Origin of the sequence: Acidovorax sp. 1608163 (assembly GCF_003669015.1) — a bacterium.
Taxonomy (GTDB): Bacteria; Pseudomonadota; Gammaproteobacteria; order Burkholderiales; family Burkholderiaceae_C; genus Acidovorax.
Genome location: NZ_CP033069.1, coordinates 3,818,329 through 4,046,910, shown reverse-complemented (window position 1 = coordinate 4,046,910; position 228,582 = coordinate 3,818,329). Strand labels below are relative to the sequence as shown.

Genomic DNA, 228,582 nt, shown 5'->3' with positions numbered 1-228,582 from the left:
CGTGATGATGGAAGACGGGTTGTTTGACCGCTTCCCCGTGCAGTCCATCTACGCCATGCACAACTGGCCCGCCATGAAGCCGGGCACCGTGGGCATCAACCCCGGCCCGATGATGGCTGCGGCCGACCGCATCACCATCGAGATCACGGGCCGTGGTGGCCATGGGGCCCACGCCTACCAAACCGTGGATGTGATGCTGGTGGCCGCCCACATCATCACGGCGGCGCAAAGCATCGTCTCGCGCAATGTGCGCCCGCTGGAAAGCGCCGTGGTCAGCCTGTGCGCTATCAAGGCGGGCGAGTTGGGGGCCTTCAGCGTGCTGCCGGGCTCTGCCACGCTGGTGGGCACTGTGCGCACCTTCAATCCCGTGGTGCAAGAGCAGGTTGAAAAGCGCCTGCAGGAGCTGTGCGGCGCCATTGCCCTGGGCTTTGGTGCCACCGCCACTGTCCACTACGAGCGCATTTATCCCGCCACCATCAACACCGAGAGCGAAGCCATTTTTGCGGGCGACGTGGCCGAATCGTTGGTGGGTGCCGACCATGTGGTGCGCGACCTGGAGCCCAGCATGGGCGCTGAAGACTTCTCCTTCATGCTGCAGACCAAGCCCGGCGCCTACCTGCGCATTGGCCAGGGCACGGGCTCCAGTGGCAGCGCGCTGCACAACAGCCGCTACGACTTCAACGACGACATTTTGCCGCTGGGCTCTGCGCTGCATGCCCGCCTGATCGAGCAGGCCATGCCCTTGCCCACCCCCTGACGCCGGCTGGGCACAGACCACCGGCTTTCGCCATTCCCCCACCCTCCCAGGAGAACCGCATGAGCATCCAACGGAAAATCACCGCGACAGCATTGTTTGTCGCCTTGTCTGCTGCAGGCCTTGTGGCCAGTGCGCAGACCGTGCGCATCGCCAACCAGGGGGACTCCCTGTCGATGGACCCCCACTCGCTCAACGAAACCCTGCAATTGAGTGTGACGGGCAACGTGTACGAACCCCTGGTGGGCCGCAACAAAGACCTGAGCCTGGCCCCCGCATTGGCCACCAGCTGGAAGCAGACCGCCCCCACCGTGTGGCGGTTTGAACTGCGCAAGGGCGTGCAGTTTCACGACGGCAGCCCCTTCACGGCCGACGACGTGTTGTTCAGCCTGGCCCGCACCCAGGTCGAAGGCTCTGACATGAAGAGCTACACCAACGACTTCAAGGAAGTGCGCAAGATCGATAGCCACACGGTCGAGATCGAGACCAAGACGCCGTTCCCCATCCTGCCCGACGTGCTCTCGCTCGTGTACATCATGAGCAAGAAATGGTGCGAGACCAACCAGGCCACCGTGCCTGTGGACCGCCGCAAGGGCATTGAAAACGCGGCTTCGTTCCGTGCCAACGGCACCGGCCCTTTCCGCGTGCGCGAGCGCCAGCCCAACGTGCGCACCGTGTTCACGCGCAATGGCTCCTACTGGGGCAAGATCGAAGGCAATGTGAACGAGGTGGTGTTCACCCCCATCGGCAACGATGCCACCCGCGTGGCCGCCTTGCTCTCGGGCGAAGTGGACGTGATGGAGCCCGTGCCCGTGCAGGACATCGACCGCGTCAACAGCAGCGCCAACACCCGCGCCATCACGGGCCCTGAGCTGCGCACCATCTTCCTGGGCATGGACCAAAAGCGCGACGAGCTGCTGTACTCCAACGTCAAGGGCAAGAACCCCTTCAAGGACAAGCGCGTGCGCCAGGCCTTCTACCAGGCCATCGACATCGAGGGCATCAAGAAGACTGTGATGCGCGGTGCCTCCAACCCCTCGGCGCAGTTGATCGGTCCTGGCATCAATGGCTTTCAGCCCGACATGAAGCGCCTGCCTTACGACGTCGAGGCCGCCAAGAAGCTCATGGCCGAGGCCGGCTACCCCAACGGCTTTGAAGTGGGCATGAACTGCCCCAACGACCGCTATGTGAACGATGGCCGCATCTGCCAGGCCGTGGCCGCCAACCTCTCGCGTATCAACGTCAAGGTCAACCTGCAGGCCGAAACCAAGGGCACGTATTTCCCCAAGGTACTGCGCCGCGACACCAGCTTCTACATGCTGGGCTGGACCCCTGCCACCTATGACGCGCACAACGCTATGAACGCCATCATGGCCTGCGTGGACGACAAGGGTGCTGGCCAGTTCAACCTGGGCGCCTACTGCAACCCCGCAGTGGACGAGCTGACCAAGAAAGTCCAGGCCGAGACCGACAAGACCAAGCGCAACGCCTACATCAAGGAAGCGTTTGATGTGCACGCCGCCGACATCGGCCACATTCCGCTGCACCAGCAGGCCCTGGCCTGGGGCGTGAGCAAGAAGGTCAAGATCGTGCAGTTGGCTGACAACTTCATGCACTTCAAGTGGATCAGCATCCCTTGATGGTTTCGCGTTTTCTTTGAGGTCTCTTTTGCTGGCTTGCGCTCAGTGGCGCTGGATCTAGCTTGTTTTACTGACCGCCATGCACCCAGGCCACAAGCCCGGTGCGTGTGCGGATGTCTCTGGTTTCTACGATGAAAAAAACACTTGCCCGCTGGCTCGACAGCGACGTTGGCTACAGCTTCCGCACATCGCCCATGGCGATGGTGGCCGCCTTCATTGCCCTGGTGTGCGTGGTCTGCTCCGTCTTTGCGGGCTGGGTGGCGCCGCACAACCCGTTTGACCTGGCCACGCTGGAGCTGGGCGATGCCCGTCTGCCTCCGGCCTGGAGCGAACACGGCACCACCAAGTACCTGCTGGGCACCGACGACCAGGGCCGTGACATCCTCTCTGCGCTGATCTACGGCGCCCGCATCTCGCTGGTGGTGGGCCTGGCCTCGGTGCTGCTGTCGGTGGTGGTGGGCGTGGCTTTGGGCCTGCTGGCGGGCTTTCGGGGCGGCTGGATCGATGCTGTGCTCATGCGCCTGTGCGATGTGATGCTGTCCTTCCCCGCCATCCTGGTGGCCTTGCTGATTGCCGGTGTGGGCCGGGCGCTGTTCCCCAATGCGCACGAGTCCTTGGCCTTCGGCGTGCTGATCTTGTCCATCTCGCTCACCGGCTGGGTGCAATACGCGCGCACCGTGCGTGGCTCCACGCTGGTCGAGCGCAACAAGGAATACGTGCAGGCCGCCCGCGTCACCGGCGTGTCTTCGCTGCGCATCATGCGCAAGCACGTGCTGCCCAACGTGTTGGGCCCGGTCATGGTGCTGGCCACCATCCAGGTGGCCACGGCCATCATTACCGAGGCCACGCTGTCCTTCCTGGGCGTGGGCGCACCGCCCACATCCCCTTCGCTGGGCACGCTCATCCGCATCGGTAACGACTACCTGTTCTCTGGCGAGTGGTGGATCACCGTGTTCCCCGGTGCCATGCTGGTGCTGATTGCTCTTTCCGTGAATTTGTTGGGCGACTGGTTGCGTGACGCCTTGAACCCCCGCCTGCGTTGAAGATATGGAGAACAACCCCCTGAGCGGCTGCGCCGCTTCCCCCTTCTCTGGCATCGCTGTGCGATGCGGAAGGGGGACGCCACCCGTGCGGCGGGGCGGCCCTTGCACGGTGGCCGCTGGCCCGAACCGTGCCCGTTCCATCCACCGCGTGCAGCGCACAGCACTGTGAATCACTGATATGTCCCTCCTAGAAGTCAAAAACCTCGTTGTCGAATTCCCGAGCCGTCGCGGCACCCTGCGCGCTCTGGACGACATTTCCTTCTCCATCGCACCCGGCGAGATCCTGGGCGTGGTGGGTGAATCGGGCGCGGGCAAGTCGCTCACCGGCGCAGCCATCATCGGCCTGCTCGAGCCTCCAGGCCGCGTGGCCTCGGGCCAGATCCTGCTGGAAGGCCAGCGCATCGACAACCTCAGCAACGATGAAATGCGCCACATCCGTGGCCGGCGCATCGGGGCCATTTTTCAAGACCCGCTCACCTCGCTGAACCCGCTGTACACCGTGGGCCGCCAGTTGACGGAAACCATCCTGGCCCACCTGCCCGTGAATGCGGCAGAAGCTCGCCAGCGCGCCATCCAGCTGCTCAAGGACACCGGCATTCCGGCGGCCGAGGCGCGCATTGACCACTACCCGCACCAGTTCTCGGGCGGCATGCGCCAGCGCGTGGTGATTGCCCTGGCCCTGGCGGCCGAGCCCAAGCTCATCGTGGCCGACGAGCCCACCACGGCGCTGGATGTGTCCATCCAGGCGCAGATCATCACGCTGCTGAAAAACATCTGCAAATCGCGTGGTGCAGCCGTCATGCTCATCACGCACGACATGGGCGTGATCGCCGAGACCTGCGACCGCGTGGCCGTGCTGTACGCCGGGCGCGTGGCCGAGATTGGCCCGGTGCATGACGTGATCAACAAGCCATCGCACCCCTACACCAGCGGCCTCATGGCCTCCATCCCCGACATGGAGCAAGACCGCGAGCGCCTGAACCAGATCGACGGTGCCATGCCGCGCCTGAACGCCATTCCCAAGGGCTGCGCCTACAACCCGCGCTGCCCCCAAACCTTTGACCGCTGCATGACCGAACGCCCCGACCTGATGAGTGCCGGAAACACCCGCGCTGCCTGCTGGCTGCACGCTGCTGACAACACCAAGGTGGCCGCATGAGCAGCGCCGTGAACCCCACGCCCCACGCCGGTCAAAAGCCCCTGGTGCAGGCGCACGACCTAGCCAAGACCTTCGACGTCTCTGCGCCCTGGCTCAACCGCGTGCTGGAGGGCAAGCCCCGCACGCTGCTGCATGCTGTGGACGGCGTGAGCTTCGAGATCGAAAAGGGCAAGACGCTGGCCCTGGTGGGCGAATCCGGCTGCGGCAAGAGCACCGTGGCCCGCCTGCTGGTGGGCCTGTACGACCCCACGCGCGGCGGCCTCACGTTTGACGGGCAAGACGCCCATGCCGCCTTCAAGGGCAGCGATGCCAAGGCCATGCGCCGCCGCATCCAGATGATTTTTCAAGACCCCTACGCCAGCCTGAACCCCCGCTGGCTGGTGGAGGACATCATTGGCGAGCCGCTGAAAGAGCACGGCCTCATCACCGACAAGGCCGAGCTCAAGCAACGCGTGGGCGAGCTGCTGCAGTCGGTGGGCCTGTCGCCGCTGGACATGGTCAAGTACCCGCACCAGTTCTCGGGCGGGCAGCGCCAGCGCATCTCCATCGCGCGCGCCCTGGCCACCGAGCCTGAGTTTTTGGTGTGCGACGAGCCCACCAGCGCGCTCGATGTGTCGGTGCAGGCCCAGGTGCTCAACATCATGAAGGACCTGCAGCGCCAGCGGCAACTCACCTACCTGTTCATCAGCCACAACCTGGCCGTGGTACGCCATGTGAGCGATCAGGTCGGCGTGATGTACCTGGGCCGACTGGTGGAGCTGGCCGACAAGCACACGCTGTTCGATACGCCCCGCCACCCCTACACGCGGATGCTGCTCGATGCCATTCCCAAGATGCACGACACCGGCAAGGCCCGCACCCCCGTGCAGGGCGAGGTGCCCAACCCCCTGAACCCGCCCCCCGGCTGTGCCTTCAACCCCCGCTGCCCGCATGTCAACGACCGCTGCCGCAGCGAGCGGCCCCAGCTGCTGAGCATTGGCGGCATCCGCATTGCATGCCATGCGGTGGAAGAGGGGCGCATTTGAAGTGATTGCTATCAAATGCGTAGCTGCTAGCGCTTATTTATAAGGCGCTAGAGGCCAATTTGGTTCAAAACAGGCTCCCTCGGGAGCCTGTTTGTTTTGGGCACCGCACCGGCCCCGGGTTTCATCGCCCTGTCATGCACACCTCCCACCATCGCCGTTTGGTTGAACCGATACAGAGGGATTTGCGATGACAACGATGTGGGTAAAGCAGTGGAGCGCAGGACGTGGGTTGCGCATGGGCGCGCTGGCACTGGCCGTGGCCGGGGCCTTGGTGGCGTGCGGTGGCTCGGGCAGTGACGATGCGGGCCAGCCGCTGGAGCTGACCATCCTGCACATCAACGACCACCACTCCACGCTGGAGAGCAAGTCCAAAACCCTCAAACTCTCGGCCGGTGGCGCCAGCGCGGTGGACGTGGCGGTGGACGCTGCGGGCTTCCCCCGTGTCACGGCCGCCATCGGCGAACTGGCGGCGCAGAGCACCAACGTGCTCAAGCTGCACGCGGGCGATGCGCTGACGGGCACGCTGTACTTCAACCGCGCTGGGGCCAATGGCGAGGCCGATGCCGCGCTGATGAACACTGTGTGCTTTGATGCCTTCACGCTGGGCAACCACGAGTTTGACAAGGGCGACAGCGGCCTCAAGGGCTTTATCGACCTGCTGCGCAAAGGCACTTGCAAGACGCCCGTGCTCAGCGCCAACGTGCAGTTCGGTGCCAACTCGGCCCTCAACGCCAGCCGCGCGCCGGGCTACGTCAGCCCCTCCACCGTGGTCGAGCGCGGTGGGCAAAAGATCGGCATCGTGGGCCTGACCATTGCGCAAAAGACCAAGGCCTCGTCCAGCCCCGACGCGGACACCACCTTTGAAGACGAAACCACCGCCGCCCAGCGCGAGATCGACCGCCTGCGCGGTCAGGGCATCAACAAGATCATCGTCATGAGCCATGTGGGCTACGAGTACGACCTGCAGATTGCGCCCAAGCTCAGCGGCGTGGACGTGGTGGTGGGCGCGGATTCGCACACCCTGCTCGGCCCCGTGGGCCTGACGACCACGGGCGTGGGCACGCCCGGCGGTGCCTACCCCACCCAGCTCACCGACAAGGATGGCAAGCCCGTGTGCGTGGTGCAGGCGTGGGAATATGCCCAGGTGGTGGGCGAGCTGAAGGTGAGCTTTGATGCGCAGGGCAACGTCAGCCAATGCAAGGGCACGCCGCATGTGCTGATTGGCGACAACTTCACCATCGGCGGCAAGGCCGCGACCGATGCGGAGAAAACCGCCCTCAAGGCCAGCGCGGCTGCCACGGGCTTCTTGCGCATTACTCAGCCTGCGGCCAGCGCCACGGCCGCGCTGCAGCCGTTCAAAGACAAGGTCGCCGTGTTCAACCAAACCCAGGCCGCCGTGGTGCCGCAAGAGCTGTGCTCGCGCCGCGTGCCGGGCGGGGTGGGCTCGGTGGACTACAGCCGCTCCAGCGCCGCCTGCACGGCCGAAGGCAGCGTGAGCCTGCGCGGTGGCGACATCCAGCAACTGGTGGCCCAGGCCTACCTAGAGGTGGCCAACGCCCAGTACGGCGGGGCCGACATCAGCCTGCAAAGCGGCGGCGGTGTGCGCATCCCGCTGCAAGGCACGGTGACTGCAGCGCAGATCATCCAGGTGCTGCCGTTTGGCAACATGCTGTTCCGCCTGGATGTGACGGGGCAAGAAGTGAAGGGCATGCTCGAAGACGGCCTGGAAGCCACCTTTGGCACCGGCGGCTCCACCGGCCCGTATCCGTACACCGGCGGCCTGCGCTTTGACGTGAACGCCAAGGCCACCAAGGGCGCGCGCGCCAGCAACATCGAAGTGCGCAACCCCACCACCGGCGTGTGGGCGGCGATCGACCTGGCCAAGACCTACAAGCTGTTTGTGCTGAGCTTCAACGCCACCGGCGGTGATGGCTACAAGACCCTGGCCGCCGTGCCCGCTGCGCGCCGCCTGGACATTGGCGTGCTCGATGCCGATGTGTTCTTCAGCTACATCGACAAGCAGGCCAAGGATGCCGCTACGGGCCTGCCCACCCTCAAGCGCTTGCCCGTGGAGCTGTACAGCACCAAGAGCTTTGCCAATTGAGTGGGTTGGCGTCGGGTTTGTATTTTTGAAGTGAAATGGCCTGCTAGCGCTTATTAAATAAGCGCTAGCAGCTATTAAAAACGTAGCGTATTCAGTTCACGCGGCTGGGTTGCATCACGCTGTAGCGGCCTGCGCCGAGCAGGGCCACGGCCAGTGCGCCGAACAGGTACAGGCCCTGCAGCTCCAGTGCCCAGCCGCCTTGTTTGGTGATGACGAACAGGTCGCCCATGTGCACCAGGCCCAGGGCCACCAGCATGTTGGCCACCACAATGGCCGCCCCGGCGCGGGCGCCCACGCCCAGCAGCATCATCAGGGGCGCCACCACTTCACCGATGTACACGCCATAGGCCAGGAAGCCGGGCAGGCCCGCTTTGTCGAGCATGCCGCCGATGAAGCCCACGCCGTGCGTGATTTTGAAGATGCCGTGCAGCAGCACGAGCAGGCCGATGGCGACACGCAGCACGAGCTTGCCGGCGTCGTCGGTGTTCGGGGTGGCGGGTGGCATGGCGATGTGTTGGGTGTTCATGGTGCGTCCCTTGCGCTGAATGTGTTGGAAGACTTGTAGTTTCGCTGGATGTGGTCTTGGGGGGATGTGCGTTTGCGCACAGGTTTTGGAAGGTGAGGGCGGGGCTTTGATCGGAATGTTGGCTGGCGCCTGCTGGATAAGCGTTGGCAGCTATGGAATTTGTAGTGATTGCCTTGGCTCCCTCCCCCGTTCGGGCTGAGCTTGTCGAAGCCTGGGCTTGTGGGCTGGTTTGGATACATGCCTTTGCTAAGGGCGGGTGCCGGGATGTGCCCCCGGCGGGGCACCTTCTTTTCTTGCGTCGCCAAGAAAAGAAGGCAAAAGAAGGCGACCCCACTGTCTGCGTCCCCAGCGCTGCGCGCTGGGGCAACCTGCGGTGCTCGCGTCCAGCGGGGTCTCGCTCAAACTCGCTGCGCTCAAACAGTCGCGAGCCCTGATCCGCTGGCCGCTGCGCTCCTCGGCGCATACAGAGGGGATGGGAAACCAACATCCACACGGGCCATCGCGTTGCTCGGCCCTACTTCGCGGGCGCAAGCGCCTCGCGCTGGGCGCAGCACTGACCGGGTCGAGCGCAGCGACGACCCGTGTGGCTGTTGGGATGTTCGGCTGTTTGGCTATCCACCCCCTGAGGCTGCGCCTGCGGCGGGGCGGTTGCGGGGTGGCATGGGCGTCGAAGCGCCCATGCTTCGTCATCTGACTCGCTGCGGCTGTTTGAACGGAGCGCCCCAGGCGCGCAGTGAGTTCCGCAGCGCACCCCGCAACCGCACCGACGCAGGTTTGCCCCGAAGCGCAGCGCAGGGGTCGCAGACTTGGGGTCGCCTTTTCTTTGCTCACTTTCTTTTGGCGAAGCAAAAGAAAGTTACTGCGCCGCCGGGCGCACTTCCCGGCTCCCGCCCCATGCCAAGGCACACCGCCAGATCGACCCACAAGCCCCAGCTTCGACGGGCTCAGCCCGAACGGGTTGGGGAACTACATGCGTTTGCTATTAATTGCATAGCTGCCAGCGCTTTATAAATAAGGGTCTTCGACCTAAAAGGCATCACTTCCCTTTGGCTTTGCTTCGGGCGCTGCCATGGGTAGCCACACCACTGCGGCTTTTTCGGGTTTTGGGTGCGGGGGCTTCGGTGGGCGGAGTCAGGTGCTCGCGCAGGGTGGCCAGGATGTTGTCGGAAAGCGCGGGGTTGGCGGCCACGGTGGCGCGGGCCAGTACCAGGCCGCCGACCATGGTGGCCAGCATGTGGGTGGCGCGTGCGCGGCTCTCGGGGGTGGGGTTGCCTTGCTCCAGGCCTTCAATCACACGGGCAAAGCGTTGGATGTTGCGCTCGATGCCATGGGCAAACACCTCCGACAGCTCGCTGCCTGCGCGTGCGGCGTCCACGGCCAGGGCGGCAGCGGGGCAGCCTTCGCCGGGGTGGTCGCGGTGCTGGGGCGACAGGTAGCTGGCCACCTTGGCGGCGAGCTTTGTCGGCACTTCCTTGTCGCTGTCGTCCATGCCGTCCAGGGGCGCGATGGACCAGTCGAAGGCGCGCGCGCAGGCTTCGCGCACCAGGGCGTCCTTGTTCTCAAAGTGGCGGTACAGGCCGCCGTGGGTCAGCCCGGCATCGCGGGTGATGTCGGCCACCCCCACGCCCGTCAAGCCACGCTCGCGGTACAGCCGGGCTGCGGCGTCCAGGATGCCTTGGCGGTTTTCTGCAGACTGCGATTTCGTGACTTTCATGGAATCTTCTTTTGATGATGGGTTTGCGCAAAAGACGCTGATCCACTTATGATGACGGACGCAATCATAAAAGCATGGCTTCGTGCTGTGTTGAAAACCAAGGACTGGCAATGGCGAATGTGGATGGCAAAGTGCAACGCGTGGTGATCACCGGAATGGGGTTGGTATCGCCGCTGGGCTGCGGCGTGGAATTGGCCTGGCGGCGCCTGCTGCAGGGCGTATCGGGCCTGCGCCGCTTGCCGGATGCGGTGGTGGACGGCATGGCCGCCAAAGTGGCGGGCACCGTGCCCACGCTGGCCGAGGACCCCGAGGGTGGGTGGGACCCGGACACCGCAGCCACCCCCAAGGACCAGCGCAAGATGGACCGTTTCATTCCCTTTGCCCTGGGCGCTGCGCAGCAGGCCTTGGCCCAGGCGGGCTGGGCACCTGCGGATGCGCGGTCGCAGGCGCGCACCGCCACCGTGATTGCCTCGGGCATCGGCGGCTTTGGCGCCATTGCCGAGGCCGTGCGCACCACCGATACCCGTGGGCCGCAGCGCCTGTCGCCGTTCACCGTGCCGTCGTTTTTGGTCAACCTGGCGGCAGGCCATGTGTCCATCCGCCACAGCCTCAAGGGGCCGATGGGCGCGCCGGTGACGGCTTGCGCCGCCAGCGTGCAGGCCATTGGCGATGCGGCGCGGATGATCCGTTGCGGCGAGGCCGATGTGGCCGTGTGCGGCGGCACCGAGGCCGCCATCGACCGTGTGAGCCTGGGCGGCTTTGCCGCAGCCAAGGCCTTGTCCACAGGCTTCGCAGAACACCCCGAGCAGGCTTCGCGCCCCTTTGATGCCGCGCGCGATGGCTTTGTGATGGGGGAGGGCGCCGGCATGCTGGTGCTTGAATCGCTGGAGCATGCCCTGGCACGCGGTGCCACGCCCCTGGCGGAGGTGGTGGGCTACGGCACCTCCGCCGATGCGTACCACATCACCTCCGGCCCGGAAGATGGCGACGGCGCCCGCCGCAGCATGGAAGTTGCCCTGGCCCAGGCGGGCCTGGAGGCCAGCGAAGTGCAGCATCTGAACGCGCACGCCACCTCCACCTACGTGGGCGACCGGGGCGAGCTGGCCGCCATTCGGCGCGTGTTTGGCACGGACAAGTCGGTGGCCATCGCCTCCACCAAATCGGCCACCGGGCACTTGCTGGGCGCTGCAGGCGCTGTGGCCGCCATCTTCACCACCCTTGCCCTGCGCGACCAGGTGGTGCCGGGCACGCTGAACCTGCAGCAACCCGACGACCTGGCCGAGGGGCTGGACATGGTGGCCCTGCACCCCCGAAAAATGGCGCTGCAGCACGCCATGCTCAATGGCTTTGGGTTTGGCGGGGTGAATGCGACGCTGGTGCTCAAGCGTTGGGCCTGAGGCGGCTTAGGGCAACGCTGAACAAGTCCCTCGCGCGCTGCGCATCTCTCCCTGAGGCGGTCTGCGGCGTTGCAAATCCTCGCAATAGCTGTAGCTATTGCTGTGGTTTGCGCCTTGCTGCCCATCCCCAGGCAGAGCGCGCCGCATCGCGGGGACTTGTTCAGCGTCGCCTTAGGTTGGGTGGCCCCACCGCACAGGTGGGGCGCGCTTTTATGCGGTGGGTCGTGCCATGCCTTGCAGGCATTTGGGCGAGTTAAAGATGTGTTGACGGTTGCCCGCATCTGCGGGCTGCGCGCTTGCGCATTGAAGGTTTTGCAAAGCCCGCAGCTGTTTGTATGATGCGCCGCCGTCCGCGATGCGTGCGTCGGGGCGTGCCTTGGAGCCAGGTGTCTTTTGGGCACCGGCTCAATCTTCCTTTTGCCCCTCCATGCCTCTTCCCATGTTTGCTGCAGCCGCCGCTTTGAGTCGCCCGTTTCGTTCTGTCTGGGTGTTGTTTCTGGTGTTGTGTTTGGGGTTGGGGGCGGCGCATGCACAAACGGTGATGGAGTTGCGCACGTTGATCGACAGCGACAACAACCCGGCCACGGGCTGCACGGTGACGACCGCCGCAGGGGTGTTCACGGGGGCCGACATGGCATCGGTGACGCGAGTGGACCTGAGTGCCACCGACCCCGTGGGGGATGTATCGCGCGAAATCTGCCAGGGGGGCGTGCTGGTGGCGGACGCCAGCTTTGTTCCTGCATCACCGCTGCGGTGGTCGTTGGGTGTGGCCGCCGCAGGGGCGCAAGTGGATGTGGTTGAAAGCTACGCCCAGTTGCTGGCGCCAGCGTCGTCACTGCGCATGGGCTTTGCGGCCAGCACCAACGACGGCAGCATGGCGCCAACCGCCTTGCTGTCGGCCAGTGGGGGTGGCACGGGCGGTGTGCTGTTGCTGGCCGCACCAGGGGCCGTGGCCGTGCCTGCGCTGGGGCTTGGCGGGGTGGTGGCTTTGGCGGCTTTGCTGGGCTGGGCCACTCAACGGTCGGCGCGGCTGCGGCGGTGGACAGCGTCTGGGGCCGGGCTGTGCCTGCTGCTCGTGGTGGGGGTGGCATGGTCTGCCATCGTGCGGGACGGTGCCCCGGCCGATTGGGGCAGCACGCCTGCGGTGGCCAGCAGCGCAGCGTCCGGGCCATTGCAGTTGTCAGCGGTGTACGTGCAACTGGACGGCACGACGCTGCATCTGCGCTATGACGTGGACCTGGGCATCCGTGACGGTGCGACGCAAGACGATGGGCCTTTCAATGCGACCGTGGGGACTCCCCTGTCGGTCGCGGCCCCCGGGCTGCTGACCAACGACAGCCTGGGTAGCCCTGCCATGCAGGTGCGTGAGATTCGCGTGGCGGGCTCCACGACCACGGTGGCTGTAGGCGGGTCGGTGCCTTTGGCGGGTACGTCGCTGACCGTGCAGTCCGACGGCAGCTTCGCTTTGGGCGCGCCCACGACACCCGGAAACTTTCAGTGGGAATACCGCGCAAGCAATCGCTACAAGCCGGGCAGCTGGAGCATTGCAAGGCTTGCTGTGGCCCCTTTGGTTTCGGCCTCTTGCGGCAATGGCATCTTGGAGGCTGGCGAGGCCTGTGACGACGGGAATACCGTCACGGAAACCACGTGCCCTGGCGGCGCGACGAACTGCACCATCTGCAGCGCTACCTGCACGCTGGTGCCCATTGGCCCGGTGGTCACTCCGCCCGTGTGCGGCAACGGCATTGTGGAGAGTGGTGAAGCCTGCGACGACGGCAATACCGTTACTGAAACCAGTTGCTCTGGTGGCGCCACCTCGTGCAATGTGTGCAGCGCCTCCTGCACTTGGGTGCCCATCACCCCGGTGGTCGTGCCTGCAGTGTGCGGCAACGGCATTGTGGAGAGTGGCGAAGCCTGCGATGACGGCAACACATTCACCGAAACCAGTTGCCCCGGCGGCGGCGCCTCCTGCAATGTGTGCAGCTCGTCCTGCACTTGGGTGCCCATCACGCCGGTGGTCGTGCCGGCCATGTGCGGCAACGGCATTGTGGAAGCCGGCGAGGTTTGCGACGATGGCAACAACGCCAACGAGACCAGCTGCCCTGGCGGTGCTGCGCATTGCAGCATGTGTAACTCCACATGCTCCGCCACCATCACCTTCTGATCGGGCGGAGTTGGCCGCGCCACCGATGCCTGGGCTGTGTGTGCCAGGGCCGCCGGGTCAGGCGTAGCGCTTGGCCCGCAGGTTTTCTTTCATCTGTTGCAGGATGGGCTGCAACGATCCACCAATGCGCAGTGCCACGCAGGTGGCCAGCACGTCGATGATGAGCAGGTGCATCAGGCGCGAAACCATGGGGCTGTAGCGGTCGTAGCCCTCGGGGTGGTCGGCGGCCAGGTGGATGTGGCAGGTGCTGGCCAGGGGCGAGCCGCTGGCGGTGATGGCGATGGTTGTGGCGCCGTTCTTGCGGGCGATGTCGGCGGCGTCCATCAGGTCGCGGGTGCGGCCCGAGTTGGAGATGATCACCGCGCAGTCGCCCGGGCCCAGCAGCGTGGCGCTCATCACCTGCATGTGGCCGTCGCTGGTGGCAATCGATGTGACGCCCAGGCGAAAGAACTTGTGTTGCGCGTCTTGCGCCACGATGCCCGAGTTGCCCACGCCGTAGAACTCGATGCGCTTGCCTTTTTTCCAGGTGTTGGCAATGGCCTCGGCCGCGCGCTCCAGCGCCACGGTGCTGGCGGCATTGCGGTATTGCAAGAAGGCGGCCACGGCGTTGTCCACCACCTTCACCAGCACGTCGCCCGTCTTGTCGTCCACGTCCACGCTGCGGTGGATGAAGGGCACACCTTCGCTCACGCTGCCTGCCAGCTTGAGCTTGAAGTCCGCCAGCCCGTCGTAGCCCATGCTGCGGCAAAAGCGCACCACGGTGGGCTTGCTCACGTGGGCGCGTTCGGCCAGCTCGCGCACGGGCAGGCGGGCAAAGGCACGGGGGTCGGTCAGCACCAGCTTGGCCACTCTCTGCTCGGCAGGGGCCAGGGAACTCAGGGATGCGGTGATGCGTTCGAGCATGTCAGTTCCACAGAAAAAACGAAAACGAGGTAACCGCAATGTAACTCGGTTTCACCTTCGGGGCCATGGCAGTAACAAGCCGTCTACACTTGCGGGTTGCGGTGGCCGCGCCAGCCAGGCGATCTGGCGGCGGGGCCTGCTTGTCCACTGTTCTCCCATGAGACTTACGCCATGAATCAGCTCGACGCCCTCAAACAGTTCACCACCGTGGTTGCCGATACCGGCGACTTCAAGCAGCTGGCGCAGTTCCGCCCGCAAGACGCCACCACCAACCCGTCGCTGATCTTGAAGGCCGTGCAAAAGCCCGAGTACGCCCCGCTGCTGCAAGACACCGTGGCGAAGTTCAAGGGCCGGCCGATGGACGAAATCATTGACCGCCTGCTGGTGCGTTTTGGCTGCGAAATCCTGGCCACGGTGCCCGGCCGTGTGTCGACCGAAGTGGATGCGCGCCTGAGCTTTGACGCCAGCGCCACCGTGACCCGTGCCGAGCGCATCATTGAGCTGTACCAGGCAGAAGGCATCCACATCGACCGCGTGCTCATCAAGATCGCCGCGACCTGGGAAGGCATCCAGGCGGCCGAGCAACTGGAGCGCAAGGGCATCCACACCAACCTCACGCTGCTGTTCTCGTTTGCCCAGGCCGTGGCTTGCGGCCAGGCCAAGGTGCAGCTGATCTCGCCCTTCGTGGGCCGCATTTACGACTGGTACAAAAAGCAGGCGGGGGCCAGCTGGGACGAAGCGGCGCGCGCCGGTGCCAACGACCCCGGCGTGCAGTCGGTCACGCAGATCTACAACCACTACAAGCGCTTTGGCATTGCCACCGAGGTGATGGGTGCGAGCTTCCGTAACGTGGGTCAGATCACGGCCCTGGCAGGCTGCGACCTGCTGACCATTGCGCCCGAGCTGCTGGCCCAGCTGGCCGCGAGCGATGCCCCGCTGCAGCGCGCCCTGAACGCCGACGAAGCCCGGGCGATGGACCTGCCTGCGGTGAACTACGACGAAGCCGGTTTCCGCTACGCGCTGAACGAAGACGCCATGGCCACCGAGAAGCTGGCCGAGGGCATTCGTGCGTTTGCGGTGGATGCGGTCAAGCTGGAAAAGCTGATCCTGGCGCTGTGAGGGCCAGGGCCACCAGCCCCTTGCGCAGGGGCTGGTGGGTTTGCTTTGGGCATTTTTTGTGCGCTAGTGCAATAAATACAAGTGCTGGCAGCTATTGAATTGATAGCGTTTTGGGCTTGGCTGCGGGGGCGCTGCTTGGCTGGCGCTCACGCCAGCGGCAGGCGCAGCCCGACCCGTAGCCCATGGGGGCCTGCCGTTTCCGCCACCGTCTCGCCACCGTGGCGCAGCGCAATTTCTTCCACAATCGACAGGCCCAGCCCGCAGCCACCGGGCTTGTCTGAGCCGCGCCAAAAGCGTGCGAACAGATCCCCCAGGTGGGCCGCTGGCACGCCCGGCCCATCGTCCTCCACCACCAGCGCGGCCATGCCCGGCGCGGTGATGTACACCCGCACCGTGACAGTGGCGCCATGCCCGGCGTAGTGCAGGGCGTTGTCGATCAGGTTGTTCAGCGCCTCGCGCAGCAGCAAGGGGTGGCCCAGCACGTTCAGGTGCTCCTCGCCTTCGTAACCCAGGTCAATGCCCGCCGCCAGGGCCTTGGCCGTCCAGTCGCGGGCCACCTCGCAGGCCAGTTGCGGCAGGTTCAGGGGCTCCATGACCACACTGCTTTCAGAGCGGGCCAGCTGCAGCAGCTGGTGCACCAGGTGGGCGCTGCGCTCTGCGGCCGACAGCACCTTCTGCAGCCGCTCGCGCACTTCTGGCTCGTGGCTTTCGTGCAGGGCCAGCTCGGTCTGGCCGATGAGGCCCGCCAGGGGCGTGCGCAGCTGGTGCGCGGCATCGTTCAAAAAGCGCTTTTCCTTTTGCTGGCCGCGCGCCACGGCTTCGAGCAGGCCGTTGATGGTGCTGGCCAGCGAATAGACCTCTTGCGGGGCCGATGTCAGCTCGATGGGTGGCAAGGGGTTGGCCGGGTTGTGGTTGCGCTTGCCCGCGCGTTTGATCTGCGCCTCCAGCCGCTTCAAGGGCTGCAGCCCGCGCAGCACCCCGGCATACACCAGCGCGCTCAGCACCAGGCCCATCATGCCCATGGGCAGCAGCAGTTGCTCCAGCAGCTCATGCGCGATGCGCTCGCGCACTGTCAGGCTCTGCGCCACCTGCACGCGCAGGCTCTGGCGCGTGGGGCCCGTGCCGTAGTTCACGTCCAGCAGGGCCACGCGCACCGGGCGGTCGTCTACCCGGGCGTGGTAGAGAAACGGCTCGTCCACCAACACGTTGACTGGCGGTGGCGGGGGCAGCTGTGCATTGCCCAACAAAAACCGCCCGGGCGGAGACGACACCATGTAGGTGATGCGGTCGGCCGGGTCTTGCTCCAGGATGTCCTGCGCGGCCTTCGGAAAATCCACCAGCAGCCCATCCCCAATGGGCTTGATCTGCCGCGCCAGCGCCCGCACCGACTGCGTCAGCGTCTGGTCAATGCCCTTCTCGCCGTTCTGCAGCGCAATCCGCCACGCCAAAAAACCACCCGACAACCACAGCACCAACTGCGGCAGCAGCAGCCACAGCAGCAGCTTGCGTTGAAGCGAAACACCGGGGACTTGGCGCATTGTTTTGGCTACCTGGGGTGCTGCGCAGCAGCCACTGCCGATGCCACTGGCGCGGCGCCATCGCGAGGATGGCCAGCAAGGGCCGCCCCGCAGCAAAGGCCATCGTCCCCCTTCAAGGGGAAGGCGTGCAGCGCCTCAGGGGGTACTTCACGGTTTATTCAGCATGTACCCCAACCCCCGAATGTTGCGGATGTTGAGGCTGGATTGGTCGAGCTTCTTGCGCAGGCGGTGCACGTACACCTCCAGCGCGTTGGAGTTGAGCGGGGCGGCGGTTTGCCCCGGCTCGGGCGGGCTGGCGCGCCACACGGCGAGCACGTCTTCGCGGGTCACCACTTCGCCGCAGCGGTGCACCAGCAGCTCCAGCAGCTCCCATTCGCGCTGGGTCAGCTCCAGCGCCACACCATCGAGCGCGGCCATGCGGCTGTTGTGGTCCAGGTGCAGGCTGCCAATGGTGGTGCTGGGGCCGCCCTGGGCGTTGCTCGCCTGGGTGAAGGCGGGCTGGCGCGCGCGGCGCAGCATGGCCTGCAGGCGGGCCTGCAGCTCCTGCATGTTGAAGGGCTTGGTGAGGTAGTCGTCGGCCCCGGCGTTCAGGCCGCGCACGCGGTCGTCCACCCCGTCGCGGGCGGTGAGGATGAGCACGGGCAGCCCCTCGATGTGGGTGCGTGCCCAGGTGAGCAAGTCCAGCCCGTCGGCGTCGGGCAGGCCCAGGTCCAGGATGATTCCATCCACCGCCTGCTCCTGCAAAAACGCTGTGCCTAGCGCCACACTGGTCGCGGTACAGACGCTGTAATTAAGTTGCTTGAGTTGTCCGCTCAACGCGTCCAGCAGCAGGGCGTCGTCTTCGACGATCAGTATCGTGGCCATGGGTTTGAGCATAGCAAAGCCCTCGCGAGTGCCCGTGTGTCAGCTGTGTGTCACACCTCAGGGAAAGCCCTGAGAATTTCTTTAATTATTGTAATTAAAGTACGAACTGCGCTGAACGCACCAGCCCGGTCGATCAGCCCAGATGCAAACAACGAGGAGACAAGGGTTATGTGGAAGTTGACAAAAGTCGCCGCAGTCGCGGTCACCCTGGCTGCAGCCGTGGCTGCCCATGCGGGAGAGGTGGAGGTGTTGCATTACTGGACTTCGGGCGGCGAAGCCAAGTCGGCGGCCGAGCTCAAGAAGATCATGCAAGCCAAGGGCCACACATGGCGTGACTTTGCCGTGGCCGGCGGCGGCGGCGACAGCGCCATGACGGTGCTCAAGAGCCGTGTCATCTCGGGCAACCCTCCCTCTGCGGCGCAGACCAAGGGCCCTGCCATTCAGGAGTGGGCCTCTGAAGGCGTGCTGGCCAACATGGACTCACTGGCCAAGGCCGAGAAGTGGGATGACCTGCTGCCCAAGGTGGTCGCCGACATCATGAAGTACAAGGGCGCCTATGTGGCCGCCCCGGTCAACGTGCACCGCGTCAACTGGATGTGGGGCAGCTCCGAAGCCCTGAAAAAGGCTGGCGTGGCCGCCATGCCCAAGACCTGGGACGAGTTCTTTGCTGCGGCAGACAAGCTCAAGGCCGCTGGCCTGATCCCTGTGGCACACGGCGGCCAGAACTGGCAAGACTTCACCACATTTGAATCCGTGGTGCTGGGTGTGGGTGGCGCCAAGTTCTACCAGGACGCGCTGATCAAGCTCGACGACAAGGCCCTGAACAGCGACACCATGAAGAAGTCGCTGGAGACCTTCCGCCGCATCAAGAGCTACACCGACCCTGCTGCCCCTGGCCGCGACTGGAACCTGGCCACGGCCATGCTCATCCAGGGCAAGGCGGGCTTTCAGTTGATGGGCGACTGGGCCAAGGGTGAGTTCCTGGCCGCCAACAAGCAGCCCGGCAAGGACTTCATGTGCGCGGCAGCCCCTGGCTCGGCCAATGCCTACACCTTCAATGTGGACTCGTTCATCCTGTTCAAGCTCAAGGACGCAGCCGCGCAGAAGGCGCAGAGCGATCTGGCCAGCTCCATCATGAGCCCAGAGTTCCAGGAAGTGTTCAACCTGAACAAGGGCTCCATCCCGGTGCGTGCAGGCCAGAAGATGGACAAGTTTGACGACTGCGCCAAGGCCTCGGCCAAGGACTTCACCGACACCGCCAAGTCCGGTGGTCTCGTCCCCAGCGTAGCCCACGGCATGGCCATCGCGCCCGCCACCGAAGGCGCCATCAAGGACGCTGTCAGCCAGTTCTGGAACGACGACAAGATCAGCGTCGCCGATGCCATGAAGAAGATCGCGACCGCCGCGAAAAACAAGTAAACAGGAGAACCCCAAATGAAGACAAGAAACCGCCTCACGGCGGTGGCTTTGGCCGCCGCATGCGCGAATGGTGCCTTTGCTATGGACGTAGCAGGCTTTGAGTTCACCGGTTATTCACGGGGTGGCCCCGTGTTCAACCACACCGATGGTGTCAAGGGCAACCTGGCGCTCGGTGGTGAGCTGCAAAAGTACCGTCTGGGTAACGAGGGGGACAACGGTATTGAAATCGACCTGATCAAGCGGTTCGAGGCTGCAGGCATCAAGTGGAAGGTCCACTACATGCCCGTCAAGTGGGGCAGCGGCGATGTCGGCACCGACCAGGCCTATGTGGAAATGAGCGGCTTCGACTTTGCGCCAGAGGCCAAGTTCTGGGCCGGTCAGCGCCGCCTGCGTATCCAGGACGTCCACATCGTGGACAACTTCCTGATGAACTACGGCGACAACCAGGGCGCTGGCGTGACCGACATTTCGCTGGGCGGCGCCAAGCTGGGTCTGGGCGTGTTCACCGGTGACAAGTTTGACAACAACCTGCCCACCGGCGTGAAGGCCCGCCGCCTGAACGCTGACATCTCCGAAATCAACACCAACCCTGGCGGTCAACTGCGGGTGTTGCTGACTTCGGTGAGCGGCACGGGCCAGGTCAACGGTGGTTCGGGCTCCGGTATTTCGGTGTCGCACAACCAGAAGGACTTCCTTGCGAAGGGCATGAGCAACGCCCTGTTCCTGCAAGCCTCGCGTGGCCATGCCCGCATCGATGGCGAGTTTGAATCGATCGACGGCAAATCGGCTGGCAAGCGCGTGACCCGCATCGCCGACTCCATTGGCTGGCAGTTTGGCCGCTTTGGGGGCCAGGCACTGATTGGCTACCAGACCAACAAGGCCGACATCACCGGCGTGGAGACCAAGGACTTCTCCTTGGGTGGCCGTGGTTCGTACGCTTTCACCAAGAACTTCAAGGGCTTGGCTGAGCTGTCCACCACCACACGCAAGGGCACAGGCCCTGACCAGCGCCTGAGCAAGGTCACGCTGGCCGGTGCCCTGGCACTGAATGAAGACTTCTGGTCGCGCCCTGAGCTGCGCCTGTACGTAACCAAGGCCAATTGGAACCAAGCTGCTGCGGTGGCAAACGCCTCGACGTTTGGTGCCGGTGGCAAGACTTCGCGCACTCTGGTGGGGGTGCAGTACGAGGTCTGGTGGTAAGAGAGAGTGAGAGAGTGAGAGCGAGTTAGTCTGAGGTAAACACTTTGTTCATTGGGGGGTGCTCTGTGCGCACCCCCTTTTTTATGCGGAGCAAAGAGCATCGTGTGGGATGAATGGATCGGGTCTTTGGCCTGATCGCGTTGGACGTTGGTGTATGCAACAGAGACATGGCTCTCGCAAAACAGGGCTCAAGCAAGCCGTTCGCTGCAAGGTGGGGCTGATGTGGCATCCCGATTTGCGTAAGTCTTTAGAGATTCGGTAGGCAATGAAGAATTCCTTTGAAACCTGGCTACCCAAGCTGGTGGTAGCGCCAGCCTTTGTGCTGGGATTCGCGTTTATTTACGGGCTCATGGTGTGGAACGGGGTGCTCAGCTTCTCGGCCTCGCGCATGCTGCCCAATTACGAATGGGTGGGCCTGGCGCAGTACGACAAGCTGTGGGCCATGGACCGTTGGTGGGTCGCGCTCAAGAACCTGGGCATTTTTGGCGTGGGCTATGTGGGGGCTCGCTGTTGATTGGCGTGCTGCTGGCCGTGCTGCTCGATCAGAAGATCCGCGCCGAAGGCGCACTGCGCACCATCTACCTGTACCCCATGGCCCTGTCGTTTGTGGTGACGGGCACGGCCTGGAAGTGGCTGCTCAACCCCGGCATGGGCTTGGAAAAGCTGATGCGTGACTGGGGCTTCACGAACTTTGAATTTGGCTGGCTGGTCGATACCGACATGGCCATCTACTGCGTGGTCATCGCTGGCATCTGGCAAAGCGCCGGGTTTGCCATGGCGCTGTTCCTTGCCGGGCTGCGCGGCATTGACGACAGCATCATCAAGGCCGCGCAGGTCGATGGCGCCTCGCTGCCGCGCATTTATTGGCGCATCGTGCTGCCCGCGCTCAGGCCCGTGTTTTTCTCCACGCTCATGGTGCTGTCGCACCTGGCGATCAAGAGCTTTGACCTGGTGATGGCACTGACGGCAGGCGGCCCTGGCTTTGCCACCGATGTGCCTGCCACCTTCATGTACACCATGTCGTTCTCGCGCGGGCAAATTGGCCTGGGCGCGGCCAGCGCCACCATGATGCTGGCCACCGTCGCGGCCTTGGTCATTCCTTACCTGTACAGCGAACTGCGGAGCAAACCCCATGACCGCTAGTCCCTCAGTGCCTTCATCTGTTTTTCCGTCCGTGGGGCGCATGCTGGTCTATGGCGTCTTGGCCGTAGCGGTGGCGTTCTTCCTGCTGCCGATGTATGCCATGCTGGTCACATCGTTCAAAGATGCGGAAGAGATCCGATCGACCTCGCTGCTGGCCTTGCCCGCTAGCTTGAACTGGTCTGCATGGTTCACCGCCTGGTCCAGTGCCTGCACGGGGGTGGACTGCAATGGCCTGCGGCCGTTCTTCTGGAACTCGGTATCCATGGCCGTGCCGGCCGTGATGATCTCCACCGTGTGGGGCGCGCTCAATGGCTATGTGCTGAGCCTGTGGAAGTTTCGCGGCAGCGACACGCTGTTTGGCCTGCTGCTGTTTGGCGTGTTCATGCCCTTCCAGGTGGTGCTGTTGCCCATGAGCCAGGTGCTGGGCTGGCTGGGGCTGTCCAGCTCCATCACCGGGCTGGTGCTGGTGCACTGCCTGGCGGGCCTGGCAGGCACCACGCTGTTCTTTCGCAACTACTACGCGGCCATCCCCAAAGAACTGGTGAACGCGGCCCGCATGGATGGCGCCAGCTTCTTCCAGATCTTCTGGCGCATCGTGCTGCCGCTGTCCACGCCCATCGTCATGGTCACGCTGATCTGGCAGTTCACCAACATCTGGAACGATTTCCTGTTCGGTGTGGTGTTCTCGGGCACTGACTCCAAGCCCATCACCGTGGGCCTGAACAACCTGGCCAACACCAGCAGCAGTGTGAAGGCCTACAACGTGGACATGGCCGCTGCCATCATCGCGGGCTTGCCCACGATGGTGATCTATGTGCTGGCCGGTAAGTTTTTTGTGCGCGGCCTGACGGCTGGCGCCGTCAAAGGTTAAGAGAGTAAGAAATCATGGCGTCATCCCTCGACATTGCAGGCATCAACAAGCGCTTTGGCAAAGGCGACAAAAGCGTGGAGGTGCTGCGCAAGGTGGACATCCACGTCGCGCCCGGCGAGTTCCTCATCCTGGTGGGCCCCTCGGGCTGCGGCAAGTCCACGCTGCTCAACATCATTGCCGGGCTCGATGAGCCCACCGAAGGCGAGATCCGCATCGGCGGCAAGAACGTGGTGGGCATGCCCCCGCGCGACCGCGACATCGCCATGGTGTTCCAGAGCTACGCGCTGTACCCCACGCTGAGCGTGGCCGACAACATCGGCTTTGCGCTGGAGATGCGCAAGATGCCCAAGGCCGAGCGCCAAAAGCGCATCGACGAAGTGGCGGCCATGCTGCAGATCAGCCACCTGCTGGACCGCAGGCCCAGCCAGCTGTCGGGCGGCCAGCGCCAGCGTGTGGCCATGGGGCGCGCGCTGGCGCGCCAGCCGCAGCTGTTCCTGTTCGACGAGCCGCTGTCCAACCTCGACGCCAAGCTGCGTGTGGAAATGCGCGCCGAGATCAAGCGCCTGCACCAGGCCAGCGGCATCACCAGCGTGTACGTGACACACGACCAGGTCGAGGCCATGACGCTGGGCTCGCGCATCGCCGTGATGAAGGGTGGTGTGGTGCAGCAACTGGGCACGCCCGACGAAATCTACAACCGCCCGGCCAACACCTACGTGGCCACCTTCATCGGCTCGCCCACCATGAACTTGCTGCGCGGTGCGGCCACGGGCGGGCAGTTTGGCATCCAGGGTGCGGCATTGAACCTGGCGCCACCAGCATCGAGCGCCAACGAAGTGTTGCTGGGCGTGCGCCCTGAGCACCTGGTGATGCAAGACAGCGCTCCCTGGCGTGGCAAGGTCAGCGTGGTCGAGCCCACCGGCCCCGACACCTACGTGATGGTGGACACCGCTGCAGGCAGCGTCACGCTGCGCACCGACGCCCAAACCCGCGTGCAGCCCGGTGACGCCGTGGGCCTGGCGGTAGAGCCCGCCAACGCCCACTGGTTTGACGCCAGCAGCGAAAATCGCTTGGCGTGACAGGCAGGGCCTGCCTGCAGGCATGCCCTCTGTCGTGGCAATCGTGGCATTTATTTGCTATGAAAATAATAGCTGCTGGCGCTTATTGATAAAGCGCTAGAGGGCGTTTTTAATTAAAGTACCGCATGACTCCCCTGCGCCTGCTGGCCGACATCGGCGGCACCAACATCCGCCTGGCCTGGCAAGACCAGCCCGATGGCCCCCTGCACGACACCCGCGTGCTGCCCTGCGCCCAGTTCCCCACGGTGGATGCTGCCATCGCCGCCTATCTGGCCGAGGTGAACATCCGCCCCCCGCGCGAGGCTGCCTTTGGCATTGCCAACCCGGTCACGGGCGACGAGGTGCGCATGACCAACCACAGCTGGTGCTTCTCGCAAAGCGCGTTGAAAGCGTCGCTGGGCCTGCAGCGCCTGGTGGTCATCAACGACTTCACCGCGCTGGCGTTGGCCCTGCCCACGCTGGCCCCCGCGCAACTGCGCCAGGTGGGCGGCGGTGCGGCCGTGGCAGGCAGCGCCATTGCGCTGGTGGGCCCGGGCACGGGGCTTGGGGTCTCGGGCCTGGTGTTCCCGCCGGGTGCGAGCCACGGCGTGCCGCTGTCGGGCGAGGGCGGGCATGTCACGCTGGCTGCGCAAACGCAGCGCGAGTTCGATGTGCTGGCCATCCTGCAAGAGCGCTACGGCCACGTGTCTGCCGAGCGCGCCGTGTGTGGCGCCGGGCTCGTAGACCTGTACCACGCCCTGCGCAGGCTGGCGCAGCGCGGCGGCAAAGAGATCAGCTCGGCCGCCCAGGTGACCGATCTGGCTCTGCAATCCAACGACGCCCTGGCGTTGGAGGCGCTGGACTTGTTCTGCGGCTTTCTGGGCAGCGTGGCGGGCAACCTGGCCCTCACGCTGGGGGCGCGGGGCGGCGTGTACCTGGGTGGCGGCATGGTGCCGCGCCTGGGCACATGGTTCGACCAGTCCTCCTTCCGCGCGCGGTTCGAGTCCAAGGGTCGCTTTCAGTCGTACCTGGCCGGCATTCCGTGCTGGATCATCGACCCCACGGCCACTCCCGCATTGCACGGCGCCGCGCGCGCCCTGGACATCGCGGGCTCTGAGTGAACGCCGTGGCGGGTTCATTGCCCCGCCCGTTGCAGATCGCGGGCATTCACCACGTAGCGATCATTGCGTCGGACTACGCCCGCTCCAAACACTTCTACACGCAGGTGCTGGGCCTGCCTGTGGTGCACGAAACCTACCGTGCTGAGCGCCAGTCGCACAAGCTCGATTTGCAGCTGCCCGACGGCACGCAGCTGGAGCTTTTCTCCTTCCCCGCACCGCCGCCGCGCCCCTCCTACCCCGAGGCCTGCGGCCTGCGCCACCTGGCCTTGCGCGTGGCCGACATGCAGGCCAGTGTGGCGCTGCTGGCCCAACACGGCGTGGCGGTGGAGCCCGTGCGAGTGGATCCGTTCACTGGCGCGCTGTTCACGTTTTTGGCAGACCCGGATGGGTTGCCGATTGAGTTGGTGGGGCCTCAGTCGATATAGGTGTGGGCCGCTCCACCTCGCCAAGTGATGGCGTTCGGGGGGGCATTGGTGTGGACATTGCACTGCATGTGAATACGGCGCGGGTAATGCCAGCGACAGCCGTGCAAGGGCCGCCAAGTCGCACAGGCGGCGCTTCGCTGGCGTGCACTGGCTGCGTCCCCCTTCTCTCGAATTGCACGGCAATTCGAGAGAAGGGGGAAGGCGCGAAGCGCCTCAGGGGGATGTCCTACATCTCCTCGCTCCAGCAATTGCCATCGCGCGCAATCATGGCGCTGGCGGCGCGGGGGCCCCAGCTGCCTGCGGCGTAGGGGCGGGGGCCTGCGGGGTCGTTCTTCCAGTATTGCAGGATGGGCTCCACCCAGCGCCAGGCTTCTTCCTGCTCGTCACTGCGCACAAACAGGTTCAGGCGCCCGGCGATCACGTCCAGCAGCAGGCGCTCGTAGGCGCCCACGCGCTCTGCGCCAAAGCGCTGGTCAAAGTCCAGGTTCAGATGCACTTGCGAGAGGGCAGGCTCGGTCTGGTGTTGGGCCGCGCCTTGGGCCATCAGGTGCAGCTCCAGCCCGTCCTTGGGTTGCAGGTTGATCACCAGCCGGTTGGCTGCGCCCACGGGCGTTTTGAAGATGGGGTGCGGCACCGGGCGGAAGTTGATGACGATGTGCGCGTCGCGCCCCGCCAGCCGCTTGCCAGTGCGGATGTAGAACGGCACACCGGCCCAGCGCCAGTTCAAGATTTCGGTGCGCAGCGCCACAAAGGTTTCGGTGCTGCTGCTGGCGGGCACGCCTTTTTCTTGCGCGTAGCCCGGCACGCTCTGGCCCTGGTGCATGCCTGCGGCGTACTGCCCCGGATCACATGCTGCCCAATGGTCTCCAGCGTCCAGGGCTTGAGGGCTTGCAGCACCTTGAGCTTTTCATCGCGGATCGCGGTGGCTCCCGAGTTGATGGGCGGCTCCATGCCGATGGCGCACAGCAATTGCAGCGCGTGGTTTTGCACCATGTCGCGCAGCGCGCCGGTCTGGTCGTAAAACGCCCCGCGCGATTCCACGCCCAGTTCTTCGGCAATGGTGATCTGGATGTTGGCAATCGTCTCGCGCCGCCACAGGGGCTCGAACAGCGCGTTGCCAAAGCGCAGCGCAAACAGGTTCTGCACCGAGGGCTTGCCCAGGTAGTGGTCGATGCGAAAGACCTGTTCTTCTTTCAGCACGCGGCGCAGCGTGTCGTTGATGGCTTGGTTGGAGGCCAGGTCGTGGCCCAGCGGCTTTTCCAGCACCACGCGGGTGGTGGGACCGTTCAGGCCCACGGCGGCGATTTGCTCGCACACGTTGGTGAAGAGGCTGGGGGCGGTGGCCACATACATCACCACGGATTCCGCACCGCGCGCCTTCAGCACCTCGGCCAGGCGCTCGTAGTCCTGAGTTTTGGACAGGTCCATGCGCAGGTAATGCAGCAGCGCGGCAAAGCGGGCAAACTCGTCCGGTGTGGGGCGCTTGGCCAGTTCCACCGCGTCAAAGCGCGACTGGATCAGGCTGCGGTATTGTTCGTCGCTCAGATCGTCTCGCGCCACGGCAATAATGCGCCCGCCCTCGGGCAGCGTGCCATGCCGAAATGCCTGAAACAATGCGGGCATGAGCTTGCGCCAGGCGAGGTCGCCAGTGCCGCCAAACAGGACGAGGTCAAAACTCATGGTGTCTCCGTGATGGGTGGATCGTTTTGTTGCTCGGAATTGTAATCACGTTACATCGTTTTGCACCCTCTATCTCTGGATTGCAGTCTTTTGTAACCAGAAAGAATCTCGAAAATCAGCGCTTTTTTGTGTAATCAAGTTACTATCGCGGCGCTTTTCAATCTTCAGCCGACATGACGTTCATGCCCACCCGTTGCGATCAGACTGCTCCTTGGCCCCTGCTGGAGGCCCACTTCACCGCCCAGGGCCGTGCCCTGGACATGCGCCAGGCCTTTGCGGTCGATGCAGGCCGCTTTGCCCACTTCAGCCAGTCTGCGCCGCATGTGTTTGCCGATCTGTCCAAAAACCTGTGGGACCAGGGCACCGAGGCGCTGTTGCTGGATTTGGCCCGCGCCACGGGGCTGCAAACCCACCGCGACGCCATGTTTGCAGGCCAGCCCATCAACACCACCGAACACCGTGCCGTGCTGCACACGCTGCTGCGCCGCCCAGCGGGTGTGGTGCTGCCCGGTGATGTGCCAGAAACCCCCGAGCGCCTGGCAGACGTGCACCGCACGCTGGACGCCATGCTTGCGTTTGCCGAGCAGGTGCGCAGTGATGCATCGATCACCGACGTGGTGAATATCGGCATCGGCGGATCGGACCTGGGGCCGCACATGGCGGTGCGTGCGCTGGACGAGTTCCGCACGCCCGGCAAGCGCTTTCACTTTGTATCGAACGTGGACGGGCACGAGCTGCACCACGTGCTCAAGGGCCTGCGGCCTGAGAGCACGCTGTTCATCGTGGCCTCCAAAACCTTCACCACGGCCGAGACCATGATGAATGCGCACTCGGCGCTGGCGTGGTTTGCCGTCCAGGGCGGGCGCGATGTGGCGCAGCATTTTGTGGCGCTGTCGACCAATCTGGAAGCCACCCGTGCGCTGGGCATCACCACCACCTTTGGCTTTTGGGACTGGGTGGGCGGCCGTTATTCGCTGTGGTCGGCCATTGGCCTGCCGTTGGCCATTGCGGTGGGCGCACAGGGCTTTCGCGATTTTTTGGCCGGTGGCTATGCCATGGACGAGCACTTCCGCACCGCACCGCTGGCGCGCAACCTGCCTGTGCGCCTGGGGTTGCTGGATGTGTGGTACCGCAACTTCCACGGCTTTACCAGCCGCTGTGTGGCCCCGTACCACGCATCCATGGGCCGGTATGCGGCCTACCTGCAGCAGCTGGAGATGGAGAGCAATGGCAAGCGCGTGGCGCAAGACGGCAGCACACTGGCTTGCGCCACATCGCCCGCCATCTGGGGCGAGCCCGGCACCAACGGCCAGCACGCGTTCTTCCAGATGTTGCACCAGGGCACCGATGTGCTGCCCCTGGAAATTGTGGCCGTGCGCAAAGCCTCGCACCCGTTGCCCGGCCACCAGAAAAAGGTGTTGGCCAATGCCCTGGCCCAAACGCAGGCGCTGATGGTGGGCAAGGCCAGCGACGATGGCCAGCGCCACTTTCCGGGCAACCGGCCTAGCACGCTGATGCTGCTCGAATCGCTCAACCCCGCCTCGCTGGGCGCGCTGATCGCTTTGCAAGAGCACCGCGTGTTTGTGAGCGGCAGCCTGTGGGGCATCAACAGCTTTGACCAGTGGGGCGTAGAGCTGGGCAAGGTGCTGGCCAAAGACCTGGAAACGCGCCTGGACAGCGGCGATGCGACGGGGCTCGACAGCTCCACCGCTGGCTGGTTGAGCCTGTTGCGCAGCAGCGACTGAGCCAGGCGCAGCCAGCATGACAACGACGGGGCAGCGCAGGCGGTAGACCGCGCGCCCCACCGCCAGAGCCCGCCGGGCTTCTGGCCGACGGCAGATGAAGCAGGAGACACACCATGGCCATGCCACCCCAGCCGGACTTCCGGTCCAGCGCATTTCTACGCGCCCACCTTTGCGACACCATGGCGTTCTACGACCCCGTGGCCACGGACGCGAGCGGTGGCCAGTACCACTTCTTTCTGGACGACGGCACGGTCTACAACCCCCGCACCCGCCACCTCGTCAGCGCCACCCGCTTTGTGGTCACACACGCCATGCTCTACCGCACCACGGGCGAGGCGCGCTACCAGGCGGGCATGCGGCATGCACTGCAGTTTCTGCGCAATGCGTTTCTCGACCCCGCCACGGGCGGCTACGCCTGGCTGATCGATTGGCAGGGCGGGCGCGCCACCGTGCAAGACGCCACGCGTCATTGCTATGGCATGGCCTTTGTGATGCTGGCCTACGCCCGCGCTTACGAGGCCGGAGTGCCCGAGGCCCGCGAATGGCTGGCCCAGGCGTTTGACACCGCCGAACAGCACTTCTGGCAACCCGCCGCAGGCCTGTATGCCGATGAAGCCAGCCCCGATTGGCAACTCACCAGCTACCGGGGACAGAACGCAAACATGCACGCCTGCGAGGCCATGATCTCCGCCTTCCGCGCCACGGGCGAGCGCCGCTACATCGAGCGTGCCGAGCAGCTCGCACAAGGCATCTGCCAGCGGCAGGCCGCGTTGTCCACCGCCGCACACGCCCCGGCTGCCGAAGGTTGGGTGTGGGAGCATTTCCATGCCGACTGGTCCGTGGACTGGGACTACAACCGCCACGACCGCAGCAACATCTTCCGCCCCTGGGGCTACCAGATTGGCCACCAGACCGAATGGGCCAAGCTGCTACTCCAACTCGATGCGCTGCAGCCTGCCGACTGGCACCTGCCCTGTGCACAGCGCCTGTTCGGTGCCGCTGTGGAGCGCGGCTGGGATACCGAGCACGGCGGCCTGTACTACGGCATGGCGCCCGACGGCAGCATCTGCGACGACGGCAAATACCACTGGGTGCAGGCCGAAAGCCTGGCCGCCGCTGCGGTGCTGGCCGTTCGTACGGGCGATGATCGGTATTGGCAGTGGTACGACCGTATCTGGGCCTACTGCTGGGCCCACTTTGTGGACCACGAGCACGGCGCGTGGTTTCGCATCCTGCACCGCGACAACCGCAACACCACCCACGAGAAGAGCAATGCGGGGAAGGTGGACTATCACAACATGGGGGCGTGTTATGACGTGTTGGGGGTGGTGGCAGCGGGGACTTGAGCGCGGAGAATGGCGACTTCCACCATTTCCAAGGAAGAGGTTTGTGTATGAGCGAAATCGCCACTGAGAGCCGGCCCGTGTACCAAGCGGCCTGTCATTGCGGTGCAGTTCGGTTTGAGGTACAGCTCACAGACGGTTTGCGCACTGCCCGTAGATGCAACTGCTCCTATTGCCGCATGCGTGGCGCGGTGGCTGTTTCTGCCAACTTGAGCGATATGAAGGTATTGCAAGGCGCGGATGTACTGACCCTGTACCAGTTCAACATGCGTGAGGCCAAGCACTACTTTTGTTCCCGCTGCGGCATCTACACGTTTCATCAACGCCGGTCCTCTCCTGATCAATACGGGATCAATGTCGCGTGTATCGAAGGAATGAGCCCTTTTGACTTCGAAGAGGTGCCCGTCAGCGAAGGGCGGATGCACCCTAAGGATGTTGGTGGACGCAGCGGAACGATTGCTGGCTGGCTGCGATACACGGCCAATCGGTAGGCCTGGAAAACGGGCCTGCAAGCATTGCCACTGGGCACTCTGGATCGCTCCTTTTTATGCACATTGAAATGCGTTGACAGGCAGACCGGCAACGTCCACCCGCACACTGAACAGCGACCCCGCTGGAACCTCTGCCTCCTGCTCCTCCACAGGCCTCCCCGCCCGTGCCGACGTAATGAACAACGTCCGCAAATCCTCCCCCCAAAACACACCATGGTCGGGCACTGCACCGGCACTGCAATGCGTTGCAGCACCTCGCCCGTTGGCGAGAGCTGCAGCACACACGCTCCCTCGTACATCGCCACCCAGTAGTTGCCCTCCACATCCACCGCCGCACCATCGGGCCGACCACCGTAAGGCTTGCCTTCCACCTTGCGGTCAAAGTGCACCCAGGGGCGGCGGTTCGTGATCTCGCCCGTGGCCACGTCAAAGTCAAACTGGTCAATCCGGTGCTCTGGCGTGTTCGACCAGTACAGCGTGCGGTTGTCGGGGCTGAAGGCCAGGCCATTGGCCGTGAAGTTGTCGCCCGCCATGTGGCGCGCGCTGTAGCCCGTGGTGCTGCTGGCATCGGCTTGCAGGCACCACAGCGCGGCATGGGGTGCCGTGCGGGGCGTGATGACCGAGCCCGCCCAGAACCGGCCTGCGGTGTCGCACCGGCCGTCGTTCAGGCGCAGCACAGCGGTGTCGTGCAAGTCAGCGGGCAGCAAGGCCAGGCAGGTGAGGGCGGTGGGATCTGCGCTGTCCTTCGCAGTGTCCAGAAGATAGAAACCGTTTCGTAACCCGATTACCAATCGCCCATCCGCCGCTGGCGCGCAGCAGCCGGGCTCGCTGGGCAGGCCCCATTGCCGGTGTTGGCCGGTTTGGGGGCTCCATGCGTGCACTGCAAAGCCCTGGATGTCGCACCAGTAGAGCTGCTCTTCCTCAGGGTGCCAGAAGGGGGACTCGCCCAGTTCGGACGGCGGCAGGGGCAGGGTTTGCAGGGACATGGGTTGAAGCGGTGTGGTTATCGAGTTACATTCTAGGGCCTCAGACAACGGGCTCCGGCACCATGCACGGGGCCTTGCCACCCACCGATGGAGACTTCCATGCACCCAGTTGTAGCGCGCGTGACCGAGCGCATTGTCCAGCGCAGCGCAGACACCCGCGGCGCCTACCTCGCAGGCATTGACGCCATGATCGCCCGCAAGCCTGCACAAGACCGCATGGGCTGCGCCAACCTGGCCCATGCCTACGCGGCGCTGCCGGGCTCCGACAAGTTCAAGGTCACCGTCGAGAAGGCCCCCAACATCGGCATCGTCACGGCCTACAACGACATGCTCTCGGCCCATCAGCCGTACCAGAGTTACCCCGCCGTTTTGCGCGACGAGGCTGCCCAGCATGGCGCCACGGTGCAAGTGGCCGGTGGCGTGCCCGCCATGTGCGACGGCGTCACGCAGGGCACGCCCGGCATGGAGCTGTCGCTGTTCTCCCGCGATGCCATTGCCATGGCCACTGCGGTAGCGCTGTCCCACGATGTGTTCGATGGCGCGCTGCTGCTGGGCGTGTGCGACAAGATCGTGCCCGGATTGCTCATCGGCGCACTGCACTACGGCCACCTGCCCTGCGTGTTTGTGCCCGCAGGCCCCATGGGCACAGGTCTGTCGAACAAGGACAAGTCGAAGGTGCGCGAGCAGTACGCGCAAGGCCTGGTGGGCCGCGACGAGCTGCTCAAGGCCGAGTCCGCCGCGTACCACAGCCCTGGCACCTGCACGTTTTACGGCACGGCCAACAGCAACCAGATGCTGCTGGAAGCCATGGGCCTGCACGTGCCCGGCGCGGCGTTTGAAGCGCCCGGCACCGAGGCGCGCGAGGCCTTCACCCGCCAGGCGGTGCGCACCGTGCTCGACATTGGCAAGCGCGGCAACCGCTTCACGCCCATCGGCAAGCTGGTGGATGAGCGCTGCATCGTCAACGCCATGGTGGCCCTGCTGGCCACGGGGGCTCTACCAACCACCTGATCCACTGGGTGGCGATTGCGCGCAGTGCGGGCATCCTGATCGATTGGACGGACTTTGACGAACTCTCGTCCGCCGTGCCGCTGCTGGCCCGTGTGTACCCCAATGGCGATGCCGATGTGAACCAGTTCCAGGCAGCAGGCGGCCCGGCGTGGATCCTGCGCGAGCTGCTGGCGGGCGGCTACATGCACGCCGATGTGATGAGTGTGAACGCCGGTGGGATTGCCGCAGGCGGGCAGGGCGCACCAGCGGTGTCGGGCGACGAAACCGTGTTGCGCCCCGCGGCCAAGCCGTTCTCTGCAACTGGCGGCCTGCGTCTGCTGCAAGGCCGCCTGGGCCGCGCGGTGATCAAGGTGTCGGCCGTGCCGGAAGACCGCCACATCATCGAAGCGCCTGCGCGCGTGTTCGATTCGCAAGAGGCCTTGCTGGCCGCCTTCAGTGCGGGCGAGGTGCAGCAGGACATGGTGGCGGTGGTGCGCTTTCAGGGCCCGCAGGCCAATGGCATGCCCGAGCTGCACAAGCTCACGCCCCCGTTGGCCGTGCTGCAAAACCAGGGCTTCAAGGTGGCGCTGGTGACCGACGGTCGCATGAGCGGCGCATCGGGCAAGGTGCCTGCCGCCATCCACGTCACGCCCGAGGCGCTGGCCGGTGGCCCGCTGGCGAAGGTGCGCGATGGCGACATCGTGCGGGTCGATGCGGTGGCGGGTACTCTCGATGTGCTGGTCGATGACGCCACCTGGACGGAACGCACCCCCGCGCCCTACAACGCCCCGTCGCAAACCGGCTTTGGCCGCGAACTCTTCACCAACTTTCGCCGCCATGCTGGCGGCGCCGAACAAGGAGCCTGCACATGGCTGTAGCAGGACGCACCCGGTGGCCTGGCGAAGCCAGTTCCACGGGGGCACTGGTATCGCGTCACGCCAGTTTTGTAGGCCGCTTGCGGCATCCGACACCGAAAACACCAAGGAGCACAAACTCATGAACCCTCTTGAAATCGCCAGCCATGGCCCCGTCATTCCGGTCATCGTGATCGACCGCGTGGAAGACGCGTTGCCCCTGGCCGAGGCCCTGCTGGCCGGTGGCGTGAAGGTGCTGGAAGTGACGCTGCGTACCGCCGCCGCGCTGCCCTCTATTGAGGCGATTGCCCGCAACCTGCCGGAGGCGGTGGTGGGTGTAGGCACGGTGCTCAATGCCGACGATGCCCGCCGTGCGAGCGAGGCGGGTGCGCGTTTTGCGGTGAGCCCTGGCTACACATCTGAAGTGGGCAGCGCTTGCAAGGGCCTGAACCTGCCGCTGCTGCCCGGTGTGGCCACGTCGAGCGAGATCATGGCGGCGCTGGCCGATGGGTTCTCTTTCCTCAAGCTTTTCCCGGCGGAGGCGGTGGGCGGTATCCCGCTGCTCAAGTCCTGGGCCAGCCCGTTTGGCCAAGTCAGTTTCTGCCCGACAGGCGGCATCAGCCAGGCCACGGCGCCCAACTACCTGGCGCTGCCCAATGTGCGTTGCGTTGGGGGCTCGTGGTTGACGCCCTCCGATGCCGTGCGCGCGGGCGACTGGGCCCGCATCACCCAGCTGGCGCGGGATACCCACGCGCTGCGCTCGGGCCACTGACCTGTGGTTCAGCCAACGCCCTGGCATCGCGATTGCCACGGCGTTGGCGTATCGCCTACCACCCGACCTCCACGCGCAGGCCGCCCAGCGTGGGGCTGGTGCCGGTGTTCACGCTCAGGTGGTGCAGGCGCGCAATGCGCTGCACGATGGACCATCCCAGGCCACTGCCGCTTTGGCCCGTGCCCAGCACGCGGAAGAACCTTTCGCCCAGGCGCGCCTGTTCTTGCGGCGTCAGCCCAGGGCCGCAGTCTTCCACCACCAAGCACCCATGCCCACCCCCATTGCCCGGTGAGGTGATGTGCAGGTGCACCTCGGCCCCTGACGGGCTGTAGCGCAAGGCGTTGTCCAGCAGGTTGCGCAGCAGCACGCGTGTCAGCGCCTCGGGCAGTGGGACAGGCAATCCGGGCGCCAGGGGCTCGTGCAGCACGATGCGTTGCTGTCGGCGGTTGGCGGTGGTTTGCAGATCGGCGGCCACCTGGCGTGCCGCATCGGCCAGTGGGGTGCTGTGGCCGGTGTCTCCATCGCCGGTGCTGGTCGAGGTGGATTCGGCATCCAGCCGGGCCAATTGCAGCAGTTGCTCCACCAGCCGGGTGGCGCGGTCGCAGCCTTGCACGGTGGCTTCCAGGGCCTGTGTGCGCTCTTGGGCGTCGGTGGCACCCTGGGCCACTTGCGCCTGCATGCGAATCCCGGCAATGGGCGTGCGCAGCTCGTGGGCAGCATCGGCGGTGAATTGCTGCTCGGTGGCCAGCAGTCGGGCCGTGCGTTCAAACAGATCGTTCAGCGCCGTGACCAGCGGCAGTACCTCGGGCGGCACGCCTTGCGTGGGCAGCGGCGCCAGCGATTGCGGGCGCCGCGCCGCCACGGCCAGCCCCAGGCGCCCCAGGGGTCGCACCGATCCACGCACCACCCACCAGATGCCTAGGGCCAGCAAGGGCAGGGCCCAGGCCAGGGGCTTGAGGATGCTGGTCAGGCTGGCGAGCACGATCTCGTCGCGCACCGATTGCCTCTCACCCACCAGGATGCGCACATCGCGCTCGCGCCCCGGGGTGACGAATACGCGCCAGGCTTTGCCCTCGACCTCGCTGTCGGCAAAGCCGCGCTTGCGCCGCTGTGCCAGTGGTTGCTGCGGCGCGCTGGCGGAGCGGGCCAGCAACTGGTCCTCGTGCCACAGCTGGAACACCACATGCGGCTGGTGCCGGTCCAGGTCAGGTGCCTCGTTCAGTTGTTTTTCATCGAGTTCGTCCAGCGGCTGCAGGCGCAGAAGGGCGGCGGTTTGCGCCAGGTGGGCGTCGAGCAGCTCGTTCACTTCGTGGCGGGTTTCGCGCCAGGCCAGGGCGGCCGCCAGGCTCCAGACCACCAGCACCAAGGCCAGCACGGTCGTAAGCAAGCGCGTTTGCAGCGAGCGCGGGGCCCGGGGCGGGGTGGCGTGGTTCACGTGGGCTCTCGCTGGATGCAGTAGCCCACGCCGCGCACGGTCTCGATCAGCGCGGCACCCAGCTTGCGCCGCAGGTGGTAGATGTGCACTTCCACCGCGTTGCTGTTGATCTCGCTGCCCCATTGGTACAGGCGCTGCTCCAGTTGGTCGCGGCTGAGCACGCGGCCCGCGTTCAGCAGCAGCGCGTGCAGCAGGTCGTACTCGCGGCCCGACAGTTCCACGGGCTGCCCGTGGGCCAGCACCCGGTGGGCGGCGGGGTTTAGCACCACATGGCCTGCTGTCAGGCAGGCATCGGTTTGGCCATGGGCGCGCCGCACCAGGGCGCGCAGGCGTGCGGCCAGCTCGTGCAGGTCAATGGGTTTGATGAGGTAGTCGTCGGCCCCGGCATCCAGTCCGGCAATGCGGGCGGGCACGGCATCGCGCGCGGTGAGCACCAGCACAGGGGTGGCGTTGCGGCGCGCGCGCACCTGGCGCAGCACCTCCATGCCGTCTTGCCGGGGCAGGCCCAGGTCCAGCACGGCGGCCTGGTAGGCACCGGTGGCCAGCTCGCGCTCGGCCGCTATGCCATCGCGCACCCAGTCCACCTGAAACCCGTGCTGCGCCAGGCCCGCGCGGATGCCCGAGCCCAGCAGTTCATCGTCTTCCGCCAGCAGGATGCGCATGGGGCGTTCTCTCCTTCAGTCGTCGTGCTTTTTGTCGTGCCTGATGCCGTACCTGTTGGGTGCATTCTCGCTCTGGTGGGCGTTTGTCCCCGCTGGGGCGGGTGGTGCGGCATTCCATTGCCATGCCCAGAAGGCGATCACACAGGCCAGTACCAGGGCCGCCAGAGCGGCGTGGTTGCGAGGGGCCAGATCAGGCCCAGGGCCTGGCACACGGCCCGTCAGCATGGGCAGGGCCTGGTTTTTGCGGCGCAGCACGCTCAGCAAGGCCAGCAGGCCGATGTGGGTCAGCACCACGCACAGCAAGGTGTTGCCGAAGAATTCATGCACCTCTTCCAGCCATTCGCCAGCCCAGTCGTCCCACACCGCGTAGCCGCTGAGGGTGAGCGGCACCACCAGCGCCAGGATGAGTGCAATGGCCAGCGCCATCAGCAGGTTTTGGCCGGGCCGCCAAGTGGCGTGCAGGGCCGCTGGCGAGCGCACGGCGGCCAAGGTCTTGCCCCAGGCGGGCAGCCCCTGCAGCTTGCGCCACAGCACAGACAAGCGCACCGGGCGCGGCCCGAACATGCCCCACAGCAGGCGCGCCACCACCAAGCCTGCCAGGGTGTAGCCCAGGGTGACGTGCACCAGCCGCCAGCGCTCGCCATCGGCCGTGAGGTAGGCCCCGGTGAAGCACAGGGCCATCAGCCAGTGCAGCATGCGTGTGGTGGCATCGACCACCCGGCGCGTGGGGGTGGTGGTGCGTGTGTTTGGCGACGCGGAGGGACTCGAAGCAGGAGGTGCGGTGCGAGAGGTCATGGCAAGGCTCACTGGGGGATGCGAACACGGTCGTCGTCAAAGTCGCCCTGGTCGGCGCGGGTGTGGCAGGCCATGCAGTTGGCGCGGCTGCCCACGGCGGCGCGCTGCCAGGTGGTGGGCGCCACGGTGCGGTGCTTGCGTTCGAACCAGGCGGATTGGGTGATGCGGTCTTGCGGGGGCTCCTCACGCACGCGCTTGTAGGTGCCTGCATGGGCTTCCAGCCACACACTGATCTGGCGCACCAGGGCGGGGTCAAGCGATGCATCGGTGCCGTAGTGCTGCGGCAGCCCTTTCATCATGCGGGCCCAAGAGGCGGCAGGCAGCATGCCCGGTGGGTAGGCCATGTGGCAGGCGGCGCACTCTTGCTGGTAGGCGGGCAGCATGGCCGTGGCAGGCATCTCGCGGCGGTCGGCCCAGGCCGCGGGAACGGCGCATGCCAGGGCCAGCAGCGCGGCCCGTTGGCACACGTGGCGCGCCCAGGCGGACGGCATTCTTTGGAATGGGTGAAGGTGCTGGATCATGGCTTGCTCTGGACGGGGCGGGTGGAAGTGCGCGCGTCCAGCTGCAGCAGCCAGGCCAGCAGGTCGGCCTTTTCGGTGGCGGTGCATTCGCGGCTGAGCACGTCGTTGCAGTTGCGCTTGAACCATTTGTCCACCTTGGCGGTGTTGGTGAAGCGCTCGGGGTTGAACGCGGGGGCCAGTGGTGCAATGGCCTTGCCCGTGCCGGCGTGGCGCGCAGGCGCCGTGGGCGGGTTGCCGTGGCACGAGGCACAAGACCATTCGCCGCCCTGGCGGTTGACGAACAGCAGCCGCCCGCGCTCGGCATTCACCGGCTGGCCAGAGGCATCGCTCCACCGCTGCATTTGCAACGCCACCGTGGTGTCGCCCGCATGGGCTGGCGCCAGCACCAAGGCCAGCGCCAGCCAAGCTGCTGACCGAAAAGCGTGGGGTGTAAGTGGGGTGTTCATGCCCACGATGGTGCTCACCGGGCATGAAGGATGGCTTAACGAGGGCGGTGCTTGCCACTGCTGCCTTCGGTGCTGTGGGTCTAGGGTATTTAATGAAAATGCCCGCTAGCGCTTTCAAAATAAGCGCTGGCAGCTATAGAAATGATAGTAAATGGTGCGTATTCCCAGTCAGCCATAGACTCATGTGCGGGACGCGGGGACTTCAGAAAAGCAAAAGCCCGCAGGCCTTGCGGGCTGCGGGCGTGGGACCGTGCCGATGGGGGCAGCGGGGCTCTAGACCCTGAGCGATCGCTCAATGTCTGTGAGCTTGTAGCGCGCCAGGGCGAGGTTGCCCTTGGCCTTGTCCAGAACCAGGTACAGGAACAGCCCCTCGCTGTTCGGGATCAGGCGGATCAAGTGGTACTGGTCGCCCAGGGTGATGAGGATGTCTTCAATGCCACGGCGCAGCCCCAACATCTCCATGGTCTTGAGCTTGGCCTTGACCACTTCGGTGTTGCCTGCGGCGGCCAAGTCCAGGTTCATGCCACTGCCTGCCTGGGCCAGGCACATGCCGCTGCGGTAGTCCACCACGGCGGCGGCCAAGGCGCCGTCAATGGTCATGGTGGTGTCCATGCACTGCTTCAGGTTGGAACTCATATCGTTGGTTTGTGAAAGGTTGTGGGCGTGTTGAAGGGCCAGTTCGTCCATGACACTGAGCTTGCCCAGTTGCTCCATCAAGATGAACCACAAAGTTTGAGGGCTGCTGTCGGGCAGTTGGTACGCCTGGAGGTTTGCCAGGTGCTGTGCCGGTGCAGACCGAAGGACAGATTCCTCCATGAGCGCGTTGGGCATCAGGAACGCCCAGACAGCGGGCGGGCGAAACGCTGCCAGCCATTCCCGTGTGGCGCGTAGCAGATTCACCGAGCCTGGGCCGATCAGCAAGATGACCGCTGCGCTGGCTGGGGAGGGCAAGCTCAGTTCTTTGGCGCTGGCGGGGCGAAGCCAATCAATTCTTGGGGCCACGGTGGCGTCTGCCAGGGGAATTTGCAGCCAGGGGCCTGGGCCCGAAACGTTGGCCACACCCAGTTGCGCCAGCGAATACAGACCCAGGCGCGCGGTGAGGTCAAGGACAGTGACGGTAGGGGAGGTGAAGGCCATGGCGTGAGGAAGAATGCGATGCCGAGGCGGTGTGCTGCACGAGTGATCGCCTGGAATGCCATCGGCGGTGGCCGGGTGAAGGCAAGTGTATCCAGGCGTTGCAAAATCATTTTTCCAAGAAAAATGACGGGCCAACCCATGCGGGTTGCCAATTGTGGATAAGCGTTAACTGCCGATATCGCTTAGACGCGAGGGGTGCATGCAATGGGGCGGTGCGGTCGGGGCTTGGCCGCCCGGGGCTTGCTCGCGCACCACAAGCCTTTCATGCCGCCATGGGGCATTGATCCACCACACCCCTTTGAACGCCATCAGCCGTGCGCTCCAAGGATCGACGCAAGGCACACCAGGAGGCAGCGCTGCCCCATGAAAAAAGCCCGCAGGCTAGAAGGCCTGCGGGCTTTGTGTAGGGCTCTCGGGTCAGAGCGCCTGGGCCATTACATGCCCATGCCGCCCATACCACCCATGCCGCCCATGTCAGGCATGCCGCCGCCAGCACCGGCTTCTTCCTTCGGAGCCTCTGCCACCATGGCTTCGGTCGTCAGCAGCAGCGATGCCACGGAGGCAGCGTTCTGCAGGGCAGTGCGGGTGACCTTTGTGGGGTCCAGAATGCCCAGCTCGAGCATGTCGCCGTACGTGTCGTTGGAGGCGTTGAAGCCGTAGTTGCCCTTGCCGGCCAACACAGCGTTCACCACGACGGAGGCTTCGCCGCCGGCGTTGTTCACGATTTCACGCAGGGGGGCTTCGATGGCCTTGAGCACCAGCTTGATACCGGCTTCTTGGTCGGCGTTGTCGCCCTTGACCGAGTCACCCACAGCTTGCTTGGCACGCAGCAGAGCCACGCCGCCGCCAGCCACAACGCCTTCTTCCACAGCCGCACGGGTAGCGTGCAGTGCGTCTTCCACGCGGGCCTTCTTTTCCTTCATTTCGACTTCGGTGGCAGCGCCAACCTTGATCACGGCCACACCGCCAGCCAGCTTGGCCACGCGCTCTTGCAGCTTTTCGCGGTCGTAGTCGGACGTGGCTTCTTCGATCTGCACGCGCACTTGCTTGACGCGGGCTTCGATGTCAGCGGCAGCGCCAGCACCGTCGATGATGATGGTGTTTTCCTTGCCCACTTCGATGCGCTTGGCTTGGCCCAGGTCGGCCAGGGTGACCTTTTCCAGGGTCAGGCCCACTTCTTCAGCGATGACCTTGCCGCCCGTCAGGATGGCGATGTCTTCCAGCATGGCCTTGCGGCGGTCGCCGAAGCCAGGAGCCTTCACAGCCACAACCTTCAGGATGCCGCGGATCGTGTTGACCACCAGCGTAGCCAGGGCTTCGCCGTCAACTTCTTCGGCAATGATCAGCAGGGGACGGCCAGCCTTGGCAACTTGCTCCAGCGTGGGCAGCAGGTCGCGGATGTTGCTGATCTTCTTGTCGAACAGCAGCACGAAGGGGTTGTCCAGAATGGCGGATTGCTTTTCTGGGTTGTTGATGAAGTAGGGCGACAGGTAGCCGCGGTCGAACTGCATGCCTTCCACGACGTCCAGTTCGCTGTCCAGCGACTTGCCGTCTTCCACGGTGATCACGCCTTCCTTGCCAACCTTGTCCATGGCGTCAGCGATCAGCTTGCCGATGGTTTCGTCGGAGTTGGCGGAGATCGAACCCACTTGGGCGATTTCCTTGGAGGTGGTGGTGGGCTTGGAAGCCTTCTTCAGCTCGATCACCAGGGCTGCAACAGCCTTGTCGATACCGCGCTTCAGGTCCATTGGGTTGATGCCAGCGGCCACGTACTTGAAGCCTTCGCGAACGATGGCTTGTGCCAGCACGGTGGCGGTGGTGGTGCCGTCACCAGCGTTGTCGCTGGTCTTGGAAGCCACTTCCTTCACGAGCTGGGCGCCCATGTTCTGCAGCTTGTCCTTGAGTTCGATTTCCTTGGCCACGGACACACCGTCCTTGGTCACGGTAGGGGCGCCGAACGAGCGCTCCAGCACCACATTGCGGCCCTTGGGGCCCAGGGTCACCTTGACCGCGTTGGCCAGGATGTTCACGCCTTCAACCATGCGAGCGCGGGCTTCGCCGCCGAAAACTACGTCTTTTGCTGCCATTTGGAGCTCCTAAATTGGGTTCAAACTGGCTGCCGGCGCTTGTCTGGAAAGCGCGAGCAGCTATGAAAAAATGAGTAAATCAGCAGGGAGAGAGAATTACTTCTCGACCACTGCGAACAAATCGTCTTCTTTCATGACCAGCAGCTCGTCGCCGTTGACCTTGACGGTCTGGCCCGAGTACTTGCCGAACAGAACGCGGTCGCCGACTTTCACGTTCAGGGCGAGCACTTCGCCCTTGTCGTTCTTCTTGCCGGGGCCGACGGCCAGCACTTCACCTTGATCGGGCTTTTCAGCGGCGTTGTCAGGGATCACGATGCCGGAGGCAGTCGTTGTTTCGCTTTCGATGCGCTTGACAATCACGCGGTCGTGCAGAGGGCGAAGGTTCATTGGATCTCTCCTGTGATGAAAGTTACGTGGCGCGCCAGAGGCCATCCCCAGCGCTTTGCAATTAATGGCACGGCATTGTTAGCACTCTGCCTGTGTGAGTGCTAATGATAGGGGCATTTGATGGCATTTCAAGGGCTGAGCCTCTGGCGTACCTCACAACTTTTACCTGGGGCCAACTCGGGACGCTTTACCCGCTATATACAATCTGACAACACACTGAACGCTGTGGAGAGGGGGGAGTCCGCCCATCTTCGACTTTCCCAGGCGTTTCCTACTCCGCGCCTCTTGCCCTGTAAACACTCTTGCGATGCAGAGTGAGGCGCTCACTCTCCTCAAAACCGAATGGCGTCCTTGCAACTGACCACCACGCTAATGGGCATTGGCCTTGCGGCGCTGATCCTTCATCTCATTCGCAGAGACCATCTCTATGTGATGCATGGTCTTTTCTGGGTGCTGGTGGCGGGGGCCGCTGCATTGTTGGGTGCATGGCCAGGGCTGATTGACAAGCTGGCGGCATTGCTTGGGATCAGCTACCCACCCGCGTTGCTGCTCTTGCTCGCATGTATGGTGCTTTTGGTGAAATCACTGCACTCCGACATGGTGAATACGCGCATAGAGCGCGATGTGCGTCGGCTCAACCAGCGCTTGGCTTTGCTTCAGGCAGATTTGGAAGCTCGCACAGATGACCATGGGCAGCAGTCGCCTGGTAACTCCTCTGGCATATGACCTGTCCACTGCTTCCTGTCATCCTGTGCGGCGGGTCTGGCACTCGCCTTTTTCCTTTGTCTCGGGAGAGTTACCCCAAACAGTTTCTTGCACTTGCTGGTGAGCAAACCATGCTTCAGCAGACTGCAATGAGGTTGCATGGCTTTGAGGGCGATGTAGCTGTGGCCTTTTCGCCGCTGCTGGTTTGCAATGAGGATCATCGGTTTTTGGCCGCCAACCAGTTGCTGGAAATCGGTATTCGTCATGCCGATCTCATCCTCGAGCCAGTGGCTCGAAACACCGCTCCTGCCCTTGCTCTGGCCGCGCTGCACGCACGTGCTGGCAACGAAGATCCGGTGATGCTTGTCATGCCTGCAGACCATGTGATCAGGGACATGGACGCCTTTCATCATGCCGTGCGGCTGGGGTATGGGCTGGCGTCTGAGGGAGGGATTGTCACCTTTGGTGTGGTGCCGCAGCATCCTGAAACAGGCTATGGCTACATCCAGTATCGGCGGGAACAAGCAAATCAAGCGTTTCCTGTGGAGGGTTTTACGGAAAAACCGAGCTTGGCGCTGGCGAAGCAATACCTGGCCCAGGGTAACTATCTGTGGAACAGCGGCATTTTCATGATGCGGCCAAGTATCTGGTTGAAGGCGCTGGTTGCAGGCCGACCTGACATCTTGAGCTGCTGTGAGGGGGCAATGCAGGCAGCGCGGTGCGATATGGATTTCATCCGCCCCAGTGCCGCCGCATTTGAGTCGTGCCCTTCGGATTCCATTGACTATGCCGTGATGGAGAAGCTGCCTGCCCATCCTGAATGGGGCATCCCAATCAGTGTGGTTCCGTTGCAGGCTGGTTGGTCAGATGTTGGCTCTTGGGATGCGCTGTGGAGCGTGTTAGACCGCGACAATGAAGGAAATGCCGTGGTGGGTGATGCTGTTCAACACCACGGTTGCAGCGGCTCTCTGTTTCTGTCTTCAAGCCGTTTGGTAGCGGGTATCGGTCTTAAAGACGTGGTGGTTGTCGAGACCCCAGACGCCGTTTTGATAGCCGACAAACGGTGTACCCAAGAGGTTAAGGCTGTAGTGGCCCAGCTAAACCAAAAGGGTAACAAACTTGCCAGCCAGCATCGAAAGGTTCATCGCCCCTGGGGTTGGTATGACCTGATCGATAGCGGCGAGCGGTTCCAAGTCAAACGCATTGTGGTCAATCCGGGGGCCAGCCTGAGCTTGCAAATGCACAAGTACCGCGCTGAGCATTGGGTCGTGGTCAAAGGCATTGCAGAAGTCACCCATGGCGATCGCTGTTTTCAGTTGCAGGAAGACGAATCCACCTACATTCCGTTGGGGCAAACGCACCGCTTGAGTAATCCTGGGACGCAGCCGCTGGAAATCATTGAGATCCAGTCTGGATCTTATCTAGGAGAGGACGATATCGTCCGCTTGGATGACGTTTACGGTCGAGTGCCACCAGTGAGCAAAGCTGCATGACTGAGCTGCGCAATACAAATCCAACAATGGACGTTGTAGAGGCCTTGTGTCTGGCTGCGGCAGAGAGCTCAGGGCAGGGTGTAGGTGTGCTCGTGATCAACTACAACACAGCCCGGCAAACGCTGCGCTGTCTGGAATCCATCCAGCAATCGACCCTGCTGCCGGATTGGGTGCTTGTGCTCGATAACGCCTCTGCAGCCGCCGATTACCACCATCTGCTGGAAGGCGCGCGTGCGCCGCAGGTCGGGTCCTTGCGTATTTATCGGTCTGAGCGGAACCTCGGGTTTGCCGAGGGAAGCAATGTGCTGATTGACCTGCTATTGAAGCAGGCCACTTGCAACTACATCATGCTGCTTAACAATGATGCTGTTGCGCAAAAAGACATGCTTGCATTGCTGCGTGATGCACTGCAGGCCGCCGGCGAAGGGGCTGGCCTTGCCGGGGGGCGTATGCACAATCTGGCCAATCCTGCTGAGGTTGATACGCTTGGCATCGCTTTGTATGCCAGCTTGATGCCTGCAGACCGCAAAACCCTAGACGACCTGTACGTCGGACCTACCGGGGGTTGCTGCATGTTCAATCGGGCATTGGTAGAGCAACTGAAAGCCGTCTCGGGTTATTGCTTTGACCCCCGCTTTTTCTGCTACTGCGAAGACACTGACCTTGTCATGCGCGCCGTGCTGATGGGTTACCGTCCGGTGTATCTGGACCAGCTGCTGGCGTTGCATGAAGGCCAGGCCAGCAGTGGGGGGGCTACAACCCTTTCATTGCCTACCATGGGCTGCGCAATGCCCTGTGGATGCACATCAAGTTGGCACCTTCCCATCTCTGGTGGCGGTATGGGGTGTTTTGGATGTTGGCACACATCTTGATGATAGGCCGACACACTTTGTCCGGGCGGTTTTCGCTGATGCTTCGGGTGTACCGCGATGCCTGGCGCAAGGCCCCTGAATTCTGGGCCGAGCGCAAACAACTTCAAGTGAACTTAAAGACGCACAGCCATGCGCTGAATGACCGCATTACCAAGCGCTTCTACCGCACTGGCTATCTGCGGCAGGTGCTGCAAGGGCATGCTGTTTTCAAACACTTTTTCTTTGGGTCAAAAGTATGACCATCTTGGTAACTGGCGGCGCCGGCTTCATTGGCGCCAACTTTGTGCTCGACTGGATTGCCAACGGCGACGAGCCCGTGGTCAACCTCGACAAACTCACCTACGCAGGCAACCTGCACAACCTCGCTAGCGTGCAGGGCAACCCCCGCCACGTCTTTGTGCAGGGCGACATTGGCGACACCGCCTTGCTCGCGCGCCTGCTGGCCGAGCACCAGCCCCGTGCCATCGTCAACTTTGCAGCCGAATCGCATGTGGACCGCTCCATCCACGGCCCGAAGACTTCATCCAGACCAACGTCGTCGGCACCTTCAGGCTTTTGGAGGCTGCAAGGCAATACTGGCAAGCGCTGCCAGCTATCAAAAAAGAAGCGTTCCGCTTCCTGCACGTCTCTACCGACGAGGTCTACGGCACCCTCTCGGCCACCGACCCGGCCTTCACCGAAGACAACACCTACGAGCCCAACAGCCCGTACTCGGCCAGCAAGGCCGCCAGCGACCACCTAGTGCGCGCCTGGCACCACACCTACGGCCTGCCGGTGCTCACCACCAACTGCAGCAACAACTACGGCCCGCTGCACTTCCCCGAAAAGCTCATCCCCCTCATGATCGTCAACGCCCTGGCAGGCAAAAACCTGCCCGTGTACGGCGACGGCATGCAGGTGCGCGACTGGCTGTACGTGCGTGACCACTGCAGCGCCATCCGCCGCGTGCTCGAAGCCGGCCGCCTGGGCGAGACCTACAACGTGGGCGGCTGGAACGAAAAGCCCAACATCGACATCGTCAACACCGTGTGCGCCCTGCTCGACGAGCTGCGCCCCCGCGCTGACGGCCAGAGCTACCGCACCCAGATCACCTACGTCACCGACCGCCCCGGCCACGACCGCCGCTACGCCATCGACGCCCGCAAGATCGAGCGTGAGCTGGGCTGGAAGCCTGCCGAGACGTTTGACACCGGTATCCGCAAGACCGTGCAGTGGTACCTGGACAACCCCGAGTGGGTGGCGCAGGTGCAATCGGGTGCCTACCGCGAGTGGGTGCAAAAGCAATATGACAATTCAACAGCTAAGTAAATCGCATGAATAAGCGCAAAGGCATCATCCTGGCCGGCGGCTCTGGCACGCGCCTGCACCCGGCCACGCTGGCCATCAGCAAGCAACTGCTGCCGGTGTACGACAAGCCCATGATCTACTACCCGCTGAGCACCCTGATGCTGGCGGGCATCCGCGACATCCTGGTCATCAGCACCCCGCAAGACACGCCACGCTTTGAGCAACTGCTGGGCGACGGCAGCCAATGGGGCCTGAACCTGCAATACGCCGTGCAAGCCAGCCCCGACGGCCTGGCGCAAGCCTTTGTGATTGGCGAGCAATTCGTCGGCAACGCCCCCTCGGCCCTGGTGCTGGGCGACAACATCTTCCACGGCCACGACTTCCATGAACTGCTGGGCAGCGCCAGCGCCCGCACCGAGGGCGCCAGCGTCTTCGCCTACCACGTGCACGACCCCGAGCGCTACGGCGTTGCCGAATTCGACGCCCAAGGCCGGGTCCTGTCCTTGGAAGAAAAACCCAAGGCCCCCAAGTCCAACTACGCCGTCACGGGCCTGTACTTCTACGACAACCAGGTCGTCGACCTGGCCAAGGGCCTCAAGCCCTCCGCCCGGGGCGAATACGAAATCACCGACCTGAACCGCCTGTACCTGGAGCAAGGCCAGCTCAACGTCGAAATCATGGGCCGAGGCTACGCCTGGCTGGACACCGGCACCCACGAAAGCCTGCTCGAAGCCGGCCAATTCATCGCCACCCTGGAACACCGCCAGGGCCTCAAGATCGCCTGCCTGGAAGAAATCGCCTGGCGCCAACGCTGGATCGACGACGCCCAGCTAGAACGCCTGGCCCAGCCGCTCACCAAGAGCGGGTATGGGCAGTACCTGATGCGGGTGCTCAAAGAGAAGATTTACTAAATTGCCGCTGCCGCTGCCTACCGTTATTTGCATCCAACGCCATTGCCCATGAAAGCCACCCGCCTCGCCATTCCCGACGTTGTGTTGATCGAACCCAAAGTGTTCGGAGACGCCCGTGGTTTTTTCTTTGAAAGCTTCAACCAAAAAGCCTTCAACGAAGCCACGGGAACCCAGCACGAATTTGTGCAAGACAACCACAGCCGCAGCGCCAAGGGGGTGCTGCGCGGCTTGCACTACCAGATCCAGCAACCCCAAGGCAAGCTGGTGCGCGTGGTGCGCGGGGCCGTGTTGGATGTGGCGGTGGACATTCGCAAAAGCTCGCCCACCTTTGGCCAATGGGTGGCAGAGGAGCTGAGCGAAGACAACCACCGCCAACTGTGGGTGCCACCGGGCTTTGCGCACGGGTTTGTGGTGCTCAGCGAGATGGCGGAGTTTCTGTACAAGACCACGGACTACTACGCGCCGCAGTTTGAGCGCTGCATTGCGTGGAACGATCCCGCGCTGGCCATTGACTGGCGCCTACAGGGTGCGCAGCCGCTGCTATCGGCCAAGGATGCGCAGGGGCTGGCTTTGAGCCTGGCGGAGGTGTTCTTCTAATGCGCCAGTTCTCTGCCAGTCCGTTTGAAATGTTCGCCAGTCTTTGGCGTAATCGCGAACTTATTCAAGTCTCTACGAAGCGTCAGGTAATAGGGCGATATCGTGGCTCTGTACTCGGTATTCTGTGGTCGTTTTTTAATCCGCTATTTATGTTGGTAGTCTATACCTTTGTATTTAGCGAAGTATTTAAAGCGCGATGGAACCCGGGGAGCGATTCGAAAACAGAATTTGCCTTGGCTTTGTTTGCTGGTCTAATAATTTTCAATCTATTTGCGGAATGTATTAATGCTGCACCAAGCATTATATTGTCAAATCCAAATTATGTTAAGAAAGTAGTGTTTCCGCTGGAAATACTACCGTTCGTGGTTTTTCTCTCTTCACTTTATCATGCGCTCATAAGTCTGGCTGTTTGGTTTACGGCTTATTTTATATTCTTTGGAATCCCCCATTTAACTGTATTTTATTTGCCTCTCATCATAATTCCATTGGGCTTTTTTACAATGGGATTGAGTTGGGCTTTGGCGTCGCTGGGGGTGTTTTTGCGTGATGTGTCACAGTTTATCGGCGTCTTGACGGCAGTGCTGATGTTTATGAGTCCTATTTTTTATCCTCTGGCTTCATTGCCTGAGCGATATCGCCACATTCTTTATATAAATCCATTAACTGCAGCAATTGAGCAGGTGCGAGATATTTTGTTTTGGGGGAAGGCACCTGATTTTACGGTGTTGAGTATTGGGTGGGTTTTAGCATCTGTAATTGCCTTCTTGGGTTTTTTCTGGTTTCAAAAGACTAGGAATGGATTTTCTGATGTCCTCTGAAGTTGCAATTAAAGTTGAAGGTCTCAGTAAGTGCTTTGAGATTTATGAGCAACCACGCGATCGGCTGAAGCAATTTGTTCTGCCGCATTTGTATAGATCGCTTGGAAAGCCTGCTAAGAAATATTTTCGTGAGTTTTGGGCGTTGCGTGATATAGGCTTTGAGATTAAGAAAGGCGAGACGGTCGGAATTGTTGGTCGGAACGGCAGTGGTAAATCTACCTTACTGCAAATAATTTGCGGGACTTTATCCCCGTCCACTGGAACCGTTTCTACCAATGGTCGCATTGCTGCCTTGCTGGAATTGGGGTCTGGTTTCAATCCCGAGTTTACTGGGCGTGAAAATGTATATCTTAACGGTGCAGTATTGGGGCTAAGCCGTAGCGAAATTGACAGTCGCTTCGACGCAATTACAGAATTTGCCGATATTGGCTCGTTCATCGATCAGCCAGTCAAGGCATATTCCAGCGGCATGGTCGTGCGTCTGGCATTTGCGGTTGCAATCAACGTAGATCCGCAAATTTTGGTAGTTGATGAAGCGCTGTCGGTGGGAGATGAGCTTTTTCAGAGAAAGTGCTTCTCCAAGATTGAAGCGATTCGCTCTGCTGGGGCCACCATCCTGTTTGTGTCGCATTCCGGTGGCACTGTTGTCGAGTTGTGCGACCGTGCCATTCTGCTTGATGCGGGAGAGCGCCTTGCCACTGGCTCGCCTAAGAAAATTGTTGGGCGTTATCAAAAGCTACTTTATGCGCCCAACGATAAGCGCGATGCTATCCGTGCTGAAATTCGGCTAGAAGCTGCCAATCAGCAGGTTAATTTGGTAAGTCTGACGAATGCTGAGCCCATCGTGCTTCCCACTATTTCTAAGATGGAGCCTGCCGAGCTGCCCGATAGTTATGACCTTGCTCTTAAACCAGTTAGTACCATTGCGTATGAGTCTTATGGCGCAACCATTGAAGATCCGGCCATCTATACGAGCACTGGAGAGCGTGTTAACAACCTGACAAGGGGTAATACCTATTACTACCGCTACCGTGTGCGATTTGAACGCCCCGCTAGCAATGTCAGGTTTGGGATGATGATCAAGACGACAAATGGTATTGAAATCGGAGGGGCGGCGTCAGCAGCATCCAATCGCACCAGTCTTCCCTATGTGACTTCGGGCACCGTATTTTTGGTGAGTTTCGAGTTTTCTTGTCGGATTAATAAAGGGGTTTATTTCCTCAACGCTGGTGTGGTAGGAGATTTAAATGGAAGTGAAACTTACTTGCATCGGCTGATTGATGTAGCAATGTTTCGCGTACTTTCTGAATCAGATGATTTGGCAACTGGATTCATTGATTTCTCTTGTTCGCCGCGTGTCATGATTGAAGAAAATTGAATATGAAAAATCCTATAAATATGCAAAAGGGAAAGCCGCAGTTGGTTATCGTGCTTGGAATGCACCGCAGTGGGACCAGTGCAATTGCCAGAGGTCTACAGACTTTGGGTGTCGCCCTGGGCGATCATCTTGAACCACCGGCTGAAGGTATCAATGACAAGGGATACTGGGAAGATATTGATTTTGTCGCACTGAATGCCGAGATGCTCGAGATCATTGGCCGTAGTTGGCATAGTCTTGACCCAATTCAAGCAATTGATGTTGATAATTTGTGCGATCGTGGCTACTTATCCAGGGCCACCGATTTACTGCATTCAAAAATCAATGAATTTGAATACTTCAGTTTAAAGGATCCACGTACCGCTGTATTGCTTCCTTTTTGGGAGAAAGTTTTCATCACTGGGGATTTTGATGTGCGGTACATTTTGGCCATTCGAAACCCTGTCAGCGTGGCGAACTCGCTAGCGCGCAGGGATAGCTTTGACCCAGAAAAATCTTTTTTTCTATGGGCGGAGCATATGGTTTCGGGCCTCGCAAATGTGGGGATGCGGCCACTTATCCTGCTTGACTATGACCAACTCATGTCCGACCCCGAAGGGCAGCTCCACCGACTGGCAAGTTGGCTTGGCACTCCTCTAGATTCTGAGAAATTAGCAATTTATTGCAATGATTTTTTAGATGAGAAATTGCGGCACTCGAAATTTTCGAACGTTGATCTACAAGCGAATGAGGCAGCCTCACTATTGGTTCGCGAAATTTATTCTGTTCTAGTAGATGTGTCGAATGAGCGGATATCGATTAAAGAACTGCGAGCTTCGGATTGTATTCAGCGCTGGAAAAAAGAGATAGAGCGTGTCCGACCTATATTGCAGTTGTGCGACAAATTGAGCGATCGGGTACTCAAAGAAAAGACAGAGTTATCTGCATTAAAAAAAGTCCTTCATGAGCGAAATAATCTCATTGAAAATTGTGAAGAGCAAATCTCTACGCTGACTCAATCTGCAATTGAACGTGATGAGCAGATAGTTAAGTTGACGCAGTCTGCAATAGCACGTGATGAGCAGATAGCTAAGTTGATGCAATCTGTTATTGAACGAGATGAGCAGATATCTACGTTAAGCATTTCGCCAGAAAATTTGAATAATGAGATAAGTGCCCTGCAGGAGACAATTTCTAGCCTTTATAAAAGTAAGAGCTGGCAATTGACTGCTCCCCTAAGGTATGTTCTCAGTGCATCTCACAAAATAATACGAACCGTAAAAGTGCTTCCGGATATTGTCGAGAGAAATGGGGGCTTAAATGCCACCATTCGACTTAGTATCAGTGTTATAAGCAATGAAGGTATCAGGGGATTTTTCCGTCAAACGCTCAAGGCCTTTGAACCGCTAAATTCAGGAGTCCCTTTTTTGGGCGCTGCTGCCGGTCGACCTCGTTCTATAAACATAGAGCCCTTTTATATTGATCCGGGATCGGATGTAAAACCTTCTGCATCCCTCAATAGCCCAAAAATAGGCATCCATCTACATATTTTTTATGTGGATTTGTTGGGTGAGATGGTTTCGTATTTGGCTAATATAAAATATTATTACGATCTTTTTGTATCTGTTCAGGATAATGTGGATCGTGATGGGATTGAATTGATTCTAAGAAAAAATTTGCCCTTTGCTGGTCAAATATTTATTGAGTCTGTGCCAAATAGAGGTCGTGATATTGCTCCGTTCATCATTAAGTTTGGTGCGCAATTGAGTAAATATGAGATCGTGGGACACTTTCATACTAAAAAGAGTCTTCACAGCCACACGCTATTATCTTGGCGGACGGAGCTTTTTGATAATTTGCTTGGCACTCCCGGAAGTAGTGGAGGACGCGTTGCAAAAATTTTCGAAAAACTATTAACCTCAGCAAAAATTGTTTTTCCAGAGGGTGGCCTTGGCATCCTGAAGGATGGTATGGGATGGGCTGCCAATTATGATGTTGCGAAGATTTTATTGGAAAAATACACTCAACTGCAGATTGAAGATTACCCTCTAATTGATTTTCCAGAGGGCTTTATGTTCTGGGCCCGCGGAACATGCATCAAAGATTTTCTCAATCTGCCATTGACTTGGGATGATTTTCCTCTGGAACCGATAAGGCCTGACGGCACTTTGGCCCATGCGCTTGAACGTTTGCTGTTTGTTTTTGCGAATGCGTATCCGGGAAAATTTATGAGACTCCATAAGGGGGACTCTATTCATGATTTTCTACATTACGAGGATCAACGCGACTATTCTTTGGTAAAGAAAAATAGCGATATAAAAATACTTTCCTATTATTTACCCCAGTTTCACCCGACTCCGGAGAATGATCTTTGGCATGGCGAGGGATTTACGGAATGGACCAAAGTACGGGCATCAAATCCACTGTTTGCTGGGCATTATCAGCAGCATATACCCCATCCAGATTTGGGTTACTACCTCATCGATGGTCCAGATATTCTGCAAAAGCAAGCGGAAATGATGTACAAAGCCGGTGTTGCCGGTCAAATATTCTATCATTATTGGTTTTCCGGTAAGCTAATTCTGGAGAAACCCGCTCAGATACTTTTGGCAAATCCAGATGTTGATATGCCATTTTGTTTTTGTTGGGCTAATGAAAATTGGACGCGGCGGTGGGATGGTAATGAGAAGGAGATTTTGCTTCAGCAGAACTATTCGAGTGAAGATGCAAAGGATTTCATTCAATACTTGCTGCCCTTTTTCAAGGATTCTAGATACATTCGAATTGATAACCGGCCCGTATTATTTGTCTACAGGCCTTCTTCTATCGTGGATTCGCAAATGTACCAAAGGATTTGGGAAGAAGAATGTCGGGCGGCTGGTATCGATAAACCCTACATTGTGGCTGTGCTTACCAGAGGTGCGACAAATCCCCACGATTTCGCCATGGATGCTGGCGTAGAGCGGGTTTTGCACGATTGGACGAATGGAGCAGTTTCCGATATCAAGAACCAACTTAGTCAGTATGAGCCTGTAAATGGAAGCATTCTTCCATATCATGGCGTGGCTGATTTTTATAGTCAGCAAGTGGAAGAGAAACCTTTCACTTACTTCCGCTCGTTGGTACCAATGTGGGATAACACCGCCAGATATGGCCGAGAGGCCTTTCTACTTCATGGCAGCACACCCGCCTGTTTCGCGCAGTGGTTGAATCGTGCGATTGACTATTCGAAAAATACCTTGCCTGAGGACAGGCGGTTTATTATTGTCAATGCATGGAATGAGTGGGCGGAAGGGGCTCATTTGGAACCCGACTCACGATATGGATTTTCATATCTTAATTCTGTAGGGCGTGCACTCTCTGGGATTTCACTCTCTCAGGAGTTGAATGTTAATGCTGAGATACCCCAAAATCTTGTATTGCATATTTCAATTCCAGAATCCATTGCATTGCAGTTTAAAAATGACAAGCAACTGAGGTCGCGGTTTTTCAGATGCCTTAATAGCTCAACGGTTTTCAAAATTTGCAAAATCTCTTTTGATCGTAAAGATTGTATTGAAGAGTGTCCTTCTTCATATGTTGGAGATCCTGGCGATGCAGATTTTATTATTGAGTTTAGGCGTGCGGTGCTTTTCGGAGTTGATGTGCTGGAAAAAATGCTCAAAACTGCATTAGCTTGTCCTACCTCCGTAATTCTTTCCAATACTTATGATGATCGAACTGAAATCCCTGAGTTGACTGAAAGTGGCTCTACGTCTTCTGAAAATGCCTATTATTCCGCTATTAGTTTGATATCAAAAAATGGTAAATTAGTAGGGTATAAAAACTTTCGTGTTCGAACCGATGCCCATTGCTTTGTGACGAATGCATCTTCCGTCAAAGATAGCTCAATGGCAGAGGTGACGACGGTAATCCGATTTCATAAATCTGGTGACATACAGCTTCTTAGCAATGCACTTTATTGTCTTGCCGCAATGCAGGACTGCAAAGTAACCCCTCTTGTCGCGACACAAGACCTGAACGAGCTTCAGTATAGCCAGTTAGAAAAGCTGCTCAATTGCGTACCCTGGGCAAATAACGTGGAGCCGATCATCTTGCCATTCTCCTCTGACAATGGAAATGGTGATTTACGCTCCAAGCTGCTCAATGAGGGACTTATGGCAGTTAAAACACGTTATGCGGCATTCCTCGATTATGATGACTTGCTTTTTTCAACGGCCTATAAATGGTTGCTCTCCAGGATGAATAAAACGGGAAAAGCCGTATCTTTTGGGCGAGTATATGCCGCAAATTATAAATCTCTTGAAGGTGTTATCGTAAGTAGGGAACGTATATTTGAATATGGCCACTCATACGATGAATTTGTTGGGTTGAATAATGCGCCGCTCCACAGTTTCATGCTTGATTTATCAAAAATTGATCGGCATAAAATTGTTTATCATGAAAATCAAAAATTCATGGAGGATTATTATATGACTCTTCAGATTTTCACGCGAGAGAACTCGGATTGGGCGGCGCTTGATATGAATAAATATATTGGAGACTATGTGCATAGCGTTGATAGAAATCATACGCTTGCCTTTGTGGATAATCGAGATAGAATGGAGTTGCTCCATTCTGAAGAATACAAGTGCTGCGATAAATGGATTTCTGAGATGCGAGTTAAAATGCATTCTCCACAGGTTTGAGGGTTATTTTCTGGAAGTTTTGTATAAATGATATTCGGAGAACTCTAAAACTTTTTTTAGCTTGCTTGCTTCACAAGCCCCGCTGGGCATGCCATTGCTGGGCGGGGTATCTAATGGGTGGTAGATCGATGCTTTTCATGAATCTACAATAGATGAAGGTAGCCGAAATGGTGAGGCGATATAAGTTACAGGCTGATATTAATCGGTATTTGAAAGTGCTCAAGCCAGAGGCCCAGGGTGCTTACATGTTTTACCGATTGCCCGTGCGCATCAAGGTCCATTCCAGTATTGATTTCACGCGCCTGATGTTGTATCGCGTTGTGCGTGAGAGCCTCAAGGGCACGTGGTGTACACCGACCGATCACCCGAATCAGCCTCTGTCGATTAAGCCGTATCCAATAGCGCAACTTCAGCTCCGATCACGGTTGTGCTCCCATCCAAGGCGAATCCAGCATTCATCATTGTTCGACTCATGTCTTGGCTGCATTTAGCATCAAGAACCCCACATTTAACCTTTAACGTTTGATGCCTAACTTGGCGGGGGCGTTATGGAGTCACCATACGCGCGTTGTTCAGGCGAGGTGTATCAGTAGTTCCTGATCTCCTAATTAAAGGCAAAAATTTCGTTTGGCGAAATTTGGTTTTTATAAAATATACTGCATCATGATAAAGCATAATAATTTAATTAATTATCATATACTGCCCATTGTTTTCAGTGTGCTGCTGTTGATTTTTTGCTACCCTGGCTTTATGTCTTATGACAGTATTCGCATGCTGGAAGAGGCGCGAACTCAAGTCGTAGGAGGAATATATCCTCCTGGGCCGGTCTATGTGTTGCGATTTTTCGATATATTAGGACATGGGCCAACGGTAATGATTTTTGCGCAAAATTATTTACTGTTATTTTCGCTTAATGCAATTCTCTTGGCAGTGGGTGCCTCTATTTTGCAGACTGCAATTTCATTGATTTTCTTCGTGGCGATGCCCACTGTTATGGGGGCGATGTTGGTATTGTGGAAGGACGTGACCCTCGCTTCAATAATGGCAGCTTCGCTTGCTATCATATTTGCTGACTATACAAGAAGTCCTGGTAAGTTGATTGGAAATGGAATTTGGATATCACTTTTGCTGATTGTGCTTTCGGCGACAATACGATTCAATGCAATTACTGCAACGGCCGTTTTGACAGTCTTTTGGATTAAGGTGTATTTTGCAGATAAAAATATGCTGTCTAAATTGAGCGCCTTCGTTGGCATCACGCTTGTGACCGTTGTTGTGGCTGGGGTTGTTAATAATTATAGATTCCCATCGATGGAGAAGTTGCAACCCAATAATCTTGCGTATGCAATAATGTCTTACGATTTGATTGGAGTTTCGGCGTGGAGTAGAAATTCGCTCGTCCCGATTGATACTGCTGCGGGTGGAGTTTCAGAGAAGGCAAAAATTTCGGATATTGATAAAATTTATAGTTCATTGGGCGCAGTTGAGATTCAGAATCGAAATTCGTCGCTTGGAAATTTGGTTAAGCTGTATCCTTCGGGGTATTCCCATGCTGATATATTTAAGGCTTGGGTTGCTGCAATTTTCAACGAGCCTTTTGCATACTTAAATTATCGATGGGATGTGTTTTCCGAAATAATTGGCGCGAAAAATCATGAAACTTTTGAGCCAACGCATTTTGGGAAAATTGATGAAAACAACTTCTCTATTAAATTTAAAGATAACTATTTAACAGATTTGGTTTTGCATTATATAAAGCTCGGTTCGTTGGTGGTCATCGGGAAGCCTTGGTTGTTCTTTTTGGGTGTATTTGTATTTGTATTTGTGGTTGGAGTTTTTGGAAAAAATATTTCACAAAAAAATAAAGCTCTTTCTGTTTATTCATTTGCCGCGTCTATGGCATATCTCTTACCTTTTTTTATTATTTCGGGAACAGGTGAGGTTCGTTATACATTTCCATCCATTATGTTTGGGATGGTATCTTTGTTTGTGATATTTGCTCGAAATCAAGAGGGTGGAAAGGATTTTTTATGAAGGCGGTCATACTTGCTGGTGGATTAGGGACGCGTATTTCTGAGGAGACTTCCGTTCGCCCAAAACCCATGATCGAGATCGGTGGGAAGCCAATCTTGTGGCATATATTGAAGACATATTCTCACCATGGAATCACTGAATTTATTATCTGCTGTGGTTACAAAGGATATGTAATCAAAGAGTATTTTGCTAACTACTTTTTGCACATGTCAGATGTCACCTTTGATATGAGCAAGAACAGCATGGAAGTACATCAACGAAACGCTGAGCCTTGGCGCGTGACCTTGGTGGACACTGGAGAGGACACCATGACTGGGGGGCGCCTAAAGCGCGTGGCACCTTATCTCGAGGACGATGAAGACTTCTGCTTCACCTATGGTGATGGCGTTAGCGATGTCAACATAAAGCAGCTTATTGATTTTCACCGCGCTCACGGCCTGCAAGCCACCCTCACCGCCACCTACCCACCTGGGCGGTTTGGTGCGCTCGACATACACCAGGACTTGAACGTGACCTCATTCAAGGAAAAACCCAAAGGTGATGGCGGCATGATTAATGGGGGCTTCTTCGTGCTGTCGCCCAAGGTGATTGCTCTCATTGCCAATGACGAGACGATCTGGGAGCGTGAACCTTTGGAGAGACTCGCTGAATCTAACCAGCTAAAAGCCTATAAGCACGAAGGATTCTGGCAGCCTATGGATACTTTGCGAGACAAAACCCATCTCGAGGAGCTCTGGCAATCCGGCAAGGCCCCCTGGAAGGTATGGGCATGAACCCCTCATTTTGGTACGGTAAGAAAGTGTTCCTCACAGGACACACTGGTTTTAAAGGAAGTTGGATGAGCCTCTGGCTTCAGCAACTCCGCGCTGAGGTGACAGGCTACGCGCTGGCGCCACCTACCACCCCCAGCTTGTATGACGTAGCGCACGTCGCGCAAGGCATGACTTCCATCATTGGCGATATCCGTGAAGGTGCCATGTTGGCCGATGCCATGCGCCAAGCGGCTCCGGAAATCGTAATCCACATGGCTGCTCAGCCTCTGGTACGGCGCTCATACGTTGACCCGGTCGAAACCTATTCCACCAATGTCATGGGCACGGTGCATCTGCTTGAGGCCGTACGGCAGACGCCTTCGGTGCGTGCCGTTGTCAACGTCACGACCGACAAATGCTATGAAAACAAAGAGTGGATATGGGGCTATCGTGAAAACGAGCCCATGGGCGGCTTTGACCCCTACAGCAGCAGTAAAGGCTGCGCTGAGTTAATTACGGCGGCCTACCGCAATTCGTTCTTCAACGCCAGTCAGCACCCTGTGGCCTTGGCAACGGCTAGAGCCGGCAACGTGATTGGCGGCGGCGATTGGGCCGACGATCGGCTGATTCCAGACATCTTGCGAGCCATCCAGGCCGGCTTGCCTGTCAACATTCGCAACCCCCACGCGACACGCCCTTGGCAGCATGTATTGGAGCCTGTAAGCGGTTATCTGGCACTTGCTGCAAAGTTGTATATCCAAGGCCCGGCCTTTGCCGAAGCCTTTAACTTTGGTCCCGCTGAAGAAGACGTCAAGCCCGTGCAATGGATCGTTGAGCAGCTTACGCAGCAATGGGGTGCAGGTGCATCTTGGCAGCTTGATGAGGGCGCGCATCCGCATGAGGCTCGCTACCTAAAGCTGGACTGCTCAAAAGCACGTACTGCACTGGGTTGGAGCCCCCGTTGGAACTTGGGCCAAGCTCTTCAGGCGATCACGACTTGGCACAAGGCCCACCATCACGACCAAGATATGCGAGCCGTTTGCTTGCATCAGATAAAAGAATACTCGGCAGCTGTTTAAATCAGCAGATTTCAACCCATGAAAAACGTCAAAACCCAAGCCATCCGCGACCAAATTTCTAAACTGGTCGAAGAATACGCTGCGATTGCCCTTGCCCCGGAAGCATTCTTTCCCGGAGTGACCATAGTTCCACCTTCTGGCAAGTCTCTCGACGCCACCGAGCTTAAGAATATGGTTGACGCTTCGCTCGACGGCTGGCTGACCACCGGCCGTTTCAATGCCGCGTTTGAGAAGAAACTCGCAGCCTTCATCGGCATCAAGCACCTGATTACAGTCAACTCGGGCTCTTCAGCCAATTTAGTGGCCTTCAATACTCTGACCTCGCCCAAGTTGGGCGAGCGTGCTATCCAAAAAGGTGACGAAGTCATCGGTGTGGCGGCTGGATTTCCCACCACCGTCAACCCGATCCTGCAATTTGGTGCGGTACCGGTGTTTGTCGATGTGGACAGGCTCACCCACAACGTTGATGCCAGCAAGATCGAAGCCGCTATTGGCCCCAAGACCAAGGCCATCATGCTGGCGCACAGCCTAGGCAACCCGTTCAACCTGGACGTGGTCACCGCCTTGTGCAAAAAATACAACTTGTGGTTGGTTGAAGACTGCTGCGACGCACTAGGCACAACCTACCGCGGTCAGATGGTCGGCACCTTCGGCGACATCGGAACTTTAAGCTTCTACCCGGCGCATCACATCACCATGGGTGAAGGTGGTGCGGTGTTCACCAACAGCGACGAACTCAAAACGATTGCCGAGAGCTTTCGCGACTGGGGTCGTGACTGTTATTGCCAGCCGGGCAAAGACAATACTTGCGGCAAACGTTTTTGCCAACAACTGGGCGATCTGCCATTCGGTTACGACCACAAGTACACATACAGTCATTTGGGCTACAACCTCAAAATCACCGACATGCAGGCTGCTTGTGGCTTGGCTCAGTTGGACAAGGCGGCGCAATTCATTCAGGCTCGCAAGGACAACTTTGCCTTCCTGAAAGAACGGCTGAAGGACTGCGAAGAATTTGTAAACCTGCCGGAGCCGACCGAGCACTCCGATCCCTCATGGTTCGGCTTCCCGATCACTCTGAAGGAGAATTGCCCGGTGTCTCGTCTGGACTTGTTGACCTATCTAGATCAAAACAAGGTTGGCACACGTCTTCTGTTCGCGGGTAACCTGACGCGCCAGCCCTACATGGTCGGGGCCAACTACCGTGTCAGTGGGGATCTGACCAATACCGACAATGTGATGAACAATACTTTCTGGATTGGAGTGCAGCCAGCGTTGACACGAGAAATGTTGGAGTTTGCGGCTCAGAAGATCGAGTCATATCTCGGCGTGAATTTTTAAGTGTTGCCTGCGATGATTTCACACGCCAAAACTTTCGATGCCCGAGTGCTGCGCAAGACCGTGTTGGACATGGCCTATGCCGGCTCTACGGTTCACATTGGATGCGCGTTCTCCATCATTGAACTGCTTGCCGTCTTGTATAGAAATCATTTGCGATACCCCGGAAATGATCCGCTGGCCGCAGGTCGCGACTATTTTGTGCTTAGCAAAGGCCATGGAGTCATGGCGCAATATGCGTGCATGCGCGAATTGGGTTGGCTTAAAGATGACGCGTTTTCGGCGTATTTTGCCGATGGCAGCGATCTAAAAGGTTTATCTGATTCACGCATTGCTGGTCTAGAGGTGACTTCCGGCTCGCTGGGGCATGGCTTCTCGGTCGGTGTGGGCATGGCGATGGGGGCCAAGCTGCGTGGTACTGATCAGAAAACCTACGCATTGGTTGGGGATGGCGAGATCAATGAGGGGCCCATCTGGGAGGGGGCACTGTTTGCGGGACACCATGAACTTAGGAATTTCATGGTGATCGTCGACGAAAATGGCTTTCAGGCCATGGGCAGCACGCAAGAGGTGCTCAAACTGGAATCGATCCAAGCCAAGTTCGAAAGCTTTGGATTTGAAGCGGTCACCATCGATGGCCATGATGAGGTGGCCATTGACTCCGCGATATCCCAACTCTGGTCCAGCGACTCGAAATCGCCTAAGGCTCTCATCGCCAAAACCGTAAAAGGCAAAGGTGTTCCGTTCATGGAACATAATAATATGTGGCATTACACGCGGCTTGATAGAGAAACCTACGCAAAAGCCTTGTCCGCTGTGGAGGAGGGTGCAAAATGAGGGCTGCTTTTTCCGAAGCGCTGGTTCGCTTGGCAACTGCTGACCCCAACGTTTTGCTGCTGACGGGCGACCATGGTTATGCCCTGTTTGATGATTTTCGTAAAGCATGCCCTGCGCAATACATCAATGCCGGTATTGCCGAACAAAATATGGTCGGAATGGCAGCGGGGCTGGCACGCGCTGGTTTTAGGCCCTTCGTCTATGGCTTAAGCGCTTTCATCCCTGTGCGCGTAGTTGAGCAAATTAAGCTTGATGTCGCCCATGACAAGCTTCCCGTGGTGTTCATTGGCGATGGGGCCGGGTTTGTCTACAGCCATCTTGGTACCAGCCACCAATCGACCGAGGATCTAGCCTGCACACGAGCGATCCCAGATTTATCGGTTTATTCTCCGGCGGACCGTTTTGAAGTGACTGTCTGTATGGATATGGCCTACAAGGCCAGGGCCTCAATCTATCTTCGCATGGGGAAGTCCGATCGCGGCGATGTGCACATGGCCGCGCTGCAGGCGAAAGCTGGTCATTTGCTACAAGCTAGGTCTGGAGCAGCTGGCGATATTGCCTTTATTGCGACCGGCTCACTTGTACGTACTGCGGTCGACATAGCCGCAGCAGGCTTCCCTGACGCCACTGTCTGGAGTGCGCCCTTCATCAAGCCCATTGATACCCAGCAGGTGACAGGAATTTGCGCGAAGAGTCGTGTCGTCATTGTGTTGGAAGAACATTCTGTGCTGGGCGGCCTGGGCTCAGTCATTACAGAAATCGCATCTGAGTTTGCTCCGGTGCGCATACTGCGAATTGGCGTGCGCGACCGTTTCTCTCATCACTGCGGCACCTATGAGTATTTGTTAAAGGAACATGGGCTGGATCGTCTAACGATTGAGCGCCAAATTCGTGACTTCCTCGCCGCGAGCTAAGCTATGCGCCTAGCCATACTCGGTGCCACCAGCCAGATCGCCACAGACCTGGTGCTGTCATTTGCCGCGCAAAGCAGCCATGACTTGGTGTTGTACGCCCGTCGTCCCGAAGTCGTATCGCAATGGCTGACAAGCCGTGGTTTGGTGGGGCGATATGCGTTTGCCGATTTCACGGCCTTCAGCGCGGACGAGCACTTTGACGCCATCCTCAATTTCGTCGGTGTAGGCAACCCCGCCCAGGCCGCAGCAATGGGGGCATCGATTTTCGATATCACCCTGAAATACGATGAGATGGCGATGCACTATGTGCGGCAGCACCCCGAGTGCCGATATCTTTTTCTGAGCAGCGGTGCCGCCTATGGCGCAAGCTTTGATGTACCAGTGGATGAAAACACCAAGGCAGTTATTGCAATTAATAACCTGCAGCCGACGGATTGGTATGCCGTTGCCAAACTGCACGCCGAATGCCGACATCGTGCGCTGCCTCAATTGCCAATTATTGATATCAGGGTTTTTAATTATTTCAGCTGTACGCAAAATATCTCTGCGAGATTTCTGATTACAGATATGCTGCGCGCTATTCGTGAAAATGTCGTTTTGAAAATTTCATCCGAATACATCGTGCGTGACTACCTTCATCCATCAGATTTTTATAAATTGATCAGTGCACTTCTCTGCTCGCCCGCTGCGAATGCGGCTGTCGATTGTTATAGTCGAGCGCCGGTGGACAAACCAAATTTGCTAACAGTCTTCGAAAGAGAATTTGGCTTGAAATATGAAATCACGCAAGCAAGCAACAGTGTGAATGCAACGGGTAATAAGCCATATTACTACTCGCTTAATACTCGAGCCGCTAATTTTGGATATCAGCCTGCTTTGACTTCTTTGGAAGGGCTTGTGAAAGAAATGCAGATTTTTTTACAAGGATTGCCAAGAGATTTTTTTGGGAAATGAAGTATCTATTTCTTCTTGAGAGACTCGCTGATCCAAAAATTATAAGACTCCTGGGTGCCAGCGTTGTGAATACTGTATTTGGATACTCTGTATATGCTGCGTTGCTATTTTTTAGTACGCCCTATTTGATTGCTTTGTTTGTGGCGACCATTGTTGGGGTGATTTTTAATTACTTTAGTTTTGCTCGATTGGTATTTAATGAGCATGGGAATTGGGCTGTTTATTCCGGTTTATTGTAGCCTATGTGCTATTGTATGCGATCAATGCAGTTTTGCTTATTTTCTTGAAGGAATATTTTCTGTTTAATCCCTATGCTGGTCAGTTTTTATGTATTCCTTCAAGCGTTCTGCTCAGCTGGTTGTTAATGAATTACTGGGTTTATAAAAATGATTGATGTTGTGGCTGAAAGAAAGCTGATAAGTATTGTTACTCCTTGTTATAACGAAGGGGAAAATGTGGTTGAGCTGCATCTACGTATTGCTGCAGTCATGGAAAATTTGCCGTACGATTATGAGCATATCTATATAGACAACGCATCAACCGACAGTACAGTCAAAGAGATAAAAAATATAGCAGCTCGAGATAAGCGTGTAAAGCTAATTGTAAATGCGCGTAATTTTGGTCATATTAAATCACCTTATTACGGTATTCTTCAGTCTCGTGGTGATGCCTGTATCCTGATTGCTTCCGATCTGCAGGATCCTCCGGAAATGATCGCGGAATTCGTGAAAAAATGGGAGGAAGGTTTTAAGACGGTTTTGGCGGTTAAGCCTGAGAGTGAAGAATCAGCCTCGATGTTTTTTATTAGAAAAATATACTATAAATTAATTTCTAATATATCTGAGGTGCCTCTGATCGAAAATGCTACCGGGGCTGGTCTTTTTGATCGGGTTGTTGTTAATATTTTACGTAATATAGATGATCCGTATCCATATTTTCGCGGGCTTTTGTGTGAGATAGGTTTTCCTGTTGCAACCGTACCATTTCGGCAGCCACGGCGGCAGCGTGGTATTAGCAGTAATAATTTTTATACGCTATACGATATGGCGATGTTGGGGATTACGAACCATTCGAAAGTTCCCTTGAGATTGATGGCTTTGGGTGGGTTTTTGTTGTCAATTCTGAGTTTGCTTACTGCTATAAGTTTTTTGGTTGCAAAATTTTTATTTTGGGAATCTTTTCAACTGGGTATTGCTCCAGTTTTGATCGGTGTTTTTTTCTTTGGCGCAGTTCAAACTTTTTTTATTGGCATGTTAGGCGAGTACATCGGCTCCATACATACAAAGATCCGAAATATGCCGTTGGTGATTGAATCAGAACGTGTCAATTTTGATAAATAGATATTTGGTTTTGACCGATAACTGCGTTCGTCTCTAGAGCGTGTTATGAACTTCCTGTCCCGGCCAGTGCCCGTGCAGCGGCGGGCAACATGAGCATCGCAAAGACAAGGAAATGCAGCCCGCCGAGCACTTCGGGCAGTCGCTCGTAGTCCCGCGATAGCCTGCAAAATCTCGCCAGCGCAGCCGAAGCTGCGCTCTACCACCCAGTGTCGGGGCAGCAGCACGAAGCCCTTCTTCGCCTCAGGCAACCTCACGATCTGCAGGTCGATCCCGTTTGCTTGCGCCGCCTTCGATGCAGCATCACCCGTGTAACCCTGGTCAGCCCAGGCCAGTTGCACCGTGTGGCCCGTGGCCTGCTGCATGTCCTCGCACAGGCGCTGCACTTGGGCGCACTTCTGCTCGTCCGCTGGCGTGACATGCACCGCCAGCAGGTGGCCCAGCGTGTCCACGGCCATGTAGACTTTGCTGCCGTGCTTGCGCTTGCAGCCGTCGTAGCCCGCACGCGGGCCGCTCTCGCAGCTCGACTGTAACGTGCGCCCATCCATCACTAAGGCGCTGGGCTGACCTTGGCGACCCTGCGCTACGCGAATGATGGAGCGCAGGTCCGAGACCATCGCCTCGAAGCAACCCGCCTCCAGCCCGCGCAGGGCATTGAAGACTTCCCGCAGATCGTGCTCTTGCTGGGGAGTGTGCTGGTCCATCAGGGTCCGGTAGGGGGCAGCGAAGCTCCATTCTTCATCGCTGACGTCTGTTGGGTAGGGCTTGGGGGCATGCGCAAACTCTACTCGCGGCTTTGCTCTTCAATGAGTAAAGTTCATAACACGCTCTAGTAAAACGGGTGACTCCTTCAGATTAAAATGATATTTTCCAGCGAGCTGTCTGCATGAACCAAGTAGTACAAAAGAATAACCATATCGTGCTTTACACATTGACGATATCCGGTTTTGTAGTTTTTCTTTCATATATTTGGCAAGGAAGCAAAGGATTTAGCCTATGGGACGAGGGCTTCCTTTGGTATGGCGTCCAGCGTGTTTTGCTAGGAGAAGTTCCAATTCGTGATTTTATGGCCTATGATCCAGGGCGATATTATTTGACAGCCGTGCTTGCAAGTCTTTTTGGCGATAGTGGCATCATGAGTTTAAGGGCTATATTAACTTCCTTCCAGGGTTTGGGGCTGTTTGCTGGTTTGTTTTTAATCACAAAATCACAGCGCATAAAATGCAAGAGTGATATCGTTTTCACGCTTCTTGTCGCCATCACTCTAGTTTCGTGGATGTTCCCTCGGCATAAAATTTTTGACATTTCTATCTCTATTTTTCTTGTTGGAATTCTTGCATATCTTATTTCAAATCCGATTTCAAAGAGCTATTTTTCTGTGGGCGTTGGTTTAGGATTGATTGCTATTTTTGGTCGAAATCATGGGATTTATGGAGCATTGGGTAGTGTCGGTGTTATCGCATGGATCTCAATAAAAAACCAGTCAAATATTAGTTTTGTAAAAGCAATTTTGCTTTGGGGCGCCGGGGTGGTAATAGGTTTTGCACCTATCATTTTTATGGCGGTTCTCATACCCGGATTCGGCGCTACTTTCTGGGAAAGCATCCTATTTTTGTTCGAACGCAAAGCAACTAATTTACCGCTACCTATTCCCTGGCCGTGGACCGTTAAATTCTCAAAACTCTCTTATGGCGAGGCTGCTCGAGGATTATTGATTGGGATTTTTTTTATGGGAGCCATCGTATATGCGGGAATTTCCTTATCTTGGGTCATTTACAAAAAATTCAAAAATGAAGCAGTATCCCCTGTGTTGGTCGCATCGGCTTTTCTTTCTCTCCCTTACGCTCACTATGCTTTCTCTCGGTCTGATGTTAGCCATCTTGCTCAGGGAGTCTTTCCACTGCTGGTTGGTAGTTTCGTTCTGCTATCCCTTTCCGCAGCAAGGCTCAAATGGTCACTCGCTATAGCGCTCTGCGGGTCAAGCTTATGGGTAACGCATATCTTTCACCCCGGATGGTATTGTCTTGCGAGCGAACAATGCGTATCTGTTGAAATTTCAGGAAGTCAGCTTAAGGTTGACCCTAGCACATCGAGTGATATCGCACTACTTCGAAAACTCGCTGAGGAGTATGCTCCAAATGGACAAAATTTTGTTGCTACGCCACTTTGGCCTGGCGCATATGCCTTGCTAGAGCGCAGATCGCCGATGTGGGAAATTTATGCTCTTTTTTCTCGCTCCGAGACATTTGAAAATCAAGAGATTGAGCGTATTAAAGCTTCGGATCCTGGGTTTTTGTTTGTTTTTGACTGGCCTCTTGATGGACGTGAAGAAATGCGATTCAAAAATACACACCCACTGATTTATCAGTTTATTTTGAAAAATTTTGATCCGCTGGAAATTTCTCAACACTCTGCCTACAAAATTTTCAAAGCCCGAGGCGAAAGGTAATGAAAAATTAGCCATTTCGCAGTATGGCTAAATAGTCCGCTCTGAGCAATGCGCAAGCACTTGATCTGAAACTTAGTTCTGTTCATTGATAGGTGCGGGATTTGCAAGGTATGGTTTTGCCAGCACCGTTTTTTTTGCAAATTCATCCAGGAGTTCCTTGGGGCCAAAGCCTTCACAGCCGCAGTCCGGTGAGCTGTTCCGTCCGAGGCTGGACGAGCAACTCAACATGAAGCACCCGCAGGTGCGGCTAGCCGATTTGATCGACTGGGATGAGATCAAGCGCACCTTTGCAGCCTCGTTCTCGTCCTCTCGCGGCCGACCCGCCTTGGCGCCGCGCCTAGTGGTCGGGCTGCTGTACCTGCTGCACACCTTCGATGCCTCTGACGAAGCCGTGGTCAACACCTGGGTGGAGAACCCCTACTGTCAGTTCTTCTGTGGCGAGACCTACCTGCAGACCGAGCTGCCCATCAACCCGTCCAGCCTGACGCGCTGGAGAAAGCGCATTGCAGAAGAAGGCGTGGAGACGCTGCTGGCGGCCAGCATCGAGGCGGTCTGGCGTGGCGGCGTCATCCAGAAGTTCAGCACACAGCAGGCGACTAGTGGACACCACCGTCATGCCCAAGGCCATTAGCCACCCCACCGACAGCCAACTGCACGCGCTACCTGAAGTGGCCAAGGCCAAAGTCCAGGACCTGCTCAGCCGTAAGAACCTGTTCAAAATCTTTTCCCGATGAGGTACTGATAGCAGGCTGACTGTGACTGAAGCTAAGCTGCGTGCTCCATGAGAGCCAAGTACCCCAGCGACATTAGCCCCGAGCAATTTGAACCCATCCGTGCCTTGCTGGAGAGTGCCCGCAAGAGTACGCGCCCACGCAGTGTTGATCTGTATGAGGTGTTCTGCGCAGTGCTCTATTTGCTGCGCACCGGTTGCCAGTGGCGGGCGTTGCCCAGTGACTTTCCCAAGTGGCGCACGGTGCATGCGTACTTTGCCATCTGGAGCGAGCCGCGTGAGGGAGGCAGCCTGCTGGAGCAGGCTTTAAAAAAATCAGGTTGGCGCGGCCCGAGAGAAACTGGGGCGCAACGCCTCAAGCACGTTCTTGATCGTGGACGCGCAGAGCGTGAAGAACACGGAAACGGCGGGCAGCAAGGGCTATGACGCGGGCAAGAAAGTCTCGGGAATCAAGCGCCATATTGCAGTGGACACGCTAGGGCTGCCGCACGCCGTTGCGGTGACGACGGCAGAGGTGACGGACCGCAAAGGGGCTTTGCAGGCACTGCAGCGCTGCAAACCTGCTTTGAGCCGGGTGCAAGCCCTGTTGTGTGACAGCGGCTATGTGGGCCGGCCGTTTGCCCAGGGCGTCCAAGACATTCTGGGCGGACACGTCGTGGCACAGATCGCCAAGCGCAGTGAACTGCATACGTTCAAGGTGATGCCCCAGCGTTGGGTGGTGGAGCGCAGCTTTGCCTGGTTGGAGAAGAACAGGCGGTTGTGGAAGAACTGCGAGAGGTTGCTGAACACCAGCTTGCAGTTCGTCCATCTGGCATTCTTGGCTCTGCTGCTCAAAAGATCTTGAACAGGTTCTTAGGGCCGCTTCCTGACCCAGCGCACCAAAGACCAGAACAAGCTGTACGCATTGCATGCACCTGAGGTGGAATACGTCAGCAAGGGCAAGGGCAAGACATCGTATAAGTTCGGCGTGAAGGTCAGCATCGCCACCACGCTCAGGGATAACCTGGTGGTGGACATGAGGAGCATGCCGGGCAATCCGTATGACAGCCAAACGCTGGCCGAGACGCTGGAGCAATTGGGCATCCTCACCGGCACGGACAAGCCGCCGGCCACGGCCATCGTGGACAAGGGTTACCGTGGCGTGAAGGTTGAGGGTGTGCGCATTCTGATGTCAGGTCAAAAGCGTGGCATCACCCGAACGCTCAAGGCCATGATCAAAAGGCACAGCGCCATCGAGTCGGCTATCGGGCACATGAAGATCGACGGGAGGCTCGCCCGCAATCAACTCAAGTGCGCGCTGGGCGATGCGCTGCACGCGGTGATGTGCGGTGCCGGGCACAACCTGCGCTTGATCCTGGCCGCGCTGCGGCTTCTATGCGCCCGATTCAGGTTGACGATGCAGGCGGTCATCGCGGCACTGCTCGTCGCTCCCGGTGACCGCCGATCTGTCTGGGGCTGAGAACGGAATTGTTCAGGGCGGACTTATTGCTGCAAAAATTGAAAGAGTCTCACTTGGATAATTCCTGCAGTAGTTGTTTGACGATGCCGTCAATAGCGTTGGCAGCGGTTTCGATCACGACGGATGGATTGTTCGGCTGTTCATAGGGGCTGCTGATTCCGGTCATATTGGGCAGCAATCCATTCCGCGCCTTTTTGTAGAGGCCTTTGGGATCACGCCGTTCGCACTCCGTGAGGGGGGTCGCGACAAACACCTCTACAAAGTTTTCCTTACCGATGAGTGCACGTGCCATTTCACGCTCTTGGCGGAAAGGGGAAATGAAGGCAGTCATCACTATCAAGCCTGCATCCATCATGAGTTTGGCCACCTCTGCCACGCGGCGGATGTTCTCCACCCGGTCAGCATCGGTAAAGCCCAAGTCTCTGTTCAACCCTTGGCGAATGTTGTCGCCATCCAGAATGTAGGTACGTTTGCCTTGGGCATGCAGTTCTTTTTCCAGCGCATTGGCAATGGTGGATTTACCAGAGCCAGAAAGACCGGTGAACCAGATTACTTTGCCTTTATGGCCGTTTAGCCGCTCGCGGTCTTGCAGAGTGATGCTGAGGGCTTGCCGGTGCACGTTGTCTGCGCGGCGCAGGTTGTGTGTAATCAGGCCTGCGGCCACGGTGGCCTGGGTGAAGCGGTCTACCAAAATAAAGGCACCCAGCGTGTGCGATGTGATGTAGGCGTCAAACACCACTGGGCGGCTTAGGGCCAGATTGCATGCGGCAATGTCGTTCAGACCGAGTTGTCGGCACGATTCGTGAGCGCCAGTGTTGACGTCGATGCGGTGCTTGATGCTGGTCAGCGATGCGCCTGACCATTGGCCTGCCAGTTTTAGTTCGTAGTTTCGGCCCACCATACCTTTGTCTTCATGCATCCAGATCACGGTTGCGGTGAACTGGTCGGTCATTTCAAGCGGCGCGTCCGCGCTGGCAAGGATGTCGCCGCGCGATGCATCCACTTCTTTGTCCAGCACTACGGTGATGGAGCTTCCTGGCAAGGCTTCTGAGGCGTCTCCGGCCGGGGTAATGATGCGTTTAATTTGCGCGGTTTGGCCCGATGCCGTAACACGGACCGCGGTCCCCACAGCGATTCGTCCACTAGCAACGGTGCCGCTCAAGCCTCTGAAATCGGCCTGGGGCCGGTTGACGTATTGCACGGGAAATACCAATCGCTGGTCGGTGGCTGGATGGATTTGCGCCGTTTCCAGGTATCCCAAGAGTGTGGGGCCGCTATACCAGGGTGTTCGGGCAGAGCGGGTGGTGATGTTGTCGCCCTGCAATGCAGAGATTGGGATAGCTGTCACGGTGCCAAACTGCAGGCCTTCGGCCAGCGTGCCAAAGTCATGTGCGATGCGTTCAAACACTTTGGCGTCAAACCCTACCAAATCCATCTTGTTGATGGCCAACGTTATGTGACGAATGCCCATCAGTGAAACTAGGCGGGCGTGCCGCCGTGTTTGCATCAGCAAGCCTTTTCTTGCATCGATCAGGATGACCGCCAAGTCGGCGGTAGAGGCGCCAGTCACCATGTTCCGGGTGTATTGCTCATGCCCTGGAGTGTCTGCCACGATGAACTTGCGCCGTGCTGTGCCGAAGAATCGGTAGGCCACGTCGATGGTGATGCCTTGTTCCCGCTCGGCAGACAGGCCGTCTAGCAATAGCGCCAAGTCAATGTTGTCGCCTTGTGTTCCATGCCGTTTAGAAGCGGCAGTTACCGCAGCCAGTTGGTCGTCAAAAATATGGTGAGATTCCCACAAAAGACGCCCTATCAGGGTACTTTTGCCGTCGTCTACGCTGCCGCAAGTGATAAAACGTAGCGTGTCTTGTTCTGCCTGCCGTGCGAGCCAGTCGCCTAGGTGGGTTGTGTCGCTATTGCGTGCCGGGTATGGGGCTGTTTGCGATTGGGTGGTGTGTGCCATCAGAAGTAACCCTCCTGCTTCTTCTTTTCCATTGATCCCGCGCTGTCGGTGTCAATCTTGCGGCCCTGTCGTTCGGACTGGCGGGTGTTGATAAGTTCCAACAGGATGTCTTCCAGTGTGTCTGCTTCAGACTCGATGGCGCCCGTCAGTGGGTAGCACCCCAGCGTGCGAAAGCGCACCTTACGTATTTGAATTTCCTCCCCAGGCAGTAGCTGGCAGCGATCATCGTCTACCAGCATGATCATTCCTGGGCGCACCACGACAGGGCGTGGCGTGGCAAAGTAAAGCGGCACAACCGGGATCCCCTCGTGGAGGATGTATTGCCAGACGTCCAGTTCGGTCCAATTCGACAGTGGAAACACCCGTATGCCTTCCCCGGAGGTTTTGCGCGTGTTGTACAAATTCCAGAGCTCGGGGCGTTGGTTCTTAGGGTCCCATTGATGATTGGCGGTGCGAAACGAGAACACACGTTCTTTGGCCCGAGATTGTTCTTCGTCTCGTCGCGCCCCGCCAAACACCACGTCAAACTGGTGCTGGTTGAGTGACTGCTTCAATGCCTCGGTCTTGGTAATGTCGGTGTGAAGGGCCGAGCCATGGTCAAAAGGATTGATGTTTTTCTCAATGGCATCCGGGTTGATGTGTGTCAGCAGCTGCATCCCACTTTCGCGAGCCATCCAGTCCCGGAAGTCGTACATCTCCTGAAACTTCCACCGGGTGTCTACATGTAGCAGGGGGAACGGGGGCACCCCGGGATAAAACGCCTTGCGCGCTAGGTGCAGCATCACGCTGCTGTCTTTTCCAATGGAATACAACATTGCAGGGTTTTGGGACTCGGCCACTGCTTCTCGGAGGATGTAAATGCTTTCCGCCTCGAGTTGTCTGAGATGTGGCGAGAGGGGCATCGACGAAAAATTGCCCTTTTGTGGATGCCTGCCGTTGGGCATTGCGGATCGGTACGCCTGTAAGTGAACGTTGATGCCTGGTGCGTTTGGTGCAGTTCGCAGGGCTTCGACCAGCGCACCGTGCGGAAACAGCGCGACGGGCTTGCTGATGTGTTTTTGCAGCGCCAGCAGGGCTTGCCAAATGGTTTCTTTTTGCGAGTCTGGCAGTGGTACCCAGATGCGGGCGCCGCGCGCGTCGTTCGCATGCAGGCAGGGTGCACCATTCGGTAGCGGGCTTAGCTGGGCAAAAAGAACACGGTCGCGTCGTTTGCGTGCTTGCTCCATCGCCCAGTTCAGCACCAAGCGTTTGGGGGGAGGCCTTGCTCGTCTCGCAAATCACCGTCGTTCAGTCCCTGTGGGAGTAGTCCTAGCGCGTTGAGTCTGCGCTCGGCGGTTCGTTTGGTGTCGGCTTCGCCACATTTCTTCAGGTGCGAGTATGCAAGCTCCGTATCCCAAACCTGCTTGGCATCAAGGCCTAGCAACGCTTGAGCGAGATTTGTCGCAATTTGATTGTTTTTCAATTTATTTAGGGAAAATTGAGTGATAGGATTCATATCTTCGACAAATTTTGGTAATTTTGCAATATGCGACATGTTGAGGTCACTAAATTGCTCGAAAAGCTGCTGCCTATTGCACGCCTTGCTGGCAGCGCAGTGATGGCTGTGTACGCCACAGAGCAATTCGCGGCAACGTTGAAGAAAGACACTTCCCCATTGACGCAAGCGGATTTGTCTGCCCATCAGGTGTTGGTTCATCACTTGCAACAATTGCTGCCGGACTGCCCCGTAGTGTCTGAGGAGTCTGGACTTCACCCGGTTCAATAGACACCTATCAAGGTCGAAATTGAACTGGAGAGTGAGAAATGAAGAGAGTGCGATACCCGGCTGAGTTCAAGGCAGAAGCCGTCAAACAGGTGACCGAGCGTGGTCATGGGGTAGTGGATGTAGCCAAGCGATTGGGCATGTCGGACAAAAGCCTGTACCTGTGGGTGCGGCTTGCCAAAGAGCAATCGAGCGCAGGGGGGGCAGAGACAAGCCAGCTCAAGGCCGAGGTATCCCGGCTCAAAGCGGAGCTCAAAAGGGCCAATGAGGAGCGCGACATCCTAAAAAAGGCCGCAACGTACTTTGCCAAGCTGTCCGGGTGAAGTGCGCATTCATGGCCGAACATAAAGGCCAGTTCCGGCTCAGCAGCATGTGCCGCGTTCTGCGCGTACAGCGCAGTGGCTATTACGCTTGGAAGGCCAATCCAAAGTCCAAACGCGCCTTAGCCGACGATGTCTTGCTGGCAAGCATTCGGCAATCCTTTGACGACAGCCACGGGATTTATGGAAGCCCACGCATCCTGCGGGACTTGCGAGAGGACGGTATGGCGTGCGGTCAAAAACGTGTAGCACGCCTGATGCGCCAGGCCCAACTGCGCTCAGTGCGTGGTTACAAGCGGCCACGCTACCGAGTCGGTCTTCCTGCGACTGCCGCACCGAACCGGTTGCAACGTGAGTTCACGGTCACGCTACCGAACCAAGTGTGGGTCACCGACATTACCTATATCCGAACCCATGAGGGCTGGTTGTACCTAACGGCCGTAATTGACCTGTACTCGCGCATGGTGGTCGGCTGGGCGATGAACTCCAGCATGGCTACAGAGTTGGTGTTGGATGCGCTCACGATGGCAGTGTGGCGCAGGCGCCCAACGGGTCCAGTGATGATCCATTCCGACCAAGGAAGTCAGTTTGGCAGTGACGACTTCGCCCGCTGGTGCAAGGACAACCAATTGGTGCCAAGCATGAGCCGACGTGGAAACTGTTGGGACAACGCGGTAGCAGAGTCCTTCTTCAGCAGCTTGAAGAAGGAGAGAATCAAACGCCATATCTATGCCACCAGGCAAGACGCCAAGTCAGATGTGTTTGACTACATCGAAGGTTTTTACAATCGAATCCGTCGGCACAGTCACCTAGACCAACTGAGTCCGCTGGCATTCGAACAACTTCGAAACGGAAGTTGAAATATGTCTACGAAACCGGGTGAAGTCCACTTGGATGTCGATACAAAGGTAATGATCGACCGGCTGGGACCCGTGCAGTTGATGCAAGCGGGCAGTTCATTGAAGTTTTGCCGGATCGCGGAAGGTGAGGCTGACATGTACCCACGCTTGGCTCCCACTTGTGAGTGGGATACGGCAGCTGCACAAGCCGTATTAGAGGGCGCAGGGGGCTTGGTGCTGGACCTGCAAGGCCGCCCCCTGCGTTATGGCAAACCTGAGGTATTCAATCCCTCGTTCGTTGCCGCTGGTTGCATGGCCTGGATGCCCGAGTGATTGATTCGTCTTATGCGCTAGCCGGTGCGTTGACCGGTTTGGTCGTGGGCATCACGGGTGTGGGTGGCGGCGCACTAATGACGCCCATTTTGCTCATTGTCTTTGGCGTGTCTCCAATCACTGCCATCGCTACTGACTTGTGGTTTGCGGCCATCACCAAACTTGTTGGAGCACGTGCACACCATGCCAGTGGCCATGTGGACTGGCGGGTAGCTAAACGCTTGTGGATGGGGAGCTTGCCGGTAGCACTGGTCATCGTTGTGATAGTCAGCTTCGGTGTTCGGATGGCGCAGGTGGAGTGGCTAACCAAAACGATTGGCATTGTTGTGCTTATCACTGCCGCAGGCTTGCTGGCTGCGCCATATCTAAGGGCTCTTGCGCGCCAGCAGCGTATCGAAGAACCGGTGCGTTTTAAGGCCATTCAGCCGTTGCTGACGGTGGTTGCTGGCGCAGTTTTGGGGTTGTGTGTAGCCCTTACCTCGGTAGGAGCAGGAGCGCTGGGTACTGTAATGTTGCTATATCTCTATCCACTCCGGATGACCCCTCATCGCCTAGTCGCCACCGATATCGTGCACGCGGTTCCATTGGCGGCCGTTGCTGGAATTGGTTATCTGTTTGCCGGAATGGTGGACCTATGGATGCTTGGCAGCTTGTTGGTGGGTTCTGTTCCTGCGGTGCTTTTGGGGAGCCTGCTCGCTGGAAAAATTGCGGGCCGATGGATTCAGTTGGCTCTCGCGATGGTATTAATGGCGGCGGGGATCAAGGTGATGGTATGACGCAAACTTGGGGGCGCTATCGAGGCCAATTGACAAACGCTATGCGGTTTGCGAAATTTTTCTGGTCTTGTTTGCACGCCTCCCATGCGCAATGCCAACAAGTGTTGATACAACCATGTATCGCACTGCATAGGCCCAGGATCTGAAAATTTTGGAGCGATCTATCTTGGAGGTGTGCATTGCAAGCGGCACCTCGGCAATTCGCTTACCTTCGCGTCTCATCAGCAACAACGTTCCGATGTCCTGGTAGTCCAGCAGCGTGGCCTCGGCAGATGCAGCCACTTGCATGGCTGCGCGGTTATACAGCCGAAATCCCGACACAAAATCACGCAATCCCAAGCCTGTCAACCACCGAAACCACTGCCAGGCTGCACGGCGCGGCAGGCTGTTGCTGCTTGCGAAATAGGCTACTGCCATGTCAGCTTCATTGCCCGCAGCAAGTAGCGCCGGTAGTTCCTCTACTTCATAGCGGCCCTCAGCGTCGATGGTGATGGCGCAAGAGTAGCCTTGCACAAGCGCATGACGGATGCCGGTCTGCAAGCTGCCCCAGGTCGTCATTTTCAGAAGAGGGCGCAGCACCCGTGCCCCGTGCTGCTCAGCCAAGTGGCAGGTTGCGTCAGTGCTGCGGTTATCAACCACAAGCACTGGAGCGTTGACCAAGGCGCGCACGCGCTGAAGCAGAGGGGCGATGTCTGCGGCATTGTTATGGGTGGCAATCACCACCATCAAGCCGCGTGTGGAGGACTCTGTATTTCTGCCCGGTGCCATGCTTCTGTAATGGCGGGCAGTGGCGCGCTCGCAAGGGCCAATCCCAAAGTGCTCTTGCAGTGCTTTGTTGCCTGCTTTGCCCAAACGTTGACGCAAGCCGGGATCATGTTGCAGGCGGGCTATGGTGCTGCGCCAGGCTTCCACATCTTCAAAAGGAACGTGCAGTCCGCAATGGGCGTGTGAAACAACCCACGGCATCCCAGAGCCCGGCAAATCCGTCACGAGACAGGGGCGTGAGTGCTGCATGGCCTCCAGCAGCACCACTCCAAACGCCTCCGTGCGCTCGCGCGATGCCAAGCAAAAAAGGTCGCACTGCGCCAACAGAGCATGCTTTTGGGCATCATCCACAGCACCTAAGAGTCGGGTGGCGGGCGCAGTACCAGCAGGGGTTGTGCTGCGCACCAGCTCTTCAAGAGAGTCGTGAAGCTCGCCACTTCCGACAATCAGCAGTTCCACACCGGGCAGTGTGGAGACCGCTTTAATCAGGATTTCAAAGCCCTTGTAGTAGGTGAGCCGGCCGATCGATAGGAGTCTGAATTGGGTCTCTGCCCGCCAAAGTGATATTGCTTGTGCTCTGGCCTCCGCTCCAGGAGCACTGTCTTGCAGATTGATACCCAGCGGCACCACGTCACATTTATCGAGCCAAGGTCGCAGTGCTGCGCTGGCCTGCAAGTAGGGCGGTGATGTTGCGAAGATCTGTTGTGCACGTTCCAGAAGAGCTTGCTCAAAAGGCCGGTACAGCATGTAGGCCAAAGCCACAGACCACTTGATATTCGACACCACCACGTCCGAATGCCAGTGCACCACCCAAGGCACTTTACGTGCACTAGGGAGCGTTAGTGCCCAGAGCGCCGAGTTGTTGGGCATGTGCAAGTGCAGCACATCCGGCTTGATGCGGTCGATGGCTTGTCCGAGCGCGCGCCGAAAGCCAACGGCCATGGGCGCGTACACCAAATTGAACTGCACTGGAACCCTGTGCACCCAAGGGGGGTCATCAGGCAAGGAGGTTCCATGCACCATGGCATGAGCGTCGATGCCCTGGCGTCGCTGCTCTTGAATCAGGTCTGCCAAAAAGACTTCCATCCCGCCCATGTATGGTGGAAAGAACTTGCCGACATGGAGGATTCGCAACGTCATGGTCGAGCTGCTTGTCTGCGTCAGGGCTTGGACTTGTTGGATGGTTTGGTGGATGCGGCCAGCTGCTCGCGCACTTGCCGATACTGCGCATTGCGTGGCTCCAGCTTGATCGCCTCATCGATATCTTTCAGGCCATCATTCAGTTTGCCCGCACGGTACAACGCAACGCCTCTTCCGTAGTAAGCAGGGGCACTAGGTGCAGATGCGATTAAATCGTCAAACAGGGGGATCGCCTTTTGCGTATCGCCCTTGCCAACCATTGCCATGCCCATACCCAGCAAGAGCCGGGGATGTTTGGGGCTCATTTGCAGCAGGGTTTCAAAGTCGCTGATGGCTGCGTCATATTGCTGGGCGGCAATGCCTGCATCAGCATGCCGTTGCAGCAGCAATACTTGCATTTTCTTATCGGTGTTGTTTCCTTGGGGCGCGTCTTTCAGGGCTGTGCCAAAGCTCTCGAACGCCAATGGGAATTGGCCCAGAGCGAAGGCCGACTCGCCCCGGTGGTAGTGCAGCAATTGCCCGCTGAAGCCCTTGGCCTGCGCCGCGGCAAACGCCTGCAGCGCTTCTGCATGCTTCTTTTGCTGCTGCAGCGTGACCCCAATATTGAAGCGAGCATTCCCGCCCAAGTCCCCCAGAGCATCGGCCGTCAGAAAGGCACGCTCTGCCAATGCGAGGGATCCTTTTTCAAGGTGATAGGCGCCCAGGTTCAAGAATGGGCGGCTGCGCCCAACGGCATTGGCTGGGGCTTTAGTGTCGACTTTTTCGGCCGCGTCAGCCCAGGCAGTGCCTTCATCCCTGAGGGAGAGGTTGCGCTCCAATGCCAATCCGCCAAAGATCAACGCAATCAAGACACCCACGGCGTAAATCGTCTTGGGCTTAAAGCCGGTCAGCACAATGGCAACAAGGCCGGGGACGGCCACAGCCCACAAGTAACTGCGGTACAGCACAAACGGGTCTTGCACCCAGACCGTGGCAAATTCGGTTGCAAACCAAAGCAGCGGGAACAGCAGGATCAGACCGGCCAAACCCAGCGCATCTTTGCGGCGTACCACCATCCAAATCGCTATCCCAAGCAAGCAGACATATCCCAAAGCACCAGCCAAATGCCCCCACGAAGCAAACCCCAGCGGAAACGCCGGACGCAGGTCGACTGACATCCACTGCACGTTGGGGACAAACCACAGCAGGCCATATGCAAAAAACAGTGCCGCTTCGTTCAGCAGGCTCAAAGGGTAAATCTGGGCTGTGATTCCGGGGCGCATGGCCTCCAGCTGCTGCACCAATGCTGCAGAGCGTGGGTCAAACACCTTGCCCAGCACTGCCCCATAAATGCCAAAAAACGCAGCGGCAGCGAGTGCCAACACCAGTAACGCGCCGCCGGCGACAACAGCAATAGCTTTCCAGCCGGGGCGGCGGATGTAGATGTACAGCGGCACGGCCATGGCGGCTGTCATGACGGCATACTCTTTGGACAGCACGGCCAGCACATAGCTACCCAAAGCCCCTGCGTACCAGCCAGCGCGCCCCGTTTGCAGGCCGCGAACGAAGAGCCAGCAGGCCAGCACCGCAAACAATGTCGCCATCACGATAGAGCGCTGAACCAAGTACCCCACCGCGTAGACGGCGACCGGATTCAATGCGAACAGTGCGACTCCCACCTGCAATGCGGCGGTGCGGGAGGCCTCAAAGTGCGTTTGATCCTCAAACTCTTGGGGAAATTTGGCTTGGCTCAACAGCGCTTTCAGTAGCGCATAAATGCAAGCGACCGTGCCCAGGTGCAACGCGATATTCAGAAATCGCTGTTTCCACCACCCTTCGCCGAACAAACTTTGTAGCCAAACGAAGCTTCCATAAGACAGCATCCGCTGTTTGAATTGGAGCAGGCTGCCGTATTGGCCAAAGATGGTGCCGTCGCTCAATCGCAGGTCATCAAACAGCAAATCATTGCGAATGCCAGGCAGGTAAATGCCCAGCACTGCCAAAACAAGGGCAATGGCAAATAGGTAGGTTGCTTTGCGCGATGTAGCCATAAGAATTTTTGAGGAGGAATGCCAGGGTTTGCCGACTGTGCGATACAGGCAGTCACAGGCAGGCAAACGGGTCGGAGCGAGTCTAAGCCATGCGGGGCTTTGGTTAACAGTTCCCAAGTCACCGCTGCTCAGGCGTGCGCGCCTGAGCAGGAGGCCGCACTCATGTGCTGGGTCGGGTCTGGAGGCCTAATCCTGACAAGACCAATTGGCAGATCAGCGCCTCCGCCTTCTCATAGTCCTTCTCCGTCAGCGCAGGCTTGCCCAGCAGCAGCGCAAATTGCGCCTCCTGGTCGGCGTAGGCCTGGGTGACCGACCAGATGATGAACATCAGGTGGGTGAAGTTGACCTTGGCGATGCGGCCTTCCTTGGCCCAGCGCTCGAAGGTGCGTACTTCGGCTTTGAGGCGAGGGCCAACGCGCTCGGTGATGGCTTTGCCGTAACGTGGTGCACCGGCAATCACCTCTTTGGTGAACACTTTGGCGCCATCGGGGTGCTCACGGGAATACCGCAGTTTGGCCTGGATGTATTGGCGCAGGGCGGCCTCTGGCTCGTTGCTGTGCGACAGGTCGTCCATACCTGCCAGCCATTGGTTCAGCACGTCATCCAGCACGCGCTGGTACAGCGCCTCCTTGCTGGGAAAGTAATACAGCAGGTTATGACGGCTCAAGCCCGCTGCCGCGGCAATGTTCTCAAGGGATGCGCCTTCAAACCCAAACTGGGCGAAATGGCTCTGGGCTTCCTGGAGGATGCCGCGCTCTTTCAGTAAGCGTGATGGCTTGGGGCTCGCGCGGTGGGCTCTGTGGTTGACGGGTTGGCAGGAGCTCGGGCTGCGGCGGTGCGTTGGCGGGCCGGGGATGGGGTTGGAGATGTATGGAGTGGGCGTGCGGCTGTCATCGCACCATTGTGGAACAAGCGCAGCCGCTAGAAGCTGGCACAGGCTTTGCTCTAGGGATTTTACCAATTGGTAAATTTTTACCAGTGAGTAAATTGAACCACTGGCCGAGCACCGAGCGATCCAAACGCCGGGCATCAGCCGCCCTACCGAGGACCACGATGAAACCTCCGGAAATTGCAAGCGCTGGCACGCCTGGGCTCCAGGCTGTGGTGCCGCGACGGCGCCGTGCGGCAGCTTTGCCCGCCCCCCACCCCTCACCCACTCTCCACCTTCCGGAGGCTTTCTGATGGACACACCCGCAAGCCGTGCCTGCGGCATTCATGCCGCACGCCTGAACCTGGCCGACTACGCCGCCAACTTCAGTGATGCGCACCCGCCGCTGACCAAGCCCCAGGCCCTGATCGAGGCCGAGCGTTGCTACTACTGTCACGATGCGCCTTGCGCCACGGCGTGCCCTACGGGCATCGACATCCCGTCGTTCATCCACCGCATTGCGCAGGACAACAACCGGGGCGCTGCCCGCGCCATCCTGGAGGCAAACCCGCTGGGCGGCATGTGCGCCCGCGTCTGCCCCACCGAGGTGCTGTGCGAGCAGGCCTGCGTGCGCAACACCAACGAGGACAAGCCGGTAGAGATCGGCTCACTGCAGCGCTACGCCACCGACGCCTTCTTTGTCCAGCCCGGTGCACCGCTGTTCCAGCGCGCAGCCGCCACCGGCAAGCGCGTGGCCGTGGTGGGCGCAGGGCCTGCGGGCCTGGCCTGTGCGCATGGCCTGGCCGTGCGCGGGCATGGCGTGGTGCTGTTTGAGGCGCGTCCCAAGCTCGGTGGCCTCAATGAATATGGTCTGGCCAGCTACAAGACGACGAACAATTTTGCGCAGAAGGAAGTGGAGTGGCTGCTGTCCATCGGCGGCATCGAGGTGCGCACCGGCCAGCAACTGGGCCGCGACATCACGCTCGACCGCCTGCTGGGCGCCTACGACGCCGTGTTTTTGGGCCTGGGCTTGCAGGGCGTCAATGCCTTGGGTGTGGCAGAGCCCATGGTGACGGGTTTGCGCAATGCGGTCGACTTCATCGCTGAGTTGCGCCAGAGCGCCGACCTCTCGACCCTGCCCGTGGGCCGCCGCGTGGTGGTGATTGGTGGTGGCATGACGGCGGTGGACGCCGCCGTGCAGTCGCGCAAGCTGGGCTCCGAAGAGGTGACCATCGTCTACCGCCGTGGCGCTGACGCCATGTCCGCATCGGCGGTAGAGCAGCAGTGGGCGCAGACCAATGGCGTGACCATCCGCCACTGGGCGGCACCGAAAGAAGTGCTGAGCGAAGGCGGTGCGGTGAAGGGCGTTCGCTTTGCTGCCACGGCCCTGAGCGGCGGCAAGCTGGTGGAAACCGGAGAGACCTTCACGCTCGAAGCCGACATGGTGCTCAAGGCCATTGGGCAGACCTATGTGGCCGGGCCTGCGGGCAAGACCATAGCCTTGGAGTCGGGCCGCATCGCCACGGACGCTGAGGGCCAGACCAGCCTGCCACGCGTGTGGGCGGGTGGTGACTGCCGCGCTGGTGGGCGCGACCTCACGGTAGAGGCTGTGGAGCACGGCAAGGTGGCCGCAGTGTCCATCCATGCCGCACTGACGGCCCCCGTTGCCCAGGCTGCCTGACGCGCAGCGGCATCCCCCACACAGCACAACACACGGGAGCACCCCATGGCAGACATTCGCAGCAATTTTCTGGGCATCCAAAGCCCCAACCCCTTCTGGCTGGCCTCCGCACCGCCCACCGACAAAGAGATCAACGTCACCCGCGCCTTTGAGGCGGGCTGGGGCGGCGTGGTGTGGAAGACGCTGGGCGAAGACCCCTCGGTGGTCAACGTCAACGGCCCGCGCTACTCCACGCTGATGTCGCAAGACCGCCGCGTGATCGGCTTGAACAACATCGAGCTGATCACCGACCGGCCGCTGCACACCAACCTCGAAGAGATCAAGCGCGTCAAACGCAACTGGCCGGACCGCGCCATGATCGTTTCGCTCATGGTGCCGTGCGAGGAGCAGAGCTGGAAGAGCATCCTGCCGCTCGTGGAAGACACCGGCGCCGACGGCATTGAACTCAACTTCGGCTGCCCGCACGGCATGAGCGAGCGCGGCATGGGCGCGGCCGTGGGCCAGGTGCCTGAATACATCCAGATGGTCACGGCCTGGTGCAAGCACTACAGCAAGCTGCCCGTGATCGTGAAGCTCACGCCCAACATCACCGATGTGCGCCAGCCCGCACGCGCTGCCAAGGCGGGCGGGGCGGATGCGGTGTCGCTCATCAACACCATCAACTCCATCATGGGTGTGGACCTGGACCGCATGGTGATGAGTCCGAGCACGGACGGCTGGGGTTCGCACGGCGGCTACTGCGGCCCGGCCGTCAAGCCTATTGCGCTCAACATGGTGGCCGAGATTGCACGCGACGCGCAGACGGCTGGCCTGCCCATCAGCGGCATCGGCGGCATCACCACCTGGCGCGACGCGGCCGAATACATTGCGCTCGGCTGCGGCACGGTGCAGGTGTGCACGGCCGCCATGGTGTATGGCTTCAAGATCGTGCAGGACATGTGCGACGGGCTGTCGAACTTCATGGACGAGCACGGGTACGCCACGCTCGACGACTTCAAGGGCCAGGCCGTGCCCACGGTCAAGGACTGGAAGAACCTCAACCTCAACCACATCGAAAAGGCTGTCATCAACCAGGATGCCTGCATCCAGTGCGGCCGCTGCCATGTGGTGTGCGAAGACACCTCGCACCAGGCCATCACCTTCACCAAGGAGGGCGGCGTGCGCAAGTTCGAGATCAACGAGGCCGAGTGCGTGGGCTGTAACCTGTGTGTGTCGATCTGCCCCGTGCCCGAGTGCATCACCATGCGGGCGCTGGAGCCGGGCGAGGTCGATGTGCGCACGGGCAAGAAGGTCACCGGCGAATACGCCAACTGGACCACGCACCCGAACAATCCGCAGCGCGTGGCGGCGCAGGCATGACTGTTGCGTGATGGCAAAGGCTGCGTGCTTGTGCCACGGCCCAGAGCGGCGGCGATTGTGTGAACTCCCCGGACACCCTGGTGGCCCCCTTAACCTGTTGAGGAGAAGCTGAATGACGACACCTCAGGCCCACAGCGGCCACGGCGATCTATGGAACGATGACCTGGCACCCACCCAAGCCCACCAGCGCACCTGGCGCTGGTACCACTTCGCGGCACTGTGGGTGGGCATGGTGATGTGCATTCCCGCGTACACGCTGGCGGCCAGCCTGATCGAGAGTGGCATGTCCTGGGGCCAGGCGGTGGGCACCGTCTTTTTGGGCAACCTCATCGTGTTGGTCCCGATGCTGCTCATTGGCCATGCGGGCGCCAAATACGGCATTCCGTATGCGGTGCTGGCACGAGCCTCGTTTGGCACCCAGGGAGCCAAGCTACCCGCATTGCTGCGCGCGCTGGTGGCTTGCGGCTGGTACGGCATCCAGACCTGGTTTGGCGGGATGATGATCTACACGCTGGCCGGGGTGCTCATCGGCCACCCGCTGGAGGGCGACAAGATCGCGGGCCTGGGCATCAACGTCGGGCAGTTGGTGTGCTTCCTCCTTTTCTGGGCCATCCAGTTCTACTTCGTGGTGCACGGCATCGAGTCCATCCGCAAGCTGGAGACCTGGACGGCGCCCATCAAGATCGTGATCTGCTTCGTGCTGTTGTGGTGGGCCTATGACAAGGCCGGCGGCTTTGGCCCCATCCTGGAGCAGCCCTCGCAGTTCGCCCCTGGTGGCAAGAAAGAAGGGCAGTTCAGTGCCGTCTTTTGGCCGTCGCTCACGGCCATGGTGGGCTTTTGGGCCACGCTCGCGCTCAACATTCCGGACTTCACACGGTTTGCCAAGTCGCAGCGCGACCAGGTGGTGGGCCAGGCCATCGGCCTGCCCGTGCCGATGGGCCTGCTGGCGGGCCTGGCGGTGTTCGTGACATCGGCCACGGTGGTCATCTACGGCAAGGCGCTGTGGGACCCGGTGGACCTGGCCAGCCGCATGACGGGCGCTGCCGTGCTGATTGCGCTCATCATCTTGCTGATCGACACCGTGAGCGTGAACCTGGCCGCCAACCTGGTGGGGCCTGCGTACGACTTCTCGGCCCTGAGCCCATCGCGCATCAGTTACCGCGTGGGCGGCTACATCACCGTGGGCATCGCCATTGCGATGATGCCCTGGAAGATTCTGGAGTCCACCCAGGGCTACATCTTCACCTGGCTCATTGGCTACTCGGCACTGCTGGGGCCGGTGGCGGGCATCCTGATGGTGGACTACTACCTCGTGCGCCGCACCGAGCTGGCGGTGCGCGAGCTGTATGACGAGCGCGGCCGCTACAGCTACTCCGGCGGCTGGAACTGGGTGGCCGTAGTGGCCTTCGCGTTGGGCGTGGCGCCCAACATCCCGGGCTTTTTGAATGCAGCGTTCCCTGCCACCTTCCCAGGTGTAGGTGAGTTCTTCAAGCAGATCTACGCCTACGCCTGGTTCATTGGCCTGGCGATCGCTGCGGTCGTGTACCGCGTGGGCATGTCGGGCACGGCCAGCGTGGGCCAGCCTGCGGTGCGCAGCGCATAGGGCGCACCCCTTTCTTTGCACCACTGCGTTTTCCGGGCCGCTGGCGGCGGCCCTCTCATTCCAGGAGCCTTGCGATGACTTCACTCCACTCAACTTCTCCCGCCCTCGTGATCCGTGGCGGCACCGTGGTCAACGCCGACCGTGAGCAACGCGCCGATGTCCTGTGTGTGGACGGCCGCATCGTGGCTGTGGGCGAGGGCGCCGCAGCGCAGGCCCCTGCGGGCGCGCAGACGCTGGACGCCAGCGGCCAGTACGTGCTGCCCGGCGGCATCGACCCGCACACCCACATGCAGCTCCCGTTCATGGGCACCGTCACCATGGACGATTTCTTCACCGGCACGGCCGCCGCGCTGGCGGGCGGCACCACGAGCATCATCGATTTCGTGATCCCCGACCCGCAAGAGCCGCTGATGGGCGCCTACCGCAAGTGGCGCGGCTGGGCCGAGAAGTCGGCGGCCGACTATTCCTTCCACGTCGCCATCACCTGGTGGAGCGAGCAGGTGCGCGCCGACATGGGTACGCTGGTGCAGCAGGAAGGTGTGAACAGCTTCAAGCACTTCATGGCCTACAAGAACGCCATCATGTGCGACGACGAAACCCTGGTGAACAGCTTCAAGCGCGCGCTGGAGCTCGGCGCCATGCCCACGGTGCACGCCGAAAATGGCGAGTTGGTGTACCTGCTGCAGCAGGAGGTCGCCAAGATGGGCATCACCGGCCCCGAGGGCCACCCACTGTCGCGCCCGCCCATGGTCGAGGCCGAGGCCGCCAACCGCGCCATCGCGATTGCTGACGTGCTGGGCGTGCCGATCTACGTGGTCCACGTGAGCTGCATGGAATCGGCCGATGCGATTGCCCGCGCCCGGGCGCGCGGCCAGCGCGTGTACGGCGAGGTGCTGGCAGGCCACCTGCTGGTGGACGACAGCGTGTACCGCGACCCCGACTTTGCCAAGGCGGCCGCGTATGTGATGAGCCCGCCCTTCCGCCCCAAGGGCCACCAGGAGGCGCTGTGGCGCGGCCTGCAGTCGGGCCAGCTGCACACCACGGCGACAGACCACTGCACCTTCTGCGCCGCGCAGAAGGCCATGGGCAAAGAAAACTTTGCCAAGATCCCCAACGGCACGGGCGGTGTGGAAGAGCGCATGGCTGCGCTGTGGGATGGCGGCGTGAACACCGGGCGCCTCACCCCATCCGAGTTCGTGGCCATCACCTCGGCCAACGCCGCCAAGCTGTTCAACATCTACCCGCGCAAAGGCTTCATCGGCGAGGGCGCCGACGCCGACCTGGTGCTGTGGGACCCGCAGGGCACCAAGACCTTCTCGGCGAAGACGCAGTTCAGCAAGGGCGACTTCAACATCTTTGAAGGCCGCACCGTGCGCGGCATCCCCAGCCATACCGTCAGCCAAGGGCGCGTGGTGTTTGCCAACGGCGACCTGCGGGCCGAGCAAGGCAAGGGCCGCTACCTCAAGCGCCCCGCATTTGGCGCCAACTTCCAGGCCGTGAAAAAACGGGCGCAGGACCTGGCACCCACGGCGGTGGCGCGCGGCTGACGGCGCGAACCGCAGGCGAACAGAGATGGGGATTTCCACAGTTTCGCAACTCCCCCAGACCGTTCTGCCTGAGCTTGTCGAAGGCGGCCTTCGTGCCCCGGCTTCGACGGGCTCAGCCCGAACGGTGGTGGAAGCATTCAACATCCCAGACATCCCCCGGAGAACACCATGGACACCCAAGTCAAACCCAACATCGAAAACCTGCGCATCAACGGCGACCGCCTGTGGGCATCGCTGATGGAGCTGGCGCAGATCGGCGCCACCCCCAAGGGCGGCGTGTGCCGCTTGACGCTGACCGACCTGGACAAGCAGGGCCGTGACCTGGTGCTGGGCTGGGCCCGCGAAGCGGGCATGAGCGTCACCATCGACAAGATCGGCAACGCCTTCATGCGCCGCCCCGGGCGCAACAACAGCCTGCCACCCATCATGACCGGCAGCCACATCGACACCCAGCCTACAGGCGGCAAGTTCGACGGCAATTACGGCGTGCTCGCGGGTATTGAGGTGGTGCGCACCCTCAATGACCACGGCATCGAAACGGAAGCGCCCATTGAGGTGGCGTTCTGGACCAACGAAGAAGGCAGCCGCTTTGTGCCCGTGATGATGGGCTCGGGCGTGTTCGCCAAGGCCTTCACGCTGGAGCATGCCTACGCCGCGACCGACACCGAGGGCAAGACGGTGAAGGGCGAGCTCGAACGCATTGGCTACATCGGCGAGCAGGAGCCGGGCGACCACCCCATCGGCGCCTACTTTGAAACCCACATCGAACAAGGCCCGGTGCTGGAGGACCACGACAAGACCATCGGCGTGGTCGAAGGCGTGCTCGGCATCCGCTGGTTTGACTGCACGGTGACGGGCATGGAGGCCCACGCGGGCCCCACACCCATGGCGCTGCGCAAGGACGCGATGCTGGCAGCCACGCGCATCATGCAAGACGTGGTGGCCGCTGCCCACCGCCACCCGCCGCACGGGCGCGGCACCGTGGGCATGGTGCAGGTGTTTCCCAACAGCCGCAACGTGATTCCGGGCCGGGTCAAGTTCAGCATCGACCTGCGCAACAGCACCGATGCGCTGGTCGATGCCATGGTGGCCGAGGTCAAGGCCTTTGCTGACCAGGTGGCCAAAGAGCATGGTGTGCAGGTGCAGATCGACCTCGTCTCCAGCTACCCGGCCCAGCAGTTCCACGCCGAATGCGTGCAGGCCGTGGGCCGCGCCGCCGCCAAGCTGGGCTACAGCCACATGCCTGCGGTGTCCGGCGCGGGGCACGACGCGGTGTACATGGCCAAGCTCGCCCCGGCGGGGATGATCTTCATCCCCTGCAAGGACGGCATCAGCCACAACGAGATTGAAGACGCCCAGCCCGCACACATCACGGCCGGGTGCAACGTGCTGCTGCACGCCATGCTGGAGCGTGCTTTGGTCTGATTTGCTATTAAAAACATAGCTTCTGGCGCTTTTAAATAAAGCTCTAGAGCCTGTTTTTATTAAAATTTCTGCACAAACCTGCAAGGCCTATGGGGTGGGAGAAGAGAGTGCGCGTTTGCGCTGCGCCGCCCGGGGGCGCTGGGCCTGCGTAAGCAGTCCCCCTCTGCCTTGGGTCAAAAAGTGCGTGGAAAAATGCGCGGGTTATGAGAGTATGTAAAAGCCTGTAACGGCTTTTGAAGCAGGTTCTCAGAGCAGGCCTTTGGCCTCAGGTGTCCTCTCCGCCCTTTTTGCGTACCGACTGCGCTGCCTTCCCATGTTTGTTCCCGCTCCTTTGCCCACTTGGTGGGATGCCCTTGTCTGTGTCCGGCCCTTGGGCTGGCGGGCGTGAGGCTGGGCACCGTGGTTTCCCCCGTCCTTCCCAGAAATCCCCCCGCGGCTTCAGCCATCCCCCTGCGCGCGCCAGACGCCTTGGCGCTGGCTGAGCGGGCCCAGCGCTACGCCGCGCTGGAGTGGCTGTCGCGCCCCGTGTGGGTGTTCGACATCGACCACAAGCGGGTGCATTGGGCCAACACGGCGGCGCTGTCGGTGTGGCAGGCCGAATCGCTGCAGGCGCTGTGCGCGCGGGACATGGGGCGCGACATGTCGGGCTCTGTGGCCCAGCGGCTGGCCCAGTACCAGAGCGACTTTGCCGCCTCGGATGCACGCTTTAACGAACAGTGGACGGTGTACCCGGACGGGGTGCCCGTGTCACTCAATGTGCGCTTCAGCGGCCACCGGCTGCCCGATGGGCGCATGTGCATGCTGTGCGAGGCCGAGCCCGTGGGCAGCGTGGCGCCCGAATCCCTGCGCTCGGTCGAGGCACTGCTGCACACCGCGGTGATGATCACGCTGTACGGGCAAGACGGCCATGCGCTGTACCGCAACCCGGCGGCGCGCGCTGCCGTGTTCCAGCCCGACGAACGCCTGGAAGACCGCGTGGGCGACCCGGCTGCCTATGCCGCGCTGGCCGCCAGCCTGGCCAGCCAAGGCGTGGGCACCTTGACCTTGTCGGTGCCCACGCCCACAGGGCAGCGCTGGCACGAGCTATCGGCCCGCCAGTGCCGCGACGCGGTGACGGGGCAACATGCCGTGCTGGTGAGCGAGGCGGACATCAGCGCCATCAAACGCACCGAAGAGCGGGCCAACTTCCAGGCCCTGCACGACGCGCTCACCGGCCTGCCCAATCGCACGCACTTCATGCAGCGCTTTGCCTGGGCGGTGTCCGAGGCCCAGGCGCAGGGGCAGGAGGTGGCGCTGCTCTTCATCGACCTGGACCACTTTAAGGACGTGAACGACACCCTGGGGCACGCGGCGGGCGACCAGTTGCTGGTGACCATGGCCCAGCGCCTGCGCCACGCCAAGCGCAGCACCGACATGGTGGCGCGCTGGGGTGGCGATGAGTTTTTGGTGCTGGTGATGTCGGCCGACATCCGCAAAGACCTGGCGGCGCTGCACGACCGCATCTCTGCCGCCGTATCGACCCCGGTGCGCATTGGCGATGTGGACGCCCGCGTGACCCCCAGCGTGGGCGTGGCGTTGCACCCGCGCGATGGGGACACCATCGAGATCCTGCTGCGCAACGCCGACCTGGCCATGTACGCCGCCAAAGACCAGGGGCGCGACACCATGGCGTTCTATGACGAGCACATGGCGCAAACCGTGCGCAGCCGCACCGAGCTGGAGGCCGAGCTGCGCCACGCCCTGGCGCGCCAGGAGTTCGAGGTGTATTACCAGCCGCGCGTGGCGGCGGGCAGCAACGCCATCATGGGGGTGGAGGCGCTGGTGCGCTGGAACCATCCGCGCCTGGGGCTGGTGTCGCCCGATCAGTTCATCCCTCTGTGCGAAACCACCGGGCTCATCCGGCAACTGGGGCTGTGGGTGTTTGCCCGCGCTGCGCAGCAGCAGGTGGCGTGGGCGGCGCAGGGGTTTGACATGGTGGTGTCGGTCAACCTGTCGGCCCGCCAGTTCATGCACCCCGAGCTGCTGGCCGACCTGACCCGGGCACTGCAGCAAGCGGGGGCAGACCCCAAGCGCCTGGAGGTGGAGATCACCGAGTCCATGCTGCTGGGGCACGACCCCCGGCAGCTGGCGGTGTTGCAGTCCATTGCCGCGCTGGGGCTGTCGATTGCGCTCGATGACTTTGGCACGGGCTACTCCAACCTTGCCTACCTGCAGCGCTTTCCCATCCACACCCTCAAGATCGACAAGACCTTCATCCAGGGCTCGGACGCCAACCGTTCGCTGGCCGAGCTGATCGTGTCGCTGTGCCAGCTGATGAAGCTCACGGCCGTGGCCGAAGGGGTGGAGACGCAGGAGCAGCTGGACTGGGTGGTGGCGCAGGGCATCGCACAGTACCAGGGCTACCTGTATGCCCGGCCTTTGCCGGTGGGGCAGTTCACCGCACTGCTGAAAAACCGCGCCCTTGGGGGCGCGTAGGCGCTCACCCACTTCGGTTGTTAGGCGCTGTATTTACGCCACAAAGCCAACGCTCAAATGCATTGGGTTACCACGTTGCTGTGACATCTCGGTGTATCGTCTGGTTACTTTTTCACCTCTTTTGAGATCACGCAAGCATGAAGCTGAAAACCCGAATCCTGTGGCTGTGCGCTGCCACCCTGCTGGGCCTGGTCGTGTTGTCGGCCGTGGCGCTCACCACGCTGTACCAGTCGATGATGAAAGAGCGCACTGCGCAGCTGTCCAACCTGGTGGTGCTGGCCCACGCAGCCGCGCAAAAAGCGCACGACAAGGAAAAGAGCGGTGCCCTCTCGCGCGAGGATGCGATCAAAGAAGCCACCCGCACCATTGGCAGCTTTGTGGACAAGGACAAATACTTCTTTGTGCGCGGTTTCAGCAACGATGTGAACTACGTGCACCCCAACCCCAAGCGCATCGGCATCGTCGATGAAAAGGGCGGCAAGGAAGCCGGTGTGCGTTACCGCGCGGCACTGCAAGGCGTCACCATCGGCACCGTCACGGCGCCGGGCACCCGCCCCGGTGCGAAGGAGCCGGTGGACAAGCTCTACGCCATCATCAAGTTCGAGCCCTGGGACTGGATCATTGGGTTTGGCGACTATGTGGACGACATTGAAAACGCATTCTGGCGCAACACCGCTATCCTGCTGTCGATTGGCGCGGTGCTGATGCTGGTGATCGCCCTGATGGCCTGGCAAATGCTGCGCACCCTGGTGCACCAACTGGGTGGCGAGCCGCAATATGCCGCCGATGTGGTCACGCAGATCGCCGAAGGCAACCTGGCGGTGGATGTGAAGACCCTGCCGGGCGACACCACCAGCATCCTGCATGCCATTCGCGCCATGCGCGACAACCTGGCCCACCTGGTGCGCCAGGTGCGCGACAGCACCGACTCCATCACCACCGCATCGTCCGAGATCGCCGCGGGCAACGGCGACCTGTCGGCCCGCACCGAGTCGCAGGCCAGTGCGCTGCAAGAGACGGCCGCCTCCATGGAGCAACTGACCTCCACCGTGCAGCAAAACGCCACCAATGCGCGCCGTGCCGACGAGCTGGCGCGTGCCGCCTCTGACATGGCGGTGCGAGGGGGCGAGGTGGTGCACGAAGTGGTCGGCACCATGAGTTCCATCAACCAGTCCTCGCGCAAGATCGTGGACATCATCAGCGTGATCGACGGCATTGCGTTCCAGACCAACATCTTGGCGCTGAATGCGGCGGTGGAAGCGGCCCGAGCCGGAGAACAAGGCCGAGGCTTTGCCGTGGTGGCCAGCGAAGTGCGCGGGCTGGCCCAGCGCAGCGCCGCTGCGGCCAAGGAGATCAAGGCCTTGATCGACGACTCCGTCGCCAAGGTGGGGGTGGGCGCCGAGCTGGTCGAACGCGCGGGCAGCACCATGAGCGAGGTGGTGACGGGCGTGCAGAGTGTCACGGCGATGGTGGGCCAGATCAGCGCCGCCAGCAGCGAGCAAAGCGCGGGCATTGCCCAGGTCAACCAGGCCATCACGCAGATGGACCAGGGCACGCAGCAAAACGCAGCCTTGGTCGAAGAAGCCCTGGCCGCCGCGCAGTCGCTCAGCCACCAGGCCGTGGCCCTGTCGCAAACGGTGGGCAAGTTCCGTGTGGGGTGAGTGAGCACCCCCTGAGTCGCTTCGCGCCTTCCCCCTCTCTGGCATTGCTGCGCAATGCGGAGGGGGACGCCCCCGGTGTGGCGGGGCGGCCCTTGCACGGGGGGCTCCGGTCTGGGGCCGCGTCCGCTTTAGCCGCTAAGCCCGTTTCGTACTGCTGAGCTGTTCGCTGGACATCAATGAGCCTGTCAGTCCCAAAAAGTGGTCCAGCATGTGGAAGTGGTCTTCAAAGAACTCTTCTTCCAGGCCCGCCAGCTGGTCGATGCGCGTCCACTGCACCAGCGCCGCATCGTCGTCGGCCTGCACCACCGGAAACGGCGCATCCCCCAGGTCAAAGTAGTGCGCGTGCGTCAGCGTGCGCCCGCGCTGGCTGCGGTCAGGGTGGTCGAACACGGCCACCGATTGCAAGGCGGCCTGCATGGTGGCCTCGGGCAGGTGGCAGTGGGTTTCCTCCACCAGCTCGCGCAGGCACGACTGCCACACGGTTTCGCGCTGCTCGATGAAGCCGCCGGGCACCGCCAGCTGGCCCTTGCCGGGGGCGTGGGCACGGCGGATCAGTAGCACATGGTTTTGGCAACGCAGCACGGCGTCCACGGTGACGAACACGGGCGGGTAGGGCGCCTTGGCCCAGGCTTCGCGGTAGCCGCGCAGCATGCGCCACTCTTGCTGCAGCGCCGTGTAGTGCGGGGTCTGGGCCAGGGCCTGCAACTGCGCCCGTGTGCTGGCTGGGATGTCTGCCGCCAGTGGCGCCAGTGCTTCGCCCACGGTGTCTGCGGTGGCGCCAAAGTAGGCGTCTCGGATGGTGGTGGCGTCCATGCTGCCCTGGCGCGGCAGGTCGATGAGGGACCAGCCCGGAAAGGCGCGCAGGTAGCTGCTGGTCGCGTCTTTGAAGTGGCCCACCAGCGCGATGCGTGCACCGGGCTGTGTGCGCTCGGCCACGCCAGCGCGCACGGCCTGCACCCACACGGCTTCGTTGTAGTAGTCGCGCACCGGCAGCACTTGCACGCGGGCGCGGTCGGCTTCGGGCAGGGCTTGCAGCAGCATGGCCTGGCGTTCTTGCCAGGTGAAGGGGTTCTTGGGCGAGCGGGCCTGCCAGGCCGATCCCACCACCACTATGACCTGGGGCGCCTGCCGCAGGGCCTCTTGCAGCAGAGCCAGGTGGCCGCTGTGCACGGGTTCAAAGCGGCCGATGAGGAGGGCGGTGTCGTGCATGGGTCTCCAGTGCTTTTGATAGAAATTGCGCTCTTGCGCTTGATAGATCAGCGCAAGCAGCTATTGTTTTTGTAGTGATTTTAAGCGGCGGGGTATGGCATGCATGGTGGAGGACTCCGTCAAACATACCTGGCAGCAATCGGCATCTGCCGCCCGCTGCCAAAGGCCCGGGCCCGCACACGTACGATGGGCGGGGCCTGGCGGCGCTTGTATTCGTTGCGCGCCACCATCATGCGCACGCGCTGCACCAGGGCGCGGCCTGCGTCGTCGGTTTGCAGCTGGGCCACAAAATTCTGGGCCGCCGTGTGCTCGGCGGCAGACAGGCGGTCGCCTTCGATGAGCAGCTTGAGCACTTCGTCCAGCACCGGGTAGGGCGGCAGGCTGTCCACATCGCGCTGGCCGGGGGCCAGTTCGGCAGAGGGTTCTTTGTCGATGATGGCCTGCGGTATCAGCGCGCGCCCCGCGTGTTCGTTGACGTGGCGCGAGAGGGCAAACACTTCGGTCTTGTAGAGGTCGCCAATCAGGCCCAGGCCGCCGTTGGTGTCGCCATACAGCGTGCAGTAGCCCACCGAGATTTCGCTCTTGTTGCCCGTAGTGAGCAGCAGGTGGCCAAAGGCGTTGGAGTATTCCATCAGCACCGTGCCGCGAATGCGGGCCTGCAGGTTTTCAAGCGGCAGGCCTGCCAGTGGCTGGCCAAAGCTGGCCTCAAACTGCTGGGCGTAGCCCGCCACCAGCTCGGCGATCGGGTGCGTGAAGAGTCGCACGCCTAGGTTCTGGCACAGCGCCACGGAATCATCGACCGAGCCGCTGCTGGAGTAGCGCGAGGGCATGGTGATGCCCACCACGTTGTCCGCACCCAGTGCCTCCACAGCAAGCGCCAGCGTGAGCGCGCTGTCGATGCCGCCCGAGCTGCCCACCACCACTTGCTGGAAGCCGCAGCGCTGGGCGTAGTCGCGCAGACCCAGCACGATCTGCTGGCGGTAGAAGTCCATGGTGGGCAGACCCTTGGCGGGCACGTGTGCGGGGGTTGCGCCTTCGGCGGTGCGGAAGTGGCCGTTGTCAAACTGCAGGGTGCGCACATCCTCCACAAAGCGCGCGGCCTCAAACACTACGCCCGCATCGGGCTCGGCGGCAAACGAAGCGCCGTCGTACACCAGCTGGTCGTGCCCGCCGACCTGGTTCACGTACAGGATGGGCAGGCCGTGGCGGCGTGCTGCGTCGCCAAAAATCTGGTGGCGCTGTTCGCGTTTGCCGATGTGGCTGGGGCTGGCGTTGATGCTCACCACCAGGTCGGGCGCGGCGTCGCGCAGGCGCTCGAAGGGGTTGGTGGCGTAGTCGGCGCCGTGGTCGTTCCAGCCGTCTTCGCAGATCAGCAGGCCTACCTGGGCGCTGCCGATGCGCAGCACCTTGGCCACGTCCGGGCCAGGCTCAAAGTGGCGGCGTTCGTCAAAGATGTTGTAGGTGGGCAGCAGCTGCTTGGCGTATTGCAGGCGAACGGCGCCGCCTTGCAGCACCAGCAGGCTGTTGTGCAGCTTTTTGCCGGGGCCTTGCGCGGGCGTGGGCGCACCCACCACCCAGTGCAATTGCGGCAGGGTGGCAGAGGCCTGCTGCAGCGCGGCCAGGCCAGCCGCGATGCGTTGCTGAAAGCCGCTTTCCTCCAGCAGGTCGCCGGGGTAGTAGCCGCACAGCGACAGCTCGCTGAACACGACGAGGTCGGCCTGCTCGCGGGTCGCTTGCTGCGCGGCGGCCACCATGCGGGCCACGTTGCCTTCGATGTCACCCACGGTGACGTTGAGCTGGGCGAGGGTGATGCGGAGCATGGTGTCATTCATCCTAAGGTTCGAGTTCGTCGGTAGCCGCCGCCCCTGGCGCAGCCCATGCCAGGGACGCCGAGCAAGGGCCTATGCCGGCCGTGCCGCCCCGCAGCGAGGGCGTCGTCCCCCTGGGGGGAAGGCGCGAAGCGGCTCAGGGGGGCTTCTTATGCAACATGGAAGACTTGGCGCAGATAGGCCAGGTACGTTTCATCGTCGCACAGCGTCTTGCCGGGCGTGTCCGACAGCTTGGCCACGGGTTGCCCGTTGGCGCGCACGAGTTTCATCACGATGTTCAGTGGCTTGTGGTCCGCGCCCATGTCGTTGGTGAGGTTCGTGCCAATGCCAAACCCGAGCTGCGTGCGGTCGCCAAAGTGGCGGTACAGCATCAGGGCGCGTTCCAGGTCGAGGCCATCGGAGAACACCAGCCGCTTGGTGTGGGCGTCGATGCGCAGGCGGGCGTAGTGCGCGAGGGCCTTCTCGCCCCAGGCCACCGGGTCGCCCGAGTCGTGGCGCAGGCCATCAAACAGCTTGGCGAAGTACAGGTCAAAGTCGGCCAGAAAGGCGTCCATGCCCACGGTGTCGGTCAGCGCAATGCCGAGGTCGCCGCGGTACTCCTGCACCCAGTCTTCGAGCGCGGCCTTTTGAAAGTCGCGCAGCCGCACGCCCAGGGCCTGGTAGCTTTGCAGGTATTCGTGCGCCATGGTGCCGATGGGCACCAGGCCCAGATCGCGCGCCAGCAGCACGTTGCTGGTGCCCTTGAACCACTGCGGTGTTTGGGTGGCAAAGGTCTGCACCACCTCGCGCTGCCAGGCCCCGCTGTAGCGGCGGCGCAGGCCAAAGTCGAACAGCTCGAACGGGTGGCGCAGCGTGGCTTTTTGCGCCAGGGCCTGCAACTGCTGCACCTTGGCGGCCAGGCGCTTGCGGCCGCTGGCGAGGGCTGCAGTGGCATCGAAACGGCGGAAGTACAGCTCGTTGACTATGGCCAGCACAAAAATCTCAAACCCCATCACATGCACCTGCGGGCCACGCGCCACGATGTGCAGTTGCTCGCCTTCGGCCCAGGCGCTGATGAAGCTGCGCTGGAACTGGAAGATGCGCAGAAAGTCCACAAAGTCGCTTTGGATGTAGCGCAGCCCGGCCACGTAGGCCAGCTCATCGGGCGTGAAGCGCAGCGTGCACAGGTGGTCCAGCGCGGCGTTCACCTCGGGCAGCAGTTCGGCCAGCGGGTAGGCGGGCGTGTTGCGGCACACAAAGCGGTACTCGCTTTGCGTTTGCGGGTGGCGGTGCAGCAGCGCCTGCCACATGGTGAACTTGTAGAGGTCGGTGTCGAGCAGGCTGGTGATGACGGGTTGCATGGTAATGCTCACTTATTAATAGCTGCTTGCGCTTTATGGATAAGCGCTAGAGGCTGATTTCATTCATATTTGCAAGCTGTGCGCCCGCAGCGCGCATGCCCTCCAGAAACGCCTGGTGCTGCGCCTCGAACCCGCCCACGGGGCCCATGCCATCGGTCAGCAGCACGATGCGGCTGGCCTGCCAACCCGGCAACAGGCGCGGCAGGTGCTGCACGATGTGTTCGGTGGTCGATCGCACACAGTGGCTGCTGGCCTCGCCCGCAATCAGCAGCACATCGGCCTGGCCCAGCTGGCGTAGCAGGGCGGTGTTGAGGGCGGTGCTCTCGTCCGCAGCATCGGGCACCTCGGCCTCGATGGCGCTGTAGTGCTCGGTCCAGGGGTTGGTGCCCTTGAACACGTTGCGCACGGCGCGCTGGCGCTGCAGTTGCCATGCGCCGCAGGCGGCCAGCACGTCGGCATGCACGCCGTGGCCCCAGCTGCCCACCTCGCAGTGCACGGGCCACACCATCAGCGTGTAGCGGCCTTGGGCTTCGAGTGCGTCCAGGTACTGCAAGGTGCGGGGCAGGGCGGCGGGGTTGCGCGGTGTGAACTCAGCCGCACGCACCTGGGCGGCGGTGATGGGGGTGAAGGGCGCCACATCGGCCCCCGCGCCGGTCTGCCAAAAGCCGGGGTGGGCGATGTCAAAACGCTGGTGCGAGTCGAGCGTGACGGTGATGTCGTCAAAGTGGCCGCCTTGCTGGCGGATGAACTGGGCCAGGCGCTGCATATCTGCATGGGCGCCCGGCACGGGCAGGGCGGGCGCGGTGCGCTGGCCGGTGAGGGCATCCACGGGCTGCCATGCGGCAGGCAGGTCGCAAAAGTCGTTTTGCGGGTCGATCACCAGCAGCTGGATGTTGCGGGCCATGGTCTTCTCCTTGGTGTGTGGGTGCAGTGTAATCTTGTTAGTACAAAAAATAAACTAAGTAAGTTGAAAAGACTTGTTTCATGGAAAGTGCGAGGAATTCGCTCTCGAAGGAGCCGTGCCTGAGGCCGGTCTTGGTTTGTTCATGCTTGTGACAAACTCGGCGCATGACCGAACCCACCATGCCCGCTGTGATCTGTACCGTCGATGTGGTGCTGCTGACCCTGCAGCAAGGCGCGTTGCAAGTGGCCCTGTTGCGCCGCGAGCGTGCGCCGTTTGCCGGGGCCCTGGCGCTGCCGGGGGGCTACATCCATGCGCAAGAGGATGCCGATGCCCAGGCCAGCGCGGCCCGTGTGCTGCGCGACAAGGCGGGGCTGCAGAGCCCGTACCTGGAGCAACTGGCTACCTTCTCTGGCCCGGTGCGCGACCCTCGGGGCTGGTCGCTGGCCGTGGCGTATTGCGCCCTGGTGCCGCCCGAGGTGCTGGCGGGCACGCCGTTCACATTGGTGCCAGTGGCCGGGCTGCCCGCGCTGCCGTTTGACCACCGTGCCATGGTCGATGCTGCCGTGGCCCGCGTGCGCAGCAAAAGCCAGTATTCGTCCATGCCCGTGCACCTGTGTGCCGAGCCGTTCACGCTGCCGCAGCTGCAGGCCGTGTACGAGGCGGTGCTGGGCGAGCCCGTCAACAAGGTGAGCTTTCGCCGCAAGATGGACGAGCTGGCCATGCTGGAGCCCGTGCCGGGGGCGCTGCAGACTGGGGCGGCGCACCGGCCTGCGCAGCTGTACTGCATCAAGCCGGGGTTTCGGGGCAGCTTGTCAACCAGCAGCCGTGGTTTGTAGGCCATTGCGGCGGTTTGGCAGAAATTTGTTGGACGGGTGGTGCCGAATCTGGCACAACCGCAGCCACGGTGGCCTGTCACACAGGGCGGGTAAGGTCACTGCACCCAACGCGCGGGGCTGCTGCTGAGCGGCGCGCACTATTTTTCTCATGATGCATGTGTCGGCTCCGGTGCCGAGACGCGGGAGTGTGGATGTCGATACGACTCAAATTCAATCTGGTGCTGGCGGTGGTGCTGCTGCTGGCGGCGGCGGGCGCGGGCTTTTATGTGCATGGCTTTTTGCAAAAGGCCGCCATTGATGAGGTGCGCCACAACTCGCAGCTGATGATGCATTCGGCCATGGCGATCCGCGACTACACGACCGAGCTGGTCAAGCCGCACTTGGACGAGAAGCTGGAAGAGAAATTCCTGCCCCAGACGGTGCCCGCCTATGCGGCCACCGAAACCCTCAAGCGCCTGCAAAACCGTTTCCCGGGCTACGAGTACAAAGAGGCCGTGCTCAACCCCACCAACGCGCGCGACCGCGCCAATGAGTGGGAGGAGCGCGTGATCCAGGACTTTCGCGATGGCAAGGTGGACCTGAAGCAGGAAGTCAGCGGCGAGGTGGGCGAGGGCATGCACCGCGCGCTGTACGTGGCCCGCCCCATCACCATCAAGCAGCCGCAGTGCATGGCCTGCCATAGCAGCCCGGCCGTGGCACCGCCCACCATGCTCAAGATCTACGGCGAGAAGAACGGCTTTGGCTGGGCCATGAACGAGACGGTGGGCGTGCAGGTGGTGAAGGTGCCCATGTTCTACCCGCTGGAGAAGGCGCGGCAAACGTTCTACACCGTGATGGGCGCGCTGGTGGGCAGCTTTGTGCTGTTGTTCGTGGGGCTCAACCTGTCGCTGTCGTCGCTGGTGATCGAGCCCATGGCGCGGCTGAACCTCAAGCTCGAAGACCTGGCCACGAAGGACTTCCTGACCGACTTGGTCAACCGCCGCCGCTTCTTTGAGCGGCTGGAGACCGAGATGTCGGCCATCCGCGTCAAGAACAGCAGCCTGTCGGTGGTGATGTTCGACATCGACTTCTTCAAACGTATCAACGACACCTTCGGGCATGACTCGGGCGACGTGGTGCTCAAGAGCACGGCGCTGCGCGTGCGCGAGCTGCTGCGCTCGTCCGACTGCGCGGCCCGCTTCGGGGGGAGGAGTTCATCATCTTGCTCAAGGAAACCCCGCTGGACGCCGCCATGGCCATCGCCGAGGCGGTGCGTGCGCGCATTGCAGGCACGCCGTTTGACGCGGTGGGCCATGTGAGCGCCAGCTTTGGCGTGGCCACCTGGGACCACAAGGAAGACAGCCATGCCCTCATCAAGCGCGCAGACGAGGCCCTGTACGTGGCCAAGTCGCAGGGCCGTAACTGCGTGGTGCAGGCGAAGGAGCCTGGCGCGGCCGCGTGATGAGCGCAGCGGCTGGGGCGGTCACGCCGCGGCCGAAGAGGCCAGGCTCGCCTTGGCCGCCGCGTACTCGCTGACGTAGCCCCCGGCCAGCGTGGATTTTTGCGCGTCGGTCAGCAGCTTGCCGGCCATCTGAAAGAAGCGCTGCTCCTCTTCGTGCAGGTGGTGTGTCACCTTGTCTGCCAGCTTGCGCGCCAGGGGCAGCCAGCCGGGGCTGGAGGCATCGGTGGCTTGCAGCGCCTCGACCAGTTCGTCGATCGCGTGGTGCTCGGCAATCGCGTGGCGCGAGAGGTCCACGCCCGGATCGAGTTGCATGAGCGGAATGTAGAAGTGCCGCTCTTCGGCCAGCGCGTGCACGGCCAATTCGTCTTTCAGCGTGGCAAAGAGGCTGTGGCGGTCGGGGGTGTCGCCGCTGGTTTGCAGCATCTTGGCTGCCAACGTGCGTTGCAGTTCATGGCTTTGGCGCAAGGCTTCAAAAATGGTCATCGCGCGCCCTCACTTCAGCGCACTGCGCACAGCACTGGCGCCCTTGATGGCGAGCACCACAAACACCACCGCGAGCACCAGGAACAGCACAAACAGGATTTTTGCAATGCCAGCGGCCCCGGCCGCTACGCCCGTAAAACCCAGCGCCCCGGCCACCAGGGAAATCAGGGCAAAGATGATCGCGTACTTGAGCATGGGAACGTCCTCCGTGGGTGGTGTAGAGGGCAACCTGCGGGTTGCCAAGAGCCTCCACGATAGGTGCGGGCTGGCAGCGGCGCTGTAGGCCTGCCGAGCTGCGGTGTGTAGGAGGTGCACGCAAGAGGGGCGCACGCGCAAGGTGCCTGTGGGGCGATGGCCCTGCCATTGGAGTCGGGCATGAAAAAGGGCCCGAAGGGCCCTGAAGGAAGAGGCGATGTTTGCCGCCTTGTCCGTACCTTGGTCTGCGTTCACATCGCCGACGCGATATGAACTTCGCCCGAAGACCGATACCGCGCTGTCAGCGCGGCGGGCTTACAGCCCGGCTGCTGCGCGCAGCGCAGCAGCTTTATCGGTCTTCTCCCAAGTGAACTCGGGTTCTTCGCGGCCGAAGTGGCCGTAGGCGGCGGTCTTGCTGTAGATGGGGCGCAGCAGGTCCAGCATCTGGATGATGCCCTTGGGGCGCAGGTCAAAGTGGGCCTCCACCAGCTTGGCGATCTCGTGGTCAGGGATCACGCCAGTGCCTTCGGTGTACACGGTGATGTTCATCGGGCGTGCCACGCCAATGGCGTACGCCACCTGGATCTGGCACTGGCGCGCCAGGCCTGCGGCCACGATGTTCTTGGCCACGTAGCGGGCAGCGTAGGCGGCCGAGCGGTCCACCTTGCTGGGATCCTTGCCGCTGAACGCACCGCCGCCGTGGGGGCAGGCACCGCCGTAGGTGTCCACGATGATCTTGCGGCCAGTCAGGCCACAGTCGCCTTGCGGGCCGCCGATGACGAAGCGGCCGGTGGGGTTGATCAGGTACTTGGTGTCCTGCAGCCACTCTTTGGGCAGAACGGGTTTGATGATTTCTTCGATGCAGGCCTCGTAGAAGCTGGCCTTCATCTTGGTGGCGGTCTCCGACTGGTCGGGGCTGTGCTGGGTGGAGAGCACCACGGTGTCGATGCTGTGGGGCTTGCCGTCCACGTAGCGCATCGTGATCTGGCTCTTGGCGTCGGGGCGCAGGAAGGGCAGGCGGCCGTCCTTGCGCAACTGGGCCTGGCGTTCGACCACGCGGTGGGCGTAGTAGATGGGGGCGGGCATCAGCTCGGGCGTTTCGTCGCAGGCGTAGCCAAACATCAGGCCCTGGTCGCCCGCGCCAATGTTCAGGTGGTCGTCAGACGCATGGTCCACGCCCTGGGCGATGTCGTTGGATTGCTTGTCGTAGGCCACCAGCACGGCGCAGCCCTTGTAGTCGATGCCGTACTCGGTGTTGTCGTAGCCAATGCGCTTGATGGTGTCGCGTGCGACCTGGATGTAGTCGACGTGGGCGTTGGTGGTGATCTCACCGGCCAGCACGACGAGGCCGGTGTTGGTCAGCGTCTCAGCGGCCACACGGCTCTTGGGGTCTTGTTCGAAGATTGCGTCCAGGATCGCGTCAGAGATCTGGTCTGCCACCTTGTCGGGGTGGCCTTCAGAGACGGATTCCGAGGTAAAAAGAAAGTCGTTCGCCATTTGAATAAACTCCTGTGTTCCGGCATTTTGGGCGTCGCCCGCAGCCTAGGGAGCTTTGGCGAACGCTTTAGCAGATTTTTTTTACGTCGCCCTGCAAGTTGCTCATTTAACTCAGCGACCCACATATTTTAATGCCAGTCGTCTTCCGTTTCTTTTCCGCGTTCCCGCTGTGGTTGCTCCACAGCATCGGGTGCGTGCTGGGCTGGGTGGCTTTCGCTGCCTCTGGGGTGTATCGCAAGCGTTTCTTGGCCAATGCCGCGTTGGCGGGGTATTCGTTTGCACAAGTGCGCGCCGCCGTGGGGCACGCCGGGCGCATGGTGGCCGAGCTGCCCCGGCTGTGGCTGGGCACGCCCGTGCCTGTGCGCATTGAGGGCGAGCCCTGTGTGGAGCAGGCGTGGGCCGCCGGGCGTGGCGTGATTTTTCTCACCCCCCACCTGGGGTGTTTTGAGATGTCGGCCCAGGCCATTGCCACGCGCTGGAGCGCGCAGCAGGGCCCCATCACCGTGCTGTACCGCCCTGCGCGCCAGGCCTGGCTGGCCAAGGTGCAGGAAACCGCCCGCAACCGCCCTGGCATGCAGGCCGTGCCGACCACGTTGTCGGGCGTGCGGCAGATGATCAAGGCCCTGCGCCGTGGCGAGGCCGTGGGCCTGCTGCCCGACCAGGTGCCGCCCGAGGGGCTGGGCGTGTGGTCGCCCGTGTTTGGCAAAGAGGCCTACACCATGACCCTGGCCGCCCGCCTGGCACTGCAGACCGGGGCCACCGTGCTGCTGGTGCGCTGCGAGCGCGAGAGCGCCGGGCGTGGCTTTGTGATGTATGCCGAGCCATTGCCCCAGCCGCTCGATAGTGACCTCAACACCGCCGTAGGGCAGATCAACAGCGCCATGGAACATGTGATTCGCCAATGCCCCGGCCAGTACCTGTGGGGCTACGGCCGCTACAAGCAACCCCGCGCTGATGCGCCGCAGCCCGAGGTGTCCGCATGATGAGTCGGCTGGGTGTGTGGTTCATGGGCGTGCTGGCCCATCTGCCGCTGCCGCTGCTGCGCGGCATAGGCGCGCTGCTGGGGCGGGTGTTGTTTGTGCTGGCGGCGCCCCGGCGCAAGATCACCCTGCGCAACCTGGAGCTGTGCTTTCCTGAAGCGTCTGCAGCCCAGCGCACACAGTGGGCGCGTGAGAGCTTCATCGTGTTTTGCCAGACCTGGCTGGACCGCAGCTGGCTGTGGTCGGCCCCGCAGTCGGTGGTGGAGCGGCGCGTGAAGCTGAAAGGCGCCGTGCACGAGCTGGAAGGGGACGTGCCCACCATCATCTTCGCCCCCCATTTTTACGGCATGGACGCGGGCGGCCTGGTGCTGCCGCTGCGCACGCAGCGCGCATTCACCTCGATCTTCTCCACCCACCCGGACCCGGCCATTGACAAGTGGTTCATGCAGGGGCGCCAGCGCTTTGGCGATGTGCGCATGCTCAATCGGGCCGATGGCGTCAAGCCCATCATCGGCAACCTGCGCAAGGGCGGCCTGCTGTACCTGCTGCCCGACATGGACTTTGGCGCGGGCGAGTCGATCTTTGTGCCCTTTTACGGTGTGCAGACGGCCACCGTGCCGTCGCTCTCGCGCTTTGCGCGCCTGGGCCGTGCCAAGGTGATCGGCATGTACACGCGCCTGACCCCCGAGGGCTATGTGGCCGAGCTGACCCCCGCCTGGGACCACTACCCCACCGACGATGTGGAAGCCGACACCGCCCGCATGAACCGCGAGCTGGAGACCTACATCAACACCATGCCCGGCCAGTACTACTGGGTGCACAAGCGCTTCAAGACGCGGCCTGAGGCGCAGGCTTCGGTGTACGAGTGAGGGGGCTCCACGCAGTGGCTGCAGCGGCGGTCGGTGGCTATTGAGCGTAGAAGTAGATAAAAAAATGGCCGCTAGCGCTTGCAGAATAAGCGCTAGCAGCTATTGATTTAATAGCTTACCAGTTCAGCTGCAAGAAGTGCCCCAGCTCCTGGGCGATGCGCTCGGGGTGCTCGTGCACTACCCAGTGCGATGCCTGCTCGATCTGGCGCAGCTGCAGCCGGTGCACCCAGTCGGGCAGGCCATGCAGCAGGCCTGGCAGCAAGGCCGGGTCGTCCATGGCCCACAGCACCAGTGTGGGCACGTCCACGCGCAGCATCGACTCGGGCAGTTCCACGTCCAGCGCGGCGCGGTCGCCCTCGCGCGGCGGGCGCAGGGGGCTGGCGCGGTAGTAGTTGCAGGCGCCCGTCAGGCCCTGGCGCCACAGGGCGCGGTACTGCTCGCGCACGGGGGCGGTCAGCCAAGCGGGCGCCTGGCCCTCGGGGGTGTTGAAAAAGGCGAAGAGGCGCTCAAAGTCGTTTTCTGCCAGCAGCGCTTCAGCGTCGGGCCTGCACAAAAAGTGCATGTACTGGCTGGCGGCCTGTTGCGCCGGGTTGCTTTGCAGTTCGCGCAAAAAGGTCCCGGGGTGGGGTGAGTTGATGATGGCCAGGCGCTTGAGCCACTGGGGCTGCTGGTTGGCCAGGTTCCAGGCCACGGCGCCGCCCCAGTCATGGGCCACCAGGCATTCCACCGCACCAGTGGGGCAGGTGGTGGAAATCAGGGCGATCAGGTCTTGCACCAGGTGCTTGGCACGGTAGGCCTCGGTGGCCGGGGGGCTGCTGGATTCGCCAAAGCCCCGCAGGTAGGGGGCGATGCAGTGGTAGCCGCCGTTCTCGGGCCGGGCAAAGTGCAGCAGCAACTCGTCCCAGATGAACGCCCCCTCGGGGAAACCATGCAAAAACACCAGCACCGGCCTGCCAGGCATGCCGCTTTCGCGGCACTGCAATGAAACGCCGTGGGGCAGGAGGGCGGTGCGGGTTTGGATCATGGCGAGTTGCTATGGGTTTGATAGCTTCTCGTGCTTTCTCATCAAGCGCTAGAGGCTATTTTTGCTGTGATTCCTCGTCGTCGCTGGCGGGCTCGGTGGATGCGGCGGCACCCGGGGCACCATCGGCGGCGGCTGGTGTGCCTTCTGCGCGCACGGGGTGCGCCCATTGCCACAGCAGCTGTGCCACATCGTCCACGCCTTGCTTCTTGAGGGCCGAGAACATCTTCACCTCTCCGCCGCCCGCGTTCAGTCGCGTAATGGACAGCACCTTGGCTTGCTCAGACCGCGTGAGCTTGTCAGCCTTGGTCAGCACGATGAGGAATTTCAGCCCCTCTTCAACGCGCGGGCGCACCACTTCGAGCAGGGCTTCGTCCAGCTCGGTCATGCCCAGGCGGGGGTCGCACAGCAGCACGATGCCGGTCAGGCTGGGGCGGCTTACCAAGTAATTGACCATCACCTGCTGCCAGCGCACCTTGTCCGAGCGTGACACGGCGGCATAGCCGTAGCCAGGCAGGTCGGCCAGCACGGCGTCGGTCACGCCCTGCTTGCCCAGCGAGAACAGGTTGATGTGCTGGGTGCGGCCAGGCTTCTTGGAGGCAAAGGCCAGCTGCTTTTGCTGGGTGAGGGTGTTGATGCACGTGGACTTGCCCGCGTTGGAGCGGCCCACGAAGGCGATTTCGGGCACATCGATGGGCGGCAGGTGGTGCAATTGGGCCGCGGTGGTCAAAAAACGTGCGGTGTGCATCCAGCCCATGGCCGTTTTAGCGTCTGGCACAAGCACAGGGGCGCCGTCAACTGGCGTGGAAGGTGGGGTAGTCATGGAAAGTTGGGATGCTCTGGAGCCTCATTGTAGAATCGTGACGCTTTTGCGCACACAAACAACACACCCTCGATATGAAGTTGCTCGCCTCCTTGCTGACGGCTGCCGTACTCGCAGCACCTGTTTTCACGGCCTTTGCAGCGGGTGATGCACCCAAAGCGGCCAAGCCGGATCTCGTCAAGGGCGAGGCCAGCTTCACTGCGGTGTGCGCGGCATGCCACGGTGCTGACGGTAACTCGGCCATTGCTGCCAACCCCAAGTTGTCGCAGCAGCACCCTGAGTACCTGGTCAAGCAGCTGCAGGAATTCAAGTCCGGCAAGCGCAACAACGCGGTCATGAAGGGCTTTGCCTCCATGCTGTCGGACGAGGACATGAAGAACGTTGCCTACTGGGTGGCCTCCAAGCCCGCCAAGGCCGGTTTTGCCAAGGACAAAGACCTGGTGGCACTGGGTGAGCGCATCTACCGCGGTGGCATTGCAGACCGCAACATCGCCGCCTGCGCAGGCTGCCACAGCCCCAACGGTGCAGGCATTCCTGCCCAGTACCCCCGCCTGTCGGGCCAGCACGCTGACTACACCGTGGCCCAGCTGAACACCTTCCGCGACGGCACCCGCGCCAACAGCACCCAGATGACCCAGGTGGCCGCCAAGCTCAACGACAAGGAAATCAAGGCCGTGGCGGATTACATCGCTGGCCTGCGCTGATTGATCTTGGTCAACAAACCGTGGCCTGTTTGACCGGGCAGCACGGAACCTACCGCCAATAACAACCCCAAAAAGGGCGGGTCCATCACACTGATGGCCCCGCCCTTTTTCTTTCGTCTCACCTCCTTCGCTTCTCGTTCCTTTATCTCCATGTCTGAAACCACCCAAGGCGTTCGCGTCCAGTCTGGCTCACGGGCCCTGCGCGCAGGGGTTGAGCTGCTGTCTTCCATGCGGTTTGCCATTGCGCTGTTGACGGTGATCTGCATCGCCTCGGTCATTGGCACCGTGCTCAAGCAGCACGAGCCTGCGGTGAACTACGTCAACCAGTTCGGGCCGTTCTGGGCCGAATTGTTTGGCGCCGTGCAGCTCAATGCGGTGTACAGCGCGTGGTGGTTTTTGCTGATCCTGGCCTTTTTGGTGGTCAGCACCTCGCTGTGCATCGCCCGAAACACCCCCAAGTTTTTGAGCGACATCAAAGCCTATAAAGAAAATATCCGCGAGCAGAGCCTGCGCGCCTTCCACCACAAGGCCGAAAGCCCCCTCGCGCAGACCACCGAAGCCGAAGCGCGGCGCATTGGCGGCATGCTGGCCAGCGGCGGCTGGAAGGTGCGACTGCAGCAGCGCGACACCGCTGCCGGCCCTGGCACGGGCTGGATGGTGGCGGCCAAGGCGGGGGCTGCCAACAAGATCGGCTACATCGCGGCGCACAGCGCCATCGTGCTGGTGTGCGTGGGCGGCTTGCTTGACGGTGACCTGATCGTGCGCGCCCAGATGCTGCTGGGCGGCAAAACGCCTTACGCAGGCGGTGGCTTGATTGCCGAGGTGAAGCCAGAACACCGCTTGTCTGAGCGCAACCCCACCTTCCGGGGCAACCTGCTGGTGGCCGAGGGCACGCAATCGAGCACCGCCATCCTGAACCAGTCGGACGGCGTGCTGCTGCAAGAGCTGCCTTTTGCGGTGGAGCTCAAGAAGTTCATCGTCGAGCACTACTCCACCGGCATGCCCAAGCTGTTTGCCAGCGAAATCATCATCCACGACAAGGCCACGGGCGAGAAGATTCCGGCCCGGGTGGAGGTGAACCACCCTGCCAGCTACAAAGGCATCGAGATCTACCAGTCGAGCTTTGACGACGGCGGCTCGCGCCTGAAGCTGCGCGCCGTGCCCATGGTGGCGGGCGCCAAGGCGTTTGATGTGGAAGGCGTGGTGGGCAGCTCCACCCAGCTCACCAACAACGGCGGTGCAGCTGGCAGCGACACCCTGACGCTGGAGTTCACGGCGCTGCGCACCATCAACGTCGAGAACTTTGCTGGTGGGGCAGAGAACCTCTCGGGCGCCGATGTGCGCAAGGTGGATTTGCGCGAATCGGTCGAATCGCGCCTGGGCGCGGCCAACAAGACCGTGACCAAGAAAGAGCTGCGCAATGTAGGCCCCAGCGTGAGCTACAAACTGCGCGATGCCGCAGGCCAGGCCCGCGAGTTCCACAACTACATGCTGCCCGTGGACACGGGCGATGGCACGCCGGTCTTCTTGCTGGGCGTGCGTGAAACACCGTCCGAGCCCTTCCGCTACCTGCGTGTGCCCGCAGACGACCAGGGCGGCATGGACGGCTTTGTGCGCATGCGGGCGGCGCTGGCCGACCCGGCGGCGCGTGAAAAAGCCGTGCGCCGCTACGTGGCCCAGGCCATCGAGCCCTCGCGCCGCGAGCTGGCCGAGCAGCTCTCGCAATCCGCATCGCGCGCCCTGGCCGTGTTTGCCGGGGCACTGCCAGCGGCACAGGGCAAGCCTGCCGGTGGGTTGCAGGCCATTTCCGACTTCATGGAAGCCAACGTGCCCGAGGCCGAACGCTCGCGTGCGGGGGAGGTGCTGATCCGCATCCTCAACGGCTCATTGTTTGAGCTAGCGCAACTGACCCGTGAAAACGCCGGGCTGAAACCGTTGGAACAAGACGACCGCACGCGGGGCTTCATGACGCAGGCGGTGCTGTCGCTCAGCGATGCGGTGATGTACCCCGCGCCGATCGCGTTTGAACTCAAAGACTTCACCCAGGTGCAGGCCAGCGTGTTCCAGGTGGCGCGTGCCCCCGGCAAGAACATTGTCTATCTGGGCTGCGCCTTGCTGATCCTGGGCGTTTTTGCCATGCTCTACATCCGTGAACGCCGCGTCTGGGTGTGGTTATCCCCCAAGGCCAGGGCTCGCATGCTTTGATGGCGCTCTCCACCAACCGCAAAACGATGGACGGGGACAAGGAATTTGTCCAGCTCGCTCAAAAACTGATCGGGGCCCAGCCGCAGCCCCAGACCCCAGCAGGCCACGCATGAACACCGCTACGACCACCACCATCACCCTGAACGAGGGCTTCTTCACCCGCCGCAACTGGCTTGACTGGCTGTTTGCCGCCGTGGTCGCCATCGGGGGGCTGTATGCGTTTCAGCGCTACAGCGCCTACATGGATGTGTATGAAAAAGGCATCTTGATTGGCGCCGTGCCGTGCACCGTGTGGCTGGGCTGGTTCTGGCGGCCCTTGCGGGGGCTGATGCTGGCCGTGGCGGCCGTTGCCCTCATGGCGATTGGGTTGTACCAGCAAGACGGCGTGGGCAACCTGGCGCGGGCGGACACGGTGTTTGGGCTCAAATACTTCCTCTCCAGCCAGTCCGCCATCTTGTGGATGAGCATGCTGTTCTTCATGAGCACGGCGTTTTACTGGGTGGGCATGTTCTCGCGCGGCGAGGGGCACACCATGGGCATGATCGGCTCGCGCATCGCGTGGGTGGCGGTGGCCATGGCCCTCATTGGCACGCTGGTGCGCTGGTACGAGAGCTACCTCATCGGCCCCGACATCGGCCACATCCCGGTCAGCAACCTCTACGAAGTGTTCGTGATGTTCTGCTGGATGACGGCGGCGTTTTACCTGTACTACGAAGAGCAGTACGAAACCCGCTCGCTGGGCGCCTTCGTCATGCTGGTGGTGAGCGCGGCGGTGGGCTTTTTGCTCTGGTACACCGTGGTGCGCGAGGCGCATGAAATCCAACCCCTGGTGCCCGCCCTCAAAAGCTGGTGGATGAAGCTGCATGTGCCCGCCAACTTCATTGGCTACGGCACGTTTGCGTTGGCTGCCATGGTGGCCTTTGCCTACCTGATCAAGCTGCAAGCCAGCGAGACCCGCTGGTACAAGCTGGCGCCGCTGTGGCTGCTGGGCGTGGTGCTGTGTTTTGAGCCCATCGTGTTTCGCCAGAACGCCACCGAAGGCGGCAGCAGCTACTGGATGGTGTATTTCGGCGTGTCAGCGCTGATCGTGGCGAGCATCTTGTTTGGCCGCAAACGCATTGCGGAGCGCCTGCCCACCTTTGAGGTGCTGGACGATGTCATGTACAAGTCCATCGCGGTGGGCTTTGCCTTCTTCACCATTGCCACCGTACTGGGCGCCCTGTGGGCGGCTGAGGCCTGGGGCGGCTACTGGAGCTGGGACCCCAAGGAAACCTGGGCGCTGATCGTGTGGCTGAACTACGCGGCCTGGCTGCACATGCGCCTGATGAAGGGCCTGCGCGGCGCCATCTCTGCCTGGTGGGCGCTGGTGGGGCTGGTGGTCACCACCTTCGCCTTCCTGGGGGTGAACATGTTCTTGAGTGGGCTGCACAGCTACGGCACGTTGTAAGCCTTTGGGGTGGGGGCGCTGCCGATCCATTCCCACTCCCAAACCGTTCGGGCTGAGCCCGTCGAAGCCTCGCATGGTGCTTCGATGGCTCAGCCCGAATGCATTTTCGACGACCTCTTGGTGCGATGCAGAGCGCGAGAGGCGGGGCTTTCCCCTCCGTCTGCAACTATTGCGTCCCCGGTGTAACCTGATCGGTCTGTAGTGCGAACTAACAGTCGCCAGTGTGCTCCTATGCACACCAGCCCTCAGTGCCCAATTACCGGAGACTTCCCATGCGGACACCGCCTCGCAACACGGGTTTTCAGCACCCGATTCCCAGCGAAATCACCCCCAAGGCCATCTATGAAGACCGCCGCCAGATGCTCAAGCTGATGGCAGGGGGCGCTGCCGGTGCCGCCATGGCTGCCTGGGCCAGTCGCGAGGCCATGGCCCAGCAGGTGCCACGCCCTGGCAAGCTGGCAGCGTTGCCCGGCGCCAAGTCGGCGGTGGCTGGGGCTGTGTCGATGGAGAAGCTCACCGACTACAAGGACGCGAGCACCTACAACAACTTCTACGAATTTGGCACCGACAAGGCCGACCCTGCGCGCAATGCGCACACCCTCAAAACTGCGCCGTGGACGGTGGAGGTGGAGGGGCTGGTCAAGAAGCCCGGCAAGTACGGCATTGAGGACCTGATCAAGCTCAGCGCGCAGGAAGAGCGCATCTACCGCCTGCGCTGTGTGGAGGGCTGGTCCATGGTGATCCCATGGGTGGGCTACTCGCTGGCCGAGCTGATCAAGCGCGTGGAGCCCATGGGCAACGCCAAGTACGTCGAGTTTGTGACCCTGGCCGACAAGGCCACCATGCCCTACGTAGGCTCGCGCGTGCTCGACTGGCCCTATGTGGAAGGCCTGCGCATGGACGAAGCCATGCACCCGCTGACCCTGCTGGCGTTTGGCATGTATGGCGAGGTGTTGCCCAACCAGAACGGTGCTCCGGTGCGTTTGGTGGTGCCATGGAAGTACGGCTTCAAGAGCGCCAAGAGCATCGTCAAGATCCGCTTTGTCGAGAAAGAGCCCGGCACCGCCTGGAACAAGGCGGCGCAGCAGGAATACGGCTTCTATTCCAACGTGAATCCCAATGTGGACCACCCCCGCTGGAGCCAGGCCACCGAGCGCCGCATTGGCGAGGACGGCCTGTTTGCCAAGAAACGCAAGACGCTGATGTTCAACGGCTACGAAGCCCAGGTCGGCCAGCTGTATGCGGGCATGGACCTCAAGAAGTTCTACTGACGTGCGGGCAGATACAAGCCGCCCTGCCAGCGCTACCAGCCCTGTGCGCGCGCAGGGCGACTGGCGCAAGGCTTTGCTGCACCCCGCCGCCAAGCCGCTGTTGTTCTGCGTAGCGCTGCTGCCTGCGGTGTGGCTGGTGGTGGCCGCAGCCACAGACCAGCTGGGCGCCAACCCGGCTGAAGCGCTGATCCGCTCCACCGGCGACTGGGCCCTGCGGGCGCTGTGCCTGGTGCTGGCCTTGACCCCGCTGCGCGTGGCGTTTGCCGTGCCCGCGCTGGCGCGGTGGCGGCGCATGCTGGGTCTGTTTGCGTTCTTCTACGTCTGCTTGCATGTGCTCAGCTACAGCTGGCTCGATATGGGGCTGGACGTGCCAGACATCCTGGCCGATATCGCCAAGCGGCCCTTCATCCTGGTCGGCACGCTGGCATTTTTGGTGCTGTTTGCGCTGGCGGCTACCTCGTTCCAGCGGGCCATTCGGGCGCTGGGGGGCAAGCGTTGGCAGGCGCTGCACCGCTCGGTGTATGCCGCCGCATTGCTGGCGGTGCTGCATTTCTTTTGGATGCGCGCTGGCAAAAACAACTTTGCCGAAGTGGCTGTGTACGCCGCCATCATCGCGGCGCTGTTGGGCTGGCGGCTGTGGCGCAGGCTGAAGGGCTGACTCTGGTGGAGTCCCGTTACCCACTCCGCTGGTTTTGCTATATTTTAGTAGCTGCTTGCGCTTATTGATAGTGCGCTAGAGGCCAATTTTTCCTCAAGTTTCAGGGGCTGACGCCACCCCTCCCTTACGGCGAGTGCGCTGAGACAGGTGGCTGCACGAACTTCGTGGGCCACGAAGTTCGTGTAAACTGACCTCCATGAAAAACGTCACCATCACGATGGACGACACCGTGGCCGAGTGGGTGCGGGTAGAGGCTGCCAAGCGCGGCAGCAGCGTCTCTCGCCTCATGGGTGAATGGCTGGCCGAGAAAATGCGCCAGGAAGACGCCTACGCCCAGGCCATGCGCGAGGCCCTGGCGTTTGAGAGCTGGGGCACCTCATCAGGCCCCTATGTGCCACGCGAAACCTTGTTTCAGCGATGAGCACCCCCCTCATTTTTGTCGACACCGAAGTGCTGCTCGCCAGCGTGGACGAGCGTGACCCCGAGCGCCAGGCGCGTGCGCGCGAATGGCTCACTTTTTGCTGGCAAACGCGCAGCGGGCGCATCAGCTCGCAGGTGCTCAACGAGTTGTACAACCAAGCCATCCAGCGTTTTTCCGGCCCCCACGTGCTGCAGCAAGTGCGCGCCCAGGTGCGCCGCCTGCGCGTGTGGCTGCCGCCGCACTTGGACGCCTACACCGTCGATGGCGCCTGGGACCTGCAAGACCGCTACGGCCTGGGCTATTGGGATGCGCTCATCGTCTCGTCCGCCCACCAGCAGGGCTGCCGCTACTTGCTGACCGAAGCCTTGCCGCACGACCAGGTGCTGGACGCCGTGCGCGCCATCAACCCCTTTGTTTTGGCCCCCAACGAACTGGACACTGCCGTATGAACTCCGCCACTGCCATGTCTGCCGATACGTTCGCTAACGTACTAGCTAATGCCCTGAGCCGCATCCGCCCCGATGTGCGCGCCATGCACTCGTACGTGGTGCAGCCGTCCACCGGCATGCTCAAAATGGATGCGATGGAGAACCCCTTTGCCTTGCCCGAGGCCCTGCAGGCCGCGCTGGGCCAGCGGCTGGGCGCACTGGCGCTCAACCGTTACCCCGGTGCACGGCAGAACGACCTGAAAGCCGCGCTGGCTGCCTACGCAGGGGCTCCCACGGGATACGACGTGGTGCTGGGCAATGGCTCGGATGAGCTCATCACGCTGCTGGCCCTGGCCTGCGCGCAGCCCGGCACTGGCCACCGCGCCACCCTGCTGGCCCCCATGCCGGGGTTTGTGATGTACCCCATGAGCGCACAACTGCAGGGGCTCGACTTTGTGGGCGTGCCGTTGACGCCTGACTTTGAACTGGATGAGCCCGCCATGCTGGCCGCCATCGCGCAGCACAAGCCCGCCATCACCTACATAGCCTACCCCAACAACCCCACCGCCACCCTGTGGGATGAGGTCGTGGTGCAGCGCATCATCGACGCCGTGGGCGCACAAGGCGGCATCGTGGCGGTGGACGAGGCCTACCAGCCCTTTGCCAGCCGCACCTGGCTCACCCGCATGCAGGCAGAGCCCGCGCGCAATGCCCATGTGCTGCTGATGCGCACGCTCAGCAAGTTCGGCCTGGCCGGTGTGCGCCTGGGCTACATGCTGGGGCAGCCTGCGCTGGTGGCCGAGATCGACAAGGTGCGCCCGCCCTACAACGTGAGCGTGCTCAACTGCGAAGCTGCCCTGTTTGCGCTGGAGCATGCCGATGTGTTTGCCGCCCAGGCGGCCGAGTTGCGTGCGCAGCGCACCGTGCTCATCGCGGCCTTGCGTGCCATGCCGGGCATCGAAAAGGTGTGGAACAGCGAGGCCAACATGGTGCTGGTGCGCGTGGCCGACGCGGGCAAGACCTACGAGGGCATGAAAACCCGTAAGGTCCTCATCAAGAACGTTTCTACAATGCACCCATTGCTGCACAACTGTTTGCGCCTGACCGTGGGCAACGCCCAGGACAACGCCACCATGCTGGCCGCACTCCAAGCCTCCCTATGACCTCCTCCGCACTCGTCACTTCCACCGCCACCGATTCCGCAGCCGACCGCATTGCCGAAGTCAGCCGCAACACCGCAGAGACGCGCATCACCGTGCGCATCAACCTCGACGGCACGGGCCAGTCCAAGTTGCACACGGGCATTGGCTTTTTTGACCACATGCTCGACCAGATCGCCCGCCACGGCCTGATCGACCTGGACATCGACTGCGCGGGCGACCTGCACATCGACGGCCACCACACGGTGGAAGACGTGGGTATCACCCTGGGCCAAGCGTTTGCGCGGGCCGTGGGCGACAAGAAGGGCATCTCGCGCTATGGCCACGCCTACGTGCCGCTGGACGAAGCATTGAGCCGCGTGGTGGTCGACTTCTCGGGCCGCCCCGGTTTGCACCTGCACATCCCTTTCACTGCGGGCAGCATTGGCGGCTTTGACACCCAGCTCACCTACGAATTCTTCCAGGGCTTCGTGAACCACGCGGGCGTGACGCTGCACATCGACAACCTCAAGGGCATCAACGCCCACCACCAGTGCGAGACGGTGTTCAAGGCGTTTGCCCGTGCGCTGCGCTCCGCGCTCACGCGCGATCCGCGCGCTGCTGGCACCATCCCGTCCACCAAGGGCAGTCTCTGATTTTTTAAGCCAAAAAGGCCTCTAGCGCCCATCCAATAAGCGCTAACAGCTATGAATACAGAAGCAAAAACAGTCGCCGTGGTGGACTACGGCATGGGCAATCTGCGGTCGGTCTCGCAGGCCGTGCAGGCTGCGGCGCAAGGCACTGGCTGGACGGTGGTCGTCACCTCCAGCCCCGACGCCGTGCGCGCTGCCCAGCGCGTGGTGTTGCCAGGGCAGGGTGCCATGCCCGACTGCATGCGCGAGCTGCGCGAGTCGGGTCTGCAGGAATCCGTGCTGGAAGCCGCCGCGTCCAAGCCCTTGTTTGGCGTGTGCGTGGGCATGCAGATGCTGCTCAACCACAGTGCCGAGGGCGACACACCGGGCCTGGGCTTGATCCCTGGCGAAGTCATCAAGTTTGACCTGGCCGGCCGCACCCAGCCCGATGGCAGCCGCTTCAAGGTGCCGCAAATGGGCTGGAACCAGGTGCGCCAAGTGCCCCATGGTGGTGCTGTGCACCCGGTGTGGGCCGGTATTCCTGACAACAGCTACTTTTACTTCGTGCACAGCTTTTATGCGCGCCCGCACAGCGCGGCGCACTGTGCCGGAGAAGCAGACTACGGCGGAGTATTCGCCGCAGCCATTGCGCGCGATAATATTTTTGCCGCGCAATTTCACCCCGAGAAAAGCGCGGAACACGGCTTGGCCCTGTACCGCAACTTTCTGCACTGGAATCCCTGAATCCCTCAACCCGTTCGGGCCGAGTTTCACCTCGCCCTTTTCCTCCCGAACCCATCATGCTGCTCATCCCCGCCATCGATCTCAAAGACGGCCACTGCGTTCGCCTCAAGCAAGGCGATATGGACCAATCCACCACCTTTGGTGAAGACCCTGCGGCCATGGCCCGCAAGTGGGTGGATGCGGGCGCGCGCCGCCTGCACCTGGTGGATTTGAACGGCGCCTTTGCGGGTGTTCCGAAAAATTACAGCGCCATCAAGTCCATCCTCAAAGAGGTGGGCAGCGACATTCCCGTGCAGCTGGGTGGCGGTATCCGCGATCTGGACACCATTGAAAAGTACATCGATGGCGGCCTGCGCTACGTCATCATCGGCACCGCTGCGGTGAAGAACCCAGGCTTTTTGAAGGACGCTTGCAGCGCCTTTGGCGGCCACATCATCGTGGGCCTGGATGCCAAGGACGGCAAGGTGGCCACCGACGGCTGGAGCAAGCTCACCGGCCACGAAGTGGTGGACCTGGCCAAGAAGTTCGAAGACTGGGGCGTTGAGTCCATCATCTACACCGACATCGGCCGCGACGGCATGCTCTCGGGCATCAACATCGACGCCACCGTCAAGCTGGCCCAATCGCTGAGCATCCCCGTGATCGCCTCGGGCGGCCTGTCCAATATGGCCGATATCGAGCAGCTGTGCGCCGTCGAATCCGAAGGGGTGGAGGGCGTCATTTGCGGCCGTGCCATCTACAGCGGCGACCTGGACTTTGCTGCGGCGCAGGCGCGTGCGGACGAGCTGGGCGAGGGCTGATCTTCGGCAAGCTGCGGGTCTGCAGGGCCCGTGACGCCAGGCCATCAGGGCTTGGCCACTTCTGAATGCCCAAGGGCCTGAAGCGGGTGCGATACCGGTTCAGGCCCTTGGTGCGTTTGGGGGCTACTGTGACTTTCCGCTGCCGTGGGGCTCAGCAGCTGGGCAGTGCCGTCCCGGCATTGACCGCTTGCACGGTGCCCACCAGCGCCCCCCAATAACTGGGCAGGCTGGCCCAGGGGTTGCCTACCTGGGTGGTGGGGTTGTACTGCAGGTCGGTGGCATACACCAGACCATGGTTGTAGCGGGCCGTGGCTGCGGTTTGCACGGCGGTCTGCATGGCAGCGCAGGTGTCGGCGTTGTGCACCAGCGCTGCGTTGCGCGTGTTGGCCAAGGTGTACATCCACGGTGCGCTGGTGCGCGGGTCAAAGCCCTGGAAGGTGGTGGCCGTGCCCTCAAAGCTCACCAGCGCATCGGCCACCCCGGTGTAGGCAGAGGCAGCCGGAATGGCACCGGGGTTGCCAATCACACGCAGGTTGGCGTTGCGGGCTTTGATGTACTGGTAGATCTCGCGGTAGAACTCAACCTGGCCTGCCGCCGAGGCCATTTCATCCAGAAAAATGCCACTGACCACACTGCTGCCGTACAGGTCAAAGTACCGGTCGATGTTGGTCTTGATGTCGGCCAGGCTGCGTGTGCCCGTGCCATAGCGGGTGTACACGTAGCCCACCACCTTGCCCCCGGCGTTGACCAGGTTGCGGGCGGCTTGCAGGGTTTGGCTGTCTGCCGCAGTGAACACGCCGTTGGATGGGTTCAGGATGGCGGTGATGGACACCGATGGCGCCGCGCTGGCCGAGGTCGCCAGTTGCGACCAGCCGGTGTTGGTGGAGGGGTGGAAGTAGGCGGGCACCAGCAGCTCCAGCGCGGCAGGTACGGGCCGCAGGTAAATCGTCTGGGTGCCTGAGCCGGTGGTGCCGTTCACTGTGGTGCTGGCTGTCAGGGCCTGGGGCCCTGGTGTGGTGCCTGTCAGGGTGCTGGACGCCGTGCCGGCGCGCGTTTGTGGTGCTACTGGTGCAAAGCTGCCACCCGGCAGGGACAAGGCAACCGCCGTGCCATCGCTGGCCGCTGTACCGTTGACCGTGACCTGTGCCTGCACCGCGATGGGCGCCTGTACCGAAAACACGCCACCGCTGGTGGTGGGGGTGGACACAGTGACCTGCACATTGCTGGCCACCGGGGTGTCACTGCCACCGCCTCCACCGCCGCAGGCGGTGGCCAGGGCTGCCGCAGACATCAGGGATGCAGTGCGAAAGAGTGCGTTCAGTGGGGTGTGCATGGCGGCTGTAGACGGTGTGGAACGTGAAAAAATGGTACTGCAATCGGGTCGCATCGCCGCGCGTATTTTTGTAAAGCACTTGTGGGCGAGATGCTGGGCCGGGAGTTGCGCAGCTTCTGCGCGGGCTGTCACTGCAGCATGAAGGTCTCGTATTCCAGGCGGTTGAGTTGGCGCGTGAGCAGCACAATGCCCGTGCACAGCGTGATGAGCATGGACCCCGCAAACCCATAGCCATAGAACGCGGCGCCCAGGTTCAGCGTGACGGCGGTGAGACCGATGTTCAGCACCACCATCTCGGCACACAGCAGCAGCACAATGCGGCGCTGGTCCAGGTAGAAGAAGACATTCAAAATCGCCATCAAGCCCACCTGCAGCCCTGCGCCGATGACCTGCACGTGCAGCAGTGGCAAGTACAGACTGGAAATGCCCAGGGCATCCAGCACGGCGGGGCCGGCCACAAAGGTCACCAGCACGGCCAGGGTCTGGATTTTGGCAATCTCGCCCAGCCCCTGCTGTATGGCGTAGACCATTTCATCGCGCATGGACTCGATGTATTCCAGCGAGCCGCCGCTGCGCACCGCGTCATAGAACTTGTCGTAGAACTCGACGAAGTCGGTCTCGATGCGCACCAAGAACACCGCCATGCCAGGGATGATGGAGAGGTACGACAGGAACACCGGCAGGTCATAGATGAGCGAGGCGCGCAGCCCGCCGATGATGGGCTCCGATGTGGGCGTGAAGTACCAGAACATGAACTTGTCCGCCCAGATCGCCACGTTGTAGAGCAAGCCCACCAGCACCAGGGACGGGTACAGCAGTTTGCGTTCGGCAAAGTCAAACGCAATGAGCCGACCTTTGGGACTGAACTCGCGCACCACCAGCACCCACATGCCTGCCAGCAGCACAAAGTTGCCCAGCACGAAGCCGCCGAGTAAGCCCTCCAGTCCCCAGGGGCGCATCAACAGCGCCGAGATGACGATGAGGGCATAGGCCCCGCCAAACAAGATGGTGATAGCCCGGTAGCGCTTCATGCCAGACAGCAAAATCGCCAGCACCCACACGCCGCACATGATGCAAAAGCCCGCCAGCATGAGCATGCGGTACAGCAGCCGCTCGCCCGGAAACACGACAAACAAAGACAGGCTGCCCAGCACGGCGGCCACCCCTATCACCCCCAGCAGCAACCCGTGCAGGTTGGGCAGGATCGACTCGCGGTGTTTTTCAAAGAGCCGGTCTGACACAAAGCGGGTGAAGGCCAATTGCACGAAGCCCGTCAAAATCAAACTGCAGGCCACCAGGTAGGTGACTGAGGTCTGGAATTGGGTCACCAGGTAGTTGGGCACCACCACGCTGGCGCTGAAGATACCCACCAGCAAGATGCCAATGATGGAAAACACCCAAGGCCCGGAGCCAATCACCCCAGCATAGGCATAGGCTTGCAGCAGCCCCGTCAGGGTGTTTTTGCGCAGCATGCGGCGCAGTTCAAATCCAATGCCAGCCATGTCAGCAGGCCTCCTCGTTGTGGGGCGCGTTCAGTGCGGTCTCGCCCAGTGCCTTCTGGTAGACGTTGCGGTAGCTGCCAAACATCATGCTGTCGGTGTAATAGCGCTCTACGCGGGCAATGGCGGCTTGGCTGGCTCTGTTCCATTCCGCCGGGTCCCGCAACAGCGCGATAGCGGCGTCTGCCAAAGCTTGGGGGTCGGCAATGCCGACAACGCTGCCGCTGGCGCCCAAGGCGCGATCGGGTTCGTCCAGGCCCTCGATGAGTTGGCGGCACGATCCCACATCGGTGGACACGGTAGGCACGCCGGCGGCATAGCCTTCCAGAATGACCAATGGAAGCGCTTCGCTGATGGAGGAGAGCACCACCAGCCCGATTTTGGGCATGAGGTCTTCGACCTTTTGAAAGCCCAGAAACTTCACGTGCTCTTCCAGTCCCAGACTGCGCACCAGGTTTTGGCATTCCTGGGCATAGGTTTGGTCTTCGTCGGTGGGTCCTGCAATCCAACCCTCGGCGTTGGGGAGCTGGTTCACTACACGGCGCATGGCACGGATGAAGGTTTTGACGTCCTTGATGGGCACCACCCGGCCAATGAGGCACAGCACAGGTGGCACGTCTGCCGGGCGCTTGTCGCGCATGGGGGCAAAGCGCGCAAGTTGGATGCCATTGGGGATGTTGAAGGTGCGTGCAGCATCGGCCCCGTCTTGCACTTGGCGCAGTCGGTTGGTTTCGTACAGGGCGATGATGGGGTCGGCCGCAGCGTAGCAATAGCGGCCCATCCACTCAAACAGCCGGATCCACATCTGGCGAAAGTACGAGAGTTCGGTGGGATCGCGCTGAAAGACGTTGCGGTTGTCGCGAATCCACTCGCTCTTGAGCAAGTCAATCTGCCGCTCTTTGGTGTAGATGCCGTGCTCGGACAGTGCCAGCGGAATGCTGCGGGAGTCGTGCAGCAGTGCGCCCAAAAAGCCTGCGTAGCCGGTGGATGCGCTGTGCAGCATCCGTACGGGGATGAGTTGCTCTGCCACGCGTGCCAACGTCCACAGCGGCTGGAACATGATGCGAACGGTCCAGAAGTAGTCCACGAATGAGGGGTCGGTGCAGTACTCGCGGTAGGTGTCCCGGATCAACTCCCAAGAGCGTTCGCTGTACAGAAAATCGTCCAGTGGAAATTTGCCCCCTGGCGCCATCTCGCGGGTCACGGCACGCAGCATGTGCAGCGTCTGCTCGGTGCCTGCCTGGCCCTCGCGCAGGGTGGTCACAATGCCCCGCAGCACGTCAAAGGTGGCGGGGTCTCCCTCGCGCGCGCGCGGCAGGTGCTGGGCCGAGAGGTTGTCATACAGAAAGTGCTCTTCAAAGTGCACAACGTTGGCCGGAAGCTCGTACTTGAACTTGCTGTAGTCCGAGCGCTGGCTACCTAAAAACACGATGGCAAACCGGTACTCCGGAAACGCTCGGATGATCTGGTTGATCCAGCTGGAGACGCCTCCGCTCACATAGGGAAAGGTGCCCTCCAGCAGCAGTGCAATGTCCGCTTCCGTGGCCTTGGGGTGGGTCATCGCGCACTCCAGTAGTCGATGACCGGGCGCAGGCGGGGCAGGGCGCTCCATTCGTCCAGTTGCTGCATCAGTTGCCGTGTCTTTTCAAAATCGCGCTGCGCAAAGCTCAGCTCTGCCAGGTACGGCAGCACACGGGTGGCAGGCAGGCCCAATTGCTGGGCTTGGACATAGGCCTCTTCGGCATCCTCCAATTGGCCCAGCGCATGCAGCAGCAATCCGCGCCGCAAGTGGTGTTGTGCCTGGTGGGGTTGCTGCGCCAGCACCTGTTCGCCATAGCGCAATGATTCGCGGATTGCGTATTCGCGCATGTCGCCTTGCGCCAGGTTTTGGTAGACCAGCTCCCAGTACAGCGCAGAGAGCTTTTCCGCCGCTTGCAACCCTGTAGGCCCCAGCGGGTTGGCGCCTTCTTCGGCTTGGGCTGTGCGCAAGGTACTCAGTTCCTGGTCAATGGAGCGGCTGATGTTGCGCTCCAGCGCGTCGAGCATGCCGTAGGCCAGCAGTCGCAGGTCTTCGCTGGAGTCGTTGAGCACATTGCGCAGCAGCGGCGATGAAATGCGTCCGGACATGTGCTGCAGCGCGACCATGGCGCGCATGCGCGAGCGCACAGGCACCTCGCTGTTGCCCAGAACGGCCCGCAGACCTGTTTGGCGAAACCCGCTCTTCATACGCTGGTGCAGGTCAAACTCTGGTAGATGGATGGATTCAAAATCCTCCTGCGGGCGGGCGGCCCGGTAAAACCGCAAGACCAGCGTGCCAATCAAAACACCCACAAAGCCTGCAATGGGTACGGCGTAGCTGCACACGGCCATCAGCGCCAGCATGGGCAATCGGGGGCGTGACTGCTCGGCCGTCAGCAGTGGCAGGGTGAACAGCGCCAGCAGCACACAGGCCCCTGCATGGGCCAGCAGGTAGCTGAGCAACGCCGCGTTGGAGTGGCCGTCGAGCAGCGTGGGGCCTGCCCAGGCGGTCAGCTCCATCAAGACGGCCCACAGCCCCCATTTGGTATTAAGCATGGGCCAACTGCTGGAGTTTGTTCAGCAAGGCTGAGGGCCCGCCGGAGTCGGCCAGAGGCAATTGGTGGGGGTAGATGCCCGCTTGTGCCAGTGTGGTGCCGTCCTTGCGGTCGATCCACTCCTCCAGCCGTGCAATGAACCCTTCGGCGGTGGATGCCTCGCCCAGCGGCATCAGAACTGCGAGGATGTGCCGCGTCTCCCCGGCAATCGCCCAGCTTTCGTCCATGAGGCGCTTGAGGCGCGAGAACTGCTGGGGTAAGTCTTTTGCCATGGCCGCCTGGTTGAACTCCAGGGCGACGACCATGCTGGGGACTTGCGTGCTTTGGTGCATGCGCCAAAGGCGTTGCAGCTCAAACGCAAACTCTGGCGGGCACTGGGGCACTTCCTGGATCAGCGGGGCTGCCAGGGCCTGGGTGGAAAGGCCATCGGTGTAGTAACCCAGCAGGAGGTTGATGGTTTGCAGGCTTTCGTCTTGCAACGAGAAAAAGGGCAAGTCATCAATCAGCAGTATGGCGTGCACATCGCCACCAATGTCCAGCAGGGGGGCTGCCACCAGATAGCGTGTGGACTCTTGGCGAACGGTGGCTTGCACCACATGGCACAGGGTTCGGGTTTCCAGTGCTTGGAGCAAGAGTGGGTCTTTGGCATCCAGCGCGACGGGCGAACCGATGCTGGCAACGGCGGTGGTCTCCAGCGTATCGGCGCGCACTTGGTGCAGCGCGGCAGAGCTGATCTGGCAGTACTGTGCCAGCAGGCGCAACAGCGCCTGCGCGTCCTCGTGGGCGTCGCCCAGCCCGCGCAGCGTCTTGAGGGCATCGCGCATGGACATGGGGCGGCCAATCAGCTCCTGCTCCAGCCGGTCGTGTGACAGGCGCAGAAGGTAGTACTGGCGAATCAAATGCTCCAGTCGCTGGTCCAGGTAGTGCTGAACGACCTCCGCACGGCGGGTGCGGGCCCTCCACAGGCTGGAGAACTCGCCCACCAGCATCACGGTGATGAGCCCACCCAGGAAAAAGATTTGGGGAAACTGCTCCATCTGCCCCAGGTTGAGAGCCATCCAGGCCAACAGCAACACGGCTGCCGCCCCCAGGCCCGCCAGCGGCCCGTAGCGCAACGCCACAATGATCGGTGCCAGCCACGACCAGTGGAAGTCGGCTTGCACCCCCAAGGGGTCTTGTGGGCTCACCACCCAGCCCAGTGCCACGGCAATGCAGGGCACGGCCAGGGACTCCAGCGCCACCAGCAGCGGGCGGTCTCCCACGGCCGTCAATTTGCCCAAGGGGGCGCCTGCAAAGCCGGGCTTGCGCGCGGGCGATGGTGCGGTGTCTTCGGTGGCGGGCGCTTCGGGGGCGCGGGCGTTGGGTGGCATGCGGGCTCTGTGGTGTTGCTATGGCGGTTTAACGTGTGCCGGACAAACCGGCATTCAATAGTTCACGGATCAGTTTTTGGGCGACGGCCGACAGCGCTTCTCGGCTCCAGCCCGACTTGCCGCCTGCACCACTCCACAGGATCTCTCCGCTTTGCACATCGATGATGTGCAAGGTGAGGCCTGCCGCAGGCTCACCGTCTACGCCCACCTTGTAGCGCCACTCGTCCACCGCGCCGCCCAAGGCGTAGCGCACCCCTTGCTCTTTGGCCCAGGCCAGCGCTTGTTCCTGGCGCTTGGTGTCCGCTGCGTCAAACAATGCCTCGGCCTGGGCGCTGCTGGTGTAGCGCTTGATGCGTCCCACGCCACGGGCGTGCAGCAAGGCTTCGGCAACGCTTTCAGCGCGGCTGCCGGCCATGGGGGTTTCAGTGTGGTTGGCAAAAGGCAGCACGGTCCAGTCGGCATTGGCCTGCAGGGCAGGTGCCTTGCCGCGGTCTACCGTGGAGCAGGCGACCAGGGCGGTCAACAGCAGCGCAACGGCCATGACTTTCAGTGGGCGAAGAACGTGGCGAGGGCGGGATGGGCGTGTCATGGGGTTTGCCTTTCGGTGAAGTCTTCAATGCTCAGAAATGTTTGCGGTAGCGCAGCTGGATCTCTCGGGTCAGGCCTTGGGTGAGGGTGCCCCCTTTGCCCAGGCTCCAGCCCAGGTTGAGGTGATCGGCCCCCCAGACACTGCCAGACAGCCCCAGGCGCAGGTTGTAGCCGGGGCCTTGGCGGCTGTGCCAAGTCCTGGCCACGCTGCCATAGGGCTGCAGTGCGCGGGTGTAGTCGCGCTCAAAGCGCGTGTTGGTCGAGATCTGCAGGCCGTAGTAGCTGAAGTTCTCCGGCAGGAAGTAGGTGTCGCTCACGCGGCGCACTTCGGGCGGAAGGTACTGCAAAAAGGCCAGGTCCTGGCCAGCCAGCTCTCCGGGGTCACGCCGGTCATACGAATGCTGGGACCAGAACGCGCCCATCTCCAGGCTAGGGGCCTCGACCCGGTATGAGTGCATGTACGTTAGGGCCGAGTGGCTGCCGGAGCCCAGCGCTCCCCCGGTCTGTAGCTTGTAGCGCTCGCGCCAGTGCTCCATGGTGAACTGGTCGATGCGCGATGCTTGGTAGCGCAGGCTGATGCCTGCACGGTCCTTCATCCCGGCCATGCGCATGACGGTGCTTTCTTGCGTGGGCAATTGCAAGCCCAGGTCCATGCGCAGTGTCAGTCGGTTGTCTATGCGCCATTCCTGCTCAATTTGCACGGGCGTGTAGCTGGCCAGGCTTTCGCGCCGTGCCAGGTGCAAGGTGGTGGTGGAGTCGTGGTCCTGCCAGCGCAGGTCCACCTTCACTCCGCGTTCTTGCGAGGGATGGCTGAGCTGGCTTGAAAGCCCCACGGTGCGCTCGATGCGGGTGAGGCTCAGGTCCATGGACAGGCGGGGGCTCAGGGCCATGTGCCACTGCGCGGTGGCTTCTGTTTCGTCCAGATCACCCAACTTCCGCAACTCCAACTGTGGCCCTGCATGGTCGCTGAAAGCCAGCAGGTTCTCTGTCAGCTGCAGGTGCAGGGGGTTGTCGTCGGGCTGGTCTTGCTGTGTTTCAAAGGCCACGGTTTGGGCTTGGCGCAAGTCCTGGATGGCCACTGCTGCGTTGATGCGGTCGTAGCGAGGCAGCCGTTCGCCAAAGGTCTCCAGCAAAGCCCCTGTCGTGGCCTTGTCTTGTTCTGCCAGGGCGACCGTGATGTCGGCCCACAGCGGCCGGTTGGCGCGCAGGCTCTGGCTGCGTGCGTACTGCTGCCACAAAAGTCCGCGCTCTGCCGCGTACTGGCCTGCATCTTGCAGCCAGCCTATGGCAGTCTCTGCCGCCGCGTTGGACAGGTTGCCCTGGGCATCGCGGTCCAGCCGCAGCAATTCGCGCAGCGTATCGAATGCCGGGTCGCCGGGCTTTTGCTGTAGCAGCAGCCGTGCACGGGCGAGGCGGCGAGTGGCCTCCAACCCCTCTTCGGTCAGCCAGCGCTCACGCGCTTGCGCCCGGGTCATGGCCTGGCCTTGGTGGGCCTGCGCCCACTCGGCAGACAGCAAGTGCTTGCGCATGCGCCATGACTTGTCTGTCTCCTGGTTCTGGTCCAGCGCATCGGCGTAATTCATCAGCCACAGGAAGTCGCCTTGGCGCTCTGCTAGCTGTGGCTTGAAATAGCGTGCCAGGGCCACGGCAGGCAATGACAGTGCTTGGTAGGCCGAACCCAGGGCATCGTGCATCTCCTTGTCCTGGCTCCAATCGGGTTCATGGGTGGCCAGCAGCTTGCGCAAGGACACGTTGTCGTTGCTGTCGATGAGCAGCCACACGATGGCTTGGCGCATTTCGGCTGAATCTGGGGCGAGTCGCAAACCAGCCTCCAGCATCTGTCCCGCGCGAGGAATGTTGCCCGTATTTTGGTAGTACGTCCCCGCCAGGCGAAGGAATTGGGGTTCGCGCCACAGGGGGGCGCTGGCGTGGTGGCTGGCCTCTTTGGCGGGGTCCAGTTTGTCCAGAAGGCGTTTCACATCGCTCCACTGGCTGCGCCCCACATAAGTGGTCATGGCCAGGATCAGGTGGCGTGCTTTGTCGAAGCGGTCCCAGGCTTGTACGGCCACTTCGGCGGCTTGCAGTGGGTGGTCGGTTTGCAGCAGCCGGATGGCTGCGTCGTAGTCCGCAATGGCCGCATCTGGCCTGGCCAGCAGTTGGCGGTAGGCATCCAAGGCCACGGCGTCGCGCTGTTGCCGTTCTGCAAGCAGCCCTGTCATGCGCCAAAAGTCTGTGGCTTCAGGGGTGTCTGGCTTCAGGGTGGCGCGCGCGTTTTCCAGCCACTCCATGGCGAGGCTGGGCTTTCCGCGCACCACAGCCAGGGTTGCGGCGCGCAAGGCGCGCTCAGGGGTCAGTTGGGCGGGGTCGCGCAGCAGCTGCGCCCAGGTGTTCAGCGCCAAATCCATTTGCCCCGATCGCGTGGCGAGGTCTGCCAGCAATTCCAGGTTGGCAGGCGTGGGCGGTTGGTGTGTCAAAAAGTCAATGGCTGGCTGGGGAGTGCCCACCCGCTCATAGGCCATGACCAGTTCCTGCGTCAGTTTGGTGTTGTGTGGCGCACGGCGTAATTCATAGCGCAGCCCCTCGATCAAAGCGGTGTCGTCAAACAGGCCCGGTGCGAGCCGCAAGACGGCTTGCCACGCGGCATCTTTTTGCGTTGTTCGGGCAATGACCAGCCAGTTCTCCAGTGCTACGTCACTGCGCTGTGTCCACTCTGCTACCTGCGCAAGCCTTTCACGCCACTGTAAATCTGAAGGCGACTGCTGCACGGCAGACCGGGCGACCAACCAAGCGTCTTCGAGGTTGCGGTTTTCCAGAAACACCTGGTAGCCCAGGCTGTAGATCTGGTTGTCAAAGGGCAGGCCAGGTCCTGCCTTGGCTGCTGTCTGTCCTTGGCCTTGGGCAGTGGTCCATCGTTGCATGCCCATGTGGGTGGGGCGGTTGAGCAGGCGAGTGTCCAGCAAATAGGCACGATCTTCGTAGCGGGGCTGCAGGTCGCTTTGTCGGTCCATGGGGAAGCCCTCGGCATGGGACGCGGGCACAAGCGCTGGGCTCGCGGGATGCGTCGTCGAGGGGGCATCGGCCAGCACCGTGTTACCTGCTTGCCACTGCAACAGCAAAGCCAGGTGGAGCAGTCGCTTGACGTATTGCTCTGCCACAGCGGGTTTGCCTGCCGCGCGTGCCAATTCGACCAAGGTCCGCAGGACCACAGGATCGGAGTCCAGACCTGCCACTTCTTGCTGTGCCAAGGCCAGAGCCTCCGCAGGCTTGCCAGAGGCCTGCATGGCCGCCACCGCACTCAGGTACAGCGCCTTGGCCTGTTCTGGGCTGGTCGTTGCATGCCTGGCCTTCATGTAAAGGCTGGCGGCCTGTGGGTGTGCGGATACCGCCAGGGCTTCACGGGCTGCTCGCACGTAAAGTGGCACGGCTTTTTCTGCAGAGTCTGCTGCGTCTCCCAGCCTGCGATAGAGCTGAATGCCCAGCAGCCGGTCGCCCAGTTGGAAGGCGTTTTCCGCCAGCGCTGGAAGTACATCTGCAGGGACCTCATCGGCCGTCAGCTCGTGCAATTGCGCTATCAGTTCGGTGCGCCGTTCGTTGCGTGCCTCGGCGTCTGCCTGGGGTAGAGCGTGGAAGCCGTCCATGGCATCGCTCCAGCGGGTCCAGGCGGTGGGCTTGCGATTGGCGAGAGCTTCTTCTCGTTTCTTGCGCTCTTCTTCCACCGCAACGCGCTGGGCCATCAGTTGCTGCAACTGCACGTTGGTGGGGTCGCTGCGCAGCAGGTTCTTCAGGTACGCCAGAGACAGGCTGGAGTCGCGGCTGGACGATACCAAGCGCCTTTCCAGGTCTTGGCGGGGGTACATCAGCCACAGTGCGCCACTGACCAACACCGCCAGCAAGGCGGTGATCCAGTAGCTGGCCAGGACGGGGCGCTCAGCGACCGGCGCAGAGTATTTGGATTTGCGCGGCAGCATCAGGAAGGCGGTAGGTGCGCAGGTCGGGGCGCTCTTTTTCAGAGGATTTGGTCGCAGCCAAGGTTTGGCCGTTGGCACTCACCTTGCAAGTGGGCACCATGCCCGAAAGTGTGAATTGAAGCGGCATGTAGCCTTGCAGGCTGAAGTCGGTGCGCAGGCCCTGCTGTTTGCGTTCCCATTGGGTCACGCGTGCGTTGGCATCGTGCAGCCAGATGCGGGTTTCTGAGGTGGATCCGCTTGGCCCCAAGGCTGAGGCGGGGTTGGCGACCCATGCCTGTGCTCCGGTCAAATGCACGTAGCTGCCTTCCACGCCTTCACTCACGCCAGCAACGCCTTCGCTGGCTGACAGGTGCGCCACCATGGCTGCCGCTGCGATGGGGAACCGCAAGGTGCGCAGATGGCCTGCACCGCGCACGCGCCAGCCTTCGCCCTCTATTGCAATGGCGTAGGTGTGAAAGTCTTGAACCTTGCGGATGAACTCGGATGTGAATACCGGGTGCAGAGGCTGGTTCAGGGCCCAGTTGTAGACCTTGCGCAAGGCCTGCAGTCCTGCCACTTTCGAGGCTGAATACGTGTGGTAGTAAATGCCCACGGGCTTGATACGCCTGGGGGTGTCCGTCAGTTCAAACGTCTCCAAAACCCGTTCATATCCATAAAAGGGCCCTCTCCACAGATTGGTGAAGATGTTCTCGTTGGCGATGGGGCATACACCTGAAGGTAGTTGCCCTTGGTGATTCCGTGGGGCCGCACAGCGGTCAGCGAGGGGTTGCTGCGAGAGATGAAGGTGTCTCCCCCGTTGATGTTGAGCAGCCCTGCGTCGTAGGTGGCTTTCAATGCGGCTTCGTTAGGGGCGGTATCTCCCGTCCATTGAAAAACGCGCACGGGCTTGCCTGCGGGCGCGAGGTTTTTGCGGATGTAGTCGGTCGAGCCTTGGGTTTCCCTGAGCATGTCCACTTGGTAGTTGGGGATGTTCAGGTGGTACTCGACTTCGTTGCTGTCGGAAAAAATGCCGTGCTTGACATCGGTGTCCCAAAGGTATGGGTGCGAAAAACTGTGGCTGGCAATCTCCACATGCGGCAGCTTGAACATCTTGCGAGCAATGTCCTCTAGTTGCCCGCTTAGCTCAGGGTGCAATCCATGAGGTGCGATCTCGCCTTCGATCACAGACACGGTTTGCGGAATGCGGTATTTCTCCAGTATTTCCTTCAGCAGCACTAGCGCTGCCACTGGCGCTCCGGGCATCTCTGCGCGTGAAGGAAATCCATCGCCGTCAATATGGGCCAAGAGCAGCCTGCGTCCGCTTTCGGTGGTGATGTCGGGCACAGGCATAAAGGGCAGCCTCAGTGCTTTTTGCAGAAATTCAAAAGGGTCCACGACCCAGCGGGTTTGCTCGGTGCCAGGCAGTTCGTTGTACACGTAAGGGTCCAGCACAAAACCACCCCAAGGCATGAGCGCGGCGGCGACGAAACGCTGGCCCTTTTGATCTTTCATTTCAACCAGTGGGATGGCCTGGGCGGCTTGGGGTCCTACCAGGCGGGCTGGAGCGGAGTCCTTTTCCACAGGGGGGATGCCGCCTCTAGCCCCATCATGGGGTGCTGCTTTTGTGATTGCAAAGGAGGATAGATGCTGAGGCTGGTGCCCTGTATGCCAAACATGTCTGCCCAAGACTTGTCAGGGGCGAGACCAAAGTCACCGACGATGGCCAATGGCATACCCTGGTTTTTGAGCGTTTGAAGCCATGTGCTGAATTCGCGCCGCAGTGCGCTGGGCATGTATCCGTTGAATGCGGTGACGACACCCACGTAGCGGTCTCGGTAAATGTCTTTCGGAAGTGGCTGTCGCACATCCGCATAGTCCACCACATACCCCATATGGTTCAGTGGCATCTGCAGGAACCGATGGGCGCTGGTGTAGTTGACGGCAGGGGCTTCGGCTCCGTTGTAGAGGATCAGGATGCGCCGAGGTACCAGCTCGACGGCGCCGATACCCACTGTGTCCAAGCGACTGTCGCTGACCCACGGTGTGAACCCATCCGCCTGAATGCGCTTGGCGGTTTCGCGTGCCAACGCTCTATCGTTTGGTGGAACGTAATCGATCGCCAGCACGGGAATGCCGTCACGGGTCTGGATCGTGCGCAGTTGCGTCAGCAGCCACTGCCTGTCGGCGTCAGGCACCTCTTCATATCGGTTGGCTCCTGCATTCCAGCTGCGGTAGAGGGACTCTGCGGCCACCATTTCGATCTTGTCTTTGACCCGGGGCACGATGTCAAAGCCCCGGTTCATGATGAGTCGGATGCCAGGAAAGCGCTCGTGCAGCGTCTGGATGACGCGGACCAGGCCCGCTTGCTGTGCGGCTTCATCAAAATGGCTGGCAAGACGGTAAGAGTCCATCGTGTCCAGAAAGAAGCCGCGGTATCCGCGCTGCCACAGCGGCGCAATCACGCGGTCCGCAAAGAAGGAGGGCCATGGCGCGGGCGTCTGGTCCAGGACGACAGAGTTCCAATGGCCATTGCGTGCCAGTTGCCAAACGGCCGGGATGTCTTTGAAATAACTGCGGCTGGGTTGAACCTCGGCCACCGAGGTGTAGGCGTAAAGCTCGCTTCCCTTGGCGCGCTGTGCGATGGGGTCATAGCCGTGGTCTGGCTCCACCACGACGATGTCAAACACCTTCAAGTCTTCCAGGGGCGCATTGTGGCCATAGTGCAGTGCAATGGCGGGCCGGGTCTTGGCCGAAGCCTCGTCAGCCACCCACAGGGAGGCCAGACTCAGCGTCAATAGAAGGAAGCCGCGCAGTGACCAGATCATGGTGTGTGGTGGTAGCGGAGTGCTGTACATGGTGCAGGACCGACCATCACTTGGCAATGCCCGACAGCATTCGCATGCCCATGCTGCTCAATGGGTGTAACAAAAGGTTTTGATTTTAGGACGCTAGATGCGTATCAAGAAAATCCTCAATAAATAAAGGGGCATGGTGGATGTGTGTACGCACTAATGTGGCTATCTCGGTGCACCCGAGATCGTTGTGGAGACGCGTTGGAGCTTTGGGAAAGTTACCCGGTCAGCGCGGCCTTTGTTCTTGAGGTGTTGACCATTGTTCGCAATCCGTGCATGACCGGTGTGGGTGTACAGCCACACACCGGTGCAAGGGGCTTTCGGTTCTTGCTTCACCTTCACTCGCCCAGGCGAATGAAGTGCGCGTGCGATAGCGAGATTTGCTGAACCGGGACTAGACGCGGATGCTTCTTTGGGCTGTTACCACCATCCGCCCCAAACCCAGTCGAACCGCACATCCAATGGCAGGTAGTGAATGCGGTAGCCGGGTGGCAGATCGGCCTGCGGTTTGAGGCGCACCACGATCGACGGCATGCGGGGTGTGAGGGGCGAGACGCGCTCAGCAGGCGTACGTTCTGCCTCTGCAACCACGTCCAGTACCTCGGCGCGCAGGCTGCGGCCATCCATGAAGTGCAGGGTGGCTAGTCTGCCCGGTTGGGCATAGCGTGCTTGTCCGGGGGGCAGGTAGGCGTGTACCAGGGGGATTTGGCTGTGCCCTGCACCACGGCCACATCGGCACCTGCTTCTACGTGTTCCCCGGAACGAACCAGCTGTCGCACTACGATTGCGTCAAAGGGGGCCTTCAACGTCGGCGTTCTGGTGGGTTGGGTCTTGTCGGATCTGGAGGACGTGGCGGTAGTTGGCGTTGGGATGAGTGTGGCCACACGTGCCTGCGCGAGCAGGCTTCGAGATTCACTGGCCGCAGCGCGGGCCCTGCTGGCTTCTGCTTGTGTTTGCAGCACCACGGCCTGGGCATTGTCGACTTCGTTGCGCGTCGCAGCACCCTCTGCACGAAGGGCTTGCAAGGCTTTCAGTTTTTCCTGTTGAAGCGCCAGTTGCTGCAGCGTGAGACGTTGGGTCTCCTCCTGCATGGACAAACGGATGGCCAGGGGTTGGTTGGGCGCGAATGGCTCCGCGATGGGCTGCACAGGGGGTTGGGGGTTGGCGGGTGTTGCCACGTCTGGTAATGCCGATGGTTCCTGCTCCAAGTCCATCAAAGCCTGGCCAGCGCGCAGCCGTTCGCCAACGTCAGCAATCCGTGCAACTTGACCGGCCACAGGCGCCCGAACGACCACTTGTTCGGTCACGACCAATCCGGGCGTTGTCTCCCACCAGTACGACACGGCAAACCGTCCCATAAGGTAGGCGGGAGGTGTGAGCACCATGGCCAGCAGAAGGTACCAGCGCCAACGTGGCACCTGGCGTTTGGAGGCAGCGTAGCGCACGGACAGGCCATTGCTCTCCTGTGGAGAGCTGGGAGGAACATCAAACTGTATTTTCAAGGGCGTGCCTCTTTAAATTCTTCCCACGACTGCACGACGATGCCGCCAAAGCCTGGCTCTGGAGACAAGGCCTGTGCCAGTTCCTTCCAGCGTTGCAAGGCGGTGGCTTTGCCCGCTGGATAGCTACTCTCTTGTGGCGACAAAGTGCGCTCCACGCTTTGGGCGATGGACCAGCGCAGCCCGTCAGGGCTTTGCAGGCTTTGAAGTGGCAGCAGGCCCTTCACAATTTCAACCACTCGGGCCGGGTTGCTGACGTAGACCATGGCGGTCAGTTCGGTCGCACCTGCGGCGTGCACCTTTTGTGCGAAGTCTGGAGATTCCAGCTCACGGTAGTGGGTTGTGAGTCCCAGGGGCCAAGGCGCCACGGCGTGCGTAGCGCGCAGGGTTTCCACCACCAGGTCGCCCCATTGCGGTTGATCGGCCTCGGGCAGTTGGCTGCGTTCCAGGTCCAGTTGCAGGGCATGGAAAGGCAGGTCGCGAATGCGCGCCAACTGGTCCAGAAGGTTTTGCCTGTGTGAAGGAAGCACCCAGAGGGGCTCGCCTAGCAGCAGCTCAACGGTCAGCCCCCTGTGCTGGGCGTGGGTGATGAATTGGCTAAGTTGCCTACGGCCCGCAGGCTGCTCCAGCCCTGTGAGCTGTTTGGCGGTGAAGGACAGCAGAACGCGGCGGCTTTCGGGCGGGAGTGTTCGCAGTTGCTCTGGACGCTGGAGCATGGCCTGCCCATCCCACACGTACCAGCCTAGACTTGAATCGGAGGTGCCTTCGGTGCTTCGCAGCGTGCGTTGTGGGGCTGTTGTTGCCGTGTCTGGCGGGGCATTGGCGACCTGGGGTGATAGCGCAAGCAAGGTAGGCGCTAGCGCTGCCGTCAACTTGTCTTGGGGGTTGACGCCAGGATGGCTGCACCCGCTGCTAGACCACGCGGCCAGCGCTAACTCGGCCACCTCGCGGCGCTCCTGTGCGTCGACCACTTGCAGGGCGACCTGCATGAGCGCGTAGCGGGCAGTGAGCAGGCGCGCGTAGCCGTCACCATCGTCCAAGCGCTCATGCCGCAGCATGGCCACACGCAAGGTTTCGGTGGCGGCGCTCAGCTGTTTCATCGGTGCAGCCGCTTCGGCTTGACTCAGGTGCCACTGGCCCAGGGCTTGTTCCAGGCCCTCCAGAAATTCGCCTCGTCGCAGTTCCAACAGGCTTTCTGCGCGGTGGCGCTCGCTTTGTATTTGTCCTAGTGTGGCGTCACGTTGCCCGCGCCAGTCCAGTGGTATGGAGATGTCGATACCCACGGTGGTGTTGTGTCCTGGGGGGCCACCCAGGTCCTTGCTAATGCCTTGGGCCACAGACACACCCGCCGCAATGCCTTCTTTGCGCAAGTGGCCTGCAATTTGGTCTGCGGCCTCAAGCTCGAGGCGTGCCAGCAGCACGGTGGGGTGTTCATCGGCTTGCGCCCGCAGTGTCTCAGGGTGGTGGCACACGTCGGGCCACGTCAGGGGGGCCGCTTGAACGGCTTGAACCATGCGCCCGGTCAGCCGCGACAGTTCACGCAGCGTTGCCTCTTGTGCTGCGCGTTGGGCCCGGAGCGTGGCCTCCGCTGCGTCAAAGGTGGCCATCAGCCCCAAGCGTTCCGCCTCCAGCATCCAACCGGCTTGAGTGCGGCGTTGTAGCAGGCCCTGTGTGGTGGAGCGTCCTGCCATAAAGGCCTCGACAAGCGCAATGCGCTGCCCGCTGCGCAGGTGGCGCACATAGGCGCGGCGTACCGCTTGCACGGCTTCGTTTTGGGTTTGCTGCAGGCGCACCTGCCTTGCCGTGGTCGCTTGTTCCGCTTCGCTTACGTTGCGCAGTTGGGCTTCACGGCTGCCCAGCAGGGGCCACCGCACGCCGAGCTGCATCTGTGCCCGCTGGTAGCTGCGGCTGGTGGTGTCGGTCACGGCCTCGCGTGCATTGCCCAGGCTGGCCCCACCAAACAGGCGACCACCTTGGCTGGCTTTGGCAGCTTCTGCGCGATGTGCTGCCAGGTCCTTTTCTGCCAACGCAACGCGCACAGCGGGGGCTGCGGATTGGGCCCAGGTTTCAAGATCGGACAACGGTACTGCGTTGGCCCATGCCGTGGAGGCTTGCAGCCCCAGCCAAAAGGCCACGACAAAGGGTGTGCGGGCCCAAAAATCCTTGCGTTTCAACATGTCAGAACTTGGTTTTGCGCAGCACCCACCATGGTGCCATCGAGGAGTCGAGGTGCGAATTCAGGAAAAGCTCCTGCAGGATGGAGAAGGCGCAGTGGATGCGGTTGACAAAAGCGAACAACGGCACCAAAGGCAGAAAGCGCAGGTAGTCCAGATCCTCTACAGGTCGTTCAGAGACGGCAATCACGTAGAGCATGAAATAAAAAAGAATGGCGCACAGATAGACCAAGTAGATAAATGCCAGAACGCCCAGCACCGCCCCGATGGGCAGGGTGAAGAGCATCACCCCGGTGTAGGCAACGATCAGAAAAGGCATCAGCACTTGCATGACCAGCCCGTTGATGGCCACAAACAAAAAATTGCGCCAACCCAGCAGCCTGGGCCTGAGGTTGAAGCGGAACTTGCGGATGAACAGGTAGAACATGTCCCCGTCCCAACGCAAGCGCTGGCGAAAAAAAATGCGCCAGGTGTCGGGTGCATCGGTGTGCCCTACGGCATGTGGGTCAAACACGATGCGCAGCCCGGGGTGTCTGCCAAAGTACTGTTTGATCCGCGTGGTCATGTCCAGGTCTTCGGCCGACCCCGCATCCCAACCGCCCAGGTTGCGGATGAACCCGGTGCGGAATACGCCAAAGGCGCCCGAGATGTTGTTGACGATGTTGAACTCGGACAGGCCGGTTTTGCCAGCACCGATCGACAGGATGTATTCCAGCGCCTGCAGCCGGGTCACCAGCGTTTTCTTGGCGTTGCGCACACGCAGGTTGCCTGCCACGCCCACCACCCCGGGGTCGTCAAAGTGACGCGTTGCATTGCGCACCATGTCGTTGTCGAATGACGTGTCGCCATCCAGCGCCATGACGATTTCGCCCGTGGCGATGGAAAGCCCTGCATTGAGGGACGATACCCGTCCCCCGCGTTGCCACTTGGGCAGCACCACCAGCGCCCGCTTGGCTTGCCCTGCCAAAAGCCCGCGGGCATTGCGCGCGGCCAGCAAGGTGGGGCGGTTCTGAATGGCGCCGTCAATGACGGCAATGATCTCGATGTGTCCCGGGTACAGCTGCTGCGCCAGCGACTGAATGGTCTTGCGCACATCATCGCCTTCCGAATAGCAGGTCACTACGCACGACACCCGTGGGTAGCGTTCTCGTTGCCGTTCGGGGCGGTGCCTGCGCAGGCCGTAGCGCACCATGCCGGCGGTCACCAGCAAAAAGAAGGGTGCCTCCAGGAGGACGACGAAGGGAAAGAACTTCCAGGCCAGTTCCAGCCAGTTTTGCTGGGTGGAGCTGGCAAACAGCGTGACGAAGGCAAAAACTATCTGATCCCACATGGGTCAATCCGCGTTCTGAAGGCGCCCCATGAGTTGTACCGCGGTATCGTGGTTTTGCAGATCGTGAGGGATCTGCAGGTGGCGAATGCGCACGCGCAGAGCCGCTTCCCCATGCTGGCTGGACTGCTCTTGCAGCACCTTCTGCAGTCGCGCTGTCAGGCCTTCGGGGTGAGAGAACGGCAGCATCAACCACAAGCGTTCTTCTTGGGTGCGCGTGGTCAGGTCCGAGGTGCGCAGCAACTCGTGCAGACGGCGTGCAAACTCGTCCAGCATGAGGAAGACGCGCGCAGCCCCTTGTTTTTCGATGACTTCGGCCGCGTTCTGGAATTCCACGAGCATGAGCGCGAAGTGCATTTCCTTGTGGCGGGCGTGGGTGGCCAAAGCCCAGTCCAGCAGACGGCGGAAGTACGCCGGCTCCACATAGTTGGCGGTGTCCAGGGCTGCGAACGACTCACGGATTTGCCCCGCTCTGAGGGCGGCGCGCCCGTGGGCGCTGAGCCTGAGCGAGGAGATCTCGCGCACGTCCAGCGCATTGGGTTCGGTGGTGTTGCGGCAGTCCAGGCACCGTGCCACCACGCTGGTCTCGACAAAAACATGGTGGCAGCTGCCGCAAGCGTATTGGGTGAGTGGTCGGTCGTAGTCCACGCCAATGTGGCGCAGTGCTGTGCTGCATTTTGGGCAGCTCAAGCCACCGTCGTCGTGAAAATCATTTTCTGGCGCCACATGGCCGCAGGTAAAGCAGTGCAGCGAAGGGGCTTTGTTGATTTGGATGCTGGAGCAATGGGGGCACACATCCAGGTAGTGGATGTGGGCGCTGCCACAGGCTCTGCAGTGGCGTGTGCGGTCGATTAGTTCGGCAGGCTCCAGCAGGCGCCGCCGCGACAGCGTGGCCAAACAAGCCGCCACGTCGTCTCCCTCGTGGGCCAAGGCTTCCACCAAGGGGTAGCGATACAACTGTGCGCTGTTGCGGTCACACAAGGGGGTCAGCTCTGCGCCGTCGCGCAGGTACATGAAGTACAGCACACGTTCATCAAAATGCAGGCCAGAGGGGTCCAGCTTGAGGCTTCTGCGCGCTGCAAGGGCCCGCTCTCCTGCCGCAATGGCCTCGCTCAGTGAGCCTGTAGCATCTGCCCACGTCGGCTGGGGCTCAGTGCTTTCCGATACCCAGATCGGGCGATCCCACCATGGGCTGTGCCGTATGGATTCGCACAGGGTGGCCACGTCCGGCCCGGTCCAGCCGTCAAGGTAAAAGCCCAACGGGGCAAAGCCCGAAGCTACAAACGCGGGCCACGACGCAAAGGCCATCGCATCACGCTCACGAGGAAGCAGGCTGCCGGAAGGGCGCAGCACCACGGTGCTTTCAAGTGCAGAAGGGGGTGGGTTTTGCAAGGAAGAGATGCCCGGGGATGGGTTCATGTTCATGGGGTATGCACCATTGTGTAGTGCTGGACATGGGCAATTGTTAACAATGGTGATCAAGCGCGCACAAGGTAGCAGCGCCTTGGCCGCTGCGGCGTCTATGGCGCGGCCAGTATAGTGACGGGCCTGGAGCGGAGTCGTCCGTTCTATCCACATCCTTAGGAGCGCAACAGCGTGATTCTTGTAACCGGCGGGGCAGGCTTTATTGGCTCTCACACCTGCGTCGCTTTGGCGAATGCAGGCATTCCATTCGTGGTGCTCGACAACCTATGCAACAGCCGCCGCTCGGTGTTGGAGCGTGTCGAGCGCATCACCGGCGTGCCTGTGCCTTTCATCGAAGGTGACATTCGCGATGCCGCTCTGCTGCAGCGCGTGTTTGCCGAGCATGCGGTGGACGCGGTCATCCACTTTGCGGCGCTCAAGTCTGTGGGGGAGTCCGTGCGCGAGCCGCTGCGTTACTACGACAACAATGTGGCGGGCACCGTGGCCTTGCTCGGCGCCATGCGGGCGGCGAATGTGCGCACGCTGGTGTTTTCCTCGTCGGCCACGGTGTATGGCGACCCGGCTTCTGTGCCCATCCGCGAGGGCTTTCCGCTGTCTGCCACCAACCCCTATGGCTGGAGCAAGCTGATGATGGAGCAGGTGCTGGCCGATGTGGATGCGGCCGAGCCGGGGCAATGGCGCATTGCGCGCCTGCGGTATTTCAACCCGGTGGGTGCCCATGCCAGCGGGTTGATCGGAGAGGACCCGCAAGACATTCCCAACAACCTGCTGCCCTATGTGGCCCAGGTGGCCGTGGGCTTGCGCGAGGCGCTGAGTGTGTATGGCGGCGACTACCCCACGCCCGATGGCACCGGGGTGCGTGACTACATCCATGTGTGCGATCTGGCCGATGGGCATGTGGCGGCGTTGCGCTACTTGCGCGAACATCCAGGCTTGCTCACGGTGAATTTGGGCACGGGCCGGCCTGTGTCGGTGCTGGACATGGTGCAGGCATTTGAGCGGGCCAGCGGCCGCCCCGTGCCCTACCGCATCGTGGACCGCCGCCCTGGCGATGTGGCGCAGTGCTGGGCCGACCCGGCCCTGGCCCAGCAGCTGCTGGGCTGGTCTGCACAACTGGGCTTGGACCAGATGTGCGAAGACGCGTGGCGCTGGCAAAGTGGCGTGGCCGCGAGTTTGCAGCGCTGAAGCGGCTGTGCGGGCTGTGCGCCGTGGTATCTTGCGCGACTGCGCAGGGGCTGGCGCCTTCGCCCAATGGGGCGCTCCCTCTGGTAGCCCATTTCTTTTTTGATTCTCTTTCTAATCTTCCCGCGCCATGCTTGCCAAACGCATCATTCCCTGCCTTGACGTGACCGGAGGCCGTGTGGTCAAAGGTGTCAATTTTGTTGAACTGCGCGATGCAGGCGACCCGGTGGAGATTGCCGCGCGCTACAACGCCCAGGGCGCCGATGAGCTGACCTTCCTGGACATCACCGCCACCAGCGATGGCCGTGACTTGATCCTGCACATCATCGAAGCGGTGGCCAGCCAGGTGTTCATCCCGCTCACGGTGGGTGGCGGTGTGCGCACGGTGGAAGACGTGCGCCGCCTGCTCAATGCGGGCGCGGACAAGACCAGCTTCAACTCTGCCGCCATCGCCAACCCCGAGGTCATCAACGCCGTGTCGGCCAAATACGGTGCCCAATGCATTGTGGTGGCCATCGATGCCAAGCGCCGGTCTGAGGAAGATGCCTTGCGCCTGGGGGCCAACGGCCAGCCGGTGGGCCCCGGCTGGGATGTGTACAGCCATGGCGGCCGCAAGAACACTGGGCTGGATGCCTTGGCCTGGGCCAAGGAAATGGCCCAGCGGGGCGCTGGAGAAATCTTGCTGACCAGCATGGACCGCGATGGCACCAAGTCGGGCTTTGACTTGGCCCTGACCCGCGCGGTGAGCGACGCAGTGACCGTGCCCGTGATCGCATCGGGCGGCGTGGGCAACCTGGACCATCTGGCCGACGGGGTACAGCAAGGTGGTGCTGATGCGGTGCTGGCCGCAAGCATCTTCCACTACGGTGAGTACACCGTGGGCCAGGCCAAGCAGCGCATGGCCGAGCGGGGCATTCCCGTGCGGCTGTGAGTCGATTGTTTGCTATTAAATAGATAGCTGCTTGCGCTTGATTGATAAGCGCTTGCAGCCCAAATGACTTAAATTTTGGGTGTGCAGTCAGGCGTGCAATCCAAATCACCGACAATCCGCCCATGAACTGGCTCAATGAAGTGAAATGGGATGCGCAGGGCCTGGTGCCCGTGATTGCGCAAGAGCAGGGTACGGGCGACGTGCTGATGTTTGCCTGGATGAACCGCGAAGCGCTGGCCAAAACGGCCGAGCTGGGCCGGGCCGTGTACTTCAGCCGCTCGCGCAAAAAGCTGTGGTTCAAGGGCGAAGAGTCTGGCCACGTGCAAACGGTGCACGAAATTCGCCTCGACTGCGACAACGACGTGGTGCTGCTCAAAGTCACCCAGCAGGGGCACGAACCTGGCATTGCCTGCCACACGGGCCGCCACAGCTGTTTCTTCAGCGTGCTCAAGGACGGGGCCTGGAAGCCGGTCGATCCGGTCTTGAAAGATCCCGAATCCATCTACAAATAAGCCCATGAGTTCCAACGATTCCCCAGCCCTGTCTTCGCAAGACGCCCTGGCACGCCTTGCCGCCGTGATCGAAAGCCGCAAGCCTGCCCTCGGTGGCGACCCGGAAAAGAGCTACGTCTCGCGCCTGCTGCACAAGGGGCCTGATGCGTTCCTCAAGAAAATTGGCGAAGAGGCCACCGAAGTGGTGATGGCCGCCAAGGATGTGGACCATGGCGCTGACAAGTCCAAGATCGTTTACGAAGTGGCCGACCTCTGGTTTCACTCCATGATTGCGCTGGCCCACTACGGCCTGACGCCGGCCGACGTGATCACCGAGCTGGTCCGCCGTGAAGGCACCAGCGGCATCGAAGAAAAAGCCCTGCGCAAAGTGGCGGCCAGGGCGGCAGACGAGAAAGGTTGAATCCCATGGCCGATGACTTCACCGACGTGCAACCCAAGGACCAGCAAGCCGAAGACCTCAAAGCCATTGGCTGGGTCAGTTACCTGCTGCACCTGATTGTGGCGGTGGGTGCGGTCATGCCGGGGGCTCAGCCCGGCGCTGTGCTGCTGGTGGTGGCATTGGTGATTGATCTGGTCAAAAAGAGCGATGCCGAAGGCACTTGGCAGGCCAGCCATTTCTCCTGGCGCATTCGCACGGTGGTGTGGGCCGGGGTGTTGTATGTGCTGACGGCACCGCTGTGGATTTTGGTGATTCCGGGCTGGATTGCCTGGGGGCTCATTTCCCTGTGGTTCCTGTATCGCATCGTGCGTGGCATGGTGGCGATGAACAAGAGCCAGGCCCTGGATGCCTGAGGGCGGCAAACCCCTGGTACGGCTGAACCTCGCCTTGCAAGGCGGTGGTTCGCACGGCGCCTTGACCTGGGGCGTGCTTGACGCCCTGCTGGAGGATGGTCGGTGGGCGTTGGAAGGCATCAGTGGCACCAGCGCCGGGGCCATGAATGCCGTGGCCGTGGCTCATGGGTTTGCGCAGGCGGCCCACCAGCACAAGGACCCTGTGGAGGCCCATGCCGCCGGTTGCACCCTGGCGCGCGAGACGTTGACCCGCCTGTGGGAGGGCGTGGGCACCCTGGGCAGCCTGATGTGGGGGGCGCCCCTGGCGGCCGCCAACCCCTTGCTGGGCATGATGACGCAATGGCTGTCGCCCTACCAGACCAACCCGCTCGACATCAACCCGCTGCGCTTGCTGCTGGAGCGCGAGGTGGACTTTGACTTGTTGTGCAAAGCGCGGGGCGCTGCGGCCCTCGCCACACCCAAGGTGTTTGTGTGCGCCACCAATGTGCGCACCGGGCGCGGCGAGATCTTCTCTGGCCCACGGCTCAGTGCCGATGCGGTCATGGCGTCGGCTTGTCTGCCCTTGCTTTTCAAGGCTGTGGAGATCGACGGGGAGCGCTATTGGGACGGGGGCTATTCAGGCAACCCTGCGCTGCACCCCCTGATCTACCAGACCGAGACCTCCGACATCCTGCTGGTGCAGATCAATCCCATCGAGCACCGTGCGCTGCCCGATACGGTGCCCGAGATCATGGAGCGCATGAACGAAGTCACCTTCAATGCCAGCCTGCTGGCTGAGCTGCGGGCCATCGAGTTTGTGCGCCGTTTGCTGGCCGAGGGCAAGCTGGACGCCCGCCGCTACAAGAGCGTGCGCATGCACCGCATTGATGGCGGTGCCGTGCTGGAACCCTACGGGGCTGACAGCAAAACCCGTGCGGACCTGCCCTTTGTGCGCAAGCTGTTTGCCCTGGGGCGCGAGCAGGGGCAGCAATGGCTGGCCGACCATCGCCAGTCCGTGGGCCTGCGCCCGACCATCCAGATCGCAGACAATGCCTGACGGCGTTGCACCGCCCGCTGCAAAGCGGCGCCCCGCGCAGGCACTGACTCCCATTTTTCACAGCCCACCATGCACGATCCCAACTGCCTTTTTTGCAAAATCATTGCAGGCCAGATTCCTTCCCGCAAAGTCTATGAAGACGAAGAAATCTTCGCCTTTCACGACATCCATCCCTGGGCGCCGGTGCACTTTTTGATGGTGCCCAAGGCGCATATCCCTTCGATGGCGCAGGTTACCGCCGAGCACGCAGGCCTGCTGGGGCGCATGATGGCTCTGGCACCCCAATTGGCCCAGGAGCAGGGCTGCAACCCTTATCCAGAGGGCGGCTTTCGCATTGTGACCAACACGGGGCTTGAAGGTGGGCAGGAAATCCACCATCTGCACATCCATGTGATGGGTGGTCCGCGCCCTTGGCTCAAGGGCTGAAGTGTTTTGGCGCGGCCCCTTCACGCTGGGGCCACATCGCGCGTCTAAAATGATTGCAATTCGTTAGGAGAAATTCCATGGGTTCCTTTTCCATCTGGCACTGGCTGATCGTGCTGCTGATCGTCGTCATGGTCTTCGGCACCAAGAAACTCAAGAACATGGGCTCCGATCTGGGCGGCGCCGTCAAGGGCTTCAAGGACGGCATGAAGGACGGCGCGGGCGACAGCTCCGCTGCGTCTGCAGCGCCTGCCCCGGGCCAGGTGGCCAATAGCCAGGCCGCCGACAAGACCACCATCGACGTAGAAGCCAAGCAAAAGAGCTGATCGCCTGAGGGAACGCTGACTCCATGATCGATATTGGCCTGTCCAAAATGGCGCTGATCGGCGCGGTGGCGTTGATCGTCATCGGCCCCGAAAAGCTGCCCCGTGTCGCCCGCACCGTGGGCACTTTGCTGGGCAAGGCGCAGCGCTATGTGGCCGATGTGAAGTCGGAGGTCAATCGCTCCATGGAGCTTGATGAGCTGCGCAAGATGAAGGACACGGTGGAGGGCGCTGCGCGCGATGTGCAGCAGTCCATCCAGACCAGCGCCAGCGAGTTCGAGAAGGACTGGGCGCAAGCCACCAGCTTGGCGGGCGAGGGGTATGACACCGCTTCTGCTGTGGTGCCGGCCTACAAGCACCCGGGCAAGAACTGGCGCGTCAAAAAAGGCGCCACACCGCAGTGGTACAAAGCCCGCAGTGGTGTGCGCACCAAAGCCTTGTCGGGTGCCGCACGCGTGGCGCGCTACCGTCCCAAAAAGATCCATTGACGCTGCGCTTTCGCGCGCGTTTCGGGCTGCCTTGACGCCCTAGAAAACCCAACATGTCAGACACCCCATCCCAAGAAGACGAGCTTGCTGGCACCGAGCAGCCTTTTGTGCAGCACCTGATGGAGCTGCGCGATCGCTTGGTCAAAGCCATCATTGCGATTGCCGTGGCTGCGGCTTTCCTGTTCTTCTTCCCGGGCCCCGGGCCGCTGTATGACTTCCTGGCGGCGCCGTTGGTGGCGCATTTGCCCAAGGGGGCCACGCTGATCGCCACTTCGGTGATCTCCCCCTTCATGGTGCCGCTCAAGATTTTGTTGATGGCGGCTTTCCTGCTCGCCTTGCCTTTTGTGTTGTGGCAGGTGTGGGCGTTTGTGGCGCCGGGCCTGTATTCGCACGAGAAGAAGCTGGTGCTGCCACTGGTGGTGTCCAGCACGCTGCTGTTCTTCATTGGCGTCGCGTTTTGCTACTTCTTCGTGTTTGGGCAGGTGTTTGCGTTCATCCAGAGCTTTGCGCCTAAAAGCATCACGGCCGCACCAGACATTGAGGCCTACCTGAGCTTTGTGCTGTCGATGTTTCTGGCCTTCGGGCTGGCGTTTGAAGTGCCCATTGCAGTGGTCGTGCTGGCCCGCATGGGTGTGGTGAGTGTGGAAAAGCTCAAGAGCTTTCGCGGCTATTTCGTCGTGGGGGCGTTCGTCGTCGCGGCGGTGGTCACCCCGCCCGATGTGGTGTCGCAACTGGCACTGGCGGTGCCCATGTGCATTCTTTACGAGATCGGCATCTGGGCTGCGCAGGTGTTCATCAAGCACACCAAGGCGCCTGAGAGCGCGGACGATCAGGCGGCATCCTCTTCTTCGTCCTCTTGAGAAGCGTACGAAACCCACGCTCCGCCTTGTAGCGTGGGGTGACCAGGGGGCGGCACTTGCCCCTTTGGCATTTTTCTTGAAATGATTTGGATATAAAAATAGCTGCTAGCGCTTTATTTGTAAGCGCTAGCAGCTATTTATTTGATAGCGATACGGTGATCGCTACTGCGCGTAGTCAGCGCCGCACGTTGCGCTGTGGACGGGGGCGCACCCCGGGGTTGATGCTCAGCTCCAGCTTTCGGTCGGTGCGCTGCACCTGGAAGGTGGAGGCGGTGCCTGGCTTGAGTGCAGCCACTGCCGTCAGCAGTTCAGAGACATTGCCCACGGCCTTGTCGTCCACTTTCACGATCACATCGCCAGGGCGCATGCCAGCTTGCGCGGCGGGGCCGTCTTGCAGCACGCCGGTGATGATCACGCCCTCGGTGGCTTTCACGCCAAAGGTCTCGGCCAGCTCGGGCGAGAGTTCGTTGGGCTCCACGCCAATCCAGCCCCGGGTCACCTGCCCGTCTTTCACGATGCCGTCCAGCACCAGCCGCGCAGTGGACACGGGAATGGCAAACCCGATGCCCATGCTGCCGCCAGAGCGGGAATAGATGGCGGTGTTGATGCCCAGTAGGTTGCCGTTCACATCCACCAGCGCGCCGCCCGAGTTGCCGGGGTTGATGGCGGCATCGGTCTGGATGAAATTCTCAAACGTATTGATGCCCAGCTGGCTGCGGCCCAAGGCACTGACGATGCCGCTGGTCACGGTTTGTCCCACGCCAAAGGGGTTACCAATGGCCAGCACCTGGTCGCCCACGGCCAGCCCATCGGAGTTGCCCAGGGTGATCACAGGCAGCTTGTCGAGCTCGATCTTCAGGATCGCGAGGTCGGTGTCGGGATCGGTCCCGATCACGCTGGCGCGCGAGCGGCGGCTGTCTGTGAGGGTCACTTCAATTTCATCGGCGCCCTCGACCACATGGTTGTTGGTCAGGATGTAGCCCTTGGGGCTGATGATGACGCCGCTGCCCAGGCCCGTTTGCGCCTGCTGGCCCTGGTCGCCAAAGAAGAACTGGAACCAGGGGTCGTTGCTGCGTGGATGGCGCACTGCCTTGCTGGTGTTGATGCTCACCACGGCCGGTGAGGCCTTGCGTGCTGCGCCGCTGAAGCTGCCTGGGGCGGGCTGGCCGGAGGGGGCTGAGGGGGCCTCCAGCAGCGCAATGCCCGCGCCAGATCGCTTGGCGCCTTGGCGGATCCAGTCGGGTTGGAGGGTGGCAACAACAAAGTACGCCGCAGCAAAAACTGTCACGGCCTGAGAAAACAGCAGCCAGATGCGTTTCATGGTCTTGGGTGTGAGTGGCAAAAAAGCGCGGGCAGAAAAAGTGCCATGTGGACGATGCTGTCCCTGCGCAGTCGCCATTGTCCGTCAACCCAGTCCGCAAAGCCTGAGGGCCCCTGCAGCCGGTGCCAGCGCCGCGCGACAATACCCGGCATGAGCATATCCAGGCAACAACTCTTGCAGGCGTTTGACGGCCTGCTGCAACCCGAGCGCTTCAAGGACTACGGCCCCAACGGCCTGCAGGTCGAAGGGCGGGCCGAGATCTCGCGCGTGGTCAGCGGCGTGACGGCCAGCCTAGCGCTGATCGACGCCGCCATTGAAGCCCGTGCCGACGCCATCTTTGTGCACCACGGCCTGTTCTGGCGGGGGCAGGACGGGCGGGTGACTGGCTGGATGAAGCAGCGCCTGCAGCGGCTGCTGGCGCACGACATCAACCTGTTTGCCTACCACCTGCCGCTGGACGCGCACCCTCTGTGGGGCAACAACGCCCAGCTGGGGCGGGTGCTGGGGTGGACGAGCGAATCGCAATTTGGTGAGCAAGCGCTGGGCTGTCTGGCCAGCGCCAGTTACCCCAGTGCCCAGGCTGTGGCCGACCATGTGGCGCAGGCGTTGGGGCGCTCCGTCACGCTGGTGGCGCCCGGTGGTGCCATGGGGGCGCAGCGTCCCATCGCCAAGGTGGCGTGGTGCTCGGGCGGTGCGCAGAGCTACTTCGAGGCAGCCATTGCCGCGGGGGCGGACGTTTTTGTGACGGGTGAAATTTCAGAGCCGCAAGCGCACTTGGCCCGCGAGACCGGGGTGGCGTTTGTGGCCGCAGGCCACCATGCCACCGAGCGCTATGGCGCCCCAGCCCTGGCCGCTGAAGTGGCGCGAAGCCTGGGCCTCGCGCACCAGTTCATCGAGATTGACAACCCCGCCTGAGAGCGGCTAACACAACCCCCCTGGCGTCGCGTCGTTGTCTCGTCTTGTCGTACCTGTCGTACTGCCTGCGACGGGACGCCTAGCCAGGGCCGCTTCGCTGGGTTGTGTGAGCCGCTCCAAATATTTGCTATATAAATAATAGCTGCTAGCGCTTATTTAATAAGCGCTGGAGCTTGATTTTGATAAGGATCTGCATGAAGCCCATCGCCATCACCCAAGGAGACCCGGCAGGCATCGGCCCGGAGATCGTGGCCAAGGCCTTTCGCGACGCGCCTGACCTGCTGCGGGGTTGCTTTGTGGTGGGCGATGTGGCTACGTTGCGCCGGGCGGCTGCGTGCATTGCTCGCCCAGGCATTCCCAGCGTGCCTTTGGCGGTGCTGGACAGCATTCAAGACGCCTTGGATGTGCCGACGCGTTGCGTGCCCGTGTTGCCTCTGCCGGGGCTGGCCAGCGCTGTGCCTTTGGGGGGGGTGAGTGCCGAGGCCGGGCGCGCTGCAGCCGATTGCGTGGAATGGGCGGCCCGCGCTGCGCTGCGCGGGGAGGTGGCTGCACTGGTCACCGCACCCCTGCACAAAGAGGCGTTGTCAGCGGCAGGCTTAGCCTACCCCGGCCACACCGAGCTGCTGCAGGCCGAGGCCGCAGCCCATCGGGGCGTGGCCCTGGCGGACATGCCGGTGCGCATGATGCTCGCCAGTGACGAGCTGCGCACGGTGCTGGTCAGCATCCACGTCTCATTGCGCGACGCGATTGCTGCGGTGACTTATGACAACGTGGTGCAGACCGTGCAGATTGCCCACGACGCGCTGCAGCGCACTTTGGGGCGCAGCCCGCGCATTGCAGTGGCGGGGCTCAATCCGCATGCGGGGGAGGGTGGCTTGTTTGGCCGCGAAGAGATCGACACCATTGCCCCGGCGGTGGCCTGGCTGCAGGCCCAGGGTTTGGATGTGCAGGGCCCCCTGCCGCCAGACACGGTGTTCATGCGCGCCCGCAACGCGCCAGGCCATCCGGGGGCGTTTGATGTGGTGGTGGCGATGTACCATGACCAAGGCTTGATTCCCGTCAAGTACCTGGGCGTGGACAAGGGCGTGAACGTGACCTTGGGCTTGCCGCTGGTGCGCACCAGCCCGGACCACGGCACAGCCTTCGACATTGCGGGCCAGGGTGTAGCCGATGCGTCCAGCCTCATCGAGGCGGTTCGCATGGCGCGGCAGTTGGCTTGACTGCAGGCGCAGCCCCCGCCCGGGCGGTTGGCGCAACGTAAAACGCCCTGCTGGGCAGGGCGTTGGCGGCAGAGTCTGAAGCGCAAAAAACGCGAGCCTTGGCTGGCTCAGCGCTGCTTGAGGCTGTCGCGAATTTCGCGCAGCAGCACGATGTCTTCTGGCTCAGGGGCTGGGGCCGCAGGTGCGGCGGCGGGGGCTTCGCGCTTGAGTCGGTTGATTTGTTTGATCATCATGAAAATGATGAAGGCCAGAATAATGAAATTCACCGCCACGGTCAGAAAATTGCCATAAGCAAACACAGGAACGCCCGCTTTGCGAAGCGCGTCCAGCGTCATAGCCGTACCTGCGGGCACATTACCCAGCACCAGGAACAAATTGGAAAAATCCAGTTTGCCAAATACCAGCCCCACCATCGGCATGATCAGGTCGGCCACCACCGAATCCACGATTTTCCCGAAGGCCCCCCAATGATCACGCCCACGGCGAGATCGACCACATTACCCTTGATTGCGAATTCTTTGAACTCTTTGATGATGGTCATGTTTCTTCCATTTTTATAAATTGGTTGACAAACGTACCCAGAGACGGTTTGAACCCCGCATTATCTAGGTGGCAGGGGCGCAGTATTACCCAGCGCATGGGGCTGTCAAGGCTGATTTCAAGAGGTTTGCCTGTTGTTACGAGTTTTCACTCCGCTACAATCCGCCGCTGACCCCAACATAGCGATGTATACCGAGGATCCCCATGAGTGACACACCAGTCGACACCAGTAAGCGGACGTGGCTGATTGCGTCCGGATGCGCTGGTGCTGCGGGAGGAGTGGCTGTAGCCGTGCCCTTCGTCAGCAGTTTTCAGCCTTCGGAAAGAGCCAAAGCAGCCGGCGCAGCTGTAGAGGTGGACATTTCAGCCCTGCAGCCGGGCGAAAAGTTGACCGTAGAGTGGCGCGGCAAGCCCGTGTGGATTCTCAAGCGCACCCCTGAACAGGTCGCCTCGCTGGCCAAGACCGAGCCCCAGGTGGCCGATCCCAAGTCAGATCGCAAGACGTACCCCACCCCGAGTACGCCAAAAACCAACACCGCTCCATCAAGCCCGAGATCTTCGTCGGGGTCGGCATTTGCACCCACCTGGGCTGCTCGCCAGGTGACAAGTTTCAAACGGGCCCACAGCCTTCGCTGCCAGACGACTGGAATGGCGGCTTTCTGTGTGCTTGCCACGGCTCGACGTTTGACGTGGCCGGCCGCGTGTTCAAGAACAAGCCAGCGCCTGACAACCTGGAAATTCCGCCACACATGTTCCTGTCCGATTCGCGCCTGCTGATCGGTGAAGACAAGAAGGCTTGAGGTAGCACAACATGGCTGAATTCAAGGAAATTTCCCCTAACGCATCGGCAACGGCCAAGGTAACGAACTGGTTTGAGAACCGGTTTCCCACGGCGTTTGATGCGTACCGCGTGCACATGTCGGAGTACTATGCTCCGAAGAACTTCAACTTCTGGTACATCTTTGGTTCGCTGGCATTGCTGGTGCTGGTCATTCAGATCGTCACTGGCATCTTCCTCGTGATGCACTACAAGCCTGATGCCAATCTGGCTTTCGCATCGGTGGAATACATCATGCGCGATGTGCCTTGGGGTTGGTTGATCCGCTACATGCACTCCACTGGCGCTTCGGCCTTCTTTGTCGTGGTGTACCTGCACATGTTCCGTGGGTTGCTCTATGGTTCTTACCGCAAGCCACGCGAATTGGTCTGGATCTTTGGCTGCGCCATCTTCCTGTGCCTGATGGCGGAAGCCTTCATGGGCTACCTGCTGCCTTGGGGTCAGATGTCGTACTGGGGTGCTCAGGTGATCGTGAACCTGTTCGCCGCCATTCCGTTCATTGGTCCCGATCTGGCTTTGCTCATCCGTGGTGATTTTGTGGTGGGCGATGCGACCCTGAACCGCTTCTTCAGCTTCCATGTGATTGCGGTGCCTTTGGTGCTGCTGGGCTTGGTGGTGGCGCACTTGTTGGCGCTGCACGATGTGGGCTCCAACAACCCCGACGGCGTCGAAATCAAGGGCCCCAATGCGCCCCGCGATGCCAAGGGCAAGCCACTGGACGGCGTGCCGTTCCACCCTTACTACACCGTTCACGATATCTTTGGTGTTGCGGTTTTCTTGCTGGTGTTCTCGGCGGTGATCTTCTTCGCCCCTGAGTTCGGTGGCTACTTCCTGGAGTACAACAATTTCATCCCGGCCGACCCGTTGGTGACGCCGCTGCACATTGCGCCAGTCTGGTACTTCACGCCGTTCTACTCGATGCTGCGTGCCATCACCAGCGAGATGATGTACGCCCTGATCGCCTGCGTGGCCCTGGGTGCGCTCTTTGGTGCGGTGAAGGCTCAATTGCCTGGCATCTTCAAGGCTGCGATTGCAGGTGCTGGCGCGGTGGTGATCCTTCTCATGCTGGCCATTGATGCTAAGTTCTGGGGTGTGGTGGTCATGGGCGGTGCCGTGATCATTCTGTTCTTCTTGCCATGGTTGGATTGCAGCCCAGTGAAGTCCATTCGCTACCGTCCCGATTGGCACAAGTATTTCTACGGTGTCTTTGTGATCAACTTCCTGATCCTGGGTTACTTGGGTGTACAGCCTCCGTCTCCTGTGGGTGAGCGGGTTTCTCAAGTGGGCACGCTGTTCTACTTCGGCTTCTTCATGTTGATGCCCTGGTGGAGTCGCATTGGCAAGACCAAGCCCGTGCCCGATCGCGTTACCTACGTTGCGCACTGAGAGCAGGAGCAAATAACAATGAAGAAACTCATTCTCACGATGGTGGCAGCGCTGGGTCTGGTGGCTGGCTCTGCAATGGCTTCCGGCGGCGGGGTTGCGCTGGACAGGGCGCCCGCCAAGACCAACGACCTGGCATCTCTGCAAAATGGTGCCAAGCTGTTCGTCAATTACTGCCTGAATTGCCACTCTGCGGCATATATGCGCTTCAATCGTCTGAAGGACATTGGCCTTTCAGATCAGCAGGTGAAGGACAATCTGTTGTTCACCACCGACAAGGTGGGTGAGACAATGAAGTCTGCGATTGATCCAAAACAAGCCAAGGCTTGGTTTGGTGCCAATCCTCCTGACCTCACCGTGATTGCGCGTTCGCGTGCCAGCTCGGCGGGGTCTGGTGCAGATTACCTCTACACCTACTTGCGTACCTATTACCGAGACGACGCCAAGCTGACCGGCTGGAACAACCTGGTGTTTCCCAATGTAGGCATGCCCCATGCCTTGTGGGAGTTGCAGGGCGAGCGTCGTCCCGTGTTTGAAGAGCAAGAGAGTCACGGCAAAAAGACCCATGTTTTCAAGGGTTGGGAGCAAGTGACTCCGGGCAAGCTGACTCCGGTTCAGTACGACGAGGCGGTGGGTGATCTGGTGAACTACATGCAGTGGATGGCCGAGCCTGCGCAAAACACGCGCATCCGTGTTGGGGTCTGGGTTCTGATTTTCCTGGGCTTCTTCACCATCATTGCATGGCGGCTGAACGCGTCTTTCTGGAAAGACGTCAAATAATTCGCTGATCTTCCGGCGACACCCGCATGCGGGTTCGCCGGAATTTTTTACAGAGTGGGCGCTTTGGTGCTTCCCACTCTTTTGATTTTTAGGAGCCTCCCACCATGATGGTGCTTTACTCGGGAACCACTTGCCCTTTTTCCCACCGCTGCCGCTTTGTCTTGTTTGAAAAAGGCATGGATTTCGAAATCCGCGATGTAGACCTGTACAACAAGCCAGAAGACATCAGCGTGATGAACCCCTATGGGCAAGTGCCTATTTTGGTGGAGCGCGACCTGATTCTGTATGAGTCGAACATCATCAATGAGTACATTGACGAGCGCTTTCCGCACCCGCAATTGATGCCTGGTGACCCGGTCGATCGCGCCCGTGTCCGCTTGTTCTTGCTGAACTTTGAAAAAGAGTTGTTCGTGCATGTGAACACGCTGGAATCGCGTGCCACCAAGGGCAACGAAAAGGCGCTGGAAAAGGCGCGTGCCCATATCCGTGACCGACTGACCCAACTGGCGCCTGTGTTCCTCAAGAACAAGTACATGCTGGGCGATAACTTCTCGATGCTGGATGTCGCTATTGCGCCTTTGCTCTGGCGCCTGGATTACTACGGCATTGAGCTGAGCAAAAATGCTGCCCCGTTGCTCAAGTATGCAGAGCGCATCTTCTCTCGCCCTGCCTACATCGAAGCGCTGACACCTTCTGAAAAGGTCATGCGCAAGTAAGCGCGGCAGTCCCTTCTTTTCACCGACCGAACCGTTTCATTGCCCATGAATGCTCAGGAATCGACTTCTACGCGCCCGTACCTGATTCGTGCCTTGTACGAATGGTGCACCGACAATGGGTTGACCCCTTACGTGGCGGTGCGCGTGGACGAGTCGGTTCAGGTGCCGCGGGAGTTCGTGCACGAGGGTGAGATCGTGCTGAACATCAGCTACGACGCGACCAGCGCGTTGCAGCTGGGCAATGATTTCATTGAGTTCAAGGCCCGCTTCGGCGGCAAGCCGCGCGACATCCTTGTGCCGGTCGGCCGCGTCATTGCCATTTACGCCCGTGAAAATGGGCAAGGCATGGCATTTCCAGCGCCGGTAGATGGGTTGGTGGCGCCATCTTTGCCTGTGTCGCTCACGCCAGCGTCGAGCGCGGTGGTGTTGGAGGAGGCGCCCGCGGTGGCGGCAGATGAGCGTGTTGTTCAACTGGTGCCCGCGGCCGATACCGAATCCGGTGCGGGGGATGCGCCCCGCCCAACGCCTGGTCCTGCAGGTGGTCGCCCCTCGCTCAAACGCGTGAAATAGCGGTTATTTGTTTTTGGGCCTGTTTTTCGATATAGAATGCGGGCTTCGCCGGTTTAGCTCAGTTGGTAGAGCACCCGCCTTGTAAGCGGTAGGTCGTCAGTTCGATTCCGACAACCGGCACCATTTTTCTTGTGGATGCCTCAGCATCCTTTCATTCGCCAGTTCAACGCACGCCAGTTTGAACTTTCAGGCGAATGGAGTTAACCTCCCATCCCCGGACCCGCAAATGCGCCTGCAGTGCAGGCAGGATTTGGCGCAGCTTGGCCGCAGCCGAGTTGCTGCTGACAAGAAGGCACCAGCTTGTTCCGTCAATCGGGCCAGCCTGTAGCGTGCCTCGCAGTCCTGGGGGAATCAATGGTTCTATGGCCTTCAGCCGGTCGCTGGAGTCTCTGGTGAGCGCGGTCAGCATGGCCAGCGTGGGGGACTCGGCGCTGGCTTGCTGCAACGTAACGGCGTGATGGCGGCGGTTCATGGGTGGGCCTCTATGGCATGGAGATAACTTTGTGCATTTGATTATCACGGACGCTCGTTCGGCCCGTACCCGGTCTATTCATCTGTCGGGTGTGCGCCTTGTGTTGGCTGGGTTGCTGCTTTCGATGGGGCTGATGCTGGTGGCTGCGCTGTTGTACCACTGGGTTTTTCTGAAAGGCGCTCGCGAGGGGTGGCCCGTGTTTGGCTCATTGGTCAAGCTGGTGGTCAAAGACGAGTTTGAAGAGCGTGACAAGTTCATGCGGGCCAATCTGGATGCGATGGCCCGTCGCGTGGGGGATATGCAGGCGCGCATGGTTCAGCTGGAGTCTCTTGGGGACCGTGTCATGGGGCTTTCGGGAATGTCTCCCGCTGACATTCCCAAAAATGACGGCCGTGGTGGTGCCCTGGTGGGGGCCCGCAATCTTTCGATGGAAGAGTTGCAGGCCATGCTGGATGATCTGGAAAAGTTGACCAACCAGCGGGTCGATTGGATGACTGTGATGGAGTCAAGGCTCTTTGACCAGCACATCCGTAAAAAAATGGTACCCACCCACGCCCCGGTCAGTGGGCGTGCGGCGGGCTCTGCGTTCGGCTGGCGGCTGGACCCCTTTACGGGCCAATCGGCGTTGCACACGGGGCTGGACTTTCAGGCCGATACCGGCACCCCCATTTTGGCTGCAGCGGGAGGGGTGGTCATTGCCCAAGAATTTCATCCTGCCTACGGCAACATGATTGAGGTGGACCATGGGAACCAGTTGGTGACGCGCTATGCGCACGCCTCTCGCACGTTGGTCAAGCAGGGTGATCTGGTTAAGCGGGGGCAGAAAATTGCGGAGGTCGGAACCACCGGCCGATCAACGGGGCCGCATCTGCATTTTGAAGTGCTTGTGCAAGGGGTCTTCCAGGACCCACAAAAATTCCTGAATGCCGGAACGGGCAAGGCGGATCTCGCGCTGGCGGCTGCATCCAAGGGGGCTGTGGTAGCGCAGCAAAACCCTACACCTGCGGGCAGGTAAAATCGCCAGTCCTGTGTTCGGCCTCGGGGTGCTTGCATTCTTGAGCGACGGACTCAACTGAACTCAATTCTTATTAGGGATTTCGGTCGTTCAACGACACCGCGTTGGTGTGTTGAACGGTCCTGTTCGCATGGCCACCAACTTCCTCACCAAAATATTCGGCAGCCGCAATGACCGGCTTCTCAAGCAATACCGCAAAGTGGTCGCTCGCATCAACGAGATGGAGCCTGAGTATGAGAAGCTGTCTGACGACGCATTGCGCGCCAAGACCCAGGAGTTCAAGGACCGGGTAGCCAAAGGCGAATCGCTGGATGCCATCTTGCCTGAGGCCTTTGCTGTAGTGCGCGAAGGCTCCAAGCGCGCGATGAAGATGCGCCACTTTGACGTGCAGATGCTGGGTGGGATGGCCTTGCACCACGGCAAGATCTCTGAAATGCGCACGGGCGAGGGCAAGACCCTCACCGCTACGCTGCCGGTGTACCTCAATGCCTTGTCTGGCAAGGGGGTTCATGTGGTCACCGTGAACGACTACTTGGCTAATCGCGATGCCCAGTGGATGGGCCGCCTCTACAACTTCCTGGGCCTGACGGTGGGCATCAACCTGCCCAATATGCCGCGCGAGGAAAAGCAGGCTGCGTACCGTGCAGACATCACCTACGGCACCAATAACGAGTACGGGTTTGACTACCTGCGCGACAACATGGTGTACGAAGCCCATGACCGTGTGCAGCAGGGCTTGAACTATGCCATCGTGGACGAGGTGGACTCCATCTTGATCGATGAAGCGCGCACGCCACTCATCATCAGTGGGCAAGCCGAAGACCACACGGCGATGTACATCGCGATGAACAAGGTGGTGCCGCTGCTGGTGCGCCAAGAAGGAGAAGCCGATCCGCGCACGGGCGAGGGTGTGACCAAGCCCGGCGACTTCACGCTGGATGAGAAAACCCACCAGGTGTTCTTGACGGAGCAGGGCCACGAGTCGGCCGAACGCATTTTGGCGAGCCAGGGGCTGATTGCCGAAGGCGCCTCGGTGTACGACCCCGCCAACATCACGCTGATGCACCACCTGTATGCAGCGCTGCGTGCCAATCACCTCTATCACCGCGACCAGCACTACGTGGTGCAAAACGGTGAAATCGTCATCGTGGACGAGTTCACTGGCCGTTTGATGTCGGGCCGCCGCTGGAGCGATGGCCTGCACCAGGCTGTGGAGGCCAAGGAAGGCGTCAACATCCAGGCTGAAAACCAGACCCTGGCGTCGATCACCTTCCAGAACTACTTCCGCCTGTACAACAAGCTCTCGGGCATGACCGGCACGGCCGATACCGAGGCGTACGAGTTCCAGGAAATCTACGGCTTGGAAACCGTGGTGATTCCCCCGAATCGCCAGAGCCTGCGTGATGATCAGCTCGACCGTGTGTACAAGACCACCCGCGAGAAGTACGAAGCGGCCATCAAAGACATTCGCGAGTGCCATGAGCGAGGCCAGCCGGTGCTGGTGGGCACCACATCGATTGAAAATTCAGAAATCATTGACGAGCTCTTGAACAAAGAGGGCTTACCCCACCAGGTGCTCAACGCCAAGCAGCATGCCCGTGAGGCCGACATCGTGGCCCAGGCCGGGCGCGAGGGCATGATCACCATCGCCACCAACATGGCGGGCCGTGGTACCGACATCGTGCTGGGCGGCAACATTGAAAAGCTCATCTCTGCGATTGAGGCGGACGAGTCTTTGGACGAAGCCGCCCGCCATGCGCAGATCGAGAAAGTGCGCGCCGACTGGAAGGTGGACCACGAAAAAATCAAGGCACTGGGCGGCTTGCGCATCATCGCCACCGAGCGCCATGAATCGCGCCGTATCGACAACCAGCTGCGTGGCCGCTCTGGCCGCCAAGGTGACCCGGGCTCGTCGCGCTTTTACCTGAGCCTGGACGATTCGCTGATGCGCATCTTCGCGGGTGACCGCGTCAAGTCCATCATGGATCGCCTGAAGATGCCCGACGGTGAGGCCATCGAGGCAGGCATCGTGACTCGCAGCATTGAGTCGGCCCAGCGCAAGGTGGAAGCCCGCAACTTCGATATCCGCAAGCAACTGCTGGAATACGACGATGTGGCCAATGACCAGCGCAAGGTGATCTACCAGCAGCGCAACGACATTTTGGACGCATCGGACCTGGCGGATGTGATTGCTGCCATGCGTGAAGACTCCATGACCGACTTGGTGCGCTTGTACGTGCCTGTTGAGTCGGTCGAAGAACAGTGGGACCTGCCGGCACTGGAGAAGGCGCTCAATGAAGAGTGGCAAATCGCCGTGTCGTTGCAGGACATGGTTGCCCAATCAGAGTCCATCACCGACGAAGAAATTCTGGAACGCGTGGTCAAGCTGGCCCATGCCGCCTTCGATGCCAAGGTGGAGCTGGTGGGGCGTGAGAACTTCACCCAGTTTGAGCGTGCGGTCTTGCTGCAGAGCTTTGACTCCAACTGGCGTGACCACTTGAGCTCTTTGGACTACCTGCGCCAAGGCATCCATTTGCGTGGCTATGCCCAAAAGCAACCCAAGCAAGAGTACAAGCGCGAAGCCTTCGAGCTGTTCCGCCAGTTGATCGACAGCGTCAAGAACGAAGTCACCAAAATTTTGATGACGGTGCAGGTGCAGTCGCCAGCGCAACTCGACGAAGCCGCTCAGCAGTTGGAAGCCCGTGCCGAGCACATCTCCAATGTGACCTATACCGCCCCCACTGAAACTGGGGAAGCCCAGACCGTCCCTGAAGGACAAGCGCTGGGTGGTGATGAAGGGGCTTTTGAAGGCCTGCGTGTGGGCCGCAACGACCCATGCCCCTGCGGTAGCGGCAAGAAATACAAGCAGTGCCACGGCAAGCTGGCCTGATCGCTGAGAGGACGGAAACACGGGCTGCGGCCCGTGTTTTCATTTGGATGCCATGTCTTTGCGCATAATCTTCCGCAGTTTTTCTGAAAGAGCACTCTATGCCCGTAAATCTTCTGGCCCCTGTGGCTGCTGACCTGCATCCGATTGCAGGCGTTCGTATTGGCGTGACTGAAGCGGGCGTCCGCAAGGCCAACCGCAAGGACCTGACGGTGTTTTTGCTGGACGAGGGGGCCAGCGTGGCAGGGGTCTTCACGCAAAACCGTTTTTGCGCGGCGCCCGTGCAGGTCAGCCGTGAACATTTGGCCGCTGGCAAAGGGGTCCGCGCCATGGTCATCAACACGGGCAACGCCAATGCTGGTACGGGGGCAGATGGCTTGGCCCGTGCCCGCTCTACCTGCAAGTCACTGGCAGGTTTGTTGAACGTGGCCCCCGAGCAAGTGTTGCCTTTCTCCACTGGCGTGATCATGGAGTCGCTGCCCACCGATCGCATTGAGGCAGGGCTGCCTGCAGCACTGGCCGATGCGCAGACAGGCCACTGGGCCCGCGCGGCAGAAGGCATCATGACCACCGACACCTTGCCCAAGGCCTTCAGTGCACAGGCCTCGGTGGGGGGGGCCACTGTGTCGATCACCGGCATCAGCAAAGGCGCAGGCATGATCCGTCCCAACATGGCGACCATGCTGGGCTTTTTGGCCACGGATGCATGCGTGGATGCGTCGGTGGTGCAGCAACTGGCCCGCCATCTGGCAGACCGCTCGTTCAACCGGGTAACCATTGACGGCGATACCTCGACCAACGATTCCTTTGTGGTGGTGGCCACCAACAAGGCCGCCCATGCACCGATCACGTCGCTGGACAGCGCTGACGGGCAAGCCCTGTTGGCCGCCATGTTGGGCGTGGCCCAAAAGCTGGCCCAGGCCATCGTGCGCGACGGTGAGGGGGCGACCAAGTTCATCACCGTGCGGGTAGAAGGCGGCAAGACCGGCGAGGAATGCCGCCAGGTGGCCTATGCCATTGCCCATTCGCCACTGGTCAAAACCGCTTTTTACGCCAGCGACCCAAACCTGGGCCGCATCTTGGCGGCTGTGGGCTATGCGGGCATTGCAGACCTGGACCAGACCCGCATCGATCTGTACCTGGACGATGTGCACGTGGCTGTGAGCGGTGGGCGCAACCCCGCTTATCGCGAAGAAGATGGCCAGCGCGTGATGAAGCAAAGCGAGATCACGGTGCGGGTGGTTCTGGGGCGCGGTGAGGCATCAGACACCGTGTGGACCTGCGACTTCAGCCACGACTACGTGACGATCAACGCCGACTACCGTTCTTGATTTGAGACTGATTTGCTATTGATTTGATAGCTTTCTGCGCTGATCTATCAGGCGCTAGGTGCCCATATGAATGAAAAATTTGAACGGTTGATGGAGCGGGCCGAGCAGCTCATCGGCCGCATCGAATCGGTGCTGCCGCAGCCGCTGTCGGCGCCAGACTGGGCGCAGGCCATTGCCTGGCGTTACCGCAAGCGCAGCAGCGGGCATGGCACGCTGGAGCTTGTGCGGCATGTGGGGGCCATGCAGCTGGCGGACCTGAAGGAAATCGATGGGCAAAAAGAAAAGATCGAGCGCAATACGCTGCAGTTTGTGCAGGGCAAAACGGCCAACAACGTCCTGCTGACCGGGGCCCGGGGCACCGGCAAGTCCTCGCTCATCAAGGCGTGCCTGAATGCCTTTGCCGGCCAGGGGCTGCGTCTGATCGAGGTGGACAAAGCCGATCTCGTGGATTTGCCGGACATCGTGGATGTGGTCTCTGAGCGGCCCGAGAAATTCATCGTGTTCTGCGACGACCTGAGCTTTGAAGATGGCGAGCCGGGCTACAAGGCACTCAAGTCGATTCTGGACGGTTCGGTGGCTGCGGCCACGCCCAATGTGCTGATCTATGCCACCAGCAACCGCCGCCACCTGTTGCCTGAATACATGGCGGACAACCTGACCTACACCCACACCGAAGACGGTGAGGTGCACCCCGGTGAGGTGGTGGAAGAGAAGATCTCGCTGTCTGAGCGCTTTGGTCTGTGGGTGAGCTTCTACCCGTTCAGCCAGGAAGAGTACCTGACCATCGTTGCCCAGTGGCTGGCATCGCTGGGCGTGTCTGCCGCAGCCATTGCTGCAGCGCGCCCCGAGGCGCTGGTATGGGCGCTGGAGCGCGGTTCGCGCAGCGGGCGTGTGGCGTACCAGTTTGCGCGCGACTATGCGGGGCGGGTATGAAGTGCATTTTTTGGACTGCTTCGCAGTGCCTGCCCGTTGGCGTGGTGCCATGTTCCCAACGAACGTCGAGGTGAGCCAAGATGAGTGAGACACGCAAACACACCGAAGTGGCGGTTGGCATTTTGCTGCGCAGCGATGGCGCCATGCTGCTATCGACCCGCCCACCGGGCAAGCCTTATGCGGGGTACTGGGAGTTTCCGGGAGGCAAGCTGGAGGCCGGCGAGACCGTGGAACAGGCCCTGCGCCGCGAACTGGAAGAAGAGTTGGGCATCACCATCGGCCCGGTCCAGGTCTGGAAGGTGACCGAGCACGACTACCCGCACGCTTTGGTGCGCCTGCACTGGTGCAAGGTGCGCGAATGGACGGGCGCGTTTGAGATGCGCGAGGGCCAAGCCATGGCATGGCAGCAATTTCCACTGACCGTAGATCCCGTACTGCCGGGTGCGTACCCGGTGCTGGACTGGCTGGAGCAGGAGCAACTCGGTTAATTTGCTCCTTAATTGATAGCTTCTTACGCTTTATTAATGGGCGCTAGAGGCTGTTTTTATATGAAATTCAGTGCTCTACCCGAGGATCGCCGTATTGCGCATCCAGCGGTGGGGCTTCGGTGGGCATGCGGAAGTCTTCACTGGCCCAAGCGCCCAGGTCAATCTGTTTGCAGCGCTCGCCACAGAAGGGGCGGTACCGATTGGCGGGGCTGTAGAGGCTGTCTCCGCCGCAGGTCGGGCACACCACGGTGCGTGTGGCAGAGGGCTGAGGAGCGGTTTTTGGCGGGGTGTCGGCAGCCATGTCGTGCGTATCCAATAGGGGTGGCTTGGCGCTCACGCGCACAGCGTCAATTCGAACGCCGCATCGTCGGTGCACGCATGCAAGCGTTCGTCGGCACCTTGCTTCATCAGCCGCACTGACACGATCAAACGGTTCCCGCTGATTTCAGGGATCAGCCCCAAAGCTGGGTCGATGCGAAGCCGCAGCAGCTGGAAGGTGCGGCCCGCTGGGAGGTTTTGCTGAAATTGGCCGCGCTCAGCGGCCACTTTTTGCGGTACGCCAGAGTCGCGCAGCAGCTTGAGCAACACGTAGATGGACTCGGCCAGCGGGGCCAGGGTGGAGGCCCAGTTTTGCAGCGCCTCTTGGCGAACAGCTGCGTCTTTATGTTGCCAAGCGTAGTACGCCGGAAGGTCAAACCCGCAGGTGCCACCCGGGATGCCTACGCGACTGCGAATGCTCATCAGCCAGTCGTTTTCTGTCAGCGCATGCCCTGCCTTACCCGACTGCGCGTTGAGTGCGGTGAAGCAGCGGTCCAGCTGTGCGATCACTGCATCCAGGGCTGCTTCCGAGATGGAGGGGTTGCCCCGGTAGCCGTCGAGCTGGTGCTTGTGCTTTTCAATGTCCTTGAGAACATCCGATTTGAGATCGGCGCGGGCCGCCACATCCATGATTTCAAAGACGGTGACCAGCGCAAAATGGTGATCCAGCGGGTGTACTCTGGGGATCAGCTCCCCCAGCCGACGGAACAACTGCTCCAGTCGGAGGTAGGTTCTGAGTCGTTCGTTGAAAGGGTATTCGTAGAGGATCACGCTGGCAGGTTCCTGGGCGCAGTGAAATGGGCCTGGCGCTGATGTCGGGGAAGAACGGGCGGGCCAGTGCTTCTAGGGATTGAGGCGCATCATAGCCCGAACAGTGCGGCTGTTTCTGTGGCCAACTGTTGCAAGTCGGCAAGCGCGCAATTATCGCCATTGTCGATCACGATATCGGCTGAAGCCCGCCGAATCCGCCGAGGGGCCTGGGCTGCCAGGATCGACTCCACCGTGGCGCGCTCCAGCCCGTTTCGCGCCATCACGCGCTGTATCTGCAGGTGCTCTGGGCAATCCACCACAACGATCGCATCCAGTCTTTGGGCCCATCGGCCAGACTCCACTAGAAGCGGGACATCGAACACGATAATGCGTGCCCCTGAAGCCTCTGCGGCTTGCGCTTGCTGGCTGCTGTGCAGACTGACAAGAGGGTGAACGATGGCTTCCAGTGCAGACTTGGCTTGGGGTGTGCTGTAGGCCAGTTGGCGCATGCGTGCGCGGTCCAGCGCTCCCGTATCGTCCAGATACTCCCGCCCAAAGGTTTGGGCTATGGCATCCATCGCATCGCCACGGGGGCCTGTGACTTGTCTGGCGATCTGATCGGAGTCAATGATGGCCGCGCCATGGATCTGGAGCAGCAGGCCGAACGTGGTCTTGCCGCTGCCAATGCCACCTGTCAGTCCGATATGGCTAGCGGATCGCCCCATCTTCAGAGTCCAAATCCACGCAACACGGTGTCCAGTATGGCCTTGGGCCCAGCAATCATCGCGGTGAGACCTGCACCTACCAAAAAGGGCCCGAAGGGCACATACCCACCTTCGCGCAGGCTGCTGAAGACCTTCATGCCAATGCCCACGATGGCACCGATGACCGACGACATCAAGATAATGGGCACCAGGCCCTCCCACCCAAACCATGCGCCGAGGGCGGCGAACAGTTTGAAATCCCCGTACCCCATGCCTTCTTTGCCCGTTGCCAGCTTGAATGCCCAGTACACCAGCCACAGCGAGAGATAACCTGCCGCAGCGCCCATCACTGAGGACGCCAGTGGCACCTGGGTCCACTGCAACACCGACGCCAGCAGCCCCGCCCAAAGCAATGGCAAGGTCAAGTCATCCGGCAACAGCGTCGTATCCCAATCGATAAAAGCCAGTGCGACCAAAACAGCGGAGAAACCGCACCAAGCCAAACCGGTAGGCGTCAGTCCCCAGTGCTGCACGCACCAAAAGAACAGCCCGCCTGTGAGCAGTTCCACCAGCGGATACCGGGGGCTGATGCGGGTGCTGCATTCAGAGCACTTGCCGCGCAAAAAAAGGTAGCTGACAACGGGAATGTTCTCGTACCACGCCACGAGATGACCACAAGAGGGACACCGCGACCGGGGGACCATCAAGTTGAACGGCTCCTGTGGAGCCGGTTCCATGTTACTGCCAGCCTGCTCGGCCTGAAAGGCTGCTGACTCTGCAGCCCATTGCCGCTCCATCATTTTGGGCAGGCGATAAATGACAACGTTCAAGAAACTGCCAATGAGAAGCCCAAACAGCGCAGCAAGCCCTGAGACTGGCAAAGATTCCAGCTCCATCAAACGACCTGACCCAATTTGAAAATGGGGAGGTACATTGACACCACGATGCCGCCAATCAAGGTACCCAGGAACACGATGATGATGGGCTCCATCAGGCTGGAGAGGCCAGCCACCATTTCGTCCACTTCGGCCTCGTAAAAGTCTGCGGCTTTGCCGAGCATGTGATCAATGGAGCCGGATTCCTCACCGATGGCGCACATCTGGATCACCATGGAGGGAAATACCTTGGCGTTGTCCATTGCGACGGTAAGGCTAGTGCCGGTGGAGACTTCTTGCTGGATTTTCTCGGTCGCCGTGGAGTACACCGAGTTCCCCGAGGCGCCACCGACGGAGTCAAGCGCTTCCACCAGTGGAACACCTGCTGCAAACATGGTGGCCAAGGTTCGCGTCCAGCGGGCTACGCAAGACTTATCAATCAAGGCGCCAAAAATGGGCATCTTGAGCAGAAAGCGGTCCATGAATTTCTGCATTTTTTCACTGCGCTTCCAGGCTTGCATGAAAAAATAGAACCCGCCACCAATGATGGAGAAGATCAGCCACCACCATTTAACAAATACCTCGCTGATGCCCATCACAAGCAGCGTGGGAGCTGGCAGATCTGCTCCAAAAGACGAGAAGACCTCCTTGAATGCTGGGATCACGAAAATCATGATCACAGTCACCACCACAAAGGCAACAATGACCACCGAGATCGGGTACATCAAGGCTGATTTGATCTTGGATTTGATCGCCTCTGTCTTTTCCATGTAAGTCGCAAGTCGGTCCAGCAGCGCTTCAAGAATACCTGCCGCTTCCCCGGCTTCCACCAAGTTGCAATACAGGCTGTCGAAGTACATGGGGTGCTTGCGAAACGCGGCGTTCAATGAGGTGCCGGTCTCAACATCGGTACGAATGTCATTCAACAGTTTGGTCACGCTGGCGTTGGTGTTGCCACGCCCGACAATGTCAAAAGACTGCAGTAGTGGAACACCGGCCTTCATCATGGTGGCCAATTGCCGGGTGAAGAGTGCAATGTCTTTGGGCTTGATCTTCTTGCCGGAACGGGTACGCCTCTTCTTGATTTTGGTCGGAAAAACGCCTTGTCGGCGCAGCGTGGCCTGAACCTGGTTTTCGCCGACAGCCCGAATCTCCCCGCGCACCACCTTGCCTGCGCGGTCCTTGCCTTCCCATTCAAAGACAAACTCTTTGATGTCCCTTGATGCTGCGGTTGCCATGCTGTTCCCTGTCTATCTGTCTGTTATTCGTTGGTCACGGCGAGCACTTCTTCCAGCGAAGTGAGGCCGAGTTTGGCCTTGTAGAGGCCTGATGCGCGCAAGGATCGAACGCCCTCGTTGCGTGCTTGTTCTGCAATTTCGAGGGCGCTTCCATCGCGCAAGATAATGCGTTGAATCTCCTCAGAGATGGGCATTACTTGGTAAATGCCCACGCGTCCTTTGTATCCGTTATTGCACGCGGAGCAGCCCACGGGTTTGTAGGTGATCCAAGATCCATCGAGTTCTTCCTCGGTGTATCCGGCCTCCACCAAGGCCTCGTGGGGCACATCCGCAGGGGCCTTGCAGGCTGCACACAGGCGTCTGGCCAAGCGCTGGGCAGTGATCAAAATCACGCTCGATGCAATATTGAAAGGCGCAATGCCCATATTGCGCATCCGCGTCAATGTCGTGGGGGCATCGTTGGTGTGCAGTGTGGATAAAACCAAGTGACCTGTTTGGGCCGCTTTGATGGAAATATCAGCGGTTTCCAGGTCTCGAATTTCACCCACCATGATGATGTCCGGATCTTGACGCAGGAAAGACTTCAAGGCCACCGCAAAAGTAAGGCCTGCCTTGTCGTTCACATTGACTTGGTTGACCCCTGGAAGATTAATTTCAGATGGGTCTTCCGCCGTCGCAATGTTGACGCCCGGTTTGTTGAGCAGGTTCAGGCAGGTATACAGAGACACCGTTTTTCCAGAACCTGTGGGGCCTGTCACCAAAATCATTCCATAAGGGCGACCAATTGCAGACAGGAGACGCTCTTTTTCCTCTGGTTCATAGCCCAGCGCATCAATGCCCAGCTTGGCACTGCTGGGGTCCAGGATACGGATCACGATTTTCTCGCCAAACAAAGTGGGCAAAGTGCTGACCCGGAAGTCAATCACACGGTCCGGCCCCACCTTGAGCTTCATTTTCCCGTCTTGAGGTACTCGTTTTTCGGAGATATCCATGCGAGATATCACCTTGATGCGGGAAGCGAGTTTGTCTTTGATGGCAATGGGGGGCGAGGAAATTTCCTTGAGCTCCCCGTCAACACGGAAGCGTACGCGGTACTGGTGCTCGTAGGGTTCAAAATGCAAATCGGATGCCCGCATATTGAATGCATCAAGCAGCATTTTGTGCAAGAACTTAACGACAGGGGCATCTTCGACCTCATTTGCGCCTGCATCGATGGATTCCGGAACCTCCTCCGTAACCGATTCGTCAAAATCGAATTCACCGCTGGTCAGGCTCTCCATCGACTCCGTCGTGGACTTTGTGCTCGCTTCGACCAAGCGATTGAGCTTGTCGTATTCGGCAATGATCCAGTCCACTCCCATTTGGGTTGTGAACTTGATTTTTTCTGCTGCTTCCTGATCGGTGGGGTCTGCGGTGGCGACAATCAGTCGGTTGTTTCTCTTGCTGAGAACGACAACCTTGTAAGACTGGCAGATTTTTGCATCAAGCAAATCTTTGGGGAGCCGTTGTGGGTCAATGGCCTCCAAGTCCAGCAAAGGGGCACCAAAAACTGCAGAAACTGTGTGCGCCAGATCTGACGCAGAAACGACACCTGAGCCAGTCAGTTCCGCAATAAAGCTGGTGCGATTACTTTGTGACTTTTGGTAAATTTCCTCTGCGGCTTTTTGTGCCAGCTTGCCCGCAGACATGAGCGCCCGCCCCAACCCGGGAAGGGCAATTGCAGAAGCGTCTTTAGGAGCGGTGTCAACAGCAGCCATGTAACCAATAGAGCATTAATGTGAACAGCGGCTCATCCTATCATCGCCCATCGGTTTTGGGCTGTATGGGGGCTGTGTTGGTGGCTCTACCGCAACGGTGCTGTGTCGCCTAGCTGGGGTGAGGTGTGCCGCTGAAATGCGAGAACTCGGTTTGGGTCTTGTCGGTAATCTGCGCGTCCCCCTCTCGTGACGGGGCGGTTAGATCCGCGCGCTGGCGACTGCGTGCTTTGAGTCGATGCGGAGGCCGTAGGTTGTCCTCGTGCGTGCCCTGATCAAGCCCGGCGCTCGGTCAGTTGGTTTGCCAGGGCGCACATACCCTCAGCGTGGGGTGTTGGCGGCAATGTGGCAATGGCCGCAATGGCGCGATGGGCTTCATCGGAGGCTGCTTGGCGTGCGACCTGTAGAGCACCTGTTTGTTTGACGATATCGATGATGGCGGCCAGTTGCTCTGTTGAGCCTTCCTCAATGGCGTGGCGGATGGTTTGGGCTTGTTTTGGCGTGCCGCGTGCCATGGCTGCAATCAACGGAAGGGTGGCTTTGCCCTCGCGCAGGTCATCTCCCAAATTTTTACCCATCTCTGAGGCATTGCCGTCGTAGTCGAGGACGTCATCAATAATTTGGAACGCGGTGCCGAGCGCTTGTCCATAAGTGGCGCAGGCCTCCTCAATCTGAGTCGTGCTTTCGGCCAGAACCGCACCCAAGCGAGCGCTCGCCTCGAACAGCTTGGCAGTCTTGGAGCGGATGACTTTGAGGTAGTCGGTTTCAGTCAGTGATGCGTCGTGCATGTTCATCAATTGCAGAACCTCGCCCTCCGCAATGATGTTGGTCGCCTCGGAGAGAATCTCCATCACCCGCATGCTGCCTGTTTCAACCATCATCTGGAATGACCGGGTGTGCAGGAAGTCGCCGACCAGCACACTGGCAGGGTTGCCGAACGTCTCGTTGGCGGTGGCGCGGCCTCTGCGCAGGGTGGATGCATCCACCACGTCGTCATGCAGGAGCGTGGCGGTATGGATGAGCTCTACCACGGCCGCCAACGTGTGGCGGTGCCGACCCTGGTAGTTCAGTGCCCCACACACCATCAGCAACAAAGCTGGCCGCAGGCGCTTGCCGCCTGCAGCAATGATGTACTGTGAGATTTGCCCCACCAGAGGCACCGTGGACGTCAATCGCTGTCCAATGACTCGATCAACTTCTCGCATGTCCTCTGCAACCAGTGAGAGGGGGGCGCTTGTGGTGGTGGGGGGGTGTTGTCAGTCAAGATGGCGGCTACCGAAAGTGCCCTGAATTATAGGAATGGCTGGGTGCGCGTGCGGCGGCTTTGTGGCGGAGGTGGTACTTTTTGTGGTCTATGGCATAATCTAGGGCTCTGCAGAAATAGGTCTGCAGAACTCAATTCAAAGAGGCTCACATGTACGCGGTCATAAAAACCGGCGGCAAGCAGTATCGCGTTGCTTCCGGCGAAAAAATTAAAGTAGAACAGATTGCTGCGGACGTAGGCCAGGAAATTGTGATCGATCAAGTTCTGGCAGTCGGCAACGGCGCAGAATTGAAGATCGGCACACCCCTGGTGTCCGGCGCAACCGTAAAAGCCACTGTCGTGGCGCACGGCAAGCACGACAAAGTGCACATCTTCAAGATGCGCCGTCGTAAGCACTATCAAAAACGCCAAGGCCATCGCCAGCAGTTCACTGAGCTGCAAATCGGTGCGATTGCTGCTTAATCAGGAGTCAATGTCATGGCACAGAAAAAAGGCGGCGGCTCTACGCGAAACGGTCGTGATTCCAAGCCAAAGATGCTGGGTGTCAAGGCCTTCGGCGGTGAATTGATCAGCGCTGGTTCCATCATCGTGCGTCAGCGCGGTACCCGTTTCCACCCCGGCAGCAACGTCGGTGTGGGCAAGGACCACACTCTGTTTGCATTGGTTGACGGGCATGTCTCGTTCGGCACCAAGGGTGCACTGTCCAAGCACACAGTCAATGTGACCCCAGCCTGAGCTTAGCCTCTGGTTGAAGCCAAAGCCCCGCACTGTCGGGGCTTTGTCGTTTTTCGTTTTCGCATTTGGCTGTTCTGGCAAGATGCGCGATTCGCTGATGCGGTCGGCCCCTTGGGGTTGGATGTTGCGCATCTTTTGGCTGCTGGTATGCCTCTGGCCTTGCCCCTTCTGTGGTGATGGGGTGGGGCCTGGATCTTCTTTGTGTAGGAAGGTCAATCGCACCTAGCCTCTTTTGTAAACTGGATATCCCATGAAGTTCGTCGATGAAGCCTATATTGACATTGCCGCAGGCGATGGTGGCAATGGCTGTGTGTCATTTCGCCACGAGAAATACAAGGAATTCGGCGGGCCCAATGGAGGCGATGGTGGGCGCGGTGGGCATGTTTTCGCTGTAGCGGATCCCAACCTGAACACGTTGGTGGATTTCCGTTACTCACGCCGGCATGATGCCAAGCGGGGTGAGCATGGTATGGGATCGGACATGTTTGGCGCGGCGGGGGATGACATCACCCTGAAGATGCCTGTCGGGACCATCATCACGGATGCGGAAACGGGCGAAGTGCTTTATGAATTGCTCAATCCGGGTGAAGTGATCACCATCGCCAAGGGCGGGGATGGCGGTTTTGGCAATATGCGTTTCAAAAGCGCCATCAACCGTGCGCCACGCCAGAAAACGCCAGGCTGGCCCGGTGAGAAAAAAAATCTCAAGCTGGAGTTGAAGGTTCTGGCAGACGTGGGGCTGCTGGGGATGCCTAACGCTGGCAAATCGACCTTCATCACTGCAGTCTCCAACGCACGCCCCAAGATTGCAGACTACCCCTTCACGACCTTGCACCCGAACCTGGGTGTCGTCCGCGTGGGGCCTGAGCAGAGCTTTGTGGTTGCCGACATCCCCGGCTTGATCGAAGGGGCCTCGGAGGGGGCGGGCCTGGGGCATCAGTTCTTGCGCCACTTGCAGCGCACCCGTTTGTTGCTGCACGTTGTGGATCTGGCGCCGTTCGATGATGCGGTGGACCCCGTGGCCCAGGCCAAGGCCATTGTGGGTGAACTCAAGAAATACGATGCGCAGCTCTACGACAAGCCCCGTTGGCTCGTGTTGAACAAGCTCGACATGGTGCCGACGGAGGAGCGCGAGGCGCGAGTCAAGGATTTTGTGAAGCGCTTCAAATGGAAGGGCCCAGTGTTCGAGATTTCTGCGCTGACGCGAGAGGGCTGCGAGCCTTTGATCCATGCGATCTATCGCCATGTCAAGGCAGAGCAGATGGTCGAAAACACCCCGGTGGAAGTCGATCCTCGTTTTGCGGATGATGCTTCGTCCTGATTTGCTATAAATTTTGTAGCTTGCTGCGCTTGTAGATTGGGCGCTTACGGATAAAAAGACCTTCAACATGGTTTCTAGCGTATTGCGTGATGCTCGCCGCATCGTGGTCAAGGTAGGCTCCAGCTTGGTGACGAACGAGGGGCGGGGCCTGGATGAAGCGGCCATTGGCGAATGGAGTCGCCAGCTTGCGGCTTTGGTGCGTGGCGAGGGGGGCGCGCCGCGCGAAGTGGTGATGGTGTCGAGCGGGGCTATTGCCGAGGGGATGAAGCGCCTGGGCTGGGTGTCGCGCCCGCAGGAGATCCACGAGTTACAGGCTGCCGCGGCCGTTGGGCAAATGGGTCTGGCCCAGATGTACGAGACCAAATTGCGTGAACAAGGCATGGGCAGCGCCCAGGTGCTGCTCACGCATGCCGACCTGGCTGACCGTGAGCGGTATTTGAATGCCCGTTCCACCCTGCTGACGCTGCTGCGACTGGGGGTGGTTCCTGTGATCAATGAAAACGACACGGTGGTCACCGATGAAATCAAGTTTGGTGACAATGACACGCTGGGCGCGCTGGTGGCCAATCTGGTGGAGGCCGATGCCCTGGTCATCTTGACCGATCAAAAGGGCTTGTACACCGCAGACCCGCGCCGTGATCCTGCCGCACAGTTTGTGCACGAAGCCAAAGCCGGTGACCTTGCGCTCGAAGCGATGGCGGGCGGGGCCGGGTCGAGCATTGGCAAGGGGGGCATGATTACCAAGATTCTGGCGGCCAAGCGCGCTGCGGGGTCGGGGGCCTCGACCGTGATTGCCTGGGGGAGGGAGCCGGACGTCTTGCTGAGGCTCGCGGGTGGCGATGCTCTGGGCACTTTGTTGGTAGCCCAAACCCAAAAGACGCAGGCGCGCAAGCAGTGGATGGCCGATCACCTGCAATTGCGTGGGGCGGTGTTGGTGGATGCAGGTGCCGCTTCCAAGTTGCGGGAGGAAGGGAAAAGTCTGCTGCCCATTGGCATGACCAGTGTGGAGGGCGATTTTTCCCGGGGTGATGTGATCGCTGTGCGAGACCCTGCGGGCGTGGAGATTGCCAGGGGTTTGGCCAACTATGCGGCAGCGGAGGCCCGATTGCTGTGTCGCAAGCCATCCGCAGAATTTGAGCGATTGCTGGGCTACACCGCGGAGGCGGAGATGGTTCACCGCGATAACTTGGTTTTGTCCGCAGTCTGAATTTCGCAAGGCTTCAAGCGAAGCGTGGGTCACATGCAAAAGGCCGCCCCCGAAGAATCTCCGGGGGCGGCCTTTTGTCTGTCTGGCGTCTGTTTGGCTCTTGGTCTGTGAAGGTGTGCTTCCCGCTCTCAACTGGGCTGAGACTTTGACGGTGCCACGGCCATTGCCAAGGGCGAAATAGCCTCCAGCTCTGCTGGCATGCTGTTTTGCGGATCGGGATCGAAGCTCGCGCCGGGCGGCAATTCCATGCCAGGGTGCAGCAACAGTGAGCCCGTTCTGAACATCGTTGGCGCGGCCTGTTCCGGATCCCGTGCCCGCATTCCGCTGCGCAAGTAGCGATTGCGTTGGTCGTGCCGGGGCAGGAAGCGTGCTAATTCGGTCAGCGCCATTTCATAGACGCCCCGCTTGAACTCCACCACGACATCCAGTGGCACCCAGTAGTCGTTCCAACGCCATGCGTCAAACTCCGGGTGGTTGGTGGCGCGCAGGTTCAAGTCCCAGTCGTGTCCCATGAGTTGTAGCAGATACCAGATTTGTTTCTGGCCTTTGTAGTGTCCGCGCGCATCGCGGCGGATGTACCGGTCAGGCACCTCATAGCGCAACCAATCCCTTGTGCGGGCAACCAAGCGCACATGGTTGGGCAATAATCCCACCTCTTCGTGCAATTCCCGAAACATGGCTTGCTCAGGGGTTTCGCCCCGGTCAATGCCGCCTTGTGGAAACTGCCAGCTGTGGGTGCGGATCCGCTTGCCCCAGAACACTTGGTTCTTTTGGTTGAGCAGGATGATGCCGACGTTCGGCCGAAAGCCGTCCCGGTCAAGCATAATCGAACCCCAATTTTTTAAACTGTGTCCATTATGCACGGCGCTATGCGGCCGACAAGAGGACCGGTCTGAATAGACTGAAATCGCTCCGATGAAAGCCTCTCAATTCTTTATCTCCACCCTCAAGGAAGCTCCGGCCGACGCCGAAGTGGTCAGTCACAAACTCATGATGCGGGCGGGGCTGATCAAGAAGCTGGGCGCAGGTATCTACAACTACATGCCCATGGGCCTGCGGGTGATCCGCAAGGTTGAAGCGATTGTGCGTGAGGAGATGAACCGAGCAGGGGCGGTGGAATGCGCTATGCCGGTGATCCAGCCAGCTGAGCTTTGGCAGGAAACGGGGCGATTTGAAAAGATGGGTCCCGAGCTGTTGCGCATCCGCGACCGCCATGGTCGTGACTTTGTGGTGCAGCCCACCAGTGAAGAGGTAGTGACGGACATTGCTCGGCAGGAACTGCGCAGCTACAAGCAACTGCCCAAGAATTTTTACCAGATTCAAACCAAATTCCGCGATGAACGCCGCCCCCGCTTTGGCTTGATGCGTGGCCGCGAGTTCATCATGAAGGACGCGTATTCGTTCGACCGCGACCAGGTGTCCGCCAAAGCCAGCTACCAGGTGATGGCTGCCGCGTACCGCCGTATTTTTGACCGGTTTGGTTTGACCTACCGCGCTGTGGCGGCCGATAGCGGCGCCATTGGTGGGGACCTGAGCGAAGAATTCCAGGTGATTGCCGCCACAGGCGAAGATGCCATCGTTTACTGCCCTGGCAGCGACTACGCCGCCAACATGGAAAAGGCCGAGGCCCTGGTCCCCCAAGGCCCGCGCGCAGCGGCCGCCCAGGTGCTCGCCAAGACACCAACGCCCGGCAAGAGCACCTGCGCCGACGTGGCCGACCTGCTGGGCTTGCCCCTGCAGCGCACCGTGAAGTCGCTGGTCCTGGCCACCGACACCACCAACGAGCAAGGCGAGATCGTCAAAACCCAGGTGTGGCTGCTCCTGCTGCGCGGCGATCACGACATGAACGAAATCAAGGTCAACAAAGTGCCGGGGCTGGAAAACTTCCGCTTTGCTACCGTGGCCGAGATCGAAGACCACTTTGGCTGCAAGCCCGGCTACCTGGGCCCCATTGGCCTCAAAAAGCCCCTGAAGCTGGTGGTTGACCGCGAAGTCGCCGCCATGGCCGACTGGGTGTGCGGCGCCAACGAGGTGGATTTCCACATCACCGGCGTGAACTGGGGGCGTGATTTGCCTGAGCCTGACGTGGTAGCCGATTTGCGCAACGTGGTGGCTGGCGACCTGTCGCCGGATGGCAAGGGCGAGCTGGCGATTGAGCGCGGTATCGAAGTGGGCCACGTGTTCTATCTGGGCACCAAGTACAGCCGTGCGATGAACGCGACCTTCTTGGACGAAAACGGCAAGCCGCAGCCACTGGAAATGGGTTGCTATGGCATCGGTATTACTCGTTTGCCAGCGGCCGCCATCGAGCAAAATCACGATGAGCGGGGCATCATTTGGCCCGACGCGATTGCGCCTTTCACCGTGGTCATTTGCCCCATTGGCATGGACCGCAGCGAAGAGGTGAAGGCCGCCGCTGAAAAGCTGTATGCCGAGATGCTGGCCAAAGGCGTGGATGTCTTGCTGGACGACCGGGGCGAGCGCCCTGGCGCCATGTTTGCCGATTGGGAACTGATTGGTGTGCCGCACCGCGTGACCATTGGCGACAAGAGCCTCAAGGACGGTGTGGTCGAATACCAGCACCGCCGCGATGCGGCCGCCACCAAAGTGGCCGTGGCAGACGTGTGGGCCCATGTGAAGGGCCGCATGGCGGTATGACGATGGAGGGTGACGGTGTGCGTGGGGATGTGAGTTTGCAGAAGGAATGGCCGCTGGGCGTGTCGCGCCGGGCCTGTTTGATGGCGGCTGTCGCCCCTGCGGGGTGGCTGGCTGCGCCAGGCCTGGCCCATGCGGGCGGGCAGCTTGAAGAGCCTTTGATGGATTCTGTGCGCACTGCCTTGAGTTCTGCCATTGCCAACCAGGCTCCCCCGGAGCCAGAGTTTTTCTCTACCGAATCGCGCTTGGGCTACCTGCGCTGGCTGGGCACGATGAGTGACCGCCTGCGCAAGCGCAAGCCCGAATGGGAGGTGCGTCGCGACTTTCTGCAAACCGTGTGGTACGAGTCCAAACGGGCTGGTCTGGACGTATCGCTGGTCATGGGCCTGATCCAGGTTGAGAGTGCGTTCCGCAAGTTCGCAGTTTCTAGCGTGGGGGCCCGGGGCTACATGCAGGTCATGCCGTTCTGGACGCGGGTGATCGGTGATGGGGATGCAGGCAAGCTGTTCCACATGCAGACCAACCTGCGCTTTGGCTGCGTCATCCTGCGCCACTACATTGACCGGGAGCAGGGCGATTTGTTCATGGCCTTGGGGCGCTACAACGGCAGCCGTGGCAAGCCGCCTTACCCCAACGCTGTTTTCTCGGCCCAGCGCAATTGGGTCATGGACGCCAAGACCGCTCTTGGTTGATCGGCAGGCAGGATCAGACCGCGATGGTCTGATCTTCAGCCGTTGCTGTGTGCGCTGCCCGCTTCCGTGCTGGGCTGGCGCGACACCATAACCTGGTCGATGCGGTAACTGTCCACGTCCAGCACCTCAAACTTGAAGCCCCCCCAGGTCACACTGTCTGTGCGCCGGGGTACGCGCCGCAGCATCACCATCAAGAAGCCCGCCAGGGTTTCGTACTCGCCCGCATGGGGCGGCTCGTCCAGGGCCAGCACGCGCAGTACATCGCTGATGGGGGTCACGCCGTCAATCAGCCACGAGTTGTCGTCGCGCTGAACAATCTGCTCTTCATCGGCCGGGCCCACCACCAGGTCGCCCATCACCGTGCTCATGACATCGTTCAGGGTCACCACACCGACGACCAGGCTGTATTCGTTCACGATCACGGCAAAGTCTTCGTGCACCTGCCGGAACTGCTCCAGCACTTCAGACAGCGTGAGCCGGTCTGGCACGATGAGCACCTTGCGCACCAGGCTGTCATCGGCCAGCGAAATCGGCTGGTTGTTCAGCACCCGCTGGAACAAATCCTTGGCGTCCACATAGCCGACCACATGGTCGATATCGCCTTCGCACACGGGGTACGTCGAAAACGGCTCCGCAGCAATGCGCAGGCGAATGACGGAGTCGGGCTCGTCGCGCAGGAAGAACGCGACCCTATCGCGCGGTGACATGGCGCTGGACACCGTGCGCGTGTCCAGCTCGAACACATTGGTGATGACCTGCTGCTCGCGTGCGGCGAGCACACCGGCCCGGGCACCTGCTTCCATCATGGCCAGGATGTCATCGGAGGTGATGCGTTCATCGCGCAGCGACGACAGACCCAGCAGCCTGAACAAGGCATCGGCCCCTCGGCTGTAAAACCACACCAGCGGGCGCAGCAGCGTCATGCACCATGCCATGGGCTGTGCCAGCCGCACGGCCAGGCGCTCGGGCTCGGCCATGCCCAGGCGCTTGGGGAACAGGTCGGCAAACAGAATGAACAGCGAGGTGATGATCAGGAACGAGACCATGAAGCCCGCTGTCTGCGCGGTGGACTCCGCCATCCAGACCTCAAACAGTGCGCTGAAGTGAGGGCTCAAGGCCCCTTCGCCCACGATACCGCCCAGAATGGCCACGGCGTTTTGCCCCACCTGCACCACGGTGAAATAGTCGCCGGGTTGCTCTTGCATGCGCAGCACCCGCTCAGCACGGGGGTCACCCTCATCGGCCATCTGGCGCAGGCGAAGGCGCCGCGCTGCGGCCAGCGAGATCTCGGCCATGGAGAAGAAAGCACTGGCTGCGATCAGCAGCACGATGACGAGAAGGCTTTGGGTCATGAATGGTGACAGAGCGTGGCGCTATGGCACACCGGCCCTTGGAGTGTATCTGCCCGTACATGGCCCCCAGCCCGTGGCCAGAGTGCCCCGGACTGGAGGATCGTGCGCGGCGCAGCAATCACCCGCGCACGGGCTGCTCCTGGCGCGTTGCCGAGGTGCGCTTACTGCACAAAGCCCATGCGCCCCCGTGCTGTGGCGGCCTTGGGCAAGTCGCCCACTTCCACGGCCGATCGCCGGTCCAGTCGGGCATTGCCAAAGCCCGTCATCCATGCCCGGCGCATTTCGCGCGGAGGCATGCGGGCCAGGCAGTCCAGCACATCGTCCAGTGGTTCGGGGTCCAGCAGGCGGCCCCAGTCGTGGTTGTGGCGAATGCTCTGGTACAGGTTCAGGGCAATGGTGCGCGCCTGCTCCAGCGATGGGGCCTCCACCTCAAACACGTTCATGCGGTTGAGGATGGGGTCGGGAATGCCGCGCGTGTCATTGGCCGTGGTGATCCAGATGACCTGGCTCGCATCAATGGCCACTTCGGCAAACTCGTCGGTAAAGCTTTGCGCCGTGTCGTGCTCCAGCAGGCTGTAGAGCGCACCCAGTGGGTCGTACTGCGCATCGCTGCTGGCCTTGTCGATCTCGTCCACTACGATCACCGGGTTGGCGTATTCGCCCTCGATGAGGGCTTCAAACACCTTGCCGGGGCGTGCGCCCTTCCATTGGGCGGACGAGCCCGACAGCAGCCAGCCTGCCGTCATGGAGCTCATGGGCAGCAGGTTCATGCCGGTGCCCAGCAGGTCGGCCAGGTGCTTTGCAAAGTGGGTTTTGCCAATGCCGGGGGGGCCGAGCAGCAGCATCGGGGTCACTTCCAAGCCATCGCTGCTGTCCTGTGCCAGCGCAACGTGGCGTTTGATGTCGTCCAGCACCTCAGTGAAGTTAGGCAGCAGCTCGTACAGGCCACTCATGTCGGGCACGCCCGAGGGCTTGACGTGAAAGCGCTCGGGGCCGCGCTCCAGCATGCGTTCGTAGACGGTGCGCAGGTTTTCGTATTCGCGCTGGCTGCCAGCATCCTGCAGCCGTGCGAGCTTGCGCTCGACATCGCCAGGGTGGAATACATTGCGCATTTGGGCCACCGGCAGGTGCAGTGCGGGGCTTTGGGGAACAAGGCTATGGCTGGTCATTGCATGCTCCTGTGATGTGGGTCACGCACCCATTCAAGCACACAACATGCCGCCCCTCAACGTGGGATAAGCCCTGTGTTGGTGCCACTGTTGCAGGCATGCTGCATGGGGCCTGCGCAGGCTGCCGCTGTCATGAGGCGCGCCAAAAACAAAGGCCGCCCCAAAGGGCGGCCTTTCTGGCGGGAGAGAGGCGCTGCGGCCTCGGAGGCATCAGCCCTCAGTGCCCAGCACTTGCTTGAGTTCTCCCGATTCGTACATCTCCATCATGATGTCCGAGCCGCCGATGAACTCGCCCTTGACGTACAGCTGCGGGATCGTGGGCCAGTTGCTGTAATCCTTGATGCCTTGGCGGATGGCGTCGTCTTCGAGCACGTTCACGGTGACCACGGCCTTGGGGTCCACGCCGCAAGCCTTCAGGATCTGGATGGCACGGCCGGAGAAGCCGCACATCGGGAAGCTGGCGCTGCCCTTCATGAACAGCAGGATGTCGCTGGATTTGACGAGGGCGTCAATGCGTTGTTGGGTGTCGCTCATAGGAATTTCCAAGAAAGTACAGGCGCGGAGGGGACGATTATCGCTTTTCTCCTACCCCATCGGCCGGGTAGGGTCAGCCAGTGAGCTGCTTGAGTTCCTTTTCAATGCGCTGCATGGTCGCTGTCTCCGCGTCGGCCTTTTTGAAGAGGGCGTTCACCTTGTTCAGCATGGCCTGGTTTTTGGCCTCGATCTGCATGCCCGAGATCGAAAGTTGCTGGGGATTCTTCTCTACAAGGGTGAGTAGTTCTGTGACGATGGTCAGCAGGCGTTGCGCAGCGGGGAGCATCTCCAGCATGAGGCGCGCCTGGGTACTCACCAGCTTGTCGTAGACCGTGCCATAGACCTTTTGCAGGTCCTCTGGCTGTTTGAGAGCTGCCTTGGCTTCGTCGGCCTTCTTCAGTTCTGCCGCAATGCTCTCCTGGGCTTTGGGGATTTCATTCACCGCCTGATCTACCGTGCTGCGCTTGTCGCGGTAACCCGCAATCGAGCGAACCCAGTTGAGCTCCTGAAAGCTCTTGAGCATGTTCTTGTCGTTCACCGCCTTGTTGAAATTGGTGATGACTTCATAGTGGGCGGCATACTGCCCCAGCTCCTTGCGCAGCTTGTCGTTGAGTAGGGGGATGGTGCGGCGGGGCTTGTCGAGAACCTGTGTTTGCAAGAAGGTGATGAAAGCCTGCCGTTCTTTGGGCTCGGAATCGCAGCCGGTCAGCAGCAGGCCGCTGCCCAGGGCGATGGCCCCCAGTCGGGTGAGTGAGTGGCGTCGGGAAAAAGCAAGAGTGGACATAGACAAATATCGGTCCTTCGGCGAAACGGTCTGGCTGGCCGCCTGTGCATGCTGCAGCCCGTCCGAGGTGCGCCGGCGGTTCGTTGTGAGTGGATTGATGGAAAGCAACAGCCCACTTTGCTGCGGGTGCTTTGGGTGGGCTGGGCGGAAGCAACTGCCGGTTTGCCTCTCCCCCTCCCAGGAGCCAGGCGCCTTGCAACGGCACGCGATTATTGGGCGGCGGTTACGCGTTGGTGGGAGGGCTGGCAGTAACAGTTGTTTGCAGCTGATGACCGTGTGTAAGAACCTGTGCAAAGAGCCTGTCTGCAAAGGCGGCAGGCGCATCGCTGTGGGCGGCTTGCCGCAAAAGCCTCAGAGGCAGCCGCCGGTGCAGCGTGCGATGCCCGCCAAGTCGGCGCGGCTTTGGACTTGGCGAAACCCCTGCGCCAACAGCAGTGCCTGCACGGCCAGGGCCTGGTCGTAGCCATGCTCCAGCAGCAGCCAGCCCCCAGGCCGCAGGTGGGCGGGGGCCTGGGCGACGATGGTGCGGATGTCATCCAGCCCATCGGTGCCGCTGGCCAGGGCTTGCAGGGGCTCGTGCGTCAGCGCGGCCAGGTGGGGGTCGGCGTTGGCGATGTAGGGGGGGTTGGAGACGATGGCATCGAACACGCCCTGCACGCCCTCCAGCCAGTTGGCTGGCTGAAACTGCACGGGCAAGCCCAGCCGCTTGCCATTGGCCTGCGCCACGGCCAACGCATCGGCGCTGGCATCTACCGCCAGCACCTGGGCGTCGGCGCGCTGGCTTTGCAGCGCCAGCGCGATGGCGCCGCTGCCGGTGCCCAGGTCCACCACGCGCGGCGATGTCAGCGGGGCAATCACCTCCAGCGCCCAGTCCACCAGCGTTTCGGTGTCGGGGCGCGGGTCCAGCACGCGCGCATCCACCTGCAGGGGCAGGCCATAGAACTCCTTGCGTCCGGTCAGGTAGGCCACCGGCTCGCCCGCCAAACGGCGCTGGCACAGGGCGATGAACTGGGCGTGCACGCCCTCGTCCATCGCATCCGTGTCGTGCGCCAGCAGCCAGGCGCGGCCTGCGTCGGGGCGGCCCACGGCATGCAGCAGCAGCAATTGGGCGTCGATGCGCGCCAGGCCCAGGGTGTGGGCTTGGCCCAAGGCCTGGGCCAAAGTGGGTGCGGTGTTGTTCACTATGGTTTTGATAGCCGCTTGCGCTTTCCTATCAAGCGCTAGAAGGCAATTTGATTCAAATTTGGTTGGGCGTTAGCCAGTGGCGCCCATCTCCAGCTCTTCCAGCTGCTCGGCTTCGCGTGCGTGGGCCAGGGCTTGCAGCACGTCGCCCAGGTCGCCTTCCATCACGTACAGCAGTTTGTACAGCGTGAGGTTGATGCGGTGGTCGGTCAGCCGCCCCTGTGGGAAGTTGTAGGTGCGAATGCGGTCGCTGCGGTCGCCGCTGCCGATCAAGCCTTTGCGCAACGCTGCCTCCTTGGCTGCGCGCTCGCTGCGCTCCTTCTCCTGAATGCGCGCCTGCAGCACCTGCAGCGCCTTGGCCTTGTTGGCGTGTTGGCTGCGGCCGTCCTGGCATTCGGCCACGATGCCGGTGGGCAAGTGCACCACGCGCACGGCAGAGTCGGTCTTGTTGATGTGCTGGCCGCCCGCGCCGCTGGCGCGGAAGGTGTCGATGCGCAGGTCCGCCGGGTTCAGCGTGATGGCCTGGTGCTCATCGGGCTCGGGCATCACGGCCACGGTGCAGGCACTGGTGTGGATGCGGCCCTGCGTCTCGGTGGCGGGCACGCGCTGCACGCGGTGGCCTCCGGATTCGAACTTGAGCGCGCCATACACATGGTCTCCCTCCACGCGCAGCACGATTTCCTTGTAGCCGCCCAGCTCGCTTTCGTTGGCGCTCATCACCTCCACCTTCCAGCCCTGGGTGGCGGCGTAGCGGGTGTACATGCGGGTCAGGTCGCCTGCGAACAGGGCGGATTCGTCGCCGCCCGTGCCTGCGCGGATTTCGACAAAAGCGTTGCGTGCGTCGTCCGGGTCCTTGGGCAGCAAGAGGCGCTGCAGTTCATCTTCCAACTGCACCAACTCAGCCTCTGCGCTGGTGATTTCTTCCTGCGCCATCTCGGCCATGTCCGGGTCGGCCAGCATTTCGCGGGCACCGGCCAGGTCGGCTTCGCGCTGCTGGTAGCGGGCGTAGCGGCCTGCAATCTGCGTGACTTCGGCGTGCTCGACGGAAATGCGCCGGTACTGCGCCATGTCGTTCATGATGTCTTCGCGCGAGAGCAAAAAGTCCAGCTCGCCCAAGCGCTGTGCATAGCGCTCCAATTGGCTTCGGAGAAAGGGTTTCATGGCAATTTGGGAAATAGGTTTGCTACGAAATTTGTAGCTGTCAGCGCTTGTTAATCAAGCGCTAGAGGCCGATTTTGTTTGAAATCGGAGTGGCGAGTGAGCAGGCGGGCGCCGCTACTGGCCGTTTTTGCTTTGCGAGCGCAGGAACAAGCGCGAGACGGTCTGGGCCGTCTGGGCGCGCATTTCGGCATCGCCTGCGCGCAGCTCGGCCAGGGTGCCGTGCAGCATCTTTTGTGTCAGGCCGCGCGAGAGCGCTTCGAGCACGGCATCCACGTTCTCGCCCTTGGCCAGCAGCTTCTTGGCGCGTGCGATCTCGGCGGCGCGCCACTCGTCGGTTTGCGCATTGAGCTGCTGGATCAGCGGCACCACACCACCGGCCTGGCCGACGGGGCTGCGCAGCTCCATCCAGTGCATGAAGCTTTGCACACCGGCGTCGATGATAGCCTCGGCCTGGGCCACGGCGGCTTGGCGATTGGCCTGCGCGGTTTGCACCACGGTGGCCAGATCGTCTACGGTGTACAGGTACACGTCGCCCAGCGCTTTCACTTCAGGCTCGATGTCGCGCGGCACGGCCAAGTCCACCATGAACATGGGGCGGTGGCGGCGCTTCTTCAAAGCGCGTTCCACAGCACCCAGGCCGATGATGGGCAGGCTGCTGGCGGTGCAGCTGATGACGGCATCGAACTCGTGCAGGCGCTCGGGCAGGTCGGCCAGGCGCATCACCTCGCCGCCAAAGCGGGTGGCGAGCTTTTCGCCACGCTCCAGCGTGCGGTTGGCAATGGCAATGGCCTTGGGGTTCTTGGCGGCGAAGTGCGTGGCGCACAGCTCAATCATCTCGCCCGCGCCGACGAACAAAATCTTGGTCTCGGAGATGTCTTCAAACAGCTGGCCTGCCAGACGCACGGCCGCTGCTGCCATGCTGATGCTGTGCGCGCCGATCTCGGTGCTGGTGCGCACCTCTTTGGCCACGGCAAAGCTGCGCTGAAAGAGCTGGTTGAGCGTGGTGCCCAGGGCGCCAGCCGTTTCGGCCGCGCGCACAGCGTCTTTCATCTGGCCCAGGATCTGCGCCTCGCCCAGCACCATCGAATCAAGCCCGCTGGCCACACGGAAGGCGTGGCGCGCGACGAGGCTGTCTTCCAGGGTGTAGGAGTGCGAGCGCAGCAACGCGGGGCTCACGCCGCCGCTGTGGGCCAGCCAGCCCAGCGTGTGGTCCAGCGCAGGCTGCTGGCCTGCGCAGTAAATTTCGGTGCGGTTGCAGGTGGAGATAATGGCGGTCTCCACCCCCGGGTGGCTGCCGGTGGTGCCCAAAGACTGGCGCAACCCGTGCAGCGTGGGGGCGATCTGATCGAGCGCGAACGCAAACCTGCCGCGCAGATCGAGCGGCGCGGTGGTGTGGTTGATGCCGAGGGCCCAGACTGCCATGGTGGCGGATTATAAAATCCTTACCTAAACTGCGGCGCCCAGCCTGGGTAAGCCTTGATCTGGGTCAACTGCACACATGGGTCCGCTCGACAGCCTCAACCATCTTCTCAATTTTCTGGCCCCCGCCTTCTGGATGGCCGTGGCCATGGCCGTGTTGGGGCGGCTGGTGCTGCGCGGGCGTGCTGCGGGCTTGGGGCGGGGCATGCAATGGCTGTTGGATTTTGGTGTGTGCGCGCTGGTGTTGCTGGCGGGCCTGTGGTTGACGGGGCGCGACGGCAAGATGGCCACCTACGCCGCCCTGGTGCTGGCCTGCGCGACATCGCATGGGCTGGGCCAACGCATCTGGCGTGCCTGAGCGTTTGAGCGCCTAAGCCTTCGGCGCTGTTGCCCAATTGGGCAGGGTGTTAGTCTTTTGGTTCACACCACCATAACAACCGGAGACACCCCATGAAGCCCCTTGCCGTCCTGCTGACCGCCGCAGCCCTGGCCTGCGCCACGGCAGCCACAGCCCAGACCTTTCCGACCAAGCCCATCCGCATCGTGGTGGGCTTTCCGGCCGGTGGCCCTCTGGACCAGCATGCGCGCCTGCTGTCTGACAAGCTGCAAACCGTGCTGGGCCAGCCCGTGGTGATGGACTACAAATCGGGCGCCGGGGGCACGGTGGGGGCGCAAGAGGTGATGAAGTCACCGGCCGACGGGCACACCATCATGCTGGCCAACACGGGGGTGATGGTCATCAACCCTGCGCTGTACAGCAAGCTGCCCTACGCCACGCTCAAAGACTTTGTGCCCGTGGCCCGCACGGCCATGCAGCCGCTGGCTTTGCTGGTCAACCCCAACGTGCCTGCCAAGAACCTGCAGGAGTTCATGGCCTACGCCAAGACACGCCCAGGCCAGGTCAACTTTGGCTCCGCGGGCAACGGCGGCATCAGCCATTTGGTGCCCGAGATGTTCAAGTCCGCCACGGGCCTGTTCATGGTGCACATCCCCTACCGCGGCAGCGCCCCTGCGTTCACCGACCTGATGGCCGGGCAGGTGCAGTTCATGGCCGAGAGCATTCCGCAGGCCGCCTCGTACCACAAGCAGGGCAAGGTGCGCGCCCTGGCTGTGACGAGCCGCGAGCGCAACCCCGCGTTGCCCGATGTGCCCACCGTGATCGAGAGCGGCATCAAGGGCTTTGAGGTGGTGGGGTTCTATGGCTTTTTGGCCCCTGCGGGCACGCCCAAGGAGGCGGTGAACAAGCTCAGCGATGCGTTCAAGCAGGTGCTGCAGATGCCCGACGTGAGGAACCGCATGGTCAGCCAGGGGGCAGACCCCGCCTTCATGGGCGCCGATGATTTTGCGGCCTTCCTGGCCTCTGAGATGCCGCGCTGGGCCGAAGTGGTGAAGAAGTCAGGCGCGAAATTGGACTGACCCCCTGAGGCGCTGCGCGCCTTCCCCCTTGAAGGGGGACGCCGCCGGTGGCCCGGCAAAGCCGGTTCCACGGTGGCGCTGGTCTTGGGTGGGCGTTCAGAGTGCTGCGGGTGAAAACAGGTCCACGCGGTCGGTGATGATGCCGTCGGTGCCCAGGTCGATCAGGCGCTGCGCGGCCCATTCGTCGTTGACGGTGTAGCTCAGGGTGCGCATGCCCAGGGCCTTGACCTGGGCCACCAGCGCTGCGTCCCACAGCGCGTGGTTGCAGACGATGGCCACGCAGCCCAGGCGGCGGGCTTCGTCCAGGCAGCCGTCCCACAGCGCATCGATCAGCAGGGCGCGTGGAATGTGCGGGGCTGTGGCTTGCGCACCCGCCAGTGCCTCGGGCTTGAAGGACGAGAACAGCGGCGGCACGGCCTGGCCTTGCCATAGGCGGGCAGCGGTCTCGCCCACCACGCGGCCGGTGCGTTCTTCGTGGTCCGGTGTGGGCTTGATTTCGATGTTCAAGAAGTAGCCGTTGGCAATGCAAAAGCGGGCCAGCGCTTCCAGCGTAGGCACCGCCTCGCCCGCATAGGCGCGTGAGTGCCAGTGGCCTGCATCGAGCTGCGCCAGTGCGCCCAGGCTCAGGTCGCTGCCCGTGCCTTGGCCATTGGTGGTGCGCTCCAGCGTGGCGTCGTGCAGCAAGAAGGGCACGCCGTCGCTGCTCAACTTGGCATCGCACTCGAACATGCGATAGCCGTGCTGCGCGCCCAGGCGGAAGGCGGCCATGGTGTTTTCAGGGGCCAGCTTGCCTGCGCCACGGTGGGCAATCCAGCGGGGGTAGGGCCAGGAGGGGGCGGTGATCGCGGTCATGGGCAAAGGGTGAAGCGTGGGGCTCAGGCGGGTTCGCCAAACTTGAGCAGGTTGCCGTGGGGGTCGATGACGTAGAACTCGCGCATGCCCCAGTCGCGCAGCTGCGGTGGCGCTACCTGCAGGCCGCGCTGCGCAAAGTCGGCGTGCAGCGCGGCGGTGTCGCCCCGCACGTAGCACGAGGTGTTCTCAGCGATGTGGCGCTCGGTGCAGTGCCACAGGTGCAGCTCGCAGCCGTCACGCCGCAGCATCAAGTAGTCGGCCGAGGCATGCAGGCAGTCAAAGCCCAGCCGCTCGGTGTAGAACTGCCGGGACTCTGCCAAGTCCAGCGATGCCAGCACCGGCACGGTGGCGTGGATGCCTGCCATGGGGGCTGTGGGCTCCGTGTGGGGGCTCAGAGCCGCTTGCCGGTTTCGGCGTTGAACCAGTGCAGGCGGTCTTCGCGTGGGGCCACGCGGATGGTGTCGCCGGGCTTGGGCGAGGGGCGGCCCTCGTCAATGCGCACGATCATGTTGTCTTCGCCCATGGAGGCGTACACCAGGCGCTCGGCACCCAGCAGTTCGATGGTGTCCACGCGCACTTCCCAGCCGTCGTTGCCAATGTCCATGTGCTCGGGGCGGATGCCCAGGATGGTGCCGGGCTTGCTGTTCGGTGCGTGCTTGAGCAGGTTCATCGGTGGCGAGCCAATGAAGCTGGCCACAAAGGTGGAGGCGGGCGTGTGGTAGACCTCTTCGGGCGTGCCGAACTGTTCCATGTTGCCTGCGTTCATCACGATCATGCGCTGGGCGAGAGTCATGGCTTCGACCTGGTCGTGCGTGACGAACAGGCTGGTGATGCCCAGCTCGCGGTGCAACTTCTGGATCTCCAGGCGGGTTTGCGCGCGCAGCTTGGCGTCCAGGTTGGACAGCGGCTCGTCAAACAAAAACACCTGCGGCTGGCGCACGATGGCGCGGCCCATGGCCACGCGCTGGCGCTGGCCGCCCGAGAGCTCGCGCGGCTTGCGCTCGAGCAGGTGCGACAGCTCCAGGATCTTGGCGGCCTTGTCCACGCGGGCCTTGATTTCGTCCTTGGGCACCTTGGCGATCTTCAGGCCGTAGGCCATGTTCTCGTAGTTCGTCATGTGCGGGTACAGCGCGTAGTTCTGGAACACCATGGCGATGTCGCGCTGGGCGGGTTCCAGGTCGTTCACCACGCGGTTGCCAATGTGCAGCTCGCCGCCGGAGATTTCTTCCAGCCCGGCCACCATGCGCAGCAGCGTGGATTTGCCGCAGCCCGAGGGGCCGACGATGACGACGAATTCGCCGTCCTTGATTTCAGCGTTCACGCCATGGATGACCTGGTTGGCCTTGGGGCCGTGGCCATAGCGCTTGATGATGTTGCGAAGAGAGATGGATGCCATTTTGCTCTTAAATGTATAGCTGCTAGCGCTTGATTGGTAAGCGCTGGCGGCAGATTTTGTTTATTTTTCCGTGTCCACCAGGCCCTTGACGAACCAGCGCTGCATGAAGACCACCACCAGGGCGGGGGGCAGCATGGCCAAGAGGGCCGTGGCCATCACCACGTTCCATTCGTTGCCGGTGTCGCCGCCCGCAATCATGCGTTTGATGCCGATCACTACGGGGTACATGTCTTCCGAGGTGGTCACGAGCAGTGGCCACAGGTACTGGTTCCAGCCATAGATGAACTGGATCACGAACAGCGCCGCGATGGACGTGCGCGACAGCGGCACCAGGATGTCTTTGAAGAAACGCAGCGGGCCCGCACCGTCGATGCGCGCGGCCTCCACCAGCTCGTCCGGCACCGTCAGGAAAAACTGGCGGAACAGGAAGGTGGCCGTGGCCGAGGCAATGAGCGGCACCGTCAGGCCCGCATAGGTGTTGAGCATGCCCAGGTTGGACACCACCTGGTAGGTGGGGCCAATGCGCACTTCCACGGGCAGCATCAGGGTGATGAAGATCAGCCAGAAGCAGATGCCCTTGAAGGGGAAGCGGAAGTACACGATGGCGAAGGCCGACAGCAGCGAGATGGCGATCTTGCCCACGGTGATGACCATGGCCGTCACGAAGCTGACCCACATCATGTGCGCCACCGGGGCGCTGGAGCCGGGGCCCGTGCCGCCGCCGAACAGGGCGGTTTTGTAGGTCTCCCAGAAATTGCCGCCGGGCAGCATGGGCATGGGCACCTGCACGATGTCTTGTGCCGTGTGGGTGGATGCCACAAACGCCAGGTACAGCGGAAAGCCCACGATGATGACGCCCAGCACCATGATCAGGTGCGAGAACGCCTTTAAGAAAGGACTGCGTTCAACCATTTCAATACTGCACTTTCTTTTCAACGTAGCGGAACTGGATCACGGTGAGCACCACCACGATGGCCATCAGCACCACCGATTGCGCAGCCGATCCGCCCATGTCCATGGCCTTGAAGCCATCGTGATAGACCTTGTAGACCAGGATCGATGTGTCCTGCCCAGGGCCGCCTTGCGTGGTGGAGTCCACGATGGCGAAGGTGTCGAAGAAGGCATACACCACGTTGATCACCAGCAGGAAGAACGTGGTGGGCGACAGCAGCGGGAACTGGATGCTCCAGAACCGGCGCCAAGGGCCTGCACCGTCAATGGCGGCGGCCTCGATCAGTGATTTGGGGATGGATTGCAGCCCCGCCAGGAAAAACAGGAAGTTGTAGGAGATCTGCTTCCACACCGCCGCAATCACGATCAGCGTCATGGCGTGGTCGGAGTTGAGCAAGTGGTTCCAGTCCATCCCCGATTGGCGCAGCAAATACGCCACCACCCCCAGCGAGGGCGAGAACATGAACATCCACAGCACGCCCGCTACCGCAGGGGCCACGGCGTAAGGCAGCAGCAGCGCGGTTTTGTACACCAGCGCGCCGCGCACGATGCGGTCGGCAAAGATGGCCAGCACCAGCGAGATGCTGATGCCCGACACCGCCACAGCGATGGAGAAGAAGGCCGTTGTCTTGAACGAGGCGAGGTAGCCCGGGTCTTCAAACAGGGTGCGGAAGTTATCGAAGCCCACCCATTCGGTGGACATGCCAAAGGCATCCTGCATCTGGAACGACTGCACCAGGGCCTGGCCCGCCGGCCAGAAGAAAAAGATGCTGATCACGGCCAACTGGGGGAGCAAAAGCACCCACGGCAGCCATGCAGAGCGAAATAGAACGCGTTTTTCCATAGGGTATCCGTCTGAACAAAACAGCCCGCAGCCCTTGCAAACCGGGGTTTGCGGGGGTGCGGGCCAACGATGAAGGCAAGGGATTCAGGCGCGGGCCTGGCTCCTTCGCCCCATCAAGGGGGTAGCGCTAACGCTTAGCGGTTGGCGCGGGCAAAGCGCGCCAGTTGCTCGTTGCCACGGGTCACGGCGTTGTCCAGAGCTTCCTTGGAAGTCTTCTTGCCGGACCAGATTTGCTCGGTTTCCTCGTCGATGATGGTTCGGATCTGGGCAAAGTTGCCCAGGCGAATGCCGCGCGACTTGTCGGTGGCCTTGCGGATCATCTGCGTCACGGCCACGTCGGTGCCGGGGTTCTTTTCATAGAAGCCCGAGGCCTCGGTCAGCTTGTAGGCTGCCGTGGTCACCGGCAGGTAGCCCGTGCGCTGGTGGCTGGCGGCTTGCACCTTGGTGTCGTTCAGGAAGTTCAGGAAGTCGGCCACGCCTTTGTACTCTTCAGACTTCTTGCCGGCCATGATCCACAGGCTGGCACCACCAATGGCGGTGTTCTGCGGGGCGCCCTTCACATCGGCGTAGTAGGGCAGGGCCGAGATGCCGTAGGCAAACTTCGCTTCCTTGGCCACGCGGGCGTACAGGCCCGACGAGCCGGTGATCATGGCGCACTCGCCCGATGGGAACGAAGCGTCGGCGGTGTTGCCACGGCCCTTGTACACAAAGCTGCCTTCCTTGGAGGCCTTGGCCAGATTCTCAAAGTGGCGCACGTGCAGCGGGGTGTTGATTTGCAGCTGCGCGTCGGTGCCGTCAAAGCCGTTGTTCTTGCTGGCGAACAGCGTGTTGTGCCACAGCGAGAAGCTTTCGAGCTGCGTCCAGCTGATCCAGCTGGTGGTGAACGGGCAGCTGTGGCCGCTGGCCTTGAGCTTGGAGGCGGCTTCAAACACTTCGGGCCAGGTCTTGGGTGGCTTGTTGGCGTCCAGGCCGGCCTTCTTGAAGGCGTCCTTGTTGTAATAGAAGATGGTGGTGGAGCTGTTGAGCGGGTAGCTCAGCATTTGGCCATTGGGGGCGGTGTAGTAACCGGCCACGGCAGACACGTACTGGGTGGGGTCGAACTTGAAGCCACCGTCGGTCAGCACCTTGCCTGCCGGCACGATGGCGCCCTTGCTGGCCATCATGGTGGCGGTGCCCACTTCAAACACCTGGATGATGTGCGGTGCATTGCCTGCGCGGAAGGCAGCAATACCGGCTGTCATCGATTCGTCATACGTGCCTTTGTAGGTGGGCACGATCTTGTACTTGGTCTGGCTGGCGTTGTATTGCTTGGCCAGGTCGTTCACCCAGTCGCCCAACGCGGCGCTCATCGAATGCCACCACTGGATCTCGGTCTGGGCGTGCGCAGGAACGCAGGCGCCCAGGGCGATGGCGGCAGTCAGGGCCAGTTTCTTCAGTTGCATAAATGTTTCTCCAAGGATGGCGTTGGGCACAAAGCGGCCGATGCTAGGCGCGCTGTGTGTCAAACATGTGTCGTTGTCCCATGGTTGCCTGGGCACTCACAACGGTGAAAACCCGTTGCGGCCCTGGCGGTGTGTCCAATTGTGACGCTTGTGTGACTGTCTTGAGATGGATTTGCCCAGACTTGCAAGGTTTTGTGCATTGCACCATGCTTGTCGACCAGCCAGTGCGCGCTGCCCCAGCCACCCCATTTCACTCCACAGGGATTTTCATGACCACCAATTCGCTGGACAAAAGCAAGATCAAATTTTTGTTGCTCGAGGGCATCCACAGCTCTGCCGTAGAGATCCTTCGCGCCGCTGGCTACACCCAGATCGAAACCGTGTCTGGCGCGCTGCCGGACGATGAACTCCAGCGCAAGATCGCTGACGTGCACTTCCTCGGCATCCGTTCGCGCACGCAGCTCACCGAAGCCGTGTTTGCGCAGGCGCACAAGCTGGTGGCCGTGGGCTGCTTTTGCATTGGCACCAACCAGGTCGACCTGAATGCCGCGCGCGAGCGTGGCATCGCGGTGTTCAACGCGCCGTACTCCAACACCCGCTCCGTGGCCGAGCTGGTGCTGGCCGAAGCCATCTTGCTGCTGCGTGGCGTGCCCGAGAAAAGCGCCGTGGCCCACCGGGGCGGCTGGCTCAAGTCGGCCGACAACGCGTACGAGATCCGAGGCAAGACGCTGGGCATCGTGGGCTATGGCTCCATCGGCACGCAGTTGTCGGTGCTGGCCGAGGCCTTGGGCATGCAGGTGGCCTTCTTTGACGTGGTGAGCAAGCTGCCCTTGGGCAATGCGCGCCAGGTGCACAAGCTGCACGACTTGCTGGCGCAAAGCGACATCGTCAGCTTGCATGTGCCCGAGCTGCCCTCGACCGAAGGCATGATCGGCGCGGCTGAAATCGCCGCCATGAAGCCCGGCGGCATCCTCATCAACGCCGCGCGCGGCACGGTGGTCGATATTGACGCCCTGGCCGCAGCGCTGAAAGCCAAGAAGCTGCTGGGTGCGGCCATCGACGTGTTCCCTGTGGAGCCGCGCACCAACAAGGACGAGTTCCAGTCGCCCCTGCGCGGGCTGGACAACGTGATCCTTACACCCCACATCGGCGGCTCCACCATGGAGGCGCAGGCCAACATCGGCACCGAGGTGGCAGAAAAGCTGGTGAAGTACAGCGACAACGGCACCAGCACCTCATCGGTCAACTTCCCGGAAGTGGCGCTGCCCGCACACCCTGGCAAGCATCGCCTGCTGCACATCCACCGCAACGTGCCGGGTGTGCTGTCCGAGATCAACCGCATCTTCTCGGACAACCACATCAACATCGCAGCCCAGTACCTGCAGACCAACGAAAAGATTGGCTATGTGGTGATCGACATCGACGCGGCCTCGTCTCCGCTGGCGCTGGACAAGCTGGCGGGCGTGGCTGGCACCTTGCGCAGCCGGGTGCTGTTCTGAGCGTGCCCTGGGCGGGGGCAACGGTGGCCCAAGGTTAAAATCCGCGCCACCCCCAAGGCGCCGTCGCCGCAAACCGCTGGATTCGTCCGGTTTTGCGTGGCGGTGTCTTTCTCCCAGCCCCTTCAAGGCCGCCGCCCCGTCTGGCGTTGGCCTGCATGTGCAGCCCGGCCTCCGTGAGGGCCGTGGCGCGCACAAGCGCACAAAGGGGCGATACACAAGGAATTTCCATGAGCCTCAAATGCGGCATCGTGGGCCTGCCCAATGTGGGCAAGTCCACCCTCTTCAACGCGCTGACCAAGGCCGGCATCGCCGCCGAGAACTACCCGTTCTGCACCATTGAGCCCAACACCGGCGTGGTGGAAGTGCCCGACCCGCGCCTGCAGCAACTGGCCCAGATCATCACCCCCGAGCGCATCGTGCCTGCCATCGTGGAGTTTGTGGACATTGCCGGCTTGGTGGCGGGCGCCAGCAAGGGCGAAGGCCTGGGCAACCAGTTCCTGGCCCACATCCGCGAGACCGATGCCATCGTCAACGTGGTGCGCTGCTTTGAAGACGACAACGTGATCCACGTCGCAGGCCGCGTGGACCCGATCGCCGACATCGAAGTGATCCAGACCGAGCTGTGCCTGGCCGACCTGTCCACCGTGGAAAAGGCGCTGAACCGCTACAGCAAGGCAGCCAAGTCGGGCAACGACAAGGAAGCCGCCAAGATCGTTGCGCTGCTCACACCCATCCAGGCCGCGCTGGACCAAGGCAAGCCCGCCCGCACCGTGCCCGTGAGCAAGGAAGACGCGCCGCTGCTCAAGCCGTTCTGCCTCATCACCGCCAAGCCCGCCATGTTTGTGGGCAACGTGAGTGAAGACGGCTTTGAGAACAACGCGCTGCTTGACCGCCTCAAGGAATACGCCGCGGCTCAGAACGCCCCCGTGGTCGCCATCTGCGCCAAGATGGAATCCGAAATGTCGGAAATGAGCGACGAAGACCGTGACATGTTCCTGGCCGAGATGGGCCAGGACGAACCCGGCCTGAACCGCCTGATCCGCGCTGGCTTCAAGCTGCTGGGCCTGCAAACTTACTTCACCGCTGGCGTGAAGGAAGTGCGCGCCTGGACCATCCGCGTGGGCGACACCGCTCCGCAAGCGGCTGGCGTGATCCACGGCGACTTCGAGCGCGGCTTCATCCGCGCCCAGACCATCGCGTTTGAAGACTTCATCCAATACAAGGGCGAGCAAGGCGCCAAGGATGCGGGCAAGATGCGCGCCGAAGGCAAGGAATACGTGGTCAAGGACGGCGATGTGCTCAACTTCCTGTTCAACGTCTGATTTGCCAGGCACGCCCGTCGTGCCTGCTTGTTGTGTGATGTCGTAGAACGTCGCGCACACCTCCTGTGGCCCCGCTTTGCGGGGCTTTTTCATGTGCGAGCGCGCTTTCCTTACAGTAAAACCAATGGTTAACCCGGGCAGGGGGCATCCCTTCCATCCGTAAGATGCGCTAGCCCAGAGACTGCCCGTGCCCATTTCTTGATGTAAAGCTTAGGTTGTCAACCGCAAGCGGTTTATGGTGTCTGGCGGGTGCCATTTTTGCTTGCCTTGCCCATGGGCAGGTGGGTTGCACTGCTTGCCATTTCATCGCCACGCCATCTCATCGCAACATGCTCTTCGGTCGCAAAGCCCTGTTCGCCGCCACTGACGCCTTCCCGACCTCGGAGGTCCTTCAGGACTTTGATGATTCGACCCAGGCACCTGTCACTCCTTCGCGGCGTAGCCCCTTGACAGCCCAAGGGCCCATGGCCCGGGAGAAAGAACTGCGTCGCTGGCTGCTGGTGGCGGGGCTGGCGGCGCTCTATGTGACTGGGGTTGCAGGTTTCTGGCTGCTGGACGTGGTGGATGCGACCACCCTGTGGGTGCTGGCCGCCATGGTGGTGGGCGGGTTTGCATTGTTCGGCCTGGTCGTGCAACTCGGGTGGAATGGCTTTTTGCGCGACCGCCACCTCAAGGTCCCCATCGTGACGGCCATGCTCGTGTGCATGACGGTGGTTTTTTACCTGGAGCCTGTAACCCAGATTCTGTTGGGCCCCTTTGCCTTTGTGGCGGTGGCTTACGGAGTGTTCTCCATTTCCCGCAAGGTCATGCTGCGCCTCATGCTGCTGGCGCTGTTGGCCTATGTAGGGGTGATGGCGGCGCAGTACCACTTGCAGCAAAACCTGGCGCTGCTGCGTTTGCAAGGGCTGCACTTGCTGGCACTGGCGCTGACACTGCCTGTGTTTGTGCTGTTGATGGGGCGCGTGCAGCGGCTGTACCGCATCCTCCACCACGCCAACCGCAAGATCAAGAACATCCAGGAAGACGCGCAGCGGGATGTGCTGACGGGCTGCTTCAACCGCCGCTACGCGCTGGCCGTGCTGGAAGAGCAAAAGCAGTTGGCCGACGAGAGCGGAATCCCGCTGTGCCTGGCAGTGCTTGATATCGACCACTTCAAGCACATCAATGATTCTCTGGGCCATCTGGGGGGCGATCAGGTGCTGCGTGATTTTGGCCGGCTGGCCCAGCAGAGCGTGCGTTCCGGCGAGGTGTTTGGCCGCTATGGCGGCGAAGAGTTTTTGCTGATTTTCCCCGCCACGTCCCTCTTGCCTGCCCTCAACATCTGTGAGCGCATCCGCGCCCAGATCGAAGCGCATGCCTGGGACAGCCGCCTGCGCAATGGCGTCACTGTCTCGATAGGCGTCACCCATTATGTGCTGGGCGAGTCGGTGATGGAGTTCTTCTCGCGTGCAGATACCGCCATGTACCTTGCCAAAGAGGGCGGGCGCAACCAGGTGGTGGTGGAGGAGCCTGTGTCGCACGCGGATTCGTTGTCATCGGAGTTTCCCCAGCAGCGCAACCGCTGAGAAATGCTGAAAGGCTGAAAGCCCGGTGTCATAGATGGACTGTGCCGGGCATCAGGTACAGCAGCGCGGTGGTCATGGTGACGTAGCGCGCCAGCTTGCCGATGGCCATGTAGAGCACGCACCGCCAAAACGGCAGGCGCAGCCAGCCCGCCATGGCGCACAGGGGGTCCCCTACGCCGGGCAGCCAGCTCAGCAGGCAGGCTTTGGGTCCCAGGCGCTGCAACCAGCGCAGAGCCCGCAGTTCTGTGGCGCTGCCTCGGGCCTTGTCCACCGCCTTGTGGGCACCCAGCCCCATCCACCAGCTGGTGGCCCCGCCCAGGGTGTTGCCCACCGTTGCGACCAGGATGGCAGGCCAGAACAGCTCAGGGTTGAGCTTGATGAGCCCGAACACGGCAGGCTCCGAGCCCAGCGGCAACAGCGTGGCCGAGATGAACGAGACGACAAACACCGTGCTCAGCCCAAACTGTGGCAAAGCCAGCCATTGCAGCAACTGGTGCATCCAGATTTCCATATGGCCAAGTGTAGGTGGGCGCAGGCTTGTAACGCGCAGTTTCCCGTGGAGGCTGGGGCTAACTAGAGCCTCTGTCCTACAGGGATTTGCGCTGCTGTTGTCTGCCCTGGCTGTGGCCGCATCGATAAGGTGGAGGCAGACACAGATCAGGAGGATTTCATGCGCAGCCTTCCCCCACTCCGCCACCTGCAAAATCGCTCTGTTCACGGCAGCCACACTGCAACGGTGCATGCTGCGCGTTCGGTGGGGCTCTGTTGCCGCGCCGGGGTGCTGGCCTGCCTTCTGGCGGCGGGCGGCTCTGCGGTGGCGGTGGTGCCTGCGTCAGAGATGTCTGGCCGCACGCAGGCCGGTGCTACGCAACCTCTGTGCACCGATGCCGCAGCGGCGCACGCTGCTCTGCAGCCGGTATTGCGCCAGTTGCGGGCCCAGGGCATGGAAATGCGGGCAAGCTGCCATGCCGCTACAGGCGCATGGGTGGTGCGGGTGCGGGTGGTCAACGGCTTTCAGGCCAGCAAGGTGGTGCGTGGCCCCTTAGCCGATGGGCATGACGTGGACATGGGCACACCCGCCGGTGTGGAGCTGGCAGGGGCTCCGGTGGACGCCACTGGTTTCTCGCCCGACGTGCAGTTCAATCGCCAGTGGCTGCGCAGCCTGATGGCCCAGCACCATTTCAACAATCTGCCCGATGCATGGTGGCGGTACGCTCTGAAGGGCTCGACTCCAGCCTCCAGAAGCTCTACGGACGTGGCCAGCCGTTATTGATCTGGCCTGATGAGCCTGCTTGAACGGTTCTCACTGAGCGTGTTCACCCTCAGGGCAGGGTTGCGACAAGCTCAATCCGAACGGGCATTTCAAGTTCCACGAGGCCAACTCCACCCTGGCGCAGGGACGAGGGACCGCGAGGCTGGCTGAGCGGTTGGTGGAACGGGGGCTGTTGCGGGAGCCACAGGCGATGCAACGGCGTTGCCCCCGTAAATCCCTGCACTTTTCATTTGCTGAAATTTTAAGCAGGTACAATCCTGCCTCCTTTTTCAGCATTCGCTGCCCAACCCCTCCCGCACACCCTATGCACATCGGCCAGTTTTCTTTGGCGAATCGCCTGTTCGTCGCCCCCATGGCGGGCGTGACGGACCGGCCTTTTCGCCAGCTGTGCAAGGCGCTGGGGGCGGGCTATGCGGTGAGTGAGATGGTGACCTCACGCAAGGACTTGTGGAACAGCCTCAAGACCTCGCGCCGGGCCAACCACGAAGGAGAGCCGGGCCCCATTGCCGTGCAGATTGCCGGCACCGAGGCGCAGATGATGGCCGAGGCGGCGGTCTACAACGTAGAGCGCGGCGCGCAAATCATCGACATCAACATGGGCTGCCCGGCCAAGAAGGTGTGCAACAAGTGGGCGGGCTCCGCCCTGATGCAGGACGAGGCGCTGGCCGTGTCCATCGCCCAGGCGGTGGTCGAGGCCTGCGCGCCGTTCAACGTGCCTGTCACGCTGAAGATGCGCACCGGCTGGTGCCAGCAGCACAAGAACGCCGTGGCCCTGGCCCGGCAGTTTGAGGCGGTGGGCATCCAGATGCTGACGGTGCACGGCCGCACGCGCGAGCAGGGCTACAAAGGCCAGGCCGAGTACGACACCATCGCCGCCGTGAAAGCGGCGGTGAAGGTGCCCGTGGTGGCCAACGGCGACATAACCTCGCCCGAAAAGGCGCGCGATGTGCTGGCCGCTACGGGTGCCGACGCCATCATGATCGGCCGCGCGGCCCAGGGGCGGCCGTGGATCTTCCGCGAGATCGCCCACTTTCTGGACACAGGCGAGCACCTGGCCCCACCCCTGGTGGCCGAGGTGCGCCGCCTGCTGCTGGACCATTTGCACGACCACTACAGCCTGTATGGCGAGCTGACCGGCGTGCGCAGTGCCCGCAAGCACATTGCGTGGTACCTGCGCGCTCTGCCGGGCGGCGAGGCCTTCAGGCAGCACATCAATACGATAGAAGACAGCGCCACGCAGTGGCAGGCGGTGGCCGATTTTCTGGATGCCCTGGGCACCCAGATGGACCGCATGCCTGCCGCGACGGCGGCGCTTGCAGATACAGAAGAACAAGAGGGATTGCCTGCATGAGCAAACAACACATAGAAGAGTGCGTCCGTGAAAGCCTCCAGGGCTACTTCCGCGACCTGGGCGGTGAAACGCCCGACGGCATGTACGACATGCTGGTGCGCGTGGTCGAAAAGCCGCTGCTGGAGGTGGTGATGAGCCACGCCGAGAACAACCAGTCCCGCGCGGCCGAATGGCTGGGCCTGAACCGCAACACCTTGCGCAAGAAGCTGGTGGAGCACAAACTGCTCTGAGCCGTACCGCAGGTGCCCTCAGGGTCGATTGCTATAAAAAATATAGCTTCTAGCGCTTATCAGGTAAGCGCTAGAGCCCGATTTAACTTCAAATTTTACCTCCACCATGGCCATGAACGCACTTCTTTCCGTATCCGACAAGACCGGCATTGTTGACTTTGCCAAAGCCCTGCACGCGCTGGGCATCAAGCTGCTGTCCACCGGTGGCACCGCGCAGCTGCTGGCCAAAGAAGGCCTGCCCGTGACCGAGGTGGCCGAAGTCACCCAGTTCCCCGAGATGCTGGACGGCCGCGTCAAGACCCTGCACCCCAAGGTGCACGGCGGCCTGCTGGCCCGCCGCGAGCTGCCCGCCCACATGGCGGCCCTGAAGGAACACGGCATCGACACCATCGATCTGCTGGTGGTCAACCTCTACCCCTTTGAAGCCACCGTGGCCAAGGCCGGCTGCACACTGGCCGACGCCATCGAAAACATCGACATTGGCGGCCCCGCCATGGTACGCAGCGCCGCCAAGAACTGGGCCGACGTGGGCGTGATCACTGCCGCAGACCAGTACGACGCCGTGCTGGCCGAGCTCAAAGCCAACGGCAAGCTCTCCGACAAACTGCGCTTCGCCCTGTCGGTGGCCGCGTTCAACCGCATCGCCCAGTACGACGGTGCCATCAGCGACTACCTCTCCTCCGTCACCTTCGACGAAGCCAAGCTGTCGGAAACCTATGTGCCCGAGCGCACGCAGTTCCCCGGCCAAAGCAACGGTGCTTTCATCAAGGTGCAGGACTTGCGCTACGGCGAAAACAGCCACCAGCAAGCCGCCCTGTACCGCGACCTGCACCCCGCGCCCGGCTCGCTGGTCACCAGCGTGCAACTGCAAGGCAAAGAACTCAGCTACAACAACATCGCCGACGCCGATGCTGCGTGGGAATGCGTCAAGAGCTTTGACGCCGCTGCCTGCGTCATCGTCAAGCACGCGAACCCCTGCGGCGTGGCCGTGGGCCTGGACGCCCTGGACGCCTACAGCAAGGCCTTCCAGACCGACCCCACCAGCGCCTTCGGCGGCATCATTGCCTTCAACCGCGCGGTGGACGGCGCCGCAGCCGCCCAGGTCAGCAAGCAGTTTGTGGAAGTGCTGATGGCCCCAGACTTCACGCCCGAAGCGCTGGAAATCTTCAAAGCCAAGGCCAATGTGCGCTTGCTCAAGATCGCGCTGCCCGCCCACGGCGGCACCACGCACTGGAGCCGTGGCCGCAACGCCATGGACGCCAAGCGCATCGGCTCGGGCCTGCTGCTGCAGTCGGCCGACAACCACGAGCTGTCGCTCATCGACCTGAAGGTGGTGACGCACAAGCAGCCGTCGCTGGAAGAAATGTCCGACCTGCTGTTCGCCTGGAAGGTCGCCAAGTACGTCAAGAGCAACGCCATCGTCTTCTGCAAGGGCGGCATGACCATGGGCGTGGGCGCAGGCCAGATGAGCCGCCTCGACTCCGCCCGCATCGCCAGCATCAAGGCTGAGCACGCTAAGCTGTCGCTGCAAGGCACCGTGGTGGCCAGCGATGCCTTCTTCCCCTTCCGCGACGGCCTCGACGTGGTGGTGGATGCAGGTGCCACCTGCGTCATCCAGCCCGGCGGCTCCATGCGCGACCAGGAAGTGATTGACGCCGCCAATGAACGCGGCGTGGCCATGGTGTTCAGCGGCGTGCGCCACTTCCGCCATTGATCGGCCATCTGCCCTACATCGCTCAAGGCGCAGACCATGCAGCCAGACGATGACACCCCACCCCCCCGGCCCCGCTGGCTGGGGTGGGCGCTGATCGCCTTCGGGCTGCTGATCACCCTGGGCATGCTCAACCTGGGCGTACGCATGGTGCTCACGGCCAAGCCCCCGCAGGCCGAAGTACCGGGGGCCGTAACTCCGCAGCCACCGGCCTCTGCAAACCCTGCAGCCCCTACCGCTCCTGCAGCAGGGGCTTCTGGGGCCGCAGTAACCCCCCAAACCACCTCACTGGCCGGGCAAGCCTTGGTGGAAGCCAGCGATTGTTTGCGCTGCCACGGCATGGACCGCCGCTACGTCGGCCCATCCTTCCGCCAGATCGCCGCCCGCTACCAAGACCGCCCCGACGCCGCCGCCTACCTGGCCCGCAAGATCCGCGAGGGCAGTGTGGGTGAATGGGGGCGTACTGTGATGCCTCGGCATCCGCAGGTTACGGAAGTGCAGGCGCAGGCGATGGCGCTTTGGGTGCTGGGTTTGCCGATTGCGGAGGGAGGGAAGTCGGTCTCTCAGCAGCAGTGATCTGCGCTGGACTTCCCGGGCCGTTGCACATCTAACGGGGTGGGGGATGGACGCGAAGGCTGGAGACGCCGCTATTAGGGGCGCATGACAGAAGCACCCAAATTTTTGTCATCAATCACGCACCTGTCGCAGGATCAACGCTGTGGATCGGCTGAGCGAGAGACTCTGTTCCACCCATCACTCACGGCAGTTGACGCAAGATTTCGGGTGGGATTTGCCCATTTTGGATTCGCAAACTCACGTCTGTATCAGGTGAAAATTTGCCGTCTTTTTCGCGGTAAGCAAAAACCAACCACTCTTCACCAGCCTTTGCTACAAAAGGCCTGATTCCGCAGAATATTTCCATCTTTGTCGGTTCTACTGGCGTTAGCACCGTCGCTTGCTCTGCCTGTTGGTTGGAGCCGTACCAATGCACGGCTTTGAACTGTATCCCCCAGTATTGCCGCGCGTCCTTTGCCGTTTTTGCGTGACTCGTTGGCGGCAGTTCGGCTACTGACTCAACCTCACCACGAAAGATGACTGGCTGACCAAATCCAACAGGTTGCACGAATGTTGGGTAACGCTTTAACTTGACTACAAAACTGTCGACTGCGGTTGGCGTTCGACTGCATGAGTGTGCAGGCAATGCCGTCAAGCCAAGTCCTAAACAAGCCGCTACGGCCAAGGTGCGAATCTTGATTTTTATCGACAAGCCAGTCTCGGTCACTTGGTTCTCCTCGCAAGTAAGGTTTATTGATCTTGTGAAAAATGGTACCCCACGGGCAAAGTCCTCCAACCTTGCGTCGGTGGCTGATGTCACACTCTTTTTGAATCCTTGGCCCCTTGGGGGAGTGCGATAGATGGGCGCTCATCTTCCATTTCGCAAGCAGTAGCCGACATCAAATGGGCACGGCACTTTGATAGCTGATCGCCGTTGGGTTTGCTATATGTGTTCTTGATGTGGAATTTTCAATAAAAATAGCCTCCAGCGCTCATCAATAAAGCGCAGGAAGCTATGGTTTTAGTAGCGAATTAACGCTAAATCAAGCACCAAAATTCATCGGCAACCCCACATAGTTCTCCGCCAGCGAGCGCGAAGCAGCCTCCGAATTCACCAGGTAATCCAGCTCCGCTTCCTGCATCTTCTGGCCAAACGCGCCGGTTTCTGGGAAGTGGTGCATCAGCGAGGTGAACCACCACGAGAAGCGTTCGGCGCGCCACACGCGGCGGAGGCACCGGTCGGAGTAAGTGTCGATGCCTGCGCGGGATTTATCGTTGTAGAAATCGGCCAGCGCATTCCACAGGTAGCCCACGTCGCTGGCGGCCAGGTTCAGGCCCTTGGCGCCTGTGGGGGGCACGATGTGGGCGGCATCGCCCGCCAGGAACAGGCTGCCAAAGCGCATGGGCTCGGCCACAAAGCTGCGCAGGGGGGCGATGCTCTTTTCGAGCGAGGGGCCGGTGGTCAGGTGCTCGCGGGCTTCGGGGTCCAGTCGGTTGCGCATCTCGGCCCAGAAGGCGTCGTCGCTCCAGTTTTCCACCTTGTCGGTCAGCGGCACTTGCAGGTAGTAGCGGCTGCGGGTGTTGCTGCGCATGCTGCACAGCGCAAAGCCCCGGTCGGTGTGGGCGTAGATCAGCTCGTGTGCCACGGGCTTCACATCGGCCAGCAGGCCCAGCCAGCCAAAGGGGTAGACGCGCTCGTAGGTGCGGATGGCGCCTTCTGGCACGCTGGCGCGGCATACGCCGTGAAAGCCGTCGCAGCCTGCGATGAAGTCGCAGGTGAGGGTGTGCGTCTGGCCGTCTTTCTCGTACGTCACGCGGGGCGTGGCACCGTCAAAGTCGTGCACTTTTACGTTGGCGGCTTCGTACACGGTGGTGAGGCCTGCGGCGGCGCGGGCGTCCATCAGGTCTTGCGTCACTTCGGTCTGACCGTAGACCATGACGCGGCTGCCGCCGGTCAACGCATGCATGTCAATGCGATGGCGTTTGCCTTTGAACAGCAGCTCAAAGCCGTCGTGCGGCAGGCCTTCGGCATGGGCGCGGGCGCTCACGCCAGCCTGGTCCAGCAGGTCCATGGCCACTTGTTCCAGCACCCCGGCGCGGATGCGGCTGAGCACGTAGGCGGGGCTGCGCTGCTCGATGATGATGGCGTCGATGCCGGACTTGTGCAGCAGCTGGCCGAGCAGCAAGCCGGCAGGGCCTGCACCGATGATGGCAACTTGGGTTCGCATGTCTCTGTACCTCGTTATGGATCGTTGTGGATCTTGGAAATCAACGGGGTTGAGCGTAGGTTCCCAGGCGTTCTGCGGCCAGTGGCTGGGCTCGATAGCGTGCGATGATCGGTTGCGTTGTGCGATCATCGCGCAGTAATTGACATGTGTCATAAAGCCTGGAGCGGGCTGCTCCCGTTGAAGTGGCGGGTGGTCGCGCAGCCGTATGTGGCGTTTTATGGAGAAGGCATCTTTGAACTTCAATGATCCGTTCGGGCTGAGCTTGTCCAAGCCCTGCGCCGCGCGTCGACAAGCTCAGCTTGAACGGTTCAAGGGGGTTCATGCCGGATCAATAGCGCCTCCGTAGGGGGCTGTGCAAGGCATCAAGGCACCCCAGCAACTGCAGGAATTCATCCATGCCCACTTTTCCTATCGCCAAGTCCGACCTCATCGAAGGCATGGCCAAAGGCATGGCGGTGCTGGAGAGCTTTGACACCGAGCGCCAGCGGCTCAACGCCACGCTGGCCGCGCAGCGCACGGGCCTGACGCGGGCGGCGGCGCGCAGGCACTTGCTTACGCTGGCGCACCTGGGCTATCTGGAAACGGACGGCAGCTACTTTTGGCTGGCGCCCAAGGTGCTGCGGTTCTCGGGCAGCTACCTGGCGTCGGCCCGGCTACCGCGCGTGCTGCAGCCCACGCTGAACCGGCTGGCGGCGCAGACGCAGCAGTCGTTCTCTGCCGTGGTGCTGGATGGAGATGAGGTGGTGATCGTGGCACGCAGCGGGGTGTATGGCGCGCCATCGCGCACCATGGCCTATGGCCTGCATCTGGGGGCGCGGTTGCCTGCGCACCCCACATCGACTGGGCGGGTGCTGCTGGCCGCGCTGCCGGTGGCAGAGTTCACGCAGTGGCTCAAGGGCTGCACGCTGCAGCGGCTCACGCCCCACACCCTCACGCAAGTGGGCGCCCTGCGCAAGGTGGTGGCCCAGGCGCGGCGCGACGATTTTTGTCTGGCAGTGGAAGAGCACGAGCTGGGCGTGCACGCCCTGGCCGTGCCGCTGCGCAACCTGCAGGGGCAGACGGTGGCGGCGCTCAATGTGGTGGCATCACCCCAGCAAATGCAGGCGCAGACGCTGCAGCGCGACATGCTGCCGCTGCTGCAGGAGGCCGCGCGCGAGTTGCGGGGGTTGCTGTAACGTTGTGCGCCCTTGCCCTTGCGGGCCGGTGCAGCCTGTCGCAGCGCTACGTCAGGCTGCGACGATGCGGCCCACGCCTGCTGCGCCTGCCACCACCTTGAGGGACTTGTCTGTGCTGGCGGTGTAGCTGCGGCTGGTGATGGTGCTCACGTACACCCAGTCGGCCCGGCATTCGCTGGCCGTGGCGGTGACCACCATGTAGCCTCGGCGTGAGGTGTCGCAGTATTGCAGCGGGCCAATCAGCTGCTCCAGCGCGCCTGCCAGCGTGGCGGGTTTTTCATTGGGCAGGTATTCCTCAAACCCGGGCGAGGTGACGGACGATGTGGCGAACTCCACGCCCACGGCCTTGCCGTTCATGTCAAGCAACTCGTTGGCCCAGGCGTTGTGCGTGTCGCCCGCCAGCACCACCAGGTTTTTGCCCAGGCTGCGCGAGGTGGCCAGCACGGTCTCGCGTGCGGCCTGGTAGCCGTCCCAGGCGTCCAGGTTGTAGGGGATGGAGGGCTGCGCCAGGATGGCCTGCTCTGCGGGCGTGAGGCTGCTGGGGTTGCTTTGCGCACGGGCCACCAGGGCCGCGTACTGGCTGACGCTGACGCCTGCGCCGGGCTGCAGGGTCTCCATGAGGATGGGCGCAGGGATGTTCATGCGCCCCATCAGCACCTGCTGGCCCAGCACCTGCCAGGTGGCGGTGGATGCGGCCATTTGCTGCTGCAGCCATTGCGTTTGGGTGGTGCCCATCAGCTGGCGGGTGGCGCTGCCCACTGCCGCCGTAAAGCCTGCCGCGTCAAAGCCGCTGGCGGTGAAGAACTTGCTGTAGCTCAGTTGCTCGTCGCGGGCGATCACGCGCGTGTCGAGCATGTGCAGGGCCACCAGGTTGCCAAAGGCAAAGCTGCGGTAGATCAGCTCAGGCTGTGCGTTGCGGGTGGGCATCCACTCGTGGTAGGCCTGCATGGCGGCGGCCTTGCGGGCGCTGAAGCTGCCTTCGGTGGCGCTTTGGTGGTTCTCTGCGCCGTCGCGCCAGGTGTCGTTGGCGACTTCGTGATCGTCCCACACGGCAATCATGGGGGCGGCGGCGTGCAGGGCCTGCAGGTCGGCATCGGTCTTGTACTGGGCGTGGCGCTGGCGGTAGTCGGCCAGGCTCAGGATCTCGTTGGCAGGGGCGGACAGGCGGCCCATGGCGCCCGCGTTGGCCGATGCGTAGCCGCCCTGGCCGTATTCGTAGATGTAGTCGCCCAGGTGCACGGTGGCGTCCAGGTCGTTGCGCTTGGCGGCGTCGGCGTACACGTTGAAGTAGCCCGCCGGGTAGTTGGCGCACGAGAACACCGCCAGCTTGACCTGTGCCACGTTGCCCGTGGGCAGGGTGCGGGTGCGCCCCGTGGTGGATGTGGCCGCATAGGCCTTGAAGCGGAAGTGGTACGCGGTGGCGGCCTTCAAGCCGGTGGCATCCACCTTGACGGTGAAGTCCTTGCTGGCGAGCGCGGTGGCCTGCCCCTGCGCCACGAGGGTGGTGAAGGCGCTGTCGGTGGCGACTTCCCAATCGACGGGGATGTCGCTGGTGTGGCCTGCGGGTGGCGTCACCCGCGTCCACAGCATCACGCGGTCGGCCAGCGGGTCGCCACTGGCAATGCCGTGGGCAAACTGCACGGCGGGCACATCGTCGCTGCCGCCGCAGGCGGTCAGGGGCAGGGTGCCCAGGGCGGCGGCGGCCAGGCCCATCTGGCGCACAAAGTGGCGGCGGCTGGGGTGGGCTTCAGCGGCGTCGCGGATGGGGTGGGGGGAGGAGAGGAGTTTGTCGGTCATGGCGCAGGCCGGTGGGGTAAAGCCCCAAGACTGCCTGCGCCGCATGACGATGGTGTGAACCGGGCAGAGGGGCTGTCGCCTCTGCTACAGGTTGAAAGAAAATAGGGCTCTAGCGCTTATCCAATAAGCGCTAGAAGCTATCTTTTTTATAGTGTTTTGAACACTTCGCGCGCAGCGGCCACGGTGGCGGCAATGTCGTCGGCCGTGTGGGCGCCGCTGACAAAGCCAGCTTCGTACAGCGCAGGGGCGATGTACACGCCGCGATCGAGCAGGCCGTGGAACAGCTGGTTGAACCGGGCGCTGTCGGTCTTGAGCACGGCGGGGTAGTTCTGGGGCAGCTCGGGCAGCAGGAAGAAGCCGAACATGCCGCCTTCGCAGTCAGCGCTGAAGGGCACGCCTTCTTCCTTGGCAGCTTGCGCAAGACCATCGACCAGCGAGCGGGTGGAGGCCGACAGCGCATCGAAGAAGCCGGGCTTCTTGATCTCGCGCAGCGTGGTCAGCCCGCAGGCGGTGGCCACCGGGTTGCCCGACAAGGTGCCTGCCTGGTACACGCCGCCCAGCGGGGCCAGGTGTTCCATGATGGCGCGCGGGCCGCCGAAGGCCGCCAGCGGCATGCCGCCGCCAATCACCTTGCCCAGCACGGTGATGTCGGGCTTGAAGCCGGGGATGCTCTTGGCGTACACGCTTTGCGCGCTGCCCAGGGCTACGCGGAAACCCGTCATAACTTCATCGAGCACCAGCAGCGCGCCGTATTCGGTGCACAGCTCGCGGCAACGCTTCATGAAGGGCACACTGGCGCGCACAAAGTTCATGTTGCCCGCGATAGGCTCGATCATCACGCAGGCCAGTTCCTTGCCGTGCAGGGCAAAGGCTTCTTCGAGCTGGGCGACATTGTTGTATTCCAGCACCAGGGTGTGCTGCACCACTTCGGGCGGCACGCCCGCGCTAGTGGCATTGCCAAACGTGGCCAGGCCCGAGCCGGCCTTGACCAGCAGCGAGTCGGCATGGCCGTGGTAGCAGCCCTCGAACTTGATGAACTTGCTGCGGCCGGTGGCGCCACGGGCCAGGCGAATGGCGCTCATGCCCGCTTCGGTGCCCGAGCTGACCAGGCGGATCATCTCCATCGATGGCACCAGGCTCAGGATTTCTTCGGCCAGTTCCACCTCGCGCTCGGTGGGGGCACCGAAGCTGAAGCCTTCGAGCGCCGCCTTTTGCACGGCTTCGAGCACCGCAGGGTGGCCGTGGCCCAGGATCATGGGGCCCCAGGAGCCGATGTAGTCAATGAAGCGCTGGTCGTTGGCATCCCAGAAGTAGGCGCCTTGCGCGCGCTTGACGAAGCGGGGCGTGCCGCCCACGGCCTTGAAGGCCCGCACGGGAGAGTTCACGCCGCCGGGGATCAGCGCCTTGGCGCGTTCAAACAGGGGAATATTGAGATCAGTGCTTGGTGTCATGGGGGGGCATTACAAAGCCTTCGATGGCCTGTGTTTCGTCAAGGGAATCTGCTTCGCTGTCTTCTGACTCGTCGTCATCGGGCTGGGCCCAGAACATGCGGTCGGGAATGATGTGGCCCATGCCGGGACGAAAGCCTGCGTCCAGGCAGCGGTCCAGGTAGTTCAGGGCTTCGCTGGTGGCCTCGCCCAGGTCGTTGCCGCTGCCCACCAGGGCCGTGAGTGCGGCCGACAGGGTGTCACCCGCGCCGGAGAAGGTGGCGTCAAACAGCTCGAACTTGCCGCTGCCCAGGATGGTTTGGGGCGAGGCGAGCACGTTTTCGACAAACTGCTCGGGCAGCGGAATGCCGGTGACCAAGGTGTAGGGCACGCCCATCTCGGAGGCCGCACGGGCAATGTCGCGGGCGGTGGGGCTGCGGTCGCTGCTCCAGTCGGGCAGTAGCCAGCGCCACAGCGTGCTGTGGTTTCCAACCAACACTGAAGTCTGCGGCAGCAGCAGCTCGCGAAAGGCGTCCAGGTACTCGTCAATCAGCTCTTCGCGCCACCAGGACAGGTTTGGCATGTAGGCAATGACGGGCACCTCGTCGTAGTCGGTGGTGATCTCGGCAATGGCGCTGATGTTCTCGGGGCTGCCCACAAAGCCGACCTTGATGGCCTGCACGGGCATGTCCTCCAGCACGGCACGGGCCTGCTCGGCCACGGCCTCGTCGTCCAGGCAGAAGTGCTCGAAGATCTGCGCGGTGTCACGTGCGTAAGCGCCCGTGACCACGGCGATGGCGTGACCGCCCACGGAAGAAATGGTGGCAATGTCGCCCGTCAGACCGCCTGCGCCGCTGGGGTCGCTGGCATTGAAGACCAAAATGCACGCCGGGCTGGATTCATCCGATGCATCGCTGTCCAGGTCATCGGGCGCGGGGGGGAGGGGGGTGTGAGTTGTCATGATCCAGTTCCTGCATCAATGGTGGCATAGAAGCAGCAGCCCGCAGAGATGACTAGATACAATCGTTGCATTCTATGTGAAGGCCCATTAAGCTGTGATCGACTCTAAGACGTGGATGTGTTTGATCTGTGGTTGGATCTATGACGAGGCGGCTGGTTCGCCCGAACATGGCATCGCACCCAACACGCCTTGGGACCAGGTCCCCATGAACTGGACTTGTCCAGAATGCGGAGCCCGCAAAGAAGATTTTGAGATGGTGCAGATTTGAAGCGCGGCTCCTGCTGCGGTGTTTATTTTTTCCATCGGGAGCAGTAACAATTGACTACAACAGGCGCATCTTTCAAGGTGCTCGTGGTGGATGACAGCAACACCATCCGTCGAAGCGCCGAGATTTTTCTCAAGCAGGGGGGGCACGAAGTCTTGTTGGCTGACGACGGCTTCGATGCCTTGGCCAAGGTGAACGACTATCAGCCTCAGCTGATTTTCTGTGACATCCTCATGCCGAAGTTAGACGGGTATCAAACCTGCGCGATCATCAAGCGCAACGCCCGTTTTGCAGATACCCCGGTGGTGATGCTTTCTTCCAAAGACGGTGTGTTCGACAAGGCCCGTGGCCGCATGGTCGGCTGCCAGGAATACCTCACCAAACCCTTTACCAAAGACCAGTTGCTGCAGGCTGTGCAGCAATTTGGCAATTCCCAACTAGGAGCGATGTAATGCCCATCCAGAAAGTGCTGGTCGTCGACGACTCGAAGACCGAGTTGATGTTTTTGACAGACCTGCTGCAGAAAAAAGGCATGCAAGTGCGCACGGCAGAAAACGCCGAAGAAGCTTTCCGTCGTCTGGCTGAAGAGAAGCCAGACCTGATCTTGATGGACGTTGTCATGCCTGGCCAAAACGGCTTTCAACTGACCCGTGCCATCAGCCGCGACCCGCTGTATGCCGATGTGCCCATCATCATGTGTACCAGCAAAAACCAGGAAACAGACCGCGTCTGGGGGATGCGCCAAGGTGCCCGTGGCTACATCACCAAGCCGGTGGACCCGGCTGAGCTGCAGTCCAAAATTGACGCACTGAACTGAGGCAGCGGCGCGTTCATGGCCAATCGCGAAGCCCTCCGGGAGCTCCAGGTACGTCTTGCCGGCCGTTTGCAGGCCGCGAGGGTTGAGGGCTTGTCCGTGTCATCCTGGCTGGCAGTCGAATCTGCTGGCCAGTCTTATTTGTTGCCTCTGGCGCAGTCGGGCGAAATTTTCCCCTGGGTTGCTGTGCAGCCTGTGCCCTACACCCAGGCGTGGTTCCTGGGAGTTGCCAATTTGCGCGGTGGCTTGGTGGGGGTGGTCGATCTGGCTGGCCTGCTGGGCTCGTCCGTGCAGCGGACCGAGCAAATGCTGTCGGAGTCCAGTCTGCTGGCGTTCAACGCCGTATTGGATGTCAATGCGGCGCTGCTGGTGGACCGCCTGGCTGGCTTGCGCGGCACGGATGCCTTTGTTTCGTCCGAGGCCCCTCCTGAAGATGCTCCTGCCTTTTTCGGCACTGTCTATGTCGACGCGGGTGGCGTTCGCTGGCAAGAGCTGAATCTCCAAATCCTGTCCCAACATCCCGCATTCCTAAGCATCAGTGCTTGAGTTTTTCTGTAAGGCTGCACCATGTCCGTCGTCAATCAATTTGGAAAACTGTTCAATCGCAAGCCTGCACCGCAAGATGCAGAGCCGGGTGCTGACGGCAACAACGATTTGCTGTCTGCTGGCACCTCCGATGGGGGCACGTCGCGCGACCCCTATCAGGTGGATGCCATGAACAGTGTTCAAGGCGAGGGTGACTCTTACTCTCCTGAGGCCGATGCGGCCGACGCCCTCGGCGCTGAAGCAGAACAGATTGTTTTGCCTGTGCTGGGCAGTGCGACAGCGGCTGCGCACCAGCGACGTTTGCTGGCATTGCTGGCCGTGGGTGTGGTGACCCTTGGTGTGATTGCCGCATGGGTGCTGCGCCAAGCCGACCAGTCTGCGCAGCAACTGGCTGCGACCGGGCAGTCCTTGATGCAGTCGCAGCGTTTGGCCAAATCGGTTTCGCAGGCGCTGGTGGGTAGCCCCCAGGCGTTTCCGGACGTGGTGGAAAGCTCGGGCGTGTTGGCTCGTAACATCCGCGCTTTGACCGGTGGTGATGGCGAGTTGGGCGTGCCTGCGCTGGGCGAGCCCTACAAGCCGGAACTGGATGCTGTAAACCCCATGATGGAGCGCGCTGAGCGCAACGCTGGCGTGGTGATGGGCCAGCAAAAGATCCTGACCCAGGTGGGTGACGCTCTGCGCACCATCAACCGCCAGTCGTCCGACCTGCTGGAAATCGCTGAAACAGTGTCTTCCCTGAAGCTGCAGCAAAACGCTCCAGCCTCTGAAATCTCTGCAGCGGGCCAGCTGGTGATGTTGACCCAGCGTATCGGTAAGTCTGCCAACGAATTTCAGACCATGGAAGGCGTGAGCCCTGAGGCCGTGTTCTTGCTGGGCAAGGACTTGAACTCGTTCAAGGAAATCGCACAAGGCATGTTGGACGGTAGCCCTGAACTGCGTTTGGCTGCCACCAAGGACGCTCAGACCCGCGAGCAATTGGACGGGCTGGTGAAACTGTACGAACAGACGCGCACACAAGCCAGCGCGATTCTGGGCAACCTGCAAGGTCTGGTGTCTGCGCGTGAAGCCCAGTCTGCCATCATTGCAGACAGCGAACCACTGCGTCGCCAACTGGAAACGCTGCAAAGCAAGCTGTCTGCCCAAACTGGTGTGGGCGCCGGCCAATTGGCTGCCCTGGTGCTGGCCAGCGCGTTCTTGCTGGTTTGCGGTTTCTTGCTCTCGCGTGTTCAGCTGCTGGACAGCCGTAATCGCCAACGCACTGCGGAAGTTCAACAAAAGGACGCCAAGCGCCAAGAACAGGAAGCCAAGCGCGTCAATGACGCCAACCAGGCCGCCATTTTGCGTTTGATGAACGAACTGCAATCCGTGGCTGAAGGTGACTTGACCCAGGAAGCCACGGTGACGGAAGACATCACTGGCGCTATTGCCGACTCGGTGAACTACACGGTGGAAGAGTTGCGTCAGCTGGTGGGCAGCGTGCAGAACACGGCGACCCGAGTGGCCCAAACAACGGCCCAGGTGGACAGCACTTCGACCGAACTGCTGGCGGCTTCGACCGAGCAGCTGCGCGAAATTCGTGAAACCGGCCGCTCGGTTCTGGACATGGCGACCCGTATTAACGAAGTGTCTACCCAAGCCCAAGAGTCTGCTACGGTGGCCCGCCAATCGCTGCAAGCCGCTGACTCCGGTCTGCAGGCCGTGCAAAACGCCATCGGTGGTATGAACTCCATCCGTGACCAGATCCAGGACACTTCCAAGCGCATTAAGCGCCTGGGTGAGTCCTCGCAAGAGATTGGTGAAATCACGGAGCTGATTTCTGACATTACCGAACAGACCAACGTGCTGGCGCTGAACGCCGCTATTCAGGCCGCATCTGCCGGTGAAGCCGGTCGCGGCTTCTCTGTGGTGGCGGAAGAAGTGCAGCGTCTGGCGGAACGTTCCGCAGATGCGACACGCCAGATTTCTGCGCTGGTGAAGGCCATTCAGACCGATACCCAAGACGCTGTGGCCGCTATGGAGCGTTCCACGCAGGGTGTGGTGGAAGGTGCGCGTCTCTCTGACTCTGCTGGTACTGCGCTGTCTGAAATTGACCGCGTGTCGCGCCGTCTGGCTGAACTGATTGAGCTGATCTCGTCTTCGACATCCCGTGAAGCCGTTTTGGCCAACGAAGTGGCCGACAACATCCAGCACATTTTTGCGGTGACCGAGCAAACGGGTGAAGGTACCCGCACCACGGCACAACAGGTTCGTGAGCTCTCGCACATGGCCGAAGAACTGCGCCAATCGGTGGCACGTTTCAAGATCGCCTGACGCTAGTCATCAACCAGCTGGCTCTTTGCAGCCGGGGACGAATCCATGTCATCTATTGATGTCAATAATGCACCGGCCGCAGAGTGGACCCACGGAGATCAAGATCTCGGGCCACTGGCTTGGGTGCTTGACGAACTGCGCAAATCCCTCGGCGGGGCCGTCAAATCGATGCGCCGCTTTGTGCGCGATGCTGAACAAGCCCATGAATCGGATCTGGCTTCTCTGGACGCTGGTTCTTTGCGCATTGCAAGGCAGCAACTGCACCAAGCCAGTGGTGCCTTGGAAATGGTGGGCATGGGCCCTACGGCCTTGGTTTTGCGTGCCATGGAATCCGCTGTCCAGAAGTTTGTACAGCGCCCTGAACTCTGCACCGACGACGCTGCTGCCACCATTGAGCGGGCCAGCTTTGCGCTGATCGAGTACCTGGAAAGCGTCCTCGCGGGCAAGCCTGCTTCACCGGTCGCGCTGTTTCCGCAGTACCGCGATGTCCAGGCTTTGGCTGGCGCGGACCGTGTACATCCGGCCGATCTGTGGCCGGTGGAGCGGCGCTTCAGGGAGCCCGACCTGACGGTCACGGCCACCCCCTTGCTCTACGGCGCAGATGCGCGTGCGCGTCTGGATGCAGCGGTCCTGAAAATTGTGAAAACGGGCGACCTCAAGGCCGCTCGTAGCATGCGTGATACCTGCCTGGGGTTCGTGGCCGCACAGCAGGATCGCCAAGCCCGCGCTTTCTGGAAGATCTGCGCAGGCTTCTTCGAAGCCTTCACGGAAGGCCTGTTGCCGCCCGATGTGTACGTGAAGCGTGTTGCGTCGCGCGTGCTCATGCAATACGCCACGTTGGCCAAGGGTGACACCACCATTGCAGACCGTTTGGTCCAGGACTTGCTGTTCTTTTGCTCGCAAGCCAAGCAATCTGAAAGCGCACAAACGCCTGCACTGCAAGCGGTTCGGCACGCGTTCGCGCTCGACCGCTTCAAGCCCGTTGACTATGAAACCGTGCGGTTTGGTCGCTTTGACCCCGCCTTGCTGGCCCAGGCGCGCAAGCGCATTGCGGCCGCTACGGAGACATGGTCCGCCTTGGCTGGAGGGGACCGTAACAAGGTCAAGCCCGCAGCAGACCAGTTCAGTTTGGTCTGTGATTCGTTGCGCAAGCTCAACCCCGGCAGCGAAAGCCTGGCAGTTGCCTTGACGCAAACAATGGAGTCCATCACCCGCACGGGTGAGCCTCCTTCTGCGGCCCTGGCGATGGAGGTGGCCACCTCGGTGTTGTACCTGCAGGCCGCTTTTGAAGAACTGGACGCGGCCGACGAACAGATGGTGCAGCGCGCTGATCGCCTGGCTGAACGTTTGGCCGCAGTGGGCGCCGGTGCCGAGCCAGAACCTCTGGAACTCTGGATGGAAGAGCTGTACCGCCGTGTCAGCGACAACCAGACCATGGGCAGTGTGGTGGACGAGTTGCGTGCTACCTTGGCCGAGGCCGAGAAGGCCATGGACCTGTTTTTCCGCAGCCCACAAGATACTTCTTTACTGGCTGCCGTGCCGGGCTTCATGGCGCAGATGCGCGGCGTGCTCTCGGTGCTGGGCCTAGATCAGGCTTCGTTGGCTGTGGTGCGCATGCGCGACACCGTTGAACGTTTGCTGATCAACGAAGTGCCCGAAGACGAAAAGCCCGGCGCCTTTGAGAAGCTGGGCAGTAGCCTGGGTGCCCTGGGCTTCCTGATCGACATGCTCAGCTATCAGCGCGCCATGGCGCGCAAGCTGTTCGTTTACGACGAGGAGTTGGGCGAGCTGCGCATTCTCACGGGCAAGGTGCGTGGTCGTGCCTCGGATGCGCGCGAAGAAACACCCGCCAAGCTGGAAGAGCGCGCACCGCTGCCGTTGCCAGACGTCATTCCGCGTTTCCAGGTGGAAGAGCCCGATGGCGTGCCGACCGATTTCTCGCCTTTCCCTGGCGCGATGGACGAGGCCCCGGTGCTGGAATCCCCGGTGGTGGTACCGCTGGCCCCGAGATTTCTTTCGATACAGCCCCCGCGCCTGTGGCAGCTCCGGTTGCACAGCCCGCGCCTGTGGTTCTGGCAGTCAAAGAGCCTTTAGCTGTTGAGGATGAACTGCTGGAAGTCTTCCTGGAGGAAGCCCGTGAAGTCGTGGTCAATGGAACGACGGCGATTGCGGCACTGAACGACGAACCCGGCAACCTCAGCGAACAAACTACGTTGCGTCGCGCGTTCCACACCCTCAAGGGCAGCTCGCGCATGGTGGGGTTGAATGATTTCGGTGAAGCTGCCTGGTCGATGGAGCAATTGCTCAACGCCTGGTTGGCCGAGCAAAAGCCGATGCAACCTGCCTTGTTGCAGTTGTCATCCGATGCACTGCAGGCCTTTGATCGATGGGCCAGCGACATTGCGACAGGTGCTGCTACGTCGTGGCAATCGGACCCATTCCGCCGCTCTGCCGACGCCATGCGTCTTGAAGGCGCAGTGGTACCACTGGCTCTGCCTGGATCGGCCGTTGCTGCGGAGCAAGGGTTGCCAGATGCTGTTGCGGCAGCGCCCATTCAGGCTATCGTGCCTGAAGTGCCTGAAGTGCCTGAAGTGCCTGAAGTGGTGGAGGCGGCACTGCCACTCCAGGACTTCCAGTCCACCGAAATTGCCGCAGATGGTTTGCTGCTGAGCGAAAGCAACGAAGTCTTGTTGCCAGAGCCTGTGACGGCAACCGAGGCGGAAGAAATCGACTTCTCTGCGTTCACCTCGGCACTGTCTGAATCTGAGCAGCCAGCCCTGACACCTCCAGCCGAGATTGGCTCGGCCCCTGCGGTGGCCGCAGAAGCTGCCAACGATGGTCTTCTGGATTTGTCGTTGCCAGACCTTGGCTTCATGGACGCCTCGGCGGCCCCTGCGGTGGCAGAGGAGCCAGCGCTTCCAGAGTTGGAGGCAGTGGCTGCTGAAGCCTTGCCTGTGGTTGAGGAGACGCTCCCTGCGTTGGACATTGAGTTGGTCGAAGCTGCGGCTGAACCTGCAGTGGACGTGTTGTCTGTCGAAGAGACACCGCTGGATCTCGCGGTTCCGGACATCGCGGAAGAACCTTTGGTGGTGCAGGATCTGCCTGTTTCCGAAGTGGCAGAGCCTGCCGCCGTGGTGCCCGACGAGGCCAGCGATGCAGATCTGGCCATGGAAGATGTGGCCCGTGAAGAAGCGGTCAAAGTCATTGAGACCCTGCGCATCGGCTTGCCGCTGTACAACGTGTACCTCAACGAGGCCGATGAATGGTCGCGCCGTCTGGTCACCAGCCTGCAGGAATGGGCACTCGAACTCCACGAGCCTGTGCCTGACACCGCTGTAGCCTTGGCGCACTCGCTGGCTGGCAGTTCAGCCACGGTGGGCTTTACGGCGTTGTCCGACATGGCGCGGGTGCTGGAACATGCGCTGCAGCATGTGCAGCTGCAATCCCGTGGTACCGAAGAGCAAGCCGCTGTGTTCATGGCGGCCGCCGAAGACATTCGTCGCTTGCTACACCAGTTTGCTGCGGGCTTCCTCAAAGAGCCTAGTGCTGAGGTGGTTGAGGCCTTGCGCCAGATTCTGCAGACGGAGATCAACAACACCTTGTCACCCCCTGACGATGATCTGGAAGACATGCACACGCAGTTGCATGCCGAGCCAGAGTCTGCAGAGGCCGAGGCTGTGTTGGACGATGTCGTGCCAGCGCCGGACATGGTGGAAGAGCCGGTCACCGAAGTGCCGGCGGTCCACGAGCCTGTGGCGCCCGTGGTGGTGCCTCGCCCGGTGGCGCCTGCACTGTCGGTCGTCAAGCGCGATGCTACGCCTGTGGTGATCAGTACCGATGTGGACGACGACATTGATGTGGTCGACGTCATTGATCCTGACCTGTTCCCGATCTTCGAGGAAGAGGCTGCCGAACTGCTGCCTCAACTGGGTGGTGCTCTGCGTCAGTGGGCTGCCCGGCCCGACAATCTCAGCGCGCGCAGTGAAGTGTTGCGTGCCTTGCACACCCTCAAGGGCAGCTCCCGCTTGGCCGGAGCAATGCGTTTGGGTGAAATGGCCCACCGCCTGGAGTCGGCGATTGAGCAGATCGACGTGGAAACGGTCACTGCCGACCAAGTCGAGCCCTTGCAAGCCAGCTTTGACGGACTGGAAGCCAACTTCAACGCCTTGAGTGCCAACGGCGGTCAAGTGCCAGAAACTGAGGCAGAGCAACCAGTATCGGACACAGTCGCAGCCCACGCTGCACAGTTGGCTGCGGTGCCTGCTGCCGCAAGCGAAGCGATGCCTTCCACGCCTGCGGTGCGCCTGCCTGGCCCGTCGCAGTTGGCGCCCTTGCGTGTGGCGGCCAACCAGTCGGTGCGCGTGCGTGCCCAGCTGCTGGACCGCTTGGTCAACCAGGCGGGTGAGGTGATGATCAGCCGCTCGCGCCTGGATGTGCGCTTGGGCCAGTTCCGCAGTTCGCTCACCGATCTGTCAGGCAACCTGGACCGCTTGCGCCAACAACTGCGCGACATCGAGGTGCAGGCTGAGTCGCAGATGCAGTCTCGCATGGCGCTGGCCAAAGACTCTGCCGCAGGGTTTGACCCGCTGGAGTTCGACCGTTTCACGCGGGTGCAGGAATTGACGCGCATGATGGCCGAGTCGGTGAACGACGTGGCTACGGTGCAGCGCAATTTGCAACGTGCCATGGAAGGTGCCGAAGACGACCTGATCGCTCAGGGCCGCCAAGCGCGTGAGTTGCAGCGTGACCTGCTGCGTACCCGCATGGTGGAGTTTGAAGGCATCGCCGAGCGTTTGTACGCTGTGGTTCGCCAGGCCTCCAAGGAGACCAGCAAGCAGATCAAGCTGGACATCACCGGCGGCTCCATTGAAATGGACCGTGGCGTGCTGGACCGCATGACACCGGCCTTCGAGCACTTGTTGCGCAACTGCGTGGCCCACGGGATTGAAGAGCCCGAAGCCCGCTTGGCTGCGGGCAAGCCGGCCACCGGGACGATCACGGTGGATCTGCGCCACGAAGGCAACGACGTGTCGGTGGAGTTCCGCGATGACGGTGCCGGCCTGAACTTGCCTCGTATCCGTGAGAAGGCTTTGGCCCAAGGGCTGATGGAGTCAGGGGATGAACTGAGCGACGAAGTCGCCGCCAACCTGATTTTCATGCCGGGCTTCAGTACGGCCACCGAAGTGACGGGCTTGTCCGGTCGCGGGATTGGCATGGACGTGGTGCGTGCAGAAATCAACGCCCTGGGCGGTCGCATCGAGACATCCACCCAGGCTGGCCAAGGTGCGGCGTTCCGGATGGTTCTGCCCCTGACCACGGCGGTGACGCAGGTGGTGATGCTGCGTGCGGGTGACCTCGCCGTGGGCGTGCCTGCCAACTTGGTGGAGATCGTGCGCCGCACCTCTGCACAGGATCTGGAAGAGGCCTATCGCACGGGCTACTTTGACGATGGCCTGGAGCGCGTGCCGTTCTTCTGGTCGGGTGCATTGTTGCAATCGTCTGCCCGCAGTAACGAGCCCGCAGGCAAGACCCGCCCGGTGGTTGTCTTCCGAAGCGCCTCGCAACGCATCGCCATGCACGTGGACGAAGTGCTGGGCAACCAGGAAGTGGTGGTGAAGAACCTGGGGCCACAGCTGTCGCGTTTGCCAGGCTTGGCGGGTATGTCGGTGCTGGCGTCGGGTGCGGTGGTCTTGATCTACAACCCAGTGGCGTTGTCCACGGTGTATGGCGATCAGGTGCGTGCGGCCAGTGCAGGGGTGTCCATGCTGGTGGAGACCGACAGCCCCGGTGCACCGAAGGCGCCCACCTCATCGATGATGGCCGGGCCGAGCCAGGTGCCGTTGATTCTGGTGGTGGACGATTCCATCACGGTGCGCCGTGTGACGCAGCGTTTGCTGCAGCGCGAAGGCTACCGTGTGTCGTTGGCCGCCGATGGTTTGCAGGCGCTGGAACGCTTGCAAGAAGAACGCCCTACCGTGGTGCTCTCCGACATCGAAATGCCCCGCATGGATGGCTTCGACCTGGCCCGCAACATCCGCGCCGACAGCGCACTGCGTGACCTGCCCATCATCATGATCACCTCGCGGATCGCTGAAAAGCACCGCGAGCATGCGATGGAATTAGGTGTGAACCACTACCTGGGCAAGCCATACTCGGACGAGGAACTGCTGAGCTTGATTCAGCACTACGCGCGCCTTGCGGCTGCGACTGCCGAGGTGTAAAACCAAGGCCGCCAGTGGCGGTCTTGATGCACCACGCACAAAGGGCGCCCTGCGGGGCGCTTTTTTCATGGGCGTGGCGGGATACGGCTGGTGTGGGGCTTTGCCCCACCTTGCTGCCTTCGCGGACTCTAGGAGGTCGCTGCTTTCACTACTGCATAGCGCTCCAGCGTCCGCTGGCGCGCCTCGTCATGCTGCACGATGGGGTGGGGGTAGGTGTGGCCCAGGCTCACCCCGGCTTCTTGCAACTCCAGCGGCTTGGCCTCCCAGGGGGCGTGCAGCGCGGCGTTGCGCAGGTGGGCCAGCTGCGGCAGATAGCGGCGTATGAACTTGCCGTCCGGGTCAAATTTTTCACTCTGGCTGACGGGGTTAAAGATGCGGAAGTAAGGCTGCGCATCACATCCGCTCGAGCTGGCCCACTGCCAGCCGCCGTTGTTGGCGGCCAGATCAAAGTCATTGAGTTGCTGTGCGAAATACTGCTCGCCCCAGCGCCAGTCGATGCCCAGGTCCTTCACCAAAAAACTGGCCACCACCATGCGCAGGCGGTTGTGCATGTAGCCGGTCTGGTTGAGCTGCGCCATGGCCGCATCGACCAGGGGGTAGCCTGTTTGCCCATCGCACCAGGCTTTGAACAGCACCTGGGCTGCCTCGCCTTGCTCCCAAGCAATGGCGTCGTAGGCGGGCTTGAAGCTGTGCTCCACCACATGCGGGTGGTGGTACAGGATTTGGAAGTAAAAATCACGCCAGATCAGCTCGCTCAGCCACGTGGTAGCGCCTGGATTGCCCTGCAGTGCCAAGGCGTGTGCGGTGCGGGCCAGTAAGCGGGGCGAGATGGTGCCAAAGCGCAAATGCACGCTCAGGTAGCTCGGCCCCTTCACTGCGGGAAAGTTGCGGGTGTCCTCGTAGCGCTCGATGCGCTGCAGAAAATCGTCAAACAATTGCTGCGCCCCCCGGCTCCCGGTGGGCAGCTTCAGCTGCGCCAGCGCCGTGGGCTCAAAGCCGATATCGCCCAGCGTGGGCACGGGCTTCGCATGGGCCGCAGGCCGGGGCGCCAGGCGGTGCGCGTGGCGCTCCACCGGGTAGCTTTTCAGGTAAAACGCGTTCACCTTGCGCAGCCAGGCATTTTTGTAGGGGGTGAACACGCTGTATGGCGTGCCCGACTGGGTGAGCACCTCGCCGCGCTCCAGCACTGTGTGGTCTTTGTAGGTGTGCAGGGCCATGCCGCTGCGCGCCAGCTGGGTGCGCACCGCGCTGTCACGCTGCAGGGCCTGGGGCTCGTCGTCGTGGTTGGTGAAGACGGCTTGGGCGCCCACGGCTTGGGCCAGCTGCGGCACTGCATCGGCTGCTGCCGCGTGCAGCACGATGAGGCCTCCCTGGCCATGGCCGCTCAGCTCGTGCAGGTGTGCGTCCAGTTCCACCAGCGATTCACGGATGAACTCCACGCGCCGGTCGGCGCGGGGCAGGGGGGCAAGAATGTCGATGTCGAAGACAAACACGCAATGCACTTGCTGGCATTGGGTCAGTGCGTGGTACAGGGCGGCATGGTCCAGTGCGCGCAGGTCGCGTCGGAACCAGACAAGGCCGGTGGCGTAAGAAGGCTCCATGTTCACCGTTAAAATTGGGCAATGTCTTCCGATTCTGCGCCCATCAACCTGACGCATCATTTTTTGATCGCCATGCCCGGTCTTGAAGATGAGTCTTTCGCGCGCAGTGTGGTGTACCTGTGCGAGCACAGCGAACGCGGTGCGCTCGGGCTCATCATCAACAAACCCTCCGATATCACCCTCAAAGGCCTGTTTGACAAGGTCGATCTGTCCTTGCGCCGCGATGACCTGACCCAGACGCCCGTGTTTCAGGGCGGCCCGGTGCAGACCGAGCGCGGTTTTGTGCTGCACGAGCCCATGCTCGCAGGCAGCGAGGCAAACGATGAGTCGGCCTACGCGTCCAGCATGGCCATCCCAGGCGGCTTGGCGATGACCACGTCCAAAGATGTGCTGGAGGCCCTGTCCACCGGCGCGGGACCGCGCCGCGTGCTGGTCACGCTGGGCTATTCGTCCTGGGGTGAGGGCCAGCTGGAGTCTGAACTGGCCGAAAACGCCTGGCTCACCGTCGGCGCGGATTTGTCCGTGATTTTTGACACCCCCGTGCCCGAGCGCTATGACCGGGCCCTGGGTTTGCTGGGCCTGCAGGCCTGGATGCTCTCTCCTGAGGCGGGGCACGCATGACCGGGCTTCCCGTTCAGCCCGCCGTTCCCGCGCAGTTTCAGACTTTTCTTGCTTTTGATTTTGGGCTCAAGCGCACGGGGGTGGCCTCGGGCAACCGACTGCTGCGCACCGCCAGCCCGCAAGAGACCATCAAGGCCGAGGGCGATGCCCGCTTTGCTCAGGTGGCCCTGCGCATCAAAGAGTGGCAGCCTGACGCGCTGGTGATTGGCGTGCCCTACCACCCCGACGGCGCCAGCCACGAGAACACGCAGCGTGCCCTGAAGTTCGGCCGCCAACTGCGCGGGCGCTTTGGCCTGCAGGTGTTTGAGGTGGATGAGCGCTACAGCACCACCGAAGCCATCGCCAGTGGCGCCAAGGACGCCGACGCCGCCTCGGCCTGCATCATCCTGGAACAGTTTTTGAGGAACCTCCCATGACGACTTCTCCTGCCGGCCAGGCCGGCAGCCTCGTGCTCGACGCCGAGGCCCTGTACCGCGAGCTGCTGCGCGGCGTGCGCAGCATGCTGACCCCCACCACGCGCCTGGCGGGCATTGCCTCGGGCGGCGCCTGGCTGGCCGAACGCCTGCAAAAAGACCTGGGCCTGGAAGGGCCCGCCGGGGTGTTGTCTTCGGTCATGCACCGCGATGACTTTGCCCAGCGCGGGCTGGCCGCTGGTGCGCAAACGGCGCTGCCCTTCGACGTGAACGGCGCCGATGTGCTGGTGCTCGACGACGTGCTCTACACCGGCCGCACCATCCGCGCCGTGCTCAACGAGCTGTTCGACTACGGCCGCCCCGCCAGCGTGCGCCTGGCCGTGTTGGTGGACCGGGGCGGGCGCGAGCTGCCGGTGCAGGCCGACTTTGCCGCCGCCCGCGTGGCGTTGCCAGGCAGCCAGTCGCTGGCCCTGGCGCGCAATGACCAGGGCACTTTCCAGTTCCAACTCCAGGAGGCGTGACCGTGCTGCACAAGCGCAACCCCCAACTCAACAAGAACGGAGAGCTGATCCACCTGCTCTCCATCGAAGGCCTGCCGCGCGACATCGTCACGCACATCCTCGACACCGCCGCCAACTTCGTGAGCGTGAACGACCGCGAGGTCAAGAAGGTGCCCCTCTTGCGCGGCAAGAGCGTGTTCAACCTGTTCTTCGAGAACAGCACCCGCACGCGCACCACGTTCGAGATCGCGGCCAAGCGCCTGTCGGCCGACGTGCTCAACCTCGACATCGCGCGCAGCTCGGCCAGCAAGGGCGAGTCGTTGCTCGACACCATCGCCAACCTGTCGGCCATGGCGGCTGACCTGTTCGTGGTGCGGCACAGCGAGTCGGGGGCACCGTACCTGATCGCCCAGCATGTAGCGCCCCATGTGCACGTGATCAACGCGGGCGATGGCCGCCATGCCCACCCCACGCAGGGGCTGCTGGACATGTACACCATCCGCCACTACAAAAAAGACTTTTCAAACCTCACGGTGGCCATCGTGGGCGACGTGCTGCACTCGCGCGTGGCGCGCTCCGACATCCACGGCCTCACCACCTTGGGCTGCGCCGAAGTGCGCGTGGTGGGCCCGCGCACGCTGGTGCCCAGCGACATGGCGCAGATGGGTGTGCGCGTGTGCCACACGCTCGAAGAAGGCATCAAGGACGCGGATGTGATCATCACCCTGCGCCTGCAAAACGAGCGCATGAGTGGTGCGCTGCTGCCCTCCAGTCAGGAGTACTTCAAGAGCTTTGGTCTCACGCAGGAGAAGCTGCAGCTGGCCAAGCCCGACGCCATCGTGATGCACCCTGGCCCCATCAACCGGGGGGTCGAGATCGACTCCGCCGTGGTGGACGGCAAGCAGAGCGTGATCCTGCCGCAGGTGACGTTCGGTATCGCTGTGCGCATGGCGGTCATGTCCATCGTTGCCGGAAATGAAGCCTAACCCCCTGAGCCGCTTCGCGTCTTCCCCCAAGGGGGACGCCCCCAGTGGCCCGGCGAAGCCGGTTCCACGGTGGCACTGGCATTCGGTCGGCTGTGGTGCGAATAGCCGGGCAAAATGTTGAGCGGTGTGAATGCTATGTATTTAATAGCTGCTAGCGCTTATCCATCAAGCGCTAGCGGCCAATTTGGCTTGAAATCATGAAAATCCTGATCCAGAACGGCCGTGTGATCGACCCCGCCTCGGGCCTTGACCAGATTGGCGACGTCGCCGTGGCGGCGGGCCGCATCGTGGGCCTGAACCGCACCCCGGCCGATTTCGCACCCACCCGCACCATCGATGCGTCGGGCTGCATCGTCCTGCCCGGTTTGGTGGACCTGGCTGCGCGCCTGCGCGAGCCCGGCCATGAGCACGAAGGCATGCTCGAATCCGAAATGGCCGCCGCCGTGGCCGGGGGCGTGACCAGCCTGGTCTGCCCGCCCGACACCGACACCGACCCCGTGCTCGATGAGCCCGGCCTGGTCGAGATGCTCAAGTTCCGCGCCGAAAAGCTGCACCAGTCGCGCCTGTTCCCACTGGGCGCCCTCACGCGCAGCTTGGCAGGTGAGGTGCTGACCGAAATGGCCGAGCTGACCGAGTCCGGTTGCGTGGGCTTTGGCCAGGCCGAAGTGCCCTTGGCCAGCACCCAGGTGCTGCAGCGTGCCTTGCAGTACGCCGCCACGTTTGGCTACACCGTCTGGCTGCGCCCGCAAGAGATGCACCTGGGCAAGGGCGTGGCCGCCAGTGGCCCGCTGGCCACGCGCCTGGGCCTGTCGGGCGTGCCCGTGGCGGCCGAGACGATTGCGCTGCACACTATTTTTGAACTGCTCAAGACCACCGGCGCCCGCGTGCACCTGTGCCGCATCAGCAGCGCTGCCGGTGTGGAGCTGGTGCGCCGCGCCAAGGCCGATGGCCTCAAGGTCACGGCCGACGTGAGCATCAACTCGCTGCACCTCACGGACGTGGACATCGGCTTTTTTGACAGCCGCGCCCGCCTGTCGCCCCCGCTGCGCCAGCAGCGCGACCGCGATGCGCTCAGCGCTGCGCTGGCCGACGGCACCATCGACGCCCTGGTGTCCGACCACAACCCCGTGGACGAAGACGCCAAGACCTTGCCTTTTGCCGAGGCCGAGCCCGGCGCCACTGGGCTGGAGCTGCTGCTGTCGCTGGCGCTCAAGTGGTCGCAAGACCAGGGCGTGCCGCTGCCGCGCGCGCTGGCCGCCATCACCGCCGAGCCCGCCCGCGTGCTGGGCACGGCCCTGGGCACCCTGCAAGCCAGCGTGGGCCAGCTCGTGGAAGGCGGTGTGGCCGACCTGTGCGTGTTCGACCCCCAGGCCGCATGGACGGTGCATGCCGATGCCCTGCGCAGCCAGGGCAAGCACACGCCCTTCTCGGGTTACGAGCTGCCCGGCAGCGTGCGCGCCACGGTGGTCGGCGGGCAAGTGGCCTTTGAGCGTGAGCCAGGCTGAGTTGGGATTGCGGCGGTGTAGGCAACCCGCAGGCAGGCTCGCACCATGAAGGCCTTGCGTGCCATCTGGCGCATGCTGCGCCTGCTGGGCCATTTGCTCAAGGGGCTGTGGGTGGTCACCCTGCAGTTCCCCCGGCTGACGCCCGAGCAGCAATACATCCGTGTGCAGGCCTGGTCGCAGCAGATGCTGGCCTGCGTGGGCATTTCGCTGCGGGTGCAGGGCCAGCCGCCGGTCGGTGGGCCCGTCATGCTGGTGGCCAACCACATCTCGTGGCTGGATATTCCGGTGATGCATGCTGCGCGCCATTGCTGTTTCATCTCCAAGTCGGACGTGCAAGGCTGGCCACTGATTGGTACCCTGGCCACGGCGGCGGGCACGCTGTACATCGAGCGCAGCTCGCGCCGCGACGCCATGCGCATGGTGCGCACCATGCAAGAGGCCTTGGAGCGGCACGAGGTGCTGGCGGTGTTCCCTGAAGGCACCACGGGTGACGGCCGCACCATGCTGCCGTTCCATGCCAATTTGCTGCAGGCTGCAGTGGTGGCCAATGCGCCGGTGCAGCCTGTGGGGCTCCGGTTTGTGGACCTTGCCAGCGGCGCCACGAGTTTTGCGCCCAGCTACATCGGCGACGAAACCCTGCTCGGCTCCATCTGGCGCACGCTCAGCGCCCCCGCCATCGAGGCCGTGGTGACTTACGGCGAGCCCGAAACCCCTCAGGGCCGTGACCGCCGCGCATGGGCGCTCCACCTGCAGGCTGTGGTGGACGGGCTGCGCCAGCAGGGTTGACGCACACCTTCCTGCGCACTTTTACACGGTTTTGCCAACGCACTGCGGCAACCCGTGTGCTTTTGCGGCCAACGTCCGCTATCGTCCGCGCTTCCTGTCGCCAGCTTGCGGCGCAGGTCCATCGCACCCGCTCAGCCCTTGTCCCGCGCCCTGCGCAAAGACAAAGCGTCCGTGGCATGGGTCTGTGGCGCTGCTTGCGGTGTGTTTCTTCCTTCGCATGAGGCCCTGTGGTGCCTCTTCGCGAGCCAACCCAGGGCCTGCCACATGCCATCCATCATTGACCGCGCCAAGCACCTTCTGCTCCAGCCCCAGCAAGCCTGGGGCACCATCGAGGCGGAGCCCACCGATACGCTCAGCCTGTTCAAGGGCTATGTCATGCCGCTGGCGCTCATCCCCGCACTGTGTGGCTTTGTGGGGATGTCGTTGATTGGTTTCAGCGTGTTCGGGGTGTCTGTGCGCGTGCCCCTGGTCTCAGGCCTGGTCAACATGGTGCTGTCGTATGCGCTGAGCCTGGTGGGTGTCTTTGTCCTTGGGCTGATCGTTGATGCGCTGGCACCGACTTTCGGCGGGCAAAAGAGCCAGATCCAGGCCCTCAAGCTGGCGGCCTACTCCATGACCGCCGCCTTTGTGGGCGGTGTTTTCACCCTGTTGCCTGCGCTGTCCATACTCGGCCTGCTGGCGGCCTTGTATTCGTTTTACCTGCTCTACACCGGCTTGCCTGTGCTGATGAAAAGTGCCCCGGACAAATCACTGCCCTACACGGCCGTGGTGGTGGTGGCCGCCATCGTGATGGGGCTGTTGATGATGGGGGTCAGCTCCCTTTTCACGCGCTCGCACGGCCCCTCTGTGGCGCTTGGCGGGGCTGGGGGCATGACGGTGAGCACCCCTTCCGGCAAAGTCTCGGTGGATGTCGCAGGCTTGGAGGCAGCCAGCCAGAAGATGCAAGAGGCTGCACGCCAGATGGAGAAAGCGCAAAACAGCGAAGCGCTGCCCGCGCAGAGCCTGAAAGCGGCCTTGCCACAGCAATTGGGTGGCATGCCGCGCACCGCACTGGAAGTGCAAGACGGCGCAGCATTGGGCCTGCCCACAAGCCACGCCAGCGCCACCTACACCCAGGGTGACCGGCAAGTGAAGGTAGAGATCACCGATGCAGGAGCGCTGGGCCAGATGGCCGCGATGGCTGCAGGCATGGGCCAGTCAGAAAAAGAAGACGAAGTGCGTGTGGAAAAGACTTGGCAAGAGGGCGGTCGCACTTTGCGTCAGCGCTACCACAAGGACAACAGCCACGCAGAGTTCGATGTGGTTCTGAAGAACGGCGTCGTGCTCAGTGCGCGTGCCGACTACATGGATGTGCAGGCGCTGCAAGCGTTGCTGGCGCAGGTGAGCTGGTCTGGTATTGAGGCCCTGGAGCGCAAGGCAAAGTCCTGAACAGCGTGCTGGGCCCTGCGGACTCACACGCGGATAGGCCCACGCATTCGTGGATGGAGCGTGGGCTTGCAGTGGGCCCTGCGCATGGGGCGTGTGCTGGACGTGCCCGCTGGGCTGTCCGCGTTCAAGGCCTTGGCAGTGCGGGCAGCCCGTTACGTATCTGATTGCGCAACGGATCGCGCACCTGAAGCGGCTCGGCCCGCTCCGCAGGCAATACAAACTGGCTGATCAGGTGCGTCAGGTCATTGGCCTGGTGGCGCAGCCCTTCCGATGCGGCAGCAGACTCCTCCACCAGGGCCGAGTTTTGCTGCGTCATCTCGTCCAGCCGCGCCACGGCGGTGTTGATGTCGTGGATGTCGCGGGTTTGCGAATGGGTGGCGGCGCTGATGTCGCTGATCATGCCCGCCACGTTGCGGATCGACTCCACGATATGCCCCATGGTGTGGCCCGCGCCGTTGACCAGGGTGGTGCCGGCTTCCACGCTGTGGGCTGATGAGGCGATCAGCCCTTTGATCTCGCGGGCGGCAGCGCCCGCACGCATGGCCAGCTGGCGCACCTCGGCCGCCACCACGGCAAAGCCACGGCCTGCCTCGCCAGCGCGGGCGGCTTCCACGGCGGCGTTCAGCGCCAGGATGTTGGTCTGGAAGGCAATACTGTCGATCACCCCCGTGACCTCTTCCACCTTGCGCGATGACCGCTGGATGCCCTGCATGGTCTCGATGATTTGGGCCATTGCAGCGCCGCCTTCCTGGGCCACGGCCGATGCCTGGCTGGCCATCTGCTCTGCGCGCTGGGCGGTTTCGGTGGATTGCTGCAGGCGCTGTGTCACCTGCTCCAGCGCGGCCGCTGTCTCTTGCAGGCTCGATGCCGTGCCCTCGGTGCGCTCCGACAGGTCGGCATTGCCCTGTGCCATTTCGTGGGCTGCTAGGCGCACGTTGTGGGCCGAGTGGCGCACCTGCGTCACCAGCGTGCGCAGGGCTTCCTGCATGGAGTTGAGCGCCAGCAGCAGCTGGCCCGCTTCGTCCCGTTCGTGGCCCGCAATGTCCTGGCGCAGGTCCAGGCTGGAGACCCGCTGCGCCGTAGCGCTGGCCACGCCGATGGGGCGCGAGATGCTGCGCACCAGCCACCAGGTCAGCACGCTGCCCAGCAACAGCGCCGCCGTGCAAAACAGGGCCAGCGCCCACTGGGCGTTGTGGCTGCTCTGGGCGATGTGGGCGCCTGCCGCGTCAATGGCATTGCGTTGCGACTGGCCCAACTGCTGGAGGGCGCCCAGCAGGGCAGCGGCGCTGGGCTCAAAGCGCTCGGCAAACACCTTGCGGATGCGCTCGGTCAGGCCAAAGTCGCGGGCGGTCACCAGCTCCTTCACGGCGGCCTGAAAATCCTGCGCTTTGGTCTGGGTGTCGGTCAGCAAGGCCTGCTCAGCAGGGGCCTGCAGGCGGCTGGCCAGTTGGGCAATCAGGTCGCTGTACTGGGCCTGGGTGCGGCCAATGTCGGCCGCCAGAATCTCGCCCACTTCAGGCTCGGAGCTCAAGGCCATGGCCTTGTAGCGCTCGGCATTGATGGACTGCAGTCGGTAGGCGTCGGCCACCAGGCGCTCGGTCACCACGTTGTCTTCGATAGCGTGGCGGGTGGCCGCATCGATCGTGCGCAGCGACCAGATACCTATGGCCGAGCCCGCCAGCGTGAGCAGCAGAACAGCGATGAAAGTGGCCAGCAGGCGGCGGCCCAGGATGTTGGTGGTGCGTGGACGGGTGTCAACAAAAGCGGTCATGGCAGGTGCTTTCGCCCCCCTTGAGGTGCATCGCTCGGCCGCTGGTGGCAGCAGGCTGCGCACCAGCACTGTGGTGTGCAGGCAGGGGGCTCAACGGGCAACATCGCCCAGAGGTATTGAGCCTGCCATTTGTGACAATTTGTTTGCTTTTGGCCGAGTCAAGCCCGTTGGCACCCCAATGCGCAACGGTTGGATCAAGACCGGGTGAAACTTGGAGCGGCGAGTGGCGCTGGACGTCGGGGCTTCTTGCCCTTCAGAAGGACTTTGGCGGTGCCCTCAGGAATAGGTTTGATCAGCGCCGATCCGTCGCTTTGAAAGCGGTAGTAAAAGCAGATACCGTGCAAGTTTTTCAGCACGCGTATGCACTGGTATTGCAGGACAAAGTGCGCGTCAAACGTGAACGATTCCCGCGTGCGCAGCACTTGCACCTCTCTCCCCATGAGTGCGTAGCCAGGCAGATTGGAAGGCACTGACAAGGCTCTGAGGTGCCTTGAGCCTTGTTTGCGTAACTTTCTTTTTGCAGGCCCGCAAAACAGCCATGCATACAGTGGGCCACCTGCTGCACGCAGCATATGCACGGCAAGCCACAAAAGAAGTTCTGCCATTCGGGTGTCCAAGACCTGGGTCGTTGCAAGGGGCTTGGTCGAAGTCTATACGCAGCTGGTGGGCCGTCGCACGACGGTCAGTCCAGGGCAAATGCGGGGGGCTGGCATCCGCAGCGCGCTGCCTTACCCGCGCGCAAACGTCACCACGTGGTCCACCTGCGCCTTGATGCCGATCCACTCGCCCACGGCGTGGTCGTGGTGGCTGGGCACATGGGCCATCACCTGCAGGCCGCTGCCCAGTTGCAGGGTGTACAAAAACTCCGAGCCTCGGAACGCCTTGCGCACGATTTGCGCCTGCACGGGGGCCTGGTCGTCGTGCACGATGTCGTCGGCGCGCAGCAGCACGTCGCACTCTCCGCCGGGGTAGCTGCTGGGCAGGGGGCATTCGGCCAGGTCGGTCAAATCACCCAGGGGGGTTTGGGCCACCACATTGCTGCCGCGCTGCACCAGCGTGGCCGGGGCAAACACACCGTGGCCAATGAAGTCGGCCACAAAGCGGGTGGCCGGGCGGTGGTACAGGGTGTAGGCGTCGTCCCACTGGTGCAGGTGGCCTTCGTGCATCACGCCAATCACATCGCCAATGGCAAAGGCCTCGAACTGGTCGTGGGTGACGAACAGCGCGGTGGCCCCGGCCGCCTTGAGGATGCCGCGCACCTCGTGCGCCAGGCGCTCGCGCAGGTCTACGTCGAGGTTGGAGAAAGGCTCGTCCAGCAGCATGAGCTGGGGGCGGGGCGCCAGCGCCCGGGCCAGGGCCACACGCTGTTGCTGGCCGCCCGATAGCTCGTGGGGGTAGCGGTTTTCGCTGCCTGCCAAGCCCACCAGCTCCAGCACCTCGGCCACGCGCGCCGCTTGCTGGGCACGCGGCAATTGGTGGATGCCAAAGGCCACATTGCGGCCCACCGAGAGGTGGGGGAACAGTGCGTAGTCCTGGAACACCATGCCAATGCGGCGCTGTTCGGGCGGCACGCTGCGCGTGGCGCTGCCCACCACTTCCTTGGTCAGCCGGATCTCGCCGCCCGAGACGGGTTCCAGCCCGGCCACAGCGCGCAGCAGCGTGGTTTTGCCGCAGCCGGAGGGGCCAATCAGCACGCCAATATCGCCCGCATGCAGGCCCAGCGAGACGCCTTGGACAGCCGCCTGTGCGCGGCCCGCATAGCGCACATCGAGTTGGGAGACCTCTAAAAACATGCCGCCATTCTAGGTGGCTGGGGGCGAATGCTTAAAATTCGCATTTGCATCCATGCCATTGCGGTGCTCACACGGGCTTTGCCGCGCAAGCGGGCGGCTATGGCCGCTGCCTTCTCACCTCGTTTCCACAGATTGTTTGCTTTGCGCCGCAGCCCCTTTGCTTTAAGTTCCCTGGCTTTGATCCTGCTCGCTGGCGTGCTCGCCTTGCCGGTGCTGGCTGTTTTGGCATCCTGGTTGCCTTGGGGGCAAGGCGATGCCCAGGCGGGCAGCATCCTGCGCGAAATGGCCGCCACCGTGTTGCCGGGCTATGTTGTCACCACGCTGTGGCTGAGTGTGATGGTCGCCCTGGGCGCGGCCGTGGTGGGCACGGGCGCCGCGGCGGCGGTGACGCTGTTTGATTTTCCCGGGCGCCGCACTTTTGAATGGCTGCTGCTGCTGCCCTTGGCCATGCCGGCCTATGTCACGGCCTATGCGTACACCGACTTTCTGCAGTTCAGCGGCCCGCTGCAGGTGGGCCTGCGCAACGCCTTTGGGCTGGAGGGGCGCCTGCTGCCCGAGGTGCGCAGCCTGGGCGGCGCGGTGTGGGTGTTCATCTTCGCTCTGTATCCCTATGTGTACTTGCTGGCGCGCACGGCGTTGGGTGAGCGCGCTGCGCAGCTCATGGAGGCGGCCCGCCTGCTGGGCGCGCCGCTGCCGCGCCGCATCCGCGCTGTGGCCCTGCCCCTGGCCCGCCCGGCGGTGGCGGCGGGGGTGGCACTGGTGCTGATGGAAACCCTGGCCGACTTTGGCGTGGCCAGCTACTTCGGCATCCAAACCTTCACCACCGGCATCTACAAAGCCTGGCTGTCGATGGACAACCGCCTGGCAGCCGCGCAGCTGGCCACCATGCTGCTGGTGGTGGTGCTGGCCCTGCTGCACCTGGAGCACCGGGCCCAAAAGCGCATGCGCTTTGCCGCCGGAGGTGTGGGGCGTGCTGGCTCGTCCGAGGCGCAGCCGCTGGTGCTGCGCGGCGGCTCGCGCGTGCTGGCCTGGGTGGTGTGCGTGGTGCCTGTGCTCATGGGTTTTGTGGCACCCATCGTGTTCATGCTGCGCCCGCTGGCGGCCGATTGGTCGGTGCTGCCGTGGGACCGGTTTGTGGAGTGGGCCTGGCACAGCGTGCGCCTGGGGGGCATCACGTCTGCCATCGCCGTGGCCCTGGCCCTGGTGCTGGCCTTTGCCGTGCGCCGCCGCCCCGATGGAGTGACGCGTGGCGTGGTGCAGCTGGCCAGCCTGGGTTATGCCGTGCCGGGCGCTGTGATTGTGGTGGGCTTGCTGCTGCCCGTGGGCTGGCTGCAGGCGGCGGCGCCGCAGTGGGGCATTGGTGCCCTGGTCACGGCCACGGCGGTGGGCATCGTGTGGGCGTACCTGGTGCGCTTTTGTGCGGTGGCGCTGCAGTCGGTGCAAAGCGGCTATGCGCGCATACCGGCCAGCTTGGACGACTCCGCCCGCATGCTGGGCATGGGGAGTGTGGGGCTCATGGCGCGGGTGCACTGGCCCTTGCTGCGCCGCTCTACCGCTGCCGCCGCGCTGCTGGTGTTTGTGGACGTGATGAAAGAGCTGCCTGCCACCATGGTGCTGCGCCCCTTCAACAGCGACACCCTGGCCGTGGTGGCCTACCAGCTGGCGCGCGACGAGCGCCTGGGTGAGGCCGCATTGCCTTCATTGGCGCTGGTGGCCGTGGGGCTGGTGCCGGTGATCTTGCTGAGCCGTACGCTGCGCAGCAAGGGGTGAGTGGCTGATTTTAAGCTGCTGTTTGGGGCGCACACCGGCGCAAGGGCTTGGTTGCAATGCCCAATAAAAAAGCTGCCATGGGGCAGCTTTTTTATTGGGCACAGGCGCCGGGGCACCGTGGCGCTTACTCGCTCCAGTCAGAGTGCTTTTCGCACAGCTTGTTGGTTTCCTTGCCTTTGCGGGTTTCCGCAAACTTCACCAAATTGCCTTTGAAGTCATCAGGGGTTTCGTTCCACATGCAGGTGCACCAGGCCTGCGCCTTGGTCTGGCCTTTGATGGGGCTGGCTTCGTTGCCGCCTTCGTACAAGCGGTCGGCATACACCAGGCACTGGGCATATTGTTTGTCGTCTGCGGGTGGGCGGTTGTAGCCACCTTGGGCGAGGGCAACGCTCGCTGCCAGGGTCATGAGCACGGCGGCCGTGAGGGTTGTGGTTTTCTTCATCGTGTTTTTCTCTGATGGGTGAAGCCAGGGGCTTGGGACGGGGGACCGGACGCCCTTGCACTGGGGCGCATGGGCGATTCGGCCGCAGTGTAACCACTTGAAACACGTTTGATAAGCAGAGAATTCCCCGGTACTTCCCGTGGGGGGCTCCACGCACGCAGCTTGTGTCCCAGCCGCCGCCAGCCCACCACCACGCCAGTCAGGCTCAGGGCTGCGCCGCCCAGGCACAGCACGATCATCACAGCATCCCACAGGGGGCGGCGCTCCAGCAAGGGCAGCCAGTCCCAACTGTGCAGCATGCCAAACAGCCAGCGGTTGGTGCGCCGGTGGCTGTCGGTGCGGCCCAGCACGGCGCCGGTGTGGGGGTCCATGTGCACCCAGGTGGCATGCGCATCGGCAAACACCACGCGCAGCACCGGCAGGGGCTTGTCGGTGCCGCCGGTCATGGTGTGGGCGGCGCGGTCGTAGTAATGCAGGTCGTAGTCGGTCAGGGTTTCGATGCGTTGTACCGGTGCATCCAGCAGGCGCGCAGCGGCGGCGGCCAGGGCTTCGGGCTCCAGGGTGTAGCGCTGTGCGGTGGCGGCATTCAGCACAGTGGGCGCACTGGTGGGGCCCCAGGCCTGCACCAGGGTGTGGCCTGCGGTGCGCACCCAGCGCAGTTCACGGGTATTCGGGGTGGCGTTGGCCAGCAGGGCCTGCACCGAAGCCAGCGGCGTGTTTGTCGCAGTGCTGATCTGCAGCGGTCCACCCTGCATGCCCCCAGTGCGCAAGGCGGGGGCGCCGCTGTCAAACACCTTCCAGGGGTTCATGGACATGAGGCCGCTGAAGATCCAGGTGATGGTCACCAGCGCAAACAGCAGGCCCACCGTGTGGTGCCAGCGCAGCATGGCACCGGGGTAGGGCGAGCGGGCCCCGCTTTTGTAGCGCGGGCCTGCAAAGCGCCAGCGCAGCACGCCAACCACCGTGCCGGTGAGGGCCAGTACCGTGCCGGCGATGGACAGCCAGTTCACGATGTCGGCCCAGTAGGCGTTGAAGGCGTTGCCGCGCAGGGGGTAGAGCCAATGGACCCAGGTGCCAACGTAGTTCCAGAGCCGTTCGGTGCGTGGGGCATCGCGCACCACCTCGCCCGTGGTGCCTGACACGTAGAGCCAGGTGCCTGCCTCATCGGGCAAGGCCAGCACATGCAGAGGGCGGTGCATGTCCAGCGCCCGTGAGTGGGTGAAGGCGTCCTCGTCTATCTGCCCCAAATGGCGTGGCATGGCCCCGCCTGCACTGGCCTTAGCAAAGGCTTGGGCCGAAGCCATGGCGTGCTCGGCTGATACCTCGCGCAGCACGGCGCCGGTGTTGGCATCGATGACCACCGGGGCTGTATTGCGGGGGCGTTTGCCTTGCGCGCCCTCGTCGGGTGCTGCTGGCGTGGCCAGGTACACCGCCCGCCCGCCGCTGGCCACGGCCAGGCGCAACTCCTGCAACGGGCCTGCCAAAGCGGCCGCTTGCAGCGCCTGAGTGGGCTCCAGCGCCACAGGCACGCCACGCAAGGGCGGCAGGTGTTCCAGGCGCTCGGTGTGCGTGAGCTTGGGGTAGCCCACGTACATCATCACCAAGCCGGAGACGAACCACATGGCAAAGAAGCTGCACAGCAGCACCCCCAGCCAGCGGTGAACCAGATAGAGCCAGCGTTTGGCGTGCCGCATGGTGAGCCTTTGCCTTTAAAACGCGGTGTGCAGCGTCACGTCCAGCGTGCGCGGTGCGCCCAGGTAGACCTGGTCGCGTGTCTCTTCTGCGTAGAGGCGGTCGGTGGCATTGCGCACGCGGCCCGTGAGCGTGGTGGTCTTGTTGATCTTCCAGGCCAGCCCCAGGTCCAGCAGCGTGTACGACGGCCAGAACTTGGTGTTGGCTGCGTTGCCATACACCTTGCCCACATGGCGTACCCCTGCGCTCGCCGTGACGGTGGGTGTGATGGCATAGGACGCCCACAGGTTGGCCACTTGCTGTGGCACCAGCTGCGGCACGTTGCCTGCGCGCGAGACGCCGCCCTGCACAAAGTTCTCATACCGCGCGCGGATCAGCGACAGGTTGCCCTGCAGTTGCCACTGCGGCGTGGGGCGGATGCCCGCTGACAGTTCCACCCCCTTGGATGACTGCTCGCCCACCAGCACCGTGAGGTTCGGGTTGGACGGGTCTTGCGAGGCCATGTTCTTGCGCCGGATGTCAAACACCGCCACCGTGGCGCTGCCCTTGCCACCCCAGAAGTCGAACTTGCTGCCCACCTCGACCTGGCGGCCCGTGGTCAGCTCGCTGTTGTTGCGCACATCGGCAAACGAGGCCGATGCCAGCGAGCCCGAGGGTGGGTCGGCTGCGTTGGAGGCCTGCGCGTACAGGTTGGCGCCAGGGGCAATGTCCCACACCACACCCAGGCGGCCGGTGGTGGGGTGGTAGCTGCGGCTAAAGGTGGCGGGTGCGGTGGCCGTCACGGCGCGGCGGTTCACCAGGTCCAGTGCAATGCGCTCGTGCCGCAACGCGGTGACCAGGTTCACGCCGGGCACCACGGCCGTGCGGTTTTCCAGGTACAGCGCGGTGTTGGTGATCTTGTTGTCCTTGTCGGG

The 228,582-nt window shown here is 61.5% G+C and carries 192 protein-coding genes, 1 tRNA gene and 13 pseudogenes (2 of these 206 cut by a window edge); 123 read left to right on the top strand and 83 right to left on the bottom strand.

Going from position 1 to position 228,582, the window contains the following annotated elements; translation table 11 throughout:
* The 6 genes from EAG14_RS17975 to EAG14_RS17950 form a co-directional block, all read left to right on the top strand.
* Nucleotides 1–757 carry the 3' portion of a M20 aminoacylase family protein gene (locus EAG14_RS17975; protein WP_121729698.1) on the top strand. 461 nt of this gene lie to the left of the window's left edge, so the window shows 757 of its 1,218 coding nt (coding positions 462–1,218); its start codon lies beyond the left edge, outside the window; its stop codon occupies nt 755–757.
* Between the two features lie 59 nt (nt 758–816).
* A complete protein-coding gene (locus tag EAG14_RS17970) occupies nt 817–2,394 on the top strand; it encodes an ABC transporter substrate-binding protein (RefSeq protein ID WP_121729697.1) in 1,578 nt (525 codons plus the stop codon).
* A 131-nt stretch (nt 2,395–2,525) separates the two neighbouring features.
* Nucleotides 2,526–3,437 carry an ABC transporter permease gene (locus EAG14_RS17965; protein WP_099743106.1) on the top strand — a complete coding sequence of 304 codons (912 nt, stop codon included), beginning with the start codon at nt 2,526–2,528 and terminating at the stop codon, nt 3,435–3,437.
* Nucleotides 3,438–3,615: 178 nt separating this feature from the next.
* On the top strand, nt 3,616–4,596 hold the full coding sequence (locus EAG14_RS17960) for an ABC transporter ATP-binding protein (RefSeq protein WP_099657946.1): 981 nt from the start codon (nt 3,616–3,618) through the stop codon (nt 4,594–4,596).
* Entirely contained in the window at nt 4,593–5,621 is a 1,029-nt protein-coding gene (locus EAG14_RS17955) for an ABC transporter ATP-binding protein (protein WP_121729696.1), read from the top strand. The genes EAG14_RS17960 and EAG14_RS17955 overlap by 4 nt, the downstream gene beginning before the upstream one ends.
* Nucleotides 5,622–5,808: 187 nt before the next feature.
* On the top strand, nt 5,809–7,725 hold the full coding sequence (locus EAG14_RS17950; protein ID WP_240456834.1) for a bifunctional UDP-sugar hydrolase/5'-nucleotidase: 1,917 nt from the start codon (nt 5,809–5,811) through the stop codon (nt 7,723–7,725).
* Between the two features lie 91 nt (nt 7,726–7,816).
* On the opposite strand, the gene EAG14_RS17945 is transcribed toward EAG14_RS17950, so the two are convergent.
* Together EAG14_RS17945 and EAG14_RS17935 are read right to left on the bottom strand one after the other, a co-directional pair.
* On the bottom strand, nt 7,817–8,251 hold the full coding sequence (locus tag EAG14_RS17945; protein WP_121729694.1) for a DoxX family protein: 435 nt from the start codon (nt 8,249–8,251) through the stop codon (nt 7,817–7,819).
* Nucleotides 8,252–9,287: 1,036 nt separating this feature from the next.
* Nucleotides 9,288–9,965 carry a TetR/AcrR family transcriptional regulator gene (locus EAG14_RS17935; RefSeq protein WP_121729692.1) on the bottom strand — a complete coding sequence of 226 codons (678 nt, stop codon included), beginning with the start codon at nt 9,963–9,965 and terminating at the stop codon, nt 9,288–9,290.
* 110 nt (nt 9,966–10,075) lie between these two features.
* On the opposite strand from EAG14_RS17935, the gene fabF reads away from it, so the two are divergent.
* Both fabF and EAG14_RS17925 read left to right on the top strand, forming a co-directional pair.
* Complete coding sequence (gene fabF, locus EAG14_RS17930) at nt 10,076–11,362, top strand: beta-ketoacyl-ACP synthase II (RefSeq protein WP_121729691.1); 1,287 nt, start codon at nt 10,076–10,078, stop codon at nt 11,360–11,362.
* A 439-nt stretch (nt 11,363–11,801) separates the two neighbouring features.
* Nucleotides 11,802–13,526 carry a hypothetical protein gene (locus EAG14_RS17925; protein ID WP_121729690.1) on the top strand — a complete coding sequence of 575 codons (1,725 nt, stop codon included), beginning with the start codon at nt 11,802–11,804 and terminating at the stop codon, nt 13,524–13,526.
* A 57-nt stretch (nt 13,527–13,583) separates the two neighbouring features.
* On the opposite strand, the gene EAG14_RS17920 is transcribed toward EAG14_RS17925, so the two are convergent.
* Entirely contained in the window at nt 13,584–14,429 is an 846-nt protein-coding gene (locus EAG14_RS17920; RefSeq protein WP_099657954.1) for a MurR/RpiR family transcriptional regulator, read from the bottom strand.
* A 171-nt stretch (nt 14,430–14,600) separates the two neighbouring features.
* On the opposite strand from EAG14_RS17920, the gene tal reads away from it, so the two are divergent.
* Nucleotides 14,601–15,548 carry a transaldolase gene (gene tal, locus EAG14_RS17915; RefSeq protein ID WP_121729689.1) on the top strand — a complete coding sequence of 316 codons (948 nt, stop codon included), beginning with the start codon at nt 14,601–14,603 and terminating at the stop codon, nt 15,546–15,548.
* A gap of 146 nt (nt 15,549–15,694) precedes the next feature.
* Here tal and EAG14_RS17910 read toward each other — a convergent pair whose 3' ends face one another.
* The gene (locus EAG14_RS17910; RefSeq protein WP_121729688.1) at nt 15,695–17,086 is read right to left on the bottom strand and encodes a sensor histidine kinase; all 1,392 of its coding nucleotides are present in this window, start codon (nt 17,084–17,086) and stop codon (nt 15,695–15,697) included.
* Between the two features lie 147 nt (nt 17,087–17,233).
* Nucleotides 17,234–17,950 (bottom strand): response regulator transcription factor, encoded by a 717-nt coding sequence (locus EAG14_RS17905; protein WP_121730543.1) that lies wholly within the window; start codon nt 17,948–17,950, stop codon nt 17,234–17,236.
* A gap of 168 nt (nt 17,951–18,118) precedes the next feature.
* On the opposite strand from EAG14_RS17905, the gene EAG14_RS17900 reads away from it, so the two are divergent.
* The 7 genes and pseudogenes from EAG14_RS17900 to EAG14_RS17870 all read left to right on the top strand — a co-directional run bounded on the left by EAG14_RS17900 (nt 18,119) and on the right by EAG14_RS17870 (nt 25,187).
* Entirely contained in the window at nt 18,119–19,369 is a 1,251-nt protein-coding gene (locus EAG14_RS17900) for an ABC transporter substrate-binding protein (RefSeq protein ID WP_099657956.1), read from the top strand.
* An 81-nt stretch (nt 19,370–19,450) separates the two neighbouring features.
* A complete protein-coding gene (locus tag EAG14_RS17895) occupies nt 19,451–20,569 on the top strand; it encodes a carbohydrate porin (RefSeq protein WP_099657957.1) in 1,119 nt (372 codons plus the stop codon).
* A gap of 265 nt (nt 20,570–20,834) precedes the next feature.
* A pseudogene (locus tag EAG14_RS17890) lies at nt 20,835–21,712 on the top strand (carbohydrate ABC transporter permease).
* Complete coding sequence (locus EAG14_RS17885; protein ID WP_121729687.1) at nt 21,702–22,583, top strand: carbohydrate ABC transporter permease; 882 nt, start codon at nt 21,702–21,704, stop codon at nt 22,581–22,583. Before EAG14_RS17890 ends, EAG14_RS17885 begins: the two are co-directional and overlap by 11 nt.
* Before the next feature lie 14 nt (nt 22,584–22,597).
* Nucleotides 22,598–23,662 (top strand): ABC transporter ATP-binding protein, encoded by a 1,065-nt coding sequence (locus EAG14_RS17880; RefSeq protein WP_121729686.1) that lies wholly within the window; start codon nt 22,598–22,600, stop codon nt 23,660–23,662.
* A 125-nt stretch (nt 23,663–23,787) separates the two neighbouring features.
* Nucleotides 23,788–24,762, top strand: a complete 975-nt coding sequence (gene glk, locus EAG14_RS17875) for a glucokinase (RefSeq protein ID WP_121729685.1) — start codon at nt 23,788–23,790, stop codon at nt 24,760–24,762.
* Nucleotides 24,763–24,767: 5 nt separating this feature from the next.
* The gene (locus tag EAG14_RS17870; RefSeq protein ID WP_162996032.1) at nt 24,768–25,187 is read left to right on the top strand and encodes a VOC family protein; all 420 of its coding nucleotides are present in this window, start codon (nt 24,768–24,770) and stop codon (nt 25,185–25,187) included.
* A 226-nt stretch (nt 25,188–25,413) separates the two neighbouring features.
* Here the strand turns inward: EAG14_RS17870 and zwf are convergent.
* Nucleotides 25,414–26,867, bottom strand: a pseudogene (gene zwf / locus EAG14_RS17865) (glucose-6-phosphate dehydrogenase).
* Between the two features lie 182 nt (nt 26,868–27,049).
* Here zwf and pgi point away from each other — a divergent pair.
* The 3 genes from pgi (at nt 27,050) to EAG14_RS17850 (ending at nt 30,446) form a co-directional block, all read left to right on the top strand.
* On the top strand, nt 27,050–28,612 hold the full coding sequence (pgi, locus tag EAG14_RS17860; protein ID WP_121730542.1) for a glucose-6-phosphate isomerase: 1,563 nt from the start codon (nt 27,050–27,052) through the stop codon (nt 28,610–28,612).
* A gap of 113 nt (nt 28,613–28,725) precedes the next feature.
* Nucleotides 28,726–29,958 carry an AGE family epimerase/isomerase gene (locus tag EAG14_RS17855; RefSeq protein WP_121729683.1) on the top strand — a complete coding sequence of 411 codons (1,233 nt, stop codon included), beginning with the start codon at nt 28,726–28,728 and terminating at the stop codon, nt 29,956–29,958.
* Between the two features lie 47 nt (nt 29,959–30,005).
* Nucleotides 30,006–30,446 carry a GFA family protein gene (locus tag EAG14_RS17850; protein ID WP_121729682.1) on the top strand — a complete coding sequence of 147 codons (441 nt, stop codon included), beginning with the start codon at nt 30,006–30,008 and terminating at the stop codon, nt 30,444–30,446.
* Nucleotides 30,447–30,500: 54 nt separating this feature from the next.
* Here EAG14_RS17850 and EAG14_RS17845 read toward each other — a convergent pair.
* Nucleotides 30,501–31,432: pseudogene (locus EAG14_RS17845) on the bottom strand (SMP-30/gluconolactonase/LRE family protein).
* Nucleotides 31,433–31,531: 99 nt separating this feature from the next.
* On the opposite strand from EAG14_RS17845, the pseudogene edd reads away from it, so the two are divergent.
* Both edd and eda read left to right on the top strand, forming a co-directional pair.
* Nucleotides 31,532–33,300, top strand: a pseudogene (gene edd / locus EAG14_RS17840) (phosphogluconate dehydratase).
* 118 nt (nt 33,301–33,418) lie between these two features.
* Nucleotides 33,419–34,048 (top strand): bifunctional 4-hydroxy-2-oxoglutarate aldolase/2-dehydro-3-deoxy-phosphogluconate aldolase, encoded by a 630-nt coding sequence (gene eda, locus EAG14_RS17835; RefSeq protein ID WP_099657966.1) that lies wholly within the window; start codon nt 33,419–33,421, stop codon nt 34,046–34,048.
* A 55-nt stretch (nt 34,049–34,103) separates the two neighbouring features.
* On the opposite strand, the gene EAG14_RS17830 is transcribed toward eda, so the two are convergent.
* The 8 genes from EAG14_RS17830 to EAG14_RS17795 form a co-directional block, all read right to left on the bottom strand.
* Entirely contained in the window at nt 34,104–35,483 is a 1,380-nt protein-coding gene (locus EAG14_RS17830) for an ATP-binding protein (protein ID WP_205603555.1), read from the bottom strand.
* Nucleotides 35,480–36,145: a response regulator transcription factor gene (locus EAG14_RS17825; RefSeq protein WP_121729680.1), complete on the bottom strand. Its 666-nt coding sequence runs from the start codon at nt 36,143–36,145 to the stop codon at nt 35,480–35,482. Before EAG14_RS17825 ends, EAG14_RS17830 begins: the two co-directional genes overlap by 4 nt.
* A 15-nt stretch (nt 36,146–36,160) precedes the next feature.
* Nucleotides 36,161–36,940, bottom strand: coding sequence for a cytochrome b/b6 domain-containing protein (locus EAG14_RS17820; RefSeq protein ID WP_121729679.1), 780 nt, complete (start codon nt 36,938–36,940; stop codon nt 36,161–36,163).
* Between the two features lie 8 nt (nt 36,941–36,948).
* Nucleotides 36,949–37,431: a diheme cytochrome c gene (locus EAG14_RS17815; RefSeq protein WP_121729678.1), complete on the bottom strand. Its 483-nt coding sequence runs from the start codon at nt 37,429–37,431 to the stop codon at nt 36,949–36,951.
* A gap of 26 nt (nt 37,432–37,457) precedes the next feature.
* A complete protein-coding gene (locus EAG14_RS17810) occupies nt 37,458–37,907 on the bottom strand; it encodes a DUF1924 domain-containing protein (protein ID WP_121730541.1) in 450 nt (149 codons plus the stop codon).
* Nucleotides 37,908–38,180: 273 nt separating this feature from the next.
* Nucleotides 38,181–38,543, bottom strand: coding sequence for a hypothetical protein (locus tag EAG14_RS17805; RefSeq protein WP_099659017.1), 363 nt, complete (start codon nt 38,541–38,543; stop codon nt 38,181–38,183).
* Between the two features lie 935 nt (nt 38,544–39,478).
* On the bottom strand, nt 39,479–41,131 hold the full coding sequence (gene groL, locus EAG14_RS17800) for a chaperonin GroEL (protein ID WP_063460143.1): 1,653 nt from the start codon (nt 41,129–41,131) through the stop codon (nt 39,479–39,481).
* 96 nt (nt 41,132–41,227) lie between these two features.
* The gene (locus EAG14_RS17795; RefSeq protein ID WP_056173280.1) at nt 41,228–41,518 is read right to left on the bottom strand and encodes a co-chaperone GroES; all 291 of its coding nucleotides are present in this window, start codon (nt 41,516–41,518) and stop codon (nt 41,228–41,230) included.
* Between the two features lie 342 nt (nt 41,519–41,860).
* On the opposite strand from EAG14_RS17795, the gene EAG14_RS17790 reads away from it, so the two are divergent.
* The 19 genes and pseudogenes from EAG14_RS17790 to EAG14_RS17710 all read left to right on the top strand — a co-directional run bounded on the left by EAG14_RS17790 (nt 41,861) and on the right by EAG14_RS17710 (nt 63,494).
* Nucleotides 41,861–42,244: a DUF2304 domain-containing protein gene (locus tag EAG14_RS17790; protein ID WP_099657972.1), complete on the top strand. Its 384-nt coding sequence runs from the start codon at nt 41,861–41,863 to the stop codon at nt 42,242–42,244.
* The gene (locus tag EAG14_RS17785; RefSeq protein WP_121729677.1) at nt 42,241–43,716 is read left to right on the top strand and encodes a mannose-1-phosphate guanylyltransferase/mannose-6-phosphate isomerase; all 1,476 of its coding nucleotides are present in this window, start codon (nt 42,241–42,243) and stop codon (nt 43,714–43,716) included. Before EAG14_RS17790 ends, EAG14_RS17785 begins: the two co-directional genes overlap by 4 nt.
* Complete coding sequence (locus EAG14_RS17780; protein WP_240456833.1) at nt 43,713–44,588, top strand: glycosyltransferase family 2 protein; 876 nt, start codon at nt 43,713–43,715, stop codon at nt 44,586–44,588. The genes EAG14_RS17785 and EAG14_RS17780 overlap by 4 nt, the downstream gene beginning before the upstream one ends.
* Nucleotides 44,570–44,827 (top strand): hypothetical protein, encoded by a 258-nt coding sequence (locus tag EAG14_RS23450; protein WP_240456832.1) that lies wholly within the window; start codon nt 44,570–44,572, stop codon nt 44,825–44,827. Before EAG14_RS17780 ends, EAG14_RS23450 begins: the two co-directional genes overlap by 19 nt.
* Nucleotides 44,824–45,896 (top strand): annotated as a pseudogene (rfbB, locus tag EAG14_RS17775) (dTDP-glucose 4,6-dehydratase). The gene EAG14_RS23450 and the pseudogene rfbB overlap by 4 nt, the downstream one beginning before the upstream one ends.
* A 5-nt stretch (nt 45,897–45,901) precedes the next feature.
* The gene (gene rfbA / locus EAG14_RS17770; protein WP_121729676.1) at nt 45,902–46,786 is read left to right on the top strand and encodes a glucose-1-phosphate thymidylyltransferase RfbA; all 885 of its coding nucleotides are present in this window, start codon (nt 45,902–45,904) and stop codon (nt 46,784–46,786) included.
* A 48-nt stretch (nt 46,787–46,834) separates the two neighbouring features.
* On the top strand, nt 46,835–47,383 hold the full coding sequence (rfbC, locus tag EAG14_RS17765) for a dTDP-4-dehydrorhamnose 3,5-epimerase (RefSeq protein ID WP_121729675.1): 549 nt from the start codon (nt 46,835–46,837) through the stop codon (nt 47,381–47,383).
* On the top strand, nt 47,383–48,201 hold the full coding sequence (locus EAG14_RS17760; protein ID WP_121729674.1) for an ABC transporter permease: 819 nt from the start codon (nt 47,383–47,385) through the stop codon (nt 48,199–48,201). Before rfbC ends, EAG14_RS17760 begins: the two co-directional genes overlap by 1 nt.
* Nucleotides 48,191–49,579 carry an ABC transporter ATP-binding protein gene (locus EAG14_RS17755; RefSeq protein ID WP_121729673.1) on the top strand — a complete coding sequence of 463 codons (1,389 nt, stop codon included), beginning with the start codon at nt 48,191–48,193 and terminating at the stop codon, nt 49,577–49,579. The genes EAG14_RS17760 and EAG14_RS17755 overlap by 11 nt, the downstream gene beginning before the upstream one ends.
* Before the next feature lie 2 nt (nt 49,580–49,581).
* Complete coding sequence (locus EAG14_RS17750; protein ID WP_121729672.1) at nt 49,582–54,246, top strand: glycoside hydrolase family 99-like domain-containing protein; 4,665 nt, start codon at nt 49,582–49,584, stop codon at nt 54,244–54,246.
* A 750-nt stretch (nt 54,247–54,996) separates the two neighbouring features.
* Entirely contained in the window at nt 54,997–56,280 is a 1,284-nt protein-coding gene (locus EAG14_RS22925; RefSeq protein WP_162996031.1) for a hypothetical protein, read from the top strand.
* Nucleotides 56,277–57,053, top strand: coding sequence for a glucose-1-phosphate cytidylyltransferase (gene rfbF / locus EAG14_RS17745; RefSeq protein ID WP_121729671.1), 777 nt, complete (start codon nt 56,277–56,279; stop codon nt 57,051–57,053). Before EAG14_RS22925 ends, rfbF begins: the two co-directional genes overlap by 4 nt.
* Nucleotides 57,050–58,111, top strand: coding sequence for a CDP-glucose 4,6-dehydratase (gene rfbG, locus EAG14_RS17740; protein WP_205603424.1), 1,062 nt, complete (start codon nt 57,050–57,052; stop codon nt 58,109–58,111). Before rfbF ends, rfbG begins: the two co-directional genes overlap by 4 nt.
* An 18-nt stretch (nt 58,112–58,129) precedes the next feature.
* The gene (gene rfbH / locus EAG14_RS17735; protein ID WP_121729669.1) at nt 58,130–59,452 is read left to right on the top strand and encodes a lipopolysaccharide biosynthesis protein RfbH; all 1,323 of its coding nucleotides are present in this window, start codon (nt 58,130–58,132) and stop codon (nt 59,450–59,452) included.
* Nucleotides 59,453–59,464: 12 nt separating this feature from the next.
* Nucleotides 59,465–60,286: a transketolase gene (locus tag EAG14_RS17730; RefSeq protein ID WP_121729668.1), complete on the top strand. Its 822-nt coding sequence runs from the start codon at nt 59,465–59,467 to the stop codon at nt 60,284–60,286.
* A complete protein-coding gene (locus EAG14_RS17725; RefSeq protein ID WP_121729667.1) occupies nt 60,283–61,200 on the top strand; it encodes a transketolase family protein in 918 nt (305 codons plus the stop codon). Before EAG14_RS17730 ends, EAG14_RS17725 begins: the two co-directional genes overlap by 4 nt.
* Before the next feature lie 3 nt (nt 61,201–61,203).
* Complete coding sequence (locus EAG14_RS17720; RefSeq protein ID WP_121729666.1) at nt 61,204–62,154, top strand: NAD(P)-dependent oxidoreductase; 951 nt, start codon at nt 61,204–61,206, stop codon at nt 62,152–62,154.
* Nucleotides 62,151–62,393: a GtrA family protein gene (locus EAG14_RS23785; protein WP_121729665.1), complete on the top strand. Its 243-nt coding sequence runs from the start codon at nt 62,151–62,153 to the stop codon at nt 62,391–62,393. The genes EAG14_RS17720 and EAG14_RS23785 overlap by 4 nt, the downstream gene beginning before the upstream one ends.
* A 147-nt stretch (nt 62,394–62,540) precedes the next feature.
* Nucleotides 62,541–63,494: a glycosyltransferase family 2 protein gene (locus EAG14_RS17710; RefSeq protein WP_121729664.1), complete on the top strand. Its 954-nt coding sequence runs from the start codon at nt 62,541–62,543 to the stop codon at nt 63,492–63,494.
* 43 nt (nt 63,495–63,537) lie between these two features.
* Here the strand turns inward: EAG14_RS17710 and EAG14_RS17705 are convergent.
* Nucleotides 63,538–64,267: pseudogene (locus EAG14_RS17705) on the bottom strand (transposase); the annotation flags it as partial.
* 110 nt (nt 64,268–64,377) lie between these two features.
* Here EAG14_RS17705 and EAG14_RS17700 point away from each other — a divergent pair.
* From EAG14_RS17700 to EAG14_RS17685, 4 genes and pseudogenes are all read left to right on the top strand, one after another.
* Nucleotides 64,378–65,940, top strand: a complete 1,563-nt coding sequence (locus EAG14_RS17700) for a hypothetical protein (RefSeq protein WP_121729663.1) — start codon at nt 64,378–64,380, stop codon at nt 65,938–65,940.
* 157 nt (nt 65,941–66,097) lie between these two features.
* Nucleotides 66,098–66,593, top strand: a pseudogene (locus EAG14_RS17695) (transposase); the annotation flags it as partial.
* A 128-nt stretch (nt 66,594–66,721) separates the two neighbouring features.
* Nucleotides 66,722–67,514 (top strand): IS5 family transposase gene (locus EAG14_RS17690; RefSeq protein WP_371414354.1). Its coding sequence is split into 2 segments (ribosomal slippage): nt 66,722–66,979 and nt 66,981–67,514, totalling 792 coding nucleotides; the frame shifts between segments, so codons are not numbered across the junction.
* A 12-nt stretch (nt 67,515–67,526) separates the two neighbouring features.
* Nucleotides 67,527–68,129 (top strand): annotated as a pseudogene (locus EAG14_RS17685) (transposase); the annotation flags it as partial.
* Between the two features lie 49 nt (nt 68,130–68,178).
* Here the strand turns inward: EAG14_RS17685 and cysN are convergent.
* From cysN to EAG14_RS23445, 3 genes are all read right to left on the bottom strand, one after another.
* Nucleotides 68,179–70,092: a sulfate adenylyltransferase subunit CysN gene (gene cysN, locus EAG14_RS17680; RefSeq protein ID WP_121729662.1), complete on the bottom strand. Its 1,914-nt coding sequence runs from the start codon at nt 70,090–70,092 to the stop codon at nt 68,179–68,181.
* Nucleotides 70,092–70,994 (bottom strand): sulfate adenylyltransferase subunit CysD, encoded by a 903-nt coding sequence (gene cysD, locus EAG14_RS17675; RefSeq protein ID WP_240457073.1) that lies wholly within the window; start codon nt 70,992–70,994, stop codon nt 70,092–70,094. Before cysD ends, cysN begins: the two co-directional genes overlap by 1 nt.
* A 332-nt stretch (nt 70,995–71,326) precedes the next feature.
* Nucleotides 71,327–71,788, bottom strand: a complete 462-nt coding sequence (locus EAG14_RS23445; protein WP_240456831.1) for a hypothetical protein — start codon at nt 71,786–71,788, stop codon at nt 71,327–71,329.
* Between the two features lie 107 nt (nt 71,789–71,895).
* Here EAG14_RS23445 and EAG14_RS17665 point away from each other — a divergent pair.
* The 3 genes from EAG14_RS17665 to EAG14_RS17655 all read left to right on the top strand — a co-directional run bounded on the left by EAG14_RS17665 (nt 71,896) and on the right by EAG14_RS17655 (nt 74,122).
* Nucleotides 71,896–73,034 (top strand): IS3 family transposase gene (locus tag EAG14_RS17665; protein ID WP_371414362.1). Its coding sequence is split into 2 segments (ribosomal slippage): nt 71,896–72,145 and nt 72,145–73,034, totalling 1,140 coding nucleotides; the frame shifts between segments, so codons are not numbered across the junction.
* 3 nt (nt 73,035–73,037) lie between these two features.
* On the top strand, nt 73,038–73,346 hold the full coding sequence (locus tag EAG14_RS17660) for a 3'(2'),5'-bisphosphate nucleotidase CysQ (protein ID WP_121729660.1): 309 nt from the start codon (nt 73,038–73,040) through the stop codon (nt 73,344–73,346).
* Complete coding sequence (locus EAG14_RS17655) at nt 73,343–74,122, top strand: sulfite exporter TauE/SafE family protein (protein WP_099657985.1); 780 nt, start codon at nt 73,343–73,345, stop codon at nt 74,120–74,122. Before EAG14_RS17660 ends, EAG14_RS17655 begins: the two co-directional genes overlap by 4 nt.
* Before the next feature lie 39 nt (nt 74,123–74,161).
* On the opposite strand, the gene EAG14_RS17650 is transcribed toward EAG14_RS17655, so the two are convergent.
* From EAG14_RS17650 to EAG14_RS17640, 3 genes are all read right to left on the bottom strand, one after another.
* The gene (locus tag EAG14_RS17650) at nt 74,162–76,027 is read right to left on the bottom strand and encodes a glycosyltransferase (RefSeq protein WP_121729659.1); all 1,866 of its coding nucleotides are present in this window, start codon (nt 76,025–76,027) and stop codon (nt 74,162–74,164) included.
* 20 nt (nt 76,028–76,047) lie between these two features.
* Complete coding sequence (locus EAG14_RS17645; protein ID WP_121729658.1) at nt 76,048–78,057, bottom strand: tetratricopeptide repeat protein; 2,010 nt, start codon at nt 78,055–78,057, stop codon at nt 76,048–76,050.
* Between the two features lie 160 nt (nt 78,058–78,217).
* Entirely contained in the window at nt 78,218–78,820 is a 603-nt protein-coding gene (locus EAG14_RS17640) for a TetR/AcrR family transcriptional regulator (RefSeq protein ID WP_240457072.1), read from the bottom strand.
* Between the two features lie 418 nt (nt 78,821–79,238).
* On the opposite strand from EAG14_RS17640, the gene EAG14_RS17635 reads away from it, so the two are divergent.
* The 7 genes from EAG14_RS17635 to EAG14_RS17605 all read left to right on the top strand — a co-directional run bounded on the left by EAG14_RS17635 (nt 79,239) and on the right by EAG14_RS17605 (nt 90,676).
* Nucleotides 79,239–80,606, top strand: a complete 1,368-nt coding sequence (locus EAG14_RS17635) for an NAD(P)-dependent oxidoreductase (RefSeq protein ID WP_121729657.1) — start codon at nt 79,239–79,241, stop codon at nt 80,604–80,606.
* Between the two features lie 45 nt (nt 80,607–80,651).
* A complete protein-coding gene (gene preA / locus EAG14_RS17630; protein ID WP_121729656.1) occupies nt 80,652–81,965 on the top strand; it encodes an NAD-dependent dihydropyrimidine dehydrogenase subunit PreA in 1,314 nt (437 codons plus the stop codon).
* 112 nt (nt 81,966–82,077) lie between these two features.
* A complete protein-coding gene (locus EAG14_RS17625) occupies nt 82,078–83,568 on the top strand; it encodes an NCS1 family nucleobase:cation symporter-1 (RefSeq protein WP_121729655.1) in 1,491 nt (496 codons plus the stop codon).
* 74 nt (nt 83,569–83,642) lie between these two features.
* Entirely contained in the window at nt 83,643–85,115 is a 1,473-nt protein-coding gene (gene hydA, locus EAG14_RS17620; RefSeq protein ID WP_121729654.1) for a dihydropyrimidinase, read from the top strand.
* A gap of 168 nt (nt 85,116–85,283) precedes the next feature.
* On the top strand, nt 85,284–86,540 hold the full coding sequence (locus EAG14_RS17615; protein ID WP_121729653.1) for a Zn-dependent hydrolase: 1,257 nt from the start codon (nt 85,284–85,286) through the stop codon (nt 86,538–86,540).
* A gap of 399 nt (nt 86,541–86,939) precedes the next feature.
* Nucleotides 86,940–89,015, top strand: coding sequence for a bifunctional diguanylate cyclase/phosphodiesterase (locus EAG14_RS17610; protein ID WP_240456830.1), 2,076 nt, complete (start codon nt 86,940–86,942; stop codon nt 89,013–89,015).
* 137 nt (nt 89,016–89,152) lie between these two features.
* Nucleotides 89,153–90,676 carry a methyl-accepting chemotaxis protein gene (locus EAG14_RS17605; protein ID WP_121729652.1) on the top strand — a complete coding sequence of 508 codons (1,524 nt, stop codon included), beginning with the start codon at nt 89,153–89,155 and terminating at the stop codon, nt 90,674–90,676.
* A gap of 135 nt (nt 90,677–90,811) precedes the next feature.
* Here EAG14_RS17605 and EAG14_RS17600 read toward each other — a convergent pair whose 3' ends face one another.
* The 4 genes from EAG14_RS17600 to EAG14_RS17585 form a co-directional block, all read right to left on the bottom strand.
* Complete coding sequence (locus EAG14_RS17600) at nt 90,812–91,885, bottom strand: bifunctional nicotinamide-nucleotide adenylyltransferase/Nudix hydroxylase (RefSeq protein ID WP_121729651.1); 1,074 nt, start codon at nt 91,883–91,885, stop codon at nt 90,812–90,814.
* 119 nt (nt 91,886–92,004) lie between these two features.
* On the bottom strand, nt 92,005–93,705 hold the full coding sequence (locus EAG14_RS17595) for an NAD+ synthase (RefSeq protein WP_121730537.1): 1,701 nt from the start codon (nt 93,703–93,705) through the stop codon (nt 92,005–92,007).
* 158 nt (nt 93,706–93,863) lie between these two features.
* On the bottom strand, nt 93,864–95,054 hold the full coding sequence (gene pncB / locus EAG14_RS17590; RefSeq protein ID WP_121729650.1) for a nicotinate phosphoribosyltransferase: 1,191 nt from the start codon (nt 95,052–95,054) through the stop codon (nt 93,864–93,866).
* Nucleotides 95,055–95,100: 46 nt separating this feature from the next.
* The gene (locus EAG14_RS17585; protein ID WP_121729649.1) at nt 95,101–95,958 is read right to left on the bottom strand and encodes a cysteine hydrolase; all 858 of its coding nucleotides are present in this window, start codon (nt 95,956–95,958) and stop codon (nt 95,101–95,103) included.
* Nucleotides 95,959–96,122: 164 nt separating this feature from the next.
* On the opposite strand from EAG14_RS17585, the gene EAG14_RS17580 reads away from it, so the two are divergent.
* Nucleotides 96,123–96,794: an NUDIX hydrolase gene (locus EAG14_RS17580; RefSeq protein WP_099657999.1), complete on the top strand. Its 672-nt coding sequence runs from the start codon at nt 96,123–96,125 to the stop codon at nt 96,792–96,794.
* A 155-nt stretch (nt 96,795–96,949) separates the two neighbouring features.
* A pseudogene (locus EAG14_RS17575) lies at nt 96,950–98,235 on the top strand (diguanylate cyclase).
* 21 nt (nt 98,236–98,256) lie between these two features.
* On the opposite strand, the gene EAG14_RS17570 reads toward EAG14_RS17575, so the two are convergent.
* The 3 genes from EAG14_RS17570 to metK all read right to left on the bottom strand — a co-directional run bounded on the left by EAG14_RS17570 (nt 98,257) and on the right by metK (nt 100,410).
* Nucleotides 98,257–98,718, bottom strand: a complete 462-nt coding sequence (locus EAG14_RS17570; RefSeq protein ID WP_099658001.1) for a hemerythrin domain-containing protein — start codon at nt 98,716–98,718, stop codon at nt 98,257–98,259.
* Between the two features lie 9 nt (nt 98,719–98,727).
* Entirely contained in the window at nt 98,728–98,913 is a 186-nt protein-coding gene (locus EAG14_RS17565) for a DUF1328 family protein (protein WP_099658002.1), read from the bottom strand.
* 315 nt (nt 98,914–99,228) lie between these two features.
* A complete protein-coding gene (metK, locus tag EAG14_RS17560) occupies nt 99,229–100,410 on the bottom strand; it encodes a methionine adenosyltransferase (RefSeq protein ID WP_099658003.1) in 1,182 nt (393 codons plus the stop codon).
* Between the two features lie 131 nt (nt 100,411–100,541).
* On the opposite strand from metK, the gene EAG14_RS17555 reads away from it, so the two are divergent.
* Both EAG14_RS17555 and EAG14_RS17550 read left to right on the top strand, forming a co-directional pair.
* Nucleotides 100,542–101,393, top strand: coding sequence for a lysophospholipid acyltransferase family protein (locus tag EAG14_RS17555; protein ID WP_121729648.1), 852 nt, complete (start codon nt 100,542–100,544; stop codon nt 101,391–101,393).
* Nucleotides 101,390–102,259, top strand: a complete 870-nt coding sequence (locus EAG14_RS17550) for a lysophospholipid acyltransferase family protein (protein WP_121729647.1) — start codon at nt 101,390–101,392, stop codon at nt 102,257–102,259. Before EAG14_RS17555 ends, EAG14_RS17550 begins: the two co-directional genes overlap by 4 nt.
* 115 nt (nt 102,260–102,374) lie before the next feature.
* Here EAG14_RS17550 and EAG14_RS17545 read toward each other — a convergent pair whose 3' ends face one another.
* Together EAG14_RS17545 and yihA are read right to left on the bottom strand one after the other, a co-directional pair.
* On the bottom strand, nt 102,375–103,283 hold the full coding sequence (locus EAG14_RS17545; RefSeq protein ID WP_121729646.1) for an alpha/beta fold hydrolase: 909 nt from the start codon (nt 103,281–103,283) through the stop codon (nt 102,375–102,377).
* 55 nt (nt 103,284–103,338) lie between these two features.
* Nucleotides 103,339–104,037: a ribosome biogenesis GTP-binding protein YihA/YsxC gene (gene yihA / locus EAG14_RS17540; protein ID WP_121729645.1), complete on the bottom strand. Its 699-nt coding sequence runs from the start codon at nt 104,035–104,037 to the stop codon at nt 103,339–103,341.
* Nucleotides 104,038–104,177: 140 nt separating this feature from the next.
* On the opposite strand from yihA, the gene EAG14_RS17535 reads away from it, so the two are divergent.
* From EAG14_RS17535 to hisA, 11 genes and pseudogenes are all read left to right on the top strand, one after another.
* Nucleotides 104,178–104,807, top strand: a complete 630-nt coding sequence (locus tag EAG14_RS17535; protein ID WP_099658008.1) for a cytochrome c — start codon at nt 104,178–104,180, stop codon at nt 104,805–104,807.
* A gap of 150 nt (nt 104,808–104,957) precedes the next feature.
* A pseudogene (locus EAG14_RS17530) lies at nt 104,958–107,125 on the top strand (cytochrome c biogenesis protein ResB).
* Nucleotides 107,122–108,459 carry a c-type cytochrome biogenesis protein CcsB gene (gene ccsB, locus EAG14_RS17525; RefSeq protein ID WP_121729644.1) on the top strand — a complete coding sequence of 446 codons (1,338 nt, stop codon included), beginning with the start codon at nt 107,122–107,124 and terminating at the stop codon, nt 108,457–108,459. Before EAG14_RS17530 ends, ccsB begins: the two are co-directional and overlap by 4 nt.
* A gap of 272 nt (nt 108,460–108,731) precedes the next feature.
* Nucleotides 108,732–109,730, top strand: coding sequence for a protein-methionine-sulfoxide reductase catalytic subunit MsrP (msrP, locus tag EAG14_RS17520; RefSeq protein ID WP_099743164.1), 999 nt, complete (start codon nt 108,732–108,734; stop codon nt 109,728–109,730).
* A gap of 1 nt (nt 109,731) precedes the next feature.
* Entirely contained in the window at nt 109,732–110,388 is a 657-nt protein-coding gene (locus tag EAG14_RS17515; RefSeq protein ID WP_240456827.1) for a sulfite oxidase heme-binding subunit YedZ, read from the top strand.
* Between the two features lie 196 nt (nt 110,389–110,584).
* Nucleotides 110,585–110,809: a CopG family transcriptional regulator gene (locus EAG14_RS17510; protein ID WP_121729642.1), complete on the top strand. Its 225-nt coding sequence runs from the start codon at nt 110,585–110,587 to the stop codon at nt 110,807–110,809.
* A complete protein-coding gene (locus tag EAG14_RS17505; protein ID WP_121729641.1) occupies nt 110,806–111,258 on the top strand; it encodes a PIN domain-containing protein in 453 nt (150 codons plus the stop codon). Before EAG14_RS17510 ends, EAG14_RS17505 begins: the two co-directional genes overlap by 4 nt.
* Before the next feature lie 14 nt (nt 111,259–111,272).
* Nucleotides 111,273–112,400, top strand: coding sequence for a histidinol-phosphate transaminase (gene hisC / locus EAG14_RS17500; RefSeq protein ID WP_121730536.1), 1,128 nt, complete (start codon nt 111,273–111,275; stop codon nt 112,398–112,400).
* On the top strand, nt 112,397–113,032 hold the full coding sequence (gene hisB / locus EAG14_RS17495) for an imidazoleglycerol-phosphate dehydratase HisB (protein WP_121729640.1): 636 nt from the start codon (nt 112,397–112,399) through the stop codon (nt 113,030–113,032). Before hisC ends, hisB begins: the two co-directional genes overlap by 4 nt.
* 51 nt (nt 113,033–113,083) lie before the next feature.
* Nucleotides 113,084–113,752 (top strand): imidazole glycerol phosphate synthase subunit HisH, encoded by a 669-nt coding sequence (hisH, locus tag EAG14_RS17490; protein WP_099658016.1) that lies wholly within the window; start codon nt 113,084–113,086, stop codon nt 113,750–113,752.
* Nucleotides 113,753–113,808: 56 nt separating this feature from the next.
* Nucleotides 113,809–114,552, top strand: coding sequence for a 1-(5-phosphoribosyl)-5-[(5-phosphoribosylamino)methylideneamino]imidazole-4-carboxamide isomerase (gene hisA / locus EAG14_RS17485; RefSeq protein WP_099743168.1), 744 nt, complete (start codon nt 113,809–113,811; stop codon nt 114,550–114,552).
* A 151-nt stretch (nt 114,553–114,703) separates the two neighbouring features.
* On the opposite strand, the gene EAG14_RS17480 is transcribed toward hisA, so the two are convergent.
* From EAG14_RS17480 to EAG14_RS17425, 15 genes are all read right to left on the bottom strand, one after another.
* Nucleotides 114,704–115,885 carry a spherulation-specific family 4 protein gene (locus EAG14_RS17480; protein WP_121729639.1) on the bottom strand — a complete coding sequence of 394 codons (1,182 nt, stop codon included), beginning with the start codon at nt 115,883–115,885 and terminating at the stop codon, nt 114,704–114,706.
* A 128-nt stretch (nt 115,886–116,013) separates the two neighbouring features.
* Nucleotides 116,014–117,387, bottom strand: coding sequence for an exopolysaccharide Pel transporter PelG (pelG, locus tag EAG14_RS17475; RefSeq protein ID WP_121729638.1), 1,374 nt, complete (start codon nt 117,385–117,387; stop codon nt 116,014–116,016).
* 1 nt (nt 117,388) lies between these two features.
* On the bottom strand, nt 117,389–118,945 hold the full coding sequence (gene pelF, locus EAG14_RS17470; protein ID WP_121729637.1) for a GT4 family glycosyltransferase PelF: 1,557 nt from the start codon (nt 118,943–118,945) through the stop codon (nt 117,389–117,391).
* On the bottom strand, nt 118,942–119,958 hold the full coding sequence (locus EAG14_RS17465) for a hypothetical protein (RefSeq protein WP_121729636.1): 1,017 nt from the start codon (nt 119,956–119,958) through the stop codon (nt 118,942–118,944). The genes pelF and EAG14_RS17465 overlap by 4 nt, the downstream gene beginning before the upstream one ends.
* Nucleotides 119,951–121,327 (bottom strand): PelD GGDEF domain-containing protein, encoded by a 1,377-nt coding sequence (locus EAG14_RS17460; RefSeq protein WP_121729635.1) that lies wholly within the window; start codon nt 121,325–121,327, stop codon nt 119,951–119,953. The genes EAG14_RS17465 and EAG14_RS17460 overlap by 8 nt, the downstream gene beginning before the upstream one ends.
* Nucleotides 121,328–121,355: 28 nt before the next feature.
* Nucleotides 121,356–121,916, bottom strand: a complete 561-nt coding sequence (locus EAG14_RS17455) for a penicillin-binding protein activator LpoB (protein ID WP_121729634.1) — start codon at nt 121,914–121,916, stop codon at nt 121,356–121,358.
* A 31-nt stretch (nt 121,917–121,947) separates the two neighbouring features.
* Entirely contained in the window at nt 121,948–125,883 is a 3,936-nt protein-coding gene (locus EAG14_RS17450) for a tetratricopeptide repeat protein (protein ID WP_205603422.1), read from the bottom strand.
* Nucleotides 125,843–126,520, bottom strand: coding sequence for a hypothetical protein (locus tag EAG14_RS23435; RefSeq protein WP_240456826.1), 678 nt, complete (start codon nt 126,518–126,520; stop codon nt 125,843–125,845). Before EAG14_RS23435 ends, EAG14_RS17450 begins: the two co-directional genes overlap by 41 nt.
* Nucleotides 126,502–127,374, bottom strand: a complete 873-nt coding sequence (locus EAG14_RS23430) for a polysaccharide deacetylase family protein (RefSeq protein ID WP_240456825.1) — start codon at nt 127,372–127,374, stop codon at nt 126,502–126,504. The genes EAG14_RS23435 and EAG14_RS23430 overlap by 19 nt, the downstream gene beginning before the upstream one ends.
* Nucleotides 127,375–127,409: 35 nt before the next feature.
* Nucleotides 127,410–128,687: an endo alpha-1,4 polygalactosaminidase gene (locus EAG14_RS23425; RefSeq protein WP_240456824.1), complete on the bottom strand. Its 1,278-nt coding sequence runs from the start codon at nt 128,685–128,687 to the stop codon at nt 127,410–127,412.
* A gap of 447 nt (nt 128,688–129,134) precedes the next feature.
* The gene (locus EAG14_RS23420) at nt 129,135–129,341 is read right to left on the bottom strand and encodes a hypothetical protein (RefSeq protein ID WP_240456823.1); all 207 of its coding nucleotides are present in this window, start codon (nt 129,339–129,341) and stop codon (nt 129,135–129,137) included.
* Nucleotides 129,342–129,355: 14 nt separating this feature from the next.
* A complete protein-coding gene (locus EAG14_RS17440) occupies nt 129,356–130,216 on the bottom strand; it encodes a multidrug transporter (RefSeq protein WP_240456822.1) in 861 nt (286 codons plus the stop codon).
* Complete coding sequence (locus EAG14_RS17435; RefSeq protein WP_240456821.1) at nt 130,213–132,390, bottom strand: TolC family protein; 2,178 nt, start codon at nt 132,388–132,390, stop codon at nt 130,213–130,215. The genes EAG14_RS17440 and EAG14_RS17435 overlap by 4 nt, the downstream gene beginning before the upstream one ends.
* A gap of 1 nt (nt 132,391) precedes the next feature.
* Complete coding sequence (locus tag EAG14_RS17430; RefSeq protein ID WP_121729633.1) at nt 132,392–133,717, bottom strand: glycosyltransferase; 1,326 nt, start codon at nt 133,715–133,717, stop codon at nt 132,392–132,394.
* A 3-nt stretch (nt 133,718–133,720) separates the two neighbouring features.
* Nucleotides 133,721–135,133 carry a diguanylate cyclase domain-containing protein gene (locus EAG14_RS17425; protein WP_240456820.1) on the bottom strand — a complete coding sequence of 471 codons (1,413 nt, stop codon included), beginning with the start codon at nt 135,131–135,133 and terminating at the stop codon, nt 133,721–133,723.
* 177 nt (nt 135,134–135,310) lie between these two features.
* On the opposite strand from EAG14_RS17425, the gene galE reads away from it, so the two are divergent.
* From galE to tatC, 10 genes are all read left to right on the top strand, one after another.
* The gene (gene galE / locus EAG14_RS17420; protein ID WP_121729631.1) at nt 135,311–136,324 is read left to right on the top strand and encodes a UDP-glucose 4-epimerase GalE; all 1,014 of its coding nucleotides are present in this window, start codon (nt 135,311–135,313) and stop codon (nt 136,322–136,324) included.
* A 127-nt stretch (nt 136,325–136,451) separates the two neighbouring features.
* Nucleotides 136,452–137,252 (top strand): imidazole glycerol phosphate synthase subunit HisF, encoded by an 801-nt coding sequence (gene hisF / locus EAG14_RS17415; RefSeq protein WP_099658028.1) that lies wholly within the window; start codon nt 136,452–136,454, stop codon nt 137,250–137,252.
* Between the two features lie 122 nt (nt 137,253–137,374).
* Nucleotides 137,375–137,764, top strand: coding sequence for a phosphoribosyl-AMP cyclohydrolase (hisI, locus tag EAG14_RS17410; RefSeq protein WP_099658029.1), 390 nt, complete (start codon nt 137,375–137,377; stop codon nt 137,762–137,764).
* Between the two features lie 4 nt (nt 137,765–137,768).
* Entirely contained in the window at nt 137,769–138,164 is a 396-nt protein-coding gene (locus EAG14_RS17405) for a phosphoribosyl-ATP diphosphatase (RefSeq protein WP_099743173.1), read from the top strand.
* 5 nt (nt 138,165–138,169) lie between these two features.
* Complete coding sequence (locus EAG14_RS17400; protein WP_099658031.1) at nt 138,170–138,556, top strand: hypothetical protein; 387 nt, start codon at nt 138,170–138,172, stop codon at nt 138,554–138,556.
* Nucleotides 138,549–139,592, top strand: coding sequence for a patatin-like phospholipase family protein (locus EAG14_RS17395; protein ID WP_099658032.1), 1,044 nt, complete (start codon nt 138,549–138,551; stop codon nt 139,590–139,592). Before EAG14_RS17400 ends, EAG14_RS17395 begins: the two co-directional genes overlap by 8 nt.
* Before the next feature lie 69 nt (nt 139,593–139,661).
* Nucleotides 139,662–140,018 carry a histidine triad nucleotide-binding protein gene (locus EAG14_RS17390; protein WP_121729630.1) on the top strand — a complete coding sequence of 119 codons (357 nt, stop codon included), beginning with the start codon at nt 139,662–139,664 and terminating at the stop codon, nt 140,016–140,018.
* Between the two features lie 77 nt (nt 140,019–140,095).
* Entirely contained in the window at nt 140,096–140,341 is a 246-nt protein-coding gene (tatA, locus tag EAG14_RS17385; RefSeq protein ID WP_099658034.1) for a Sec-independent protein translocase subunit TatA, read from the top strand.
* 23 nt (nt 140,342–140,364) lie between these two features.
* A complete protein-coding gene (gene tatB, locus EAG14_RS17380) occupies nt 140,365–140,826 on the top strand; it encodes a Sec-independent protein translocase protein TatB (RefSeq protein WP_099658035.1) in 462 nt (153 codons plus the stop codon).
* 53 nt (nt 140,827–140,879) lie between these two features.
* Nucleotides 140,880–141,686 (top strand): twin-arginine translocase subunit TatC, encoded by an 807-nt coding sequence (gene tatC / locus EAG14_RS17375; protein WP_099658036.1) that lies wholly within the window; start codon nt 140,880–140,882, stop codon nt 141,684–141,686.
* 175 nt (nt 141,687–141,861) lie between these two features.
* Here tatC and EAG14_RS17370 read toward each other — a convergent pair whose 3' ends face one another.
* Nucleotides 141,862–143,007: a trypsin-like peptidase domain-containing protein gene (locus EAG14_RS17370; RefSeq protein ID WP_121729629.1), complete on the bottom strand. Its 1,146-nt coding sequence runs from the start codon at nt 143,005–143,007 to the stop codon at nt 141,862–141,864.
* Nucleotides 143,008–143,157: 150 nt separating this feature from the next.
* Here EAG14_RS17370 and EAG14_RS17365 point away from each other — a divergent pair, with 150 nt between their 5' ends.
* Nucleotides 143,158–143,922, top strand: coding sequence for a Nif3-like dinuclear metal center hexameric protein (locus EAG14_RS17365; RefSeq protein WP_121729628.1), 765 nt, complete (start codon nt 143,158–143,160; stop codon nt 143,920–143,922).
* A 194-nt stretch (nt 143,923–144,116) separates the two neighbouring features.
* Entirely contained in the window at nt 144,117–145,142 is a 1,026-nt protein-coding gene (pdxA, locus tag EAG14_RS17360; RefSeq protein WP_121729627.1) for a 4-hydroxythreonine-4-phosphate dehydrogenase PdxA, read from the top strand.
* A gap of 107 nt (nt 145,143–145,249) precedes the next feature.
* Here the strand turns inward: pdxA and mscL are convergent.
* Nucleotides 145,250–145,683 (bottom strand): annotated as a pseudogene (mscL, locus tag EAG14_RS17355) (large conductance mechanosensitive channel protein MscL).
* A 203-nt stretch (nt 145,684–145,886) separates the two neighbouring features.
* Here mscL and petA point away from each other — a divergent pair.
* From petA to EAG14_RS17325, 6 genes and pseudogenes are all read left to right on the top strand, one after another.
* Nucleotides 145,887–146,482 (top strand): annotated as a pseudogene (petA, locus tag EAG14_RS17350) (ubiquinol-cytochrome c reductase iron-sulfur subunit).
* An 11-nt stretch (nt 146,483–146,493) separates the two neighbouring features.
* Complete coding sequence (locus EAG14_RS17345; protein WP_099658042.1) at nt 146,494–147,906, top strand: cytochrome bc complex cytochrome b subunit; 1,413 nt, start codon at nt 146,494–146,496, stop codon at nt 147,904–147,906.
* A gap of 18 nt (nt 147,907–147,924) precedes the next feature.
* The gene (locus EAG14_RS17340; protein ID WP_099658043.1) at nt 147,925–148,683 is read left to right on the top strand and encodes a cytochrome c1; all 759 of its coding nucleotides are present in this window, start codon (nt 147,925–147,927) and stop codon (nt 148,681–148,683) included.
* A gap of 104 nt (nt 148,684–148,787) precedes the next feature.
* Entirely contained in the window at nt 148,788–149,399 is a 612-nt protein-coding gene (locus tag EAG14_RS17335) for a glutathione S-transferase N-terminal domain-containing protein (RefSeq protein WP_044400199.1), read from the top strand.
* A 45-nt stretch (nt 149,400–149,444) separates the two neighbouring features.
* Complete coding sequence (locus EAG14_RS17330) at nt 149,445–149,969, top strand: ClpXP protease specificity-enhancing factor (protein ID WP_121729626.1); 525 nt, start codon at nt 149,445–149,447, stop codon at nt 149,967–149,969.
* A 47-nt stretch (nt 149,970–150,016) separates the two neighbouring features.
* A tRNA-Thr gene (locus EAG14_RS17325) sits at nt 150,017–150,092 on the top strand.
* Between the two features lie 40 nt (nt 150,093–150,132).
* Here the strand turns inward: EAG14_RS17325 and EAG14_RS17320 are convergent.
* Complete coding sequence (locus EAG14_RS17320; RefSeq protein ID WP_099658045.1) at nt 150,133–150,441, bottom strand: hypothetical protein; 309 nt, start codon at nt 150,439–150,441, stop codon at nt 150,133–150,135.
* Nucleotides 150,442–150,472: 31 nt separating this feature from the next.
* On the opposite strand from EAG14_RS17320, the gene EAG14_RS17315 reads away from it, so the two are divergent.
* The 5 genes from EAG14_RS17315 (at nt 150,473) to EAG14_RS17295 (ending at nt 157,095) form a co-directional block, all read left to right on the top strand.
* On the top strand, nt 150,473–151,456 hold the full coding sequence (locus EAG14_RS17315; RefSeq protein WP_240456819.1) for a M23 family metallopeptidase: 984 nt from the start codon (nt 150,473–150,475) through the stop codon (nt 151,454–151,456).
* A gap of 130 nt (nt 151,457–151,586) precedes the next feature.
* Entirely contained in the window at nt 151,587–154,346 is a 2,760-nt protein-coding gene (gene secA, locus EAG14_RS17310; RefSeq protein WP_099658047.1) for a preprotein translocase subunit SecA, read from the top strand.
* 98 nt (nt 154,347–154,444) lie between these two features.
* Entirely contained in the window at nt 154,445–155,674 is a 1,230-nt protein-coding gene (gene argJ, locus EAG14_RS17305; RefSeq protein ID WP_121729624.1) for a bifunctional glutamate N-acetyltransferase/amino-acid acetyltransferase ArgJ, read from the top strand.
* A 66-nt stretch (nt 155,675–155,740) separates the two neighbouring features.
* The gene (locus EAG14_RS17300) at nt 155,741–156,607 is read left to right on the top strand and encodes an ATP-binding protein (RefSeq protein WP_121729623.1); all 867 of its coding nucleotides are present in this window, start codon (nt 155,741–155,743) and stop codon (nt 156,605–156,607) included.
* 80 nt (nt 156,608–156,687) lie between these two features.
* Complete coding sequence (locus EAG14_RS17295; RefSeq protein WP_121729622.1) at nt 156,688–157,095, top strand: NUDIX domain-containing protein; 408 nt, start codon at nt 156,688–156,690, stop codon at nt 157,093–157,095.
* A gap of 67 nt (nt 157,096–157,162) precedes the next feature.
* Here EAG14_RS17295 and EAG14_RS17290 read toward each other — a convergent pair whose 3' ends face one another.
* The 7 genes from EAG14_RS17290 to EAG14_RS17260 all read right to left on the bottom strand — a co-directional run bounded on the left by EAG14_RS17290 (nt 157,163) and on the right by EAG14_RS17260 (nt 163,906).
* Entirely contained in the window at nt 157,163–157,396 is a 234-nt protein-coding gene (locus tag EAG14_RS17290) for a DNA gyrase inhibitor YacG (RefSeq protein WP_121456223.1), read from the bottom strand.
* Nucleotides 157,397–157,428: 32 nt separating this feature from the next.
* Nucleotides 157,429–158,184, bottom strand: coding sequence for a cell division protein ZapD (gene zapD, locus EAG14_RS17285; RefSeq protein ID WP_121729621.1), 756 nt, complete (start codon nt 158,182–158,184; stop codon nt 157,429–157,431).
* A gap of 89 nt (nt 158,185–158,273) precedes the next feature.
* Nucleotides 158,274–158,888 (bottom strand): dephospho-CoA kinase, encoded by a 615-nt coding sequence (coaE, locus tag EAG14_RS17280; protein WP_121729620.1) that lies wholly within the window; start codon nt 158,886–158,888, stop codon nt 158,274–158,276.
* 2 nt (nt 158,889–158,890) lie between these two features.
* Nucleotides 158,891–159,763 carry an A24 family peptidase gene (locus tag EAG14_RS17275; protein ID WP_121729619.1) on the bottom strand — a complete coding sequence of 291 codons (873 nt, stop codon included), beginning with the start codon at nt 159,761–159,763 and terminating at the stop codon, nt 158,891–158,893.
* Entirely contained in the window at nt 159,763–160,980 is a 1,218-nt protein-coding gene (locus EAG14_RS17270) for a type II secretion system F family protein (protein WP_121729618.1), read from the bottom strand. The genes EAG14_RS17275 and EAG14_RS17270 overlap by 1 nt, the downstream gene beginning before the upstream one ends.
* A gap of 23 nt (nt 160,981–161,003) precedes the next feature.
* Entirely contained in the window at nt 161,004–162,737 is a 1,734-nt protein-coding gene (gene pilB / locus EAG14_RS17265; RefSeq protein ID WP_121729617.1) for a type IV-A pilus assembly ATPase PilB, read from the bottom strand.
* Between the two features lie 272 nt (nt 162,738–163,009).
* Nucleotides 163,010–163,906 carry a polyprenyl synthetase family protein gene (locus tag EAG14_RS17260; RefSeq protein WP_240456818.1) on the bottom strand — a complete coding sequence of 299 codons (897 nt, stop codon included), beginning with the start codon at nt 163,904–163,906 and terminating at the stop codon, nt 163,010–163,012.
* Nucleotides 163,907–164,148: 242 nt separating this feature from the next.
* Between EAG14_RS17260 and rplU the strand changes: the two genes are divergently transcribed.
* The 4 genes from rplU (at nt 164,149) to proB (ending at nt 167,261) form a co-directional block, all read left to right on the top strand.
* Nucleotides 164,149–164,460, top strand: coding sequence for a 50S ribosomal protein L21 (gene rplU, locus EAG14_RS17255; protein WP_010462012.1), 312 nt, complete (start codon nt 164,149–164,151; stop codon nt 164,458–164,460).
* A gap of 15 nt (nt 164,461–164,475) precedes the next feature.
* Nucleotides 164,476–164,733: a 50S ribosomal protein L27 gene (rpmA, locus tag EAG14_RS17250; protein WP_026437555.1), complete on the top strand. Its 258-nt coding sequence runs from the start codon at nt 164,476–164,478 to the stop codon at nt 164,731–164,733.
* A gap of 250 nt (nt 164,734–164,983) precedes the next feature.
* A complete protein-coding gene (cgtA, locus tag EAG14_RS17245) occupies nt 164,984–166,054 on the top strand; it encodes an Obg family GTPase CgtA (RefSeq protein WP_121454524.1) in 1,071 nt (356 codons plus the stop codon).
* A gap of 67 nt (nt 166,055–166,121) precedes the next feature.
* On the top strand, nt 166,122–167,261 hold the full coding sequence (gene proB, locus EAG14_RS17240; RefSeq protein WP_121729615.1) for a glutamate 5-kinase: 1,140 nt from the start codon (nt 166,122–166,124) through the stop codon (nt 167,259–167,261).
* 128 nt (nt 167,262–167,389) lie between these two features.
* Here the strand turns inward: proB and EAG14_RS17235 are convergent, their stop codons facing one another.
* Nucleotides 167,390–168,085 carry an RNA pyrophosphohydrolase gene (locus tag EAG14_RS17235; RefSeq protein WP_121729614.1) on the bottom strand — a complete coding sequence of 232 codons (696 nt, stop codon included), beginning with the start codon at nt 168,083–168,085 and terminating at the stop codon, nt 167,390–167,392.
* Nucleotides 168,086–168,176: 91 nt separating this feature from the next.
* On the opposite strand from EAG14_RS17235, the gene EAG14_RS17230 reads away from it, so the two are divergent.
* Nucleotides 168,177–169,919: a proline--tRNA ligase gene (locus EAG14_RS17230; RefSeq protein WP_121729613.1), complete on the top strand. Its 1,743-nt coding sequence runs from the start codon at nt 168,177–168,179 to the stop codon at nt 169,917–169,919.
* Nucleotides 169,920–169,921: 2 nt separating this feature from the next.
* Complete coding sequence (locus EAG14_RS17225) at nt 169,922–170,608, top strand: lytic transglycosylase domain-containing protein (RefSeq protein WP_099740141.1); 687 nt, start codon at nt 169,922–169,924, stop codon at nt 170,606–170,608.
* A gap of 35 nt (nt 170,609–170,643) precedes the next feature.
* Here the strand turns inward: EAG14_RS17225 and EAG14_RS17220 are convergent, their stop codons facing one another.
* The 7 genes from EAG14_RS17220 to hemA form a co-directional block, all read right to left on the bottom strand.
* Nucleotides 170,644–171,960: a hemolysin family protein gene (locus tag EAG14_RS17220; protein WP_099658061.1), complete on the bottom strand. Its 1,317-nt coding sequence runs from the start codon at nt 171,958–171,960 to the stop codon at nt 170,644–170,646.
* Nucleotides 171,961–172,121: 161 nt separating this feature from the next.
* Entirely contained in the window at nt 172,122–173,129 is a 1,008-nt protein-coding gene (locus EAG14_RS17215) for an AAA family ATPase (protein ID WP_121729612.1), read from the bottom strand.
* 210 nt (nt 173,130–173,339) lie between these two features.
* Nucleotides 173,340–173,663 carry a Grx4 family monothiol glutaredoxin gene (gene grxD, locus EAG14_RS17210; protein WP_099659025.1) on the bottom strand — a complete coding sequence of 108 codons (324 nt, stop codon included), beginning with the start codon at nt 173,661–173,663 and terminating at the stop codon, nt 173,340–173,342.
* A 73-nt stretch (nt 173,664–173,736) separates the two neighbouring features.
* The gene (locus EAG14_RS17205; RefSeq protein ID WP_162996028.1) at nt 173,737–174,447 is read right to left on the bottom strand and encodes a DUF3053 family protein; all 711 of its coding nucleotides are present in this window, start codon (nt 174,445–174,447) and stop codon (nt 173,737–173,739) included.
* Between the two features lie 351 nt (nt 174,448–174,798).
* Nucleotides 174,799–175,629 carry a peptide chain release factor N(5)-glutamine methyltransferase gene (gene prmC / locus EAG14_RS17200; protein ID WP_121729610.1) on the bottom strand — a complete coding sequence of 277 codons (831 nt, stop codon included), beginning with the start codon at nt 175,627–175,629 and terminating at the stop codon, nt 174,799–174,801.
* Between the two features lie 72 nt (nt 175,630–175,701).
* Nucleotides 175,702–176,790 carry a peptide chain release factor 1 gene (prfA, locus tag EAG14_RS17195; protein ID WP_121729609.1) on the bottom strand — a complete coding sequence of 363 codons (1,089 nt, stop codon included), beginning with the start codon at nt 176,788–176,790 and terminating at the stop codon, nt 175,702–175,704.
* Nucleotides 176,791–176,904: 114 nt separating this feature from the next.
* Nucleotides 176,905–178,212 carry a glutamyl-tRNA reductase gene (gene hemA / locus EAG14_RS17190; protein ID WP_099658066.1) on the bottom strand — a complete coding sequence of 436 codons (1,308 nt, stop codon included), beginning with the start codon at nt 178,210–178,212 and terminating at the stop codon, nt 176,905–176,907.
* 76 nt (nt 178,213–178,288) lie between these two features.
* Between hemA and EAG14_RS17185 the strand changes: the two genes are divergently transcribed.
* Nucleotides 178,289–178,567, top strand: a complete 279-nt coding sequence (locus EAG14_RS17185) for a hypothetical protein (RefSeq protein WP_121729608.1) — start codon at nt 178,289–178,291, stop codon at nt 178,565–178,567.
* Nucleotides 178,568–178,659: 92 nt separating this feature from the next.
* Complete coding sequence (locus EAG14_RS17180) at nt 178,660–179,625, top strand: tripartite tricarboxylate transporter substrate binding protein (protein WP_121729607.1); 966 nt, start codon at nt 178,660–178,662, stop codon at nt 179,623–179,625.
* 96 nt (nt 179,626–179,721) lie between these two features.
* Here EAG14_RS17180 and ugpQ read toward each other — a convergent pair whose 3' ends face one another.
* From ugpQ to ugpB, 6 genes are all read right to left on the bottom strand, one after another.
* Nucleotides 179,722–180,477, bottom strand: a complete 756-nt coding sequence (ugpQ, locus tag EAG14_RS17175) for a glycerophosphodiester phosphodiesterase (protein ID WP_121729606.1) — start codon at nt 180,475–180,477, stop codon at nt 179,722–179,724.
* A gap of 23 nt (nt 180,478–180,500) precedes the next feature.
* Nucleotides 180,501–180,842, bottom strand: coding sequence for a VOC family protein (locus tag EAG14_RS17170; protein WP_121729605.1), 342 nt, complete (start codon nt 180,840–180,842; stop codon nt 180,501–180,503).
* Between the two features lie 26 nt (nt 180,843–180,868).
* Nucleotides 180,869–181,873 (bottom strand): sn-glycerol-3-phosphate import ATP-binding protein UgpC, encoded by a 1,005-nt coding sequence (locus EAG14_RS17165; protein ID WP_099658070.1) that lies wholly within the window; start codon nt 181,871–181,873, stop codon nt 180,869–180,871.
* A 60-nt stretch (nt 181,874–181,933) separates the two neighbouring features.
* A complete protein-coding gene (gene ugpE, locus EAG14_RS17160) occupies nt 181,934–182,785 on the bottom strand; it encodes a sn-glycerol-3-phosphate ABC transporter permease UgpE (protein WP_099740150.1) in 852 nt (283 codons plus the stop codon).
* Nucleotide 182,786: 1 nt separating this feature from the next.
* On the bottom strand, nt 182,787–183,668 hold the full coding sequence (gene ugpA / locus EAG14_RS17155; RefSeq protein WP_099740151.1) for a sn-glycerol-3-phosphate ABC transporter permease UgpA: 882 nt from the start codon (nt 183,666–183,668) through the stop codon (nt 182,787–182,789).
* Nucleotides 183,669–183,802: 134 nt separating this feature from the next.
* Entirely contained in the window at nt 183,803–185,110 is a 1,308-nt protein-coding gene (ugpB, locus tag EAG14_RS17150) for a sn-glycerol-3-phosphate ABC transporter substrate-binding protein UgpB (RefSeq protein ID WP_099658073.1), read from the bottom strand.
* A 269-nt stretch (nt 185,111–185,379) separates the two neighbouring features.
* On the opposite strand from ugpB, the gene serA reads away from it, so the two are divergent.
* From serA to EAG14_RS17135, 3 genes are all read left to right on the top strand, one after another.
* Nucleotides 185,380–186,609, top strand: a complete 1,230-nt coding sequence (serA, locus tag EAG14_RS17145) for a phosphoglycerate dehydrogenase (RefSeq protein WP_099659026.1) — start codon at nt 185,380–185,382, stop codon at nt 186,607–186,609.
* A gap of 227 nt (nt 186,610–186,836) precedes the next feature.
* Entirely contained in the window at nt 186,837–187,931 is a 1,095-nt protein-coding gene (gene ychF, locus EAG14_RS17140) for a redox-regulated ATPase YchF (RefSeq protein ID WP_099658074.1), read from the top strand.
* A gap of 464 nt (nt 187,932–188,395) precedes the next feature.
* The gene (locus tag EAG14_RS17135) at nt 188,396–189,496 is read left to right on the top strand and encodes a diguanylate cyclase (protein ID WP_240456817.1); all 1,101 of its coding nucleotides are present in this window, start codon (nt 188,396–188,398) and stop codon (nt 189,494–189,496) included.
* A gap of 28 nt (nt 189,497–189,524) precedes the next feature.
* Here EAG14_RS17135 and EAG14_RS17130 read toward each other — a convergent pair whose 3' ends face one another.
* On the bottom strand, nt 189,525–190,007 hold the full coding sequence (locus EAG14_RS17130) for a YqaA family protein (protein ID WP_121729603.1): 483 nt from the start codon (nt 190,005–190,007) through the stop codon (nt 189,525–189,527).
* 159 nt (nt 190,008–190,166) lie between these two features.
* Here EAG14_RS17130 and EAG14_RS17125 point away from each other — a divergent pair, with 159 nt between their 5' ends.
* From EAG14_RS17125 to EAG14_RS17105, 5 genes are all read left to right on the top strand, one after another.
* Nucleotides 190,167–190,769, top strand: a complete 603-nt coding sequence (locus EAG14_RS17125) for a M15 family metallopeptidase (RefSeq protein ID WP_162996027.1) — start codon at nt 190,167–190,169, stop codon at nt 190,767–190,769.
* A 304-nt stretch (nt 190,770–191,073) separates the two neighbouring features.
* The gene (gene dusB / locus EAG14_RS17120) at nt 191,074–192,120 is read left to right on the top strand and encodes a tRNA dihydrouridine synthase DusB (RefSeq protein WP_121729601.1); all 1,047 of its coding nucleotides are present in this window, start codon (nt 191,074–191,076) and stop codon (nt 192,118–192,120) included.
* Nucleotides 192,117–192,350, top strand: coding sequence for a Fis family transcriptional regulator (locus EAG14_RS17115; RefSeq protein ID WP_099658077.1), 234 nt, complete (start codon nt 192,117–192,119; stop codon nt 192,348–192,350). The genes dusB and EAG14_RS17115 overlap by 4 nt, the downstream gene beginning before the upstream one ends.
* Nucleotides 192,351–192,456: 106 nt before the next feature.
* Nucleotides 192,457–194,064: a bifunctional phosphoribosylaminoimidazolecarboxamide formyltransferase/IMP cyclohydrolase gene (gene purH, locus EAG14_RS17110; protein WP_205603418.1), complete on the top strand. Its 1,608-nt coding sequence runs from the start codon at nt 192,457–192,459 to the stop codon at nt 194,062–194,064.
* A gap of 36 nt (nt 194,065–194,100) precedes the next feature.
* Complete coding sequence (locus EAG14_RS17105; RefSeq protein ID WP_121729600.1) at nt 194,101–194,637, top strand: c-type cytochrome; 537 nt, start codon at nt 194,101–194,103, stop codon at nt 194,635–194,637.
* Between the two features lie 181 nt (nt 194,638–194,818).
* On the opposite strand, the gene EAG14_RS22915 is transcribed toward EAG14_RS17105, so the two are convergent.
* Nucleotides 194,819–195,343 carry a hypothetical protein gene (locus EAG14_RS22915; RefSeq protein WP_162996026.1) on the bottom strand — a complete coding sequence of 175 codons (525 nt, stop codon included), beginning with the start codon at nt 195,341–195,343 and terminating at the stop codon, nt 194,819–194,821.
* 316 nt (nt 195,344–195,659) lie between these two features.
* The gene (gene pobA / locus EAG14_RS17100; RefSeq protein WP_121729599.1) at nt 195,660–196,844 is read right to left on the bottom strand and encodes a 4-hydroxybenzoate 3-monooxygenase; all 1,185 of its coding nucleotides are present in this window, start codon (nt 196,842–196,844) and stop codon (nt 195,660–195,662) included.
* Nucleotides 196,845–197,239: 395 nt separating this feature from the next.
* Between pobA and EAG14_RS17095 the strand changes: the two genes are divergently transcribed.
* Entirely contained in the window at nt 197,240–198,019 is a 780-nt protein-coding gene (locus tag EAG14_RS17095) for an IclR family transcriptional regulator C-terminal domain-containing protein (RefSeq protein WP_121729598.1), read from the top strand.
* 51 nt (nt 198,020–198,070) lie between these two features.
* Here the strand turns inward: EAG14_RS17095 and EAG14_RS17090 are convergent, their stop codons facing one another.
* The 3 genes from EAG14_RS17090 to EAG14_RS17080 form a co-directional block, all read right to left on the bottom strand.
* Nucleotides 198,071–199,816 carry an alkaline phosphatase gene (locus EAG14_RS17090; protein WP_121729597.1) on the bottom strand — a complete coding sequence of 582 codons (1,746 nt, stop codon included), beginning with the start codon at nt 199,814–199,816 and terminating at the stop codon, nt 198,071–198,073.
* A 146-nt stretch (nt 199,817–199,962) separates the two neighbouring features.
* On the bottom strand, nt 199,963–201,267 hold the full coding sequence (gene hemL / locus EAG14_RS17085) for a glutamate-1-semialdehyde 2,1-aminomutase (RefSeq protein ID WP_099658083.1): 1,305 nt from the start codon (nt 201,265–201,267) through the stop codon (nt 199,963–199,965).
* The gene (locus EAG14_RS17080; RefSeq protein WP_121729596.1) at nt 201,251–202,204 is read right to left on the bottom strand and encodes a bifunctional hydroxymethylpyrimidine kinase/phosphomethylpyrimidine kinase; all 954 of its coding nucleotides are present in this window, start codon (nt 202,202–202,204) and stop codon (nt 201,251–201,253) included. Before EAG14_RS17080 ends, hemL begins: the two co-directional genes overlap by 17 nt.
* A gap of 94 nt (nt 202,205–202,298) precedes the next feature.
* Here EAG14_RS17080 and EAG14_RS17075 point away from each other — a divergent pair, with 94 nt between their 5' ends.
* The 6 genes and pseudogenes from EAG14_RS17075 to EAG14_RS17045 all read left to right on the top strand — a co-directional run bounded on the left by EAG14_RS17075 (nt 202,299) and on the right by EAG14_RS17045 (nt 212,360).
* Nucleotides 202,299–202,472 (top strand): rubredoxin, encoded by a 174-nt coding sequence (locus tag EAG14_RS17075; protein WP_099658085.1) that lies wholly within the window; start codon nt 202,299–202,301, stop codon nt 202,470–202,472.
* Between the two features lie 50 nt (nt 202,473–202,522).
* Nucleotides 202,523–202,921 (top strand): PleD family two-component system response regulator, encoded by a 399-nt coding sequence (locus EAG14_RS17070; RefSeq protein ID WP_044398823.1) that lies wholly within the window; start codon nt 202,523–202,525, stop codon nt 202,919–202,921.
* Complete coding sequence (locus EAG14_RS17065) at nt 202,921–203,286, top strand: PleD family two-component system response regulator (RefSeq protein WP_044398821.1); 366 nt, start codon at nt 202,921–202,923, stop codon at nt 203,284–203,286. Before EAG14_RS17070 ends, EAG14_RS17065 begins: the two co-directional genes overlap by 1 nt.
* Before the next feature lie 15 nt (nt 203,287–203,301).
* A complete protein-coding gene (locus EAG14_RS17060; RefSeq protein ID WP_099658086.1) occupies nt 203,302–203,829 on the top strand; it encodes a chemotaxis protein CheW in 528 nt (175 codons plus the stop codon).
* A 21-nt stretch (nt 203,830–203,850) separates the two neighbouring features.
* Nucleotides 203,851–206,139 (top strand): methyl-accepting chemotaxis protein, encoded by a 2,289-nt coding sequence (locus EAG14_RS17055; protein WP_121729595.1) that lies wholly within the window; start codon nt 203,851–203,853, stop codon nt 206,137–206,139.
* 45 nt (nt 206,140–206,184) lie between these two features.
* Nucleotides 206,185–212,360, top strand: a pseudogene (locus tag EAG14_RS17045) (Hpt domain-containing protein).
* A gap of 128 nt (nt 212,361–212,488) precedes the next feature.
* Here EAG14_RS17045 and EAG14_RS17040 read toward each other — a convergent pair.
* Nucleotides 212,489–213,961: a deoxyribodipyrimidine photo-lyase gene (locus EAG14_RS17040; RefSeq protein ID WP_121729593.1), complete on the bottom strand. Its 1,473-nt coding sequence runs from the start codon at nt 213,959–213,961 to the stop codon at nt 212,489–212,491.
* A gap of 21 nt (nt 213,962–213,982) precedes the next feature.
* Here EAG14_RS17040 and EAG14_RS17035 point away from each other — a divergent pair, with 21 nt between their 5' ends.
* The 7 genes from EAG14_RS17035 (at nt 213,983) to EAG14_RS17005 (ending at nt 220,200) form a co-directional block, all read left to right on the top strand.
* Nucleotides 213,983–214,582 (top strand): YqgE/AlgH family protein, encoded by a 600-nt coding sequence (locus EAG14_RS17035; RefSeq protein ID WP_099658090.1) that lies wholly within the window; start codon nt 213,983–213,985, stop codon nt 214,580–214,582.
* A complete protein-coding gene (gene ruvX / locus EAG14_RS17030) occupies nt 214,579–214,998 on the top strand; it encodes a Holliday junction resolvase RuvX (protein ID WP_099740165.1) in 420 nt (139 codons plus the stop codon). Before EAG14_RS17035 ends, ruvX begins: the two co-directional genes overlap by 4 nt.
* Entirely contained in the window at nt 214,995–215,516 is a 522-nt protein-coding gene (gene pyrR / locus EAG14_RS17025) for a bifunctional pyr operon transcriptional regulator/uracil phosphoribosyltransferase PyrR (RefSeq protein ID WP_121729592.1), read from the top strand. The genes ruvX and pyrR overlap by 4 nt, the downstream gene beginning before the upstream one ends.
* Nucleotides 215,517–215,518: 2 nt before the next feature.
* Nucleotides 215,519–216,481, top strand: a complete 963-nt coding sequence (locus EAG14_RS17020; protein ID WP_099659029.1) for an aspartate carbamoyltransferase catalytic subunit — start codon at nt 215,519–215,521, stop codon at nt 216,479–216,481.
* A gap of 197 nt (nt 216,482–216,678) precedes the next feature.
* A complete protein-coding gene (locus EAG14_RS17015) occupies nt 216,679–217,986 on the top strand; it encodes a dihydroorotase (RefSeq protein WP_121729591.1) in 1,308 nt (435 codons plus the stop codon).
* A gap of 45 nt (nt 217,987–218,031) precedes the next feature.
* On the top strand, nt 218,032–218,772 hold the full coding sequence (locus EAG14_RS17010) for a 1-acyl-sn-glycerol-3-phosphate acyltransferase (protein ID WP_099740168.1): 741 nt from the start codon (nt 218,032–218,034) through the stop codon (nt 218,770–218,772).
* A gap of 264 nt (nt 218,773–219,036) precedes the next feature.
* Complete coding sequence (locus EAG14_RS17005; RefSeq protein WP_121729590.1) at nt 219,037–220,200, top strand: Yip1 family protein; 1,164 nt, start codon at nt 219,037–219,039, stop codon at nt 220,198–220,200.
* A gap of 124 nt (nt 220,201–220,324) precedes the next feature.
* Here EAG14_RS17005 and EAG14_RS17000 read toward each other — a convergent pair whose 3' ends face one another.
* The 3 genes from EAG14_RS17000 to EAG14_RS16990 form a co-directional block, all read right to left on the bottom strand.
* On the bottom strand, nt 220,325–221,971 hold the full coding sequence (locus EAG14_RS17000; protein WP_121729589.1) for a methyl-accepting chemotaxis protein: 1,647 nt from the start codon (nt 221,969–221,971) through the stop codon (nt 220,325–220,327).
* Between the two features lie 194 nt (nt 221,972–222,165).
* The gene (locus tag EAG14_RS22910; RefSeq protein ID WP_162996025.1) at nt 222,166–222,576 is read right to left on the bottom strand and encodes a hypothetical protein; all 411 of its coding nucleotides are present in this window, start codon (nt 222,574–222,576) and stop codon (nt 222,166–222,168) included.
* A 123-nt stretch (nt 222,577–222,699) separates the two neighbouring features.
* Complete coding sequence (locus EAG14_RS16990; protein ID WP_099658097.1) at nt 222,700–223,764, bottom strand: ABC transporter ATP-binding protein; 1,065 nt, start codon at nt 223,762–223,764, stop codon at nt 222,700–222,702.
* A gap of 99 nt (nt 223,765–223,863) precedes the next feature.
* Here EAG14_RS16990 and EAG14_RS16985 point away from each other — a divergent pair, with 99 nt between their 5' ends.
* A complete protein-coding gene (locus tag EAG14_RS16985) occupies nt 223,864–225,534 on the top strand; it encodes an iron ABC transporter permease (protein ID WP_121729587.1) in 1,671 nt (556 codons plus the stop codon).
* A 124-nt stretch (nt 225,535–225,658) separates the two neighbouring features.
* On the opposite strand, the gene EAG14_RS16980 is transcribed toward EAG14_RS16985, so the two are convergent.
* The 3 genes in view from EAG14_RS16980 to EAG14_RS16970 are tightly spaced (at most 15 nt apart) and all read right to left on the bottom strand, a layout consistent with a single transcriptional unit that may run on beyond the window.
* Nucleotides 225,659–225,976: a hypothetical protein gene (locus EAG14_RS16980; RefSeq protein ID WP_121729586.1), complete on the bottom strand. Its 318-nt coding sequence runs from the start codon at nt 225,974–225,976 to the stop codon at nt 225,659–225,661.
* Nucleotides 225,973–227,670, bottom strand: a complete 1,698-nt coding sequence (locus EAG14_RS16975; RefSeq protein ID WP_121729585.1) for a PepSY domain-containing protein — start codon at nt 227,668–227,670, stop codon at nt 225,973–225,975. The genes EAG14_RS16980 and EAG14_RS16975 overlap by 4 nt, the downstream gene beginning before the upstream one ends.
* Before the next feature lie 15 nt (nt 227,671–227,685).
* Nucleotides 227,686–228,582, bottom strand: partial view of a TonB-dependent siderophore receptor gene (locus EAG14_RS16970; protein WP_240457071.1) — the 3' end only. It continues 1,161 nt past the right edge of the window; the window shows 897 of its 2,058 coding nt (coding positions 1,162–2,058); the start codon falls outside the window, past its right edge; the stop codon is at nt 227,686–227,688.

What these genes read in the sequence shown, in the direction of transcription:
- EAG14_RS17970 (WP_121729697.1), top strand. Translation starts at nt 817, where the DNA reads ATGAGCATCCAACGGAAAATCACCGCGACAGCATTGTTTGTCGCCTTG.
- EAG14_RS17965 (WP_099743106.1), top strand. Translation starts at nt 2,526, where the DNA reads ATGAAAAAAACACTTGCCCGCTGGCTCGACAGCGACGTTGGCTACAGC.
- EAG14_RS17960 (WP_099657946.1), top strand. Translation starts at nt 3,616, where the DNA reads ATGTCCCTCCTAGAAGTCAAAAACCTCGTTGTCGAATTCCCGAGCCGT.
- EAG14_RS17955 (WP_121729696.1), top strand. Translation starts at nt 4,593, where the DNA reads ATGAGCAGCGCCGTGAACCCCACGCCCCACGCCGGTCAAAAGCCCCTG.
- EAG14_RS17950 (WP_240456834.1), top strand. Translation starts at nt 5,809, where the DNA reads ATGACAACGATGTGGGTAAAGCAGTGGAGCGCAGGACGTGGGTTGCGC.
- EAG14_RS17945 (WP_121729694.1), bottom strand. Translation starts at nt 8,251, where the DNA reads ATGAACACCCAACACATCGCCATGCCACCCGCCACCCCGAACACCGAC.
- EAG14_RS17935 (WP_121729692.1), bottom strand. Translation starts at nt 9,965, where the DNA reads ATGAAAGTCACGAAATCGCAGTCTGCAGAAAACCGCCAAGGCATCCTG.
- fabF (WP_121729691.1), top strand. Translation starts at nt 10,076, where the DNA reads ATGGCGAATGTGGATGGCAAAGTGCAACGCGTGGTGATCACCGGAATG.
- EAG14_RS17925 (WP_121729690.1), top strand. Translation starts at nt 11,802, where the DNA reads ATGTTTGCTGCAGCCGCCGCTTTGAGTCGCCCGTTTCGTTCTGTCTGG.
- EAG14_RS17920 (WP_099657954.1), bottom strand. Translation starts at nt 14,429, where the DNA reads ATGCTCGAACGCATCACCGCATCCCTGAGTTCCCTGGCCCCTGCCGAG.
- tal (WP_121729689.1), top strand. Translation starts at nt 14,601, where the DNA reads ATGAATCAGCTCGACGCCCTCAAACAGTTCACCACCGTGGTTGCCGAT.
- EAG14_RS17910 (WP_121729688.1), bottom strand. Translation starts at nt 17,086, where the DNA reads ATGCGCCAAGTCCCCGGTGTTTCGCTTCAACGCAAGCTGCTGCTGTGG.
- EAG14_RS17905 (WP_121730543.1), bottom strand. Translation starts at nt 17,950, where the DNA reads ATGGCCACGATACTGATCGTCGAAGACGACGCCCTGCTGCTGGACGCG.
- EAG14_RS17900 (WP_099657956.1), top strand. Translation starts at nt 18,119, where the DNA reads ATGTGGAAGTTGACAAAAGTCGCCGCAGTCGCGGTCACCCTGGCTGCA.
- EAG14_RS17895 (WP_099657957.1), top strand. Translation starts at nt 19,451, where the DNA reads ATGGACGTAGCAGGCTTTGAGTTCACCGGTTATTCACGGGGTGGCCCC.
- EAG14_RS17885 (WP_121729687.1), top strand. Translation starts at nt 21,702, where the DNA reads ATGACCGCTAGTCCCTCAGTGCCTTCATCTGTTTTTCCGTCCGTGGGG.
- EAG14_RS17880 (WP_121729686.1), top strand. Translation starts at nt 22,598, where the DNA reads ATGGCGTCATCCCTCGACATTGCAGGCATCAACAAGCGCTTTGGCAAA.
- glk (WP_121729685.1), top strand. Translation starts at nt 23,788, where the DNA reads ATGACTCCCCTGCGCCTGCTGGCCGACATCGGCGGCACCAACATCCGC.
- pgi (WP_121730542.1), top strand. Translation starts at nt 27,050, where the DNA reads ATGCCCACCCGTTGCGATCAGACTGCTCCTTGGCCCCTGCTGGAGGCC.
- EAG14_RS17855 (WP_121729683.1), top strand. Translation starts at nt 28,726, where the DNA reads ATGGCCATGCCACCCCAGCCGGACTTCCGGTCCAGCGCATTTCTACGC.
- EAG14_RS17850 (WP_121729682.1), top strand. Translation starts at nt 30,006, where the DNA reads ATGAGCGAAATCGCCACTGAGAGCCGGCCCGTGTACCAAGCGGCCTGT.
- eda (WP_099657966.1), top strand. Translation starts at nt 33,419, where the DNA reads ATGAACCCTCTTGAAATCGCCAGCCATGGCCCCGTCATTCCGGTCATC.
- EAG14_RS17825 (WP_121729680.1), bottom strand. Translation starts at nt 36,145, where the DNA reads ATGCGCATCCTGCTGGCGGAAGACGATGAACTGCTGGGCTCGGGCATC.
- EAG14_RS17820 (WP_121729679.1), bottom strand. Translation starts at nt 36,940, where the DNA reads ATGACCTCTCGCACCGCACCTCCTGCTTCGAGTCCCTCCGCGTCGCCA.
- EAG14_RS17815 (WP_121729678.1), bottom strand. Translation starts at nt 37,431, where the DNA reads ATGCCGTCCGCCTGGGCGCGCCACGTGTGCCAACGGGCCGCGCTGCTG.
- EAG14_RS17810 (WP_121730541.1), bottom strand. Translation starts at nt 37,907, where the DNA reads ATGAACACCCCACTTACACCCCACGCTTTTCGGTCAGCAGCTTGGCTG.
- EAG14_RS17805 (WP_099659017.1), bottom strand. Translation starts at nt 38,543, where the DNA reads ATGAGTTCCAACCTGAAGCAGTGCATGGACACCACCATGACCATTGAC.
- groL (WP_063460143.1), bottom strand. Translation starts at nt 41,131, where the DNA reads ATGGCAGCAAAAGACGTAGTTTTCGGCGGCGAAGCCCGCGCTCGCATG.
- EAG14_RS17795 (WP_056173280.1), bottom strand. Translation starts at nt 41,518, where the DNA reads ATGAACCTTCGCCCTCTGCACGACCGCGTGATTGTCAAGCGCATCGAA.
- EAG14_RS17790 (WP_099657972.1), top strand. Translation starts at nt 41,861, where the DNA reads ATGGCGTCCTTGCAACTGACCACCACGCTAATGGGCATTGGCCTTGCG.
- EAG14_RS17785 (WP_121729677.1), top strand. Translation starts at nt 42,241, where the DNA reads ATGACCTGTCCACTGCTTCCTGTCATCCTGTGCGGCGGGTCTGGCACT.
- EAG14_RS17780 (WP_240456833.1), top strand. Translation starts at nt 43,713, where the DNA reads ATGACTGAGCTGCGCAATACAAATCCAACAATGGACGTTGTAGAGGCC.
- EAG14_RS23450 (WP_240456832.1), top strand. Translation starts at nt 44,570, where the DNA reads ATGTTGGCACACATCTTGATGATAGGCCGACACACTTTGTCCGGGCGG.
- rfbA (WP_121729676.1), top strand. Translation starts at nt 45,902, where the DNA reads ATGAATAAGCGCAAAGGCATCATCCTGGCCGGCGGCTCTGGCACGCGC.
- rfbC (WP_121729675.1), top strand. Translation starts at nt 46,835, where the DNA reads ATGAAAGCCACCCGCCTCGCCATTCCCGACGTTGTGTTGATCGAACCC.
- EAG14_RS17760 (WP_121729674.1), top strand. Translation starts at nt 47,383, where the DNA reads ATGCGCCAGTTCTCTGCCAGTCCGTTTGAAATGTTCGCCAGTCTTTGG.
- EAG14_RS17755 (WP_121729673.1), top strand. Translation starts at nt 48,191, where the DNA reads ATGTCCTCTGAAGTTGCAATTAAAGTTGAAGGTCTCAGTAAGTGCTTT.
- EAG14_RS17750 (WP_121729672.1), top strand. Translation starts at nt 49,582, where the DNA reads ATGAAAAATCCTATAAATATGCAAAAGGGAAAGCCGCAGTTGGTTATC.
- EAG14_RS22925 (WP_162996031.1), top strand. Translation starts at nt 54,997, where the DNA reads ATGTCTTATGACAGTATTCGCATGCTGGAAGAGGCGCGAACTCAAGTC.
- rfbF (WP_121729671.1), top strand. Translation starts at nt 56,277, where the DNA reads ATGAAGGCGGTCATACTTGCTGGTGGATTAGGGACGCGTATTTCTGAG.
- rfbG (WP_205603424.1), top strand. Translation starts at nt 57,050, where the DNA reads ATGAACCCCTCATTTTGGTACGGTAAGAAAGTGTTCCTCACAGGACAC.
- rfbH (WP_121729669.1), top strand. Translation starts at nt 58,130, where the DNA reads ATGAAAAACGTCAAAACCCAAGCCATCCGCGACCAAATTTCTAAACTG.
- EAG14_RS17730 (WP_121729668.1), top strand. Translation starts at nt 59,465, where the DNA reads ATGATTTCACACGCCAAAACTTTCGATGCCCGAGTGCTGCGCAAGACC.
- EAG14_RS17725 (WP_121729667.1), top strand. Translation starts at nt 60,283, where the DNA reads ATGAGGGCTGCTTTTTCCGAAGCGCTGGTTCGCTTGGCAACTGCTGAC.
- EAG14_RS17720 (WP_121729666.1), top strand. Translation starts at nt 61,204, where the DNA reads ATGCGCCTAGCCATACTCGGTGCCACCAGCCAGATCGCCACAGACCTG.
- EAG14_RS23785 (WP_121729665.1), top strand. Translation starts at nt 62,151, where the DNA reads ATGAAGTATCTATTTCTTCTTGAGAGACTCGCTGATCCAAAAATTATA.
- EAG14_RS17710 (WP_121729664.1), top strand. Translation starts at nt 62,541, where the DNA reads ATGATTGATGTTGTGGCTGAAAGAAAGCTGATAAGTATTGTTACTCCT.
- EAG14_RS17700 (WP_121729663.1), top strand. Translation starts at nt 64,378, where the DNA reads ATGAACCAAGTAGTACAAAAGAATAACCATATCGTGCTTTACACATTG.
- cysN (WP_121729662.1), bottom strand. Translation starts at nt 70,092, where the DNA reads ATGGCACACACCACCCAATCGCAAACAGCCCCATACCCGGCACGCAAT.
- cysD (WP_240457073.1), bottom strand. Translation starts at nt 70,994, where the DNA reads ATGCCCCTCTCGCCACATCTCAGACAACTCGAGGCGGAAAGCATTTAC.
- EAG14_RS23445 (WP_240456831.1), bottom strand. Translation starts at nt 71,788, where the DNA reads ATGAACCAACACCTGATGGGCAGACAAATCCGCTTGCGTCAATGGGGA.
- EAG14_RS17660 (WP_121729660.1), top strand. Translation starts at nt 73,038, where the DNA reads ATGTCTACGAAACCGGGTGAAGTCCACTTGGATGTCGATACAAAGGTA.
- EAG14_RS17650 (WP_121729659.1), bottom strand. Translation starts at nt 76,027, where the DNA reads ATGACGTTGCGAATCCTCCATGTCGGCAAGTTCTTTCCACCATACATG.
- EAG14_RS17645 (WP_121729658.1), bottom strand. Translation starts at nt 78,057, where the DNA reads ATGGCTACATCGCGCAAAGCAACCTACCTATTTGCCATTGCCCTTGTT.
- EAG14_RS17635 (WP_121729657.1), top strand. Translation starts at nt 79,239, where the DNA reads ATGGACACACCCGCAAGCCGTGCCTGCGGCATTCATGCCGCACGCCTG.
- preA (WP_121729656.1), top strand. Translation starts at nt 80,652, where the DNA reads ATGGCAGACATTCGCAGCAATTTTCTGGGCATCCAAAGCCCCAACCCC.
- EAG14_RS17625 (WP_121729655.1), top strand. Translation starts at nt 82,078, where the DNA reads ATGACGACACCTCAGGCCCACAGCGGCCACGGCGATCTATGGAACGAT.
- hydA (WP_121729654.1), top strand. Translation starts at nt 83,643, where the DNA reads ATGACTTCACTCCACTCAACTTCTCCCGCCCTCGTGATCCGTGGCGGC.
- EAG14_RS17615 (WP_121729653.1), top strand. Translation starts at nt 85,284, where the DNA reads ATGGACACCCAAGTCAAACCCAACATCGAAAACCTGCGCATCAACGGC.
- EAG14_RS17605 (WP_121729652.1), top strand. Translation starts at nt 89,153, where the DNA reads ATGAAGCTGAAAACCCGAATCCTGTGGCTGTGCGCTGCCACCCTGCTG.
- EAG14_RS17600 (WP_121729651.1), bottom strand. Translation starts at nt 91,885, where the DNA reads ATGCACGACACCGCCCTCCTCATCGGCCGCTTTGAACCCGTGCACAGC.
- EAG14_RS17595 (WP_121730537.1), bottom strand. Translation starts at nt 93,705, where the DNA reads ATGCTCCGCATCACCCTCGCCCAGCTCAACGTCACCGTGGGTGACATC.
- pncB (WP_121729650.1), bottom strand. Translation starts at nt 95,054, where the DNA reads ATGCAACCCGTCATCACCAGCCTGCTCGACACCGACCTCTACAAGTTC.
- EAG14_RS17585 (WP_121729649.1), bottom strand. Translation starts at nt 95,958, where the DNA reads ATGGCCCGCAACATCCAGCTGCTGGTGATCGACCCGCAAAACGACTTT.
- EAG14_RS17580 (WP_099657999.1), top strand. Translation starts at nt 96,123, where the DNA reads ATGACCGAACCCACCATGCCCGCTGTGATCTGTACCGTCGATGTGGTG.
- EAG14_RS17570 (WP_099658001.1), bottom strand. Translation starts at nt 98,718, where the DNA reads ATGACCATTTTTGAAGCCTTGCGCCAAAGCCATGAACTGCAACGCACG.
- EAG14_RS17565 (WP_099658002.1), bottom strand. Translation starts at nt 98,913, where the DNA reads ATGCTCAAGTACGCGATCATCTTTGCCCTGATTTCCCTGGTGGCCGGG.
- metK (WP_099658003.1), bottom strand. Translation starts at nt 100,410, where the DNA reads ATGGCGAACGACTTTCTTTTTACCTCGGAATCCGTCTCTGAAGGCCAC.
- EAG14_RS17555 (WP_121729648.1), top strand. Translation starts at nt 100,542, where the DNA reads ATGCCAGTCGTCTTCCGTTTCTTTTCCGCGTTCCCGCTGTGGTTGCTC.
- EAG14_RS17550 (WP_121729647.1), top strand. Translation starts at nt 101,390, where the DNA reads ATGATGAGTCGGCTGGGTGTGTGGTTCATGGGCGTGCTGGCCCATCTG.
- EAG14_RS17545 (WP_121729646.1), bottom strand. Translation starts at nt 103,283, where the DNA reads ATGATCCAAACCCGCACCGCCCTCCTGCCCCACGGCGTTTCATTGCAG.
- yihA (WP_121729645.1), bottom strand. Translation starts at nt 104,037, where the DNA reads ATGGGCTGGATGCACACCGCACGTTTTTTGACCACCGCGGCCCAATTG.
- EAG14_RS17535 (WP_099658008.1), top strand. Translation starts at nt 104,178, where the DNA reads ATGAAGTTGCTCGCCTCCTTGCTGACGGCTGCCGTACTCGCAGCACCT.
- ccsB (WP_121729644.1), top strand. Translation starts at nt 107,122, where the DNA reads ATGAACACCGCTACGACCACCACCATCACCCTGAACGAGGGCTTCTTC.
- msrP (WP_099743164.1), top strand. Translation starts at nt 108,732, where the DNA reads ATGCGGACACCGCCTCGCAACACGGGTTTTCAGCACCCGATTCCCAGC.
- EAG14_RS17510 (WP_121729642.1), top strand. Translation starts at nt 110,585, where the DNA reads ATGAAAAACGTCACCATCACGATGGACGACACCGTGGCCGAGTGGGTG.
- EAG14_RS17505 (WP_121729641.1), top strand. Translation starts at nt 110,806, where the DNA reads ATGAGCACCCCCCTCATTTTTGTCGACACCGAAGTGCTGCTCGCCAGC.
- hisC (WP_121730536.1), top strand. Translation starts at nt 111,273, where the DNA reads ATGTCTGCCGATACGTTCGCTAACGTACTAGCTAATGCCCTGAGCCGC.
- hisB (WP_121729640.1), top strand. Translation starts at nt 112,397, where the DNA reads ATGACCTCCTCCGCACTCGTCACTTCCACCGCCACCGATTCCGCAGCC.
- hisH (WP_099658016.1), top strand. Translation starts at nt 113,084, where the DNA reads ATGAATACAGAAGCAAAAACAGTCGCCGTGGTGGACTACGGCATGGGC.
- hisA (WP_099743168.1), top strand. Translation starts at nt 113,809, where the DNA reads ATGCTGCTCATCCCCGCCATCGATCTCAAAGACGGCCACTGCGTTCGC.
- EAG14_RS17480 (WP_121729639.1), bottom strand. Translation starts at nt 115,885, where the DNA reads ATGCACACCCCACTGAACGCACTCTTTCGCACTGCATCCCTGATGTCT.
- pelG (WP_121729638.1), bottom strand. Translation starts at nt 117,387, where the DNA reads ATGGCTGGCATTGGATTTGAACTGCGCCGCATGCTGCGCAAAAACACC.
- pelF (WP_121729637.1), bottom strand. Translation starts at nt 118,945, where the DNA reads ATGACCCACCCCAAGGCCACGGAAGCGGACATTGCACTGCTGCTGGAG.
- EAG14_RS17465 (WP_121729636.1), bottom strand. Translation starts at nt 119,958, where the DNA reads ATGCTTAATACCAAATGGGGGCTGTGGGCCGTCTTGATGGAGCTGACC.
- EAG14_RS17460 (WP_121729635.1), bottom strand. Translation starts at nt 121,327, where the DNA reads ATGCCACCCAACGCCCGCGCCCCCGAAGCGCCCGCCACCGAAGACACC.
- EAG14_RS17455 (WP_121729634.1), bottom strand. Translation starts at nt 121,916, where the DNA reads ATGACACGCCCATCCCGCCCTCGCCACGTTCTTCGCCCACTGAAAGTC.
- EAG14_RS17450 (WP_205603422.1), bottom strand. Translation starts at nt 125,883, where the DNA reads ATGCTGCCGCGCAAATCCAAATACTCTGCGCCGGTCGCTGAGCGCCCC.
- EAG14_RS23430 (WP_240456825.1), bottom strand. Translation starts at nt 127,374, where the DNA reads ATGAAAGATCAAAAGGGCCAGCGTTTCGTCGCCGCCGCGCTCATGCCT.
- EAG14_RS23425 (WP_240456824.1), bottom strand. Translation starts at nt 128,687, where the DNA reads ATGATCTGGTCACTGCGCGGCTTCCTTCTATTGACGCTGAGTCTGGCC.
- EAG14_RS23420 (WP_240456823.1), bottom strand. Translation starts at nt 129,341, where the DNA reads ATGGATGGCCGCAGCCTGCGCGCCGAGGTACTGGACGTGGTTGCAGAG.
- EAG14_RS17435 (WP_240456821.1), bottom strand. Translation starts at nt 132,390, where the DNA reads ATGTTGAAACGCAAGGATTTTTGGGCCCGCACACCCTTTGTCGTGGCC.
- EAG14_RS17430 (WP_121729633.1), bottom strand. Translation starts at nt 133,717, where the DNA reads ATGTGGGATCAGATAGTTTTTGCCTTCGTCACGCTGTTTGCCAGCTCC.
- EAG14_RS17425 (WP_240456820.1), bottom strand. Translation starts at nt 135,133, where the DNA reads ATGAACCCATCCCCGGGCATCTCTTCCTTGCAAAACCCACCCCCTTCT.
- hisF (WP_099658028.1), top strand. Translation starts at nt 136,452, where the DNA reads ATGCTTGCCAAACGCATCATTCCCTGCCTTGACGTGACCGGAGGCCGT.
- hisI (WP_099658029.1), top strand. Translation starts at nt 137,375, where the DNA reads ATGAACTGGCTCAATGAAGTGAAATGGGATGCGCAGGGCCTGGTGCCC.
- EAG14_RS17405 (WP_099743173.1), top strand. Translation starts at nt 137,769, where the DNA reads ATGAGTTCCAACGATTCCCCAGCCCTGTCTTCGCAAGACGCCCTGGCA.
- EAG14_RS17400 (WP_099658031.1), top strand. Translation starts at nt 138,170, where the DNA reads ATGGCCGATGACTTCACCGACGTGCAACCCAAGGACCAGCAAGCCGAA.
- EAG14_RS17395 (WP_099658032.1), top strand. Translation starts at nt 138,549, where the DNA reads ATGCCTGAGGGCGGCAAACCCCTGGTACGGCTGAACCTCGCCTTGCAA.
- EAG14_RS17390 (WP_121729630.1), top strand. Translation starts at nt 139,662, where the DNA reads ATGCACGATCCCAACTGCCTTTTTTGCAAAATCATTGCAGGCCAGATT.
- tatA (WP_099658034.1), top strand. Translation starts at nt 140,096, where the DNA reads ATGGGTTCCTTTTCCATCTGGCACTGGCTGATCGTGCTGCTGATCGTC.
- tatB (WP_099658035.1), top strand. Translation starts at nt 140,365, where the DNA reads ATGATCGATATTGGCCTGTCCAAAATGGCGCTGATCGGCGCGGTGGCG.
- tatC (WP_099658036.1), top strand. Translation starts at nt 140,880, where the DNA reads ATGTCAGACACCCCATCCCAAGAAGACGAGCTTGCTGGCACCGAGCAG.
- EAG14_RS17370 (WP_121729629.1), bottom strand. Translation starts at nt 143,007, where the DNA reads ATGAAACGCATCTGGCTGCTGTTTTCTCAGGCCGTGACAGTTTTTGCT.
- EAG14_RS17365 (WP_121729628.1), top strand. Translation starts at nt 143,158, where the DNA reads ATGAGCATATCCAGGCAACAACTCTTGCAGGCGTTTGACGGCCTGCTG.
- pdxA (WP_121729627.1), top strand. Translation starts at nt 144,117, where the DNA reads ATGAAGCCCATCGCCATCACCCAAGGAGACCCGGCAGGCATCGGCCCG.
- EAG14_RS17345 (WP_099658042.1), top strand. Translation starts at nt 146,494, where the DNA reads ATGGCTGAATTCAAGGAAATTTCCCCTAACGCATCGGCAACGGCCAAG.
- EAG14_RS17340 (WP_099658043.1), top strand. Translation starts at nt 147,925, where the DNA reads ATGAAGAAACTCATTCTCACGATGGTGGCAGCGCTGGGTCTGGTGGCT.
- EAG14_RS17335 (WP_044400199.1), top strand. Translation starts at nt 148,788, where the DNA reads ATGATGGTGCTTTACTCGGGAACCACTTGCCCTTTTTCCCACCGCTGC.
- EAG14_RS17330 (WP_121729626.1), top strand. Translation starts at nt 149,445, where the DNA reads ATGAATGCTCAGGAATCGACTTCTACGCGCCCGTACCTGATTCGTGCC.
- EAG14_RS17320 (WP_099658045.1), bottom strand. Translation starts at nt 150,441, where the DNA reads ATGAACCGCCGCCATCACGCCGTTACGTTGCAGCAAGCCAGCGCCGAG.
- secA (WP_099658047.1), top strand. Translation starts at nt 151,587, where the DNA reads ATGGCCACCAACTTCCTCACCAAAATATTCGGCAGCCGCAATGACCGG.
- argJ (WP_121729624.1), top strand. Translation starts at nt 154,445, where the DNA reads ATGCCCGTAAATCTTCTGGCCCCTGTGGCTGCTGACCTGCATCCGATT.
- EAG14_RS17300 (WP_121729623.1), top strand. Translation starts at nt 155,741, where the DNA reads ATGAATGAAAAATTTGAACGGTTGATGGAGCGGGCCGAGCAGCTCATC.
- EAG14_RS17295 (WP_121729622.1), top strand. Translation starts at nt 156,688, where the DNA reads ATGAGTGAGACACGCAAACACACCGAAGTGGCGGTTGGCATTTTGCTG.
- EAG14_RS17290 (WP_121456223.1), bottom strand. Translation starts at nt 157,396, where the DNA reads ATGGCTGCCGACACCCCGCCAAAAACCGCTCCTCAGCCCTCTGCCACA.
- coaE (WP_121729620.1), bottom strand. Translation starts at nt 158,888, where the DNA reads ATGGGGCGATCCGCTAGCCATATCGGACTGACAGGTGGCATTGGCAGC.
- EAG14_RS17275 (WP_121729619.1), bottom strand. Translation starts at nt 159,763, where the DNA reads ATGGAGCTGGAATCTTTGCCAGTCTCAGGGCTTGCTGCGCTGTTTGGG.
- EAG14_RS17270 (WP_121729618.1), bottom strand. Translation starts at nt 160,980, where the DNA reads ATGGCAACCGCAGCATCAAGGGACATCAAAGAGTTTGTCTTTGAATGG.
- pilB (WP_121729617.1), bottom strand. Translation starts at nt 162,737, where the DNA reads ATGGCTGCTGTTGACACCGCTCCTAAAGACGCTTCTGCAATTGCCCTT.
- rplU (WP_010462012.1), top strand. Translation starts at nt 164,149, where the DNA reads ATGTACGCGGTCATAAAAACCGGCGGCAAGCAGTATCGCGTTGCTTCC.
- rpmA (WP_026437555.1), top strand. Translation starts at nt 164,476, where the DNA reads ATGGCACAGAAAAAAGGCGGCGGCTCTACGCGAAACGGTCGTGATTCC.
- cgtA (WP_121454524.1), top strand. Translation starts at nt 164,984, where the DNA reads ATGAAGTTCGTCGATGAAGCCTATATTGACATTGCCGCAGGCGATGGT.
- proB (WP_121729615.1), top strand. Translation starts at nt 166,122, where the DNA reads ATGGTTTCTAGCGTATTGCGTGATGCTCGCCGCATCGTGGTCAAGGTA.
- EAG14_RS17235 (WP_121729614.1), bottom strand. Translation starts at nt 168,085, where the DNA reads ATGCTTGACCGGGACGGCTTTCGGCCGAACGTCGGCATCATCCTGCTC.
- EAG14_RS17230 (WP_121729613.1), top strand. Translation starts at nt 168,177, where the DNA reads ATGAAAGCCTCTCAATTCTTTATCTCCACCCTCAAGGAAGCTCCGGCC.
- EAG14_RS17225 (WP_099740141.1), top strand. Translation starts at nt 169,922, where the DNA reads ATGGAGGGTGACGGTGTGCGTGGGGATGTGAGTTTGCAGAAGGAATGG.
- EAG14_RS17220 (WP_099658061.1), bottom strand. Translation starts at nt 171,960, where the DNA reads ATGACCCAAAGCCTTCTCGTCATCGTGCTGCTGATCGCAGCCAGTGCT.
- EAG14_RS17215 (WP_121729612.1), bottom strand. Translation starts at nt 173,129, where the DNA reads ATGACCAGCCATAGCCTTGTTCCCCAAAGCCCCGCACTGCACCTGCCG.
- grxD (WP_099659025.1), bottom strand. Translation starts at nt 173,663, where the DNA reads ATGAGCGACACCCAACAACGCATTGACGCCCTCGTCAAATCCAGCGAC.
- EAG14_RS17205 (WP_162996028.1), bottom strand. Translation starts at nt 174,447, where the DNA reads ATGTCCACTCTTGCTTTTTCCCGACGCCACTCACTCACCCGACTGGGG.
- prfA (WP_121729609.1), bottom strand. Translation starts at nt 176,790, where the DNA reads ATGAAACCCTTTCTCCGAAGCCAATTGGAGCGCTATGCACAGCGCTTG.
- hemA (WP_099658066.1), bottom strand. Translation starts at nt 178,212, where the DNA reads ATGGCAGTCTGGGCCCTCGGCATCAACCACACCACCGCGCCGCTCGAT.
- EAG14_RS17185 (WP_121729608.1), top strand. Translation starts at nt 178,289, where the DNA reads ATGGGTCCGCTCGACAGCCTCAACCATCTTCTCAATTTTCTGGCCCCC.
- EAG14_RS17180 (WP_121729607.1), top strand. Translation starts at nt 178,660, where the DNA reads ATGAAGCCCCTTGCCGTCCTGCTGACCGCCGCAGCCCTGGCCTGCGCC.
- ugpQ (WP_121729606.1), bottom strand. Translation starts at nt 180,477, where the DNA reads ATGACCGCGATCACCGCCCCCTCCTGGCCCTACCCCCGCTGGATTGCC.
- EAG14_RS17170 (WP_121729605.1), bottom strand. Translation starts at nt 180,842, where the DNA reads ATGGCAGGCATCCACGCCACCGTGCCGGTGCTGGCATCGCTGGACTTG.
- EAG14_RS17165 (WP_099658070.1), bottom strand. Translation starts at nt 181,873, where the DNA reads ATGGCATCCATCTCTCTTCGCAACATCATCAAGCGCTATGGCCACGGC.
- ugpE (WP_099740150.1), bottom strand. Translation starts at nt 182,785, where the DNA reads ATGGTTGAACGCAGTCCTTTCTTAAAGGCGTTCTCGCACCTGATCATG.
- ugpA (WP_099740151.1), bottom strand. Translation starts at nt 183,668, where the DNA reads ATGGAAAAACGCGTTCTATTTCGCTCTGCATGGCTGCCGTGGGTGCTT.
- ugpB (WP_099658073.1), bottom strand. Translation starts at nt 185,110, where the DNA reads ATGCAACTGAAGAAACTGGCCCTGACTGCCGCCATCGCCCTGGGCGCC.
- serA (WP_099659026.1), top strand. Translation starts at nt 185,380, where the DNA reads ATGACCACCAATTCGCTGGACAAAAGCAAGATCAAATTTTTGTTGCTC.
- ychF (WP_099658074.1), top strand. Translation starts at nt 186,837, where the DNA reads ATGAGCCTCAAATGCGGCATCGTGGGCCTGCCCAATGTGGGCAAGTCC.
- EAG14_RS17135 (WP_240456817.1), top strand. Translation starts at nt 188,396, where the DNA reads ATGGCCCGGGAGAAAGAACTGCGTCGCTGGCTGCTGGTGGCGGGGCTG.
- EAG14_RS17130 (WP_121729603.1), bottom strand. Translation starts at nt 190,007, where the DNA reads ATGGAAATCTGGATGCACCAGTTGCTGCAATGGCTGGCTTTGCCACAG.
- EAG14_RS17125 (WP_162996027.1), top strand. Translation starts at nt 190,167, where the DNA reads ATGCGCAGCCTTCCCCCACTCCGCCACCTGCAAAATCGCTCTGTTCAC.
- dusB (WP_121729601.1), top strand. Translation starts at nt 191,074, where the DNA reads ATGCACATCGGCCAGTTTTCTTTGGCGAATCGCCTGTTCGTCGCCCCC.
- EAG14_RS17115 (WP_099658077.1), top strand. Translation starts at nt 192,117, where the DNA reads ATGAGCAAACAACACATAGAAGAGTGCGTCCGTGAAAGCCTCCAGGGC.
- purH (WP_205603418.1), top strand. Translation starts at nt 192,457, where the DNA reads ATGGCCATGAACGCACTTCTTTCCGTATCCGACAAGACCGGCATTGTT.
- EAG14_RS17105 (WP_121729600.1), top strand. Translation starts at nt 194,101, where the DNA reads ATGCAGCCAGACGATGACACCCCACCCCCCCGGCCCCGCTGGCTGGGG.
- pobA (WP_121729599.1), bottom strand. Translation starts at nt 196,844, where the DNA reads ATGCGAACCCAAGTTGCCATCATCGGTGCAGGCCCTGCCGGCTTGCTG.
- EAG14_RS17095 (WP_121729598.1), top strand. Translation starts at nt 197,240, where the DNA reads ATGCCCACTTTTCCTATCGCCAAGTCCGACCTCATCGAAGGCATGGCC.
- EAG14_RS17090 (WP_121729597.1), bottom strand. Translation starts at nt 199,816, where the DNA reads ATGACCGACAAACTCCTCTCCTCCCCCCACCCCATCCGCGACGCCGCT.
- hemL (WP_099658083.1), bottom strand. Translation starts at nt 201,267, where the DNA reads ATGACACCAAGCACTGATCTCAATATTCCCCTGTTTGAACGCGCCAAG.
- EAG14_RS17080 (WP_121729596.1), bottom strand. Translation starts at nt 202,204, where the DNA reads ATGACAACTCACACCCCCCTCCCCCCCGCGCCCGATGACCTGGACAGC.
- EAG14_RS17065 (WP_044398821.1), top strand. Translation starts at nt 202,921, where the DNA reads ATGCCCATCCAGAAAGTGCTGGTCGTCGACGACTCGAAGACCGAGTTG.
- EAG14_RS17060 (WP_099658086.1), top strand. Translation starts at nt 203,302, where the DNA reads ATGGCCAATCGCGAAGCCCTCCGGGAGCTCCAGGTACGTCTTGCCGGC.
- EAG14_RS17055 (WP_121729595.1), top strand. Translation starts at nt 203,851, where the DNA reads ATGTCCGTCGTCAATCAATTTGGAAAACTGTTCAATCGCAAGCCTGCA.
- EAG14_RS17040 (WP_121729593.1), bottom strand. Translation starts at nt 213,961, where the DNA reads ATGGAGCCTTCTTACGCCACCGGCCTTGTCTGGTTCCGACGCGACCTG.
- EAG14_RS17035 (WP_099658090.1), top strand. Translation starts at nt 213,983, where the DNA reads ATGTCTTCCGATTCTGCGCCCATCAACCTGACGCATCATTTTTTGATC.
- ruvX (WP_099740165.1), top strand. Translation starts at nt 214,579, where the DNA reads ATGACCGGGCTTCCCGTTCAGCCCGCCGTTCCCGCGCAGTTTCAGACT.
- pyrR (WP_121729592.1), top strand. Translation starts at nt 214,995, where the DNA reads ATGACGACTTCTCCTGCCGGCCAGGCCGGCAGCCTCGTGCTCGACGCC.
- EAG14_RS17015 (WP_121729591.1), top strand. Translation starts at nt 216,679, where the DNA reads ATGAAAATCCTGATCCAGAACGGCCGTGTGATCGACCCCGCCTCGGGC.
- EAG14_RS17010 (WP_099740168.1), top strand. Translation starts at nt 218,032, where the DNA reads ATGAAGGCCTTGCGTGCCATCTGGCGCATGCTGCGCCTGCTGGGCCAT.
- EAG14_RS17005 (WP_121729590.1), top strand. Translation starts at nt 219,037, where the DNA reads ATGCCATCCATCATTGACCGCGCCAAGCACCTTCTGCTCCAGCCCCAG.
- EAG14_RS17000 (WP_121729589.1), bottom strand. Translation starts at nt 221,971, where the DNA reads ATGACCGCTTTTGTTGACACCCGTCCACGCACCACCAACATCCTGGGC.
- EAG14_RS22910 (WP_162996025.1), bottom strand. Translation starts at nt 222,576, where the DNA reads ATGGCAGAACTTCTTTTGTGGCTTGCCGTGCATATGCTGCGTGCAGCA.
- EAG14_RS16990 (WP_099658097.1), bottom strand. Translation starts at nt 223,764, where the DNA reads ATGTTTTTAGAGGTCTCCCAACTCGATGTGCGCTATGCGGGCCGCGCA.
- EAG14_RS16985 (WP_121729587.1), top strand. Translation starts at nt 223,864, where the DNA reads ATGGCCGCTGCCTTCTCACCTCGTTTCCACAGATTGTTTGCTTTGCGC.
- EAG14_RS16980 (WP_121729586.1), bottom strand. Translation starts at nt 225,976, where the DNA reads ATGAAGAAAACCACAACCCTCACGGCCGCCGTGCTCATGACCCTGGCA.
- EAG14_RS16975 (WP_121729585.1), bottom strand. Translation starts at nt 227,670, where the DNA reads ATGCGGCACGCCAAACGCTGGCTCTATCTGGTTCACCGCTGGCTGGGG.